This window comes from Streptosporangium amethystogenes subsp. fukuiense (genome assembly GCF_042665875.1).
GTDB classification, from domain to species: Bacteria; Actinomycetota; Actinomycetes; order Streptosporangiales; family Streptosporangiaceae; genus Streptosporangium; species Streptosporangium fukuiense.
The window spans coordinates 3,549,761-3,780,446 of sequence record NZ_JBHTEE010000001.1 but is presented as its reverse complement, the minus strand read 5'-3'; the positions used below and the strand labels follow the sequence as shown (position 1 = coordinate 3,780,446).

Genomic DNA, 230,686 nt, shown 5'->3' with positions numbered 1-230,686 from the left:
TTCCCATTGTCAGTTCCTTGTGTCGTGGGAGGGGGTGGGAGAGGGGGAGAGCGGGGTCTTCCTCGCCGCGGGGGCCGGGGTGAGCCGCCGGGTCACGGCGAGGCGCAGGCGCCTGGCGAGGCCGAGCAGCCCGCCGGGCAGGAAGAGGACGATGACGACGACGGCGGCGCCGTACAGGATGCGGGACGCCTCGGCGGGTGAGACCCCGCCCGATCCGGGCTCGGCCACCAGCGGCAGGGCGTCGCTGTAGCGGCTGAGCAGTTGGGGGAGCAGGGAGATGAAGAACGCGCCGATCACCGCGCCCGCGACGGAGCCGAGGCCGCCGATGATGATCATCGCCAGGTAGTCGAGGGAGAGCAGCAGGCCGAAGTAGTCGGGCACGGTGCGCTGGAAGACCAGCGCGACCAGGACCCCGGCCAGCCCTCCGTACATCGACGACAGCACGAACACCCCGGCGCGGTAGCGGGCCACCGGCACGCCCATCACCCCGGCCGCGATCTCGTGGTCGCGGATGGTGTTCATGGCCCGTCCCGGCCGGCCGCGCAGCACCCCGCGGGCGAACAGCGCCGCGCAGGTCAGCACGGCCAGCCCGAGGAACCACAGGCGCTCCAGCGACCCGAACGGCACCTGGGCGATCACCAGTTCGGGGGAGTCGGCGAACACGAATCCGAACAGCTCCATCGGCGGCACCGCCCGCCCGTTGTAGCCGCCCGTCACAGGTTCGGCGTTGAACAGCACGTGCTGGCCGACGAAGATCAGCGCGAGGGTGGCGATGCCGAGGTACGCGCCCTTCAGGCGTCCCGCGATGGGGCTGAACACCCCGCCCGCGACGCCCGCGGTGAGCACCGCGAGCAGCGCCGCGACCGGCGTGGGCAGGCCGAGGCCGCCGAGGGCGTGCGCGCCGCCCTCCGGTTCGGCGGCGAAGTAGACGTAGGCGTACGCGCCGACCGCGAGGAAGAACGCGTGGCCCATGGAGAGCTGGCCGGTGGCACCGGTCAGCAGGTTGAGGCCGATCGCCCCGATCGCCGCCGACATCGCGAAGAGTCCGGCCTGCAGCCAGAAGCCCTCCAGGTAGAACGGTACGGCGACCGCCGCCGCGACCAGCGCGACACAGGAGAGGATGACCTTCTTAGACACGTGCCAGCTCCCTCGTCCCGAACAGCCCCGCGGGGCGGATGAGCAGGACCACGATCATCACCAGGAACGGCGCGACGTCGCCGATGCCCCGGCCGAGGAAGACCAGGTCGTTCTGGTAGCCGCTCATCATCGCCTCGGTGACACCGATGATCAGCCCGCCGGCCAGTGCCCCGGTGGTGGAGTCGAGGCCGCCGAGGATCGCCGCGGGGAACGCCTTCATCGCCGCGAAGGTGGTGCTGCGATCCAGCCCCGGTGTGGGGAAGACGCACAGGAAGAGCGCGGCGACGGCGGCGAGCGCCCCGGCGACCGCCCAGGCCCCCATCGAGATCCGCCCGCGCCGCACGCCCATCAGCGCGGCGGTCTCGGTGTCCTCCGCGGTGGCGCGCATGGCGATGCCCCAGTTCGTGTATTTGAACGCCAGCAGGAACGCGGAGATCAGGACCGCGGCGACGGCCAGCGCGACGAGCCGGGTCTCGGCGATGCTGACGCCTCCCAGGTGCAGCACCCGGTCGCGCCACGGGTCGCCCAGGGCGAGCACGTCGGTGCCGATCTGCCTGGTGAGCTCGGTGGTCAGCACGATGTCGACACCGATCGTCACGATCGCGAGGACACTGTGCGAGATGACGTTCGCCCTGCGGATGATCAGGAATTCGATCAGGGCGCCCACGACCGCCGCGCCGGCGATGCCCAGCAGCAGCGCGGTCCAGAAGCCGATCAGCGGGTGCAGCCTCGCGACCACGAATCCGCCGACCAGCAGCAGCGAGGCGTGGGCGAAGTTCACCACCTCGGTCGCCTTGAAGATGATCACGAAGCCCAGGGCGATCAGCGCGTACACCGCTCCGACGGAGATGCCGTTCACCAGGAGTTCGAGAAAGGTGATCATGAGGTGACCTCCTCGGTCCCGCTCGCGGTCGTGCTCTCGGCCGCCGCGCCCAGGTAGGCGCGGATGACCTCGGGGTCGTTCTGCACCTCGCCGGGCGGGCCGTCCGCGATGCGCCTGCCGAAGTCCAGGACCGTCACCGCGTCGGCGAGCCGCATGACCATCCCCATGTCGTGCTCGACCAGCAGGATCGAGATGCCGAGGCTCTCCCGTACCGCGACGATCAGTTCGGCCATGTCGCGGCGCTCGCCACCGTTCATGCCGGCGACCGGCTCGTCCAGCAACAGCAGCAGCGGCTCCATGCACAGTGCCCGGGCCAGTTCCACGCGCTTCTGCACACCGTACGACAGGAGTCCGACGGGCGTGGCCAGGTGCTCGGAGAGCCCGACGAACGCGGCGATCTCGGTCACCCGCTCGCCGTGCGCGGCTGCCTCGCGCCGGGCCGACGGCAGTCGCAGCCCGGCGGAGAGGAACCCGGCGCGGGTCAGCCGGTGGCGGCCGAGCATCAGGTTGTCCCGGACCGACAGCATCGGCGACAGCGCGATGTTCTGGAAGGTGCGCGCCACGCCCAGAGCGGCGATGCGGTGCGGGGCCAGGGCGGTCAGCTCCGCGTCGCCGAACCGCACGCTGCCCGAGGTGGCCCGGTAGACGCCCGACAGGACGTTGAAGCAGGTCGACTTGCCCGCCCCGTTGGGCCCGATCACAGCGTGCACACTGCCGGGCTCGACGGTGAAGCCGACCGCGTCCAGCGCGGTGAGCCCGGCGAAGCGCACCGTCACCTCGCGCACGTCGAGCCGGGGAACGGCGGTGTTCGTGTCGCTCACGCGGACCACCTGGCCAGCACGGGACGGGCGCCGGCCGCGGCCGCGGGCGCGTCCTCGGGTGCGTCCTCGATGCCCAGGTAGCGGCGGCGCACCTCGTCGCTCGCGGCGAGTTCGGCGGCCGGTCCCGACAGGACCACCTCGCCGACCTCCAGCACGTAGGCGTGCGAGGCCAGGGACAGGGCCATGGCGGCGTTCTGCTCCACCAGGAGCACCGTGGTCCCCCCGGCGTTGATCTCGCGAACGGTGTCGGCGATCCGGGAGGCCATCATCGGCGCCAGGCCAAGGGTGGGTTCGTCGAGCAGGAGCATCCTCGGCCTGGCCATCAGCGCGCGGCCGATGGCGAGCATCTGCTGCTCGCCCCCGGACAGCAGTCCCGCGCGCTGCCCGGCGCGCTCGGCGAGCACGGGGAAGAGCGTGAGCACCCGCGCCTTCGCCTCGGCCGCCGACCGCCGGTCGGGCGCGCCGAGGGCGCCGGCCCGCAGGTTCTCCTCCACGGTCATCCGCGCGAAGACCCGGCGGCCCTCGGGTACCTGAACGACGCCGCCGGCCACGACGGCAGAGGTGGTGGCGCCGGAGAGCCGCGTCCCGCCGAAGGTGACCTCGCCCGCGGTGATCCCGCCCCGGTGGAACCTGAGGGTGCCCGATATGGCGCGCAGCAGGGTGGACTTCCCCGCGCCGTTGCCGCCGAGCACCGCGACGACCGAACCGCGAGGGACGTCCAGCGAGACACCCCGCAGGGCCAGGACAGGGCCGTAACCCACCGCCAGATCCCTGACGACCAGCCCGGAGTCTCCGGGCGGGCGAGGGTCGTGCACGTCCATGTGTTCCTCCTGTACAGCCGATGAACGCACCCAACCGAGGTGGTTCACCGGCGTCCAGAGGGCCGGGTGAAGTCGGGGCGGGCGCCCATGGCGGACGGGGCACGGTTGTGCGCGAGTACAACGCCGGATCACGAAACAGAACAGAACCTTGTTCCACTGCGGGACTTGCTGACACGATTCCCAGATGGGGACCCGGCCGGTTACGGACGACGAAGTACGCAGGATCATGCGCCTGGCGGCCCGCCGGCTGCTGCTGAGACTTCCCGAGCTCACCGACGAGCTCGTCGCGAAGATCCGGGACACCGACGAGGCGTACCGCAGGATGGTGCCCACCGACGACCACTGGCAGAGCGTCTACGAGGCGATGCGGGACGGCATCGGCGCCATCCTGCTGCCCCGCCCCGAGCGGCGTGACCTGCCGCAGGCGGAGAAGACCGCCCGGCGCAGGGCGGAGCAGGGTCTGCCCATGGACTCCCTGCTGCGCAGCTACCGGCTCTCCGCACAGGTGATGTGGGACGGCCTCATCGACGTGGTCACCGAGGAGGAGTCCGACAGCCTGCCGGTCCTGATCCGCAGTGCCACGAAGGTGTGGCACGCCATCGACAGGCAGGCGATCGCCGCCGCCGAGGCCTACCGAAGACGGGAGGCCGAGATGTTCGGCCGCACAGCCGAGCGGGTCCAGGCCCTGCTCGACGCGCTCCTGGAGGACCGGGCGGACGCCGCCCTGGTCCGCAGTGCCGCCGCCGCGCTGGACCTGCCCGAGCTGGGCCGGTACGCCGTCGTCATCACCAGGTTGCCGGGCCGCCACGACCACGGGGACGACGCGCCGCGGCCGACCGCCCTGGGGGCGATGCGGTTGCTGTGGCGGATGCGCCCCGACTACGAGGTGTCGGTGGTGCTGCTGCACGACGCGGACATGGAACACCTGGCCGAGGAGCTGCGCCCGCACGTCACCGGCTGCGCCGGGATCAGCCCGATCGTCGAGGGACTGGCCGAGCTGGGCCGCGCCAGGCGGCTCGCCGAGCTCGCGCTGCGGACGTGCGTGGGCGACGGCCCGGAGATCGCCAGGTTGGAGGACAGGCTGCCCGCCGCCCTGGTGGTCAGCCAGCCCGAGCTCGCGGGCCACCTCAGCGGAGCTGTGCTGCGGCCCATCCTCGCCCTCGACCAGGCGGACAGGGAAGTGCTCCTCGGCACCCTGCAGGCGTGGCTGCGCTGCGAGGGCTCGGCCATGCGCGCCGCGGGGCAGCTGTACTGCCACCGCAACACGGTCTTCAACCGCATCCGCCGCATCGAGCAGCTCACCGGCCGTTCCCTGGCGCGCCCGCTCGACATCGTCGAGCTCACCCTGGCCCTCGACGCGGTCCGGCTGCTGCCCGTTACCTGATGGTCACACGTTTTGCCGACTTGGTGGCTTAGCGTGAGAGCCGATTGGGCAGAGGAAAGGGATACCCGCGCCAGGCTGAACCGAGGTGGTGTCAATGCTGATCGGTACGATTCTGCAAGGCAAGGGAACAGAGGTGGCGACCGTACGCCCCGATGCGACGGTCACGGAACTCCTGGCCATCCTGGCCGAGAGGAACATCGGCGCCGTGGTGGTGTCCGAGGACGGCTCCTCCATCGAGGGCATCGTCTCCGAGCGCGACGTGGTACGACGACTGTACGACCGGGGCGCGCGGGTGCTGGAGGACACGGTGTCGTCCATCATGACGACCGAGGTCCGCACCTGCCCCCCGGACACCGACGTCGACGACCTTCGCCAGACCATGACCACGCACCGCATCCGGCACGTGCCGGTCGTCGACGCCGGTCGGCTGGCCGGGATCGTGAGCATCGGCGACGTGGTCAAGAGCTCCATCGAGGTGCTGGAGACGGAGAAGGCGTACCTGGTCGACTACCTCCACCGCTGAGTGCCCGTTCCCCGAAGTTCCCCTGAAGACCCGATGGGCCCGGCGCGTCGCGCCGGGCCCATCGGTCCGATATCCCCTCCCGCTACTGGACGACTATCTTGTCCACCTCGATGGTCACGCCCTTGACCTGCGGTGTCGACGTTCCCGTCGTCACCTTCCCGGTCCCGGCGCTGACACCCTTGATCTTCATCGTGTAGGTCAGGCTGCCACCCGGGGCGCCGGGCGTGCTGGTCACCCGGAGGTCCTCGGTCGGCGGGCCGGTGATCTGGCCGCCCGCGGTGCCGTCACCGTTCTCGGCCCCCACGGTCAGGCCGTAGCCCGCCGGGGGAGCGCCGGGCAGATTGCCCGGGTCGTAGGTGTAGGTGATGTCCTCGGTCCCGTTCAGCCCGATCCACTGCTGGAACACCTTGGTGTCGGTCGTGCCGTAGAGGTTGACCCGCCACTCGATGACGAGCCAGTCGCTGACGCCGTCGGTCAGCGTCCCGGCGTAGACGCCCGGTGCGCCGGTGCCGTCCAGGTCGGTCCAGTAGGGGGCGAGCACGTTGTTCGGGGTCGAGGGGTCGGGCAGGGTCTGCGGTTCGAACGAGATGTCCGTCGACCCCGAGCTCCCTCCGGCGACGGTGTAGCCGTTGGAGACGATGCCGATCCTGGTGTAGGTCCTGCCCGCGTACTGGAACGCGGGGACGGTGAAGTTGATCGCCTGCTCGTCGCCGATCGGTACCGGTGCGATGCCGAAGGCGTCGAGCGGCAGGTACGGGGCCGGCCCGGTGCCCGGGGCGATGCCCGGCCGGTCCGGCTGCCTGGCCGCGAGGGTGGTCTTCGCCGTCGCGACCTGGGAACCGACCTTGGTGGCGCCGGTCACCGAGTTCAGGCGCAGCTTGGCGTCCAGCGTGCTGACCGCGGTGACCTCGGCGTCCTGGAGCGTGTCGTTCCGCACGCTGACGGTGCAGGTGGACTCGCCGGTGTTACGCGGGATGGTGGCCGGGGCGCAGGTCTGCTCCACCGGGACGGCGCCCTGCTTGCGGACGAACGCGACCGGCAGGTGCAGGTTGCGCGAGCCGCCCACCTGCTTGAGGTTCACCTGGCCGAAGTACTGCCCCTCGGGCAGGTCGGGCGCGGTGATCACCACGCTGAACTTGGCGGTCTTGCCCGCCTTCACGGTGAACAGCGGCGGTAGCACCGAGATGTTGGCGCCGGCCACGGTCGTGCCGGTGGCGGCGAAGGTGAGCGTCTTGTCCGTGACGTTGGTGACCGTCCGCTTGGCGGTGATGAGACCCGGCATGATCGGGGCGTTCACCGACGGCAGGTTCAGGTCGATGCGGTTCAGCGGGTCGTCGGCCGCGGCCAGGAAGTTCGCGCCCGTCTCGTCCAGGGTCAGGCCGGGGTCGCCGGCCTTGGTCAGGTCGATGCGCCCGCCGCCGGTGTCGAACGGGTCGGCCGGGGTGACGCCGTCCTGCTTGGTGACCGAGGTCTTGGCCGTCGTCTCCAGCGCGGACTTCACCTGGCCGGGAGTCCAGTCCGGGTGCAGCGCGAACACCAGGGCCGCGGAGCCCGCGACGTGCGGCGACGACATCGAGGTGCCCGCGATGACCTGGTACAGGTTGTTCGGCGGACCACCGGCCGGACCCTCCAGCACCGGCGTCTGCCCGGCCACGATGTGCAGGCCGGGGGCGGTGACGTCAGGCTTGAGGAAGTCGCCGCCGGGGCCGCGCGAGGAGAACGTGGTGATCCTGTCGCTCTGCCAGGTGGCCTTGGTGCCCTGGGTGAACGAGGCGGTCGCGCCGGGGTTGGCCGACAGGAACGTCAGCAGCGCGTCCGTATCGGGCTTGTCGATGTGGACCGTGGGGAGCCAGTGGTTGTCGGTCATCACGTCGAGCGGGCTGGAGTTGTACAGGATCACGCCGGCCGCGCCGCCCTGTTTGACGGTGAAGCTCTTCAGGACCCGGTTGGGACCGCGCTCACAGAGGACGATCTTCCCGGAGAACAGGCCCGGGGGCGCGGGCGTGGTGCACAGCGCGTTGGAGTACGGCGGTGCCGAGGCCCGCACCAGCGGCAGCGCGGAGGGCACGCCCCCCGTGATGGAGGCGCCCTGCAGCGTGGCCGTCGCGCCGCCGGAACCGGACAGCGTGATCGTCGACTGGAAGGTCCTGGGCTGGGTGGAGGCCGCCACCGTGGTCACCCACGGGGCGACGTGGTTGACCGTCGCCGCGCCGGGACCCGCGTTGCCCGCCGAGGCCGAGACGAGCACGCCGGCCGCGTAGGCGTCGAGGAAGGCCAGCTCCACCGGGTCGCTGTAGGGGGAGGTGCCGCCCGAGATCGAGAAGTTGATCACGCGGACGCCGTCGAGGATGGCCCGGCCGACCGCCTGGGCGGAGTCGGAGGGGAAGCAGCCCTCGACGCCGCAGACCTTGTAGATCGACACGTGCGCCGCCGGGGCGATGCCGTGGATCGGGCCGCGGCTGATGCCGAGCGGGTTGGCGTCGGCGACCGGACCGCCCGCCGAGGTGGTCGCGGTGTGGGTGCCGTGACCGTTGGAGTCGCGGGCGCTGGTCGGGAAGTACTCGCCGGGGTAGACCGCGTTGTAGGTGTCGAGGAACGGGGCGCCGCCGATGAGCTTCCGGTTGCAGACGAACGGGTCGGCCGCCGGGGTCAGCGGGTTGTCGCCGAAGTTGCAGACGCGCGGGGTGCCGTCCTTGGTCGCCGGTACGGCGGGCAGCGTACCCGGGTCGGCGAACTGGGGGTGCTCGGGCCAGGCGCCGGAGTCGAGGATGCCGACGACGACGCCCTTACCGGAGGAGGAGCTGCCGCCCAGCTTGTTGTAGATCGCGGGTGCCCCGATGAACTCGGGGCTGGAGTCGGTCAGCAGCTGCTCGGGCTTGTCCTCCTGGACGGCGGCCACGCCGGGCAGCTTCAGCACCGCGGCCGCCTTGTTGGCGGGGATGCGCAGCGCGATGCCGCCGTAGACGGTCCGCAGCTTCTGGCCCGCGACGGCGCCCGGCACGTTTCTGGCCAGTTCGGCGAGGAAGGCGTTCTCGACGTCCTCGATGTGTTTCTGGTATTTCTTCGCGTCGCCGCTCTTTATGTCGAGAGCTTTTCCGGTCTTGGCCGGGCTCGTCGCGGGAAGCCCTTCGAGGCCGCCCTGATAGGCGGCGAAGGAGTCGTAGTCGAGCTTGACCATCACGTTGACCGTGGCGCCCGAGGTCGACTTCAGCAGCCCCTCGTCACTGCGGGCGAGCTTGCCGGTGGGGGACTTCGCGCCCTGGACCGGCTCACCCCCGGTCAGGGGGGTCGCCGTCCACTTGGCGGGCGGCGCGGGGGTGGGGGTGGGATCCGCACTCGCGGGCGGCGCCATCGCCGCGACGAGCCCGAGGCCGGCGGCGAGCACAGCCGCGCGTCTGATCCTCGGTAAGTAGGGCTTTCTGGTCAACGAGACCTCCCTGTCGGCACGCATGAACGGCTCACGCGGCAGGGAGGGAGGCTGTCCGTGCGCCCGGGGCGGGGCATGCCGGGGAAGGCCGTGACCCTCCCCGTCGGGTGACACGCGATCGGCCACCGGTAAAGGCGGCCGATCATGACTGGCAGCCTAACTAGAAGCCATTTATTTGCCTAGATCGTGAAATTGACACAATCATCATTGGAATTGGGCAATTTTCATTGCAGACTGCGCCGGGTGTTCTGGTTACCGCCGAGCCGTGGCCCGGCCGCTCCCCGGGCCCGGGGCACTCGTGGCCGGCGGAAGAGCACGACGGTCCACCGTGCGTAGACTGACCCCAGGTGACACGCGGGAGGCCCGGTTGAAGCTCAAGCTTGATCTACACCCCATCTACAACCGGGGCGGGGAGATCGACAAGGCACTACGGGGCATCATCGACGAGGCCATCAGGAAGAAGGCCACCGAGGTCGAGATCATCCCAGGCAAGGGCTCGGGCCAGCTCAAGAAGAAGGTGCTGCGCTTCCTGGAGCAGAAGGAGATCAAGGCCCTCTACCACCGCATCGACAAGGACGCCAAGAACCACGGCCGTCTATTCGTCTACTTCCGCTACAAGTAGCAGGGGTGGGTCTCCGACCTGCGGACACCCACCCCAAAGTCCCGCTGGGCCTGGCTTTCTCATCCGCTGGGTCTCATTGGGCCGCGGGCGGTCCTGGCTGATGTGTCCCTCGTAAGGTGACGTGAATCGCCCGCGAAACACCATTGAGCGGCTGACACTCTGCGGGGCAGCCGGCCTTCCCGCTGCGGATCCGCGTCATGCGTTCGCGGGAGCACCGCTTTTCCTCGCTGATGGACATCCGCCTTTGCGGGGGCGGTGCTCGGAGAGTACGGGCGAAGGCCTCAGCCGCCGACGGTGACCGTTCGGGGTTGACTTGTGGGTTGATTGGCGTGATCGGCTTCTCCGTCACCTGCCGGGACCCTGGGCGCCGGAGGAAGCGCACCGCTTCGCCACGCGGCACGGTCTCGGGTTCGAGGCCCGGACGCTGAGCCGCGAGGAGTATCTCGGCCTCACCGCCGACGCCTACCACGCCGTCCCCCGACGTGTTTTCGGAGATTGGCTCGGTCTTGGGGTTTTTGGACTGCTAAAAGCCCATATTTGATGGATCGACGGCGGGCGGGTGGGTGCGGCACCATTATGTGACGCATGACAGCAATGCCCTCTCCGGCGATCGGTGGAGCCTTCGGCAGGGCGCGGATCGCGGCGGGGGTGCCCGAGCGGCGGCCCGATTCCGGCTTGAACGATGTTCCGACGAGTCCAGCGCTGTCATCCGGGTACCCTCACCTTCTTCGAAAGGCTCCTCATGAGCGATATCAAGGCACTTCTCGCCCAGCGTGCCGAACTGGACCGTCTGATCGAGGAACTCCAGTCCGGCGATCTGAAGGAACGTGAGAACACCCTCGGTGACATCCTCGCGGCCGTCGCCAAGTGGGCGACCGGTCAAGGCCACGAGGCACTCAGGAGGGACCTCAAGAACTGGGAGTACGTCACCTTCGCCGGCATCGAGGTCGGCGTCGGTCACGACGGCGGCGAGCGCTGGGGCCTGCCGCCCAACTCGGTCACCGTGATGGACTCCGTCAGCGGGACCGACGTGGAGTTCGGGACCACACCTCCGCCGATCCAGGCGGTCATCGGCCTCCTGGAGGGCCTGCTGGCCACGCGCTAGTCCTGTCTTCACGCATGCCGGTGCGGGAACCTCGGTCCCTCACGCGGAGCCCGGTCGCGCGGCTTGCCGGGACCCTCACGGAGTCCCGGCAAGCCGCGCGACCGGCCCTGGTCTCCCCGGAGGGTGTCCCGCGGCGGGCCGCGGCGAGGTCACGCGTCGGGGGAGGTGGCGGCGGGCGGCGGCGCTGTAGGAAGATCTGCCCAGATCTCATTCCGTGTTGGAGGCGTCATGTCGGTGTTGCGGAACCTGGTGGAGAGCATCCGGAACGGCGGGATCGAGGTGGTCGACCTGACGGCACCGTTGTCGTCGGAGACGCCGATCCTGCGACTGCCCGAGCCGTTCGGCAACACCGTCCCGTTCGCGCTCAAGGAGATCAGCCGCTACGACGACCGCGGCCCCGCCTGGTACTGGAACGACATCGTGACGGGAGAGCACACCGGCACCCATTTCGACGCCCCCGTGCACTGGGTCACCGGAAAGGACGGCGAAGACGTCTCGCAGGTTCCGGTCGACCGGCTGATCGCCCCGGCCGTGGTCCTCGACTTCGCCGCGGAGGCGGCCGGGGACGCGGACTTCCTGCTGGAGATCGCGCACGTCAAGGCGTGGGAGGAGGCCAACGGGCCGTTGCCCGAAGGCGGATGGCTGCTCTACCGCACGGGCTGGGACGCCCGCTCCCAGGACCAGGAGCGCTTCCTGAACGCGAACGAGACGGGCCCGCACACGCCCGGGGTCTCGGTCGAGTGCGCCCGCTGGCTGGCCGAGGAGACCTCGATCGCCGGACTGGGCGTGGAGACCGTGGGCACGGACGCCGGCGCCGCGCACGGCTTCGACCCGGCCTTCCCGTGTCACTCCTTCCTGCTGGGCGCGGGAAAGTACGGGCTGACCCAGCTGCGCAACCTCGACCGGCTCCCGGTGACCGGCGCGGTGGTCGTCACGTCGCCGCTGCCCATCGTGGGAGGCTCCGGCAGCCCGCTGCGGGTGCTGGCACTGGTCGAGAGATGAACGTCGCGGAGGTGGTGGGCCGGACCCTGGCCCGGCTCGGCGTGGACACCGCCTTCGGGGTGGTGGGCAGCGGCAACTTCCACGTGACCAACGCCCTGGTCGCGCACGGCGCGCGTTACGTCGCCGCGCGCCACGAGGGCGGTGCGGCGACCATGGCCGACGCCTACGCGCGTCTCAGCGGCAGGGTCGGCGTGCTCAGCGTCCACCAGGGGCCGGGGCTCACCAACGCGATGACCGGCATCGCCGAGGCCGCCAAGAGCCGTACCCCGCTCATCGTGCTGGCGGGAGAGGCGACGGAGCCCCGCTCCAACTTCTTCGTCGACCAGGCCGCGCTGGCGGAGGCGGTGGGCGCCGTCCCGCTGCGGATCTCCTCGGCGGAGACCGCCGCCGACGACACCGCCGAGGCGTTCCGCGTCGCCGGCGAAGGCCGCCGTACGGTCCTGCTCAACCTCCCGCTGGAGGTCCAGGGCCGGCACGTCCCGGACGTGCCGGGGACCTCGGTCGCGGGAGTGGCGGGTACGGGGACCTCGGGCGGGAGCGGTCCGATGGCCGTACCGGAGACCGGGGAGACCGCCCGGCTGGCGGAGATCCTCGCGGAGGCACGCCGTCCCGTCTTCGTGGCCGGGCGTGGTGCCCGCGAGGCGCGGCGCGAACTCGAGGAGCTCGCCGAGCGGGCCGGAGCGCTGCTGGCCACCTCCGCCGTGGCCAGGGGACTCTTCCGGGGCAGCCGGTGGGATCTGGACGTCAGCGGTGGTTTCGCCTCGCCGCTCACCGCCGAGCTCATCCGTGACGCCGACGTGCTGGTGGGCTGGGGGTGCGCGCTCAACATGTGGACGATGCGCCACGGCACGCTGATCGGCCGCGACACCACGGTCGTCCAGGTCGACCTGGAGGCCGCCGCGCTCGGCGCCCACCGCCCGGCCCACCTCGGCGTGACGGGTGACGTCGCCCGCGTCGCGCGGGAGGTCACCCGGCTGCTCGGCGACGACACGAGAACCGGTTACCGTTCGGCGGCGCTGGCCACCCGGATCGCCGGGGAGAACCGCTGGCGGGACGTGCCCTACACCGACGAGAGCGGTGGCGGCCGCATCGACCCCAGGACGCTGACGATCGAACTGGACGACCTGCTCCCCGCGGAACGCGTCCTCTCCATCGACTCCGGAAATTTCATGGGATATCCGTCGATGTTCCTCGACGTTCCCGACGAGCGGGGCTTCTGCTTCACGCAGGCGTTCCAGTCGGTCGGTCTCGGCCTGGCCACCGCGATCGGTGCCGCCCTGGCCCAGCCGGGCCGGCTCCCGGTGGCCGCGCTGGGCGACGGCGGCGCGCTGATGGGCGTCGCCGAACTGGAGACCGTCGTGCGGCTCGGTCTTCCGATGGTGATCGTCGTGTACGACGACGACGGCTACGGTGCCGAGGTGCACCACTTCGGGCCGGACGGCCACCCCCTGGACACGGTGACCTTCCCGCCCGTGGACATCGCCGCCATCGCCCGCGGCTTCGGCTGCGAGGCCGTCACGGTGGGGGACAGGTCCGATCTCGCCGGGGTGGCCCGCTGGCTGGACGGAGCCAGGGAGCGGCCCCTGCTGATCCACGCCCACGTCAGCCGCGCGCGGGGTTCGTGGTGGCTGGAGGAGGCGTTCCGGGGACACTGAGCCGCCTCCCTCTCCTCGCGGGTGTGGGAGGGGGGAGCGGCTGAGGTACGGTTCAGCCATGGCTGAGATCGTGTACCCCCCGGTCATCGGGGCGGCGTTGACCCTGTTCCGTGCGCTGGACCTCAAGATTCGCATCGAGGGGGCCGAGCGCATCCCGCGGACCGGCGGAGCCGTGCTGGTCAGCAACCACATCAGCTATCTCGACTTCATCTTCGCCGGTCTGGCCGCGCGCCCCTCGAAGCGCCTGGTGCGTTTCATGGCGAAGAAGGAGGTCTTCGACCACAGGATCTCCGGCCCGCTGATGCGCGGCATGCACCACATCCCGGTCGACCGCGCGGCGGGTGCCGCCGCGTTCGGCGCGGCGCTGAAGGCGCTCAGGGACGGGGAGGTCGTCGGCGTGTTCGCCGAGGCCACGATCAGCCGGTCTTTCACGATCAAGGAGATCAAGAACGGCGCGGTCCGGATGGCCGTCGGCGCCAAGGTGCCGATGATTCCGGTCTCGCTGTGGGGCACCCAGCGGCTGTGGACCAAGGGCCACCCCAAGAAGCTGTTGCAGCGGCACGTGCCGATCACGATCCAGGTCGGTGAGCCCATGCACCCCCAGCGCGGCGACGACTACGACGCCGTCACCGCCGACCTGCGCGGGCGGATGAGCGAGATGCTCGACCAGGTGCAGCGGAACTATCCGGAGATCCCGAAGGGCGTCTGGTGGCAGCCCCGCCACCTCGGCGGCACCGCTCCCACTCCCGAGGAGGCGGAGAAGCTCGACGCCGAGGAGGCGGAGGAGAGGGCGTCCCGACGCGAGTCGTGAGAACCGGTACGCGCGCGTACCGGATGCCGCGCGCCACGCCAATGCCATCGCCTATCACGACAAAGTGTGCGAACCATAAGCATCCTCTACAAGTCATGAGCAGGTAGTTCGCAAGTGGCATACCCCAGCCTGTTCCCATGAGCAACGCATTCGACGACGTGGTGAACGCCTTCCAGCCGGTGCCGACCCCCGGTCCCGGCCGCACACCGGGGCGGGTCGGCATGGCGATCCTGCTCCTCCTCTGGGTGGGGCTGGGAGTGTCGCCCTTCGTGTTCGCGGTCTCCGGCCTCAAGCTCGCGACCGGCTCCATCGGCACCCCCGGCACCCTCACGGTCGTCTCGTGCGAGGAGTTGGGCAGGGGCCGCTACGACTGCAAGGGCAGCTTCGCGCCCGACGGCGGCGGTGCCGCGATCCCGGTCGACGCCTCGCCCGACTCCACGGCCGGTGACGTCAGGCGGGCACAGCTCACCCCCGAGGGCGACCGTGCCGTCGCGACCGGCACCTCGGGCATCCTGGCCGCGCTGACCATGCCGTTCCTCGGTGTCGGGGTGTTCGCCTTCCTGCCGTACGTGCTCCTCTACGTCTTCAAGGTGCGGCGGGGCAGGCGTGCCGCGGTCGTCTTCGGCTCCGTGCTCACCGCGGTCTCGCTCGCCGGTGTCGTCGTCGGCATGGTCGCCGCCTACGCCTGACCGGCCCCTGCCGTCCCTACCTTCCGGTGTCCGCCGATCCGCCCTGCTCGGCACGCCAGACCCACCACGAGTAGGTCAGCGGGACCAGGCTCGCGACGGCCGCTCCGACGAGCACGACCGGGAACAGTGCGGGGAGCGGGAGCAGGAACGCGATGACGAGCAGGACCACGCCGAGACCGGCGAAAAGCCGGCCTGCCAGCCGGTGGGTGAGTCGCCAGGAGCGCTCGCTCTGCATCGTCCAGGGAGTGCGCACCCCCACGGCCCAGTTGCTGCGGGTCTTGGGCAGGTAGTTGCCCAGCACCAGGAAGAGCGCCCCCACCCCGGCGATGACGAACCGGACGACGGGGAGTTCGCCCCCCGTGGCGTTGACGATGCTGACCGTGTGGATGCCGGTGAGCAGGGCGAGCGAGCCGATCCAGGCCGCGGTGTAGGTGTGGGCCGAACTCGCCATGTGCCGCCGACGGGGGAGCAGGCGCGGCAGCACGACGAACATCACGCAGAGCCCCAGCATGATCAGCGGGAGCAGGCCCAGAGCCTCGATCTTGCCCGCGAACCGGTCGGCCTCACCGGAAGGACCCCAGTGCACCGGCAGCAGGGCGTCGTCGGGAATCTGGATCCAGCCCCAGATCGAGACGCCCGCCGAGACGAGCAGTGCGACGGCGCTGCCGATCAGCCCGGGACGCGGGTTCACGGTCCTGTCGTCGGTGATGTTCTCGGTCATCGATGTCCCTCTCATTCGTGGTCGTGGCGGGGGGGCGATGAGGGCTGGACGGGATCGGGTGGCCTGGCGTCTCCGATCTTGAACAGATCGAGCAGCGCGCCCAGGGACTCCTCCAGCAGGGACACGTGCAGGTGGTAGATGATCGAGGTTCCCCTGCGCTCGCCGTAGACCAGGCCGGCCTCGCGGAGCAGGCGGAGGTGGCCGGACAGGGTGGGCTTGGAAATGTCGAAATGGTCGGCGATCTCGCCCGCCGACCGGTCGCGCTGCCGTAGCAGCGCGAGAATCCGGCGGCGAGTCGGATGCGCGAGCGCCTCATAGACCCGGTTCACAGCTTGTTCCCTTTTTAGCTAATGACCGAAATATACCCTATATGGGGTAATTTGCTCACCTTTGCGCCTGGGGGCCCGAGGGGGAGTCATGGTTTGGGGTGGTATGTGAGGATTCCCCTGTTGGGGTCTCGGCGACGCCTTCCCGCGAAGCGCGGTCACGGCCGATTTGTTTGATCCGCGAAATGCCGTGACGACCTGGCGGGATATCCGGATTCAGGTGCTGAGTGGCTGTTCTGTCGGCATGGGTGGGACAGAAGCGGGCAGTCTTCCCCGCGTCCATCGACGGAGGATCACGACCGGGCAGTGGTCCTCGGTCTCGGCGGCAGGCGGAAGCACCCCTTGGACGCCGCCGCTGCTTCCAGATCAAGCCAGATGGAGGACAAGGTGACGCTAACAAACCCTGAAAGGCCCAACGAAGCCCTGTCGAGCGGAGCGGGCGGACCACAGCGGCGCATTTCGCGTCCGCTGGTCTTCGCCACCGCCGTCGTGCTGGCGGCCTCGGGCGGCGTCGGCGTGTCCGCGGCGTCGGCGGCAGCACCAGTGCCCGTCCCGACGGAATCCCCGACGGTGCTCCCGACGGCGTCCCCGACAGCGCCTCCGACGGTGTCCCCGACAGGGTCGCCTACCGCGTCCCCGACAGTGTCCCCGCCAGGGGCGGAGACGCCGACTCCCACGCCCACCGCCACCACGGCGCCGCAGGTGCCCCTGATCGCATTCCCCGGCGCGCTGCACGGCGAGTTCGTCCTGCCCGCGGAGGACGGCTGCGGCTTCACGGTGTTCGCCCAGACCGGGGAGGCGATCGCCCTGGCGGAGAACTCGATCACGGTGAGGAGCCAGGACGGCTTCGAGAGGGCGTACGCGATCAACGACTCCACCCGGACCCTCGCGGGCCGGCGGGGCAACGTGGTCAGGCAGGGCGACTGGGTGTCGGTGACCGCCACGACCCAGGGCGAGACGGCGACCGCCGCCTACGTCTTCGACCTGTCGCGGCCCAGTAAGAGGTTCTGGCGCGGTGACAGCTGGTGGCTCCCCCGGCAGTGGCGGCCGGGCGGCGGGTGGCGCACCCCCGACCCCACCCCCTGCCCCACCCCGCCCGTCGAGACCCCCACCGCTCCGCCACTCCCGACGCCCACGGACGCCCCGACGGTACCGACGGACGCTCCGACGACGCCTACGGAGACCCCGGCCGTACCCACCGCGGAGCCGACTCCCACGGTGACGGACACCCCGACCCCCACCCCCTGAGTGTCCGCCGTCGAACTCGCCGGATGAGATCCGGCCCACCGGGCCCGCGGTGTCAGGCGCGCTCAGCCGATGCGGCTGAGCGCGCTCGACCGGACCGGACGCCCACACCTTCGGCCGGAGGTCTCCGGTGATTCTCCGGTGACGGCCAGGTCGCGGCGGCTTTACGCCCCGGGCCGTACACCGGATCATTCTTCCAGCGACGTTAACGGTGGGTAACGATCCCTTGTCGTTGACATGATCTAGATCACGCGGCTACGGTTACATCCCGACCGGTTGGAACTGAAGTCGCGTAGTGGAGAACGCTCCGCGACCCAACGTCTCCGCGGATCACGCGGCAGACGCACACGTCCTTCTCTCTCCCCCAGCGAGTCGTTCTTCAGGAGCGCCATGCGATCTCTTCGGCGTTGTACACGGCAGGTACGTCTACTGTCAGTCCTGTCCATGGCGGTCATCACGTTGACCGCGTGTTCGAGTTCGGCGGGGACCAGTTCCGGTCAGGCGGCCGGCGGTTCCGCCTCCGGCGCGCACCCGCTGAGAGTGGTGCTCCCGGCGGAGCCGGCCACCTTCAACCCGGCGCTCGCGCTCTACAGCACCCTGCGCATCGTGGGTCCGGTATTCGACCCGTTGGTCGGTTTCGACAAGGAGACGCTGGAGCCGAACGACTCCGGCCTGCTCACCTCCTGGGAACGGGTCTCGCCGACCGAGTGGCGATTCAAGGTCCGGGAGGGGGTGAAGTTCCACAATGGCGAGGAGTGGAACGCTACAGCGGCCGCTTTCACCATCGAAAAGTATCGGGACGAGCCGAAAAGCGGTTTCGCCCCGTACTACGTGCGAGTCACGGACGTGAAGGCCGATTCGGACGGCTCCCTGCTGGTGACGACGAACGTTCCCTACATCGCGATGCCGAAGGTGCTGACCACCGCGATGGGCCTGCCGCCGAAGTACTACGCGGAGGTGACCGGAGACAATTTCGGGAACAAGCCGGTCGGCACCGGCCCCTTCGAGTTCGATTCGCTCCAGGTCGGCCAGAAGTTCTCGGTCAAGGCGTTCAAGGGTTACTGGCAGGGGGCGCCCAAGCTGGAGGGGATCACCTACTCGTGGGCCGCGGACGCGTCCACCCGTGCCGCACTGCTGCAGAGCGGTGGCGCCGACCTGGTCTCCGATCTCCCGAACGAGCTCATCGAGGAGGTCGACAGCGCGCCCGGCACCAATGTCCTCTCCGCGCCGTCCCTCTACAAGATGGCGCTCAGCATGAACTCGAATGACGGCACGCTGAAGGATCCGAACCTTCGGAAGGCGGTGCAGGCGGCGATCGACTACGACGCCATCGTCAAGACGCTCTTCGGAGACGTCGGGGCACGGAAGTCGCCCTACTTCATCGGCGACCTGCTTCCGGAGAAGCCGGAGATCGGCTACCAGAAGTACGACCAGGCCAAGGCGAAGGAACTGGTCAGCGCCAGTGGCGGGACGCCCAAGCTCCGGTACCTGTACACGACGGGTTTCTACCCGAAGGACAAGCAGGTCGGCGAGGCGGTCTCGGCGATGCTGGAGGCGGTGGGCTTCCAGGTCGAGCAGGTCCCGATGGAGAACGCCGCGCTCCGCAAGGAGCGCAACACCGGGAACTACTCGATGTACATGGTGCAGAACTTCCCGGTCTTCGCTCACCCGGACTCGTTCATCGCCTTCTTCACCGGGAAGAACGCGGCGGTGAAGTACTGCACCGACCCGGGGGGCTACGACGCTCTCACCGCGGAGGCGCTCTCGGCGAAGGAGCAGGAGGCGAGTGACCAGGTCTACGACCGGGTCGAGAAGAAGGTGCTGGACGAGGACGCCTGCAACGCGGTGCTCTACGACCAGGTGATCTCCTACGGCATGACCGACAAGGTCAAGGGGTTCAAGTCCGCGCTCGACGCGGTCCCCTCGATGTACGACGTTACGCTTGACAGCTGATTCGGGGCACCGGGGGTTCTCCGCCGAAACGGCGGAGGACCCCCGGCGCGTAGCGGCGATCGGCCGGAACCTCTCGCCATGGAGGACCCTCTGCCCATGAATCCCCACACCTCCAGAAAGCTGTCGAGAGCGGATTCGGCCACCGTGCCCAACGGGGAGGTGGCCGCCGAAGGAGATTGGCAAACTCCCGTTCGGGGCCCGGCTGCGGGCGATCCACTGTACGACTTCGTCCCACGATCGACTGATAGATAAGTGATTGATGGGACATATGCCTTCTTGTATAAGAAATGTCTTGACCGTCCAGATCGACTTCACTACGGTGAACATACCGACCGGCCGTTATTCATACCGTGAGTTTGAGATCACCGACCTGAGCCGGAGTGGCGATTCCATGTCCGTCGGGAGGCCGTCGGAAGTCGGTGCCCGCGCTCACCATCGGGTTCTCACCTCCTCGGAGAACCGTTTTCTGTCACAGGCGCTGTCCGTCAAGGGAGGTCCGGATGACTGAGGAACGACGCGTACTCGACGTCGACCGCCTGTCCGTCGTGCACCGCGCTCGGGGCCGCAGAAGCCATCCCGTCGTCGCGGTCGACGACGTCTCGCTCGGCGTCGGCGCCGGCGAGATCGTCGGAGTCGTCGGCGAGTCGGGATCGGGAAAGACCTCGCTGGCGATGGCCGTCGCCGGTCTGGGGAAGATCTCCACCGGTAAGGTCACGGTCTCCGGCGCCGAGGTCGGCAAGCGGCTCTCGCGGAGCGCCAGGGCTGAGATCCAGGTGATCCTGCAGGATCCCCACGGCTCTCTCGACCCCCGCCAGAGCGTGCGTCGTGGGCTGCGGGAGCTACGCGGCATCCATGCCGAGCGGACCGCCTGGGTGACGGACGAGGAACTGCTCGCCAAGGTCGGGTTGACCGCCGACCTGCTCGACAGGCTGCCCCATCAGATGAGCGGTGGCCAGGCGCAGCGAGTCTCGATCGCCCGCGCCCTGCTGCTCCGCCCGAGCCTGCTGCTCGCCGACGAACCGACGTCGGCTCTCGACGTGTCGGTCCAGGCGCAGATCCTCCGGCTGCTCCTGGAACTGCGCCGTACCGAGGGACTGGCGATCCTGTTCATCAGTCACGATCTCGCCGTGGTGCGCGCCGTCTGCGATCAGGTGCACGTGATGCTGCGCGGCCAGGTCGTCGAGCACGGAGTCACCGCGGAGGTCTTCGACCGTCCCGCGCACGAGTACACCCGCAGGCTACTGGCGGCGATCCCCGGCAGGCAGACGGCGAACCCGGTGGAGCAGGCCCATGTGTCAGACGGCTCGATCCCCGGTGACGGTCATCGATCTCCCACCCCCGTCCTTTGAGAGGCCGACGTGATTAGGTTCCTCGCGGGCAAGGCGGTGCAGGGTATCGCCACCCTGATCATCGCGGTGTCCGTCGCCTTCTTCCTCGCCCGTGGTACCGGCAACCCGGTGAGGGAGATGCTCGGTGATCTCGCCAGCGCCGAGCAGGTCGCCCAGCTCAACGCCCAGCTTGGTCTCGACCGGCCGCTCTCCGTCCAGTACCTCCACTTTCTGGGGGACCTCGTGACCGGGAACCTGGGCGACTCGCTCCGATACGGATCCAGCAACCTGGAGCTCATCCAGAGTCGGCTGCCGGCGTCGATCCAACTGGCGGCGGCCGCGATGTTCATCGCCGTGCTCTTCGGCGTGCCCCTGGGCATCTGGGCCGCGCTGCGGGAGGGTCGGCTGGCGGACCGGCTGGCCTCGGCCGTGGCGCTGGCAGGCCAGTCGATCCCGCTGTTCTGGCTCGGCCTGATGCTGATCCTGCTGTTCGCGGTGGGACTCGGCTGGCTGCCCGCCGGGCAGTCCACCGGGTTCAGCTCGCTGATCCTGCCCGCCGTGACACTGTCCACGTTACCGATGGCACAGATCGCGCGTCTCACCAGATCGAGCATGTCCGAGGTACTGGGCGAGGCGTTTCTCTCCGCGGCCCAGGCCCGTGGCATCCCCCGCTGGCGGATCGTGCTGATCCACGCCCTCCAGAACGCCTCGCTCCCGGTGATCACGATCATCGCCCTTCAGGCGGGAACCCTGCTCTCCGGGGCGATCACGGTCGAGTTCGTCTTCGCCTGGCCCGGACTCGGCACCCTTGCCACCCAGGCGGTTCAGACGAGGGACTTCTCCCTGATCCAGGCGATCGTGGTCTTTGGAGCCGCGGTGTTCGTGGTCGTGAACCTGATCGTCGACCTCCTCTACGGCGTCCTGGACCCGCGAATTCGGGACGGTGTCGCATGACCACGATCAACACGATCCAGAAGTCCCCGCGGCCGGTGCGGAAGCCCCCGGCGGTGCGGGCCCGCGGTACCGGCTCGGTGCTGGCCTTCGGGCTGCCGTTGGCGGTGATCGGTCTCATCTGCCTCGCCGCACCGCTGCTGCCGCTGCCGGACCCGGCACTGCAGACGCTCGGAGACGCGCTCCAGCCACCGGTCTGGATGGACGGCGGCAACTGGTCGCATCCGCTGGGCACCGATCACCTCGGGCGTGACGTCCTGTCCCGGATCGTCCATGGCGGCCAGCTCACCTTCGTCATCGCGATCGTCGGCATGCTGGCCGGGGCCATCCCCGGCACGCTGGCCGGACTGGTGAGCGGGTTCTACCGGGGAGCGGCCGACGCGGTGATCTCCCGGTTCGTCGAGGCGCAGCTCGCCCTGCCGTTCATCCTGCTGGCCATCGCGATCATCGCCAGCCGCGGACGTTCTCTCGCCGTGCTGATCCTCGTACTGGCTCTGATCGGCTGGGCGCAGTACGCCCGGGTGGTCCGCGCCGAGACGCTGTCGCTACGGGAGCGTCCGTTCGTACTCGGCCTGCGCTGCGCCGGTGTGCCGACCCTGCGGATCCTGCTCAGGCACATGCTGCCCAATCTCGCCGGCACCGTTCTCGTCCTCACCACCCTGCAGATAGGAACGGTGATCCTGGCGGAGAGCGCGCTCAGCTTCCTGGGACTCGGAGTGGTGTCACCGCAGATCAGCTGGGGCGCGATGCTCGCGGACGGGCGCGACCAGCTCTCGCACGCCTGGTGGGTCGCGGCCTTCCCCGGCCTGGCGATCACGATCGTCGTACTGCTGGTGAACCTGCTCGGTGACGCCATGCGCTCCTGGCTCGACCCGAAGAAGCGGAGGTACTGACATGGGTACGGTGCTCGAACTCCGTAATCTCACCATTGAGGCGGCGACCGCCCGGGGCACGCAGGTGCTGGTGGACGCCGTGGACCTGACCCTCGAAGGAGGAGAGATCCTCGGTCTCATCGGGGAGTCGGGCAGCGGCAAGACCACCACGGTGCGGAGCGTCCTGGGCTTGCTGGACCGCAATGTCTCGGTGGCCTCAGGCGAGGTCGTCGTGCTGGGCGAGCAGGTCCAGGCGCCGGGAAGGCAGAACGTCGACAGGGTCCGCGGACGTCATGTCGGAATGGTCTTCCAGGGGGCGTCGTCCTCGCTCAACCCCCTGATGAGGGTACGGCGCCAGCTCCGTGAGGTGGTCCGCACCCACCTGCCGAAGCTCTCCGCCGAGGAGCGGGACACGCGGATCGCTCATGTGATCAGCCGGATGGGCTTCACCGAGGTGGATCGGGTGCTCGATTCCTTCCCCCATCAGCTCTCCGGGGGAATGCGCCAGCGGATCGCCATCGCACTCGCGGTGGTCACGGAGCCGGAGGTGCTGATCACCGACGAGTGCACCTCGGCGCTGGATGTGACCACCCAGGCGGAGGTCGTCGACCTGCTCGGCTCGCTGACGGCCGGGTCCGGGATGGGCACGGTGTTCGTGACCCACGACCTCATGCTGGCGAGCGAGATCTGCGACCGGATAGCGGTGATGTACGCCGGTCAGATCGTGGAGATGGGCACGGCGAAGGACGTCGTCCACCGTCCCCGGCACCCCTACACCCGGGCCCTGCTGGCGGCCATCCCGAGCTGGGACGGCGGCGAGATCAAGGCGATCGACGGGGCCGCTCCCAGGATCACCGAGGACTGGACGGGATGCCGATTCGCCCCGCGCTGCCCCCGCGCCGAGCAGATCTGCACGACCGGCCAGGTCCCGTGGGTCGAGGTCCCGGGGGGTGACCACGCGCGATGTCACTTCGCGCTGGAGAACGACCGGGGCGAGGCGTTCCTGCCCGCCTCGTCCCAGGCATGAACGCCTCGACCGCGCCCGAGGACCGGCCCGAGGACCGGCCCGAGAGTCGGCCCGAGAGCCGGTTCGTCGCGTCGGTGGTCGACGGCCCGGTGGCGACGGTGACCTGGTCCCGGCCCGAGCGGCGCAACGCCATCGGGCAGGAGGTCTGCGACGAACTGGTCGCCGCCCTCGAATGGCTGGCGCCCCGGCCGGAGATCGGTGTCGTGGTACTCCGGGCCGCCGGCCGGCCGTTCTGCGCCGGATGGGACGTCACCGACTTCGAGCGGCTGGCCGGTGCCGACCCCGAGGCGCTGGCGTCGTTCTTCCGGCATGGCCGACGGCTGCTCGCGGCGATCAGCGCGCTGCCGCAGGTGACCGTGGCCGCTCCGGCGGGCCTGGTGCTCGGATTCGGCTGCGCCCTGCTGGCCCGCTGCGACCTGGTGATAGCGGCGGACGACAGCCGTTTCGGGCTCCCGGAGATCAGACTCGGCATGCCGCCCGCCACCGTGCTCCCGGAACTGCTCTCCGTCATGACGCGCCGCGCGGCGCTGGAGTGGGCGGTGACCGGGGAGCGGTTCGACGCGCGCCGGGCGATGGCGGACGGGCTGGTGACCTCGGTCGTCCCGGCCGCGGACCACGACGAGGAGACTGCGCGGGTCGTCGGCCTGCTCTCCGGTCATCCGGACGGGGCGGTACGCGCCACCAAGGAACTCGTGGGGCGTCTCGCCGCGGCCGACGAGGGGGAGCGGGTGGCGCTCGGGGTCGAATCGGCCCTGCGCCGCTTCGCCGGCCAGGCGCCCGCATGACACAGGCAGACGAGGAGGAACGACGATGACCGAGACGAGACCCACCCGTCGCATCCGGGTCGGGATGTCACTCTCCGCGCACTACACGCCCGAGGCATCGGTCCGCGAGGGGCTGCGCGACACGATGGAGCAGGTGGCGCTGGCCGAGGAGATGGGCCTCGACACCATCCTGCTCGGGCACCACTACCTGACCCGCTCGCAGTTCCTGCAACCACTGTCGACGGTGGCCTACCTGGCCGCGCGCACCGAGCGGATCCGGCTGGGATTCGGCGTCTACCTGCTGCCGCTGCACAACCCGCTGGCGCTCGCCGAGGAGTTCGCGACCATCGACCAGCTCTCCGGAGGGCGCCTGATCCTCGGACTCGGCGCGGGCTACCGCAGCGTGGAGTTCCGCGCGTTCGGGATCCCCATGGAGGAGCGGTTCAAACGAATGGAGGAGTACGTCGAGATCCTCCGAGCCCTGTGGTCGGGGGAGCCGGTCACCAAGTCGGGCTCCTTCGGCGAACTGGACGGCGCGCGGGTGCTGCTGAAGCCGGTCGACCCCTCGGGGCCGCCGCTCTGGCTGGGGGCCTTCGGCCCGGTGGGCATGCGCCGGGTGGCCAGACTCGACGCGGCCTGGGCCGTCGCCCCCAACGGAACGGTCGAGGAGGTGGCCGAGCGGATGGCGATGTTCCGGGAGGCCCTGGTCCGGCACGGGCGCTCCCTGGACCGTGACTACCCGCTGCTGCGAGAGGGCTGTGTCGCCCCGACCCGACAGGCCGCCGTCGAGGCGGCCGGTGTCTTCCTCGCGGAGCAGTACGAGAACTACCGCGGCTGGAAGCACGGTGCCTCGCTGGACGACCTGATCAGCGGTCATGCCGTGATCGGTTCACCCGAGGACGTCATCGAGAGGCTGAGCCGCTACGCGGAGATCGGCTACACCGACGTGGTGCTCCGGCTGCAGTGGACCGGGATGCCCCAGGCCGACGTGCTGCGCTCGATCCGGCTGCTCGGCGAGGAGGTCATCCCCGCGCTGGCGGAGGTGCCGGTCGGAGAAACCTCCGAAGTCCCCCGGAAATCGATAGGAGAGGTCCGAATTTAATGACCGCGATGAACTTTGGGCGACTGGTCGATCTTCAGAGGGTACGCAGGGAGACGGAGCCCGCGCTCATCACCGACGAGGACGTCTGGACGTACGGGCGTCTCGCCGATTCGGTCCACGCCACCGCCGCGTTCCTCGCCGAACGCGGTGTCGGGAAGGGCGACCGGGTCGCCGTGCTCGGCATGAACTCGCCGGAGTACGTCTGCGCGGTGCTGGCCGTCTACCGGCTCGGGGCCATCGCGGTACCGCTGAACTACCGGCTCCAGCGGGTGGAACTCGAGTTCCTGGTCCGCGACTCGGGAGCGGTCGCGGTGATCTGCGAGAGCGAGTTCGCGGAGGTCATGCACGAGATCTGCGAGGACCTGCGCCTGCGGGCACTGGTGCGGCTCGACGGTGACGGCTGCGGCTCTCCCGGATGGTCGCTCCTCTCCCAGGTGCTGACGGACTACTCGGGCCGGGAGGTCCCGCCGGCGGAGGTCGTCTTCGACGATCCGCAACGGATCATGTACACCTCGGGGACCACCAGCAGGCCGAAGGGTGTGATCATCACGCACGGCATGGCCGCGTTGAACGTCCTCGCCCAGACGAGCGAGCTCGGCCTCTCCTCGGCGGACCGGCTTCTCGTCTCGTCCCCGCTGTACCACGTCGCGGCCTGGGACTCACCAGGCGTCGGGGCGCTCTTCAACGGCGGGGCGCTGGTGATAATGCGAAAGTTCGACGCGCCGCTGGCACTCAGGCTGATCGAGGAGCACCAGGTCACCGGTGGTATCTTCGTGCAGGCGATTCTGCACAGCCTGCGGTCGGCCTCGGACGGCTCCCGGGACCTCTCCTCGCTCAAGTGGATCATCTTCGGCGCGGCCGCCGGAGAGCTGTACCGCGAGGTCCGGGAGATGTTGCCGACGACCCGCCTGGTCCAGGCCTACGGCATGACGGAGGCGTGCAGCGCCATCGCCTACATGGACGCCGCACACGTCGTGTCGAAGCGTGGTTCCGTCGGCACGGCCGTGCCCTTCGTGGAGTATCGGGTGGTCGATGAGGACGAGAACGACGCCGGGCCGGGTGTCCAGGGTGAGGTGGTGCTCCGCGGGCCGAAGGTGACGCCCGGCTACTGGGGTGACGAGGAATTGACCGCGCAGGCGTGGCGGGGTGGCTGGTTCCACACGGGTGATGTCGGGATGGTGGACGAGGACGGTTTCCTGCACATCACGGATCGGCTCAAGGACATGATCCGTTCCGGAGGGGAGAACGTCGCGAGCCAGGAGATCGAGCGGGTGATCTACACTCATCCTCTTGTGTCCGAGACGGCGGTGATCGGTGTGCCGGATCCGCGCTGGCAGGAGGTGCCGAAGGCGTACGTCGTGCTGAAGGCCGGCGCGATGCTGGCGGAGGACGATCTGATCGGCTACTGCCGTGAACGTCTGGCATCCTTCAAAACGCCGAAATCCGTGGCTTTCGTGGACAGGCTTCCTCGCAATCCCTCGGGAAAGGTGCTCAAGCGGGTGTTACGGGAATCCTCGGAGAAAACCGATTCGATGCTCCTCTCCTGACCTCGCGCACCGTGACGGCGAACGCCCTACCCTGTGTGGCAGATAACCACCGGAAAACCGTTCTAGGTAAGGGGGACGAGAACCATGGCACGTACCGCATCACGAGGTGGCCCCCGGGGCACCTATTCTCCCGCGGAGACGCGGCGGGCGCTGCTGGCGAGTGCACTGAAGCTGTTCGAGGTCGGCGGTTACCACGCGACGTCCGTCGAGGACATCGTGAAGGAGGCCAACCTGACCAAGGGAGCCTTGTATCATCACTTCTCCGGTAAGGAGGAGATCCTTCAGCAGATACAGGAGGAATACATCGATGACCGGCTCCGGAACTGCCGTCGCATTCTAGAGTCGTTCGAGGCCCCGGCTGAACGGTTGCGGCAGCTCATCCTTGAGTCATTGGTCGCCATCGACCAGTTCCGGGCCCATGTCACCGTGTTTACTCAGGAGCGTCGCTTCCTTACCGAGGAGCGCTTCGCCGCGATTAAGAAAAAGCGCGACGAGCTCGATGCGATGTACGAGTCGGTGATCCGCCAAGGTATCGAGGAAGGGGTCTTCAATCCGGCCCTGCAACCGCGTATCGCCAGCTTCGGAGTCCTTGGCATGCTGACCTCGGCGTACAACTGGTACCGTCCGGACGGTCTGCTGGCCGTCTCCGAAGTGGCCGACCAGCTCTCCGAGCTGGTTCTGGAGGGGCTGACCTCGTCGGCGAGCGGGACTTCTTCCAGGCAATAACGTCCCGACCGGTCGGTGTGAGAAAACGGGCACCTCGTGTGCCCGGTTGCTCACCGGGCCGGGGATATCCGTCGGGGGCGGAGGGCCCGGAGGCGCGCTCGGGTGACCGCGCCTCTGAGGACGCCCCGTGGTGCTGCTGACCTCGGCGTTGACGCCGTTCGGTGAGGCCGTGGACGGCCCGCGAACGCCGGTGCCGTCCGCCGGGGAAGCGCCGGGAGCCTGAATATCCGGACCTTGACGATCTCAGTTCGATACCCGTACCATACCTACTGGTCGGAATGTAACGAGGGGGTTGAAGCATGAAATTCGGTGTGATGAATCTGTTTCCGGCCGAGGGTGACGGAGACGACGCGCAGGTGCTGCGAGACACCATCGAAGAGATCCAGATCGCCGACGAGCTGGGATTCGACTCGTGCTGGCTGGCGGAGCACCATTTCTCGCGCTACGGGATCCTCGGTAATCCGCTGATGCTGGGCACGGCGATCGCCGAACGGACGCGCAACATCACCATCGGCACCGCAGTGGTCGTCGTCCCACTGCACGACCCGCTTCGCATCGCCGAGGACGCCGCGCTGCTCGACATCCTGTCCGGCGGCCGCCTCGTGCTCGGCATCGGACGCGGCTACCAGCCGGGCGAGTTCCGGGGCTTCGGCAAGGACCGCAATGCCAACAAGGAGCTGTACGCGGAGATCGTCGACATCCTGAAGCTGGCGTGGACCCAGGAGAACTGGTCGTACGAGGGCAAGCACTTCCAGTACAGCGACATGAACATCTTTCCGAAGCCCGTGACTCCGGGAGGGCCGCCGATCCTGCACGGCACGTCGTCACCGGAGACCTTCCGGCAGCGCGGGCTCGCCGGCGACCACATCATCGTGTCGTCCAGCTTCACGCCCATGCAGCGGATCAAGGACAACTACGACTCCTACCGCGAGGCGCTCGTCGAAGGCGGGCACGAGAGCAGCGGTTTCGACCTCCCCTTCATGCAGCAGGTGTGGGTCGGCGGGAGTGCGGACGGCCTGCAGGCGGCGGCAGGGGCCGCGCTGAACTACTACCGCAGCGTCGGCAAGGTGATTCCCGGCTCCGACGAGGCGATCGAGTCGGAGCGGGCGTACTACGACAAGGTCCAGCGGAACATCGGTCTGCTCACCGTGGAGAAGACCCTGACCCACGGCGGCACCTTCGGTTCGGTGGACCGGGTGGTCGACACTCTCGGCCGGATCCGGGACGAACTGGGTGTCACCCACTACATCGGCTGGTTCCACATTCCCTCACTTGACCGCAAGCGTGCCATCGAGTCGATGGAGACCTTCGCCGCGAAGGTGATTCCCCAGCTCACCTCGGTCTGACGCGAGCGCGACGGGCCGGCCCATTCCCAGCTCCTGGAGAGTTTGATGAAGAAGAGCGAGTACGAACTCCTGGCCTCCCAGTGGGACGCCGAAGGCATGGCGATCGACGAGAAGGCCATCGAGAACTCGGTGCTGTACGAGAAGGACCCGGAGAAGTCGGTCGCCTACATCATCTTCAATGTCCCGGAGAAGCTGAACGGCATCCCGGTGGCGGCTTTCGAGAGGGTCGGCGACCTGATCCGGGAGGCCGAGATGGACGATGACGTGAAGACGATCGTCTTCAAGGGCAACGGTGACTGCTTCGGCTCCGGTGCGGACGCCGCCGAGCTGGGCTACTACATCGGCTACGGCAAGAACAAGAAGGGCGAGCGGGCGGGGCGTCCGGCGCAGCGCCAGCGCATTCTTCCGGATCGGAACCTTCTCTCCGAGAGTCTCGGAAACAGGGTCACGAACTGTCTGAAGGCGACGATCTGCCAGGTGCACGGTTACTGCTACGGCGGCCACATGAAGATCGCGCTGGGTGCCGACATGATCGTCGCCTCGCCGGACGCCCAGTTCACCCATCCGGCCTTCCGCTACCTCGGCTCCGCCCCGCAGGACATGTACCTGTGGATCGAGAACCTGGGGCTGAAGAAGATGAAGGAGATCATGCTGACGATGCGGCCCCTCAGCGCGGAGGAGGGGGAGCGCATCGGCTTCGTCAACCAGGTGGTGCCCAGAGAGGAACTGGACGCCGCCGTCGACGAGTACGTCACGGCCATCTCGTTCATGCCGCTGGACGGCCTGATGATCGGCAAGTCGATGATGCGCATCGCCATGGAGGCGCGCGGCAAGGGCGTCGGCGAGGTGGGCAACTGGATCGGGCACGCTTGGGCCACGAACCTTTCGCTGGCGGAGGGCGAGTACAACTTCGTCAAGGAGCGGCGGGACAAGGGCCTCGCCCAGGCGCTCAGGGACCGGGACGCCGCGGTCGCACCGAGGTTCCGGCTCGGAGGAAAGCTCGGCTGACGTTCACTATCGAGGGAGAGTTGCCGATGGTCGGCGAGATCCACCACGTCGCGATCAGCGTCCGTGATCTTGAGAAGTCCATCCCGTTCTATCGCGACGGGCTCGGGCTGCGGATGACCCTGGACATGCGGGTGGGCAACGAGACGATGCACGAGCGGCTGCGCACACCCCCCGGTGCCGGCGGCAGGGCGGTGTACTTCCAGGGGCCGACACGGATCGGGCAGCTGGAGCTGATCCAGTGGGACCTGCCGGTGCCGGCGGACTCCCGCCCCAAGCGGCCGGGCGACCCGGGCGTCTTCTCGTTGTCCTTCCAGGTTCCGGCCGACGAGATCCAGGACGTGTACGACCGGCTGGTCGGCATGGGGGTGGACTGCTACCACCCTCCGGCGACCAGCGTCCTGGACAACTACGGCCCGATCACGATGTTCATGTGCGAGGACCCGGATCAGATCCAGGTCGAGTTCGTCAGCCTGCCCACCCCGGAGCAGGTCCGTGCCTTCAGGGCCGCACGGCGAGCGGAAGCGGCGTCAGCAGACACGCCGGAACAGGAGCGATAATGAAGTTCGGCATCTTGGCGTCGCACCAGTACCTGCCGGAGGACGACCTTCGCCGGCGGCTCTACGAGCTGTGGGACCTGACCGAGCTGGCCGCCGAGCAGGGGTTCGACTCGATCTTCGCCATCAACCACTTTCTCGCGAACCTGCAGACACCGCAGACCATCTCGGTCGTCGCGAAACTGATCCAGCACTCCGGCAACATGACCGTCGGAACCAGTCTGGTGATCCTTCCCGCCTACCACGCCGTTCACATCGCGGAGGAGTTCGCGACCCTCGACCACATGGCCGACGGCAGGCTGGTCCTGGGGGTGGGGGCGGGCTATCGGAACAACGAGTTCGCCGCCATGAACATCGACAAGCCCAACCGGTTCCGGAAGATGCACGAGCAGATCCGGCTGATCCGCGCGCTGTGGACCGGCGAGAAGGTGGACTTCGACGGTGAGTTCTACAGCGTGCACGACACCATCTGTGTGAAGCCGTTGCAGCGGGGAGGTCCACCGATCTGGATCGGGGCCGGAGGCCCGATCTCCGTGCGGAAGGCCGCCGAGCTGGGCGACGCCTGGATCATTCCGGGTAACTCGCCGAAGCCCGACTGGCACGTGCAGGCCATGGCCAACCACGACGACGCACTGGCCAAGGCCGGCAAGTCACGTGAAGGTCGCGAGTATCCGATGATCGTGAACGTGTTCTGTGCTCCCACCACACAGCTGGCCAGGGACACCGTGCGGCCGAACGTCGAGCGGGAGTACTTCAACTACGCCGAGTACCCGCAGCTCGCCTTCCAGAAGGACAGGTTCGAGTACATGTGGGAGAACCTGTTCATCGTGGGTGACCCCGACTTCGTGGCCCAGCGCATCTCGCGCCTGGAGGAGGCCGGGGTGAACCACATCATCGCCCGGCCGTACTGGCTCGGGACGTCGCACGAGCGGACCGTCGAGTCCATCAAGCTGTTCGCGAAAGAGGTCATGCCGCGGTTCGCCGGGCCGGCCGGCGTCTGACGGTGCCTCGCAGCACGGAGACCACGTTCGCCATGGCCGCCCACCCGGTCGGCGCGGCTCTCGTCGCCCTGGGTTTCCCGCCTGCGGAACGACGGAGCCGCGCGACCCGGTCAGCCCCGGCGAGCGGGGAACCTCTCCCGGACGTTCTCTCCGACCGGAATGGCATACCGACCGGACGGTACTAAAATGGGAAATCCACTGACTCGAAGGAGGAGCGGAATGAGTGCTGGCAAGGATGCGCCCGGCGGCCCCGAGCGGCCGAACGCGGCGCTGACGCGTGACCTCGGCGGTTTCTTCGCGCCGCGGCGGGTGGCGTTGATCGGTGCGAGCGAGTCCTCCGGCTGGACCCGGCTCGTTCTCGCGGGCACGGACCTCTCGGCGGGACTCGACGACGTCGTCCTGGTGAATCCGCGACGTGGCACGGTGCACGGGCGACGGGCCGTGCCGAGCCTGGACGCGCTGGACGCGCCGGTCGACCTCGCCTTCGTCATGGTCGGGCCGGACCACGTGGCGGACGTCGTCGAGCAGGCACTGGCGGCCGGTACCAGGGACTTCGTCGTGCTCTCGGCCGGTCTCGGCGAGGCGGGTCCCAGAGGCGAGGAACGACAGCGACGTCTGGTGGAGCTCTGCGCGGCCGGGGGCGCCCGGTTGCTCGGCCCGAACGTCAGCGGGTTCGTGAACGCCACGGACGGGGTGCGGCTGTTCGGCCTGCCGGTTCCGGACGGGCTGCCGGCCGGCCGGGTGGGCGTCGTCATGCAGTCCGGAGGGTTGGCCACCCACGTGCTCGGCCTGGCGCGGAGCTGGGGAACGGGCCTGAGCCTGCTCGTCACCACCGGGAACGAGGCGGTGATCACCGCCACCGACGCGATCGGCCACCTCGTCGACGACGAGGCCACGGATGTCATCGCAGTGTTCCTGGAGTCGGTGCGCGACCCCGTGGCGTTCAGGGCGACCGCGCTGCGGGCGGCGGAGCGGGGCAAGCCGATCGTCGCCCTGCACGTCGGCAGCTCGTCACTGGGACGCGAGGCGGCCCTGTCGCACACCGGTGCCCTGGTGGGCGACCACGCCTCCACGGTGGCGGCCCTGGAGGACCTGGGTGTCGTCCCGGTGCGTTCGATAGAGGATCTGGTGGCGACGGCGGCGCTGCTCGGCCGCCATCCCCGGGGGCTGCGCGGACGCAGGCTCGCCGTCGTCGCCGCGTCGGGGGGAGCGTGCGAACTGATCGCCGACGCGGCCGAGCCGCTGGACTTCACGCTGCCTCCCTTCGCCGGTCCCCTGGCCAAGGCGCTGGTCGAGGAGATGCCCGCCTTCGCCGACGTCCAGAACCCCCTGGATGTGACGGGGTTCGTGGTCAAGGCGGCGGACCTTCCCTTCACCGCGACACGACTGGTGGCGGAGCACGGCTCCGACGACTACGACGTGACGATCCTGCAGTCCGTGGTGCTGCCGGCGGCGCCCGGACCGGACGAGGACGTGGTTCGGGCCCGGTTCGGGCGGCTCGCCCAGGCGATCAGGGACAGTCCGGTGCCGGTGGTGCTCCAGACCGGCGCGGTCTTCGCGTTGAGCCCGTTCGCGCTGGAGATCGTCCGGGAGAACGACCTGGTCATCCTGCCCGGGATCGCAGCGGGGATGAACGCGCTCGACGGGTCCGCCAGATATGCCGAGCTGCTGCCGCGCGCGCTGCGAGACCGGAGCCCCGTCGCGCCGGTGACCGGCGGCACTGTGAGCGGCACTGTGAGCGGCACTGTGAGCGGCACTGTGAGCGGCACCGTGAGCGGTGCCGCCGCTTCCGAGCTGGAGAGACTCCTGGTCGAGTGCGGGGTGCCGGTACCTCCCAGCCGCCTGGCCCGTACGGCCGACGAGGCCGCGGAGGCGGCCGCCGAGCTGGGCTTCCCCGTGGTGCTCAAGGTGATCAGTGAGGACGTGCCCCACAAATCCGATGTGGGGGGTGTGGTGCTCGATCTCCGCGATCCCGACGCGGTGCGGAGCGCCTTCGAGAAGATGCTGGCCGAGGTGGCGAGCCGGCTGCCCGACGCGGTGCTGGACGGGGCGCTGGTCGCCCCGATGCGTCCGGCGGGTGTGGAACTGCTGGTCAGCGTGATCAACGATCCGAACTGGGGCCCGCTGCTGACCGTGGGGTCCGGAGGGGTGCTGACCGAGTTGCTGGAGGATGTCGTGGTCAGGCCGCTTCCGGTGCCTGAGCGGGACATCCCGGGTCTGCTGTCGGAGCTGCGCGTCTCGCGGCTGCTCGGCGGTTTTCGCGGTTCGGCGCCCGCCGACCTGGCAAGGGTGGCGGCCGCCGTCCACGGGGTGCAGCGGCTCGCGACCACCCTCGGCCCCGAGCTGCGCGCCGTCGAGGTGAACCCGCTGTGGGTTCACGGAGACCGGGTGGAGGCGCTGGACCTGCTGGTCGACTGGGCCCCCCGGCCGGAGGCGGAGAAGGTGGACAGCGAGTCCGGCACACAGTAATATTCCGACTAGTCGGTATTAAAAAGGAGTGGCGTCGGAAGCGGACCGTGGCTCACCCGAGGTGTCGGAGGGCCCATGGGCGGCGGATCCGCCGGCGGAACGGAATCACGATGTTCGGCCACCGTGCCAACAGCCGAGGAGGACAGTTGAGGCGTAACCTCGTACACGACCTGGAGGCGCGGGCGAGCGGATCGCCACACCGCATCGGGCTCATCCATGAGGATGGCCGGACCTGGACGTACCGGCAGATCGACCAGGCCGCCTCGGCGGTCGCCCGTGCCCTCGTCGAGCATGGGCTGACGCCGGGCAGCCGGGTGGGCCTCTACCTCGCCAACAGCCCCGAGCTGGTCTTCGGCCTCGCCGGCTGCTGGAAGGCCGGTCTCGTGCCGGTCCCGATGAGCGGGCTCTACAACTTCGACGAGGTCCGATCGTGCGTCGCCAAGACCGGGCCGGACATGGTGGTCGCCGACCCGGCGAAGCTCCCCGAGGACGGCGTCGGCGTCCCGCTGCTCCCCCTTGACGTGGTCCGGGCGGCGGGGGAGACGGCTCGTGGCTCCGCCGGGAGCGACTCGCCGCCGGTCAGGGCCCCCGAGCCGGCCGAAGAGGACGAGGGACTGCTGCTGTTCACCGGCGGCTCCACCGGCATGCCGAAGGCCGTGGCCGTCACCCACTCCGGCACGCACGCCTCGATGTCGACCCTCGCCCGGGCGCAGAAGGGGGGACGGCAGCCGGAGGAGGGGCTGTACGCGCTGGTGGACGAGTCCGTGCCGCCGAACCTGGTGCTGCTGCCGCTCTTCCACGGCGGCGGCATCCAGTCCCTGTTGTTCAGCTGGCACGTCGGCAGGACGGTGCTGCTGGTCGAGCGGTTCTCCGTCGACCGGATCGCGCGGCTGGTGCCGCGGTACCGCGTCGACAACCTGTTCCTGCTGCCGACCATGGTGTACGACCTGACGCACACCACCGAGCGGCCGGATCTCTCCTCGGTGCGCAAGGTGCTCGTCGCCGGACAGCGGCTGGACCCCGAACTGAAAACCCTGTTCGAGCAGAGGTTCGGCGTCATCGTGATGTCCAACTACGGTTCCGCCGAGCTCGGCCACGTCGCCGGGTGGAATGCCCGGGACGTTCGTGAGGGGCGTTGGAAGCCGGGCTCGGTCGGCCGGATCTACGACGGTGTCGAGCTTGAGATCCGCGACGAGGACGGCGCCTCCCAGCAGACCGGGAGGCAGGGCGAGATCTGGGTGAAGTCCACGCGCACCAAGGGCTACGTCGACACGGGCGGTGACGGGGCATCGCTCGTGGAGAACGGCTGGGTCCGGTCCGGTGACATCGGCTATGTCGACGCCGACCGGGTGCTGTATCTGGTGGGGCGTAGCAGGGAGGTCATCAAGACCGGAGGTTTCCAGGTGTGGCCGGGGGAACTGGAGGGGGTCCTACGCCGGCACCCGGCGGTGGCCGACATCGCGGTGGTCGGCGTGGCGGACGACCGCCTCGGCGAGGTGCCCAAGGCGTTCGTCGTCCCGACGGCGGGAACGGCGGCGGGAACGGCGCTGGCCGACGAGTTGGTCGCCTGGTGCCGTGAGCGGCTCGCCCACTTCAAGAGCGTGCGGCAGGTGGCCTTCGTGGACGCGCTGCCCCGGAGCGAGGCAGGAAAGGTCCAGCGCGCGGCGCTTGTCGCCTCGGACGCGTCCCGGTCCTCCGGGGCGAACGACAGCAAGGAGTCGGCATGACGACTGTTCCGATGACCGAATCGTTGTGCCAGGCCGGGTCCTCCGGCGTGGCGAAGGCGCCTCGTCCCACCGGGGCGTCCCAGTCCGTGACGATCCCGGGAGCGCACTTCCGGCGGGTGCTGGGAAACGTGCCGACCAGTGTCGCGGTGGTCGCCGGTATCGGGCCGGACGGGCAGCCGGTCGGACTGGCGATCGGCACGTTCACCTCCGTGTCCATGGACCCCCCGCTGGTGGCCTTCTGCCCCGGTGAGAGCTCCACGAGCTGGCCCAAGATCCGAATGGCGAAGCGTTTCTGCGTGAACGTCCTGGCGGCCGGCCAGGAGGACGTCTGCGCGGCCTTCGCGAGCAAGCAGCCCGACAAGTTCCGTGGACTCTCCTGGACGGCGGCGGGCAACGGCGCGCCGCGGTTGGAGAGCGTGGTCGCCTGGGTGGAATGCGACCTGGAGGCCGAGTACCAGGCGGGCGACCACAGCATCGCCGTCGGCAGGGTGACGCATCTTGAGACGGGGACCGGAGAGATGCCTCTGGTCTTCCTCGGTGGGCGGTACCTCAGTGTCGACTGAGGCCGACCTGGCCTCGGCGGCTCGGCGGCCGATCGACTGGCGACCGGCCGAGATCCGTCCCGGCCTGTGGTCGATACCGGTCGCGATACCGATCGCCTCGCTCCAGGCGGTCAACGTCTATGTCCTCGAACTGGCGGGCGGCGGCGTCGCGCTCGTGGACGCGGGCTGGGACAGCGAGGAGTCCTGGCGGAGCCTGCGAGACGGACTGAGTCTCCTGGGGTGGCGCCTTGACGAGGTGCGCAAGGTGGTCGTCACCCATGCCCACCCCGACCATCTCGGCCTCGCCTACCGCGTGGCGGGCGCGTCGGGGGCCGGCGTGCTGGTGCACGAACTGGAGGCGGGGCGGCTGCGGGGCGGCAGGAGCGGCCCGCTGAACTTCCGGCGAGCGCTTGAGGCCACCTACCCCCGCTGGGGCGTGCCTCCGGCGCGGGTCGAGGAGATGCTGGCCGCCAGTGCCCCCTCGTCCGAGGAGTCCTGGACCGCTCCGGTCCAGGGAGTGTCCGACGGGGCGACGCTGGATCTGCCCGGGTGGTCGGTACGGGCGGTATGGACCCCCGGCCACACGCAGGGGCATCTCTGCCTGTACGACATCGGGCACCGGTTGCTGTTCTCCGGCGACCACGTGCTGCCGCGGATCACGCCGGGTGTCGGTGTGCACCCGGCCGAGGAGGCGGATGTCCTGGGCGAGTTCCTGGCCTCCCTGCGAAAGGTGGCCGCGCTCGACGTCGAGGAGGTGCTGCCGGGGCACGAGAACCGGTTCTCCGGACTGCGTGAGAGGACCGACTTCCTGGCCGGCCACCACGACCTGCGCCTCGACGAGGTGGAGTCGGTGGTCCGCGCGGACCCCGGGGTGTCCGGCTGGCAGGTGACGCGGCGCATCGGCTGGTCGCGGCCCCTGGAGCGGTTCGGTTCCGCGATGGTCAGGGCCGCCGTCGCGGAGACCATGGCGCACCTCGTCCATCTCGAGACGCTCGGCCGCCTGACGCGACTCGACCGGAACGGGGCGTCCACCGAGGGCTGGGTGCCTCGGGACTCCTGAGGCCGAGGGCGGTGTGCCCGGCCCGGTCTCGGGCCCGCCGGTCAGGCCTGCCGGGGGAGCGATCGGTAGACCGAGAGCACCACGGAGTCGCCGAGCCTGACCGCGGCCCGCTCCTCGTGCGCGGTCAGGGCCGGTGCCATGACGGACAGCGCGCCGGCGGCGATCAGCTCCTCGTGCGCGGCCGCGACATCGGCGACCTTGACGTTGAGGCTCACCGCCGCGCCGCCGGGCAACTCCTCGGTCACGGTCAGGGCCACGGTGAGCCCGCCCGCCTCCAGCGCGGTCCAGCGGTCGCCGTCCCGGACGGTGACCGGGAGATCCGTCACCCGGCCCAGCAGCCGTTCGGCGGCGGCGGTGTCCTGGACCGCGACGGCGATGCCGCGGAGCACGCCACTCTGCTGGGGGGCCACGGTCATGATGGGCTCCTTCTCGGCCTGACGGCCGCCCGGCCGATCACGGTCCGGGCGTTGACGGGGATGTGCACACGATCATACCATCTGGTCGGTATCTAAGGACAGGTGATGATGTTCCAAGACTTCGACTCCTTCCGTGACCGTCTTCATGAGATCGCCGTGGACGCGGTCCGGCCACGGGCCGCCGGGATCGACGCGGACGGCCTCTACCCCGAGGACGTCCACCGGAGATTCGCCGCGGAAGGGCTGCTGGCTCTCAGCCTGCCGCCCGAGCTCGGCGGTCCGGAAGGCCATGCCCCCCGGGGGATCGTCGCGCTCACTCACGCCACCGAGGTGATGGCGCAGTACTCCGGCGCGGCGGGCCTGATGCTGCTGCTGTCCCGGCTGCCCGCGGCGTTCCTGCTCCTCGCCGGGACGCCGGAACAGCGACGGGAGCGGTTGATCCCCCTGGGGCAGGGCCGGAGCAGAGGCTCGTTCTGCATGTCCGAACCGCAGGCCGGTAGCGATGTGCTGGGCGTGTCCACCCGCGCCGAACCGGACGGCGACGGCTGGCTGCTCTCGGGCCACAAGAGCTGGATCTCCGGCGCGGCCGAGGCCGACTGGTACGTGGTGGTCGCGACCACGGCCGACCCCGCCGAACGGCGGCCGGACGCGCTGCGCGCCTTCATCGTGGACCGGGACGCCCCGGGACTGAGCCTCCGGCTCCACCCCCGCTCGTCGGTCCGGGGAATGAGCCTGGGGGACATCGAACTCGACCGCGTGCGCGTTCCCGGCGATGCCGTGCTGCCGGGTATCACCGGGCTCGGCCCGCTGCTGCGCTCGCTGGCGACCATGCGCCCCGTCGTCGCCGCGCGGGGCCTCGGTCTCGCCGAGGCGGCGCTGATGCACGCGGTGCGCCACGCGGAGACACGCGAGGTCAACGGGGTGGCGCTGATCCGGCAACAGGGCATCCAGTGGGAACTGGCCCGGGCGGCCGCCGACGTCGAGGCGGCCAGGCTGCTGACCTACCGGGCCGCGGACCTGGTGGAGAGCGGCGCCGGCGGGCCGGACTCGGCGGGACAGCTGGCCGTGGCGAAACTGCACGCCACCGAGTGCGCCGTACGGGTGTCCGGGCTGGCCACGCAGATCTTCGGTGCCGCGGGAAGCGTCGCGGGACATCCGGCGGAACGGTTCCACCGCGACGCGCGGAACCTGACCGTGGTGGAGGGGACCTCGGAGATCCAGCTCGGCATCATCGCCCGCGGCCTCCAGGACCGGCACATGTGGTGGGGACCGAAGATCGACAGGAAAGTGGTGCGTCAGTGAGCATGTGCGCGGGCCGGGTGGCCGTCATCAGCGGTGCCGGACGGGGCCTGGGAAGGTGCCATGCCCTCGCGCTGGCCGCCGCCGGTGCCGCCGTCGTGGTGAACGACCTGGGCTCAGGCCGGGACGGCAACGGGCAGGCGAGCCCGGTGGCGGAGGAGGTGGTCTCGGAGATCCGGGCCCTCGGCGGCCGGGCGGTGGCCAGCGGGCACGACGTCGCGGACTGGGACGCCAGCAGGCGGCTGGTCGAGTTGGCCGTCGGCGAGTTCGGCCGGCTGGACGTGGTCGTGAACAACGCCGGGATCCTTCGGGACCGGATGCTGGTGAACATGTCCGCGGAGGAGTGGGACGCCGTCATGCACGTACACCTGCGTGGCACGTTCGCGCTGAGCCGATGGGCGGCCTCGCACTGGCGTGAGCGGTCCAAGGCCGGCGACGAGGTCGACGCCAGGATCATCAACACGACGTCTCCGTCCGGCCTGTTCGGCAAGCCGGGACAGGCGAACTACGGGGCGGCCAAGGCCGGTATCGCGACGCTGACCATGATCGCGGCGGCGGAGCTGGCCCGTTACGGCGTGACGGTGAACGCCGTCGCGCCGGTCGCCTACACGCGGATGACCTCGGATCTGGTGACGGACCCGCGCGCGGTCGACGAGCTGGCGCCCGAGCACGTCTCGCCGGTGGTCACCTGGCTCGCCGGCCCCTCCTCACGCGAGGTCACGGGCAGGGTCTTCGAGGTCTCCGGGCGGCGGCTCGGCGTGGCGGAACCCTGGCGGCACGGTCCGTCGGTGGTTCCCGACGGCGTGATGGATCCCGTTGAGGTCGGGGTGACGATCGAGAGGCTGCTGGGACAGGCGGCGCCGCCGGAGCCCATGGGAGGCAACCTGTGATGGCCGGGACGTCGATGACGGAACTGCCGATCACGGACCTGGAGACGGTGCTCACCACGACGCGGGCGGTGCGTCGCAGGCTCGACTTCGACCGGCCGGTGCCGCGCGAGACGGTCCTCGACTGTCTCCGTACCGCCCTGCAGGCGCCGACGGGCGGGGACGCCGAGGACTGGCGCTTCATCCTGGTGGGGGACCCCGAGGTCCGCCGCCAGATCGGTGCGGAGTACCGCCGCCTGTTCGACGTTCACGTCGGGCCGCGGATGGCGGGGATGCTCCAGGGCGGCACCATGCGGGTCGATCCACCGGCGGAGCCGTTGGAGCAGGCGGCCCTCCGCCGCAGGGCCCGGGTCTATTCAGGCGCCGCGTACCTCGCGGAGAACCTGGGCCGTGCGCCGTGGCTGGTGCTCGCCTGCGCCACCCGCCCGAACCGCAGCGCGAAGATCGCCGCCGCGGTGTACGGTTCCGTCTTCCCCGCCGTCTGGTCCTTCCAGCTGGCGCTGCGGTCGCGCGGACTCGGCTCCATCATCACCACCCTGCACCTGCGGGAGCCCGAGGCGGTGACCCGGATCCTGCGGATTCCGGATGGCGTGACCCAGTGCGCGCTGCTGCCCGTCGCCTACACCATCGGCACCGACTTCCGTCCGGCGGCGCGCAGGCCGGTGGAGGACGTCGTGTTCGTCGACGGGTGGGACCGGCCGCCGGTCGGAGCGTGAGCGCGATGCGGAACGCGGTGACGGCCGGCGACCCTGACGGCACGGTACGGCGCGTGCCACCGTGGAGCCGGGCGTCGTGACGACCGAGCACGGTTCGCCCTTCCGGGCGCTCGCCGTGGTGGGCTATCGCTGGTTCGCCCTCGCCCAGGTGCTGGGCAACGGCGCGATGTGGATGCACCGCACGGCCCATGTGTGGCTCGTCGTCCAGATCTCCGGCGGTGACGGCGTGGCGGTCGGCGTGGTGACCGGCCTGCAGTACATCTCGATGATCCTGCTGGGGTTGAGCGGCGGCGCGCTCGGCGACCGGTTCGACAAGCGCCGGATCATGCTGATGACGCAGAGCGTCGTCGTGGTGGCCAGCGTCGTCCTGGCGGCGCTGATCGCCGGTGACGCCGTGACGCTGCCGATCGCCTACGTCTTCGCCGTCCTGCTGGGCGTCCCGGGAGCGCTGGACGCGCCGGTGCGGCTGGCCTACCCCCGGCAGCTCGTCCCGTACCGGTTCCTGGCCGCGGCGGTCGGGCTGAACGGCGCCGTCTTCCAGCTCGCGCGAGTCGCCGGTCCCGCCCTGGCCGGCGGCCTCATCGCCTTCTCCGGCACCGCCGAGGTGTTCGCCGTTGTCGCGGTGCTCGGTCTGGTGTCCTGCCTCGCGCTGCTGAAGGTGCGTCCGTTGCCCGGTGGTGAGGAGACGGAGGTGGAGGAGCCGGGGAGCGGGCGCCGGGGTCTCGCGGACCTGCACGCGCCGGCCTATCTGGTGCCGCTGCTGGGCGGGCTGATGCTCGGCATCGGCATGACCCACCTGCAACTGGCCATCCCGCTGCTGGTGGACTCCACGGACAAGGACGCGGCGGGTAGCTTCGGCGTGCTGACGGCGATGATCGGGATCGGCGGCGTCGTGGGGGCGGGGCTCGCGGCGTCGGTGAGGTCCGAGCCGACCAACCGGATCCTGTTCGTCTGGTCGGCGGTCTTCGCCGCGGTGACGGCGGTGGTGTCCGTGCTCCCGCCGGGGCCCGCCATGGCCGCCGGGCTGTTCGTCGCGGGCGTGACGATGCAGGTGTTCGGCACCTCGGCCATCTCGGCGCTGCAGCTGCGCTCGCCCGCGAACATCCAGGGGCGCCTGATGGCGTTGTACGTGGTCGCCTTCTTCGTCTGGGTCCCGGTGGGGGCTCCGGTCTTCGGGTGGTTCGCCAACCTTGCCGGAGCACGGCAGGCCCTGGGGATCTCCGGGCTCGTCTGCCTCGCCGTGGTCGGGCTGCTCGCGCTGTCCTTCTTGACCGGCCGCGCCGTGCGGCGCGAGCAGCACCGGGAGTGACCGCGGCTCGGCCGCTCAGCGGCGGATCGTGACGGCCCCGGGGTCGCCGTGGCCGGTGAAGTGCCGCCGGAAGTGCGCCCACTCGGTCCGGAGCGCCTCCTGCGGTGCCTGCCGGCGGACCGACCGGATGAGCGCGGTCATCTCCGCCACGGCGGTCCGGTCGTATCCGGCCAGCGTCCGCGCCACCTCGTCGACGGTCTCCACCAGCAGGTCGTCCTGAACCGTCCGGCTCACCAGGCCGAACTCGGTCATCTCGGTGGCACCGAACCGTTCACCGAGGAGCAGCATCCGGGCCGCCCGCGCCGCTCCCACCGCGCTGACCAGCCGCGCGGAGCCGCCCCAGGCCGGGATCCGCCCGTGGGGAAGATGCAGGTCCCCGAAGACCGCGTGTTGTGACGCGATCACCAGGTCGCACGCGAGGACCAGCTCCAGCCCGCCGGCGAACGCGGCCCCGTTCACCGCGGCGATCACCGGCAGCGGCGACTCCTCGATCGCCGTCATCAGATCGCGTCCGCTCTCCAGGAAGGCCAGGCGGGAGTCCGCGTCCCGCAGGGCGGCGGAGGCCCGGACGTCGGCTCCGGGGCAGAACGCCCTGCCGGTTCCGGTGACGACCAGGGTTCGCACCGCCGGGTCGGCCGCTCCGTCGGCGAGCCACCGGGTCAGCCCGGCGACGATCTCGGGACCGAGGGCGTTCGCCCGCTCCGGCCGGTCCAGACGTGCCCACAACGCCGATCCCCGGCGGCTGACGTGAACGTAGCTCATGGCTCGACCACGACCTTGCCGAACACCTGGCCGGAGAGCAGCCGGGAGAACTGCTCGCCGGCCGAGTCGAGCGGCGCCACCGAGTCCACCAGCGGCCGGACGCCGCCGGCGACGAGGAACCCGATGAGGTCCTCGAGTTCGGTCCGGGTGCCCATCGTCGAGCCGAGCACGTTGATCTGCCGGGAGAAGAGCCGGGCCAGGTTGGTCGGCGCGTCGAAGCCGGTGGTCGCGCCGGAGAGCACCACGGTGCCGCCCGGGCGCACCGCGCCGAGAGAAGACTTCCAGGTGGCCTGCCCCACGGTGTCGAGGACGACGTCGCAGTCGGACGGAAGCCGTGTTCCGGACATGACGACCTCGTGCGCGCCGAGCTCGGCGGCCCGGTCGGCCTTGGCGGGGTCCCGCGTGACCACGCGCACCCACAGTCCCGCGGCGCGGGCCAGCAGGATCGCGGCCGTGGCCACCCCGCCTCCGGCGCCCTGCACCAGCACCCGGTCACCGGGCCGTGCCCGAGCCTTGGTGAACAGCATGCGGTAGGCGGTCAGCCACGCGGTGGGCAGACAGGCCGCCTCGGCCCAGGAGAGCTCGGCGGGCTTCGGGACCAGGTTGCGGCGCGGGACGACGATTCGCGCGGCCAAAGTCCCGTGCCCCGCGTCCGAGAGCACGGACCGTTCCGGGTCGAGGGTCTCGTCACCACGACCGCGCGCGGGGTCGCCGAGGACTCCGTGGATCACGTACTCGTTGCCGTCGTCGTCCACCCCGGCCGCGTCGGTGCCCAGCACGCAGGGAAGGCCGCCTGCCGGAGTGACGGCACCGCGCAGCGTCCACACGTCGTGGTGGTTGAGCGAGGCGGCCCGTACCGTGATCGGCACCCAGCCGTCCGGCGGTATCGGTTCGGGGCGCTCTCCGACGGACAGGGCGCTGACGGGGTCGTCGGCCGACGTGGCGTGCGCGAATGCGGCGAGCATCGGGGGGCTCCCTGGGCGGTCGAGGAGAAAGTTCTCGACATCATACCAACTGGCCGGTACGATTCTGGATATTCAACGCCTCGAATGTTCGAGGGATTCCACACCATCGTTGTGTGAGCGTCTGTGCTGAGGAGGATTGGATGACGACCGACTTCGGCGATAAACGGCTCGAGGACTTCCGCGCCGAACTGCGACAGTGGTTGAACGAGCATCGGCGGCCGGCACTCGCGTCGAAGGGCGAGTACGAGCTGGAGCGCGAGGCCTGGCGGAACCCCGGGTCACCACTCTACGAGGACTTCCTCGCCTGGGAGAAGGCGTCGCTGGAAGCCCGGTTGGTCTGTCCGCACTGGCCCGTGGAGTACGGCGGCCGTGGACTGGACGACCTGGAGATGGCCGTCCTCGCCGAGGAGTTCGCACGTGCGGACATGCCGCGGGTGACCCGGGGGATGGGGGAGCGCCTCGCCGGTCCGGCCATCCTCGCGCACGGCACCCCCGAGCAGAAGGCGTACTTCCTGCCGCGTGTCGTCAGCGGCGAGGACAGGTACTGCCAGGGTTTCTCCGAGCCCGACGCGGGCTCGGACCTGGCCGCCGTCGCCACCCAGGGAGTCGTGGAGGGTGACGAGATCGTCATCACCGGGCAGAAGATCTGGACATCCCGGGCACATCTCGCCGACACGCTGTTCCTGCTGTGCCGGACCGACCCGCACGCCCCCAAGCACAAGGGCATCTCCTACGTGCTCGTCCCGATGAGGGACAACGGGATCACGGTGCGGCCGCTGATCACCATGTCGGGTGAGGACGCGTTCTCCCAGGAGTACATCGACGGCGCCCGAGCTCCGTTGTTCAACGTCATCGGGGGCCTCAACAACGGGTGGCGGTCCGCGATGACCACCCTCGGCAGCGAGCGCGGCGCGGTGGCCGCCGTCCAGCACCTGGAGTACGAGAAGGAGTGGGAGGCCCTGGTCGAACGGGCCAGGGAACTCGGCCGGGACTCCGACCCGCTCATCCGCCAGAAACTGGCCTGGGCCTACTGCCAGGTACACGTCATGAAGGCCACCGGCCAGCGAGTCCTCGCCACGCTCGCCTCCGGCGAGGAACTGGGCGCCGAGGCGTCGCTGACCAAGCTGGTCTGGAGCGAGTACCACCGGAGGCTGGGCGAGATCGCCATCGACATCGAGGGCGCGGAGGCGCTGGTGCGCCCCTCCGGCGACGGCTACCAGGTGGGGCGCTGGCAGAAGACGTTCCTCACCAGCCGCGCTGAGACGATCTTCGCGGGAACGAGCGAGGTGCAGCGCCGGATCGTCGCCGAACGCGTACTCGGCCTGCCAAGGTCGTCCTAGCGTGGCGATCCTCGACAACGTGACCGGCGGCGCGCGGTCGGAGGCGGCGCGGGCGACGCCGGACCTGAGCACCCTCTTCCGGCCACGGTCGGTCGCCCTCGTCGGTGCGACGGAACGTTCCATGTGGTCGGTCAACGCCTTCGAGAACCTGCGCCGCTACTCGCCGGGGATCGCGGTGCACTGCGTCAGCCCCTCACGGGCGACCGTGCACGGCGTCACGGCGGCGGCCTCCCTCAGCGCGGTGGGGGAACCGGTCGACCTGGCCTACATCATGTCCCCGCGCGACACCGTTCCCGACCTCCTGCGGGAGGCGGCCGCGAACGGGATCGGCGGCGCCGTCGTGCTCACCGCGGGATTCGGGGAGACGGACGACGGCCGGGCGCTGCAGCGCGAGCTCGCCGCGGCGGTGCGGGAGACCGGTATCCACCTGCTGGGACCGAACGGCAGTGGTTACGTGGACGTGCGGCACCAGGTCGTACCGTTCGGCCTCGCGCTGCCGAACCTGCCCGACCCCGGCGGCGCCTCGTTCGTCCTGCAGTCGGGCGGCCTGATGAAGCCGCTGCTCTCCCTCGCCAGAGCCTGGGGCGTGGGGGTCGGCATGCTGGCGGGCACCGGGAACGAGGCCACGCTCTCGTCCACCGATGTGGCGCGGTACCTCGTCGAGAGCGAGGAGACCGGGGCGATCGGCCTGTTCCTGGAGGCGTTCAGGGACGCCGAGGGCTTCCGGGCGCTGGCGGAGCGCGCGCTCGAACTCGACCGGCCGGTCGTGGTGCTCCCGGTCGGGCGCAGTGAGGTGGCCCGGCAGGCGGCGATGTCGCACACCGGGGCGCTGGCCGGAGACTCCGCGGTGACGTCCGCGGTGCTGCGGGAGCTCGGCGTGGTCGAGGTCTCCTCGATGGAGGAGTTCGTCGCGACGACCGAGCTGCTCTCCCGCGGGGTGCGGCCGCGCGGTGGCCGCCTCGGCGTGGTCTCGGCGTCCGGCGGAAGCTGCGAGCTGGTGGCGGACAAGGCCGCCGACGAGGGGATGACCCTGCCGCGGCTGCCACCCGAGGCGCTGGAGGAGCTCCGCTCCCTGCTGCCGGCCTTCTCCCACGTGCAGAACCCCCTCGATGTCACCGGTTACGCGACGGTGAACCCGAGACTGCCGGTGGACGCGGCCGCCGTCATGGGCAGGACCGGGGCGGAGCACTACGACCTGCTGCTGTTCCAGGCGTTCGTCGCGCCCCCCGAGCAACCCGCCGACCCCGACTTCACCCGCGCCCACTTCGCGGCGATCGCGGACACCGTCAAGGGGCTCGACGTCCCGGTGCTGCTCCAGGACGAGGTGGGCGTCGGGCTCAGCGACTTCGCCCGGGAGCTGTTCGCGGAACTCGACCTCGTCAGGTTGCCGGGAGTCGAGGTCGGGTTGCGCGCCGTCGCCAACGCGATGCGCTACACGGGCGGCAGAGAACGGCTGCGCGGGAAGGAGCGGACCGGCGCCGCCGCCCGGCCGACGTCGTCCGCACCCCTGGCGGAGATGCCGCTGCCGGAGGGCCCGCTGTCGGAGGCGCGGGCGCTGGAGTTGCTGGCCGGCCACGGCGTACCGGTGATGCCCTACCGCCTCGTCTCGGACGCGGCCGGCGCGGTGGAGGCCGCACGGCTGCTCGGCGGCCGGGTGGTGTTGAAGATCTGCTCACCGGACATCGCCCACAAGTCCGATGTCGGTGGCGTCGTCCTCGACGTCGAGGGTGACGACGCGGTGGCCGAGGCGTACACCGGCCTGATGGCGACGGTCACCGCCCGGGTGCCGGAGGCGCGCCTGGACGGCGTGCTCGTCGCGCCCTTCCGCCCCGGTGGCGTCGAGCTGATCGTCGGCATCAACCGCGACCCCGTCTGGGGACCCGTTCTCGTCCTCGGGTTCGGCGGCGTGCTGGTGGAGGTACTGGCGGACGTGGCGATACGGCCACTGCCGGTCAGCGCGCGAGACGTCACCGAGATGCTCGGCGGGCTCCGGGGGGCGGCGTTGCTACGGGGAGTACGAGGCCGTGCGGCCGGCGACGTCGACGCCGTGGTCGCGGCGGTCCTGGCATTGACGGACGCGGCACTCGGCTGGGGTGACGGCTGGGATTCAGTGGAGGTCAACCCGATGCGGGTCGACGGGACGGTGGTCGAGGCCCTCGACGCCCTCGTGGTCGGTAGGCCGGCGTGACACTCACCAGGAAGCATAAGGAGACGGCAATGAGGCTTGGATTCACGGCCGAGCAGGAGGAACTGCGCGCCGGTGTGCGTCGCCTGCTCACCGAGCACGCGAGCACCGAGAGGCTGCGGGCGGAGTTGGAGTCCGAGGAGCCCTACGACGTGGGGCTCTGGAAGCTGATGGCGGAGAGCCTCGGACTGCACGCGATGGCGATTCCCGAGGAGTACGGCGGCGCGGGCTACGGCTTCCGCGAGCAGTCGGTGGTGCTGGAGGAGATGGGCCGGGTGCTGCTGCGCTCGCCCTACCTGTCCACCGTGATCGTGGCGGCCAACGCCCTGCTGTTCGGCGACGACGAGGAACTGCGCCGCGACTGGCTGCCCCGCATCGCCGCCGGCGACGCCATCGCGAGCCTGGCCCACGTCGAGGCGGACGGGGACTGGCGGGCCACGCGCCCCCGGGTGAGCGCGGTACGCGACGGCGAGGGCTGGCGGGTCACCGGGACCAAGTCGTTCGTGACGGACGGAGTCCAGGCGGACCTGCTCCTCGTCCTGGCCTCGGTCGCGGGTGGCGAGGAGGGCGAGACCGTGCTGCTCGCCGTGGACACCCGCGAGGCGGGTGTCGTCGCCGAGGAGGTACCCGTGCTGGACATGACCCGGCGGCTGGCGACGGTGACGTTCGCCGACGCCCGCGGCCGGGCTGTCGCCCTGGGGGCCCGCGCCCGGCAGGTGCTGGACGCGACCCTCGGCATCGCGGCCGCCGGCCTGGCCTGCGAGCAGGTGGGCGGTGCCGCACGGTCCCTGGAGGTGGCGGTGGAGTACGCCAAGGTCCGCGAGCAGTTCGGCGTCCCCATCGGCAGCTTCCAGGCCATCAAGTTCAAGTGCGCCGACATGCTGCTCGACCTGGAGGCGGCGCGCTCCGCGGCGTACTACGCGGCGGCCGCGGTCGCCGACGACGCGGAGGACCTGCCCGTCGCGACCTCCGTGGCGAAGGCGGTCTGCTCGGACGCCTACACGGCCATCACCGGAGAGATGATCCAGGTACTCGGCGGGATCGGCTACACCTGGGAGCACGACGCCCACCTCTACTTCAAGAGGGCGAAGGCCTCCCAGCACCTTTTCGGAGACTCCGACCTGCACCGCGAGCAGCTCGCCGTCCGGGTGGGGGTCTGAGGTGGCCCGCAACGAGGGGAAGCAGGCGCCGAAGCCCACCCCCGACACCCGGCCGTACTGGGACGGCGCCGCGGCCGGTGAGCTGCGGCTGCCACGATGCGTCCCGTGCGGCAAGGCGTTCCTCTACCCGCGCTCGGTCTGCCCCTTCTGCTCCTCGTCGGACATCGAGTGGTTCACCGCCACCGGCAGGGGAAAACTGCACTCCTACCTGATCGCCCACCGGCCGTCGCCCGGCTTCGAGAGCGAGGGGCCGTACGCCGTGGCGGTGGTGGAGCTTGAGGAGGGTCCAAGACTCATGTCCAACATCGTCGGGGTTCCCAACGACCCGGAGCACCTCGTCCTCGACATGGACCTCGAGGTCGTCTTCGACAAGCACGGTGACGTCGCCGTTCCGAAGTTCCAGCCGGCGGGCGGTGGCCGATGAGCATCCGAGGCAGGGTCGCGATCGTCGGAGCCGCCGAGTCCGAGCAGCTCGGGCGCATCCCCGACAAGTCCGCGCTGCAGCTGCACGCCGAGTCCGGGCTGGCCGCGCTGCGCGACGCGGGGCTCGGCGTCGCGGACGTCGACGGGGTGGCCTGTGCGGGAGAGAGCCCGCTGGACGTCGCCAACTACCTGGGTATCAACCCCTCCTACCTGGACGGGACGATGGTCGGCGGGACGTCGTTCATGCTGCACGTCCGGCACGCCGCCGCCGCGATCATGGCCGGGCTCTGCGAGACGGTCCTGATCACCCACGGCGAGTCCGGCAGGTCCCGCGTCGGCATGCAGCCGTGGGCCCCCGCGCCGCAGTCGATGCGCGGGCAGTTCGAGGTGCCCTACGGCGGCGTCTTCGCGCCGTCGACGTTCCCCATCGGGGTGCTGCGCTACATGAAGCAGTACGGCATGACGCCGGAACAGCTGGCGATGGTGCCGGTCGTCCAGCGGAAGTGGGCCGCCCTCAACCCACGGGCGAAGCTGCGGGACGAGATCACCGTCGACGACGTGCTGTCCTCCAAGATGATCTCCTACCCGCTCCACCTGCTGGAGTGCTGCCTGGTCACCGATGGCGGCGCCGCGGTGGTGGTCACCTCCGCGGCACGGGCCGCCGACGGGCCGAAACCTCCCGTGTACCTGCTGGGGGCCGGTGAGGCGGGAGAGTCGTCGGCCATCTCGCAGATGGCGGACCTGACGTCGTCCCGTGCGTTCCGGGACGCCGGCCGCGCGGCGTTCGCGGAGGCCGGGGTCTCGCACTCCGAGGTGGACCATCTGATGATCTACGACGCCTTCGCGCACGTCCCGCTGTACGGGCTGGAGGATCTGGGCTTCGTCGGCCGAGGGGAGTCCTTCGGATTCGTCGAGGAGGGGCACACGGCCCCCGGCGGACGACTTCCGATGAACACCAACGGCGGCGGTCTCGCGTACACGCACACCGGGATGTACGGCATGTTCGCCATCTGCGAGTCCGTACGCCAGGTACGCGGGGAGGCGGCGGCCCAGGTGGACGGGGTGCGGACCAGCGTCGTGCTGGGCAACGGCGGCTCGTTCATGAGCGCGGGCGTCCTGGTGCTCGGCGCGGAAGAGGTCGCCGCCGCCTGAGGCGCCACCCCGTTGTCGAAACATGATTGTCGAAACATGTGAACAGGAGGACGGATGTCGCGGTTGTGTGAGGGACGCGTGGTGATCGTGACCGGTGCGGGCAACGGCATCGGCCGCTTCCACGCGCTGGAGTTCGCCCGCCAGGGCGCCAAGGTGGTCGTCAACGACCGGGGTGTCGAGCGCGGCGGCGCGGGTGGTTCGCGCACGCCGGCGGACGCGGTCGTCGCGGAGATCGAGGCGATGGGCGGCGAGGCCGTCGCCGACCACGGCGACATCGCCGACATGGCCTCGGCCGAGGCCATGGTGCAGACCGCCGTCGACCGGTTCGGCACCCTGGACGTGCTGGTGAACAACGCCGGCATCGTGCGTGACCGCACGCTGACCAACATGACCGAGGAGGAGTGGGACGACGTCATCAGGGTCCACCTGAAGGGAACCTTCGCGCCGTCCCGCGCAGCCGCCCGGCACTGGAAGGCGCGCGCCAAGGCGGGCGAGAAGCTGTCCGCGCGCCTGGTCAACACCTCGTCCTCGTCCGGCCTGCTCGGTAACATCGGCCAGACCAACTACGGGGCGGCCAAGGCGGGCATCGCCGGCTTCACCGTGATCGCGGCCATGGAACTCGCTCCGTACGGGATCACCGTCAACGCGGTCGCTCCCGGAGCGCGCACCCGGATGACCGAGGGGCTGATGGCCGAGCCCGAGGGGGACTTCGACCCCTACGACCCGGCCGCCATCTCGCCGCTGGTCGCCTGGCTGGGCAGCGAGCGGTCCGCCGGTGTCACCGGGCAGGTCTTCGGGTCCAGCGGAGGACTGCTCAGCGTGTACGAGGGCTGGAACGTCGGCCCCACCGCGGAGCTGCCCCGGCTGTGGCACGCCGAGGAGATCGACGGAGCGGTCCGCAAGCTGCTGGCCCAGTCCGTGCGGAACCCCCGGCTGCCCCAGCTGGACGGAGCCTGACATGGCCCTCGACCTCGATTCGGTCGGCCGGACCAGCGAGCCGGTGGACGTCTCCTGGGGATCCGACGAGGCGCTGCTCTACGCCGTCTCGATCGGCGCCGGGCAGGACCCGGGCGCCGAGCTCTCGGTGACCACGGAGAACAGCGAGAACCTGCGCCAGCGGGTGCTGCCGACCTTCGGCGCGCTGCTCGGCCAGCGGGTCTCCAGGCCGGACATCGGTTCGTACGACAGGGCCCGGCTGCTCCACGCCGAGCAGCACCTGGAACTGGCGGCCCCGCTGGCCGTCTCCGGCCGGGCGAGACTGACCGCCGAAGTGCTGGCGATCCATGACAAGGGCAGCGGGGCGATCGTGTGGACCGGCGTCCGCGCGGTCGATCCCACCTCCGGCGCGCCGATGTTCTCCACCCGGTCGGCCGCCTTCATCCGGGGCGCGGGAGGCTTCGGCGGCCCCCGGGGGTCCGCCGACGACTGGAAGCCGCCGACACGTTCTCCGGACGAGATCGTGCGCTACCGGACCCGCCCGGAACAGGCGCTGCTGTACCGCCTGACCGGTGACCGCAACCCCCTGCACTCGGATCCCGCGTTCGCGGCCCGCGGCGGGTTCGACCGGCCGATCCTGCACGGGATGTGCACGTACGGCTTCACCGGCAGGGCCGTCGTGGCGGCCGCCTGCGGCGGCGATCCGGATCTGCTCACCGCCATCGGCGGCCGGTTCCGCGGCATCGTCGTCCCCGGGGAGGCCCTGGAGGTCCGCCTGTGGCTGGACGGGGCCGACGTGATGTTCCAGACCGTCCGCGCGGACGGGACCGTGGTGATCGACCGAGGTGTCGCGCGGATCGACGCGTCCCGACTTGGCAACATGTGAGGCACGAAGTGAACAAGCGTTCCGCCGGACTTGATCCGTACGACTTCCTCGACGTCGACTCGCTGCTCGACACCGAGGAGAGGGAGATCCGCGACACGGTCCGCCGTTTCGTCAGGGAGCGGGTGTTGCCGGAGATCGGCGACTGGTACGAGAGGGGGGTGTTCCCGCGCGAGATCGCCAAGGAGCTCGGCTCCCTGGGGCTGCTCGGCATGCACCTGGACGGCTACGGCTGTGCCGGTACCAACGCGGTCTCCTACGGCCTGGCCTGCCTGGAGGTGGAGGCGGGTGACAGCGGCCTGCGCAGCTTCGTGTCCGTGCAGGGGTCCCTGGCGATGTTCCCGATTCGCGCCTACGGATCGGAGGAGCAGCGGGAGACCTGGCTGCCGCGGATGGCGGCGGGGGAGGCCATCGGGTGCTTCGGGCTGACCGAGCCGGACTCCGGCAGCGACCCGGGCAGCATGCGGACGACGGCCCGCCGGGACGGTTCCGACTGGGTTCTCAACGGGACCAAGATGTGGATCACCAACGGCGGCATCGCGGATGTGGCCGTGGTGTGGGCCCGAGCGGAGGAGGGCGTGCGGGGCTTCGTGGTCCCCACCGACACGCCGGGGTTCAGCACCCGGGACGTGCACGGGAAGCTCTCCATGCGGGCCTCGGTGACCTCCGAACTGGTGATGGAGGACGTGCGGCTGCCCGGGGACGCGGTGCTGCCCGGCGTCGTGGGACTGAAGGGCCCGCTGTCCTGCCTGAACGAGGCGAGGTTCGGGATCCTGTTCGGCGCGGCCGGCGCGGCACGGGCGTGCTACGAGGCGGCCGTGGAGTACAGCCTCTCCCGCACGCAGTTCGGCAAGCCGGTGGCCGGGTTCCAGCTGGTGCAGCGGAAGCTGGCCGAGATGGCGGTCAGCGTCAACCGGTCGATCCTGCTGGCGGTTCACCTGGGGCGGCTCAAGGACGCGGGAAGGCTGGTGCCGGCCCAGGTGAGCTTCGGCAAGCTGGACAACGTCCGGCAGGCCCTCGACGTCGCGCGCGAGGCGCGCGGCTGTCTCGGCGCGAACGGGATCACGCTGGAGTACCCGGTGATCCGGCACATGACCAACCTGGAGTCGGTCTCCACCTACGAGGGCACGCACGAGATCCACACCCTGGTCCTCGGCGAGGCGATCACCGGGATGCCCGCCTACCGATGACCGGCACACCGGCGGGGCACCGGGACAGGTTCCCGGTGCCCCGCCGGCTTTCCCAGTCGGTTGCAAGCCGGTTCCCAGCTCCGTCCGGCACCGTGGTGCGCACGTGCGACGGCGAGGACCGCCGCCGTTCATGGTATTCCGCCGACCATGAAACGAAGGTGCTTGTGAGGCGCGTCATGCCCCTGCTCGTCCTCGGCCCGCCGGCCACGCCGTCACCGGGACCCGCCCATGCGGCCGAGTACGGCCATCTGGTCGTCCAGAGCATCCAGGCCGACAGGACCACCCGCACCGGGCCGTGCCGGCGAGACGAGGGGCGGCTGCCGTGACAAGGATCTCGATCGACGACATGTCCACCGAGGATCTCCTGGCGGGCGCGTCGCTGGGGGAGTTGTTCGCCGCCTCGGCGGCTCGGGACCCTGATGCGGCGGCCGTCGTCTCCGACGGCCGCTCGGTGTCGTACCGGGAGCTTGACGGATGGTCGGACCGGCTCGCGCAGTGGCTGAGCGAGCGGGGGGTGCGGCCGGAGTCGCGGGTGGCGCTGGTGCTGCCGCGCTCGGTGGAACTGGTGGTCGCGGTGCTGGCCGTGACCAAGGCGGGCGGCGTGTTCGTGCCGGTGGATCCGGCCTATCCGCCACCACGGCAGGAGTTCATGCTGGCCGACGCGGCCCCGGTGCTGGTGCTGCGGGACACCCTTCCGGACGTTTCGGCACATCCGGCGTTGCCGCGCGCGGCCGGCGGGCCGCTGACCCGGGCGGCGTACGTGATCTACACCTCCGGGTCGACCGGCGCCCCCAAGGGCGTGCTGGTCTCGCATCAGGGGCTGGCGGCGTTGGCGTCGGCGCAGGCGGAGCGGCTGGGGGTGGGACCGGGGGCGCGGATGCTGCAGTTCTCCTCCCCGAGTTTCGACGCGTGGGTGTGGGAGATCGTGGCGCTGGCCTCCGGGGCGACGCTGGTGGTGCCGCCGCCGGGGCGGTTGGCGGGTGCGGAGCTGGCCGACCTGCTGGTGCGGGAGCGGGTCAGCCATGCGACGTTGCCACCGGCGGTGCTGGCGACGGTTCCGGTGGTGGAGCCGGCGGATCTGATGACGCTGGTGGTCGCGGGTGAGGCGTGCGGCCCGGAGCTGGTGGAGCGGTGGGCACCGGGCCGGCGGATGGTGAACGCCTACGGCCCGACGGAGTCGACGGTGTGCGTGTCCATGTCGGTGCCACTGCAGCCGGGTGGTGGGGCGCCGATCGGTCGCCCGGTGCTCGGCACCCGGGTGTATGTGCTGGATGAGGGTTTGCGTCCGGTGCCGCCGGGTGTGGTGGGGGAGTTGTACGCGGCCGGTGCGGGGGTGGCCCGGGGCTATCTCAACCGGCTGGGTTTGACCGCGGAGCGGTTCGTGGCCGATCCCTATGGTCCCGCCGGGTCGCGGATGTATCGCACGGGGGATCTGGCCCGGTGGAACGCCGATGGTGAGCTGGAGTTTCGGGGTCGTGCCGATGAGCAGGTGAAGGTGCGCGGGTTCCGGGTCGAGCCGGGTGAGGTCGAGGCCGTGTTGCGTGGTCATGAGGGGGGGCGGGACGCGGCGGTGGTGGTGCGTGAGGGGCGTCTGGTCGCTTATGTGGTGGGTGACTCGGCGGGGGTGCGGGAGTATGTGGCGCGGTTGCTGCCGGATTACCTGGTCCCGGCGGTGGTCGTCGCTTTGGAGGGGTTGCCGTTGACCGTCAACGGCAAGCTCGATCGCAGGGCCCTGCCCGACCCGGAGTTCTCCACTGCGGGCGGCCGCGGTCCGCGGACCGCGCGGGAGGAGGTCCTGTGCGGGTTGTTCGCCGATGTGCTCGACCTCGCCGAGGTCGGGGTGGAGGACAGCTTCTTCGACCTGGGCGGGCACTCGCTGCTGGCGACCCGCCTGGTCAGCCGTATCCGCGCGGTTCTGGGGGCTGAGGTGCCGATCCGGGCGCTGTTCGAGACCCCGACCGTGGCGGGCCTGGCACGCCACATCGAGCACGGCGACGGCCGGATCCGCCCGGCCCTGACCCGCCGGGAACGCCCCGCCCCCCTGCCCCTGTCGTTCGCGCAGCAGCGGTTGTGGTTCCTGCACAAGCTGGAGGGCCTGTCGCCGACGTACAACATGCCGCTGGCGCTGAGGCTGACCGGAGATCTGGACCAGGCGGCGGTCCGCGCCGCGCTGGACGACGTGGTGGCACGGCACGAGTCGCTGCGCACCGTCTTCCCCGAGGTGGACGGCCGCCCGGTGCAGCGGATTCTCCCGGACGCCGAGAGTTCCGTCGGCTGGCAGGTGCACACCGTCGTGCCCGATGAGCTGGATACCGCCTTGGCCCAGGCCGCCCGGTACGCTTTCGCGCTCGACAAGGAGATCCCGGTGCGTGCCGACCTGTTCGTCACCGCTCCCGGGGAGTCGGTGCTGCTCGTCCTGATGCACCACATCGCGGGTGACGGGTGGTCGTTGGCGCCGTTGGCGCGGGATCTGGTGCAGGCCTATGCCGCTCGCCGCGCGGGTGAGGCCCCGCGGTGGGTGCCGTTGCCGGTCCAGTACGCCGACTACACGTTGTGGCAGCGGGAGATGCTGGGTGCCGACGCCGACCCCACCAGCCGGTTCGGGCGGCAGCTGGCGTACTGGACCGAGCATTTGGCCGGATCGCCCGAGCGGCTGGAGCTGCCGGTGGACCGGCCGCGTCCGGCGGTGACCTCCTACGCCGGGGGGAACCTGGCCTTCCGGCTACCGGCCGGGCTGCATGCCGGGGTGGTCGGCTTGGCGCGGCGGTCGGGTGCGACGGTGTTCATGGTGTTGCAGGCGGCGATGGCGGCGTTGCTGACCCGGCTGGGGGCAGGCAGCGACATCCCGCTGGGCGGCGGTATCGCCGGGCGTACCGACGAGGCGTTGGAGGATCTGGTCGGGCTGTTCGTCAACACGCTGGTGTTGCGCACCGACACCAGCGGCGATCCGAGCTTCGCCGAGCTGCTGGGGCGGGTGCGCGAGACCAGTCTTTCGGCGTACGCCCACCAGGATGTGCCGTTCGAGCACCTGGTGGAGGTGCTGAACCCGCAGCGCACCACCGCCTACCACCCGTTGTTCCAGGTCGCCTTGGTGTTGCAGAACACGCCCCGATCGGCGTTCGCCCTGCCCGGCCTGCGGGTGGAACCCGTTTTCGTCGGTACCGGCACTGCCCGGTTCGACCTGTTCTTCTCGCTCACCGAGACGTCGGATGAGCGCGGTGGCCCGGCCGGGGTGGCGGGATCGGTGGAGTTCTCCACGGAGTCGTTCGATCCGGACACGGTGGATGCGCTGGTGGGGCGGTGGGTGCGGTTGCTGGAGGCGGTGGTGGCCGCCCCGTGGCTGCGGATCGGTGAGGTGGAGCTGCTGTCGGAGGGAGAACGGGCCCGGCTGGTGCCGCGGACGCCGGAGGCGGTGGTGGTGCCGCGGGACCTGCCCGCCCTGGTCGCCGGTCATGACCCGGCCGCCACCGCGATCGAGTCGGGGGAGCGGTCGCTGTCATACGGCGAGCTGGAGGAGTGGTCGGATCGGCTGGCGTACTGGCTGGGTACGCAGGGCGTCGGGGTGGAGTCGCGGGTGGCGTTGGTGTTGCCGCGGTCGGTGGAGTTGGTGGTCGCTGTGCTGGCGGTGGCCAAGGCCGGTGGGGTGTTCGTGCCGGTGGATCCGGGTTATCCGGTTGAGCGGCGGGAGTTCATGCTGGCCGACGCGGCTCCGGTGGTGGTGTTGCGGGATGGTTTGCCGGATGTCTCGGCCTGCCCCGCTGCCGCGCCGGCCGGGGCGCCGGTGGGTGGGATGGTGTCGCGGGCGGCGTATGTGATCTACACCTCGGGGTCGACCGGCGTGCCGAAGGGTATGGTGGTCTCGCATCGGGGGCTGGCGGCGTTGGCGATGACGCAGGCGCGGCGGCTGGGCGTGGGGCCGGGGTCGCGGGTGTTGCAGTTCTCTTCTCCGAGTTTCGACGCCTGGGTGTGGGAGCTGGTGATGGCGCTGGGGTCGGGGGCGGTGCTGGTGGTGCCGCCGGGTGGCCGGGCGCTGGTGGGTGAGGAGCTTGGCGGGGCGTTGGTGTCGGGCCGGGTGTCTCACGTGACGATGCCGCCGTCGGTGCTGGCCACGGTCGCGCCGGCTGATCTCGCGGAGCTGGGTGTGGTGGTGCTGGCGGGTGAGGCTTGCCCGCCGGAGCTGGCGGGGCGCTGGTCGCGGGATCGCGCGGTGGTGAACGCCTACGGGCCGACGGAGTCGACGGTGTGCGTGTCGATGAGCGGTCCGCTCAGCGGCCAGGTCGCCCCGATCGGTCGTCCGGTGCTGGACACCCGGGTGTATGTGTTGGATGAGGGTTTGCGTCCAGTGCCGCCGGGTGTGGTGGGGGAGTTGTACGCGGCCGGTGCGGGGGTGGCCCGGGGCTATCTCAACCGGCCGGGTTTGACCGCGGAGCGGTTCGTGGCCGATCCCTATGGTCCCGCCGGGTCGCGGATGTATCGCACGGGGGATCTGGCCCGGTGGAACGCCGATGGTGAGCTGGAGTTCCGGGGTCGTGCCGATGAGCAGGTGAAGGTGCGCGGGTTCCGGATCGAGCCGGGCGAGATCGAGGCCGTGCTGCGGGAGCATCCGGCCGTGTCCGACGCTGTCGTGATCGCGCGCGAGGACCAGCCGGGCGAGCGCCGCCTGGTGGGTTACGTCGTCCCGGCCACCGATGACGTCGAGGACGGCGCGGCGGGCGAACAGGTCGGTGAGTGGCGTGACATCTACGAGTCCGCTTATGCCGCCGTGTCGTCGGGGGTGGACTGGGGTGACGAGTTCACCGGCTGGGACTCCGGCATCACCGGGGATGCGATCCCGCTGGAGGAGATGCGGGCCTGGCGCGATCACGCGGTCGGTAACATCCTGGTCCACGCTCCGGAGCGGGTGCTTGAGGTGGGGGTGGGGTCGGGTCTGCTGCTGTCTCGGATCGCGCCGCGGGTGAGCGAGTACTGGGCCACGGACTTCTCGGCGCAGGCGATCGCGCGGCTGACCGCTCTGACCGCCGACTGGCCGCAGGTGCACCTGTCCTGTCGGCCTGCCGATGACGTCACCACTCTGCCCACCGAGCACTTCGACACGATCGTGCTCAACTCGGTGGTGCAGTACTTCCCGTCCGCGGCGTATCTGGCCCGGGTCCTCGGCCGGCTCGCCGGCCTGCTCGCCCCGGGTGGCCGGATCGTGGTCGGCGACGTCCGCCGCCACGGCACCCTCCGGCTCCTGCAGGAGCAGGTTCAGCGGGCCAGGCTTGCGCACGCCTCGGCAGCGGTGATCCAGGCGGCGGTCGATCACGCGGTTCTGGTGGAGAAGGAACTGCTGCTGGAGCCGGGCTGGTTCCAGCGGTGGGCCGCCGAGAACGGTTTCTCCGCGGAGATCAGGCTCAAGCGGGGAAGGGACCACAACGAGCTGACCTGCCATCGGTACGAGGTCAGCCTGTACTCCTCCGGTGTGGCCGCGCTCGACGTCGCCGACCTGCCGGCCGTCACCTCTCTGGACGAGGTCGAGATCCTTCCGGTACGGGTGACCGGCTTGCCCAACGCACGCCTCAGCGGCGACGGGGTGGACCCCGAACAGGTGCATGCCTGGGGCGCCGAGCACGGGTATCGGGTCATGACCACCTGGGCGGCGGAAGGACCGGATCGTTTCGACGCCGTCCTGCTCGCCGCGGAGGACACCTCGCGGCTCACCGGCACCTGCCGAGTGGCGGACACCTCGGCGAACGAACCCTTGGCGGCCCGGAACGTGGACGCGGTCGTGGCCGGTCTGCGTGATCATCTGGCCGAGCGGCTACCCGAGTACATGGTCCCGGCCGCGGTGGTGCCGATCGGCGCGATCCCGCTGACCCCCAACGGCAAGCTCGACCACAAGGCCCTGCCGGCCCCAGCCTTCACGTCCAGGACGTTCCGCGCCGCCCGCTCTGGCACCGAGGAGACCTTGAACCGCCTGTTCGCCGAGGTACTCGGCGTCCCGCGAGTGGGTGTGGACGACGGCTTCTTCGATCTGGGCGGGCACTCGCTGCTGGCCACGCGTCTGGTCAGCCGTATCCGGACCGTGCTGGGGGTGGAGGTGCCGATCCGGGCGCTGTTCGAGACCCCGACGGTGGCCGGGCTGGCCGCGCGGATCGAGGCGGCCGGCCAGGCCCGGGACCGGCTCGTGCCCCAGCTCCGCCCCGATGTCCTGCCGTTGTCGTTCGCCCAGCAGCGGCTGTGGTTCCTGCACCGGTTGGAGGGCCGTTCGGCGACCTACAACATGCCGTTGACCCTGCGCCTGACCGGCCAGGTGGACATCGACGCCCTGCGCCAGGCCTTGGACGACGTGGTGGCCCGTCACGAGTCCCTGCGGACCGTCTTCTCCACGGTGGACGGCCGGCCGCGGCAGGTCGTCCTGCCCAGGGCCTCGGTGCCGTGGCAGGTGGCGGACGTCGCCGCCGGCGAGGTGAGCGACCGCGTCAACGCGGCTGCCCGCCATGGCTTCGACCTGTCCACCGAGGTGCCCGTTCGCGGCGAGGTATTCCGGATCGGTGCCGAGGAGGTGGTGCTGCTGGTTCTGCTGCATCACATCGCGGCCGATGGCTGGTCGACGGGTCCGCTGACCCGTGACCTGGTGGCGGCGTATGTGGCGCGCAGCGCGGGTGAGGCTCCGGTGTGGGAGCCGCTCGCGGTGCAGTACGTGGACTACACGCTGTGGCAGCGGCGTCTGCTCGGTGACGAGACCGACGGCGGCAGTCTGTTCGGCGAGCAACTGGGCTATTGGCGGCAGCGACTGGCCGGGTTGCCGGAGTGCCTGGAACTGCCGGCCGACCGGCCACGCCCGGCGGTGGCGTCGTACCGTGGCGACGCGGTCCGGTTCGAGATCAGCCCCGAGCTGCAGCAGCGAGTCCTGCGGATCGCGCAGAGCACGGGCGCGACGGTGTTCATGGTGTTGCAGGCGGCGTTGGCGGCGCTGTTCACCCGGCTCGGCGCGGGTACCGACATCGTGATGGGGTCACCGGTCGCCGGGCGGACCGATGACGCGCTGGACGATCTGGTCGGGTTCTTCGTCAACACGCTGGTGTTGCGCACCGACACCTCCGGTGATCCGTCCTTCGCTGAACTGGTCGAGCGGGTACGGGAGTCGGATCTGGCGGCGTACGCGCAGCAGGATGTGCCGTTCGAGTATTTGGTGGAGGAGCTCAACCCGCGGCGCTCCGCATCGCATCACCCGTTGTTCCAGGTGATGTTCGCGTTGCAGAACGCACCGATGGGTGACTTCGAGTTGCCGGGTGTGCGGGTGGCCGACGAGCCGGCGCACGCGGGGGTGTCGCGGGTTGATCTGACCGTCAACGTGCTGGAACGCGCCGAACAGGACGGTGGCGCCGCGGGGATCGTCGGCTGGGCGGAGTTCGCCACCGATCTGTTCGACGTGGGCACGGTGAACGGGCTGATGGCTCGGTGGGTGCGGTTGCTGGAGGCGGTCACCACCGACCCGGACGCACCGATCAGCCGGGCTGAGATCCTTACCGACGCCGAGCGGGAGGACCTGGAGCGGTGGTCGGTGAATGAGCGGCGGGTGCCGGTGTCGACGGTGCCGCAGGTGGTGGCGGCGCAGGACCCGGCCGGGCCGGCGGTGCGTCATGGTGATCGCGAGCTGACCTACCAGGAGTTGGGGGAGTGGTCGGATCGTCTGGCCGGGTGGCTGGTCGAGCACGGGGTGCGGGCGGAGTCGCGGGTGGTTCTGCTGATGCCGCGCTCCGCGGATCTGATCGTGGCGATGCTGGGGGTGCTCAAGGCCGGCGGGGTGTATGTGCCGGTGGATCCGGAGTATCCGTCGGCCCGCCGCCGGGCGATCATCGATGACTGCCGCCCGGTGCTGGTGCTGGAGACCCTGCCGGAGTCGGGCGGTGCGGCGAAGGTCACCGTACCGGTGCGGCCGGCCGGTGGCGCGTACGTGATGTACACCTCGGGGTCGGCGGGTGCGCCGAAGGGTGTGCTGGTCACGCACGGTGACATTGTGGCGTTGGCGGCGGATGAGTGTTTCGCGGCCGGTCATGAGCGGGTGCTGTGGCATTCGCCGCAGGTGTTCGACGCCTCGACCTACGAGGTGTGGGTGCCGTTGCTGGGCGGCGGCACGGTGGTGGTGGCCGAGGACGCGGTTGACACCGCGGCGGTGATGCGGGCGGTGGTCGACCACGACATCACCGCCGTGTGGTTGACGGCGGGGTTGTTGGCGGTGGTGGCCGAGCATCATCTGCAGGCGCTGGCCGGGGTGTCGCAGGTGTGGGCCGGTGGGGATGTGGTCTCCCCGTCGGCCGTGGCGCGGGTGCGGCAGGCCCACCCCTCGATCACGGTGGTGAACGGGTACGGGCCGACGGAGGCCACGACCTTCGCGGCCCGTCACAAGGTCGCGGCCGATTTCGGGGGGAGCAGTGTGCCGATCGGTGGCCCGATGGCCGGCATGGGGCTGCACGTGCTGGACGCGGCCCTGCGCCCGGTCGTCCCGGGGGTTGTGGGTGAGTTGTATCTGTCGGGTGCGGGGGTGGCGCGGGGCTATCTGGATCGGCCGGGTTTGACCGCGGAGCGGTTCGTGGCCGATCCCTATGGTCCCGCCGGGTCGCGGATGTATCGCACGGGGGATCTGGCCCGGTGGAACGCCGATGGTGAGCTGGAGTTTCGGGGTCGTGCCGATGAGCAGGTGAAGGTGCGCGGGTTCCGGGTCGAGCCGGGTGAGGTCGAGGCCGTGTTGCGTGGTCATGAGGGGGTGCGGGACGCGGCGGTGGTGGTGCGTGAGGGGCGTCTGGTCGCTTATGTGGTGGGTGACTCGGCGGGGGTGCGGGAGTATGTGGCGCGGTTGCTGCCGGATTACCTGGTCCCGGCGGTGGTCGTCGCTTTGGAGGGGTTGCCGTTGACCGTCAACGGCAAGCTCGATCGCAGGGCCCTGCCCGACCCGGAGTTCCCCGCCACCACCGACGGCCGCGGTCCGCGGACCCCGCAGGAAGAGCTGCTCTGCGGCCTCTACGCCGAGGTCCTGGAACTGCCCCGGGTCGGCGTCGACGACGGCTTCTTCGACCTGGGCGGGCACTCGCTGCTGGCGACCCGCCTGGTCAGCCGTATCCGCGCGGTTCTGGGGGCTGAGGTGCCGATCCGGGCGCTGTTCGAGACCCCGACCGTGGCGGGCCTGGCGCAACGCCTCGCCCTGGATCCGCAGGAGCGGACGTTCGGCGTCCTGCTTCCCCTCCGCGCCGCCGGCCGCCGCGCGCCGCTCTTCTGCGTGCATCCCGGGAGCGGTCTCAGCTGGCCCTACGCGTCGCTCCTGTGGCACATCGACCCGGAGGTTCCGGTGTACGGCCTGCAGGCCCGCGGCCTGCGGGGCGGGGAATCACTGCCCGCCTCGATCGAGGAGATGGCCGCCGAGTACGTAAGCCGGATCCTCAAGGTGTGGCCGGAGGGGCCTTACCGCCTGCTGGGCTGGTCGTTCGGGGGCGTCGTCGCGCACGCGATGGCGGCCCGGCTGGAACAGTCCGGCCGGCGGGTCGAATCGCTCATCCTGATCGACGCGTTCCCGGCGCGCCCACTGGGCGACGACGTCATCGAGAAGGTGGCCGAGGTGGAGATCTCGCGCCTCTACCTCGACATGCTCGGGGCGTTCGAGATCGACACCGCTGAGTACGCGGACCGCACCCTGCGCCACGACGAGTTCGTGCGGATCCTGCGCTCCAGCAACACGGCACTCGCCTCGCTCGATGAGGATCTGCTCGCCGCCTCGTTCCGTGTCATGATCAACAACATCCGGATCGGGGGCCGGTACCGGCACGAGGTGGTGGCCGTGGACACGCTGATCATCGCGGCCGAGCACGAGGATCCGCGGTACACGCTGACAAAGGACACCTGGGGGTCGTACGTGAGCGGTGATATCCGGCTGCACCCGGTGGCCGCGTCGCATCAGCGCCTGCTCAGCCCGGAGCCGCTGCGCGAATACGGCAGGCTGATCGACGAGCGGCTTCGCGGAGACGGGCTCGGCGGCGAACCACGCTGAGCCAGGTGATCGCCGGCCACCCACCGGCCGCCCCGCGTCGTCGCTCCGGCTCGGTGCCTGCTTCCTGTGCGGGGCCGACGGCCGGTGAACGGCGGCCCCGCTGTCTCCTGACCCTCACCCCGCCGGCCGTCATCGGACCGCGCGCTTGAGCTCGCCGCTCTCGCGGGCTGAGGCGTCATCGGCGGCCGGTGGCGGCGACGCCCTCCCGAAGAACGACTACGGCAAGGTGCTCGAGAACACCCTGCGCCGAGTCGAACCGGGACGGGCCGCGCGCCCGTGCCGAGCGGGCGCTGACGGAGAGAATTCGCGCGTGGGGTTCACGGTGCGTCGCGGATCCACGCCGACCTGTACGAGGTCGGCGTGGATCCGTGTCGGGCGCGGGCCGGGCCGGAACGACTCGCCGCCAGGGCGGACGGACGCCGGGATGGCGCGTCCAGCCCGCCGGATGTCAGCCCATGTGCGGGTAGCGGTGGTCGGTCGGCGGGACGAACGTCTCCTTGATCGTCCGGGCGTTGACCCAGCGGGTCAGGTTGAGCATCGACCCGGCCTTGTCGTTGGTGCCCGAGGCGCGGGCCCCGCCGAAGGGCTGCTGGCCGACGACCGCGCCGGTCGGCTTGTCGTTGATGTAGAAATTGCCCGCCGCGAAGCGCAGCCGCTCCGACGCCGAGGTGATCGCGTAGCGGTCCTGGGCGATGACCGATCCGGTCAGCGCGTACGGGGAGACGCCCTCCATCTGGTCGAGCACCGCGTCGAAGTCCGCGTCGTCGTAGACGTGCACGCCGAGGATCGGGCCGAAGTACTCCTTGACGAAGATCTCGTCGGTGGGATCGGCCGACTCCAGGATGGTCGGCCGCACGAAGTAGCCGGTCGAGTCGTCGTACGAGCCGGTCAGCACGTTGATCGAGTCGAGCGAGCGGGCCCGGTCGATCGCGGCCCGGTGCTTGGCGAACGCCCGGTCGTCGATGACCGCGCCCATGAAGGTCGACAGGTCGGCGGCCACGTCGCCGACGGTCAGCGACTCGGCCGTGCCCACCAGTTCGTCGCGGATCACCGACCAGACCGAGCGCGGCACGTAGGCCCGGGAGGCGGCCGAGCACTTCTGCCCCTGGTACTCGAAGGCGCCGCGGACCAGCGCGGTGGTGAGCACACCGGGATCGGCGGAGGGGTGGGCCAGCACGAAGTCCTTGCCGCCGGTCTCGCCGACCAGGCGGGGGTAGGACCGGTAGGAGGTGATGTTGGCGCCGACCGTGGACCACAGGTGCTGGAAGGTCGCCGTGGAGCCGGTGAAGTGGATGCCCGCCAGGTCGGGGTGGGTCGTCGCGACCTCGGAGACGGCGGCGCCGTTACCGGTCACCATGTTGATGACGCCCGGCGGAAGCCCGGCCTCCTCCAGCAGGCGCATGGTGAAGTGCGCGGCGAACTGCTGGGTGGGGGAGGGCTTCCAGACGACCACGTTGCCCATCAGGGCCGGCGCCGACGGCAGGTTCCCGGCGATGGCCGTGAAGTTGAACGGGGTGATCGCCAGGACGAAGCCCTCCAGCGGCCGGTACTCCATCCGGTTCCACACGCCGGGCGACGAGATCGGCTGGTCGCTGAGGAGCCTGCGGGCGAAGTCCACGTTGAAGCGCAGGAAGTCGATCAGCTCGCAGGCCGAGTCGATCTCCGCCTGCTGCGCGGACTTGGACTGGCCCAGGATCGTCGCGCCGTTCAGCGTCTGCCGGTAGGGGCCGGCCAGCAGGTCGGCGGCCCGCAGGAAGATCGCGGCCCGCTCGTCGAACGGCATGGCGCGCCACGCGGGCGCCGCCCGCAGCGCGGCGTCGATCGCCGCGCGCACGTCGCCGGCGGTGGCGTCGGCGGTGCGGCCGAGCACGGAGGCGTGGTTGTGCGGCTGGACCACGTCGATCGGGGCGCCGCCGCCCATCCGCTGCTCGCCGCCGATCGTCATCGTCAGATCCAGCTGGGCCCCGGCCAGCTCCTTGACGCGGTCCTCCAGCGCGGCGCGCTCGGCACTGCCCGGCGCGTAGCCGAGCACCGGCTCGTTGATCGGGGCGGGAACTGCGGAGATGGCATCCATCACTTGCCTCCAAGGGCACGAAGAAAGAAGGCGATGTTCGCCGGACGCTCGGCCAGCCGGCGCATGAAGTAGCCGTACCAGTCGTCGCCGTAGGGGATGTAGACGCGCATGACATGGCCGGCGCCCGCCAGCGCCTGCTGCCGGTCCGTCCTGATGCCGTAGAGCATCTGGTACTCGTAGTCACCGGGGGAGCGGCCGAACCGGTCGGCGAGCGTCTCGGTGATGGAGATCAGCCGGTCGTCGTGCGTCGCCACCATCGGGTAGCCGGCACCCGACATGAGAATGCGCAGGCAGCGCACGTAGGCCCGGTCGACCTCGTTCTTGTGCTGGTGGGCCACCGAGGCGGGTTCGGCGTAGGCGCCCTTGACCAGGCGGACCCGGGAGCCCCGATACGCCAGGTCGCGGCAGTCGGCCTCGCTGCGGAACAGGTAGGACTGCACCGCGACGCCGACGGAGGGGAAGTCCTCGCGCAGGGCCCGCAGCGTCTCCAGCGTGGAGTCGACGGTGGTGTGGTCCTCCATGTCGAGGGTCACGTTCGCCCCGCAGGCGCGGGCGGCCTCGCAGATCTGCCGCGCGTTCTCCAAAGCGATCTTGTCACCGTCGGTGCCCAGCGCCTGACCGACCGCCGAGAGCTTCACCGAGACCTCGGCGCGGTCGCCGAGCCCCAGCTCGCCCAGGGGGCTGAGCAGGGTGGCGTACGCCCTGGCCGTCTGTGCGGCGGCGGCGGCGTCCTTCGTCTCCTCACCCAGGTGGTCGACGCTGACGGCCAGGCCCGCGGCGGCGAGGTGACGGATCGCCTCGACCGCGTCCTGGGGCGTCTCGCCCGCGACGAAGCGGTCGACGACCTTGCGTGTCAGTGGTACGCCGGAGACCGCGCGCCGTACCAGCGGTAACCGGGACGCGCCGAGAAGGAGGGAACCGAGCATGTCTTCACCCTAAAACCCTGGTCAGGCCGACCGTCATGTGCATCTGCCACGACCGGCGGGAAGAGTGTTCATACACATGTACAACAATGGTGAGGTGTTGCAGGAGACAGTCGACGAGATCGCCGCCAGGCTCGGTGCCTCCGCCACCCTGGAGGACCGCTCGTTCCAGCTCCTGGCCTATGCCGCGCAGAGCGGTGACATCGACATGGTGCGCCAGGAGTCCATTCTGCGGCGCCGCGCGACCGACCAGGTGCGGGCCTACTTCGAGGGATACGGCATCGCCGGCGCCCACGGGCCGGTGCGCATCCCCGCCGACGCCGACCTGGGAGTGCTCGCCCGGGTGTGCGTGCCGCTGCGGCACCGTGAGGTGACCTACGGCTACCTGTGGCTGCTCGACGACGGCACGCTCGGCGACGACGTCCTGGCCTCGGTCGGCGATCTGGTCTCCCGGGCCGCCGCGGCCCTCGCGCAGGAGGCCCGCAGCCGCCAGGACATGGGAACGAGCCTGCGGAGGCTGTTCTCCTCCGACACCGAGGAGCGTTCCTGGGCGCTGTCCAGGCTGGACGTGCGCGGCCCGGTGACGGCGATCGCCGTCCGCAGCTCACCGGACCGGGTCGCCGCCCTCTGGACGCTCCCGCGCGGCGTGCTCGCCGATCCGGCGTTCCCTGCCGGGGACGAGCCGCTGGTCGCGCTGCTGGTCCCGGCCGGCCAGGCGAGGGAGTTGGCGGGCCGGATCCAGGGCATGTACGGCACGGTGGTGGGTGTCGGCGCCCCCCGAGACGATCTCTCCCAGGTCTGGCGGAGCTGGCGGGAGGCCGTGCACGCGCTCGGCGTCGCCGGCCGGGTGCCCGCGCTGGGGCCCGTCGCCGCCTGGTCGAGGCTGGGGGTCTACCGGTCGCTCGCCCGCATGTCCCAGGCCGGGCTGCGGGAACTGGCGGAGGAGGTCGCCGGGCTGGCCCGGGACCCGGAACTGGTCAGGACCGTGGAGAGCTATCTCGACCGCGCGGGTCACGTCCAGGAGACCGCCACCGCGCTCGGCGTGCACCGCCAGACGCTCTACTACCGGCTGGCCAAGGCCGAGCGGCTCACCGGCCGCGACCTCGCCGACGGTGAGAACCGCCTGCTGGTCCACCTCGCCCTCAAGGCGATCCGCCTGCTCTGAGAAGGCCCCGGCCGCGCTAGACGGCGGCCCGGTAGATCTTCACCCAGTCCACGTACATGCTGACCGTCGGCGGAGTGGAACGGTTGCGGCAAGGCGACCACTCGTTGCACGTCACGTCGTTCTGCAGCGCCAGGTGCATGGGGCGACCCGTCGGCACGTTCGGCCCCCGGTAGTCCCACACCTTCCTGCCGTCCAGCCAGAACGTCAGCCGTCCGGGCAGCCAGTCCACCGCGACCGTGTGCCACCGGGTGAAGTCGGCCCTCATCTGCCGCTGGGCCTGGGGCTCGTCGCCACGGTGCACGAAGATCCCGCCCGACCTGCGGGCCGGGTCGATGATCTCGGCGAAGTCGATCTCCGCGTACTCCCCGCCCCTCTGGTCGGACGGCCAGAGCAGGGCCACCGGGGTGTAGCCGGCGCCGCGCTCGGCCCGCAGCCGCACCTCCCAGCGTCCGTACCGTTGCGCCGAGCGGGTCGCGATGCCACCGGACAGGTCCCTGCCCGACACGATGCCGCCCTTGAGCCGCAGGACGCCGTCGCCCACGCTCGTGGCCCGCCCGGTGCGCGGGTTGGTCTCGGCGTTGGGGGAGTGGTAGACGACCCATTTACGGCCGTCGACCCGGGTGCCGCCGAAGTTCTCCACCAGGACGGGGGCGCCCCACCCTCGCTCGGCGGACGCGCTCGGTGCCGGCAGCGCGGAGAGCGCCAGGGCGGTGGCCAGGATGCCCAGGAACGTGCCACGAATTGACATGGGCCCATCAAAGCAACGATCGCACTCGAGTAACAGTGGTATTCCGTTTTCGCATCCGTCCCACGAATCCGAAGGGTGCTAGTTCGGGCAGGTTGTGCCACGATTTCGGACATGAGCGACATTGATGCCATACGGCGGGCACTGGCCAGGCTGGTGGAGTCCGGTGAGCTCCAGGCGGAGCAGGTGGAGCCGGTCACCCGCGCCGTGGGCGAGGCGCTGCGCGACCGGGGCGCCGGGGACCGGGTCAGATGGAGCGAGATCCTCGCGTACGTCGGCGGGGGACTCGTCCTGGCCGGTGCCGCCGCATTCGTCGCCCTGGGCTGGGATCGGATGACCCAGTCGACGAGGATCACGGTTCTCGCCGTGGTCACCGCCCTGCTGCTGGCGGTGGCCGTGGGGCTCGGCAGGGCCGCGCGGTCCGCGACTGGCAGGACGGCCGCCGTACAGGGCAGGGTCGCCGCCACGCTCGCCGCGCTGGGTTCGGGCACCGCCGCCCTCTGCGCCGGGGTCGCCGCCGATCACCACGAGGGACTCATCGGCGGCGCGGCCGGACTGGTGATCGCGGCGGGGGCGTACGCGCTGCTGCCCACCGCGATCGGCCTGCTGGCCTGTGGCGGGTTCGCCCTGGTCACGGTGACCGGCCTGCTGGATCTCTCGGTCGGGGGAGAGGGCGCGGGTTGGGGTCTCGCCTATGTCGCGCTGGGGGTGCTCATCCTGGCGCTCGCCCTCGCCGGGCTGCTCGTCCCGCACGATCTGGGGCTGGGCATGGGCGCGGCCATCGCGCTCTTCGGCGGCCAGTGGCCCGTCCTGTGGGACGGGGAGGCCTGGGGATACTGGCTGACCGCGGTGATCGCGCTGGCCTGCCTGTCGCTGTACGGGCGCCGGCGCACCTGGGTGCTGATCGTCAGCGGCGTGGCCGGGCTGACACTCGCCGTTCCCGAGGCCGTCTGGGACTGGACGGACGGGGCCGTGGGCGGCGCGGTGATCCTGGTCCTGGCCGGCGTCGTCCTGCTGGCCGCGAGCGGTCTCGGGGTCGTGCTGCACCGCCGCGCGTCCCAGTCGTAGGCCGCCTCCCGGACATGTGAAGGACCGGGACTCCGGCGGGAGTCCCGGTCCTTCACATGTGACGGGTGGCCGGTGGTGCCCGGCGGGCGCGGCGGGCGCGGTCAGCGGGCGGAACCGGAGAGGGCGACCTCGTAGACGTGGACGAGTTCCTGGCTGATCCGCTCCCACGAGTAGCGGGACCGGGCGCGGTCGGCGCCGGCGAAGCCGAGCGCGGTGCGGCGGGTCGGGTCGGCGAGAAGCTCGCGGGTCAGGCGGGAGGTCTGCGCGGGACGGTCGGCGGGCACCAGCAGGCCGGTCACCCCGTCCACCACGGAGTCGAGGTGGGCGCCCACCGCGGAGGCGATGACGGGCACGCCGCAGGCCATGGCCTCCAGCACGACGACGCCGGCCGGAGCCTCCTGGGGCAGGGAGACGACCACGTCGGCGCTGCGCATCAGCTTGGCGACCGCGGAGTGCGGGATGTGCCCGAGAACGGTGATCCGATCGTCGACGCCGATCTCCTTGGCCAGCAGCATCATGCGGCGCGCGTCGGCGTCGTGCTCCAGGTCCGCGGTCGCCGGGCCACCGGCGATGATCAGCTCGGCGTCGGGGATGCCCTCCAGGGCGCGGATCGCGGTGTGCACACCCTTCTCCGCGGTGAGAGGCCCGACGTGCAGCAGGCGGGGACGGGTACCGCGGGCGGAGGCCGGGCCCTGGCGGCGGAACCGCTCGACGTCGACACCGCGTGGGATCACCGAGATGCTGCGGCGCGGCACGCCCAGCCGGATCAGCGAGCTCTCCTCGTCGCCGCACCCGGCGATCACCGCGCTGGCCCGGCGCCCGATGGCCCGCTGCAGCCGTACTCGCTTGGCGTCGCGGGGGTGCTCGCTGCTGAACGTCTGGGTGAACGGCACGTTCAGGCCGTTCGCCCCGGCGATGGCGGCCAGCCCGCCGGTCCAGGAGTGCGCGTGGATGACATCGGGGCGATCCTGCCCCCAGCGGTGCATCAACTGGTCGCCGAGGTCGGAGATGTAGGGCAGCACGCCGTCTTCCGGAAGATCCTGCGCGGGTCCGGCGGTCAGATGCTCAAGCGTGACGCCCTGCGACACACGAACTTTGGGCTTGTCAAGGTCGGAGTTTCTCCGGGCGTAGATGGTGACCTTGTGCTCCCGGCCGAGTTCCCGGGCGACGGCCATCAGGTGAGCGCGCTGGGAGGCGAGGTCGGACTCGTCCTGGGTGGAGGAGAGAGCCTCGGAGGAGACGAATGCAATGTTCACGGCACACCTCTGGGAGGAGATAGGCATGGAAAGCCTGTTATTCCTTCAGGGGTGCCTGCGTCTTAGGCACACGTCTGCATTGCCCTAACCATACCCCGATCCGGCCCAGTGCCAAACCCGCGGGCCGAATGCGGTCTCGACATCTCTTGACCGAGTCACACGACACGCAGGGCGAGTATCACGATCTCGTCCCAGACCCTCCCGCCGGAGAAGGCGTGCCGGTCCTCCTCCACCGTCTTGACGATCTCGGCGGGCGAGCGTGTCACACAGCGTGCCAGCACGTCGGCCAGCCTGGTCTCGCCGTAGGGCTCACCGAGCTCGTTCTGCGAGGCGACCAGGCCGTCGGAGTAGAACACCAGGGTCTGGCCGGAGGCCGGCGTGAGCTCCTCGGTGAACATCTCGGCCTCGGCGGCGATGCCCAGCGGTACGCCGCCCCCAGCGGTGAACCGCACCCCGCCGTCGGGCTGCAGCAGCGCGGCGGGGTGGTGTCCCGCGCTGGCCAGCCTGATCTTGCGCGCCCGGATGAAGCCGGTCACGGCCATCACGAACATGCCGTTGTGCTGGGCGGTCAGGGCCTGGTTCAGCTTGCGCATCACCTCGCCGGGGTCGGACTCCCAGACGCTGAGCACGCGCAGCCCGTTGCGGACCATGGCACTGACCGACGCGGCCTCCTCGCCTTTGCCGGCGGCGCCCCCGAGGGCGAAACCCCACCCGTCCCGGGTGGGGAAGACGTCGTAGAACTCGGCGCCGACCGGGCTGGAGCCCGCGTTGTAGATGGCGGCGGCCTCGAATCCGGGGATGTCCGGCAGGCTCCGGGGCACCACGCTGGTACGCAGCGCGTCGGCGGCCCGCGAGCGGGTCTGGAAGCTGCGCCGGGCGCGCAGCGCGAGCCCCAGGTGGACGCCGATCTCCTCCAGCACCCCCAGATCGGCCAGCGAGAACGGCTCCCGGTCGCGCAGGCGCACCAGGGTCAGGGAGCCCAGCACGTCGTCCTCGCCGCCGATCGGCACGATCAGCACCGAGGCGGCGTTCATCACCCGCAGCAGGGGCGGCCCACCGGGGACGTCGCCGAGCAGCCTCTCGTCCTCCAGCATCTCGTGCACCACGCCCGAGCCGCCGGTCAGCACGTGTGCGATGGCCGGTGCGGCCAGCGGTTTCATCTGTTCGGCGAGGCGGACCAGCTGGGTCACCGGCTTGTCGCTCGGGCCGAGCACGCAGGCGCGGGCGGGGACGCCGTCGCGGATCACATCGGCGATCACCCAGTCGGCCGACTCCGAGGCCAGCAGTCGCGCGGCCCTGGTGACGGTCACCGGCTGGCGCAGGCTCTCCTCGTCGAGCAACAGGCGGGTCATCCTGGCCAGCAGTTCCTGCCGGCGTGCCGCGGCCATGACCAGGGTGGCGTCCGACCGGTCGGCGGGACCGTGGGGCGGCCCGGCCACCTGCGCCTCCAGTGGCAGGATCATGACCGCGACCATCTCCTGCGGCTCGCCCGGCATCGTCAGCCGGGTGATGGCCAGCTGCACCGTGTGCGCGCGGCCCTGGTGGGCCAGCCGTGTCTGGAACGTCGCGGTCTGACCGCCCTGCTGGACCGCCGTCAGGTGCGAGCGGAACGCCGCCCGGCGGGAGACGTCGACGAACAGCGGGAACGAGCGGCCGATCAGATACCCCGCCGGGCTGCCGAGCATCCGGGAGGTCTCGGCGCTGATCCGCCGAACCACACCCGAGGCGTCCAGCACCGCCACCGGGATGGGGAAGGTGCGGAACACCTGCCGCAGTAGCTTGAGTTCCCGCTGCGATCCGCTCTCCCGCTGGCCCGACCGCCTGGGCGCCTTGCGCAGCTCGCGCACGGAGGTCTCCAGCAGCTCGCGGGCGGTGTCGAGCTCCGCCAGCGCCGCGTCAAGTGTGGACCGGGGGTCGGCGGGGTATGCGGACTTCGCCTCGCGCAGGGAGGAGATCCTGGTGCTCAGCGCGCTCAGCGCCTGCTCCAGGCTCTGAAGGCCAATGGCGTCGGTCAATGCTCGTCCTCGTCAGGGGCCGGAGTGGGCTGGTCCCGTCGTAGACGGTACGCCACCCCGGTAGGTCGAATCGATCGCGGTCGGATAGTGGTTAAGTTAGTGACACACGGAGGGGAGTCGCGAGATGGATATGGTCACTCCCGTTCTGGCCCGGGACCTGGCGGCCCTCGGCAGGGTCAGCGAGGAAACATCGAGCGAGAGCGTGCTACGCGGGCTCACGGCAACCCTGGCAGGCGGTGTGCCCGGTTGCGCGGGCGGGTCCGCCGAACTCTGGCGCCAGGAACGCATGGTCGTCTCAGCCTCTCACAGTGAGCTCATCGTGCTCCTCGACGGCGAGGAGAAGTTCGGTGAGGGACCTTCGACCGAGGCCCGCGCCACCGGACAGTACGTGGTCGTCCAGGACGTCCTGCGCGAGTCCCGCTGGCCGGCGTACGCCGGTATGGCGGTCCGCTGCGGCGTCCGCTCGGTTCTGGTGATGCCGATCACCATCGAGCACGCCGTCCTGGTCCTCGGCCTGTACGGTGTGCGCCCCGGCGCCTTCGCCGCCAGGAACATCCCGCCGCTGGCCGACATGCTCGCCGAACAGGCAGGGGTGGCGCTCGCCAACCTGTGGGACTACGACGAGGTCCGTACCGACGCCGCCCAGATGCAGGAGGCCCTGGCGGGCCGGGCGATCATCGACCAGGCCAAGGGCATCATCATGAAGTCCAGCGGCTGCTCGGCCGAGGCCGCCTTCGACGAGCTGCGCCGCATCTCCCAGCACCACCAGGTGAAGGTCGCGGACCTGGCCAGGCTGCTGGTCGACGAGCACCAGCGCAACCAGGGCGAGAAAACCGGCTGAGAGGGCGTCCGCCGGCGCCGTGCCGGGGGCGGTGAGCCGTAGGGACGACCGGGCCCACGGGGCAGGGGGAAGGGAAGCCGATGATCCATCGACGGAGTGGGGGAGTAGGTGGCTGACCTGCTGCGTGTCTCTGTCGCCGAACTGGCGGACGGTGCCGCCGACGGCCCGTTGCTCGACATGTCCAAAGGGGTGTGCGAGCCGATCGTGGGGGTGGAACTGGACGGCGGCGCCGACGCGGTGACGCTGGACCGTGCGGTGACGCGGGCACGCGCCTGTGACCGGCTGCTGATCGGGATCGCCGGGAAGCCGTTGCCCGCACAGGCGGCGGATCTGACGCGCGCGCTGGATCTGACCCTCGCCGGGCCGGCCGGGCCGGCCGGACGCGAGTGCGTCGTCGTTCCCGACCCCGAGGAGCGGCTCACGGCCGTGCACAGCGCGGCGCTGCGCAACCCGCAGGCCTCCGTCGTTCTCGGCGCCCTCCTCAGGATGACGGAGGCGCTGGAGGTCACCACCGCTCTGGACGTCGAATCCCTCGCCTACTCGACCCTGCTCGGCGGCCCCGAGTTCCGCCGCTGGCTTGAGGGCCGTCGTCGCCGGCCGGTACCGGCGACGACGGCACCACCGGTGCTGATCGACCGGGTCGGCGACCGTCTGCTGATCACGCTGAACAGGCCGGAGCGGCGCAACGCCTACGGACGGGAGGTCCGTGACGCCCTGGTCGAGGCCATGCGCCTCGCGGTGCTCGACGACACCGTCACCCGGGTGGTGATCGACGGTGCCGGGCCGTCCTTCTGCTCCGGGGGCGACCTCGACGAGTTCGGCACCACTCCTGATCTCACCACCGCGCATCTGGTGCGCACCCGCGGCGGTGCCGGAAGGCTCGTTCACGAGCTCGCGGACCGGGTCGAGGTGCGCGTGCACGGTAGCTGCGTCGGTGCCGGGATCGAGCTGCCCGCCTTCGCCGGAACCGTGATCGCCGATCCCGGGGCCACCTTCCGCCTGCCGGAAATCGGCATGGGGCTGATTCCCGGCGCGGGCGGCACGGTCGGCATCCCCCGGCGTGTCGGTCGCTGGCGCACCCTCTACCTCGCCATGACCGGCGAGCCCGTCGATGCGGCGACCGCCCTGTCGTGGGGGCTGGTCGACGAGGTCATGCCGTCGGGGTTCGGATGCCCGTCAGGCGGAGGAGGAGCTCATGACGGAGCCATGGCGCCGTCCGGGCGGCCGCGGTAGGCGGAGGGATCCACAGAGAACGCCTTAGCCGAAGGCGGCGATCGCGTCGTCGATCGTGTCGTAGAGGGGCAGCCGCTGGGCCAGACCGGTGATCCACATCACTTTGGTCTTGGCGTACTCCACTCCGATGAGCGCGAACTTGGCGCCGGCGGTGGTGCTGAGCTGCCAGTGGTGGACGATCAGCCCCAACGCCCGCGAGTCCATGAAGGTCACGCCACCCAGGTCCAGTGCCATGTCCAGGCCGTGCTCGCCCGTCTGCGCCGCCAGGTAGTCGGCGAACTGCTCCCTTGTCGTCGCGTCCAGCAGGCCCGTCACCCGGATCACGTTGATCCCACTGACGAGCGCCGACGTGAGAGTCAGGGCTGCAGATCTCTCGCCGTTCTCCGACACCGTCACTCAGAGCCTCCTCGCACCATTCGATTAGCAACCTTACTGTTACCTGCGGGCGAGTAATACTCCAGGATTCAGGGGAATAGTGGAACCAGAGGTCCAGCAGAGGGCCTCGCCTCGAAAATCGGTCGAGGCGATGCCGTCTGCCCGGACGTTGCTCCGTGGTCGGCTCGCCCGACAGTAATACCAGGGAGCAGCAATGTCTGTTCAGGCACTCGACATCACCGACATGACCGCTGAGGACCTCCTCGCCGAGATGTCTTTGCCCGAGGTATCCGACCATCGTGCCGAGCGCCTGCGCGAGCGCATCGTCGAGATGCACCGCCACCTCGCCATGGAGATCGCCCGCCGCTACCGTTACCGCGGCGAGCCGATGGAGGATCTCCTGCAGGCCGCGTACGTGGGGCTGATGAAGGCCATCAACGGCTTCGACCCGACCCTCGGGCACCCCTTCCGCGGCTACGCCGTGGTCACCATGACCGGTGAGGTCAAGCGCCACTTCCGCGACCGCACCTGGGCCATTCGCGTCCCCCGCGTCTACCAGGAGCGCAGGGCCGAGCTGAACCGCCTGGTAGCCGATCTCAGCCAGGAGTTCGGCCGTGCCCCCACGGTCGCCGAGCTGGCCGCGAAGATGCACATCTCCGAAGAGGACGTCCTGCTCACCCTCGATGCCTCCGCCGCCTACAGCGCGCTTTCGCTGGACGCCCCCCTCGGCGCCGACGACGACGCGGCGGCGCTTGGCGACGTCATCCCCGAGGAGGACGACGCGCTGGGCACCCTCGTGGACCGCGAGGCGGTCAAGCCGTTGATCGACAAGCTGCCGACGCGGGAGAAGAACATCCTGCTGCTGCGCTTCTTCGGAAACATGACCCAGGCCGAGATCGCCGCGGAATTCGGGATCTCCCAGATGCACGTCTCCCGTATCCTGCGAAAGGTGCTCGACCAGCTCCGTGCGGAGCTTGTCGCCGAATGCTGAATACACAGCCTGTTACCGGGCACCCCAGTCGGCGACAACGGACGTGGCGTAAGGTGCGTTTGAACGAATCCCGGATGTTGAGGACGACAGCGGACCGGGACAGGGGAGGCGGATCTCGGGTGAACGAGGACGGTGTTCGTCCGGCTCGCTTCACGGCGAGTGGCGCCCGTTCCAGGGTTTCTCCCGCGGGGACCGCCGTGGCCGAACTCGCCTTCTGTCTTCCCGATCTTCCCGACGTACGCGACTTCGCCGCCGTCCAGGCCGTGCGGAGTGGCATGTCACAGGACGGACTCGCCGACTTCCTGGTGGCGTTGAACGAGGTGGCCACCAACGCGGTCACCCACGGCCACGCCACCGCCAAGGCCATGCTGCGGATGTGGACCGTCGACCGGACCCTCGTCGTGGAGATCCACGACGAGGGTCAGTGGGACCCCGGACCGTCCCCGGGGGAGACACCCCCGGGGCCGCACGCGACCAGCGGCATGGGCCTGTGGGTGGCCCGGATGGTCAGCTCCGACATCAAGTTCGAGACCGGGGCCGCGGGCACGTTCATCACCATGTCGTTCAAGGTCTAGCCTCCTCTAGCCGTTCCTCCGGCCGTTCCGGGCCGGAGGAACGGCTTCTCCGTCTGCGCCCGGACTCCGATCCGGGCGCTTTTCGATGTCGATGTACTTCCTGACGGCTGACGCTCCGAACCGTTTTCGGCGGTTCGAACGGGAAGGGGCCCCGTCCATGTGGACGGGGCCCCTTCCCGTTCGACGGTCGTACCGGGGGTCAGCGCCTGCGGCGCCAGCCTCCGCCCCCGGTGGTGGTCCGGGGGCCGGCCGAGCCGATCCCGGCCTGGTGCAGAGCGAGGAGGAGGAGTCCGAGGAGCAGGAAGGTCGTCCCGCTGATCCCGCCGATCCTGGTGTTGACCAGGTCGAGCAGGAGTCCGAGACCGAACACGACGGCGGCGGCGATGGCGAGCATGGTCACCTCGTCCCAGCGGAGATGTGCAGAAGCTGCTCCAGGGTCGCGCGGTAGTCGCGCAGGGCGGTCCGCAGATCCTCGGTGTCGTTCTTCTCGGTGTTCTTCCAGCGTCCCTGAAGCTCGGTGGCCCGGGCCTCCAGGGCGTTCCTGAAGGAGCTCGTGACCTCGTCGAGCAGGGAGTCGGCCCGCTGCACCGCGTCACGCGGGTCGTCGACGAACCCGGCCTGGACCTCCTGCCAGCGCCGCAGCACATCGTCGGAGTCATGGTGGAAGAGGGTCTCGGCCGTGCCGGGTGCCCGGCCGGCCCGGTCGCCGTCGACGAGGGCCGCGTCCTCGTCGAGTACGTCGCCCCGCCGGTCCGCGGCGCTCCCGGGGAGCCCGTGGGTCACCGGGGAGCCCGTGGCGGGCACGGCGTCGTGCACGCCGGTGCCGGTCACGGCTGCGCCCGGGGTGACGGCCGGGTCACCGGGAAGCCCGTCGCCGTCGAGGTCGGCCGGCACACCGCGCCGGTCGCCGACCGGTTCGCCGGTGATGACGTCGTCCCGATCGCCGGTCAGGGGGTCGCGCGTGTCGGCGTCCGGGGCGACGCGCGAGGCGTCACCGTGGTGTGGCTCCTGGAACTCGGGTGCCATGTCCTCGTCGGTCTTGTGGACCAGCCGGTCGTTGTCCGGGTTGAGTCGACTGTTCACGTCGGGTCACCGTCCTTGGGGATCGCGTCGGTAGGCTCGCTCGTTGCCGTCCGTGGTCTCGGGGGCGGCGGCGTTCGTCTGTCTGGGGTCATGGTGACGGGGGTCACGGTCGGCGAGATCGGCGTGCTGGGGACTCCGCTCACCGTTCACCTCGCTGCCGGGAGCCGCGAGCAGTTCCTCGAACAGGGCGCGGTAGTGCACCATGGCCTGCCGGAGCTCCTCGGTGGAGGCCTCCTTGTGGGCGGCCCTGCTGCTGATCTCGTGGGCCTGCCGGTAGTGGTCGAGAGTGCGGCCGTGCGCGACGGACAGGTCGGAGAGCCGCTGCTCGAAGTTTTCGGTCGGGTAGCCCCGCTCGGCCATCACGGAAGTCACCAGATGGTCGGCCTCCGTCACCGCGAAACCGGGAGCGTCCACGAAACGTTCCTGGACCTCCATCCACTTCCGGGCGTAGATCTCGCGTGTCTGAGCGTCCAGAGCGCGGATGTCGAGGGAGCTGAAGCGCTGCTCGCGGGCTCTGAGCTCCTGCTCGGCGTCGCGCCTGCTGTCACGCTCCTGCAGGGTACGTTCGTATTCGGGGCCGAAGCGGTCACGAAGTCGATGCCGGCGTTGCTGCTGCAGCACGAGATAGCCGACTACGGCGATCACCACCACCGCGACGGCCACCCAGATCACGGTGGACATGTCTGCCTCCGGTTGTGTAGGCGCTTGTCCCCGTGCGCTGCCCTGGGGTCAGGCCTCGAAACCGGCTGCCGACATTTATTGCCTTCCCGCCACTTCATCTAGATTTGATGTTTTGGCAGGTCCTGTCGGGTATTGGATATTCTTTTACTGCGTTTTCGAATGCGGTTCCCGGCTTCGGCGGCCGCGTATGAATTCACGTGGCCGGAATCCCGGGCCGACCTCCTACTTACCGGCCTGTGGGCCGGACCTGCACCCTCGGTGTGGGAATCGGAGCGGTCCCCGGAGTGCGAACCGGTGCCTGCTCCCCAGGCCGGGCTCGCACTCCCGAAGGGCGAACCGGTGCCAGGCCCTTCATTCCCGGTCCGCGGAGTGCTCGGCTCTCCCCGGCCGGGGCTGAAGGGCGGCCCGTCAGGCCTGCTCCTCGGGGAGATCGAGAGCTCTGCGGGCCTCGGCCAGCACCCTGGCGGCCAGCCAGTCATCCGTGGAGGCGGGAACCTCGCTGAACCCCCTGCCGGACTCGTACGAGACGTCCAGCCCGGCGGCGACCAGCCGCCCGGCCCAGCGCAGCGCGGTGTTGAGCTTCTCGGTGGGGATCGCCCGCCCCTGCGCCACGGACGACAGGTTCCGCAGGTTCGTCGCGGGCCCCGACTGGCTGTGCGCGCGGTCCAGCTTCCAGGGGATGGCCCGCGAGTGATCGAGCATCGGCTTCGAGAGCCCGGCGGCCCGTTTCGCCTGCAGGATCCCGGACTCGCTCACCCCGAACCGCGCCGCCAGTTCCGCGTTCGACAGCCCTCGTCCGGCCAGTCGCCGCAGCTCCTCCTGGTCGATCAACGCCTTGCGCCCCACGCACCCTCACCTTTCGCGCGATCGCCTGTCCTGACGGACGTCGCCGTGTGCGAAGCCCACCCGATCTGCGCTAAGGTTATGACGTGCACCCGAGAGGTGCGCAGCACAACCGGGACGTAGCGCAGCTTGGTAGCGCACTTGACTGGGGGTCAAGGGGTCGCAGGTTCAAATCCTGTCGTCCCGACCAGGTTTCAGCTGGTCGGCAAGGGTGTCACCCGAAAGGGAGACACCCTTTCTGCATTCTGAGTGACTAAGTGAGTGACTATCGCTCCCATCACGTGAAGATCCGGTCCATCGCTTCCGCACCGCCGAGCAGGACTGGGCGGATCTGTTTGCGGTAGACCGCCTCCGTCACCGCCGTCCCACTGTGGCCGACGAGTCGCGCGATGTCCTCCAGGGGTACGCCGGAGTCGGACAGCAACGAGACGAAGCTGTGCCGCATCTCCCGAGGCGTCCAGTCCTTCGCGGGCAGCCCGGCGTCTTTCACGATCTTCCGGAACGCCCGCCGTACGTTGTGGGAGTCCAGGGGAGTGCCGACGAGGGAGGCGAAGACGAGATCGTTCTCCCTCCACCTCCCGTCCGCAGCTTCCCGCTCCTTGGCCTATTGGGCCCGGTGCTCTCGGAGGGCTTCGACGCAGCGACTCCCAGCGCCCCCTGTGGGAGGTCATCGCCGCATCGCTGCGCGCCGACATCCTGGAGGCTCGCTACACCCCCGGCGCACCCCTGCCCAGCGAGACCGCCCTGTCAGCCCGCTACAGCGTGTCGCGCCCCACCGTTCGTGATGCCGTCAAAGCCCTGGTCGGCGAAGGACTCGTCAGCGTGGTACGCGGACGCGGCACCTTCGTCCGTGCCGTCCCCGACCGTCACGCGATCCTGCTCGGAACCTGGCCCCGCCACGACATCGCCGACCCGGAGTTCATCCCCACCGCCCGCCAGTGGGGTTGGACCCAGCTCGCCACCCCCCACGCCGACGACGAAGGCCAGCAGACCTACAGCCGCAGCGAGTTCAGTGCCGCCAACCGTGACATCGCCAGCACCCTTGGCCTGCGCACCGGCCACACTGTCTTTCACCGCCACAGCCGATGGCGCCACACCACCACCGGCCTGATCATCACCATCAACTCTTACACCGTCCCCGAGATCATCCCCGCCCCGACCACCAAGCAGGCCGTCAACGAAGCCTTCGTCCACGCGCTCACTCAGACGTCGTTCTACGACACCATCACCAGCGGGCGTGGCCCTGCCACCTGGGAGACCAGCGTCACCGCCCGCATGCCCTACGCAGACGAGCGCGACCTGATGGCCCTGTCGGTCGGCAGCCCCATCCTGATCATCCGGCGCATTCTCGCCGACAAAGACGGCCGCCCCTTGGAGATGACCGAGATCAAGGCCGACGCCGAACGCTTCGAGACCGTCTACGCCCGCGAAAACCTCACCAGCCTGCCTGAGGGATTCGACCCCGACATCCACGATCCTGAACAACTCCAGGAGAAGCCCGACCCTGAACCGACCGGCCGCATCCTGTTCCTGCTGTGACAGATCGTTGTGACCGACTGTCCGATCTCACTTGATGCTTGACGGATCAGTTTCAGATGATGCTTGACACGGCCTAGACGATCTTCTCTTCCCAGTGTGCACTTTGGCCTTGATCCGGGACATTTCCTGCGTGGTGGTCCGGGCCACGACCTTGAAGGTTTCGTACTTGTCGTGAACGGCGGCGTGTAGGGACGCCTCGCCAGCCGAGCGCCCGGCTGGCGAGTGATCTTAGTTGTCTTGCAGAGACTGATGAAGTCGTGTCACAGCCGTCTGGGCGGCGGACTTGGTGAGCGAGGGGTCGAACTCACCGACATTGCCGTCATGCTCCAACGCGATCATGGTGTTCCCCACCCGAATGATCACAACGTCGATCGCGACCATCATTCCCGCTGGCAGCTCGGCGTCCCGCTCCAGATTGCTGTTAGGGAACCCGCTGCGGAACTTGATTCCATGCACGCTGTCACCGAGCCGACCGATCGACAGCTTGCGGATGATGTCTTTAGAGCCGTCCGTCTTGACCGTGATCTTGTGGCAATGGCGGACCATAGCCTTGGCTGCGCGTTCCAAGGCGGAGATCTCGCTGGCGGTGCCGCTCACGATGTATTCGCTGATCCCCTCCCACCGATCCTTGTGCTTCAACCCTGTCGCGGCCTTGGCCCGATAAACCGCAGCGATGCTCTTGACGGCTGTGCCGCATTTCTTGATCCGGGTGAAGGTGGGGCTCAGCAGACCACGGGTGCGGTACCCGCGACGGGTGAACTCGTTCCCGAGATCCTCCGGCGAGAGGAGGGCCGCCTTGAGCGGATCGGGAGACCTCAAGGCAGACGACTTCTCGGCCAGAGCGGGACTCGGCACCAGCAGCGATCCAGCTAAGACGGCCGCCAGAAGAAACGGACACTTAGTGATCACCCCAGCCACTCTAGGTGCACCCTTCTCAACAATGGGAGGAGCACCTGTAGCGATCCAGCAACGATCTACGTCCGTGATCGACATTGGCTCAGAGTTTCTTTACTGGTTTAAAGCGGCAGCGCTCCGCGCCGCCGCACGGCGGGACACGCCCCGCCGCCCCTGGTACGCGCTGCCGCCTGCCGCTCCGACCGCCGGCCCAACCGCTTCGCGGCCCCTTCGGGGTGCCTTCGGCATTGCGCCGGCCGTCTCCGCTCCCGCTGAACAGTTTTCAGGGTTGCGGGCCGTGACTCCCCCGCCCCCGCTACCGGAGTGTTCGTGTCCCTCGGTCGGCGTCAACTCCGTCCGTACCTGTTGGGTGAGGGTTGCTGCGCACGTCGGGGCGGACGGACACGCGAAGACGGAGTTGACCCCTCGGCCGGGACACACAATCTGGCAGCTATCGGGGGCGGGGGAGGAATGGGCCAGGAGCCTGCATGGTGGACTCCTGGCAGGCGTGGCGACGCCGTCTCTCCGAAGCACACGCCGCCACGCCCGTCTCTACCGGGCCTTCCCGGACAGCAGCGCCGCCCAGGTCGCCCGAGCCTCAGCGATCGACCAGCGGTGACTTTCGTCCACCTGGTGGCCGCCGTCGAGTTGCGTGGTGCGCCGGATGAACGCCCGTCCGCCGCCCTCGCACAGTTCATAGACCGTGGCACGACACACGCACGTCCACGCCACCGGCCGCACCCGCTCCAACGTGTGGTGCGGCTTGTGCCAGTCGAGCCGAACATGATCACGTTGCGCCATGCCCAGGTGCGGGATCACGCACGTCTCAAGCACCATCACAACGGCGCCGCCCCCGCTCTGGGAGTGGGAGGGGGAGGGGGCGCGGGGTGCGTCGTGCGGAGATCGGCGCAGCGGGCGGCGATTCGGCGAGCGGCTGTCGCCGGGTTGTCCGCCGTGTGAGCGGCGTACTTCCTGCGGTCCGTCCGCGCGGAGTGCTCGCCGTTCCACCACATGAAGCGAAAGCCGTCGGACCACACGAGCAGGTCCACCCATACGCTCAGCAGGGCCGCACCGTGCCCATGGTGGACATCAGAGGCGATGCCGAGACTCTCAAGCTCCGTGTGAAGCCGTTGCATCGAGCACAGAGCCGGATCGTCAGCCGTCGAAACCCGTGAAGTAATCATCACGTTCAGCTAAGCCGCCGCACTCCGGCAGGGCACGATGACAATAGGAGACAGCCAGGGATACGGCCGTATCCGCGAATATCCGGAGGTGAACGATGGGCACCCCAGGAACACCCCCCGAGTGGGCCGTACGGCTGCGCGACGAGCGCAAGGCCAAGGTCGGCACCGTGGCCGACATGGCACGTCGGCTCAAGGAAGTCGCCGGGAAGCAGCGCGGCAAGCTGCCTGGCATCGACGACCTCACTCGGACGATCCGGGGATGGGAACGCGGCGACCACTACCCCAGCGAGCGCTACCGCCTGCTGTACGCCCGCGCGCTGCGGAGCACCGAGGCCGACCTGTTCGACCTCGCCGAGCGCCCCAGCCTCCCGGTACCCGCGCTGCCCCTGCCGACCGTCGCACCCGATGCCGACCTGTTCGAGCGGATCGCCCGCAGCGTCCAGCAACCCAGCCGGGTGGATCAGCGCACCGTGGACTGGCTGGCGACCTGTCTTGCCGAACACCGCAAGGTCGAAGACACCATCGGCTCCCGCCCGCTGCTTGGCATCGTGCGGCAACAACTCGGCGTGGTGGTCGAGCTCGCCCAGGGCGCCCGCGGATCGCTGGCCGACACGGTGGTCGACCTGGCCTCGCAGTACGCCCAGTTCGTCGCGTGGATGTCCCTGGACGTCGACGACCAGGCCGCCGCGCTCGCCTGGTACGACCGCGCCCATGACTGGGCGTTGGAGATCGGCGACGTGAACATGGCCACCACCACACTCAGCATGAAGGCCCACCAGGCATGGAGCGCGGGCAACGCCCGCAGGTGCGTACGGCTCGCCGACGCGGCCCGCTGGCACGACGGCAGGGTGACACCGGGCGTGCGGGGGATGGCCGCGCAGATGGCCGCCCGAGGTCATGCGCTCGCTGGCGATGCCAGGCCCGCTCGCACGCTGCTGGACGAGGCCGAGGCGCTGATCCGCCGGGCCGCCGAGCACGCCGACGACGAGCCGGTGTGGATGTATTTCTACGACGAGACCTGGTTCCGCCTACAGCGGGGCATGACCGAGCTGCATCTTGCCAACTGGCCCAAGGCGATCGACCTGCTGACGGATGGACTGTCCGGCCTGCCGGAGACCTACAAGCGGGATCGTGCCTGGTACGGCTCGTGTCTGGCCAAGGCCCACGCCGAGGCCGGAGACGCGACGGCAGCCCTACAGGTGAGCCTGCCCATCGTGGCCGACGCCGTCGAACTGAACCGACACGCCCGCAAGGAACTGGTCGATGTCACAGCCCTTCTCCGGCAGAGGAAGTCACCTCAGGCGACCACCCTGCAGGAGGTTCTTACGGCTGCTGGCCGGACCGGCGATCAGACGAGGTGATCATTTCTCGTTGGTCTCCGCACCAAGGAAGGACCGGGCCAGCATGTCCGCTGAAAAGCGGACACCGGTGACCTTGCTGGCCAGGGCGAACACGTTCGCGAACGCGAATTCCGGGTGCGGACCTGTGGAGTCGTCATGGTCGGGATCCAGCCCCACTTCACGCATGGCGTCCACCCAACGGTTTGGATCGCTGCCCCAGCGCAGCTCAGGGGCAATGAGATCGAAGTATGTGATCGTTTCTCCGTCGATCTCGTGGATGAACTCCTGCCTGGAGTAATCATGCCGAGTGATCACCACGATCTCTGTTCCACGGGAGATCCTTGCCCGCGCATCCGGACCGGCGGCTCCCCATCCCAGAGGTTCGACGATGAGCGTCCAGCCGCCGACTTCTACGGCGCCGATGTAGCCGGGAAGAGCTCTCGGGGAGGCCTCCCGGCCTGCTACCGCACGTTCACACACCTTTCCGTAGGTCACTTCTTCGATCGTGCTCGCGTCGGTCCCGAACCGGGTAAGCGCCTCGCGCGGGGTGAGATCTCGTACGAAGGACGCGCAGTAGATCTCACCTGCCCACACGTCGTCGAGCCAGCGAAATTCCGCGTCTGGGTCTGTCACCATAACTCCCTAGATCAGCTAGGCGTCATGATGCCAACCGTCACTGACAAGGATCATGCTGTCCGATGGCGGAAGTGGTTCTGACGAGTCCAGGCAGAGGGGATTGCTGAGTGACGAACTGAGTGACAACGGCCACGTACAGACCCGGACACCGGTGGATCACCATGGACCGTATGCCCAGGTGGGGGCGGGTATCAGGCAAGGTCCCGCCCCCTGCTGGGTTGCCTGGGGGGCAAGGGGGCGCAGGTTCAAATCCTGTCGTCCCGACGGTTGAAAGGGGCTGTAAGCCCAGGTCAGGGCCTTATCTCACTTCGGTGAGGTGGGGCCCTTGATTGTTTCCAAGGGTCGTCATCTCACATTTTCTCACATACCGACTTTGATCTTGCTTAGCCCAACAGCTCGCCGAGCTTGTCGGAACCCGCTCTGAGGCTCGCTCTGAGACTCTCGGGATCCGGGTGGACGTAGACCTGCTTCGTGAACGACAAGTCGCTATGACCCGCCCACGCTGATACCACCGTGTCGGGCACGCCATTGTTCGCCATCCACGACAGGCACGCATGGCGCGCGTCGTACAGCCGCACCTTGCGCACCCCAGCCGCCGTCATGAGCTTGTACGCCTCCCGGCGCAGCTTGTCCGTCTTCCAGGGGTGCCCCAGCTCGTTGACCAGGACGTAGCCGCTGTTCTCGTATCCCTCACCCTGAGGGGCCACGGCGGGAGACGGATCCTCGTCCCCAGGTGGATCGTCCTCGCTGGTGTCGCGTGGCGGTGACGTGCATGTGCATGTGCATGGAATGGTCGTTCGCTCTGAGTTCGACATCTCGGAGATCTCCGCTCGGCTCGCGATGCGGCGCTATAGCCGAGGCTGACCGCGATAGGACCCCGCCCTTTGTGTAAGGCGGGGTCCTGTCGTGTCTGGTCTACCTGCGGACGATCGACCAGGCGCCGTTGGCCTTGATCGACGCGTACCGGGCGCCCGGAGGCAGCGAGACAGCACCGTTGTAAGCACCGACCTTGTTCGCCACCAGGTTGTGAGTCCGGCCGTTCGCGTCCAGCGTCCACACTGAGAAGTAGCCGTCGCCGCTGTGGCGGATCTTCAGGCGGTGCAGGCCGCGGCTGGTGCTGCTCAACCGGAGCACGTCGTCACCTATGCCGCGGCTGGTAATCGACCAGGAACGCGCCTTCGTCAGGGGCAGCACCTGCAGAGTCCAAGCGCCGTCGGCCTTGATGCTGAACGCGGCGGTCTTGTTGGACGTGCTGGTGTTGAACGGGGCGGTCCCCTTATAGGCGCCTACCTGGTTGGCCAGGAGGTCGTCTTCTTTCCCTGACGGGGAGAGAGTCCACACCGAGAAGTACCCCTCCCCATCATGGGTGATCTTCACGGTGCCCGGCTTCGTGGTGGCGCGGATCCGCAGGAGCTGGTCACCTTCCCCGCGGTAGATCGTCGCGGCCGACGCCTGCACGGTCGTTGCAGCCTGAGCAGGGGGAGCAAGCAGGGCGGCAGATGCCAGCGCGGCGAGGGCGGCGAGGGTACGAAGGGAGCGCATGTAGGTACTCCAGGGGCAGAAGATACGGACGGGAGAAGACGCCGCCGAATACGTCCTGGTTGCCTAGACATGCCGATCAGGTTGGGGCATCAGGTTTTTCAACTGGTGAAACTGCTTCCGCTCGGCTACCCAAGGCGGGTTGCGGCAGGCTGCCCGCCGCAAATGCTCTCCGGTGGTTCGCGTCCGTGGCTCGCGCCGCCTACATCTGGCCGAGCAGCCCGCCGATCGTCGCGGGCACGCCACCGATGATCACACCAACCAATTGTGCAGACACGTCTCTACTATCCGCCTCACAGCGGAACGCGCCAGCCTGTCGAGGCTGCTGGCTGTTCACCTGTCCCATCTGGGACACCTCGCATTCCGTCAAGGTGGAACCGGCACCCGTGAGACACCGTGAACATGGCGGTGCCCCCGCCCGGAGGACGAGTCGAGGCGAGGGCACCGTCCGCGGCCGGCTGTTCAGCGAACGTCCCGTCCCTGAGACGTCACCCGGCCGCGTCTTGCCCCGCGAGCGGTCCCGGTGTGCACCACCGCCCGCGGGAGTTGAGGGCGCGCTAGTCCGGCGCAGGTAGGGCGTCTGTGGCCGTCACGGCATCAGAGCTCTTTCGCGCCTCGATGCTGGGTCTTGCTCGATGTAGTGTCCTGGGCCGTATCGACCTGCCTCGGTGAGCCTCTCAGCGACCAGTGGGTGCAGCCGGGTGCTCGCGTGTTGCGCGGGCAACAGCAGCCAGTCGTCAACCTCATCGGTCTGCAGGGTGAGAGCAGCTACATCCTCGGGCAGCAGGGTGCGCGTGGCGAAGATGAAGGCGATCCGGTCGCGGCGGTCGGGGCTGCTGGCCGGCACCCACGCGACGGTGATGAGACGACGGGCACACAGGCCTAGCAGACCAGTCTCCTCGCGGGCCTCGCGGGTCGCCGCGGCGGCCGGGCTCTCGCCGCAGCGGATACGTCCGCCGGGGAGCTGCCACCGGTTGTGGTCGCTGGTGGTGCGCAGGATGAGCCACCGGCCCACCTCGTCGCACGCGAGGAGATGGGCGGTGACGGCGCAGCCGTACGGTTCGGCCGAGGTCATTTCCGGGTGGCGGTGATCAGGTTGCGGGCGCCCTGGTGCAGCAGGTCGGCGGCGACGCGGGCGCCGAGGGTGGCCGGGTCGGTGTGCTCTCCCCAGGCGTGGGAGCGGACGAACGCGCTGCCGTCACGGTTGAACACCATGCCGAACAGGCTCATTTTCCCGTCGGCGGTGGTGCAGGCATGTCCGGCGATCGGGGAGTTGCAGTGGCCGCGCAGCATATGCAGCATGGTGCGCTCAGCGAGGACGTGCCGGGCGGTGGGTACATGGTTGAGCTCGTCCAGCAGTCGCATGACCGGCGCGTCGGACTGGCGGGCCTGGATGCCGATGACGCCGGCGCCTACGGGCGGCACCATGGACACGTCTTCGCCTGTGGTGTGGAACTCCAGGGGCAGGATCTCGTGGTGGCGGTCCAGAATGCCGAGGCGGCTCAGGCTGGTGCGGGCCAGGATCAGCGCGGCGTACTTGCCGTCCTCGTCGAGCTTTGTCAGGCGGGTGTCGACGTTGCCGCGGATGCGTTCGGTGCGCAGGTCGGGCCGGTGGATGCTGAGCTGTGCGCGACGCCGTACGGAGCTGGTGCCGATCAGGGATCCGGCGGGCAGGTCGGACAGGGCGACGCCGTCGCGGGTGACGACGATGTCGTGGACGTCGTCTCGTTCCAGGTAGGCGCCGAACGCGGTGCCCTCGGCCAGGGGGACATCACCGGGGACGTCTTTGACGCAGTGGACGGCGATGTCGATCCGGCCGCTGGTCAGGGCGCTGTCGATCTCTTTGCTGAAGGCGCCCTTGCCGCCGATCTCGGCCAGGTCGCCGGGCCACAGGTCGGCGCTGACCTGTGTGGGCACGATCTCGATCGGGATACCGGGCGCGAACTTGGTGATCATGTCGGCGACATGGTTGGCCTGGATTTTGGCCAGGGTGGAGGTGCGGGTGCCGATCCGGAGCGGGGTGTCGGCGAATCGGTTGAGGAACACGTCGGTCATGGGATCGAGGCTCTCTGTAAGAGAAGTGATGGCTACGGAGTGTGGCGAAGTGAAGGTGTGCTGATGGCCATCGGATGGTGTCCCCACCAACGCCTCCAGCGGGTCACCATCATCGCGGCCGGCTCTACGGGGGCCTCCTGGTTGTGCACCACCGCCTGCGGGAGCTTCAAGGGTTGCGCCAGGAGTCCCAATGCCACCGTTGCGCCAGTCCCTCACGAAGGAGTCGACGATGGCGGCCACGATGGCCAGGAGGATGGTCACGGTGATGGCGTCGGAGACTCTCCTGAACGCTTCGAGGATCATGTCCCTCAGCCCTGGTCCGCCGGCTGGAGGTCGTGAACCTGGACGATCAGCTGTGTGGCCAGCGCGTAGGGCAGCAGCGCCTCATCGTTCAAGCTGACCTCGACGCTGTACTCGCCTGTGGGGACAGCTCTCCGGCCCGGACCGGGCATGAACATGTCGGCCAGCACGGCGGCGGGCTCGGCGCGAGCGACGGTGCAAACCGTCGAGGAGACACGAAGCTGAGGACAGGTGGCCAACGCCTCAGGAACGCACGCCCAGCAGGTCGGCGGCGCACTGGTGAGGCCGCCGGTGGAGTCGCCGGGGATCTCACGGAACGCGGTGTCGGTCATGATCCAGGGGGTGCGTCCCGTGGCGGGGTCGGTCGCGACCTTCCCGCAGACCTGGCAGCGTAGCTTTTCCATGCAACGCCACTGGCGCAGGGTGTTGAGCTTCCGCCACTGTGGCGCCCCCGGCGATTGTTCAGAACGCGGACGCGTAACACGCCGCGCACCACATCGCCACGTCGCGGAACGTCGTAGGCGAGCCGCACCCCGCCGCCGAGCAGGCGACGTACGAAGTGGAGGGGCTGCGGTGCGGCCTCGCCGGCGTGGGCGATGACGTAGGGAACCCGCAGCTGTGTCGGCGCGGCGACCGTCATGACCCGCTGCCTGGCCGAGCGGTGAGGATCAGGTTCGCGACCTGCTGAGGCTCCCGCACTGTCTGCAGGTCGGGGCCGTCCCGCAGGGATACCAGGTAGCAGCCGGAGCGCGCCCCCATGGTCACCGTGGCGGTCACCGATCCGGCACCGCCGCAAACGACCAGCTCGGGGGCGTACAGCTTGGGCTTCCCCAGCAGGATCGGCCGGCCTTCCTCGCCGGACAACTTCAGGCCGATGGTGTGGACGGCGTACGAGTGCACTCCCTCGACCTTCAGGAGCTGCTGCACAGCACCCAACGCCCCGGCGTGCTTCTCCGCCGTCGCGTCGCTGCATTCTTCGGCTTGGACATGTAGGGGCGCGTTCACCATGGCTCCTTCATCGTGTCTGTGTCCGGAGACACGTGACGCTATGCAGCAAGCCATGCACCGAGGGGCACGGTTTGTGTCCCTTAGTTGCAGTCAGGCCAGAAGGCCGATTCGGTCAGCCAACGTGTGTGCCTGCGGACGGAGAGACGCCGGGCCCTCGGTGAGTTCCAGGGTCAGTCGACGGGCGTAGCCGTTGTACTTGATCGTGTCGGGCGCGACGTGCTGGGCGAGCTCCAGCGTTCCAAGGACGGCTGTGTGGTCACGCTGCAGGTGGTGAGCGCGAGCAACCTCGATGAGATGACGGCCCCGGCGCGGCCGGGAAGGGATCGGGGCGGAGAGTGCGTTGTCAGCCTGCCGCGCGGACTCACCTCCCTGATGGAGTTCAACGGCGATGGTGACGGCGTGAGCGCCCATGATGACCTGAGAGAACGATGTCCAGGGCTGGTAGTAAGTTGCGGGGAGCCGCTCGGCGATCCGGGCTGCTTCTTCCCAGTGCAGCCACGCGTCCCCGGTGTCGCCGAGCCGGGCGGAGGTGAACGCCAGCTCGAAGGAGAGCGCACCCCACATGGCGAGCAGCTCTACCCCGGCGTCGTCGAGGTGCGGCTGAACAGCAGCCATACCTTGCTGGTTGATGTCCCGAGCGGCGTCGAAGTCGCCGGTGTCTCGGTGAGCCTGGGCGAGGAACCATACAGCGCAGGTGAGCGCGAGCGGATCCTCTGATTCCTGTGCGGCTACCAACGCCCGGTCAGCTACCCGCCAGAGCAGGTCCTGGGCGGGCTGGTAGGCGAGGAACATCTGCGCGAGGCCGTAGGTCTCGGCGAGCAGGGCGAGCGCCCGGCGCCGGTCGGTGTCGCGGTACATCGCCGCGGCGAGCTGGACGTCGCGCAGGAGGCCTGGCAGCAGCTGGCCGAGGGCGGTCCGGTGGTCGGGGGAGGAATGCCGGACCTGCCAGGCGGCGTCCAGGCGGGCGCGCAACGTGGTGAGCGGCTGCACCGTGCCAGCCGGAACCAGCGATGTTGAGTTGATCGCTGCCCGTACGTCCTCAAGGGCGGGGTGACCCGGGCCGCTGAACATCCGCACTGGCATGGATTGATCCCCTGTCAGTTCTGAGAGGTCTCGGACACGCAGCGCCTCGGCGAGCTGCAGGAGGATCGGCAGCCGGGGGTTCTGCTGGAGGCGGCCTGTTTCGACCTGCTTGAGCCAGGACGTGGACTTGCCGACCAGGCCGGCGAGGACTTCTCTGGTCATGCCTCGCCGTTCACGGAGGAACTGGATCCGCTGTCCTACTGTGAGTACCGGGCCGAGGGGTTCGTTGGTAGCGTTGCTCATAGGCCCTTCACCTTCCTGAGCGTCTAGACAACCTCAGGCTACGGTGCGGGGCCTTCATCGTGCGAGGATCCGCCTCGCATGGTGAGGCGTAGTGGATCGGGGAGTCTCCGCCCTGCAGGCCTCGCGAGCGCCGATCTACTAGCTGGTAGCTTGCGGGAACAACAATTCCCGGTAGTTACTCCACTGTCCTGCGGATGTGGGAAACCAGCCCTGAACATGACGATGCCCCGCCGAGCATCTCGACAGGGCATCACCCAAGAGCTGTCACTGCACGATCTCGCCGAGAGCCGTCTCGAACGCTTCGGCCTGGTCCGGCGTCAGCTCCTTCGACACCCGCAACAGGACAGGCCCCGCCACGTAGTCGTACTCGCCGAGCACCGGCATCTTCTTCCCGATCCCCTGGATGTAGTCGGCCCGCTGCTGCGCCTGGTCGGCCTCGTCGAACACCTCGACGCTACCGCCGAGCCCCACATCCCCCTCCTTCTTGCCGGCCACGTCGGCTGCGTTGATGCGGCTGTCGGTGAACGCCGCCTTTGAGGTGTAGCCGTTCGGGCGGCCCAGTTGCTTGTTCGGGTCGGTCTCCGCGGTGTAGGTCACGGTGAGCGTGACCGGCAGCCCCTGCTGTGTGAGCGCCTTGATGACGCCGGCGGCGTCGAGGTCGGTGGTGGGTCCGCCGCACGCGGTGAGGGTGAACAGCAGCGCTGCGGCGGTGAGAGCGGAGGGGAGACGCACGGGCGAGTTCCTTCGGGGGGTGAGGGATAGAGCGCCTGTGAGACGGCTGGGGATGCCCCCGGGTTGCCATTCCGTCCACTACCGGACACCGCGGCGGTTGGTGTGTCTGTGCAGGTGTGGCACCCTCGCGGAGGGGGGTGCCACACGTGAGAGGGTTACAGGTCAGAAGGGGGGCCACACCTCGTTGCACCCCCGTGGCACCCGTCGTGGCAGGGGTGTGGCACCCGGCCGTGGCCCCCGTGGCAGCAAGATCAAAAGTTGTTCGCGTGCAGCCCACGCGCAGCCGTACGGGGCTTGTCGTCGGTGTGGCGGCAGGGGAGAAGTGCGCCGGTAATGCTGATTTGGCCTGCGTGGTGCTGGTCACCACGCAGCCTGTAAGTTGATCACAGGTGTTTTCGTCGTCCAGCGGCCTAGGATCGGGGCATCCCCTCGGGGAGCCCCAGACGCCGGTTCGAATCCGGCCGAGAACACAGAGCCCCCTCGTCTTTCGTGACGAGCGGGGCTCTCTTCACGCTAGTCCGCCGGCCAGCTTTCCCGGTCGGCGACGAATGATTCTCGCTGCAGCAGCGTCATCACCCATCCCTGCTCACGAAGCAGGGCAACCGCGGCCCGCGCGCGTACGGGCCGGACCGAGGCCGGTTCCTCAATTGGGGAAAAAGATCAGTCAGCTCCCCGCGCGTACGGGCCGAACCAAAGGGACGCACGGCCAATATGTACGTGCGTCCCCAGCTCCCTCGCGCGTACAGGCCGGACTCCTGACCTCTTCTTCTCGTCAAGGAGCTAAGGTCCCGACACCCGTGGCGCTCAGCCGACGTCGGGCCGCTCCGGCATCAGGTACCGCTGCTCGGCGTCGCCGTAGCCCAGCACCTCGGCCTCAACCAGCTTCTTCAACTGCTTCTGCGCCCACTGCCGGGTCAGGGACGCCACCCGCGCGGGAGCACCTCCCTACGGGCACAGCAGACCTCGCAGCAGTGCCCGAGTTCGCCGAACCACGGCCCGATAGCTCAAAGGTGGGTGACAATCTGAGTGACTATCGCTCCCATCACGTGAAGATCCGGTCCATCGCCTCCGCACCGCCGAGCAGGACCGGGCGGATCTGCTTTCGGTAGACCGCCTCTGTCACCGCCGTCCCACTGTGGCCGACGAGTCGCGCGATGTCCTCCAGGGGTACGCCGGAGTTGGAGAGCGGCGAGACGAAGCTGTGCCGCGTCTCCCGAGGCGTCCAGTCCTTCGCGGGCGGCCCGGCGTCCTTCACTATCCTCCGGAACGCCCGCCGTACGTTGTGGGAGTCCAGGGAAGTGCCGCCCAGGGAGGCGAAGACGAGATCGTTCTCCGTCCACTTCGCGCCCGCCGTCTCCCGCTCCTTGGCCTGCTGCGTCCGGTGCTCCCGGAGGGCTTCGACGCAGCGACGGGGCAGCGCGAGAGGTCTCGTGACTTCCGGGTCTTGGTGTCGCCACCTTCCCGTACGGAGCGCCACACGGCGATCCATGGGGGTGTCGGTACGGGGCTTGCCGCCGAGATCCACCTCTGACCAGACGAGCGCCCGCAGTTCCTCCGTACGGGAACCGATGAGATCGATCAGGGCCAATCTCGGCCGCCTGACATGTGATACCCGCAAACGACGCACGACAGACTGACCGAAAGTAGCACCTGTCACCCATGCCTTGGGGCGGACGTGACCAAGGCTTCGGCAAGCACTAAGTGACCATGTTCAAACTAGGCGCCCGCTGATGCCTCGTTCGAAGCTGCCCGCAAAGGACTGCGAGTGCATCGCCGCGGGGGGCGGAGGGCAAGACCGGCTTGTCGATGTCGCGGTGCTCAACCTTCACGATCACGCCCTTCACACGGAGCGCTGCGGCGGTCTCTTCGGTCAGGACGACGCTGCTTTTCCGGACTAAGAATTCGTCGATGCGTTTTGTCTGCGAGTGGTGATAACCATTGGCCGCATGGATACTGATCACGCCGACCCTGCCGGCCTTGCCGCTCTTCGCGCCGCCTTCGATGTCGAGGCATGTGAACCACCACTGGGTTGGGATGCCGTGCACGCCTTCGAGGCAGAGCATGGGATCGTCTTGCCGGAGCCGTATCGAACGTTCGTCGCCGAGATCTGCGACGGGTCCGACTCGGGGCCGCCGGGCTACGGGCTTGTGCCGTTGGCTGATCTGCCCGGTGACTGGGGAGATGGCCGACCGCGGCGGGTCTTGGCCCAGCCCTTTCCGCTGACGAAGATGTGGATGTGGGAAGAAGATCCTCGTCCTCAGGAGGAGGTCGATCCTGTTCTTGAGCAGGTCTACGACCATGGCTCGATCGTTCTGGGCACCGACGGGTGCGCCATGTACTGGCATCTCATCGTCAGCGGACCACATCGGGGGCACGTCTGGCAGATCAGCGGCGAAGGAGCCGTCCCTTTCGGCGCCGAGTTCGGCTTCACCACGGGAAATCCCGGGTTCGCCGGATGGGTCAAGCATTGGGCTGCCGGCAAGCCTTGGTTCGACGCAGCTTGAGGCAATGGTCACGACGCACCCCGATGCAACACATGGGATGTGCTCTCTCACGGTGTGTAGCCCGGTAGCCCGGTCAGCGGATCGGTGTCCACACTCAAGGGGAAAGGCCCGAGGATCCGACCGGTGCTCATGAGGATGGCCGACAGGCACTGGAAGATATGAACTTCAGCTTTGACCGGTCGTGCTGTCACAGAAGGACGTCGCTCTCGCCGTACGAGAGGCTGCGGCCCGCCTGGCCAAGGTCAATGCGGATCCGAAGGCTGACCGACTGGACCGGGAGCGCGCCGAGTTCTCCTGGGGGCTCGCCCGTCACACCTGTTGAAACTCAGGGAATGTACACCTCGTAGTAGAAGCCCGCCGGATAAGGGCCACCCCCGCGGAACCAGTGACAGTAGAGGAGCCCGGTGTATTGACCGTTCTGCGCGGCGTCCTGGTAGGCGAGGTCGCAGGCGGCCAGGGTCTGGTAGGGGCCCTGCAGGTACCAGTCCGGTGTCGGCCAGCCCCCGGCGGTCACGGCCGCACCGGTCTGGGTGGCGGCGAAGGCGGGTGCGGTACCGGCCAGGACACCGGCGCCCAGCGCCACGGCGAGTACAGCGGAATGTAACCGGCGGATCTTCATCGTGGGACCCCTCACATCCGGGAAGGAGAACACCTTCAGATGAGCACCGGCTACCGGGCCTGAGGAGATACCGGTTCTCCATATTTCGGCCGGATGGTGCGTTCGTCGAGGCTATTTCGCCGGGCCTGAACACCTGAGCGCCCCGCTGTGCGACGCGACTACGGGGAAGGTGCGTTGCCGCACCTTCGAGCCGGAGGAGGCGGCGCACACGGTGTCGCGGATCGCTGGACATGCCCGCCGACCTCACCGGCGCCTGGCCCGTCTCAAGCCCTACGCTGACGTTCCCGAGGTACGGGAACTGCTGACCCGCTACCCCATGAGCGCCTGAGCCCGCTGACCGGCCAGTCTCCATACGGGGACCTGCCGATCAGTCCTCCAGCGGTTCTGCGCCGAGGAATCGCAGCTCCAGCATCTCTGGGGAGAAGGGAAGAGCGGTGATCCTGCTCGCCAAGGCGAACGAGCGCTCTATCGGGAAGTCGATGTGTGAGTCGTCGATGTCGTACTCGGGGTCCAGGCCGACTTCGCGCATCTCCTTGACGAAGCGGTCCGGATCATTGCCTGACCGCGCGTCCGGAAGCATCGGGTCGAACCAGACGACCGGCTGCCCGTCGACGATGTAGGCGAAAGTGTCCGAGGCGTAGTCATGACGGCAGACCGACACGACCTCGGTTCCCCGCGAGACCCGAGCCATGATCTCGGAGTCGACTGCGATCTTCCATCCTCCTGGTTCGATGACCAGGGTCCAGTCACCGACCTTCACGGCGCCGATGTAACCGGCCGCGTCGTCCCTCATGCTCTCCACCGAGCGCTCGCCCAACTCGTCGGACGTGACCTCCTCCATGGTGCTCTCGTCTACGCCGAACCGGCGGAGGACCTCCTCCGGGGAGAGATCCCGAACGAAGGACACGCAGTAGATTTCACCCAGTGCTTCGTGTTCGGAGAGCCAGGGGGATTCTTCGGGGGTCTCTGTCATCGCCACTCCTTTGATCAAGTGAGCAGCATGATCGCAGTGGTCACCGACAAAAAAGTTCGCCCCCGGCCGGCGAAGGAACGTCGAGTGATGCCCTTGGGTGACAACGACTCCGAACAAGGCTGGACGCCGGTGGATCACTGTGGACTGTCAGGCATGCTCCCGCCCTCCTGGTCTGCCTGGGGGCAAAGGGCGCAGGTTCGAACCGGCGGTGGACGTCGCGGATCCGGACCTCACCGGGCGGATGCTGGATCAGCCGGTCACCGAGTTGAGCGCGGCCAGGTAGCCGAACCGGTAGCCGTTGGCGTTGGGGTGGAGCGGAGTGGGGTTGAGGACGGGGTGGATCCAGGCTTGGCGGGAGCAGACAGCGTGCCCGGCGAAGAACGACCGGGCGTCGACGAACTGGAAGCCGGGCCTCGCCGCGCTCTGGGCGAGACTCTGGTTGAGCGCTCGGCCGAACCGGTTGAGCTGCGTGCGCTGGTACTGGTTGGGGACGATCCAGGCGCTGCAGCCGGCGGTCTCCTCGAACAGGAGCGGGTAGAGGCCTCCTGCGCGCGGATCAGGCTGAGCGGCGGATCACCAGGGTCGCGCTCTCCGACGGCACGGCGCGTCGGCTGCTGGGGCTCCTGAGGCCGTCGAGCACCGCATCGGTCAGTTCGGCGGCGATGGCGTCCATATGCTGGTTGATCGTGGTGAGCGGCGGCTCGGCGAACTGGCCCAGGGGGATGTCGTCCACCCCGATGACGGCCAGGTCGCCGGGAGCTGACAGGCCGGTGGCGCGTATGCCTGCCAGCAGGGCGATGGCGACCTCGTCGTTGAACGCGCACACCGCGGTGACGCCCTCCGCCCGCCAGGCGTGCGCGGCGTCGGCGGCGGCGGCGGTCTCCAGAGCGACCTGCCGTACGGACGGTGAGGCGAAACCGTGTTCGGCGCAGCCGCGCCTGACGCCTTCCAGACGCGGGTCGAGGAACGGACCCAGTCGGTGGTCGGCGGGAGCGGCGTATCCCAGCCGCGTATGCCCTTGGGAGACCAGATGGTCGGCCTGCATGCGGCCGATGCGGAACTGGCCGCGCGCCATCACGTTCGGCCCGTCGTCGTTGTCGCCCCAGACGTCGACCACGTACACACCGGCGCTGCGCAGATCCGCGCGATGCTCTTCGGAGACGGGGGCGAAGGAGATCACGGCGGCCGGTGCCAGGCTCTTGCCCAGCGCCGCCACCGCGCGGCCGCTGTCGATACGGGTGATCACGCTGAGGCCGTGTTGTTCCAGGTCGGCGGTGAGGTGTTCGATCAGCTCGATGGCCGTGGCGCCCAGCGGCATGTTCGCGATGAGCAGCAGCACGATGTCGCTACGGCCCAGCCGCAGAGTCCGGGCCGCCGCCGAGGGGGTGTAGCCGAGCTTTTCCACGGCGGCGTAGATCCGCTGCCGCGTTTCGGCGGGGATGGTCTGGTACGGCACGTTGTTGAGCACGTAGCTGACCGTGGTCTGCGAGACTCCGGCCTCTTTGGCCACGTCGATGGAGGTGACGCGCCGTCTCTTGGCCATCGAGTCCCCCTCGCAAGGATGCCAACGGCACTGAATCGTATCAGTGGCCCCGGCTTCAGCGTCGTGGATCGATGTGCACCTTCGGGCCTGGGCCCAGGCCGGCCGGGCGGTGTCCGGCGAGGACGTCGGCGGTCTCGGCGAGGGTGACAGTGGCCGAGACGAGCGGACGGGCGTCGACCGAGCCGTCGGCGTAGGCGGCGATCGCGCCGGCTAGACCGGCCGAGCCGCCCAGGATGCCCACGGCGGTGATGTCCCGCAGCACCAGGTCACGGGTGTCGATCGTGGACGGGGCGCCGGCCAGCCCGATGTAGACGATCCGGCGGCCGGGTTCGACGAGGTCGAGGGCCAGGGTGGGCAGTTCGGCGGCATTGGAGGCGTCGACGATGGAGTGCCAGGGGAGCGGGGGCAGCGTGGGCCGGGTCCAGACGTCGGTGAAGCCGAGCTGTCGCGCTTGGGACACGGCGTCCTGGTCACGGCCCAGCAGGTGGGTCTCGATTCCCTGGGCTCGCGCGAACAGCGCCACCAGCAGTCCGATGGTGCCTGTGCCCAGGATCAGGAGCCGTTCGCCCGGATTCAGGGTGGTGCCGAGGACGGCTCGCAGCGCGTTGCCTCCGGGTTCGGCGAGCGCGCCGAGCGTGGGATCCACTGAGTCGGGCAGGTCGTGCAGCGCGGCGGCGGGCACGGCGATCTGTTCGGCCAGCGCGCCCGGACGGCCCAGGCTGACGCCGATCTCGGCCAGGTCGGGGCAGAGGTGGTGGCGGCCGGTATGGCAGCGCTCGCAGCGTCCGCAGCCGAGCATGGTGTCACCGGTGACGCGGCGGCCGAGCCAGGCAGGGGCGACGTGGGAGCCGACGGCGGTGACGCGTCCGCACCATTCGTGGCCGGGGCGCAGCGGGTACCAGGAGCGGCCGGTGTGCAGGTAGCTCATGTTCCCGGTGAACAACTCCACGTCGGTGCCGCACACGCCGACCCGCTCGACGTCCACGACCACCTCGCCGGGCCCGGCGCTCGGGAGCTCGACCTCCTGGATCTCGGCCCTGCCCGGCCCGGTCAGGACCAGTGCGCGCATCACCGGGGTCCGACGACGCGCTGGCGCTGGCTGCCCAGGCCGTCGATGCCGAGCTCGACGAGGTCGCCGGGCTGGAGCCAGACCTGTGGGTCGAAGCCCATGCCGACACCGGGAGGGGTACCGGTGTTGAGCAGGTCGCCGGGCTCCAGCACCATGAACTGGCTGAGGTGGTGGACGATGAAGAACGGGTCGAAGATCATCGTCTTCGTGCTGCCGGTCTGCCTGCGCACGCCGTTGACGTTCAGCCACATGTCCAGGTCGCGGACGTCGGCGATCTCGTCGGGGGTGACCAGCCAGGGACCTGCCGGGTTGAAGGTCTCGGCGGACTTGCCCTTGCTCCACTGGCCGCCGCGCTCCATCTGGAAGGCGCGCTCGCTGACGTCGTTGACGACGCAGTAGCCGGCGATGCAGGAAGCGGCCTCGTCGACCGAGTCCAGGTAGGAGGTGCGCCTGCCGATCACGATGCCCAGCTCCACCTCCCAGTCGGTCTTGGTGGCGCCGCGCGGGATGCGCACGTCGTCGTACGGCCCGACGAGCGTGTTGGGGGATTTGGCGAACAGGATCGGCTCGTCTGGCACGGCCTGGCCGGTCTCGGCGGCATGGTCGCTGTAGTTCAGCCCGACGCACAGGATCTGGTGCGGCCGGGCGATAGGGGCGCCGATGCGCTCCCCGGCGAATTCGCGCGCATCGCCGCGTGCCACCCGCTCGGTCAGCAGCGCCGTCCCGCCCGCTGCGAAGAAGCGCTCTCCGAAGTCGGGGGTGACGTCGAAGACGTCGATGTAGTGGGTGTCGTCGAGCCGGACGACCGGCCTCTCGGCGCCGGGGGCGCCGATGCGCATCAGAAACATGTCAGCTTCTCCAATAGGGGACGGGCAGGCCGCGGACGCCGACTCGGGCGGTGAACAGGCGTCCGTCGAGTGGGCCGGGCTCGCTCAGCTCCTGGGTGGCGGTGGTGATGACGAGGATGTCCAGGTCGGGCCCGGCGAAGCAGGCACTGGTGGTGTGCGGTGCGCCGGTCTCGACCAAGGCCAGCAGGTCTCCGGAGGTGGTACGGCGCTCGACTCGGCCGAGCCCCCAGTTGGCGATCCAGAGGGTGCCGTCGGCGTCGGCGCACATCCCGTCCGGCAGGCCCTCGGTGATCCTGAACGCCTCTCGGCGTGGCCCGGTGTCGTAGTCGCGAACCCACACGATGCCCGAGCCGGTGTCCACGCTGTAGAGGCGGCCGTCGATCCAGGCAAGGCCGTTGGAGAGCGTCAGGTCGGTGTCGAGGTAGGTGATGCCGGTCTCGTCGAGCCGGGCGAGCACCTCCTGGCCCACCTGTCCGAGGCTGCCGATCAGGAAGCGTCCGGCCGGGTCGACCGCGCCGTCGTTGAGTCGGCCGCGGGTGCGGACCTGCGCCAGTGTGGTACGGCTACCGTCCAGGCCGACCCGGGTCAGGGCGGTTCTCTCCGCGACGATCAGCTCACCCTCGGCGGAGACGGCGACCGCGCCCACCGTGGAGTCGAACCGGTGGGAGCCGGTGACGTCGATGCGCTCGCCGTCCAGGCGACCTTCGTGGACCGCTCCCGCGACGATGTCCACCCACAGCAGGCGCTGCCGTACCGGATCCCAGACCGGCCCCTCGCCCAGGGTGTAGACGTCGGCGGAGGCGGGGGAAGCGATCATGCGGGTTCCTCGCCTGCGACGATGGCGCGGATGGCGGGCAGCTCGCTGACGAGCTTGTCCAGGGGGGTGCGGTAGGTCAGCCCGCTGACGCTGATCGCACCGCTCGGCACCGTGGGGGAGGTCAGGTACACCGGAACCGCCACGCAGTTGACGCCCGGCTCGTTCTCCTGATCGTCGGTGGCATAGCCCTGCTCGCGGACGCGGACCAGGGCGGCATGCAGGTCCTCGACCGCCCCGACGGAGTGCTCCGTCGGTCGCTCCAGCGGCTGGTCCCCCGCCCAGGCACGGACCGCGTCGAGGTCGGGCAGCGCGTAGGCGAGCAGCACCTTGCCAACGCCCGTGCAGTGCGCGGGATTGCGCCCGCCCACGATGGAGGTCAGCCGCACCGCGCCGGTGGGCGGATCGAGCTTGGAGCGGTAGACCACCGAACGCCCGTCGAGCACCGCGTAGTGCACGGTCTCGTCGAACCGCTCACACAGGGCCTCCAGGATGGGCGTCACGCGGATGTGGTCGGGCCGGGCCTGGTGGTGGGCGAAGGCCATCCGCAGGAACTCGTCGCCCAGCAGGTAGCGGCCGTGGCCGTTCCGCGCGGCGAATCCGGCGCGGCGCAGCGCGGCCAGCGCGCGGTGCACGGTCGGCTTCGGACTGGCCACAGCCCGGGCCATCTCCTCCAGTCCGATCCCGTCGGGATGGCCGGCCAGCTCGGTCAGCACCGCCAGCACCCGGTCGGATCCGACCAGCTTGGATTCATCCATATTCCGAATATTAGACCATCGTTCCGAACAGTGAAAACTGATATATTCCTAGAAATTCACCAAGGGAGGCGGGATGACCCGTAGCAGCCAGTGGTACGGCGGGAGCGACCGCAACGCCTACATTCACCGTGCCTGGATGCGGCGCGGGCTCCCGGAGCATGCCTTCGACGGTCGTCCGCACATCGCGATCGCCAATACCGCCTCCGACCTGACCCCCTGCAACATGCACCTGGACGAGGTGGCCGAGCACGTCAAACGCGGCGTGTGGGAGGCAGGCGGGGTGCCGCTGAACCTGCCGGTCGTCTCCCTCGGGGAAACCCAGGTACGGCCGACGGCCATGCTGTGGCGCAACCTGGCCGCGATGGCCATCGAGGAGATGCTGCGCGCCAACCCGATCGACGGGGTGGTGCTGCTCGGCGGCTGTGACAAGACCATCCCCGCCCTGCTCATGGCCGGCGCCTCGGTCGACCTGCCCGCGGTCGTCGTGCCCGGCGGGCCGATGCTCACCGGCCACTTCCGCGGGGTCGCGCTGGGCTGCGGCACCGACGTGTGGGCGTTGAGCGAGGAGGTCAGGGCCGGGACGCTGAGCCAGGTCGAGTTCCTGCGCTCGGAGTCGTCGATGATCCGTAGCAAGGGCCACTGCAACACGATGGGCACCGCCTCCACCATGGGCCTGCTGGCCGAGGTGCTCGGTATGACCCTGCCCGGTCTGGCCGGCACGCCCGCCCCCGACGGCCGCCTGCTGGAAGGCGCCCACGAGACCGGCCGCCTGATCGTCGACATGATCGCCGCCGGCCGTCGTCCCAGCCAGGTCATGACCCGTGGCTCGTTCCTCAACGCCGTCGTCGCCCTGGCCGCGCTCGGCGGCTCCACCAACGCCGTCGTCCACCTCCTGGCCATCGCCGGACGGCTCGGCGTCGAGCTGACCCAGGACGACTTCGACCGCTACGGCTCCGGCGTGCCGCTCCTGGTGGACCTGCAGCCCGCCGGTCGGTTCCTGATGGACGACCTGTACCGGGCAGGCGGTCTGCATGCCGTACTGAACGAGGTGCGGGACCTGCTCGACCCGGCCGCGCTGACGGTCACCGGCCGCCCGCTGGTCGAGCATCTCGGTGAGGCGACGGTCCACGACCGTGAGGTCATCCGTCCCCGGGACAAGTCGCTGCGGGAGAATGCCGGGATCGCAGTACTGTACGGCAACCTCGCCCCCGACGGCGCCGTGATCAAACCAGCCGCCGCCTCCCCCGAACTGCTGCGTCACCGCGGCCCGGCGGTCGTGTTCGACTCGATCGAGGACCTGCACGCCCGCCTGGACGACCCGGACCTGGAGGTGACCGCGGACTCGGTGCTGATCCTGCGCGGCTGCGGACCCAAGGGCTACCCGGGCATGCCGGAGGTGTCGAACATGCCGCTGCCGGCCAAGCTGCTCGCCCAGGGGGTGCGCGACATGGTGCGCGTCTGCGACGGCCGCATGAGCGGCACCGCCTACGGCACCGTCGTGCTCCATGTCGCCCCCGAGGCCGCTGCGGGCGGCCCGCTCGCCAAGGTCCGCACCGGCGACATGATCGTTCTCGACGTGCCGGGCAGGCGGATCGACGTCGAAGCCGACCTGTCCACTCGAGAACCGGTCACCACCGGTTTCGCCGCGCCCGCCCGTGGGTGGGAGCGGCTGTACGTCGACACCGTCCAGCAGGCCAATATCGGTGCCGACCTCGATTTCCTCATCGGCTCCAGCGGCGACCGGGTGGCCCGCGAATCCCACTGAAAGGGCCCTCCATGCGCACCGCACTCATCACCGGCGGGGTCAGCGGCCTGGGCAAGGCCGCCGCCGTTCGCCTGGAAGCCGACGGGGTCAAAGTGATCACGCTCGACGTCGCCGACGGTGCCGACCTGGTCGTGGACGTCACCGACGCCGCCGCCGTCCAGGCCGCCGCCGACGAGGTCGGCCCAATCGACATCCTGGTCAACTCCGCCGGAATCGTCGGGCCGAACGCCCCGTTGTGGCAGATCCCGCTGGACGGCTGGCGGCGCACGTTCGCGGTGAACGTCGACGGCACCTTCCACACCTGCCGCGCCTTCGCTCCCGGCATGCGCGAGCGCGGCTGGGGACGGATCGTCAACCTCGCCAGCATGGCCGGCAAGGACGGCAACCCGAACATGGCGCCGTACTCCGCCTCCAAGGCGGCCGTCATCGGGGTGACCAAGTCGCTGGGCAAGGAACTGGCCACCAGCGGTGTCCTGGTCAACGCCATCGCACCGGCGGTGATCGAGACCCCGATGAACGCCGACACCGGTACCGAGGCCCTGGCCCACATCACCGACCTCATCCCGATGCGCCGCGTCGGCCGAGCCGAGGAAGTCGCCGAGCTGATCGCCTGGCTGGCCTCCGACAAGGTCAGCTTCTCCACCGGCGCCGTCTACGACATCAGCGGCGGCCGGGCCACGTACTGAGCGGTCAGGGCCGGCCGTCGTCCAGGTGTGCTCCGTTGGTGGCGGCCACCCTCCCCAACCAGTGCAAGCTGGGCTTCGGGGTGCGCGCGAAGGTTTCCCGGTCCACGCTGACCAGGCCGAAGTTCATGGCGTAGCCGGCGTGCCCCAGAGTCTGTGGGTAGTACTCCCATCCGGTCTGGAAGGTGCGCTCGGTGCGGGCGGCCTTGATCGGGCCGTTCGGTCCGAAGACCATCCGGGTGTAGGTCTGCACGCCCACGAAGTCGTCGTCCTTCGACTCGAACCGTGTGTCGAAGATCCCGCCGACCTCGGTCACCGGATGCCTTACTTGCGCAGGCGGGCCGCCATGCGGTCGAGGGTGGCGTGCGCGATGTCGAGACCGACCAGGTTGAGGTGGCCGTGCAGCACACCCGGCGATATGACCTGCTCGACCTCCACCCCGGCGGCGCGCAGTTGCTCGGCGAAGATTTCACCGCTGCCGCGCAGGCTGTCGAACTCGTCGTTGTCGATGTAGGTGGGCGGAAAACCGCGTAGGTCCTCGGCGTGGCCGGGGAAGGCGTACGGCGAGGCCGTCTCGACCGCGCCGCCGTCCAGGAAGGTGGCGAACACCTGAGCCAGGAGCTCCTTCGGGATGCTCAGCCCGGCGGGCAGCTCGGCCAGAGCCGCGGCCAGTTCGGCCGAGGGCGCGGGCAGCGGAGCATGCACCAGCGGGTAGAGGAGCAGCGCCTGCCAGGGCGCCTCGCCTTCATCGCGCAGCCGCAGAGCCGCTCCGGCAGCCAGGTTGCCGCCGGCGCTGGCGCCTCCCAGCGCGACGCGGGCCGCATCGACGCCGAGGTCCGCGGCGTGCTCCCGCACCCAGCGATAGGCGGTGACGACGTCGTCGAGCGGATCGGGGAAGTGCACCTCCTCGTTGCACAGGCGGTACTCGACGGAGACCACGACGGCGTTCGCTCTCCCGGCGACACCTCGGCCGGTCTCGTGAGCCTCGGGCATGTCCAGGTCGCCGCCGACCCAGGCGCCGCCGTGCAGCCACACCAGGCACGGCCGGTCGAACGCCTCGCTCACGGGGCGGTAGATCCGCAGCCGGAGAGCGCCACCCGGCCCCTGGATCTCGCGATCCTCGATGTTCAGGTCCCACGTCTCGGGCGGGCCGAACGGCGCCCCCAGCATCTCGAATGTCTCCACGCCGGGTTCCTGCGCGGCGAAGCGCTCAAGCCGTACGGCAAGTTCCGGATGGAGCTCGTGGTTGCTCATGCTGTTTCCTTCTGCGCGGCCGCGGTGAGTGCGGTGACGGTTTCCGATGTGAGCCCGAGGATGGGCCCGACGAACTTGCCGAGCGGGATCTGGCTTACGGCGGACAGCACGTGCGGGTCGACGTCGTCGAGCTTGACGGCACCCGGGTGTGCCGTGAGCCGGTCACGGAGGAGCTTGCCGCCGACCGGATGGTCGAGCCATTCGCCGAGCGAGGAGGCGGCGGTCAGCTCGTCGGCGATGCCGTCGCCGAGCGTGGACAACTCGGCCCGCAGCCGGATGTCGCGGGAGGAGGCGCCCACCTCGACCGTGAACGTGCCGGGGTCGATGCGCCAGCCACCCCGCTGAGTGGAGTACCAGGCCAGGTCGCGACCGGCGAGCCGGAACTCCGCCCGCGCCGAGGCGCCGGGCTCCAGCGCCAGCTTGGCGAAGCCGCGCAGTTCGTGCCGGGGCCGGGTGGGGTGAGGCTCGTCGAAGGCGACGTAGAGCTGGACGACTTCCTCGCCGTGGCGAGGGCCGGTGTTGGTGACGGTGGCGCGGACCGTCCAGGAGTTGTCGCCGGTCTGCTCCACCTTCAGGTCGCTGTAGGAGAAGGTCGTGTAGCTCAGCCCGTGCCCGAAGGGGTAGGCCACCGGCAGGTCCAGCGTGTCGTAGTGGCGGTAGCCGACGTAGCGGCCCTCGCCGTGGACCGTGTGCCGGTCCTGGCCGGGGAAGTACAGGTAGGAGGGCACATCCTGGAGCCGGAGCGGGATGGACTCGGTCAGCTTGCCCGACGGGCTGCAGGCGCCGTACAGCAGGTCGGCCAGCGCGGCGCCGCCCGCTTGGCCGCCGAGCCAGGCTTCCAGTACGGCCTGCGCGTCGTCCTGCCAGTCGGCCACCGAGACCAGCGCGCCGTTGGCCAGCACGACCGCGACCTTGCGGCAGACCGCGGCGACCGAGCGCAGCAGTTCCACCTGGCAGCGGGGGAGTTCGATGTCCGTGCGGTCGCGCCCCTCGGTCTCCGACTCCTCCGGCAGACCGAGGAAGAGCAGCGCGACATCCGCCTGCGCGGCGTGTGCCACGGCCTCGTCCGTCAGCCCGGGGTCGGGCGCGCCGGTCAGGGGGAAACCGGGGGAGAAGGTCAGCTTCAGGTCCGGGCCCGCCGCCTGCCGTAACGCGTCCCAGGCGTTGTCCAGGCGGGTGGGCGTCACTCGGGAGCTGCCGTGGCCCTGGTAGCGGGGGGTCCGGGCGAACTCGCCGATGACCGCCACCGTGAGGTGCGCCGCCGGGTCGAGCGGCAGCAGGCCGCCGTCGTTCTTCAGCAGGACCGCGCCCGCACGGGCCGCCTCGCGGGCCAACTCGTGGTGGGCGTCCACGTCCCAGTCGTCGAAGCGCTGCGCACGGTCCACCCGTTCCCGCAGCTGAAGCACGCGCGTGGCGGCGGCGGTGACGGCCGCCCTGTCCAGGCGGCCATCCTCGACCGCCGCCACGACCTGGCGATCGGTGCCGTCCGGCGGCATCTGCAGGTCGAGCCCGGCCGCCAGAGCCGCGGCCCGGTCGTTGACGGCGCCCCAGTCGGACATGACCAGGCCGTCGAAACCCCACTCCTGGCGCAGCACCTGCGTCAGCAGCCACAGGTTCTCGCACGCGTACACGCCGTTGATCCGGTTGTAGGAGGCCATCACGGTGTACGGCCCGGCCTCGCGCACGACGTGTTCGAAAGCGGACAGGTACAGCTCGCGCAGCGTGCGCTCGTCGACGTCCGCGCTGACGCGCATCCGGTCGGTCTCCTGGTTGTTCACGGCGAAGTGCTTGACGCAGGCGCCGACGCCCAGCGACTGGATGCCCTCGACGAGCGCCGCCCCCATGACGCCGCTGACATGCGGGTCCTCGGAGAAGTACTCGAAGTTGCGCCCGCACAGGGGGCTGCGCTTGATGTTGATCCCGGGGCCCAGGATCACGTCGACGCCGAGTGCCGAAGCCTCCCGGGCCAGGGCGGTGCCCATTCGGCGCACGAGTGCGGGATCCCAGGTCGATCCAGACGTGACGGCGGGCGGAAAGCAGGTCGCGGGCACGCTGGCGGACAGCAGCGACTCGTCCTGCGCGCGCCTGAGTCCGTGCGGGCCGTCCGAGAGGTGAAGCGATCGGACCACGTCGCGGACGGCGGTGGTGGTCCAGGCCGTGCCGCCCGAGGTGAGGGAGGCCTGTTCGGCGAGAGTGAGATCCGTGACCCGGTCAGACATCATGCCCACCGCGCCGCTTGCGACTCGATGGCGGTGTGCCGTTCGTGGTCACCCAGCACATCGCGGTCCATCCCGCTGACGAGCAGGCAGAACGACAGGCCGGTCTCCGGGTCGGCCCAGGCGGACTGACCGCCCGCCCCGCCGTGGCCGAACGCGCCCGGCACGCCCACCGCGCGTAGCTTCGGATCGTTGGCGATGGCCAACGTCCTCTCCGAGTCGGCATCCAGGACGGCCACGTCGACCGGTTGCCCGAACAGCGCTTCGAGCACCTCCATCGAGCGGGTCCCGGTCGTGGTCACGAGCTTGAGGTCTGCCTGCCTGTCGATCGGCACGCCCAGTTCCAGCCGGTCGAGTCCGAGCGGGTCGAGGATCCGGGCACGGAGTGCCTGCCGGTAGTCCTGGCCGGTCACCCGGTGGATCACCTCGGCCAGCACCCAGTGCGCCGAGGTGGCGTGGTACATGTAGCGGGTTCCCGGCTGCCATTCGAGCCGCCAGGCCGCCATCTGGGCGGCTCGCCGTTCGCGGGAGGCGATGGCGTCGAGGTCGATGGCGGCGCCGGGGAGGCCGCAGGTGTGCAGCAGCACCTGTTCGAGGGTGATCACGTCTTTGCCGTGGGCGCCGAACTCGGGCCACAGCTCGGCCACTCGGGTGTCCAGGCCGATCAGGTCTTCGCCGATCAGTTGCCACAGCAGCGAGGCCACGACTGGTTTGGTGGCTGAGAACAGGCAGAAGCGGTCGGTGCCGCGGGCGTCGCCGAACGACTCGAACGCCAGGATCTCTCCGTGCCGGGCGACGGCGAACTGCGCGGCGGGCCAGATGCCGTCGTCCACGGCCCGCTGGATCTGATCACGTATCACCGTCAAGATCTCCTTGGTGACAGAGAGTCGCTTATACGTCTCAGTGCTTCTGGAGAAGGAATCTAACTCCGGCCGTAGGGCGAGACAAGAGGGAATTGAAACGTTTTATTAACAGATCAGGGGAGGCGCCCGAGTCTGCGGGCGATGACGACGGCCTCGTGCCGGGTCTCAGCCCGGCTTTCCCATCAGATCCTCCCGAGGGGACCGTCGCCTTCATACTCCAGTGACACTTCGGGATCACGGTTGGGATCTGCGCTGGTAGTGGCAGCGGCGGGCGGTGGCTTGATGGCGTCGGCGCCATTGTGACCAGTGCAGAACCTGCGCTGCGGTGCGGTGGGGGTTCAGAATGAGGACGGTCAGCAGTCGGCGGATCTCGGGCATGGTCAACGCGATGTACTCCTCGTCGCAGGGGCGCTGGGTGGCGGCGATCGCGGCCAAGAAGGCCAGGGCGAGCATGGCCAGGGTGATGTGCCGGTACCAGGCCGTCCAACCGCGTACCTGGTAGTGATCCAGCCCGACCTGGCCTTTGGCCGCTTGGAAGGACTCCTCGACCGCCCATCGGATACCCGCGATCTTCACCAGGGCCGTCAGCGGCATCGGCGTGGGCGCCTGGCAGCGGTAGAAGGCGAACTCGCCGGTGGTCAGGTTGCGGCGGATCAGCAGCCACCGGTATCCGGTGGGCGCGGTTTCGTTGATGCGTGCCCGGGCCCGGGCGTACCAGCGTGGGCCCTTGGCGCCTTGACCGGCGCGGTAGTGGTGCCAGTGCCGGTCGGCGAGGTCGGCGATGATGTCGGCCGCGCTGCGGTCGGCGCCCTCCAGGTTCACCCGCCGGTTGCCCGCGATGGCCAGCACGTAGCCGATCCGCCGCCGCTCCAGCAGGGTGCGCAGGCGCGGGTCTTGGCCGTAGACCTTCGCCGCTTGGCGCCTCCGGAACCGGCCGCCTGACCGGGTGAGGCCCTGCCGGTGCCGCCGGGCGCAGCCGGCGGCTGTCTTACCGGGTAGCTGGGTGAGCTCTCCGGTCAAGCCGGCCTCCTTGACCGATCTGCCCTTGGGAACGGACGGTTCCGCTCTGCCCGGCCGTCCCCGGAGCCTGTCACGGGCGCGGCGCCCGCGCTGGGCAGGGAGTCCCGGGGCACGTCAGAGCTCGTGTGCTCGCAGGAAGTCCCGGATGGCGCGGGTGTACTCGGTCGGCCCCTCCAGGTTGGCGTAGTGGGCCGCGCCGTCGATCTCCAGGTATGCGCCGTGTGGCACGACCCCGGCGAGGCGCCGGCCGTTCTCCCGATGATCCGGTCCGTCGAGGGCGCCGTTGAGGGCGAGCACCGGCACCTGAATTCGGTTCGCCCGCTCCCAGGTGCGCGTGACCGGCGTCGGAGGAGTCGGTGGCAGCGGCGCGCCATGGTCGTCGAGCCGGAGGTGGCCGAGAGTGTCGCGTGCCATCCGCTCGATCAGGGCGTCGACGGCGGGATCGACATCGCCGCGGTCGCGATAGGGGCCATGGGTGAATCGCATGAAGACCTCGATCCAGGCCTCCGCGTCCCCCTCCGTCTCGGCCCGTCTCCACGCGCCGAAAGCGTCCAGCGACCACCGGTCCGTGAAGATCGGCTCGCTCGTGCCCGTGCCGGACACGACGAGTGCGGCGCATCGGTCGGGATGCTCCAACGCGATGTCCACCGCGGTGCCGCCTCCCATGGAGACACCGGCGAGAACCGCCCGGTCGATGTCCAGCGCGTCCAGTACCGCGACGACATCGTCGGCGAGCCGATACGGCGCATCGGCATCGGACGAGTCGCCGTGACCACGGGCGTCCGGCGCGATGACGCGACGCTCGGGGAACGCCGCGAGCTGCGGGCTCCACATCCGGTGGTCGACGGCGCCGCCGTGGAGCAGGACGAGCGGAGTGCGGTGCTCGTCGGCGGACGCGGGGACGTCGACGAGGTGGACCGTCTGGCCGGTGAGGGAGATGGTGCGAGGGATCATGACAACCAAGGTGTCATAATTTATTCGCATATGGCAACTGAGGTGTCATAATCGTGCGATGAGTGCTCCGCTGCCGCCAGACCGCCTCGCCGCTCGTCTCGCCGAGGTGTATCTGATCGTCGGCCCCCTCTACCGCAAGGCCTCACGGGCCGTGGAGCGGGACCAGCCGATCACGGGGATGTCGGTCGGGGTCCGAGCGGTGCTGGAGCAGCTGCATCGCGAGGGGGATTTGACCGTCCCGGCGATCGCCGCGTCCCAGGAGCTGAGCCGCCAGTTCGTGCAGCGCATGGTCCACGAGGCGCGAGAAGCCGGCTTCGTCGAGCTGGTCGACAATCCTCGCCACCTCCGCTCCTCGCTGGTCCGGCTCGCCGACGAAGGACGGGCCGCCATCGCGGCGGTGATCGCCCGCGAGCATCGGCTGTTGAGCCGCGCGGCCGGCGACCTCACCGACGCTGACGTCGATGCCGCGCTTCGCGTGCTGCGATCCATGCTCGCCGGCGTGAACGATGTACTGCGGTCCCGGGCCGAATTGACGGAAGCCGCGCCCGACGCCTGCTGAACCGGGCCTCGCGCCGGTGCGCACGACGGCCTGCTGTGCGTGACGGACACGAGGACGACGACCGGGCCGTTCCCGGTGCGCTCGAAGGCGATCGGGGTGCCGTCGGCCGACACGACCATGTCCTCGGCGCGGGTGCGTGTGGAATCGTGTTTCGTCATTCGCGGTCTCCGTTCTTGTTCCGGTACGGGGGAGCGGGAGGGCCCGCCCGAGGCTCTCCGCCGTCGAGGCGAGCCCTCCCGGCGTCGACTATCGACGGGTCATCGTGGAGGGGTAGCCGCCGTCGCCGGGGTAGACCCACGCTCCGTCGAGCACGCGGTCCTCGTCCTCGAAAGTTCCGCGGAAGTAGGCCGGGCCGCCCTTGGCCCCCGCCCAGATCGTGAGCGTGTCGCCGTCGATCTCATAGACGTAGTCGAGCGTGTTGCCCATCGAGTCGTAGAACCGGGAGACGACGTCCGTGCCGGCCGGCTCTCCGAAGGGGTGGAGGTGCCCGATGACCTCGAGGCCGGTGATGCTCTGGCCGAACTGCCGCAGCTCCACGTGCTGAAGCAGGAAGTGCCGGCCGGCCATCCATTCGTATCGGATGACGCCCTCGGCGCCTCCGGTGACGGTCCACTCGCCGACGAGCCTGTCGAGCGCGGCCACCGCGCTGCTGGGCGCGGGCTGCTCGCCGAGGCCGTAGGCGTCGATCTCCTCGGCGGTGACGTTGTCGAGCGGGGTGTCGTTCATGCTGCGTCCTTTCGTGGGCGGCCCGGCGGGTCGCGTCCACCGACACGTCGGAGACCCACGGCGGCGATTGACATCAGGTCGCGAGAAAGTTCCAGGAGGCCTGGGCGCGGTGCGGAGATCGGGCCGGGATGTAAAGAACCCCTGCTCGACTCCGAGGTATCGGTGCAACGTCACTTCCGTCGTACGAAGGAGAACACCGTGACCACGCACACCACCTCGTCCGCTGCCCTCGATCACCACCGTGCCGCATCGGCGCGCCGGGATCCGGCGACGCGTGCCCTCCTGATCGCGGGAGCGGCGGCCGGCCCGCTGTTCTATCTGTCCGCGACCGTGCAGATGGCGACCCGCCCCGGCTTCGACCTTCGGGTGCACCCGATCAGCCAGCTCTCCACCGGTGAGCTCGGATGGATCCAGATGACGACCTTCGTGCTGGCCGGCCTCGGGCTCGTGTGTCTCGCCATCGCGCGCCGGAGGGTCGTGACGACCGGCATCGGCCGCGGCGCCGTTCCTGTGCTCATCGCCCTCGGCGGCCTCGGCTTCATCGTCGCGGGGCTCTTCCCACAGGACGCGGCATACGGTTTCCCGGTCGGAGCCGCGGACGGCCCGGCCGCGGAGACCTCGTGGCATGCCGCCGTGCACATGGCCGCCGCGATCATCGCCTTCACCGCGCTCGCCGCCGCCGTCGTGGTGGCGCTGGTCCGCGCCATCCGCGGCCGTCGCGTCGCCGCCGCCATCGGCGACGGCATCGTGGCGCTCGTTCTGCTGCTCCCCGTCATGCCGGAGATCGCCAGCGTCCAGGTCGCGATCACCGGCGTCTTCGCCTTCGGATGGTGCACCGTCGTCGCCGGACGCCGGCTCTGTAGTCTGACAAGGGTCCTCGAATCGGAAAAGAAGAGATCGTGAAGTTCCTCATCCTCAGTTACACGCCGACCGCCGGCTGGGACGAAGCCACGGCCGACAGCCCGTCGGAGGAGGCCCTCGCGGCCTTCGCGGCGTACCAGCGGTTCGAGGCGGAACTGCGCGCCACGGGCGAGTTCGTCACCAGCGAGGGCCTGGGGCATCCGGCGGTGTCGACCACCGTGCGCAGGTCCGAGGGCGGCGTCATCTTCACGGACGGCCCGTTCGCCGAGCTGAAAGAGGTGCTCGCCTCGTTCGCCGTCATCGACGTGTCCGGCCTCGACCGTGCGAAGGACATCGTCGCCCGGATGGTCGAGGTGCTCGGCGAGCCGATGGAGATCCGCCCCATCATGGGAGACGACTTCGCTTGAGGCCCCGGCCCGACGCGCTTGAGCACCTGCTGCGCACCGAGGCGCCGCAGGTGCTCGGCGCGCTGGTCCGCCGCTTCGGCCGCTTCGACATCGCCGAGGAGGCCGTGCAGGACGCACTGCTCGCGGCCAGCCGGCAATGGTACGACGACGGCATCCCCGACCAGCCCCGGTCCTGGCTGATCCGGGTCGCATACCGGCGCATGATCGACGCTCTCCGTGCCGAGCAGGCGACGCACCGTCGTGAGGAGGCGTACGTCGCATCTCGGCCGCAGATCATCGATCCGGACGCGGACGCCGTCGACGCCGATCACGACGACAGCCTGAACCTGCTGCTCCTGTGCTGCCATCCCGCGCTGTCGTCCGCCTCCCGGATCGCCTTGACACTGCGTGCCGTAGGAGGTCTGACGACGTTCGAGATCGCCCACGCGTACGGGGTCGCCGAGCAGACCATGGCGGTGCGGATCAGCCGGGCGAAGCAGCAGATCAGGAGGAGCGGCGCCCGCTTCCGGCTCGCACCCGACGGCGACCTGCCGACCCGCGTGTCGGCGGTCATGCGCGTGCTGTACCTGATCTTCAACGAGGGTTACACCGCCAGCTCCGGGGAGCGGCTCACCCGCACCGATCTCACGGCCGAGGCGATCCGGCTCGGGCGGCTGCTGCACCGGCTCCTGCCGGACGATCCCGAACCGGCCGGACTCCTCGCTCTCATGCTCCTCACCGACTCCCGCCGGTCCACGCGCATGACGGAGACCGGCGACCTCGTCCCCCTCGCCGAGCAGGACCGGGCCCGGTGGGATCACGCGATGATCCGCGAAGGATCGGAGCTCATTCGCGCGGCGTGGTCGAAGCGGGCCGTCCGCGCCTACCAGCTGCAGGCCGCCATCGCCGCGGTCCACGCCAATGCGGCATCCGCCGACGAGACGGACTGGGAGCAGATCGCGGCGCTGTACCTCGGTCTCGAACAGGTCGAGCCCGGCGGGCACGTCATGCTCGCGCGGGTCGTCGCCGTCGCCCACGCCTACGGCGCCGCGCGCGCCCGGTCGCTGCTGGAGCAGCTCGACCGCGAGCACGGGCTCCTCCAGCACCCGCTCACTCGCCAACGCGCGCACGCGATCCGCGCTCACCTCCTGGAGCGGGAGGGCGATGCCGCCTTGGCACGAGCCGACTTCCTCGCAGCCGCCGAACTGACGGAGAACGCGGTGGAGATGCGTTACCTCTTCCGCAAAGCGGGCCGCGCATAACGGGTTCGAGGCGCGCGGCCTGGACCACCTCGCCCTCTCGCCAGAAGGAGAGCAACTCGTACTTCGTCACTTCCGGAGATCAGGTCATCGTCGGCAGGGCGCACTACGATGCCCTCACCTGACGGACAACGGGACGTCTCTGCTGTTCGAGATGGGTCAGCGGTGTTGCCGTGTGCAGTAGCGGACGACCAGGCCTGCGGCGGCGAGGAGCAGGAAGACCAGCACAATGTCCGAAAAGTTCACCATGCGCGCCCTCTGCCCCGTTGAGGGGCAGTTAGTCACGCCTGATCCGATGAGTGCCTGAGCCTTCCGATCCCCCCAAGGAACTCGCAAGTCAACCCCAAGACGATCAGCAGTGCCGTCCGCAACCTTGTCCCCGGACGCGATGGTGGGCCGGCGGCACAACTGTGCTCTCGGCGCACGTCGGACGAAGCAGAACGCGAACCGGAGGACACGGACATGTACAAGAAGGCCCTGACCGTCGCAATGGCGGCGGCCGCCCTGGCCACGCTGGCCTCGGCACCCGCGTCCGCGGCCGCGGCACCGACAATCGAGATCATCCCTGGCGCCTCCGCGACCCTCAAGGAATCGAACAGCGTCTACACCTGCCCGGCAGGCGAGGTGCTGACCGGCCGGAGCCACAGGGGGGACGAGAACGGCTGGACCACGTACCAGTGCAGTCGGATCCGCATCGACGGTGAACTGGTCTCCGTACAGCACAACGCGTCTTGGGGCCCCAATCAGTGGGAGAACGACTCGTACTTCGTCACTTCCGGAGACCAGGCCTTCGTCGGCAGGAGGCACTTCGGCGATGAGAACGGCCTGACGGCGTACCTCTCCGCCACGCTGTACTGGCGCGGAAGTCAGGTGCGGCTCACCTCTCGGAACTGGACCCAGGAGGTGAGGGAGGACAACCACTCCTCACAGGCGGGCATCGACCAGGTCATGACCGGCCGCTGGCACAGGGGGGACGAGAACGGTTTCACCTCCTACGAGTACGGGACGGTCACTGTCGGCTGAGGCCCCGGGCGCCGTTCCGCATGAAGCAGGTCCTTCGAGGGGGTGAGGGACGGCGCGACGCGTTCACGGCGCTCACAGAAGGTCGTTCAGGGAGATCTCTCACCCGGAGCGCTCGGCCCGGGCCTGACGGTAGCGGGTGGGGGAGGCGCCGAACTCGGCGATGAACAACCGGCGAAGGCTCTCGGCGGAGCCGAAACCGCAGCGGGCCGCGATGTCCGCCACGGAGAGCGACGACGAGACGAGGAGTTGCTCGGCCGCCTGCGTGCGTGCCTGCCTGATGAAGCGGCCAGGCGTCTGGCCCAGGTGCTCCAGGCTGAGCCGAGTCAGGTGACGCTCGCTCACGTTCAGCCTGGCGGCCAGCGTCGTGGGGCTCAGATCACCGTCGAGGCTGTTGACGATGTGGTCGACCATCTGTCGAATCAGCGGATGTTCCGGCGGCGGTGCGCCCACGAACATGCTGATCTGTGCCTGGTCGCCCGGCCGCTGCAAGTAGGTCACCAGGGCACGCGCCACGACGCGGGCCAGGTGAGGGCCGTGGTCCTCCTCGATGAAGGCGAGTGTCAGATCCAGGGCGCTGGTGACGCCGGCCGCGGTCGACACGTGTCCCTCGCGGATGTAGAGCGGGCCGGGGTCGACCGTGACGTTGGGGTGGTGGGCGGCGAGCGCTCCCGCGTACCTCCAGTGCGTGGTGGCGCGCCGCCCGTCCAGCAGTCCGGCGGCGGCCAGCAGGGTCGCGCCCGTACACACCGACGCCACCCGCCTGCTGACCGCGGCCAGCCGACGTATGTGTGCCAGGAGCACAGGATTGCCCGCGGCGATCTCGTGACCGATCCCGCCGGAGACGACAAGGGTGTCGAGCGGCCCGGTGATGTGTTCGAGGGCCTCCTGGCTTTCCAGCGTCAAACCCGAGTCACAGGGCAGCGGCCTGCCGCCGGAGGTGGCGAGGCGTGTCCGGTAGGGGGGAGCCGCCCCCAGTTGGTTGGCCATATGGAGCGGCGTGGTCACCGAGGCGATGTCCAGCAACTCTGACTGCGGATACCCGACCACGACGGTCAGCCGCTCATCCATGAGTGCCCATCCTGTTGGAGAACCGACACGAATCCCAAGTTTACCGACAAAAACAAGGCTGAGCGTGGTTCGCGCGATCGGCCGGCCGTTGGATCTGAAGCACAAGGAAAGTCACCCGGTCACCGAGGCGCCGGCGGCCGATGGCGGCTTCGAGACCTCCGGCTTGACGTACACCTGCGTATCGCGCCGGGCCGAAATCAGCTCGGCGAGCACAGGACACCGCGCACAGGAAAGGGGGCATCGAATGGTGGGATTCTCTCGTATGGCCATCGCGGCGGCCGTGGCCGCTGCCGCGACCGGATTCACTGCGGCGCCATGTCAACAAAGCCGGGATCCGGTGCTCAGCGGCAGAGAACGTGCGGTACGAAGGTCCTGGGTCAGTGACGCAGCAACCGGACGACGGCGAAGGTACCCACCGCCACGATGAGGGCGCGCAGCACCGGGGGGCTGAGGCGGCGGCCTGCCTTGGCCCCGATCGGGCCGCCGAGGGCGGAACCGGCCGCGACGAGTACGACGGCCGTCCAGTCGAAATCCGCGGAGAAAAGGAAGAAGAGTGCGGCGACGGTGTTGACGAGGGCGACGAGGACGTTCTTGACGGCATTGAGACGTTGCAGGGTCTCGTCGAGGAGCACGCCCATCAGGGACATGTAGATGATTCCCTGGGCGGCGGGGAAGTAGCCGCCGTAGACGCTGGCGAGTGTCAGCCCGGTGAGAAGCAACGGGCCTCCGTCGGGGCGGGCGGAACCGCTGGTGCGTTCGCGGCGCCGCCGCACGCTTCTGCTGATCCGGGGCTGGAGGATGACCAGGACGAGGGCGAGGCCCACCAGGGCGGGCACGATCTTCTCGAACGCCGTGGCGGGCAGGACCAGCAGAAGCGTGGCGCCCGTGAGGCCGCCGAGCAGGGCGCCGGCGCTCATCCTCAGGATGCGCCGGCTCTGGCCGCTGAGCTCCGCGCGATAGCCGATGGCCCCGCCGATGGAACCGGGTATCACGCCGAGTGCGTTGGAGACCGCGGCGGTGACGGCCGGCATGCCGGTGGCGAGCAGAACGGGAAAGGTGATCAGTGACCCGGAGCCGACCACGGTGTTGACGGCGCCGGCGCCGACGCCCGCCGCGAAGACGGCGAGCATCTCCCACGGCGTCATGCCGTCTCCTCCCGCGCGGAGTCGGCGTCCATGCCCGGCCGGGCGGTGCGCGAGGGCCATGCTTCGCGCCCTACCGGACCGAGCGCTCCCGGAACCGGCGATCCTGCGAGGCGCCGTCCCCGCACCGGGGCTCCCGGTGGATGGGCACAGCCGGCTGCGCGGATGGAGTCGCGGACCGAGCGCCACCACACGGCGGTGCCGCCTGCCTCGGTCAGGGTGGGCGATTCCGTCTGACGGCCGGTGTCCGGCGAGATTCTCACCCGGCCGACGCTAAACCGGAAACACTTCGGCACTCAGCGAAGTGTCCCGGCTCCGGACGAGCGGTCGGGGCATCGAGCCCACCTTCGTTTTCAGCCTGGACATCCCCCCGCGGGAGCGTCGTGCAGTGCCCCGGTGCGCGGCTTATAGCCGCATACGCCCTGTCTGTGAATATTGACGTTTTCTTGACGCCTGGCCATGAATCGATGGGCTCTGACGTCAGTAATGTGCATTGCGGCTTTACGGGTAATTGATGTGGGAGGGGCCGACAGTGGCCGGCAGGACTGGGCCACTAGAGGCGTGGCTGCTCAAGGGCTTACAGACCGACCGTAGGCAGATCGAGCACGGTCCGCACAAGAAGCACACCTGGTGGCAGGTCATGTGCCTCACGGGCGTCGACTACTTCTCCACCCTTGGTTACCAGCCGGGCATCGCGGCGCTAGCGGCCGGCGCGCTGTCACCGCTGGCGACGCTGCTGCTGGTCGTCCTCACCCTGTTCGGGGCGCTGCCCGTCTACCGCAGGGTCGCGGAGGAGAGCCCGCACGGCCAGGGCTCGATCGCGATGCTGGAAAAGCTGGCCCCGCAGTGGTGGGGCAAGTTGTTGGTGCTCGCTCTACTCGGGTTCGCCGCGACCGACTTCGTCATCACGATGACGCTCTCGGCCGCCGACGCGACGGCCCACATCTTGGAGAACCCGTTCGTTCCCGACTTCCTGTCGGGCCGGCGGGTACTGGTCACGCTCGTGCTGCTCGCCCTGCTCGGCGGGGTGTTCCTGATGGGCTTCAGCGAGGCGATCGGCATCGCCGTCGTCCTGGTGGGCGTCTACCTCGTGCTCAACGCGATCGTGGTGGCCGTGGCCGTCACACATGTGCTCGACGCCCCCAACCTGGTCATCGACTGGCAACAGGCGCTGACCACGACCTACACCAGCCCGATGGCCATGATCGGGCTCTCCCTGCTGGTGATGCCGAAGCTCGCGCTGGGCTTGTCGGGGTTCGAGACGGGCGTCGCGGTGATGCCGATCGTCAAGGGCGACGTCCAGGCCCGGATCAAGGGCACCAAGCGGCTGCTGACCTCGGCGGCCATCATCATGAGCGTCTTCCTGATCCTCAGTAGCCTCGTCACCACCGTGCTGATCCCGGAGAAGGAGTTCGAGGAGGGCGGCAAGGCCTCAGGACGGGCGCTGGCATTCCTGGCGCACGGTTTCCTCGGCGACTGGTTCGGCACGCTGTACGACGTCAGCACCATCGCGATCCTCTGGTTCGCCGGGGCGTCGGCGATGGCGGGCCTGATCAATCTGGTGCCGCGCTACCTGCCCAGGTACGGCATGGCGCCCGACTGGACGCGGGCCGTGCGCCCGCTGGTCCTGGTGTTCAGCGCGATCGGCTTCGCCATCACGATCATCTTCGACGCCGATGTCGAAGCCCAGGGCGGTGCCTACGCCACCGGTGTGCTCGTGCTGATCCTGTCCGCCTCCGTCGCCGTGACGCTGTCCGCGTGGCGCAAGGGCCAGACCAGGCTGATGGGCGGCTTCGCCGCCGTCTCCGCCGTCTTCGCCTTCACGCTGGTGGACAACGTGTTCGAGCGCCCGGACGGGGTGAAGATAGCGTCCTTCTTCATCGTGGCGATCATCGTGACCTCGCTCATCTCCCGGACGACCCGCTCCACCGAACTGCGCGTCACCGAGGTGACCTATGACCCGCTGGCCGAGCAGTTCGTCAACGCGTCCTGCGGCGAGGTGCACCTGATCGCCAACGAGCCGCACGAACGTGACCAGGCCGAATACCACGACAAGCTGCGCGAGCAGTGGCTCAACCACCGCCTGCGCAGCTCGGAGCAGGTCATGTTCGTCGAGGTGACGGTCGTCGACGCCTCGGAGTTCGAGACCGAGCTGGTCGTGCACGGCGAGGAACGCTTCGGCCACCGGATCCTGTGCTTCGAGAGCCCCACGGTGCCCAACTCGCTGGCCGCGCTCCTGCTCGACCTGCGTGACCGTACGGGCCGGATACCGCACATCTACTTCCACTGGACCGAGGGCAATCCGGTGGCGGCGATGCTGCGCTACCTGCTGTTCGGCGGCGGGGACGTACCGCCGATGACCCGGGAGGTCCTCCGCCAGGCGGAACCGGACATCACCCGCAGGCCGCACGTCCACGTCGGGTGATCCTTACTCCGCGGTGAGGCGCGGGTCCCGCCGGTGAGGCGGCGTCACAGGCGCGCCTCTCCTGACGGCACTCCTGCGCACCGTTTCCGCCGTGTCGTCAAGAAGGCGTCAACGGTTGGCCTGCGAGCGTATGAGATGCGTCAACGACGGCAAAATCTCCCAAATCTCCCGCTTTGCTGTGGGGTTGAAAGACCAAACATCCGGATTAGAGGAGTGGGGATGGCTGACGTCATCTTCGTCGCCCTGACGATCGCGCTATTCGTGATCTTCGGGTTCGTCGTCAAGGCGGTGGAGCGCCTGTGAGCGCCATCAACGCCATCGGCCTCGTGGTGGCCGCCGGCCTGGTGATCTTCATGGTCGTGGCCCTGCTGTTTCCGGAGCGGTTCTAGTGAGTACGACGGCAGCCGGGATCATCTTCGTCGCATCCCTCGTCATCGCTCTCGCGCTGACGCACAAGCCGCTCGGTGACCACATGTACCGCGTGTACTCGGGCGTCAGGCACAGCGCCGTCGAACGCGGCATCTACCGCCTGCTCGGCGTCCGCCCTGACGCCGAGCAGCGGTGGGGTGTCTACGCCCGCAGCGTGCTGGCGTTCTCCGTCGTGTCCGTCCTGTTCGTGTACGGCATGCAGCGTCTGCAGGACAAGCTGTGGTTGTCACTCGGCTTCGACCCGGTGCCCGATCACGTCGCGTGGAACACCGCGATCAGCTTCGTCACCAACACCAACTGGCAGGCGTACTCGGGCGAGTCCACCATGGGCCACCTGGTGCAGATGGCCGCGCTGGCCGTACAGAACTTCGTGTCCGCCTCCGTCGGCATGGCGGTGGCGATCGCGTTGGTGCGCGGTTTCGCCCGCAACCGGGCCGACACCATCGGCAACTTCTGGGTCGACCTGGTGCGCGGCACGGTTCGTATCCTGCTGCCCATCGCCTTCGTCGGCGCGCTGGTGCTGGTGGCCGGCGGCCTGGTGCAGAACTTCGCCTCCCCGCACGAGCTGAGCACCCTGACCGGCGGCACCCAGTCGATCACCGGTGGCCCGGTCGCCAGCCAGGAGGTCATCAAGGAACTCGGCACCAACGGCGGCGGCTTCTACAACACCAACTCGGCGCACCCGTTCGAGAACGCCACCGGCTGGACCAACTGGTTCGAGATCTTCCTGATCCTGCTCATCCCGTTCGCCATGCCGCGTACCTTCGGCAAGATGGTCGGCCAGGTCAGGCAGGGCCACGCGATCCTCGCCGTCATGGCGACGATCGCCATCGCCAGTGTCGTGCTGACCAACGTCTTCGAACTGAGCGCCGACGCCACCGTGCCGCAGGCCGCCGGCTCGGCGATGGAGGGCAAGGACGTCAGGTTCGGCGTCTCCAACTCCGCGACGTTCGCCGCGGCGACGACCCTCACGAGCACCGGCGCGGTCAACTCCTTCCACGACTCCTACACTCCGCTCGGCGGCATGATGCCGCTGTTCAACATGATGCTGGGCGAGGTCGCGCCCGGCGGGGTGGGAGCGGGCCTGTACGGCATGCTCGTGCTGGCCGTGATCACGGTCTTCGTGGCCGGACTCATGGTCGGCCGTACCCCCGAATACCTGGGCAAGAAGATCGGCGCCCGGGAGATCAAGCTGGCCTCGATGTACTTCCTGGTCACCCCGATCCTCGTGCTCGTCGGCACGGCGGTCGCCATGGGCAACGAAGCGGGTCTGGCGGCCATGCTGAACGGCGGCCCACACGGGTTCTCCGAGATCCTCTACGCCTTCACCAGCGCCTCGAACAACAACGGCTCCGCGTTCGGCGGCGTCACCGTCAACACGCCGTGGTACGACGTGGCGCTCGGTCTGTGCATGGTGCTCGGCCGCTTCCTGCCGATCATCTTCGTACTGGCCCTGGCCGGATCACTGGTCAGGCAGGCCCCGGTTCCCGAGTCCGCAGGCACGCTGCCCACCCATCGGCCGCAGTTCGTCGGCATGGTGGTCGGCGTCACGATCATCCTGGTCGCTCTGACCTTCCTCCCGGCCCTGGCACTGGGCCCGCTCGCAGAAGGAATCAGCTGATGTCCACCCCAGTGCTCGAGGCGCCGGAACAGGCGCAGGCGCCGCAGAAGAACGGCAGGGTCGGCGGTGGTCTGCTCGACCCCAAGCAGTTGATCAAGTCACTGCCCGACGCGTTGAGGAAGCTGAACCCGGTCTCGCTGTGGCGCAACCCGGTGATGCTGATCGTGGAGATCGGCGCGCTGGCCACCACGGTCCTCGCCGCCACCGGCGAGTCGTCGTTCTTCGCCTGGGCCATCACCGTCTGGCTGTGGCTGACGGTGATCTTCGCCAACCTCGCCGAGGCCGTCGCGGAAGGACGGGGAAAGGCGCAGGCCGCCACGCTCCGTGCCACCAAGCGTGACACCACCGCCCGCCGCCTCCCCGGCTGGGCGCCGGGCGCGAACGTGTCCTCCTGGGACACCGTCGGCGCGTCGGAGCTCAAGCAGGGCGATCACGTGATCGTCGAAGCCGGGGAGATCATCCCCGGCGACGGTGACGTGATCGAGGGCATCGCCTCGGTCGACGAGTCGGCCATCACCGGCGAGTCCGCACCGGTGATCCGCGAATCGGGTGGTGACCGTTCGGCGGTGACCGGCGGCACCAGGGTGCTGTCCGACCGGATCGTCGTCCGCATCACCCAGAAGCCGGGCGAGAGCTTCATCGATCGGATGATCGCCCTGGTCGAGGGCGCCGACCGGCAGAAGACGCCCAACGAGATCGCACTGAACATCCTGCTGGCCGCTCTGACGATCATCTTCCTGGTCGCCACCGTCACCATGCAGCCGATGGCGATCTACGCCAAGAACGTCAACCCCGGCGCCGCCGACTCCCTGGCCCTGACCGGCGACGGTGTCAGCGGCATCGTGCTGGCCTCACTGCTGGTCTGCCTCATCCCGACCACCATCGGCGCGCTGCTGTCGGCCATCGGTATCGCGGGCATGGACCGCCTGGTCCAGCGCAACGTGCTGGCCATGTCCGGCCGCGCGGTCGAGGCGGCAGGAGACGTCAGCACCCTGCTGCTGGACAAGACCGGCACGATCACGCTGGGCAACCGGCAGGCATCGGAGTTCCAGCCCGCCTCGGGGATCTCCGCCGACGAGCTGGCCGCTGCCGCGCAGCTGGCCAGCCTGGCCGACGAGACCCCCGAGGGCCGCTCGATCGTGGTCTACGCCAAGCAGGCGTACGGCCTGCGCGAACGTCAGCCGGGCGAGCTCGCGCACGCCGAGTGGGTGGAGTTCACCGCCCAGACCCGCATGTCGGGGGTCGACGTCGACGGCCGGCAGGTGCGCAAGGGCGCGGCGACGGCCGTGATGAGGTGGGTGCGTGAGAACGGCGGCCACGCGACCGAGGAGGTCGGCCATCTGGTCGACGGCATCTCGGCCTCGGGTGGCACCCCGCTGGTCGTCGGTGAGGTCGTCGACGGTAAGGCGCGGGTGCTGGGGGTGGTTCATCTCAAGGACGTGGTCAAGCAGGGTATGCGTGAGCGGTTCGACGAGATGCGCCGGATGGGCATCCGCACGGTCATGATCACGGGTGACAATCCGCTGACGGCCAGGGCGATCGCGGACGAGGCGGGGGTGGACGACTTCCTGGCCGAGGCGACTCCGGAGGACAAGCTCGCGCTGATCAGGTCGGAGCAGGAGGGCGGCCGGCTGGTCGCGATGACCGGTGACGGTACCAACGACGCGCCCGCGCTCGCGCAGGCCGATGTCGGGGTGGCGATGAACACCGGCACGTCGGCCGCCAAGGAGGCCGGCAACATGGTCGACCTCGACTCCAACCCGACCAAGCTCATCGAGATCGTCGAGATCGGCAAGCAGCTGCTCATCACTCGTGGTGCGCTGACGACGTTCTCGATCGCCAACGACATCGCCAAGTACTTCGCGATCATTCCCGCGATGTTCGCGGCGGTCTACCCGGGCCTGGACGCGCTGAACGTGATGCGTCTGGCCGGTCCGCAGTCGGCGATCCTGTCCGCGGTCGTCTTCAACGCCCTGGTGATCGTCGCGCTGATCCCGCTTGCCCTGCGGGGTGTGCGCTACCGCCCCTCCAGCGCGTCGAAGCTGCTCAGCCGCAACCTCTACGTCTACGGTCTGGGCGGCATCGTCGCCCCCTTCATCGGCATCAAGATCATCGACCTGTTTGTCCAATTCCTTCCGGGGATGTCGTAAATGGAACGCCTACCGAGCTGGATTCGCCAGCATCTCGCAGCCATCAGGGCGGTCGCCGTCCTCACCATGCTCCTCGGCGTGATCTACCCGCTGGTCACCACCGGCGTGGCCCAGGCACTGTTCAACGGCAGGGCCAACGGTTCGATCGTGCAGAAGGACGGCAAGGACGTGGGCAGCGCCATCGTCGGACAGAACTTCACCGACGCTGACGGCAACCCCGTCAGGACCTACTTCCAGAGCCGCCCGTCAGTCGCGGGTGACGGATACGACATGCTCTCCACCGCCGCGAGCAACCTGGGACCCGAGGATGTCCTGGACGTCCTTCCCGTCCCCGGTGCGAAGGACGACGAGGGCAACCCGGACGAGGGCAGGCAGAGCCTGCTCACCCAGGTCTGCGCCCGTTCCACGGCGATCGGCGAACTGGAGGGCGTCAGCGGCGCCAGGCCGTACTGCACCGGTGACGGCGTGGGCGCGGTGCTGAAGGTCTTCTCCGACCGCGCGGTCAGCGTCAACCAGGCATGCCCCGCCACCCCCTTCATCGCCGAGTACCGGGGGCTGAAGGTGGAGTGCGGCAAGCCGGGCGAGGACTACGCCGCCGGGAAGACCGTCCCGATCCGTGGCGGCGTGGCGAAGGCCGAGGTGCCCGCCGATGCCGTCACGGCCAGTGGCTCGGGCCTCGACCCGCACATCTCGGTGGCCTACGCCGACCTGCAGGCCCCGCGAGTGGCCAAGGAGCGCGGAACGGACCTCGCCAGGGTCAAGGCGCTCATCCAGGAGCACACGACGGGACGCGCCCTCGGTTTCATGGGTGAGCCCGCGGTCAACGTGCTCGAACTCAACCTGGCCCTCGACAAGGAGTAGTGGTCGCGGTGCCACGCGGGCGGCTACGGGTCTACCTCGGGGCGGCTCCCGGAGTCGGTAAGACCTTCGCGATGCTCAACGAGGGACGCAGGGCGCTGGAGCGTGGCAGGGACGTGGTCGTGGGTCTCGTCGAGACCCACGGCCGCCTCCACACCGCCGAACTGCTCGACGGTCTGGAGGTCATCCCTCGCAGGACGCCGGCCTACCGGGGGAGCCACTTCACCGAGCTGGACGTCGACGCCGTCATCGAGCGGGCGCCGAAGATGGTGCTGATCGACGAGCTGGCGCACACCAACGTCCCAGGCTCGCGCAACGCCAAGCGCTGGCAGGAGGTCGAGGAGATCCTCGACGCCGGTATCGACGTCGTCTCCACCGTCAACATCCAGCATCTGGAGTCGGTCAACGACGTCGTCCAGCAGATCACCGGCATTCCGCAGCGGGAGACCATACCGGACGAGGTGGTACGGCGGGCCGACCAGGTCGAGCTGGTCGACATGTCGCCCGAGGCGCTGCGCAGGCGGATGGCGCACGGCAACATCTACGCACCGGAGAAGGTGGACGCCGCGCTGTCCAACTACTTCAGGATCGGCAACCTGACCGCGCTGCGCGAACTCGCCCTGCTCTGGGTCGCGGGAAAAGTCGACGACCAGCTCGACCGCTACCGGGCCGAGCACGGCATCGCCGAGACCTGGGAGGCCCGCGAGCGGGTGGTGGTCGCGCTCACCGGCGGCCCGGAAGGCGAAACCCTGGTACGGCGCGCAGCCCGCATCGCGGCGCGCAGTATGGGCGCCGACCTGCTGGCCGTCCACGTCACCAGGGCGGACGGCCTGACCGGCGGTGATCCGGCCGGCCTGGCCCGTCAGCGCACCCTCGTGGAGGACATGGGCGGCACCTACCACCAGGTGGTCGGCGACGACATCCCGCGCGCACTGCTCGACTTCGCCGGTGGGGTGAACGCCACCCAGCTCGTGCTCGGCGCGTCCAGGCGGGGCAGGTTCGCCCAGATCCTGTCCCGTGGCGTCGGGGTGGAGACGACCGCGTTGTCGGGTTCGATCGACGTCCACATGATCACCCACGCGCAGGTCAAGAAGGGCCGCCGCCACGCGAGCTCGCGAGCCGCGCTGACCCGCAAGCGCAGGGTCATCGGCTGGGCGATGGCGGTGCTCGGCATGCCCGCGCTGACCGCGGTTCTGCTCCCGTTCAGGGACGATTCGGCGCTGCCGAGCGAGATCCTGCTCTTCCTGCTGATGGTCGTCGGAGTCTCCCTGGTGGGCGGCATGGGGCCGGCGGTGACGGCGGCCATCGGCGGATTCCTGCTGCTGAACTACTACTTCACACCGCCGGTCGACCGGTTCACGGTCTACGACCCGGAGAACCTGCTCGCGCTCGTCGTCTATGTGCTGGTCGCGATCATGGTGAGCCTGGTGGTCGACGTGGCGGCCCGCCGTACCAGAGAGGCGGCCAGGGCCAGCGCGGACGCCGAGGTCCTGTCGACGCTCGCCGGCCACGTCCTGCGTGGTGAGGCCGCTCTGCCGTCGCTGCTCGCCCGGGTCAAGGAGACGTTCGGGCTCGTGTCCGCCACGCTGCTGGAGCGGACGGGACCGCCGACCCCCGACGATCAGTCGGAGCCGGAGGCGTGGCGGATCGTGGCCACCTCCGGGGGCGAGCCGTGCACCAGCCCCGGAATCGCCGACACCGACGTGGCGATCGACGAGAGCCTGGTGCTCGCGGTGCGCGGGGGACTGCTCGACGCCTCCGAACGCAGGGTGCTTGAGGCGTTCGCCGCGGAGACCGCCGTCGCGCTGCGTCAGCAGCGGCTGGAGGAGGAAGCCGGGCGGGCCAGGCCGCTGGCCGAGGCGGACAAGATGCGCACCGCGCTGCTCGCCGCCGTCAGCCACGACCTGCGCACCCCGCTGGCGTCGGCCAGAGCCGCGGTGGAGAGTCTGCGCGGCACGGAGATCGACTGGTCCGCGGAGGACAGGAAGGAACTGCTCGCCACGGCGGACGAGTCGCTGGTCAAGCTGAATCGCCTGGTGGACAACCTGCTCGACATGAGCAGGTTGCAGGCGGGCGTGCTCGGGCCCGTCCTCCAGCCGGTCGCCCTGGAGGAGGTCGTGCCCAGGGCGATGGACGACCTGGGTCCGCTCCGGGATCGTGTCGAGGGGAACATCTCCGTCGAGCTGCCCGAGGTGGTCGCCGACTCCGCCCTGCTGGAGCGGGTGCTGGTGAACCTGATGTCCAATGCCGTCCGCTACAGCCCACCGGGTGAGCAGGTGCTGGTCACCGGCAGCCGGCACGGCGACCACGTGGAGATCCGGGTGATCGACCGCGGCCCGGGGATTCCGCCAGAAGCACATGACCAGGTCTTCAGACCGTTCCAGCGGCTCGGCGATCGTGACAACCATTCGGGGGTCGGCCTCGGCCTCGCGCTCTCCAGGGGGCTCACCGAGGCGATGGGCGGCTCTCTCATGCCGGAGGAGACACCAGGGGGAGGTCTCACCATGATCTTGACACTGCCGATCTCATCCAGAGCGGTGATCGCGTGACACGCATTCTCGTCGTCGACGACGAACCGCAGATCCTGCGGGCGCTTCGCATCAACCTGATCGCCCGCAACTACGAGGTCGCCGTGGCCGCCGACGGCGGCGCGGCCCTGCGCCAGGCGGCCGACTGGCACCCTGACCTGGTGGTGCTCGACCTCGGGTTGCCCGACCTCGACGGTGTCGACGTCATTCACGGGCTGCGTGGCTGGACCTCGATCCCGATCGTCGTGCTGTCCGGCAGGGCGGGCAACCAGGACAAGGTCGACGCCCTCGACGCCGGTGCCGACGACTACGTCACCAAGCCGTTCGGCATCGACGAACTGCTGGCCAGGATCCGCGCGGTGTCGCGCCGCACGTCCGCGCAGGAGGCGAAGCCGGCCAGCATCACGATCGGCGACCACGTGGTGGACCTGACCAGCAAGACGGTCTCCGGCGGGGCACGGCTGACGCCGACCGAATGGCACATCCTGGAGATCCTGCTGCACAACCCGGGCAAGCTCGTCAGCCAGCGGCAGCTGCTGACCGAGGTGTGGGGGGTCAAGTACGTCAAGGAGACCCACTATCTCCGGCAGTACATGGCCCAGCTGCGGCGCAAACTCGAACGCGACGCGGGACATCCGGTCCACCTGATCACCGAGCCCGGTATGGGGTACCGCTTCAAGGCATGATCGGAGTCCTTCGGCTCGCTCACCGGCTTGGAACCGCCCACGGCGCGGCACCATGACCGGCAACGACGAAACGCGGGCAGTCGAGTGACTGTCCGCGCCTCTCGCATTCGATCAGAGGCCGACCTCCCCGCGCATCAGGCCGGCGACCTCCGCGCCGAAGCGGCCGACCCTGCCGCTTCGGCGCGGAGGTTGTCGGCTCCCACCGTCAACGACGTCTTCTGGAGGACGGCGACGGCCGGCGGGCAATTCGCGGTGGCGCAGCGATGGGCCGGGAAAACGTCGTGGGTCTTCCGATTCGGTTGGTTCTGTGCGGTGCGTCGTGGGCATACCGCTGACGGTTCGCGACCTCGGGCCCGGATGGGGAGCGTAAGACGAGGGCGAGCAGTTCTCCACCGGAGGTCCGGCGTGGCCATGAGCCGGTACGCGGAGGTCACAGGTTCATGAAACTCATGACGGAGCCGTTCTCAGCGACCCTTGACATGCAACATACTCGGGTATAAAGACATATAAAACAACATTGAAACGGCGGTGAACCAACAGGATGTACGCCGAGGAACGGCAGCAGGAGATCCTGTGTGAGGCCCGGGCCGCCGGGCGGGTCGACGTGGTGACCCTGGCGGAACGGTTCGGCGTCACGACTGAGACGATCCGCCGGGACCTGACCGCACTGGAACGCTCGGGGGTGCTGCGGCGTGTGCACGGCGGGGCGATCCCGGTCGAGCGCCTCGGTTTCGAACCCGCCCTCGCGACGCGCGACGAGGTGATGACAGCGGAGAAGGAACGTATCGCCAAGGCGGCGCTGGCCGAGCTTCCCGAGGACGGCGCGATCATCATCGACGCGGGTACGACGACGGGCCGTCTGGTGCAGGCGCTGCCGGTCGATCGGGAGCTGACCGTGATCGTGAACTCTCCGCCGCTGGCCACCGCGCTGGCCACCCGCGCGAACCTGACGGTGTTCATGCTGGGGGGGCGGGTGCGGGGGCGGACCCTGGCCACCGTTGATGACTGGGCGCTGCGGCCGTTGGCCGAGTTGCACGTGGACGTGGCGTTCATGGCGGCCAACGGCTGTTCGGTGGCCAAGGGGCTGACGACCCCGGATCCGGCCGAGGCCGCGATCAAGCGGGCGATGGTCACCGCGGCGCAGCGCTGCGTGCTGCTGGCCGATCACACCAAGTTCGCCAACACCTATCTGGCCCGGTTCGCCGCGCTCCAGGAGATCGATGTGGTGATCAGTGACATGGGTCTCGACAGCGGGGTGGCGGCCGAGCTGGCCGCGGCCGGGCCCGAGGTGATCCGGGCGTGATCGTCACCTTGACCCTCAATCCCAGCCTGGATCGCACGATCGAGGTGGCCTCGCTGCGGCGCGGGGCGGTGATCCGGGCGGCCGCGACGCATCTGGACCCCGGCGGCAAGGGGGTCAACGTCTCGCGGGCGTTGCTGGCCAACCGGGTCCGCTCGTGTGCGGTGGTGCCCTTCGGCGGGGACGAGGGGCGGCGGCTGGTGAGCCTGCTGTCGGCCGAGGGGATCGAGATGGTCACCGTGCCGGTGGCCGGGGCCACCCGTTCCAATGTCGCGCTGGCCGAGCCGGACGGCACGGTCACGAAGATCAACGAGCCGGGGACGGCGTTGTCGCCGGCCGAGCTGGAGGCTCTGGCCGCCGCGGTGCTCGGTGCGGCCGGCTCGGCGGACTGGGTGGTGGCCTCGGGGAGTCTGCCGCCGCGGGTGCCCGTCGATGTCTATGCCCGCCTGTGTGAGCGTTTCACCGGGGCCGGGATCAACGTCGCGGTCGACACCAGCGGGCCTGCGTTCGTTCACGCGCTCACCCAGGCTCCGGCCCTGGTCAAGCCCAACCGGGAGGAGTTGAGCGAGGCCACCGGCATGGTCATCTCCTGCCTGGGGGATGCGATCAAGGCGGCCGAAAGTCTGCGGGAGCGGGGCGCGGGCACGGTGCTGGCCAGTCTGGGCGCCGACGGCGCGATTTTGTTGCAAGGCGATCAGGTGTGGTTCGGCCGGTGCGCGCTGGCCGAGCCGCGTAGTTCGGTTGGTGCCGGTGACGCGATGCTGGCGGGGTTCCTGGCCGCCGGCGCGTGCGGGCAGGAGGCGTTGGTCGAGGCGCTGGCCTGGGCGACCGCCGCGGTCGGGCTGCCGGGCAGCCGGATGCCCGGCCCTGATGACATTCGGCGTGATGACGTGCGTGTCATCGCCGCCGATCCCACCCTGCCGCTGCGGTCCGGGGGCTGACAGCGGCGCGGATCCACCCCCCTGGCCGGTCTCCCCTCTTTTCCTTGGGGGCCGGCCGCCCCGGAAGGAGCACAATCACATGAGCGAATACACCCCCACCATCACCGGAACCGGGGTGAAAGCGAAGATCCAGCGTTTCGGCGGGTATCTGGCCGGGATGATCATGCCGAACATCGGGGCGTTCATCGCCTGGGGTCTGATCACCGCCTTGTTCATCCCGACCGGCTGGCTGCCGAACGAGAGCCTGGCGGCTCTGGTCGGGCCGATGATCACCACGCTGCTGCCCGTCCTGATCGGTTATACCGGCGGGCGGATGGTCCATGGCCAGCGGGGTGCGGTGGTCGGCGCGGTGGCCACCATGGGTGTCGTGGTGGGCGCGGAGAACCCGATGTTCCTCGGCGCGATGATCATGGGGCCGCTGGCGGCGTTCCTGATCAAGCTCATCGACGCCTTCCTCGCCGACCGGATCAAGGCCGGCTTTGAGATGCTGGTCGACAACTTCAGCGCCGGTATCGTCGGCGGCGCGATGGCCCTGGTGGGTGTGTGGGGCATCGGCCCGGTCGTCTCGGCGGTCACCACCGCGGCCGGCAACGCGGTGGGCTGGCTGGTGGAGTCCAACCTGCTGCCGCTGGCCTCGATCCTGATCGAGCCGGCCAAGGTGTTGTTCCTCAACAACGCGATCAATCACGGGGTGCTGACCCCGCTGGGCGCCAACGAGGTGACCCAGTTCGGTAAGTCGATCCTGTTCATGCTGGAGTCCAACCCCGGCCCGGGCCTGGGGTTGTTGCTGGCCTACATGTTCTTCGGGCCGCGTCTGCTGCGTCCCAGCACCCCGGCGGCGATCATCATTCACTTCCTGGGCGGGATCCATGAGATCTACTTCCCGTATGTGCTGATGAAGCCCCGGCTGATCCTGGCGGTCATCGCCGGTGGCGCCACCGGCATCCTGGTCTTCATCATGACCGGTGCGGGTCTGGTGTCGGCGGCCTCGCCGGGCAGTATCTTCGCCTACCTGGCGGTGACGCCCAAGGGTGGCTGGTTCGGGGTGCTGGCCGGGATCTTCGCCGCGACCGCGGTGTCCTTCGCGGTGGCCTCGGTCCTGCTCGGTTTCGGCCGCGGCAAGGACGAGGGCGAAGGCGAGGGCCAGGGCGAGGGCGAGGGCGAGGGCGTCGCCGGGTCCGAGGGTGCGCCCACCCTCAAGGAGGCCTGAGCGGTGGCCAAGAGCGTATCCGTCCTGAAGGAGGTCTGAGCGGTGCCCAGTATCGACAGCAAGGACATCCGTAAGATCATCGTGGCGTGTGACGCGGGGATGGGCAGCAGCGTGATGCTGGCCACCCAGTTGCGCAAGCAGTTGAAAAGCCACAATGTCCAGGTCGAGCACACCCCGGTCAACTCGATTCCGGCCGATGCCGATGTGGTTCTCTGTCATGCGGGTCTGGCCGGCCGGGCCCGGGCCGGCGCCCCGGAGAAGGTACTGGTCTCCTTCCAGGTCTTCATCGGGGACCCGGCGGTGACCAGGCTGATCAACACGATCAAGAACGGTGGCATCGTCGATGCCTGAGGCCGCGCCACTACCGCTGGACCCACGCGCCATCCTGCCGGCGGCCTCGGCTCGCAACGCGGCGGAGGTCGCCGGCCTGCCGCAACTCTTCAGAGAGGAAACAGCCGAGTGAAGGTCGCCCGTTTCTACGCTCCCGGCGATATCCGCGTCGAGGAGGCGCCGGAGCCCGTCGCCGGACCGGGTGAGATCAAGATCGGTGTGCGCAACTGCTCGACCTGCGGCACGGATGTGAAGATCTCCAGGCACGGTCATCACCACATCCGGCCGCCCAGGGTCATGGGGCATGAGATCGCCGGTGAGGTCGCCGAGGTCGGCGAGGGGGTGAGCGGATGGGTTGCGGGCGAGCGGGTGCAGGTGATCGCCGCGATCCCGTGCGGGAACTGCCAGGAGTGCCTGCGGGGCCGGATGACGGTGTGCCCGAACCAGGAGTCGATGGGGTATCACTACGACGGCGGTTTCGCCGACTACATGATCATCCCGGCCAAGGTGCTCGCGGTCGACGGCGTCAACCGGATCCCTGACGGGGTCGGTTTCGCCGAGGCCTCGGTGGCCGAGCCGCTGGCCTGTGTGCTCAACGGCCAGGAACTGGCCCGGGTCGGCGAGGGCGACGACGTGGTGATCATGGGGTCGGGCCCGATCGGCTGCCTGCACGTGCGGCTGGCCCGCTCGCGCGGCGCGGGCCGGGTCTTCCTGGTCGACATCAACGCCGAGCGGCTGGAGATGGCCGCCGCTCTGGTCGCCCCGGACGCGGCGGTGCACGGCCAGGACGTGGTCGAGCAGGTGCTCAAGCTGACCGAGGACAGGGGCGCCGATGTCGTCATCACCGCCGCGGCCTCGGGGGCGGCCCAGGAGCAGGCGTTGCGGATGGCGGCCCGTCAGGGGCGGATCAGTTTCTTCGGTGGTCTGCCCAAGGACAATCCGATCATCGGGTGTGACTCCAATCTGGTGCACTACCGGGAGTTGACCATCGTGGGGGCGAACGGGTCCAGTCCCGCGCACAACGCGCGGGCTCTGGGGTTGATCGCCGACGGTTCGGTGCCGGTCTCCGATCTGATCACGCATCGGTTGCCGCTCGCGGAGGTTCTGGAGGGGATCGACATCGTCAGCAGGGGCGAGGCCATCAAGGTCACCATCGAGCCCTGAAAGGAGGCCACAGATGCCGGAGGGGACGGCGGCCGTCGCCTCGCGGGGCCTGCGGGCGCGCCTCGCCGAGATCTTCGCCGGGGCGGTGATCCGGCAGGGCGTACCCGTGCGCATCCGTGTCGGCGGCGGCGAGCCGGTCGCCGCCCACGGCATGCTCACCGTGAGGTGACCGTGACGCTGTCCGAGACGCTGCGCGGCCTTCGGCATCAGCCCAGGCCGCGCCGCGGGCCGGGTGCACCGGGGGCGGGCCCCGTACGGCTACCGGGCCCCGCCCCGGTCGCGGGCTCGGACACGGCCGCAGCGGGGCCGGCCGTACGGGCGGCGAAAACGGCCGATCCGGCGGCACGCGACGTCCCTGAGGCGTGATCGTGTCCGACCCATGCCGCGCGAGCCGGTCGAGCGGCACGTCGGCGCGGGGACGGGCGCCGCGCACGCCGTCGACATCGGGTGCGCCCACCATCGCCAGGCGCTCCTGTCCGCGGGCGACCACTTCGCGGAACGCGCGAGCGGTCTCGACGACACCGCGGACCGCGCGTCGCGGCCGTCCGCGGCCTTCCGGCGCCGGGCGTCCCTTCTTCGGGCCGCCACTTCATCCTGACGGCTGAGGATCTCGTGCCCGTAGCGCCCCCGCCGTACGGGACGCTCCCGCCGCCACTCCACGGCCCGATGCCGCACAACGCACGACCTGTGACCCCGATGAAGCGCGAAGGGCGGTGCGGAAGTCCGCTGAGCGGGGCCGACGCTCGATCGGAACGGTACGCGCGATCGATTCCCGGACCGGCTCGGGTGAGTGTCGTGCGGAGCCGGTCTCCGTGTTCGGGTTTCGGGCTGGCCGAAACGAAGCATGTTTCCGGGCCTGACCGATGCGGAACGCGGCTACTCGTGAAGCGGGATGGTGACCATGTCAGGATGGATCTTCCATGGCGAGACCAGGCTGGTGGGCCGGGAAGCGGAGTTGGGCACGCTGGTGTCCGGGCTGGACAAGGCCGGACAGGGGCCGGCACGCATGATCCTGATGCGGGGACCTGCGGGGTCCGGCAAGACCGCCCTGCTGGACGCCCTGGAGCGGTACGCCCGGTGCGCCGGGGTGACGATTCTGCGCGGCTCCTGTTCGCCCGCCGGGGCCGGTCTGCCCTGGCACGCCGCGGAAAGCCTGTTCGGCGGGGCGCCGCTCCATGACGAGCACGCCACCGCGCCGCTGTCACACCGGTTGCTCCGGCGCGTCATGGAGGCGACCGCGTCAGGACCGGTGGTCGTCATGCTCGACGACACGCAGTGGTGTGACGAAGAGTCGTTGGTATGGCTGGACTTCCTGATGAACCGCGGGTACTACCTTCCGCTGCTCGTCCTGCTCGCCCAGCGTCGTTCCGGCCCGCCGAACCGGCGAGGGGCGATTCCCGGTTTCGCCGCGCGCGGGCACCGCACCGTCGACCTCGGGCCGCTGTTCGAGGAGGACGCGGGAGAGATGGCCCGGCGGTGGTGGGACGCCGTGCCGGAGGAGCCGTTCGTCCGCGCGTGCAACAGCGTCTGCCGGGGCAATCCAGCACTTCTCGCGAGACTGTTCGCACACCTGAGTGAGGAGGGGGTGTCGCCTGATGCCCGGGGTGCGCTCCGGGCCGGTGAACTCGGCGCCGAGCTCTTCGCCGGGCGACTGCTGGCGACGCTCGACCGGCAGCCCGAGTACGTGCGCAAGGTCGTGGAGGCCCGCGCCGTGCTGGGGCAGGCCGACGCGGAACTGCTGGGCATGCTGTCCGGGGTGCCGGAGCCGCTGGTAGCCGCCGTGATCGACATTTTGCGCGACGAGGAGATCATCGAGGCCGACCTGGCGGAGCTGAGCGATGATCATGTACGCACCATGGTGTTGAGCGGCATGCCGGTCGCCACGCTCGACCGGTGGCGGGAGCTGGCCGCCCGGCTGCTCAACGACGGTGGCCGGCCGGCCGAGGAGATCAGCGCGCAGTTGGTGCTGCTGCCCAGGCTTCCCGAGCCCTGGATGCGGGATGTGCTTCGTGAGGCGGCGCGTCGTGCCGAGCGGGACGGGTCACTGGGGATGGCGGCGCGCTACCTGGGCCGTGTGGTGGTGGCCGATCCCGCCGACATCGACGCGCAGGCCGACTTCGCGCGGCTGATCGGACATGACGATCCGTCGGGAGCGTACGCGATGCTCCGTAGTGGGATCGAGGAGACCGGTGACGTACGGGGGAGGGCGCGCCTCGCGGTCCAGCTGGCCAAGGTCGCGCCGCCCCTCGGCAGGGAGCCGGAGGCGATCTCGATACTGAACGGCATCCTGGCGGAACTCGACGGCGTGGGCGCCGGCGACCATGGGCTGCGGACGATGGTCGAGTCGGCGCTGTCGCTGATCGGATGGAACCGCCGGTCCACCAACAGGGTGATCTCCGAGCGGGTGATGGCGATGCCGATACCGGAGGCGCACACCGTGGGCGAGCGCGAGCTGCTCGCCGTGCGATCGATGATCTCCGCGATGTCCGGACTCTCGTCCCAAGCCTGTCTTGTGCCGGCCCGCCAGGCGCTGAGCGGTGCGGACGAGACTCCCTGCAGCTGGGCGTTCGGCGCCGCCGCGTACGTACTCTCGCTCGCCGACGAGGTTGAGGAAGCGGTTCGGGCCATGGACCGGATGATCGCGCGCGGCACGGAGCACGGGGACGCCTGGGGCCGGGCGACGGCCTTGTCCACGCGGTCGTGGATCCTGGCCGAGGCGGGCGACCTGGACGGGGCCCTGATGGACGCGACCAGGGCCGTCGAGCTGGCGGACGAGTGGTCGTGGTCGAAAGGCGTCACGGCGCCACGGACGGCTCTGGCGGCGGTGCTCGCCCGGCGAGGCGACATCGGCCAGGCCGCCTTCGTGCTCGGCCAGATGACCTCGCGGGACGTGGAGGAGTCCCTTCTCGACTGTCCACGGGTGCTGATGACGAGGTCGTACCTGGCGGTGTCGCGAGGCGACCACGAAGGCGCGCTGTCGTCGCTGACCGCCTGTGGCGCGCTGCTCGCCGAGGCCGGTGTCAGGAATCCGATATTCGCGCCGTGGTGGCTGGACGTGGCCTGTCTGCTCGCCGACCTGGGCCGCCGGAGCGAGGCGGAGGGGTTCGTCGAGCACGGTGAGCAACTCGCCGCGACCTGGGGGAACGCGTCCGCTCGGGGATTCGCCCTGCTGGCCAGGGGGGCGATCACCGAAGGGAGCGAGGGGGTGGAGACGCTCACCGAGGCGGTGGAGACGCTGGCGAACACCCAGGCGCGCTGGTACCTGGTTCGGGCCGAAAGCCTGCTCGGCGAGGCGCTGCTGCGGATGGACGACCGTGAGGGGGCCCGTGGGCACTTCCGCCGGGCCGTGTATCTGTCGGTGCGGTGCGGGTTTCGCGCGCCGGCCGCGAAGGCGCGCGACCGGCTTGTCGCGGCGGGCGGCTGGATGTACCAGGGGGCCGGCGGGGTCAAGGACGTGCTGACCATGGGAGAGCGGCGTGTCGCGGAACTCGCGGCGACCGGTGCCACCAACCGGGAGATCGCCCGCACCCTGCGCATCGCGGTGCGCACTGTCGAGATCCATCTGACCAGCATCTTCCGCAAGCTGGGCGTGAGCGGCCGAACGGACCTGGGGTGGGCGCTGGACGCGCTCGGCAAGGCGGGCCGGAACACGCCGGCGGCCGGGTGACATCGCAGGCCGGGCCGGCTCGATCGACGCACGACCAGGAACCGACCGGCAGTGCCGTCGCGCGAAGCGTTCCTGCTCGCCACCGGATTCGCTGAACACTGCGCAAATGCCTAGGAATCGGCGGAGACAATCAGCAGACCTTCGCGGTGGCAACGACCGCGCGACGAAATCGCGGGGGTAGGGGATGGCGGTGAGCTCGGAGACATGCTCACCGCCGGCCATCGCGCGATCTTTCGAGAGCAGGTGAGATCCCCGCGATGTCCCGCAGGAGGCGACAACGGCGAGAGGCCGACGGACCGAAGTACCACCCTCTCGCCTTCGGCGGCTGGGGTGACTACAAGACCTGGGCCGAGAACCAGTTCCTGCCCAAGCCCATCGAGGACGGGGCGGACGACGACGCGCTGGAGGCCGACGCCACCGCCGTCGACGTCACGCGGGAAGGAGCGCTCGGCGATCCACCGGAGCCGCGGGCCGACGACGGCGATCACCACGGGACCTCCCCGGATGCGGGCCCCGTGCCGGTGGCGGACCAGGGCCCGCCGAGGCCGTACCTCGCGGAGCAACCGCAGGAGTCGCTGCCGGTCAAAGCGCGGCCGTACGTTCTCACCGGGGGGCGTACCCGCGGTGATGACCTGCTGCGCATCGACTCGCTGATCTCGGTGACGCCCGAGGGCGCCCTGCGAGCCGACAACCCCGCGCTGCCTCAGGAATATCGCTGGATCTTCGGCATGTGCCGGGAGCCCATGGCCGTGATCGAGATCGCCGGTCGCCTCAGGTTGCCGATCGGGGTGGTCCTCGTTCTGATCAGCGACTCGATCGGCTGGAACCTGCTCAGGGCGCACCCTCCGGCGGAGGTCGACGGCCGGCCGTCGGTTGAGTTGATCATGCGTGTGCACGAAGGGCTGCGCCGGCTGCCCTGACGCGGGGCTCGCGGCGCACGCGCGGAGGGGGCGCGGGCGCCGGTCGTTCCGGCCAAGACTAGGGTTTTCTCGATACCGCTCCTGGTTCACTTGCGGCTCGGACAACGGGCGATTCGCAGGGGTGAGTGATGACATTTCCTACATTGGCCGTGGTGGACCGAGACGAGCCGAGCCTTGACCGGCGTGACCCGATGGTTCGGATGTCACAACTGCTGGATGCCGGCTCACTTGAGATCGTCTACCGGCGCGAAGGCGTGGGGGTGGCGGTCGCCTACGGGCGGATCAACGGTACGAGAGTGGTGGTCTACTGCACCGACGCCACGCTGAAGGGTGGCGCGATCGGGGTCGACGAGTGCCCGCCGATCGTCAATGCCATTGATCTCGCGGTGCGTGAACGCTGCCCGGTGATCGGCGTGTGGCATTCCGGTGGCGCGAAGCTCAACGAAGGCGTGTCGGCGATGCACGGGATCGGGGAGATGTTCGCCGCGATGGTCCGTGCCTCGGGTGAGATCCCGCAACTGTCCGTTGTGCTCGGCCCCGCGGCGGGCGGCGCGGCCTACGGTCCGGCGCTGACCGACATCGTGATCATGTCTGATGCCGCCCGCGTCTTCGTCACCGGCCCGGACGTCGTCCGGTCGGTCACCGGCGAGCAGATCGACATGGAGAGCCTGGGCGGCCCGGACGCGCACGGCCGGAAGTCAGGAGTGGCCCACATCGGCACGGAATCCGAGGAGGCCGCCTTCGCCCGCGCCCGCCAGATCGTCACGCTGCTGGCGAAGCCGGGATTCGTCGACCTGGATTCGGTGCGGGAGGAAAAGCCACTGCGCGCCCTGCTCCCCGACTCGCCCAGGCGCGCGTACGACGTGCGCCCGCTGGTCAAGGCGATTCTGGACGAGGAGGACGGAGCATCCGGTTTCATTGAGTTACAGCCCAAATGGGCGCCGAACATGGTGATCGGGTTCGGCAGGCTCGCCGGGCGGACGGTAGGAGTGATCGCGAACAATCCGCTGCGCAAGGGCGGTTGCCTCGACTCGCTGTCTTCGGATAAAGCGTCCAGATTCGTCCGGATGTGCGACTCGTTCGGCGTGCCCTTGCTCGTGCTGGTCGACGTCCCCGGCTATCTGCCCGGCGTCGGGCAGGAGTGGGAGGGCGTGGTCCGCCGAGGCGCGAAGCTGCTGCACGCGTTCGCCGAGGCCAGTGTTCCGCGGGTCACGTTGGTCACGCGCAAGTCCTACGGTGGCGCCTACATCGCGATGAACTCCCGGTCTCTCGGCGCCACCGCCGTACTCGCGTGGCCGGAGGCCGAGGTGGCGATCATGGGGGCGAAGGCGGCGGTGGAGATCCTGCACCGCAAGAAGCTCGCGGCCGTGGCGCAGCACGAGCGCGAGGCGCTGCTGTCCCGCCTGGCCGCGGAGCACGAAAGGATCGCGGGGGGCGTGGCCAGGGCGGTGGGCATCGGCGTCGTCGACGAGGTGATCGATCCGGCGTGGACCCGGCTGCGGCTCGGCGAGGCGCTGGCCGCCGCTCCGGTACGTCGAGGCCGTCACACCAACATCCCTTTGTGAGCGGGCCGTCGGCGCCCTCGCGTGCCTCCGCGATCCCTGATCTCCGGGCGAGGTCGCGGTATCGGGCAGTGGCCGGACAGAGGGCGTACCGGCTTGTGAGCGGCCGTTCAACGGATCATCGGCTTCATGTCGCAGCCGCTGTCACGGCGCCGGAAACGGCCAGGGGAGGGATCGCAGACAAATAAAGGTAATCACAGGCAAACCAACGCCAAACGCTTGCAAACAAACATGGAGATGACTAGGGTCTGCTCAATAGGCGATTGGGGTGCTTGAGCTCAGGCGCATGCATCGTCGATTTGAGGTGCGAATGCCCAGCGGAACTGGACACAGAGTCGGAACCGGGGTCACGGCCGGACCGGTCGGACCGAGGAGCACGATCCTTCTGCCCGCCCGTGGTGCCGATGCGATCGTGGCCGAGCTCCCCAATCCCGGTGGCGGCGTTGACCACCGGCGGCCTTCGGCCCGTTCCCGTGTCATGGCGGACTCCGGCGGGGGTTCCGAAGCGGCCTCGTCGACCGCGGGCGAGCCGGTGCCGAGCACATGGCGGCCGGCCCCCGGATGGCCGGTGAGCGTCACGGACCCGGGCGCCCGCTGGAGGGACGCCGCACCGGAGTTCCTGGCCGAGCGGGAGGGGCAGATACGCCGGCTGGGCAGGCAGGTGGCCGAGCTTCAGTTCGGACGGCCGGGCATGACGACCGTGCTCGGAGAGCCGGGTACGGGAAGGAGCGCCCTGCTCAGGGCGGCCGTCGCGCGCGCCAGGGAGGCCGGATTGCTGGCTGTCCTCGCCCGTTGCTCGCCCGCCGAGGCCGATCTCCGCTACGGCGTCGTCTCGCAGATCACCTCCGGGCTGGCCGGCGCCGGATATCCGGCCTTCGCACGGCGGCTGTGGGTGGAAGACCAGCCGGCCGCGGCCTTGATCCCGGCGCTGTGCGGGGAGTTCGTGGCGCTCGCCCGGGAGCATCCGCTGCTGATCGCCCTGGACGATGCCCAGTGGGCGGACGAGGAATCGAAGGCGTGGCTGGCCGCCATGCCGCACCGGCTGCGAGGCGTTCCGATGCTCCTGGTTCAGGCCAGGGCCCTCGGCGAAGGCGAAGGCGGTGTCGTCGGATCGGCCACCGGGCCCGGACCGGTGCCGCACAGCGTGATCCAGGTGCCGCCGCTGAGGGAGCGCGGGGTCCGGCAGGTGATCGCCTCCCGGTACGCCGGGCCTGTCGACGGAGCATTCGTGACCGCCGCCACCGAGGCCACGGGGGGTAGCCCGGCGGCCCTGCTCGCGGTACTCGACCATTTCGCGCACGCCTCCCTGCCGCCCGCCGCGCGCTACGTCCCGGTCCTGCTGGAGCGGGCCGCCGAGGTGAGCGGCGACCGGGTGGCCGGGTCCCTGTCCCGCCTGCCCGCGGACGCCCTCGCGCTGCTCCGCGCGATGGCGGTCTGCGAGAACGGCCTCGGTTTCGACCTGCTCACGTCCCTGGCGTCGCCGAGGACGATGTTTCCCGAGCAGGTGTTGTCCGTCCTGGTGCGACTGGGGCTGGTGACCGGTGGGGAGGACCCGCGGCCGGTCAGCCCCCTCATCGCCGACATGGCGCTGGCCGGGATGGACGTCGGGGAGCGGCAGGCGCTGGCGACGCGCTCCGTCGAGCTCGGGTACCGGGCGGCGATTCCGGAGGACCGGCTGGCCCGGTTGCTGCTCAACGCCCGGCCGGTCGGCGCCGAGTGGGTGGTGAACCTGCTGCGCCGAGTGGCCAGGCGGCGTCGTCTCGATGGCGATCACGAGGGTGCCGCCGCCCTGCTCGGCCGCGCGCTGCGGGAGCCTGCGGCGGGCGAGCAGCGGCAGCGGCTGCTCATCGAGCTCGCGATGACGGAGGTGGAGCGCAGCCCGGCGACGAGCGACCGGCGATTCCAGCAGGTGCTGCTGGACAGCGGCCCCGAGGTGCCGGTCGCGGCACTCGTACGGGCGGCCGACCTGCTCAACTCCAGGGGCGACGCGTCCGCCACCTATCGCGCCGTCGCGACGGCCTACGCGCGGCGAGAGGAGAGGGGAGCGGATCTCGGGTCGCTGGCGGCCATCGGCTGGCTGGCGGAGAACGACTGCACGACCGACCCGGTGCTGCCCGTGCCGTCCTTCCCGGACCCGCCTGACCGGTCGGAGGATCCTGTCCAGGCGGGCATCGCGGCCTGGATGCTGGCCGCCCGCGGCGAGCGCATGTCCCGGGCGCGGGAGCTGGCCAGGACGGCCTTCCAGGCCAAGGGCGAGGAGCAGCCGTTCGGCCCGAGGATCTACGCCGCCAGGGCGCTGTTCTTCGCCGACGAGGTGGCCGAGGCGGTGGTCGGGCTGGACGAGGTCCTGGCCGACGCTCGACGCTGCGGCGCACGGGCGCCGGCCGCGCTGGCGCTGATCCAGCGCAGCCGATGCGAGATGCGGCGGGGCAACCTCGGGCAGGCGGTGTGTGACTTCGAGGCGGCACGGGCGGAGCTGCCGCTCACCTCGTGGCACCCGCGAGCGGTTCCCTACTTCGTCGCGATGGAGGCGTGCCTGCACCTCGCCGACCGGTCCGTGGAGGAAGCGGAGCGGGTGCTGGCCCAGAGGTTGCCCTCGGGGGCGGACCAGGGCGCGGCCTGGGCGATGCTGTTGTACGCGCGTGCCAAGGTGCGCATGGAACTGGCCGATCCGGAGACCGCGCTGCGCGACGTCAACGAGTGCGGGCGTCTCCTGCTGGCCAGGGGGTGGACGAATCCCGCGATGCTGTCCTGGCGATCGGTGGCCGCCGTGGCGCACAACGCGTGCGGGAACACCGAGGCCGCCAGGCGACTGGCGATGGAGGCGGTGGAGCGAGCGCGGGAGTGGGGCGCCCCCAGCACGCTGGGGCTGGCGCATCTGTACGCGTCGCGGGTGCTGGGCGGTGCCGAGGCCATGGGCGAACTCGAACGCGCCGTTCGGGTCCTGCGGGACTCGGTGTCGCGCGGCTGCTACGCGAGGGCGTCGGCCGAGCTGACCGCGGTGTCGGGGGAGCGTCCCGGGGCGCCGAGGCCGCCTGGGGAGAGCACGAGGAGGGTTCCCGCACCTTCCGGTGGAGTCACCGAGAGAGCCGTCGAGGAAAGAGCGTCGACGCCGAACGAAACGAGGCATCTGCTGACCGCCCAGGAGGAACGAATCGCCGGGCTGGCCGCCGCGGGCCGCTCGAACGCCTACATCGCGAGCGTCCTGTCGGTGAGCGTCCGAACCGTGGAGCTGCGGCTGACCGGGGTCTACCGCAAGCTCGCCGTCACCAGCCGCAACGAGCTCGCCTCGCTCCTGGCCCCGATCCCGGCGCCGCGGAACGTGGGTGACTGATTCCATGCTGCTGGAACGCGGAAAGGAGCTGGCCCGGGCGGAGCAGGCGGTCCGCGCGGCCGAGGCGGGCGCCGGATCCATGATGGCGGTCATCGGTTCGCCCGGTGTCGGCAAGTCGGCCCTGCTGCGCTCCCTCGCCGACGCGGCCACCCCGCACGCGCGGGTCCTGCGCGCCAGCGGCACGCTGCTCGAACAGGACTTCACGTTCGGCATCGCCCAGCAGTTGTTGGAGCCGCTCGTGGCCGAAGTGCCGGAGGCCCACTGGGCGGCCTGTTTCCGGGGCGCGGCGAGCGTGGTGCGGGGGATGTTCCTCGGCGGGGCGTGGTCCATCGGCCCGTACCGGTCGTTCGGGCAGGAGGCGATCCTGCAGGGGCTGAACTCGCTGATCGTCAATCTGAGCAAGGACAGAACCCTGCTGATCATGGTCGACGACCTCCAGTGGGTGGACGCGCCGTCCCTGCGCTGGCTGGCGTACCTGGCCAAGCGTCTGGACGGCGCGCGAGTTCTGGTCGCCGGAGCCTTCTCGGAGGAATGCGAGGCCTCCGATTACACGCTGCTCAGGGAGATCGCCGCCTCGGCGGCTCGCACGCTGTATCCGATGCCGCTGTCGACGGAGGGCGTGCGCCAGTTGATCGGCGAGCAGTTCGGGGAGGCGTGTGATCCTGACTTCGCCCAGGCCTGTCATGAGGTGTCCGGTGGGAATCCCGCCTCACTGGCCGCGATGCTTCGCGGACTGCACACGGCCGGCTTCCAGCCCGTCTCGCCGCGGGCCGGTGAGGTTCGCGCCGCGAGCCAGCCGTTCCTGCGCGACCGGCGCATGTTCTGCCTCGGCATCCAGCCCGCGATCGTCCGGGATCTCGCGCGGGCGATGGTCGTGCTCGGAGACCTGGCGGAGCCAGAGCTCATCAGCGAACTCGCCGGCCTGGACAGCATCGACTACAAGTCCGCGGTGCAGACCCTGGACCGCCTCGGCCTGCTCGCCGGCGGAGAGTTCCCGCGATTCGTTCACCAGAGCGTGCGGTACGGCATCGAATCGGAGATGAGCGTCAACACGCGAGCGGTGATGCACCGCCGGGCGGCGACGCTGCTGCACAATGCCGGGCACCCCGCCGAGCACGTCGCCGACCAGCTCCTGCTGGTCACCTCCGGGTACGAGCCGTGGGAGATCGACGCCCTGCGCGCGGCCGCCGGCGCCGCACTCGAACGCGGTGCCGCGAGGGAGGCGGTTCGTTACCTCCGGCACGCGCTGCTGCACTGCCCACCCGACAGCGAGGCTCGGGGCCGGCGCCTGGTCGACCTGGCCGCCGCCGAGCGGGGGTTCGACCTCGCGTCCTCGGTCACTCACATCGCGCAGGCCGTGCCGATGCTCACCTCGGAGACGGAACGCGCGGCGGCGGCACTGTGGATCCCGCCCGCGCTCGGCGCGGTCAGCCCGTCGTTGGGCACGCTCGTCCAGGACGTGGCGTACCGGTTCCACGATCTTGGATCGGCGTACGCCCGGGGAGATCTCGGCCTGCGGCTGGAAGCCCGTACCCGCTATCTCCGCGTCCAGGACGCCGCGCATCTCGGCGCGGCGGTCGACCGGCTGCGGGGGTTCGGTACGGATGTGCCGCTCTCCAGCGGCGCCGGGCGCGAGCTGCTGGCCGTGCTCGCGTACGCGGCGGCCGTCACCGGCGGCGTCACGGCCGGTGAGATCTCCTCCCTGGCCACCCGGGTCCTGGAGCGAGAGCCGCAGCGCGCCGGGCACGCCTACACCGCGCTCCCGCTGCTGGTCCCGGCCCTTGTCCTCGCCGACGCGGCGGCACCGATGGCCCAGTGGCTGGACGCGGTGCGGGACCAGGCTCAGCGCCAGGAACTCGACGGGGTCACCGCGCTGGTCAACGCGGAGCGGAGCGCGATCCTCCGTGCGTCCGGGCATCTGGCCCAGGCCAGGAGCACCGCGCTGAGCGTGGTCGACAACGCCGACCCGGCCTGGCCGGAGGCGACGACGCTGTCCATCTGGACGCTCGCCATGGTCGCGCTCGAGACGCGGGACGTCGAGCTGGGCGAACGAGTGATCCGTACGAGTCCGGAGAGCGGCGACCTTCGCGTGGTCGTCGCGCATCGCATGGTGCGGGGGATGCTGGACGCGGTGCGTGGCGATCTGGCTGCCGCGCTGGACAGGTTCCTCGACAGCGGCAAGCAGTTGTCGCGCCGCGGATGGACGAACACGGCGCTGTACCCCTGGCGCGTGTGGGCCGCGGCGATGAACCACCGGCTCGGGCGCGCGCAGGTGGCGGCCGAGCTTGCCGACGAGGAGCACGCCTTCGCGCTGGCATGGGGCGCACCCGCGGCATACGGCCGCGCGTTGCGGCTGCGTGGCACGATCACCCCAGGTGAGGAGGGCATCGGCCTTCTCCGGCAGGCCGCCGACGCGCTTCGCTGTTCGGAGGATCGGATCGAGCTGTCCCGGACGCTCACGATTCTCGGCAGAAGGCTTGCCGAAAAGGGCTCCGACGACGCGGAGTACTTCATCTCCGAGGGCAGGCGGGCCGCCCGGGAACGCGGTGTCTCATGGGGCGAGGGCGATGAGGACTCGGAACTGAACGGCCCGGCGCTGCGGCTGGTCGCGCCGGAACGCGTTGAACTGACCAAGGCCGAGGAGACGGTCGTCGCCTTCGTGCTGCAGGGCTGGACGAACCAGCAGATCGCCGATTCCCTTGGCGTGACCCGCCGCGCCGTCGAAAAAAGTCTGACGAGCACCTATCGCAAGCTCGGGGTGAACGGCCGGGCGGCGCTCGTCGAAGAGTTGAGCGCGCGGAACGCGGGCGAATAAGCCACACAAAGGCCGTGCGAATATATTTCAGCTGACGGCTCGGTCATAAAGGAACCGCCCCGCGGCGGCGCGTGTCGCCGTTCGCCGGCCCGGCGCGACCCGGATCGCGGCACATCATTTCCGGATACCCGCCGTGCTGCCATCTGTCCACGTGAAACCGTGTATCCCGATTCATGGAACGTTCCTGGAACGGGGCGCGAACCACCTTATGAAGCACGCGGAGTTCGGTACCGAACGCGATCGGGAGACCGCACCGCAAGCTCCGAACCAACCGCCTTGCACACCACAGTCTTTCACCGCCGGTGCCGGGCCCATGTTGACTCGCTTTCCGCTTGGTTAATATCATAGTAATAAGTGGATTCAGCCGTTACTCCAAATTTACCGGAGCATCGCCTGGTCTACCGGAGGAGAGGGATGGTCATCAGATGAGCATTGGTGCCGGAGCCGCCCTGGTCGATGAGGAAGAAGGTTTTTTCCTGGTCGGTCAACCCACTGACAGCATAGATCAATACCGTTCTTTTTTTGATCAGTCAGGGATTTGTGTGGCGAATCTCGACCACGCGACCAGGGTAATCGAGGCGAATCTCGAATTTACTCGGCAGTTCGGACGTTCCCTGGCCGACATTCGTGGGCGGGCGTTCTGTGAGCTGTTACACCCGAGCGTCCGCGACAAGATGGGGCAGCAGTTCGCCCGTCTGACGGACCAACAGCGTGCTCGTTTCGAAGAGCGCATGGTCGCCGTACGGCCGGACCACACGGTGCTCGGCGGCGAGCTGACCGGGATCGCGCTGCACGACGAGGCCGGCCACGTCGAGAGCATCATGGTGCTGGTGCGGTCCGACCGGGAGCAACGCGACGACCTGCTGACCGGGCGGAAGCGGTTGCTGAGCAGCATGGAAGCGCGCGTCATCGAAGGGGTCGCGGCGGGAGTGTCGACCGTGCAGCTCGCGTCGATGCTGTACCTCAGCCGTGGCGGTGTGGAATACCACGTGACGACGCTGCTGCGGAAGCTGAAGGCCAGCAACCGCCCGGCCCTGGTCTCCAAGGCATACTCCATGGGCATCTTCCGGCTCGGCTCCTGGCCGCCCCGGGTCCTGCCGGAATTCGTGAAATAAGTCCATGCAAGCGGCCGGCGGTAACGCGGTGATCTGGCTGACCGCGTAGTCAAGCGGCCGGAGAGCAGTGTTCGGAGCGACCGGCGGCGCCGGTGTGGAGAGCCTTCGACCCGACTGCTCCACGATGTTTATCTTGTTCTGCCGTAGCGATTCCGAAGCGATCTCGACCGGATAGTGCCGGCCGACTTCGCCGGAAAATCGCCGCCGTTCCCGATCGCGTTCCACAGAGGACCGCCATGGTAAGGGAGGTGTCATCGTGACCAGTGCAAAAATTGTACTCACCGGTGGGCCGGAGCGCTTGTTCGCTTGTGGTCGCGCCCAACAGCCGGTAAATCCGCAGGAGAAGGTGAAGATTCTCCTCGGTGCAGGATATGAGCACTTCGTGCACAACGGCGAGTTTCTGACGATCGAGGGAGAGAATCTCCCGGTATTCCAATGGTCCGAACGCACCAAGATAGCCGAATAGCTTTATCCGGCCGGTTCCCGAAACGAGCGGGAGCCTATGTGCCGTGTCGTCGGAGATTCGACTCCCGGGTGATCCGCGAGCGAATCCCAGATGGTCGTGACAGGTGGTTCTACTGGCAGGACTCCTCATTTCGAGGAGCGTGGTCCTGGTGAGGTGTGGTCATGGTAACGGGTAAGGTCATCAGCTTCGACGAATTTCGCGGGTTCGGTTTCATCGCTCCGGACCCGGGCGGTGAAGATGTTTTCATGCATGTCAACGACTTTGATGGCGACAAGCGTCTCATCTCGATCGACACGCGGGTCGAATTCCTGGTCGAGAACGGCGGCAAGGGGCTGAAGGCATCCCGGGTCCGCATGCTCGACCGGCCCGGCGGACCGAGTCTCCCTCTGTCCCCCATGCCGAAGCCCACACCGACACCCACGTCGATCGCGACGGCGTCACGGGAACCGGCCACCCCCGCATCCGATCGTCAGGGCAACGACACCGGCTTCTGTGACGTGCTGTCCGCCAAGGACCTGACGCGGGAGGTCACGGAAGCCGTGCTCGCGGCCGTGCCGACGATGACGGCGGAGCAGATCCTGAGCGTTCGCAGCTGCCTCGTCGACCTCGCCCGGACACACGGCTGGGTCGATGAGTAGCGTTCGCGGGCCGTCGGCCCCGGGGAGGCTCGATTCCCGCCGTGGGCGCACCGTCAGCGTCCTCGCGGTCGCGATGGTGTCCGATCGGATTACTCGTCCGCGGTCCTGAAAGGAAAGTGCATGTCCAGGCGCGCGCTGATCACCGGTATCACCGGTCAAGACGGCTCCTATCTGGCTGAGCATCTGCTGTCCCTGGGATACCAGGTCTGGGGACTGATCAGAGGGCAGGCCAATCCCCGCAAGTCCCGCATCAGCCGGCTTGTCAGCGACCTGTCGTTCGTCAACGGAGACCTGCTCGACCAGGGGAGTCTGGTCACGGCGGTGGACAAGGTGCAGCCCGACGAGGTGTACAACCTCGCCGCCATCTCCTTCGTCCCGATGTCCTGGCAGCAGGCCGAACTGACCGCCGAGGTCAACGGCATGGGCGTGCTCCGGACGCTGGAGGCGATCCGCCTGGTGTGCGGGCTGGACAAGTCCCGTAACGACAGCAGTGGTCAGATCCGCTTCTACCAGGCGTCGTCCTCGGAGATGTTCGGCAAGGTCGTGGAGAGTCCGCAACACGAGACGACGATCTTCCACCCGCGCAGCCCCTACGGGGTGGCGAAGACCTACGGCCATTTCATCACCCGGAACTATCGCGAGTCGTTCAACATGTACGGCGTCTCCGGCATCCTGTTCAACCACGAGTCGCCGCGGCGGGGCGCGGAATTCGTGACGCGAAAGATTTCCCTCGGTGTCGCCCAGATCAAACTCGGCCTGCAGGACAAGCTGTATCTGGGAAATCTCGACGCGGTCCGTGACTGGGGGTTCGCCGGCGATTATGTCCGCGCGATGCATCTCATGCTGCAGCGGGACGAACCCACCGACTACGTCGTGGGCACCGGCTGCATGCACTCGGTGCACGACGCCGTACGAATGGCCTTCGAGTACGTCGGACTGAATTGGCAGGACCACGTCGTCATCGACCCGGGGCTGGTGCGTCCCGCCGAGGTGGAGACCCTCTGCGCCGATCCGAGTCGCGCCAAAGCCGAACTCGGCTGGGAGCCGACCGTCGGTTTCGAGCAACTCATGCACATGATGGTGGAGTCCGATCTCCAGAACGCCTCGCGCGAGCGGGAGTTCGGAGACCTCATCCTCGCATCGAGCTGGTGAGCTCACCGGAGCTCTCATACGACCGTCCGGCCGTCCCTGTGTCAGGGCGTATGAGGAGAAACGATCAATGAAACACAGGTACCGGCAAACTCCAACCGTTATGTGAGGCTCAGGGATGAGTGAAGTGGAAGATGCTCGTCTGGGGGTTCTGGGGGCCGGGGTGATGGGCACCGGGATCGCCGTCGTGGCGATCGGCCACGGTATCCCGGTCGTGCTCGTCGACGTGTCGGAGGACAGGCTCGCCGACGCCCGGCGCCGTGTCGACACCCAGCTCCGGCACGCGCGGCTCATGGGCGTGGTGCCGGCGGAGGGGCCGGTGGCCGCTCTGGCGACGGCCACGGAGCTTGAGGCCGTCGCCGGCACCACCGCGGTCATCGAGGCGGTCACCGAGGACGCCGAGATCAAGGCGAAAGTGCTGGGCGAGGTGTCGAGGCTGGTCAAGACCGGCACGCCGCTGGTCTCCAACACCTCGGGCATCCCGATAGGGGAGCTGGAGAGATTCGTCGACCGCTCGGACGAGCTGGTCGGCATCCATTTCATGAACCCGGCCTACCTGATCACGATGGTGGAGGTGATCAGAGGCGACCGGACGAGCGACGAGACCATGACCGCGGTCACCGGGCTGCTGGCGCGGATGGGGCGCCGCGGGATCGTCGTCCGGGACGCCCCGGGGTTCGTCACGAGCAGGCTCCTCCACCCCATGATCAACGAGGCGGCGCGGATCGTCGCGGCTGGCGTGGCCACCGCCGAGTCGGTCGACGACCTGATGCGAGGCTGCCTCGGGCATCCCACCGGACCCCTGCGCACGGCCGACCTGATCGGACTGGACAACCTGGCCGACGCGCTGCGAATGCTGTGGGAGCGCACCGGCAACGCGAGTTTTCAGCCCTGTGAGCTGCTACTGGAAAAGGTGGCCGCAGGACATCTCGGACGCAAGTCCGGTAAGGGCTTCTACGACTACGAGAAGGTGCTCTCGTGAACACGGAATCAGAAGAGATGCTCCAGCCGACCCTCGACAGCGTCCATCGGCGGATCCGGGGGTTCCTCGAAGAGCGGATCAAGACGGACGTCGCCGTCGACAAGGATCTGTTCGCCTCCGGGCTCGTCAACTCGATGTTCGCCATGGAACTGGTCGTCTACCTGGAACAGGCGTACGGCATCGCCATCGTCGGGGAGGACCTGAAGCTCGACAACTTCCGCACCGTCGAGCAGATGACGTCCCTCGTGCTGCGGCTGCTCGACACACCGGTGGCGGATCGTGGCTGAGTGGCGCGCCGACGCGTGCGAAGGGGTCACACAGCTGGTCGGGGACCAGGCCTCGGCCTGGGACCTCGCCGGCGTCCTCCCCACCGAGACGCTCCGGGCCCTCGGCAAGCAGGGCCTGCTGTGCGCCGAGGTGCCGGTCGAATACGGCGGCATCGGCGCGGACAGCTCGGACAACGGCGCCTTCACCGCACACGTGGGCAGCCTGTGCAGTTCCCTGCGCAGTGTGATGACGTCACAGGGAATGGCGGCATGGACGATCAGGCGGCTCGGTGACGCCCGCCAGCGGCAGGAGTACCTGCCCAGGCTGACCGGTGGCGAGCTGGCCGCCGTCGCCTTCAGTGAACGTGACGCCGGCAGCGACGTGACGGCGATGGCCACCGAGATACGCGCCGACGGCGACACGGTGGTGGTCGACGGGCGGAAGGCGTGGACCACCGTGGCCCGCTACGCCGATTCGATCGTCGTATTCGGACGGTACGGGGACGCCGGCGCCGCCGTCGTCGTGCCCGCCGACGCTCCGGGAGTCACCATACGGCCGGTGCCCAACCCGAGCGGCTGCCGGGCCGCCGGGCACGCCGACGTCAGCCTCGACGCCGTCCGGCTGCCCGCGAGCGCCGTGCTCGGCGGCGGCGGACAGCAGCTCCAGTTGCTGGTCACCACGGCGCTGGCCTACGGCCGGATATCGGTGGCCTGGGGCTGCGTCGGAATCCTGCGTGCCTGCCTTTCGGCGGCGGGCTCGCACGCGAGGACCCGCCGGCAGTTCGGCCGGCCACTGGCGGAGCACCAACTCGTGGCCCGCCACCTCGCCGAACTCATGGCGGCCGAGCAGGCGGCGACCCGGGTCTGCGAGCACGCGAGCCGTTGCTGGGACGCGGGGTCGCCGGAGATGGTGATCGCCACGGTCCTGGCCAAGTACGTCGGCTCGACCGAGGCCGCACGCGGCGCGGCGGCGGCCGTACAGGTGCTGGCGTCGGCGGGGGCGCAGGACGGCCACGTGGTGGCACGGGCCTACCGGGACGCGAAGCTCATGGAACTCATCGAGGGCAGCACTGAGATCTGCCAGCTCATTCTCGCCCAGCACGCCGTCGCGCAGTCGCGCTGACCGAGACGAGGAGGACAGGTGCCCGACAAGACCGCGATGGTGAAATGCCTGGTGTGGGATCTGGACAACACGCTGTGGCAGGGGACCCTGCTGGAGGATGACGAGGTCCGGCTGCCGGAGTCCGTCCGTGAACTCATCCGGGTGCTCGACTCCCGGGGCGTCCTGCAGTCCGTCGCGAGCAAGAACGATCATGACCATGCCTGGGCGAAGCTTGAGGAGCTGGGCATCGCGGAATACTTCGTGCTGCCCCACATCAGCTGGTCGCCCAAGTCCGGCTCGATCCGGCGCATCGCGGAGGAGCTGAACTTCGCCCACGGCGCGGTGGCGTTCGTGGACGACCAGGCCGCGGAGCGGGCCGAGGTGGCGTTCCATCTTCCCGACGTACGGTGCTACTCGGCCGATCAGGTCGCGGAGCTGGCCGGACTGCCGGAGTTCAGCCCGGAGACGGTGACCGAGGACGCCCGGCGCCGGCGGGAGATGTACCAGGCCGGTTTCCGGCGGCAGGCCGCGAAGTCCGGCTTCACCGGTCCGGACGAGAAGTTCATCCGCTCGCTCGACCTGGTGATGCGCATCGAGCACGCGACCGTGGAGCACCTCGCCCGCGTCGAGGAGCTGACCCTGCGCACCAGCCAGATGAACGCCACCGGCGTGCACTACTCACAGGAGACGCTGGTCCGGCTGCTCGACGACCCCCGGCACCACGTCCTGGTCACCTCGTTGAGCGACCGTTTCGGGCCGCACGGCGCGGTCGGGGTCATTCTGCTGGAACTGGGCACAGAGGTGTGGCACCTGAAGCTGCTCGCCACGTCGTGCCGGGTGGTGTCCTTCGGCGCGGGCGCGGTGATCCTGCGCTGGCTGGTCGACCAGGCCGCGCGCGCCGGCGCGCACCTGGTGGCCGACTTCCGCCGGACCGACCGCAACCGGATGATGGAGATCGCCTACCGGTTCAGCGGGTTCGGCGGCGAGACCTGTCCGTGTCTGGAGAGGCTGCCCGTCTCCGACGTCGGCGGCCTGGAACGGCTTCACCTCGTCCCGACGCCGCAGGACCCGCCCGCCACGATGGACCTCATCGCACCGGATCTCGGGTCCTCACCCGAGATCCGGTTCTCAGATGTCCTCAGTCCTTCGCCCGTCGCCTAGCAGGGCGGTTCCGCCGGGCCTTTCTTGCGTACCAGGGTGATGCCGTCCGCCATCGGCAGCAGTGAGATGTCCACCCGGCGGTCCTCCCGGAGGAGGGCGTTGAACCCGCGGATGGCGTCGGTGTCCGCGTCCTGTGCCGCCGGGTCGGCGACCTTGCCGAAGAACAGGGTGTTGTCCACCACGATGAGCCCGTTGTCCTTGAGCAGCGCGAGGCCGGCCTCGTAGTACTTCGGATAGTTCGGTTTGTCGGCGTCGATGAACACCAGGTCGACCGACCCCGGCCCCTCGTCGACCAGCAGTGCGGCGAGGGTGTCCGACGCGTCGCCGATCCGCAGGTCGATCAGGTCGAACACGCCGGCTCGTCTCCAGTAGGGCGCTCCGAAGCGGGGCCACCGCTCGGTGATGTCGCAGGTGATTACGCGGCCTCCGGGGGCGACCGCGCGGGCCAGGCAGAGCGTGCTGTAGCCGGTGAAGGTGCCGACCTCCAGCACGGTCCGCGCGGAGGTGAGCCGGGCCAGCAGTCCCAGCAGTTGCCCCTCCTCGGCCATGACCTGCATCGCCCTGCCCGCGGGCAGGGCCGCGGTCTCCTCCCGGAGGGAGCGGAGGATCTCGTCCTCCCGTGACGACATCTCGTGAACGTAGTCTGACAACTCTGATGTGATCTGAAGCTGACCGGCCATTGCGCGAGCGTAAGGTCCCGCGCGCTGGTCATTTCCCCAGAGTCACGGACCACCTGGGCTTACGGCCCGCGCACCCGCCGGATCACAGGGCCGATGTCGGGAAGGTGACCGGCCGGGACGGTGCCGCGGTTACTAATGATTTTCAGGGAGCGCCGGGCTGAGACTGGGCCGATGTGGATGGAGCCTGTGAACTCGACGCGGCGATATGAGGCCGGATGGTGTGGCGCGCGGTGTCGGTGAAGGCGCCAAACCCCTGACCTCTCGCCCCCGTACCTTCCTGCCAGCCACGGATCCGTGTGTTCCCGCCGGCGAAGCGCACATGGCGGCGTTGTGATCGCCCGAGTTGATGAGTTCGTGCCGGTCGTCGAAAAGGGTTGAGCTGATATGGACAACGAAGCGAAACTCCGGGAATACCTCAAGCGGGCGACCGCGGATCTGCGGCGCACCCGGCAACGCGTCCACGACCTTGAAGAACAGCACCTGGAGCCGATCGCGATCGTCGGGATGACCTGCCGGTACCCGGGCGGCGTGTCATCGCCTGAGGACCTGTGGCACCTGCTCACAGAGGGCGGTGATCCGATATCCGAGCCGCCCGCCGACCGTGGCTGGGACCTTGACCGGCTTCGGGAGGAGTACGGCGGCGCCGTCCCGCAGTCGTTGTCCGGCGGGTTCCTGCGTGACGCGGCGGACTTCGACGCCGGCTTCTTCGGCATCTCCCCCCGGGAGGCGCTGGGCATGGATCCGCAGCAGCGGCTGCTGCTCGAAGCCTCCTGGGAGGCCGTCGAGCGGGCGGGCATCGACCCGGCCGCGCTACGGGGCAGCCAGACCGGGGTGTTCGTCGGCGCGATGTCGCCGGACTACCGCGACAACCTGCCGCACGACATCGACGCCTTCGGGCTCACGGGCACGGCGAACAGCGTGCTGTCCGGCCGGCTGTCGTACACGCTCGGCCTGGTCGGCCCGGCGGTGACGGTGGACACGGCCTGCTCGTCGTCCCTGGTCGCGCTGCACTGGGCCGCCCACTCGCTGCGCATGGCCGAGTGCACCCTGGCGCTCGCGGGCGGCGTGACGGTCATGTCGACGCCCAGCACCTTCATCGAGTTCAACCGCCAGGGCGGCCTGTCGCCCGATGGGCGATGCAAGGCGTACGCCGACGGCGCCGACGGCACGGGCTGGTCGGAGGGCGTGGGCGTGCTGGTGCTGGAGCGCCTGTCGGACGCGCGGCGTAACGGGCACCAGGTGCTGGCGGTCATCCGGGGTTCGGCGGTGAACCAGGACGGGGCGTCGAACGGTCTGACCGCGCCGAACGGTCCGTCGCAGCGGCGGGTGATCCGTGAGGCCCTGGCCGGCGCGCGGCTGTCGACGGCGGACATCGACGTGGTGGAGGGGCACGGGACAGGGACGACGCTGGGCGACCCGATCGAGATCGAGGCGTTGGTCTCCACGTTCGGCGAGGACCGGGATCGGCCCTTGCTGCTGGGTTCGGTGAAGTCGAACATCGGTCACACACAGGCGGCGGCGGGCATGGCCGGTGTGATCAAGATGGTCATGGCGATGCGGCACGGGGTGCTGCCGAAGACGTTGCACGTGGATACGCCGTCGTCGCGGGTGGACTGGTCCGCGGGCGTGCTGGAGCTGCTGACCGAGCAGCGGTCCTGGCCGGAGACCGGGCGGCCGCGCCGGGCGGGGGTGTCGTCGTTCGGGGTCAGCGGCACCAACGCCCACGTGGTGCTGGAGGAGGCGCCGCGGGCCGAGGCGGACGCGCCCGCGGAGGATCGGGCGCCCTCGGACGCGGGCGCGGTGCCGGTGCTGCTGTCGGGCCGGACGGAGGAGGCGCTGCGTGCCCAGGCGGCGCGTCTTCTCGCGCACCTGGACGGTGTGCCCGAGACGGCCGTGGTCGACGTGGCGTTCTCGCTGGCCACGACGAGGTCGGCGTTCGAGCACCGGGCGGGGGTTCTCGCCGCCGATCGCGCCGAGCTGCGCGCGGGATTGACGGCGCTGGCGGACGGCGGCGCCGCCGCCGGAGTGATCAAGGGCCGCGGCAGGCAGGCCAAGCTGGCGGTGTTGTTCACCGGTCAGGGCAGTCAGCGGGCGGGGATGGGCCGGGAGCTGTACCCGCGGTTCCCGGTGTTCGCGCAGGCGTTGGACGAGGTGGTCGCGGAGCTGGATCCGTTGCTCGGCGGGTCGTTGCGCGAGGTGTTGTTCGCCGAGCCGGGCACGGTTGAGGCGGGGTTGCTGGATCGGACCGGGTGGGCGCAGCCCGCGCTGTTCGCGGTGGAGACGGCGTTGTTCCGGCTGGTGTCCTCGTGGGGTGTCAAACCGGATGTGCTGGCCGGGCACTCGATCGGGGAGATCACCGCGGCTCATGTGGCGGGGGTTTTGTCACTGAAGGACGCGTGCGCGCTGGTGGCGGGCCGGGCGCGGTTGATGCAGGCGTTGCCGTCCGGTGGGGCGATGGTGGCGGTGCAGGCCTCGGAGGAGGACGTCGAGCCGTTGCTGGCCGGGCACGAAGGCGAGGTGTCGGTCGCGGCGGTGAACGGCCCGGCCTCGGTGGTGATCTCCGGGGCCGAGCAGCCGGTTCTCGACATCGCCGCCGTCCTGGCGGAGCGAGGGGTCAAGACCCGCCGGTTGCGAGTGTCGCACGCGTTCCATTCGCCGCTGATGGATCCGATGCTGGCCGACTTCCGCGCCCTGGCCCGGACGCTGACCTACGACCCGCCGCGGATTCCGGTGGTGTCGAACGTGACCGGGGAGACGGCCACGGCCGAGCGGTTGTGCTCGCCGGACTACTGGGTGGACCAGGTGCGTGGCGCGGTCCGGTTCGCCGACGGGGTGCGCACCCTGCGCGCCCAGGGTGTGCGGGCGTATCTGGAGCTGGGCCCGGACGGGGTGCTGACCGCGATGGCGGCCGACACCCTGGCCGCCGAAGCGAACCCGCGCGACACCGGCTCGACGCCGGATTCGCGGCTACGCGCCCAGAACTCCGGGTGGGAGCCGGACGAGGTGCTGGTGCCGGCGCTGCGCGGGGACCGGGACGAGCAGCGCGCGGTGATGTCGGCGCTGGCCGCCCTGCACGGGCGCGGGGTGCCGGTGGACTGGCACGCGGTTTTCCCCGGCGCCCGCCGGGTGGAGTTGCCCGCCTACGCCTTCCAGCGTGAGCGGTTCTGGCCGGACGGCGCGGGATCGCGGGTGAAAGACCTGACGGCGGCGGGCCTGACGGCTGCCCGGCACCCGCTGCTGGGCGTCGCCGTGGGGTTGGCCGACTCGGACGAGGCGCTGCTGATCGGGAGGTTGTCACCGAGGTCGCACCCGTGGCTGGCCGATCACCGGGTGGGCGGGCTGGTGGTGTTCCCCGGCACCGGGTTCGTCGAGCTGGCCGTGCGGGCGGGTGATCAGGTCGGCTGTGACGTGCTGGAGGAACTGACCCTGACCGCGCCGCTGGTGCTGGGCGAGGACGACGCCGTCACGGTGCAGGTGCGGGTGGGACCTGCGGACGGGGCCGGCCGCCGGGAGCTGAGCATTCACACCCGGCCGGTGGAGGCCGAAGATCACGATGACTGGGCACGGCACGCCGGCGGTGTGCTGGCGAGCAGTGATCACACCGCTGGGCTGAGCGATGTGGCCGGTACGCGCTTCGATACGGCGGTGTTCGATACGGCGGTGTTCGATACGACGGTGTGGCCGCCGCGGGGCGCGTCGGTGGTCGAACTGGACGGGTTGTACGACCGGCTGGCCCAGGACGGGCTGGGCTACGGACCGGTGTTCCAGGGCTTGCGGGCGGCGTGGCGGGGTGCGGACGGTGAGGTGTTCGCGGAGGTCGCCTTGCCCGGACAGGTGGCTGACGCGGGGTTGTTCGGGGTGCATCCGGCGTTGCTGGACGCGGCGCTGCACGCGGTGACGTTCGCCGGGCTGGACGATGCCGGGGGCGGCCGGTTGCCGTTCTCCTGGGAAGAGGTGTGTCTGCACGCCGGTGGCGCGTCGGTGCTGCGGGTGCGGCTGGCCAGGACCGGTGGCGACGCGGTCTCGGTGATCGCGGTGGACGGTGCGGGGGAGCCGGTGCTGTCGGCGCGCTCGCTGGCGCTGCGGCCGTTCTCGGCCGATGACCTGCCGGCCGCCGGCGGCCGGGGGCTCGGGCGGGACGCGCTGTTCCGCGTGGAGTGGACGGCGCTGCCGGATCGTGCCGTGGCCGGTGAGGTGCCGGTGGCGGTGCTGGGTTCGGAAGCGGCGGATGTCGTCGCCGCGTGGCGGCCGGGTGGGGATCCGGTTCCGGTTCATGTGGACCTGCCGTCGCTGGTGGAGGCGGGGCCGGTACCCGGGGTGGTGCTGACGCGGGTGGTCGTGGACCCGGCCGGGGAGATGACGGAGTCGGTTCACGAGTCGGCCGCTCGGGTGCTGGGCCTGCTGCAGGCGTGGCTGGCCGATGACCGGTTCGCCGATTCGCGTCTGGTGCTGGTGACCAGGGGCGCGGTGGCGGCGGGTGACGGCGAGGTGGTGGCCGATCTCGCGGCGGCGGCGGTGTGGGGTCTGGTGCGCAGCGCGCAGTCGGAGAATCCCGGCCGGTTCGTGCTGGTGGATATGGATGAGGAACCGGCGTTGCCGGGGGTGTTGGCCTCGGGTGAGCCGCAGGTGGCGGTGCGCGGGGGTGAGATGCGGGTGCCGCGCCTGGCGCGGGTGGCGTCCGGTTCCGGTCCGGGTGAGGACCGTGCCTGGGACCCGGAGGGAACCGTCCTGATCACCGGTGGGACCGGTGGTCTGGGGGCGTTGTTCGCGCGGCATGTGGTGGCCGAGCGGGGGGTGCGGCGTCTGCTGCTGGCCGGTCGCCGGGGTCTGGAGGCTCCGGGCGCGGTGGAGTTGCGGGCGGAGTTGGTCGCGCACGGGGTCGAGGTCGAGGTCGTGGCGTGTGACGTGGCCGATCGCGACCAGGTGGCGGGTCTGCTGGCGCGGGTTCCGGCCGATCATCCGTTGACCGCGATCATCCATACCGCGGGTGTGCTGGATGACGGGACGATTCCGTCGTTGTCGCCGGAGCGGTTGGACGCGGTGTTGCGGCCGAAGGTGGACGCGGCCTGGCATCTGCACGAGCTGACCCAGGACATGGATCTCGCGGCGTTCGTGGTGTTCTCGTCGGTGGCGGGGACGATCGGGGCTTCCGGTCAGGGTAACTACGCGGCGGCGAACGCGTTCCTGGACGCGCTGGCGGAGTTTCGGCGGGCCGAGGGGCTGGCGGGGTTGTCGCTGGCGTGGGGTCCGTGGGCGCAGGAGGCCGGGATGACCGGCGGGCTGGATGAGGCCGATCTGCGGCGGATGGCGCGGGCCGGGATGCCGGCGCTCGCCCCGGAGCAGGGGGTCGCGCTGTTCGACGCGGCCGTCGGCTCGGGTGAGCCGGTCGTGGCCCCGGTCCGGCTCGACCTGGCGGCGCTGCGGGCGCATGGCGAGGTGCCGCATCTGCTGCGCGGGCTTGTGCGGGACCCGCGCAGGTCGGCGGCGTCGATGACCGCGGCCGGTGACGGCACCCTGGTCCGGCGGCTGGCCGGCCTGGAGCGCGCCGATCGTGTCCGGGTCTTGGCGGACCTGGTGCGGGCCGAGGTGGCGCTGGTGCTGGGGCACGCCTCACCGAAGACCGTGGACGTCCGGCGGGAGTTCCGCGAGCTGGGCTTCGACAGCCTCACCGCGGTGGAGTTGCGCAACCGGCTGAACGCGGTGACGGGGTTGCGCCTGCCGGCCACGCTGGTGTTCGACCACCCCACGCCCGCCGTTCTGGCGGAGTTCCTGCTGGACGAGGTGCTGGGCGAGCAGGACGTGGCCGTTCCGGCCACGGTCGCGCCGGTCGCCGACGACCCGATCGCGATCGTCGGGATGAGCTGCCGCTACCCGGGGGGCGTCACCTCACCGGAGGACCTGTGGCGGCTGGTGGTCGAGGGCCGGGACGCGATCACGGGATTTCCGGTCAATCGCGGCTGGGACCTGGACGCGCTCTACCATCCGGACGCCGACCACGCGGGCAGCTCGTACACCAGACAGGGCGGTTTCCTGCACGACGCGGCGGAGTTCGACGCGGACTTCTTCGGGATGAGCCCGCGGGAGGCCCTGGCGACGGACACCCAGCAGCGACTCCTGCTGGAGACCTCGTGGGAAGCCGTCGAGCGGACCGGAATCGATCCGGTCACGCTCCGGGGCAGCCGGACGGGCGTGTTCGCCGGGGTGATGTACACCGACTACAGCGGGATGCTGGGCGCGGGCGAGTTCGAGGGCTACCGGGGCACCGGGACCGCCGCGAGCGTCGTCTCCGGCCGGGTGTCCTACACGCTGGGCCTGGAGGGCCCGGCCGTGACGGTCGACACGGCCTGCTCGTCCTCGCTGGTCGCGGTGCATCTGGCCGCGCAGGCGCTGCTCTCGGGTGAGTGCACGCTCGCGCTGGCCGGGGGGGTGACCGTGATGGCCACCCCCGGACCGTTCGTGGAGTTCTCCCGGCAGCGGGGGCTGTCCGCGGACGGGCGGTGCAAGTCGTTCGCGGACGGCGCGGACGGCGTCAGCTGGGCCGAGGGCGTCGGGGTGCTGGTGCTGGAGCGCCTGTCGGACGCCCGGCGCAACGGTCACCACGTGCTGGCGGTGCTGCGCGGTTCGGCGATCAACCAGGACGGCGCGTCCAACGGGCTGACCGCGCCGAACGGCCCCTCCCAGCGGAGGGTGATCCGCCAGGCCCTGGCCGGAGCGCGGCTGTCCCCGGCCGACGTGGACGTGGTGGAGGGGCACGGGACCGGGACCACCCTGGGTGATCCGATCGAGGCGCAGGCGCTGCTGGCCACCTACGGTCAGGGCCGGCCCGGGGACCGCCCGCTGCTCCTCGGGTCGATCAAGTCGAACATCGGCCACACCCAGGCGGCCGCGGGTGTCGCGGGCGTGATCAAGATGATCATGGGAATGCGGCACGGCATCGTGCCCAGGACGTTGCACGTCGACGCGCCGTCCTCGCACGTGGACTGGACCGCGGGCGCGGTGGAGCTGCTGACCGAGGCGCGAGAGTGGCCGGAGACGGACCACCCGCGCCGGGCCGCGGTGTCGTCGTTCGGCTTCAGCGGCACCAACGCTCATCTCATCATCGAGCAGGACACCGCCGAGCGGGCTCCGTCGGCCGAGGGGGCGGCACCCTCGGCCGTCGAGCCGCCGATGGCGGGCCTGCCGGTGCCGCTGCCGGTCTCGGGCAGGACGGAGCAGGCGGTGCGGGAGCAGGCCGCGCGGCTGCTGTCCCATCTGGAAGGCCGTCCCGAGGTGCCGCTGGCCGACGTGGCGTTCTCGCTGGCGACCACCCGTTCCCCCTTCGAGCACCGGGCCGCCGTGCTGGCCGAGGACCACGCCGGAGCGCTGGCCGGGTTGCGCGCGCTGGCCGGCGGCCGGGCCGCGCCGGGAGTCGCACGCGGCCAGGCCGGGTACGACCAGAAGCCGGCGTTCCTGTTCACCGGCCAGGGTGCTCAGCGAGTGGGCATGGGCCTGGAGACCTACGAGCGGTTCCCGGTGTTCGCCGAGGCCCTTGAAGGCGTGCTCGCGGCGCTGGCCCCCCGGATGGCTCCCTACCTGGACCGTCCGCTGCGGGAGGCACTGTTCTTCGACGCCGAACTGCTCGACCGCACGGCGTACACGCAGCCTGCGCTGTTCGCCCTGGAGGTCGCGCTGTACCGGCTGGTGGAGTCGTGGGGCGTGCGCCCGGCCGCGCTGGCGGGGCACTCGATCGGGGAGCTCGCCGCGGCGCACGTCGCCGGGGTGCTGACGCTGGAGGACGCCTGCGCGCTGGTGGCCGCGCGGGGCCGGTTGATGCAGGCGCTCCCGGCCGGCGGCGCGATGGTGGCGATCCAGGCCGGCGAGGAGGAGATCCGCCAGGCGCTGGCCGGGCGCGAGGGCGAGGTGTCCGTCGCGGCGGTCAACGGCCCGGCGTCGGTGGTGATCGCCGGGGCCGAGGCCGCGGTGCTGGAGGTCGCCGCCGGGTGGGCCGCCAGGGAGCGCAGGACCAAGCGGCTGCGGGTGTCGCACGCGTTCCACTCTCCGCTGATGGAGCCGATGCTCGCGGAGTTCCGGGCGGTCGCCGAGACGGTGTCGTACGCGCCCCCGCGAATCCCGGTGATCTCCAACGTGACCGGCGGGTTCGCCACGGACGAACTGTGCTCACCGGCCTACTGGGTGCGGCACGTGCGGGAGACGGTCCGGTTCCGCGACGGCGTGCGGGAGCTGCACCGGGCGGGCGTGACCGCGTTCCTGGAGATCGGGCCGGACGGCGTGCTGACCGCGATGGCCCAGGACGCCCTTCCCGCGGAGGCGGACGCGCTGCTGCTGCCCGTGCTGCGCGGCGACCGCGACGAGAGCACCGCCCTCATGACCGCGCTGGCCGAGCTGCATGTGAACGGCGTGCGCGTCGACTGGTCGGCCCTGCTCCGCGGGGCCCGCCGGGTGGACCTGCCGACGTACGCGTTCCAGCATGAGTCGTTCTGGCCGGAGCCGCCGCCGGCGGTGAACGAAACGGCCGCCGATCCGGCGGACGCGCGGCTCTGGGACGCGGTCGGGCGTGGCGACGCCGGGGACGTGGCCGCGATCCTCGGCCTGCGCGACGAACACTCCTCCTCACTGGACACCCTGCTCCCGGCCCTGTCGTCGTGGCGGCGGAGCCGGAGCGAGGCGTCGACGCTCGACTCCTGGCGCTACCGGGTGGAGTGGAAGCCCCGACGTACGCCCCCTCTCGCCGTGCTGGAGGGCACCTGGCTGGTGGTGACCGCCGACGGGATCGCGGACGGCGACGTGGTCGCCGCGCTGGACGGTCACGGGGCGCGAGTGGAGCGGCTCGTGCTGGACGGGACGGACACCGACCCTGCGTCGCTCGTGGCCCGGCTCCGGGAGACGGGCGAGATCTCCGGGGTGCTGTCGACGCTCGCGCTGGCGGAGGCGCCAGCCGCGGACGGCGGGGCGGTGTCGAGCGGTCTCGTGCGCACGGTCGCGCTCCTGAGGGCGCTCGGCGACGCGGAGATCGGCGCGCCACTGTGGTGCGTCACCCGGGGCGCCGTGTCCGCGGCTCCCGGCGATCGAGTGACCTGCCCGGTCCAGGCGCAGGTATGGGGTATGGGCCGGGTCGCGGCCCTGGAGCATCCGGAGCGGTGGGGCGGCCTGGTCGACCTGCCCGAGGTCGTCGACGGGCGTGCCGCCCAGGGGCTGGCGAGCGTGCTGGCGGGCCTGGACGGCGAGGACCAGGTGGCGGTGCGGGCGTCGGGCGTGTTCGGCCGGCGGCTGCGGCGTCATCCGGCCGCGCCCGATCCGGCCGGCTCCTCCGGCGGCACCGCGCCGGGGTCCGGCGGGACGGTGCTGATCACCGGTGGGACCGGCGCCCTGGGCGCGGCCACCGCGCGGTGGCTGGTACGCGGCGGCGTCACGCACCTGGTGCTGACCAGCCGGCGCGGCATGGACGCCCCCGGGGCGCCGGAGCTGCGCGACGAACTGCTCGCGCTGGGGGCCGAGGTGAGCGTGGTCGCCTGTGACGTGGCCGATCGCGACGCGCTGGCCGTCGTGCTGGCCGCGATCCCGGCCGAGCACCCGCTCACCGGGGTGGTCCACGCGGCCGGGGTGGGTCAGGCCGCCGCGCCGCTCGGGCAGGCGGATGCCGCCGGACTCGCCGAGGTGATGACGGCGAAGGCGGCCGGCGCCGCCAACCTGGACGACCTGCTCGGAGATCGTGAGCTCGACTTCTTCGTACTGTTCTCCTCGATCGCCGGGGTGTGGGGCAGCGCGGGGCAGGGCGCCTACGCGGCGGCCAACGCCTATCTCGACGCGCTGGCCGAGCACCGGCGTGCGCGGGGTCTCGCCGCGACGTCGGTGGCCTGGGGCGCGTGGGCCGAAGCCGGCATGGCCACGACCGAGGGCATGGCCGACTACCTGCTCAGGCGCGGGCTGGCCGCGCTGCCGCCCGACCTCGCGATCGGCGAGCTGAGCCGGGCCGTCGGCGGCCGGGACGCGGTGGTGACGGTCGCCGACGTCGACTGGGACCGGTTCCATCCGATCTTCACCTCGACCCGGCCCAGCCGGCTGTTCGGCGAGCTCGCGGAGGTCAGGGCACAGCACGAGACCGAGGACGGGGCCGGCGCCTCCGGCGCCCCCGAATTCGTCGCGCGGCTGCGGCACCTGACGGAGAAGGAGCAGCGGCGCGGGCTGCTGGATCTGGTGCGCACCGAGGTGGCGGCCGTGCTGCGGCACGCCTCGGCCGAGGTGGTCTCCGAGCGGCGCGCCTTCCGCGAGCTGGGGTTCGACTCGCTGACCGCGGTGGAGCTGAGAAAACGGCTGGTCGCGGTGACCGGCCTGGCGTTGCCGAGCACACTGGTGTTCGATCACCCGAACCCGGCCGCGCTGGTGGAGTTCCTGCGCTCACAGATCGCGGGCACGGCGGGCACGGCGGACGCCGACGCCGCCGGAGCCCCGGTCGCCGCCCACACCGACGAACCGATCGCGATCATCGGGATGGCCTGCCGGTTCCCCGGCGGCGTCGGCTCTCCGGAACAGCTGTGGGAACTGGTGACCGACGGGGGCGACGCGATCTCCGGATTCCCCGCCGACCGGGGCTGGGACGCGGAAGGGCTCTACGACCCCGACCCCGATCACTCCGGCACGACGTACTCGGTCGAAGGGGGGTTCCTGCACGACGCCGGCGACTTCGACCCCGGGTTCTTCGGGATCTCACCGCGCGAGGCGCTGACCATGGACCCGCAGCAGCGGCTGCTGCTGGAGACCGCGTGGGAGGCCATCGAGCGGGCCGGGATCGATCCCTTCGCGCTGCGCGGCCACCCGACCGGCACGTTCATCGGCTCCAGCTACCAGGAGTACGGCTCGGACGCCGCCGACGCCGAGGGGCACCAGGTCACCGGCACCATCCCGAGCGTGCTGTCCGGCCGGGTGTCGTACGTACTCGGCCTGGAAGGGCCTGCGGTCACGGTCGACACGGCATGCTCGTCGTCGCTGGTGGCGCTGCACCTGGCCTGTCAGTCACTGCGCAACGGCGAGAGCTCGCTCGCCCTGGCGGGCGGCGTGACGGTGATGACCACCCCGGCCGCCTTCGTGGCGTTCAGCCGCCAGCGGGCCCTGGCCGCCGACGGCCGGTGCAAGGCGTTCTCCGACGCGGCCGACGGGATGAGCCTGGCAGAAGGGGTCGGCCTGCTCCTGGTGGAGCGGCTGTCCGACGCGCGGCGCAACGGCCACCCGATCCTGGCGGTGGTGCGCGGTTCGGCGGTGAACCAGGACGGCGCGTCCAACGGGCTGACCGCGCCCAACGGTCCCTCCCAGCAGCGGGTGATCCGGAAGGCCCTGGCAGGCGCGCGGCTGTCCCCGGCCGAGGTCGACGCGATCGACGCGCACGGCACGGGTACGGGCCTGGGCGACCCCATCGAGGTCCAAGCGCTCCTCGCCACGTACGGGCAGGACAGGGAGCGCCCGCTCCTGCTCGGGTCGGTCAAGTCGAACATCGGCCACACCCAGTCCGCGGCGGGCGTGGCCAGCGTGATCAAGATGGTCATGGCGATGCGGAACGGGGTGCTGCCCAAGACGTTGCACGTGGGCACGCCCTCGACCCACGTGGACTGGACGGCGGGCGCGGTCGAGCCGCTGACCGAGGCCACGCCGTGGCCGGAGACCGGACGGCCGCGCCGTGCCGCCGTGTCCTCCTTCGGGATCAGCGGCACGAACGCCCACGCGATCCTCGAACAGGCGCCGGACGCGCAGGAGCCGGTCGGCGAGGTCGCGCTCGCCGGTCCCGACGGCCGTGAGGATTCCGCGGCCGCGGCTCCCGGCCGCGTTCCCGTTCCTGCGCTCGGCGCGGTGCCGTGGGTGGTGTCTGGCAGGACGGCGGAGGCGTTGCGCGCGCAGGCGCGACGGCTCGCCTCGCACGTCGCCGACCACGATGCCGACCACGTCGCCGACCACGGTGCCGGCCGCGATGAGCTCGATCCGGCCGCGGTGGGCTTCTCGCTGGTGACGTCGAGGTCGGCGTTCGAGCACCGCGCGGTCGTAGTGGGCGGTGACCGCGAGTCGCTCTCCGCCGCGATGGGCGCGGTGGCCGCGGGCGAGCCCGCGCCGGGTGTGATCCAGGGCGTGGCGGACGCCGAGGGCAAGACGGTCTTCGTGTTCCCCGGCCAGGGCGCGCAGTGGGCCGGTATGGGCGCCCGGTTGCTTGAGCAGTCCCCGGTGTTCGCCGAACGTGTCGCCGAGTGCGCCCTCGCCCTGAGCCGGTATGTCGACTGGTCGCTGATCGACGTGCTGCGCCAGGTGGAGGGAGCGCCGTCGCTGGACCGGGTGGACGTCGTGCAGCCGGTGTCGTTCGCGGTGATGGTCTCGCTCGCGGCGATGTGGCGCGCTCACGGGGTGGAGCCCGACGCGGTGATCGGGCACTCTCAGGGGGAGATCGCCGCCGCCTGCGTGGCGGGCGCGCTGTCCCTGGACGACGCCGCGAGGGTGGTGGCGGTGCGCAGCCAGGCCATCGGACGGCGGCTGGCCGGCGCCGGAGGGATGATGTCGGTCTCGCTTCCGCTGCCCGACGTCGAGGAGAGACTGCGCTCTTGGGACGAGCGGATCTCGGTCGCGGCGGTCAACGGGCCGCGTTCGGTCGTGGTGTGCGGCGAGCCCGGCGCGCTCGACGAGCTGTCGGAGCGGTTGACCGAGGAGGGGGTGCGCTCCAGGCGGGTCGCGGTCGACTACGCCTCGCACTCGGCCCACGTCGAACGCCTCCAGGAGGAGCTGCCGCGAGCCCTGTCGGAGATCCGGCCGGAGCGGGCCGAGGTTCCCTTCCTGTCCACGGTGACCGGGGAGTGGCTGGACGGCACGGAGCTGGACGCGGACTACTGGTACCGCAACCTGCGGCGGGCCGTCCGGTTCGAACCCGCTGTGCGATGCCTGCTGGCCGCCGGGCACCGGGCGTTCATCGAGGTCAGCCCGCACCCGGTGCTGACGGGCGCGATCCAGGAGACGGCCGAGGAGACGGGCGGGACCTCGGCGGTGGTCACCGGGACCCTGCGCCGCGACCAGGGCGGCACGGAACGCTTCCTCACCTCCCTGGCGGAGGTGTTCGTGCGCGGCGTGCCGGTCGACTGGAGAACGGTCTTCGACGGCACGGGCGCCCGCCGGGTGGAACTACCGACGTACGCCTTCCAGCGGGAACGGTTCTGGATACGGCGCGCCGAGGCGCCGACGGCCGGCGCGGCGGACCCGGCGGACGAGCGGTTCTGGGCGGCGGTGGAGCGGGAGGACCTCGACTCGCTGGCCTCGGGACTGGACGTGGGCACGGGGACACTGGCCGCGGTGGTACCCGCGCTGTCCTCTTGGCGCCGCCGGCAGCGGGCCCGGTCCACCGTGGACTCCTGGCGCTACCGCGTCGCCTGGCGGCCGGTGATCGGCCCCGCCTCCACCTCCCTGTCGGGCACGTGGCTGCTCGTCACCCCGGAGGGCCTGGAGGGCGACGACGTCGCGGACGCGCTCACCGCGCACGGCGCGCGGGTCCGCAGGGTCGCGCTCGACGAGTCGTGCACCGACCGGGCCCTGCTGGCGCGCGTGCTGTCCGGTCCGCCGTCCGGCGCACCGGACGGTGACGGTGCGCTTGGCGACGCCGGGGGACCGGGCGCCTCGCCCGGCGAGGAAGAGCACATCTCCGGCGTCGTGTCCCTGCTCGCCCTCGCCGAGCAGCCCGCCGACCGCTACCCGGAGCTGGCCGTCGGTCTGGCACTCACCGTCGCGCTCGTGCAGGCCCTGGGCGACGCGGAGATCGACGCGCCCCTGTGGTGCCTCACCACGGGCGCGGTCTCCACCGGCCGGTCTGACCAGGTGACCAACCCCGTCCAGGCTCAGGTCCACGGCGTGGGCTGGACGGCCGCGCTGGAGCACCCGCGACGATGGGGCGGCCTGGTCGACCTGCCGGGGACGCTCGACCAGCGCGCGGCGCGGCGGCTGGCGGGCGTCCTCGCGGGCGGCGGCGGCGAGGACCAGCTCGCGATCCGGCCCTCCGGCCTGTTCGCCAGACGGGTGGTGCCGGCGCCGGTATCGGCGGCGGATCGAGAGCCGGCACGCGGCTGGGCGCTGCGCGGGACCACCCTGGTGACCGGCGGCACCGGAACGCTCGCCCCGCACCTGGCCCGCCGGCTCGCGGCCGAGGGGGCCGAGCACGTGGTGCTGACCAGCCGCCGTGGCATGGACGCCCCCGGCGCGGCCGAACTGCTGGCCGAGCTGGCCGAACTCGGCACGACCGCCACGACGGTGGCGTGCGACGTGTCCGACCGCGACTCCGTCGCCGGTCTGCTCGCGCGGCTGCGGGCGGAGGGCCACGTCGTCCGTACGGTGGTGCACACCGCCGCCTCCATCGAGCTGCACACCCTGCAGGACACCACCATGGAGGCGTTCGCCGAGGTGGTACGGGCCAAGGTCGTCGGCGCCCGGCACCTGGACGAGCTGCTGGACGCGGACGAGCTCGACGCCTTCGTGCTGTTCTCCTCGACGGCGGGGATGTGGGGCAGCGGGCGGCACGCGGCCTACGTGGCGGGCAACGCCTTCCTCGGCGCGCTGGCGGAGAACCGGCGTGCCCGGGGGTTGCCGGCCACGTCGATCTCCTGGGGCATCTGGTCGGACGACCGCGATCTCGGCCGGGTCGATCCCGAGCAGATCCGGCGCAGCGGGCTCGTGTTCATGGAGCCGGACCTGGCGCTCGAAGGGTTCCGGCAGGCGCTGGCCGGCGAGGAGACCGTGCTGGCCATCGCCGACATCGACTGGGAGCGGTACCTCCCGGTCTTCACCTCGGCGCGGCCGAGCCGGCTGTTCAGCGAGGTGCCCGCGGTACGGCGGCTGGCCGAAACCGCCGGGCGGCCGGCCGTCGCCGCGAGCGACGGGGAATTCGTCACCCGGCTGCGCGGGCTGCCGGCGTCCGAGCGGGACCGCCGGCTGCTGGAGCTGGTGCGCACCCAGGCGGCGACCGTGCTGGGCCACGCCTCGGCCGACGCCGTCGCCGGGCGGCAGGCGTTCCGCGACATGGGCTTCGACTCGGTGACCGCGGTCGATCTGCGCAACCGGCTGGCCGGCGCGACGGGCCTGGCACTGCCCAGCACGCTGGTGTTCGACCACCCGAACCTGGAGGCGCTGGCGGAGTTCCTGCGCGCCGAGATCGCCGGAACGCAGGCCGGGCCGGCGGCCGTGGCAGGCCCGGCGCGGGCCGCCTCGGACGAGCCGATCGCGATCATCGGGATGGCCTGCCGCTACCCGGGTGGGGTCCGCTCACCGGAGCGGCTGTGGCAGGTCGTGGTCGACGGGGTCGACGCGATCTCCGGATTCCCCGCCGACCGCGGCTGGGACGCGGAGGGGCTCTACGACCCCGACCCGGGCCGGTCCGGCAAGACGTACTCCACGTGGGGCGGCTTCCTCCACGACGCGGCGGAGTTCGACGCCGACTTCTTCGGGATCTCGCCCCGGGAGGCGCTGGCGATGGATCCGCAGCAGCGGCTGTTGCTGGAGACGGCCTGGGAGGCCGTTGAGCGGGCCGGGATCGCCCCCTCGTCGCTGCGCGGCAGCCTGACCGGCACCTTCATCGGGTCCAGCTATCAGGACTACGGCCTGGCGATGGCCGGGGGGAGAGAGGGCCTGGAAGGCCATCTGATCACCGGCACCATCTCAAGCGTGCTGTCCGGCCGGGTGTCGTACCTGTTCGGGCTGGAGGGCCCGGCCGTCACGCTGGACACGGCGTGCTCGTCGTCACTGGTGGCGCTGCACCTGGCCTGTCAGTCGCTGCGCGACGGTGAGAGCTCGCTGGCGCTGGCCGGTGGGGTGACCGTGATGTCCACCCCCGATGCCTTCATCGGGTTCAGTCGGCAGCGGGCGATGGCCCCCGACGGTCGGTGCAAGGCGTACTCCGACTCGGCGGACGGGATGAGCCTGGCCGAGGGGGTCGGGCTGCTGCTGGTGGAGCGGCTGTCCGACGCCGAGCGCAACGGGCACCCGATCCTCGCGGTCATCCGCGGGTCGGCGATCAACCAGGACGGCGCGTCCAATGGGCTGACCGCGCCGAACGGCCCGTCGCAGCAGCGGGTGATCAGGCAGGCGCTGGCCAACGCCGGGCTCTCAGCGGTGGACGTCGACGCCGTGGAGGGCCACGGGACCGGTACGGCGCTGGGCGACCCGATCGAGGTACAGGCGCTGCTCGCGACCTACGGACAGGACCGGGACCCGGACCGCCCGCTGCTGCTGGGGTCGGTCAAGTCCAACATCGGGCACTCCCAGATGGCCTCCGGCGTCGCCGGCGTGATCAAGATGGTCATGGCGATGCGGCACGGCCTGCTGCCCAGGACCCTGTACGCGGACACCCCGTCGTCGCACGTGGACTGGACCGCGGGCGCCATCGAACTGCTCAGCGAGCCGAGGGAATGGGTACGCGCCGGGCATCCGCGCCGGGCCGCGGTGTCGTCGTTCGGGCTCAGCGGCACCAACGCCCACATGGTGCTGGAGGAGGCGCCGCCCGCCGCCGCACGTGCGGGGACGGCCGAGCCCGTCGTCGTTCCCGTGCTGGTGTCGGGCAAGAACGAGCAGGCCCTGCGCCACCAGGCGGGGCGGCTGCTGTCCCTGCTGGAGGAGTCGCCCGGTCTCCACCCCACAGACGTCGCCTTCTCCCTGGCGACCTCGCGGTCGCACCTCGACCAGCGTGCGGCGCTGGTCGGGCGGGAGCGTCGGGAGATCGTCGACGGGTTGCGGGCGCTGGCCGAAGAGCCGCCGGACGGCGCCGCCGTTCCGGGGGGCGTCGCGCGCGGCACCGCCGTCCGCGGCTCGCTGGCCTTCATGTTCACCGGCCAGGGCGGCCAGCGCGCGGAAATGGGCCGCGAGCTGTACGGTCGCTTCCCGGCGTTCGCGGACGCGCTCGACGAGGTGCTGTCCCACCTGGACACGGACCTGGACCGCCCGTTGCGCGAGGTGCTGTTCGCCCCCGCGGGTACGGCGGAGGCCGCCCTGCTGGATGAGACCGGCTACACCCAGCCGGCGTTGTTCGCCTTCGAGGTGGCCCTGTTCCGGCTGCTCGAATCGTGGGGCATCAGACCCGACCACCTCACGGGCCACTCGGTCGGGGAGATCGCCGCGGCGCACGTCGCCGGTGTGCTGTCGCTGCCGGACGCGTGCACCCTGGTGGCGGCCCGCGCCCGCCTGATGCAGGCGCTGCCCGCCGGTGGGGCGATGGCCGCCCTTGAGGCCCGCGAGGAGGAGGTGCTCCCGCTGCTGGCCGGGCGCGAGGACCAGGTGTCGATCGCGGCGGTCAACGGCCCGGCTTCGCTGGTCGTCGCCGGCGAGGAGGACGCCGTCCTGGAGATCGCGGCGCGGCTCGCCGCCGGGGGGCGCAGGACCAGGCGGCTCCAGGTCTCCCACGCGTTCCACTCACCGCGGATGGACGCCGTGCTCGACGACTTCGGCCGGGTCGCGCGCGGTCTGTCGTACGCGCCTCCGGAGATCCCGGTCATGTCGAACGTGACCGGCGAGCCGGCGACCGCGGAGCAGCTCTGCTCGCCTGACTACTGGGTGGAGCACATCCGGCGACCGGTTCGCTTCGGCGACGGCGTGCGCCGGCTGGCGGAGCAGGGCGTCGTCACGTTCCTCGAACTCGGCCCCGACGCCGTGCTCACGGCCATCGCCGCCGACTGTCTCGCCGACCACCCAGGCGCCCAGACGGTCCCCGTGGCGCGCCGGGACCGAGACGAGGAGCAGGCCCTCACCGCCGCGGTGGCCCGGCTGCATCTCCGGGGCGTCGCCGTGGACTGGAGAGGGTTCTTCGCCGGCACCGGCGCCGAGACGGTCGACCTGCCGACCTACACCTTCCAGCGCCGGAGGTTCTGGCCGGACGCCGGGGCGGCCGCCGTACCCGCATCCTCCGGTGCGGCGGACACGGACTTCTGGGACGCGGTGGAACGCGGTGATGTGGCGGCGCTGTCAGCGGGGCTGGCGGTCGGCGGCGACACGCTGGAGGCGCTGCTCCCGGCGCTGTCCTCGTGGCGCCGCGACCGGCGGGAGCGCTCCGCCGTGGACGGCTGGCGGTACCGATCCGTCTGGAAGCCGCTGCCCTGGTCGCCACTCACCGCGCTCTCCCCGGAGCTCTCTCCGGACGTACGAGCCCGGTTGCTCGTGGTGATCCCGGCGGGGCACGCGGGTGAGGAGTGGACGACCTCGCTCGCGGGCGCGCTGGGCGCGGAGGCCGACCGGATCGAGGTCGGCGAACCCGACCGGGCGGCGCTGGCCGTGCGGATACGGGAGTTGTGCTCCGCCGGACCTCGGCCCATCGGGATCGTGTCGCTGCTGGCCCTGGACGAGCGGGACGTCGCCGGCTGTCCGGGGGTTCCCGCCGGTCTGGCGCTGACGGTCGCACTGGCGCAGGCCCTCGGCGACGCCGGGGCCGAGACACCCCTGTGGTGCGTGACCCGCGGCGCGGTGTCGGTGGGGCGCTCGGAACAGGTGTCCCGGCCGGTGCAGGCCGCCGTGTGGGGTCTGGGCCGGTCCGTGGCGCTGGAGCAGCCGCATCTGTGGGGTGGGCTGGTCGACCTGCCGGAGAACCTCGACTCCATCACGATCTCCCGCCTGATCGACGTGCTGTCCGGCATCCAGGACTCCGGCCTCAAGGATGAGGACCAGCTCGCGGTACGCCCTCCGGGGGTCTTCGGCCGCCGCCTGGCGCACGCTCCGATCGGCGAGAATCCCGTCGCGCGGGAGCTCGCCCCGCCGGGCACCGCCCCGACCGGCGCAGGCACCGAGTCCTTCGGCGGAGGCACCGTACTGATCACGGGAGGCACCGGTGCGCTCGGGGCGCGGGTCGCCCGCTGGGTGGCCGGTGCGGGTGCCGCGCACCTCCTGCTGGCCGGCCGCCGCGGGCCGGACGCCCCGGGCGCGGCCGAGCTGCGGGACGAACTGGCCGGCCTCGGCGCCCAGGTCAGCGTCGTGGCCTGCGACGTCGCCGATCGCGACGCCGTGGCCGCCGTGCTGGCCGGAATCCCGGAGGAGCAGCCGCTGACCGCGGTCTTCCACGCGGCGGGCGTGGTCGACGACGGGGTGCTCGACGGATTGACGCCGGAACGCCTCTCTGCGGTCCTGCGGTCGAAGGCGGTCGCCGCGCTCAACCTGCACGAGCTGACCGAGCACATGGACCTGTCGGCGTTCGTGCTGTTCTCCTCCACGTCCGCCACCTTCGGCTCGCCGGGGCAGGCCAACTACGCGGCCGCGAACGCCGTGCTCGACGCGCTGGCGGAGCACCGGCGCGCGCGGGGGCTCGCGGCGACATCCATCGCCTGGGGTCCGTGGGCCGGGTCGGGCATGGCGGTGGACGCCGCCGGCGTGGAGAACCGGATGCGCCGGGCCGGTCTGGAGATGATGCCCCCGGACCTGGCGATCCTCGCGCTGCGGCAGGCGATCGAGCACGACGACACGACGCTGACCGTCGCCGACGTCGACTGGTCCCGATTCGTCGGCGCCTTCGCCGCGATCCGGCGCAACCCGCTGGTGAGCGACCTGCCCGAGGTCGCCGCGGCGACGGGGGCCGGGGCCACGGGCGATGGAGGGGACGAGGCCGCCACGGCCGAGCCGCCGTTCCGGCGACGGCTGGCCGATCTGCCCGCCACCGAGCAGGGCCGGGCCGTCCTGGACCTGCTGCGCGGCCGGGTGGCCGCCGTGCTCGGCCATGCCGACGCCGACGGCATCGCACCGGACCGCCCGTTCAAGGAGCTGGGCTTCGATTCGCTGACCACCATCGAGCTGCGCAACGCGCTGGTCGCGACGACGGGGCTGACCCTGCCGGCGACGCTGGTGTTCGACTATCCCACCCCGAGCGCGCTGGCGGACTTCCTGCTGGCCGAACTGCTCGGCTCGATGCCGCACGAGGAGGCACGGCCCGGGTCGCGGGCCGTGACGGCACACGCCGCCGATGACGATCCCATCGTGATCGTCGGCATGAGCTGCCGGTTCCCCGGCGGGGTGAGCTCCCCCGAGGATCTGTGGCGGCTGCTGGTGGACGGGGGAGAGGGCGTCTCCTCCTTCCCCGACGATCGGGGATGGGACCTGGACGCGCTCGCCGGAGGGATGTCGGCCACGAGCGTCGGCGGCTTCCTGCGGGACGCCACCGAGTTCGACGCCGAGTTCTTCGGCATCTCGCCGCGTGAGGCGCTGGCGATGGACCCGCAGCAGCGCCTGGTGCTGGAGGCGTCCTGGGAGGCGCTGGAGCGGGCCGGCATCGATCCCCTCGACCTCCGGGGCAGCGACGGCGGCGTCTTCGTGGGCACCAACGGCCAGGACTACGTCGGCCTGCTCAAGGGTTCCGGCGCGGACGTGCAGGGGCACGTGGCCACCGGCACCACGGCGAGCGTCATGTCGGGGCGGCTGTCCTACACGCTGGGGCTGGAGGGTCCCGCGATCACCGTCGACACCGCGTGCTCGTCCTCCCTGGTCGCCCTGCACTGGGCCGCGCAGGCCCTGCGGGCCGGCGAGTGCTCGCTGGCGCTGGTGGGCGGCGTCTCGGTGATGTCGAGCCCGGACTCGTTCGTCGAGTTCAGCGCCCAGGGCGGCCTGGCCCCCGACGGGCGGTGCAAGGCGTTCTCCGACGCGGCCGACGGCACCGGCTGGTCGGAAGGCGTCGGCGTGCTCGTGCTGAAACGCCTGTCGGACGCGCGGCGAGACGGTCATCCGGTCCTCGCCGTCGTGCGCGGGTCGGCGGTGAACCAGGACGGCGCGTCGAACGGGCTGACCGCGCCGAACGGCCCGTCGCAGCAGCGGGTGATCCGGCAGGCACTGGCCGCGGCGGGGCTGTCCCCGGCCGAGGTCGACGCGGCCGAGGCGCACGGCACCGGCACGGCGCTGGGCGACCCGATCGAGGCGCAGGCCCTGCTGGCGACGTACGGCCAGGAGCGGGATCACCCGCTCCTGCTGGGATCGATCAAGTCCAATCTCGGCCACACGCAGGCGGCGGCGGGTGTCGCCGGTGTGATCAAGATGGTGCTGGCCATGCGGCACGGCATGCTGCCCAAGACGTTGCACGTCGAGGTACCGGCGTCGCACGTGGACTGGTCGTCCGGGGCCGTCGAGCTGCTGACCGAGCCCCGGGGGTGGACGGGGAAGGGACGACCGCTGCGGGCCGGCGTCTCCGCCTTCGGGATCAGCGGCACCAACGCCCACGTGATCCTGGAGCAGGCGCCCCTGGACGAGCGGCCCCCCGGCGAGCAAGGCGAGCGGAGGGTTCCCGCGGTCGTGCCGTGGGTCGTCTCCGGCCGGACCCGGGAGGCGCTGCGGGCCCAGCTCGACCAGGTACCGGCCGCCGACCGCGGCCTCGATCCGGTGGACGTCGGCTACTCGCTGGCGAGCCGGTCGATGTTCCGGCACCGCGCGGTGCTGCTGGCCACCGCCGACGGCGTGTCGGAGGTCGCGCGTGGCGAGGCCGCCACCGTCGCGGGCAGGTCGGCGATGCTGTTCGCCGGACAGGGCTCCCAGCGCCCCGGCATGGGCCGGGAGCTGTACGCCAGGTTCCCGGTGTTCGCGCAGGCACTGGACGCGGTGCTCGCGCAGTTCGACGTCGAGCTGGACCAGCCGCTGCGGACCATCCTGTTCGCCGAGGCGGGGTCGCCCGAGGCCGAGCGGCTTGACCAGACCCGGTGGACGCAGCCCGCGCTGTTCGCGGTCGAGGTGGCCCTGTTCCGCCTGGCGGAGTCGTGGGGACTGCGCCCGGACCTGGTGGCCGGGCACTCGATCGGCGAGATCGCCGCGGCGCACGTCGCCGGTGTGCTGACGCTGGCGGACGCGTGCACCCTGGTCGCCGCCAGGGGGCGGCTGATGCAGGCGCTACCGGCCGAGGGCGCGATGGTCTCGGTGCAGGCCACCGAGGAGGAGGTTCTCCCGCTGCTCGCCGGGCGCGAGCACGAGGTGTCGATCGCCGCGGTCAACGGACCGTCGGCGGTGGTGGTCGCCGGGGTGGAGGGGCCGGTCACCGAGATCGCCGCCCACCTCGCGGCCGAGGGTCGCAAGACCACCCGGCTGGCCGTCAGCCACGCGTTCCACTCGCCGTTGATGGACCCCATGCTGGAGGAGTTCCGCCGGTCCGTACGAGGGCTCGGGTTCTCCCCGCCGGCCATCCCGCTCGTCTCCGGCCTGACCGGCGAGCCGATCGCCGTCGAGCGGCTCTGCTCACCCGGCTACTGGGTCGACCACGCCCGGCAGGCGGTCCGCTTCGCCGACTGCGTGCGCACCCTGCGCGGTTCCGGCGTGAGCACGTTCGTCGAGCTCGGCCCGGACGGCGTGCTGTCCGCGCTGACCCAGCACTGCCTGGCGGCCGACGGCACCGAGGCGGGCACCCTGGTCGTGCCGATGCTGCGTAAGGACCGCGGCGAGGAGGCGTCGGCCGTGGACGCGCTGGCCCGGCTGCACGTCCACGGGCTGCCGGTGGACTGGCGGTCCCTGTTCGCCGGATGCGGCGCGCGCCGCGTCGACCTGCCCACCTACGCCTTCCAGCGCCGGAGGTACTGGCCCGAGGCCGTCGCCCCGGCGGTCGGCTCAGCGGGCGGTTCGATCGGGGACCCGGTGGACGCCGAGTTCTGGGCCGCGATCGAGCGTGCGGACCTGACGTCCGTGGCGGCCACGCTGGATCTGGAGGCGGACTCGCTGTCGACGGTGCTGCCCGCGCTGTCGTCCTGGCGCCGCTCGCGCCGCGAGCGCACCCTCGTGGACTCCTGGAGCTACCGGGTGGCGTGGAAGCCCCTGGCCGCCGTGCCGTCCACCCCGCCGTCCGGGAGATGGCTGGTGGCCGTCCCGGCCGGTGGGGCCGAGGCGGAGTGGGCGGAGGTGCTCGATGCCGTGGGCGCCGCCCTGGCCGGCCCCGATGCCCTGACGCGTCTCGACGTCACGCACACCGACCACGCGTGGCTGGCCGCACAGCTCGCCGAACAGCTCGGCGGCCCGGAGGCCGACGGCCGGGCGCCGACGGGGGTGATCTCCCTGCTGGCGTTCGCCGGGACGGGCGGTGACGGTCTGCCCGAGGTGGCGTCGACGGCCGCGCTGGTGCGGGCGCTGGGCGACGCGGGTGTCGACGCGCCGCTGTGGTGCGTCACCCGAGGCGCGGTGTCCGTGGGCAGATCCGACGCACCACCGAACCCGGGTCAGGCCGCGATCTGGGGCCTCGGCCGGGTGGCGGCGCTGGAGCACCCCCGGCGCTGGGGCGGCATGATCGACCTGCCCGGGCTGCTCGACCGGCGGGCCGTCGCCCGGTTCGCCGGCGTGCTGGCCGGCGGCCCGGACGGCGAGGGCGAGGTCGCCGTACGCGCCTCCGGGGTGTTCGGCCGTCGGCTCGTCCCGGCCCCGGCCGGGGACGCCGACCGGTCGTGGCGACCTCGTGGCACGGTACTGGTCGCCGGGGACACCGGAGTCTCCGGCGAGCGCATCGCCCGCCGGCTGGCCGACGTGGGGGCGGACCGGGTCGTGCTGGCCGGGTGCTTCGCCGCGCCGGAGCCCGCCGAGGTGGATCCCCGGGTGACGAACAGGCACTGCGACCTGGCGGATCGGGAGGCCGTGGCCGCCCTGCTGGCGGAGTTCCCGCCGGACGCGGTCATCTACGCCGAGGAACCGGCCGAGGCCGCCCCGCTGGCAGAGACCGAGCCGGCGGACCTGGCCGAGACCGCCGCGGCCTACGCCGCCGGGGCGATCCACCTGGACTCCCTGCTGGAAGAGCGGGAGCTGGATGCGTTCGTCATGTTCTGTTCGCTTTCCGGTGTCTGGGGCGTCGCCGGCCGAGGTGCCGCCGCCGCCGCGGAGGCGGTCCGGGACGCACTGATCGAAGCGCGCCGCGCCCGAGGCGCGGTGGGGACCGCCGTCTCCTGGTCGGCATGGGCGGACAGCGGCCTGGCCGCGGACAGGGGGATGGACCTGCACCTGCGGGCGAACGGGCTGCCCGCGCTGGCGCCGGAGCTCGCGCTCGGCGCGCTGGGCCGGATCGTCGCGAACGGTGAGAGTGCGGTGACGGTCGCCGACGTGGCGTGGGACCGGTTCGCCCCGGCCTTCCTCGCGGTGCGGCCGACCTCGCTGCTGGACGAGCTGCCCCAGGCCCGGCGGGCGATCGAGGCGGTGGACGGCGCCCACGACGGCGAGCCCACCGCGGCGGCCGCGCTCCGGGACCGTCTTCGCGGGCTGCCGGCGGCCGAGCGTCCGGGCCTCGTCCTCGAACTGGTGGTGGCCAGGGCAGCCTCGGTCCTCGGGCACGCGGACGGCACCTCGATCGAGGCCGACCGGGCCTTCCGGGACTTCGGGTTCGACTCCCTCACCGCGGTCGACCTGCGTAACCAGCTCAACGCCGCGACCGGGCTGACCCTGCCGGCCACGCTCGTCTTCGACCACCCGACACCGGTGGAACTCGCCGAACACCTGGCGGCCCGGGTGCTCGGGGAGGAGAGCCTCGGCGAGGAGAGCCGGGCGCCCGTATCGGCCGTGCTCTCGGACGACCCGGTCGTCATCGTCGGCATGAGCTGCCGGTATCCGGGCGGCGTCCGCTCGCCGGAGGACCTGTGGCGGCTGGTCACCGGCGAGGTGGACGCGGTCGGCGTGTTCCCCGCCGACCGGGGCTGGGACCTGGAGGTGCTGTCCGGTGGGGACGCCGACGGGCGTGGCCGCAGCACGGCGGCCGGAGGCGGTTTCCTCTACGACGTCGCCGACTTCGACCCGGCTTTCTTCGGCATCTCGCCCCGTGAGGCGATGGTGATGGACCCGCAGCAGCGACTGGTGCTCGAAGCCGCCTGGGAGGCGTTCGAACGGGCGGGCATCGACCCCGCCGGCCTGCGGGGCGGCGATGTGGGCGTCTACGTCGGCGCCACCGGTGGTGACTACCGGCCGCCTCGCGATCATCACGGCCACGCGCAGACGGCCCAGGCGGCCAGCGTGATCTCCGGCCGGCTGTCCTACACCTTCGGCCTGACCGGGCCCGCGGTGACCGCGGACACCGCCTGCTCCTCGTCCCTGGTGGCGTTGCACCTGGCCGCGCAGGCGCTGCGGTCCGGGGAGTGCTCGCTGGCTCTCGCCGGTGGTGTCACCGTGATGTCCACCCCGGTGGGCTTCGTCGAGTTCGGCGAGATGGGGGCGCTGTCCCCGGACGGCCGGTGCAAGGCGTTCTCCGACGCCGCCGACGGCACGGGCTGGGCGGAGGGCGTCGGCATGCTCGTCGTCGAACGGCTGTCGGACGCCCGGCGCAACGGCCATCACGTGCTGGCGGTCCTGCGCGGTTCGGCCGTCAACCAGGACGGCGCGTCCAACGGGTTCACCGCGCCGAGCGGCCCGTCCCAGCAGAAGGTGATCAACCGCGCCCTGGTCGCCGCCGGGCTGACCTCGTCCGACGTGGACGTGGTGGAGGCGCACGGCACGGGCACCAGGCTGGGCGACCCGATCGAGGCCCAGGCCCTGCTGGAGACCTACGGTCAGCATCGGGAGCGACCGGTGCTGCTCGGGTCGATCAAGTCCAACATCGGGCACACCCAGGCGGCGGCCGGAGTCGCCGGACTGATCAAGATGGTCATGGCGATGCGGCACGGGGTGGCGCCGAGGACGTTGCACCTGGACGCGCCGTCGTCGCATGTGGACTGGTCGGCGGGCGCGGTGGAACTGCTGACCGAGTCCAGGCCGTGGCCTGACGCCGGACGTCCGCGCCGGGCCGGGATCTCGTCCTTCGGAGCCACCGGCACGAACTCACACGTGATCATCGAGGAGGCGCCGCCCGCCGACCACACCGAGCCGTCACAGGTCGCCACCGGGCTCCACGGGACCCTTCTGCCGGTGCCGCTGTCGGCCAAGAGCCCGGCCGCGGTGCGGGCACAGGCGCTACGCCTGCTCGACCACCTCGCCGAGCACCCCGAACTCGACCTGGCCGATCTCGCCTACTCCCTGGCCACCACCCGGTCGAGCTTCCGGCAGCGGCTCGTCGTCCTGGCCGGCAGCCGCGCGGAGCTGGTGGACGGCCTGACCGCGGCGGCGGACGGAAACCCGGCTCCCCACGTGCTCGACGGCCGGATCGGGCGAGCGGGCAAGACGGCGTTCCTGTTCACCGGCCAGGGCAGCCAGCGGGCGGAGATGGGCCGCGAGCTCTACGACCGGTTCCCGGTCTTCGCCGATGCGCTCGACGCCGTGCTGGCGCACCTGGACACCAGGCTGGACCGCCCGCTGAGGAAGATCCTGTTCGCCCCGGCGGGCACCCCCGAGGCCGAGTTGCTCGACGGGACCGGGTGGACCCAGCCGGCGCTGTTCGCGGTCGAGGTCGCCCTGTTCCGCCTGCTGGAGTCCTGGGATCTCACCCCTGACCTGCTGATCGGACACTCGGTCGGCGAGCTGGCCGCGGCGCACGTCGCGGGCGTGCTGTCACTGGAGGACGCCTGCGCGCTGGTGGCGGCCAGAGGCGCGCTCATGCAGCGGCTTCCGGCCGGCGGCGCGATGGTCGCCGTCCAGGCCGGCGAGGAGGAGGTGCTGCGGGCGCTGGCCGGGCACGAGCACCAGGTCTCCGTCGCCGCGGTCAACGGCCCAAAGGCCGTGGTGATAGCCGGGCTGGAGCGGGCGGTGCTCGACGTGGCGGGCGCGCTGGCGGAGAGCGGGCGCCGGACGAGGCGGCTGCGGGTCTCGCACGCGTTCCACTCGCCGCTGATGGAGCCGATGCTGGCGGACTTCCGGGCGGTCGCCGAAGGCGTCTCCTACTCCGCGCCGCGAATTCCGGTGATCTCGAACGTGACCGGCGACGTCGTCACGTCCGAGCTGTGCTCTCCGGACCACTGGGTGGCGCACGTACGGAGCGCCGTACGGTTCGCCGACGGGATCCGGGCGGCGCACGAGGCGGGGGTGACCCGTTACGTCGAGATCGGCCCGGACGGGACCCTGACCGCGATGGCCCGTGACACCATCCCCGCGGAGGCCGAGGTGGAGCTGGTCCCCCTGCTGCGCAGGGACCGCGACGAGCACCGGGCCCTCGTCACCGCGCTCGCCCGGCTGCACGTGCACGGGATGAGTCCCGACTGGACCTCGATCTTCGCCGGTACCGGCGCCCGGCCGGTGGACCTGCCGACGTACGCGTTCCAGCACGAACGATTCTGGCCCGAGACGGGGCAGGCGGCCGTGACCGGTGCCCCGGACCCGGTGGACGCGGAATTCTGGGCCGCCGTCGAGGAAGAGGGCACCGAGGCGCTGGCCTCGCGGCTCGACGTGGACGGCGACGCGCTGGCCAAGGTGTTGCCGGCGCTGTCGTCATGGCGCCGGGAGCGGCGCCGCAGGTCCACCATGGACGCCTGGCGGTACCGAATCGCGTGGAATCCGCTCACCGGCGACGGCGCGGAGGCGCCGGGCCGGACCGCGGCGACCGGCCCCTGGCTGGTCGCGCTTCCCGAGAAGCCGACGGCGGACGCCTGGACGAGCGCGGTGATCGACGCGATCGGAGCCATGGGCGCGGAGGTCGTACGCCTGGAGGTGGCCGACCTCACCGCCACGTCCCAGGACCGGGCCGCGCTGGCCGAGCGGCTGAGCGTACCCGCCGGAGCCCGACCGTACGCCGGAGTCGTGTCGCTGCTGGCCCTGCGGGAGTCCCAGGACTCCCAGGAGTCACGTGAGTCCTTGGAGGCCGGAGTTCCCGATGGGCTCGTGCTGACCACGCTGCTGATCCAGGCACTGGGCGACGCCGGTGTCGACGCGCCGCTGTGGTGCCTCACCCAAGGCGCGGTCGCGGCCGCTCCGGACGATGGTCTGCGCAGTCCGGCGCAGGCCGCCGTCTGGGGCCTTGGCCGAGTCGCCGCGCTGGAGCAACCGCAGCGGTGGGGCGGTCTGATCGACCTGCCGGAGAACGTCGACCGGGGAGTGGCGCGACGGCTGGCGAGCGTACTGGCCGGGCTGGACGGCGAGGACCAGGTCGCCGTCCGAGCCTCCGGCGTGTACGCGCGGCGGCTGGTGCAGGCTCCCGCGGACAGGGCCGACAGGCCCGACGAGTGGGAGCCGTCCGGAACCGTACTGATCACCGGTGGCACCGGCGCACTCGGCGGGCATCTGGCCCGCTGGCTGGCCCGGCATGGCGCGGAACACCTGTTGCTGGCCGGCCGGCGGGGGATGGACGCCCCCGGTGCCGCCGAACTGCGCGCCGAGCTGGCCGGGCTGGGGGCCCGGGTGACCGTCGTCGCCTGCGACGTGGCCGACCGGGATGCCCTGTCCGCCGTGCTGGCCGCCATCCCGGCCGAGTTTCCGCTGACCGGTGTGGTGCACGCCGCGGGCGTGCTCGACGACGGCGTGGTGGACGGGTTGACGCAGGAGCGGTTCGAGACCGTGTTCCGCGCCAAGGTGACCTCGGCGGTCGTGCTGGACGAGCTGACCCGAGAGCTGGATCTGCCGGTGTTCGTGCTGTTCTCGTCCGCGGCGGGGACGCTCGGCACTCCCGGCCAGGGCAACTACGCCGCGGCCAACGCGGTGCTGGACGGCCTGGCCGAGCGGCGGCGCGGGCGCGGGCTCGCGGCCACCTCGGTGGCGTGGGGGGCCTGGGCCGGTGGCGGCATGGCGGAGGTGGCCGCGGCGCAGGAGGCGTCCCGGCGCATGGGCGTGCGCCCGATGGACCCCGAACTGGCCGTCTCCGCGCTGAGCGGCCTCGTCGCCGGGGGTGAACCGGTCGCCGTGGTCGCCGACATCGAGCACGAGCGGTTCGTCCGCTCCTACACGGCGGGCCGGCCCAGCAGGCTGCTGTGCGAACTGCCGGGATACCGTGAGCTGGTCGAGTCGGCGGGCTCGGCGCGGGAGGCCGGGCAGTCGGCGTCCGCCCTGCGGGACAGGCTGGCCGGCCTTGCCGGCTCCGAGCGGCTCGGTGTGCTGCTCGACCTGTTGCGCGGTCAGATCGCCATGGTTCTCGGGCACTCCGGCCGCGAGGCGATCGGTGCCGATCAGGCGTTCCGGGACCTGGGGTTCGACTCCCTCAGTGCGATCGAGCTGCGTAACCGGCTCACGGCCTCGACGGGACTGAAACTGCCCTCCACGCTCATCTTCGACTACCCGACCCCGGAGGCCCTCGCCGGTCACGTGATCGAGCGGCTCCTGCAGGAGACGGGCGCGGCCTCGGGGGTCGACGAGGAGGAGGCGCGGGTGCGGGCGCTGTTCGCGTCGCTGTCCATGACCAGGCTGCGGGAGATCGGCGTGCTGGACGCGCTGCTGCACCTGACCGGTGCCCCGGAGGCGTCCACCGATGACGAGGCCGATGACGCGCTCGACTCGATGGGACTCGACGAGCTGGTGCGGGCGGCCCTCGACGGTGGAGCGCAGTGAGCCGAACGACCCGGCCGGGGGGCGTTCCCCGGCCGGGTCGGATTCGTGCGGTCAGATCGCGGTCACCCGCTCGGTGCGTACCTCAGCCTTCGGCCAGCGAGATGGACCTGGACGGGCAGGCCACGACGGCCTCCCGGGCCACGGCCTGAGCCGAGTCGTCCAGGGTCTCGACCAGGACCATGACGGTTCCCTCGTCGCTCTGGTCGAAGACCTCCGGCGCGATGAGCACGCACTGGCCGGCGCCGATGCAGTGCTGGGCGTTCACATTGACACGCATGACATTCCTCATCCTTGAGAGACCGGGGGCCGTATACCCTCCCGGTCCGTCACCAACGGACCGGGAGCGCGTGCAGCCCGAACAACACACCGTCGTACTTGAACGGCAGGTCCTCGACCGCGAGATCGAGCCGAAGGGTCGGAATCCGCCGGAACAGGGAGGTGAAGACGGCCTCCATCTCGACCCTGACGAGGTTCTGCCCGAGACACTGGTGCACGCCGTACCCGAACGCGACGTGGTGGCGGGCCGAACGGCTCGGGTCGAACTCGTCGGCCCGTTCGAACGTGGCATGGTCGTGGTTCGCCGCGGCGCCGAGCGGCACGATGCCCTCGCCGGCCTTGATGACGTGCCCGCCGATCTCGATGTCCTCGATGGCCACGCGGAGCGCCACCCGGTCCGCGACGGACAGATAGCGCAGCACCTCCTCGACCACCCCGGGCGTGCCGATCCACTGCGGATTCAGCAGCAGCATGACCACGCCGAGCGCGATGTTGTTCGCCGTCGTCTCGTGCCCGGCGATCAGCAGCAGCAGGGCGACACCGGAGATCTCCTTGGGGGTCAGCACCCCGGCGGACAACAGCCGGCTGGTCAGGTCCCTGCCGGGGAACCGCTGCTTCATGGTGATCAGTTTGGAGATGTAGAGCAGCAGGTCCCTGGTCGCGGCCTCACGTTCATCGTCGGTCGACGTCAAGGTCACCAGGACGCGCGTCCTCGACTCGAAAAGCTCACGGTCCGAACGCGGCACGCCGAGCAGCTCACAGATGATCAGCGATGGCACCGGCAACGCGAACGCGGCCACCAGGTCGGCGGTGGTGCCGTCGGCGAGCATCGCGTCGATGCAGCCGTCGACGACCCTCTGGACGGCCGGGCGAAGCTCGGCGATCCGTCGTACGGTGAACTCGGGGATCAGAGCCTTGCGGAAGCGGGTGTGCTCCGGCGGGTCGTACGCGACGAACCAGCCGGGAATCTGGTCGGGCGGCGGCACCGTCCCGTTGCGCCCGATCGTCGGAAAGCCCTCGTGTAAGGGGCTGGCACTGATCCGGGGATCGGTGAGTACGGTGCGCACGTCATCATGCCGAGTGACCAGCCACACGGTGCTGCCTCCTGGCAGCGCCGACCTGACCGGCCCCGCCTGCGCCCGGAGCGAGGCGTACTCGTCCGGGGGAGAGAGCTGCCCGCGCCGCCGCCTCGGGAACTCGATGGAGATCGGATCGCCACTGTGCGTTTCCATGCTGTCGCCACATCCTTCGGCAGTGCCTGTCAGATCATTTCAGTGCCGGGTTGCCCAGGATCAGATCGGCGGCTGCCCGGACGCCTCCCGCCTCGCGCTGCGCCTTGGCGAAGAATTCGGCGCGCTCACGGAAGGCGGGGTCGTTCAGCACCTGGGTGATCTTGCCGACCACGTCGTCGACGTCGACGGTCTGCGGATCGTCCACCGTGAGGCTGACCCCGCTGTCCACGCCGCGCACCGCCTGGTCGTAGCAGTCGACCCACAGCGGCCGGATGACCTGCGGCTTGCCGAAATACAGGCCCTCGTGGAACGCGTTGGCGCCGCCGTGGTTGAAGAAGAGCCTGACGTTGGGATGGGCCAGCACGTCGAGCTGGGAGGGAATCCAGCTCTCGATCCTGAGATTCGGCGGCAACTCGTCCCTGGGCGGTAGCAGGTGTTGCTGCTGGGTCGGGAGCTTCCACAGCACGGCGTGCCTGCCGTCCAACCGGCGGGCGACCTCCACCAGCGCGTGTACTTCGTGGCGGGTCAGCCGTGTGATGGTGCCGAGCCCGACGTAGACCACGGAGGGGTTGGCGTCGAGCCAACGGGACAGGTCGTCGTCGTCCGGCGCCTCCGGCAACGGCGGGATGATGGCGCCGAGCATGTGGAACCTGTCCGGAAGGGGGAACGGGTACTCCAGCCCGAAGACCGAATAGCACAGGACGGCATCGGCACAGTCGATTTTCGACGACGGGCGGAGCGCCTCCTGCGGGAGCTGGAGCATCCTCGCGTACGAGATGCTTTTGAGCGCGAGCCTGAGCATCGTCGGATGCAGGAACATCAGCCCGGCCCGGAGCTTGAACACGGTGTTGTGGACCCGCTGCTGGAACGACATGTTCAAGGGCAGCCCGGTGTGCAGCATGGGGAATCCGCGCGGTGTCCTGGTGATGAGCAGGTTGCTCGGCAGGAAAGGCGAGCTGAGGATAAATGGGATCTTCCTCTTGAGCGCTATTATGAGCGCGAGCGGGTTCACGCTGTCGAAGACCATGAGGGCCGGCTTGAGCTCTTCGGCCAGGGCGTCGAGCGCCAGATACTTCTGCTCCCCACTGCTCGGGTCGAACCCGCGCCGCACCACCGCGTGATGTGCCTTCCAACGGGACCGCTGGGTGGCCAGCCGGTACATCTCGTCGTCCCAGTCGGCGGGGGAATGCCTCGGATCGGTCTCGCCGAGCGAGGCGAACCGCACGCCGCTTCCCTCGCCGATCTTCTCGATGTCGGCCCTGCAGGACTCATCCGTCGCGAACCACAGATCCTCCGTACCACGCCGGGCCAGCTCGGCGGCGATCACGCACAGGGGATTGAAGACACCGGCCCCTGGATTGCTGACGAACAGCACTGGCTTGCGGCTCTCGCCCATCACATACCTCCATCGCGGGAGCCGGACCGCCGAACAGCCAGTGACACGCAGGCGCCTGCTCCGGTACGGATACGTCATCGCCGTGACCGTCTTTCGTGTCCTGACGTCGGCGTGCCCGCACGGTATCGCGGCGACATTAGGGGGATCACTAGTCTTCCCGGGGGCCGGCCCGCGGACGTGGTCGGCTCGTCGGGCCGGCCCAAAGACTAGGCGTTTGCCGAGTCGCCATCGGCCTAACCTCACCGATGGGCGGCATGCTCGACGACCGTGTATGCCGCCGGTCATCCTCTTCAACCATGCGGAGACCGGTGCTGTCGCCTCCCCTCCACGGCGGAGACGTCGCGCCAGGCGAGAGCACCGGTCGCCGGTGTGCGCGGAGACGGATGTGGTGACGCGATCGACGCGGCAGGGGTGGTTGTCCTGGTACCGGTGACGTCGGCCGCAGGTTTCCCGACCCCGCCCGATGTACGGAGGCTGTGATGGATACGCCCAGTGAGCAGGTCGTACAGGCGCTCCGGACTTCCATGAAGGAGGCCGAACGGCTACGGCGTCAGTACCAGAAGCTGGTCGCGGTCACCACCGAGCCGATCGCCATCGTGGCGATGAGCTGCCGGTTCCCCGGCGGGGTGTCCTCCCCTGAGGACCTGTGGCGGCTGATCGTCGAAGGCGGTGACGCCGTCTCGGGCTTTCCGGCCGACCGCGACTGGGATCTCGACATGCTGTCGGGTCGTGATTCGGAGGGCCGGCCTCGAAGCGATACCGACAGGGGGGCCTTCGTCCGCGACATCGCGGACTTCGACCCCGGGTTCTTCGGGATCTCGCCGCGTGAGGCGCTGGCGATGGACCCGCAGCAGCGGCTGCTGCTGGAGGTGTCGTGGGAGGCCGTCGAGCGGGCCGGGATCGACGCCGCCCGGCTGCGTGGCAGCCGTACCGGGGTCTTCGTCGGGATGAGCGGCCAGGACTACTCCTACCTGATGGTGAGCTCGCTGGCCGATCTCGAGGGCAACGTCGGGACCGGCATGGGCGCGGGCGCGGCCTCCGGCCGACTGTCGTACACGCTGGGCCTGGAGGGCCCGGCGGTGACGGTGGACACCGCGTGTTCGTCGTCGCTGGTGGCGTTGCACCTGGCGACGCAGGCGCTGCGCAGCGGTGACTGCTCGCTGGCGCTGGCGGGCGGGGTGACCGTGATGAGCACCCCTGGCGCGTTCGTGGAGTTCACCCGGCAGGGTGGGCTGGCGCCCGACGGCCGGTGCAAGGCGTTCGCCGACGCGGCGGACGGCACGGGGTGGGCCGAGGGTGTGGGCATGCTGGTGCTGGAGCGGTTGTCGGACGCGCAGCGCAACGGCCATCAGGTACTCGCGGTGCTGCGCGGGTCGGCGGTCAACCAGGACGGCGCGTCCAACGGCTTCACCGCGCCGAACGGTCCGTCGCAGCAGCGGGTGATCCGTCAGGCGCTGGGCAGCGCCGGGTTGAAGCCCGCCGAGGTGGATGCGGTCGAGGGGCATGGCACCGGTACGACGCTGGGTGACCCGATCGAGGCGCAGGCGCTGCTGGCCACCTACGGTCAGGACCGGCCGGAGGATCGGCCGCTGCTGCTGGGCTCGATCAAGTCGAACATCGGTCACACCCAGGCGGCCGCCGGTGTGGCGGGTGTGATCAAGATGGTCATGGCGATGCGGCACGGTGTGCTGCCCCGGACGTTGCATGTGGATGAGCCGTCGTCGCATGTGGACTGGTCGGCGGGCGCGGTGGAGTTGTTGACCGAGTCCAGGTCCTGGCCTCAGGTGGACCGGCCCTGGCGGGCGGGGGTGTCCTCGTTCGGCCTCACCGGCACCAACGCCCACGTGATCATTGAGCAGGCGCCGAAGAACACCCGAATCGCGGCGGGACCGGAGGAGCGGGGGCCGGCGGCGACCGCGGCGGTGGCCCCGATGCTGATTTCCGGTCGTACGGCGGAGGCGCTGCGGGCGCAGGCCGAGCGGCTGGCGTCATACCTGGACGACGAACCCGACCTGGATCTGGCCGACGTGGCCTTCTCCCTTGTCACGGCACGATCGGTCTTCGAGCACCGGGCGGCGGTGCTGGCAGGTGCTCGCGAGGACGCCGTGGCCGGGTTGCGGGCCGTGGCCGAGGGCCGGTCGGGTGCGAGCGTCCTGCTGGGGCAGAGCGGGTGGCGGGACAAGGTCGCTTTCCTGTTCACCGGTCAGGGCAGTCAGCGGGCGGGGATGGGCCGGGAGTTGTATGCGCGGTTCCCGGTGTTCGCGGCGGCGTTGGACGAGGTGGTCGCGGAGCTGGATCCGTTGCTGGGCGGGTCGTTGCGTGGGGTGTTGTTCGCCGAGCCGGGTTCGGCGGAGGCGGGGTTGCTGGATCGGACGGGGTGGGCGCAGCCGGCGTTGTTCGCGCTTGAGGTGGCGTTGTTCCGGTTGGTGTCTTCGTGGGGGGTGCGGCCGGGTGTGCTGGCGGGGCATTCGGTCGGGGAGATCAGCGCGGCTCATGCGGCGGGGGTTTTGTCACTGAAGGACGCGTGTGCGTTGGTGGCGGGCCGGGCGCGGTTGATGCAGGCGTTGCCGTCCGGTGGGGCGATGGTGTCGGTGCGGGCGTCCGAGGAGGAGGTCGCCGCTCTGCTGGCCGGGCGTGAGGGTGAGGTGTCGGTCGCGGCGGTGAACGGTCCGTCTTCGGTGGTGCTTTCCGGGGTGGAGGGGCCGGTTCTTGAGGTCGTCGCCGCTTTGGAGGAGCGGGGGGTGCGGACGAAGCGGTTGCGGGTGTCGCATGCGTTCCATTCGCCGTTGATGGAGCCGATGCTGGAGGACTTCCGGGCGGTGGCTCGGACGTTGACCTACGGTGCGCCGCAGATCCCGGTGGTGTCGACCCTGACCGGGGACCCGCCACCGGCGAGCGGTTGTGTTCGCCGGATTATTGGGTGGAGCAGGTGCGTGGTGCGGTCCGGTTCGCCGACGGGGTGCGCGCGTTGCACGCCCAGGGTGTGCGGGCGTATCTGGAGCTGGGGCCTGACGGGGTGTTGACCGCGATGGCTCAGGACACCCTTGCCGCCGAGGAGCAGCCTGTCGCGGACCTGGTGGCGGGGGCTGACGCGGTGGTGGTGCCGGTGCTGCGCGGGGACCGTGATGAGCAGTGGTCGGTCATGTCGGCGTTGGCTCAGCTGCATGTGTACGGGGTGGGGGTGGACTGGGAGTCGGTGCTCGCTGGTGGGCGCCGGGTGGAACTGCCGACGTACGCCTTCCAGCGTCGGCGTTTCTGGCCTGATGGTGCCGCTTCACGGGTGGGGAATGTGGCGGCTGTCGGGTTGGCGGCTACGGGCCATCCGTTGCTGGGGGCCGCGGTCGGTCTGGCCGGCTCCGACGGGGTGCTGCTGACCGGTCGGTTGTCGCTGTGGTCACATCCGTGGCTGGCCGATTACCTGGTGATGGGTTCGGCGGTGGTGCCGGGCAGCGTGTTCGTGGAGCTGTCGGTGCGGGCCGGTGACCAGGTCGGCTGCGATGTGATCGAGGAACTGACCCTGACCACGCCGCTGGTGCTGGGTGAGCGGGACGCTGTCGCGGTGCAGGTGTGGGTGGGAGCGGCGGACGAGTCGGGCCGTCGTGAGGTGAGCGTCTATGCCCGGACGGCCGAGGCCGCCGATGACGAGCCGTGGGTCGAGCACGCGACCGGTGTGCTGACGGCCGGAGGCCGCGCCGCCGCGCCGTTCGAGACGGTGATGTGGCCGCCGCAAGGGGCCTCCGTCATCGAGTTGGACGGGTTGTACGACCAGTTCGCCGCGGCCGGGTTCCAATACGGGCCGGTGTTCCAGGGGTTGACGGCGGCCTGGCGCGGCGTCGACGGCGAGGTGTTCGCCGAGGTCGTGCTGCCCGAGCAGGCGGCGTCGAGTGCGGGTTCGTTCGGGGTGCATCCGGCGCTGCTGGACGCGGCGTTGCACGCGGTGCCGTTCGCCGGACTGGACGACGCCGAGAGTGGCCGGTTGCCGTTCTCCTGGGGTGGAGTGTGCCTGCACGCGGTCGGGGCGTCGGTGCTGCGGGTGCGGCTGGCCAGGACCCGAGGCGACGCGGTCTCGGTGATCGCGGTGGACGCGGCCGGGGAGCCGGTGCTGTCGGCGCGGTCGCTGGAACTGCGACCGGTCGCGGCTGAGCAGTTCGCCGCTGCGGGAAGCGGCCGAGGGGCGGAGCGGGACGCGCTGTTCGGCGTGGAGTGGGCGCCGCTGACCGATCTCCCGGACGCCGATCCGTTCCCGGTGGCGCTGCTCGGCCCGGACACGTTGGGTGTCGCCGGAGCGCTGCGCGCGGCCGGGGATTCGGCGCCGGTTCATGCGGATCTGCTGTCGCTGGCGGAGGCGGCTCCGGTGCCGGGCGTGGTGGTGGCGGAAGCGGTCTCCGGTCGAGCCGGCGGGGTCGTGGAGTCGGCGCACGAGTTGACCTCGGATGTTCTGGGCTTGCTGCAGGGGTGGCTGGCAGATGACCGGTTCGCCGATTCGCGTCTGGTGTTCGTCACCCGGTGCGGGGTTGTGGCCGGCGAGAACGGTGAAGCGGCGCCGGACCCGGTCGTGGCTGCGGCGCAAGGACTTGTGCGCACCGCCCAGTCGGAGAATCCGGGCAGGTTCGTGCTGGTCGACGTGGATGATCGGGAGTCTTCGCTCGCGACCTTGTCTGACGTGCTGCCCGCGCTCCTGGCCTCGGGTGAGCCGCAGGTGGCGGTGCGCGATGGTGAGGTGCGGGTGCCGAGGTTGGTGCGGGTGGCGCCCGGCTCTGATGTGAACGGGGGCGGTGTCCGGGTCTGGGATCCGGAGGGGACGGTGTTGATCACTGGTGGGACGGGTGGTCTGGGGGCGTTGTTCGCGCGGCATGTGGTGGCCGAGCGGGGGGTGCGGCGTCTGCTGCTGGCCGGTCGGCGGGGTCTGGAGGCTCCGGGTGCGGTGGAGTTGCGGGCGGAGTTGGTCGCGCATGGGGTCGAGGTGGAGATCGCCGCGTGTGATGTGGCTGATCGCGATCAGGTCGCGGGTCTGCTGGCGCGGGTTCCGGCCGATCACCCGTTGACCGCGGTGATTCACACCGCGGGTGTGCTGGATGACGGCACGATTCCGTCGCTGACCCTTGAGGGGCTGGACGCGGTGTTGCGGCCGAAGGTGGATGCGGCCTGGTATCTGCATGAGTTGACTCGTGACATGGGTCTGGCGGGCTTCATCGTGTTCTCGTCGGTGGCGGGGACGTTCGGTGGGGCGGGGCAGGGCAACTACGCGGCGGGGAACGCGTTTTTGGATGCGTTGGTGCAGGTGCGTCGTGTGGAGGGTTTGGCGGGGTTGTCGTTGGTGTGGGGTGCTTGGGGGCAGGAGGCCGGGATGACCGGTGGGCTGGGTGAGGTGGATATGCGGCGGATGGCGCGGTCGGGGATGGTGCCGTTGTCGTCTGAGCAGGGGTTGGGGTTGTTCGAGGCGGCGGGTGTGGTGGGGGCTGCGGTGGTGGTGGCGGCGCGGTTTGATGTGGGGGCGGTGCGGGGTGGTGGTGAGGTGCCGCATCTGTTGCGGGGGTTGGTGCGTGGGGTTCGTCGGTCGGCGGTGTCGGTGGTGGGTGATGGGTTGGTGGGGCGGTTGGCCGGGTTGGGTGAGGCTGATCGGGTGCGGTTTGTGGTGGAGTTGGTGCGGGCGCAGGTGGCGGTGGTGTTGGGGCATGCTTCGCCGCAGGTGGTGGAGGTGCGTCGGGAGTTTCGGGAGTTGGGTTTCGATTCGCTGACCGCGGTGGAGTTGCGTAATCGGTTGAATGTCGCGACGGGGTTGCGGTTGCCGGCGACGTTGGTGTTCGACTATCCGACGCCGGTGGTGTTGGCGGAGTTCTTGCTGGGCGAGCTGCTCGGCGAACAGGCCGACCTGATCATCCCCGCGTCCGTTGTGCCGGCGGCGGACGACCCGATTGTGATCGTGGGCATGGCGTGCCGTTACCCGGGTGGGGTGGCCTCGCCGGAGGATCTGTGGCGGTTGGTGGCCCAGGGCGGAAATGGGATCTCGTCGTTCCCGACGACGCGCGGCTGGGATCTGGGAGCGCTGTACAGCCCGGATCGGGAGAGCAGGGGGACCAGTTATGTGCGTGAGGGCGGGTTCCTGCACGAGGCCGGGGAGTTCGACCCTGGGTTCTTCGGGATCTCGCCGCGTGAGGCGCTGGCGATGGACCCGCAGCAGCGGCTCCTTCTTGAGGTGTCGTGGGAGGCGATCGAGCGGGCGGGGATGGACCCGGCGTCGCTGCGTGGCAGCCGTACCGGTGTGTTCGCCGGAGTGTCGTATCACGACTACGCGTCAAGCGTTGAGTTCCCGCCGGATGTGATGAGCTTCTTCGGTACCGGCAATGCCGGGAGTGTGTTGTCGGGCCGGATCTCGTACACGCTGGGCCTGGAGGGCCCGGCGATGACGGTGGACACCGCGTGCTCGTCGTCGCTGGTCACGATGCACCTGGCGGCGCAGGCGCTGCGTAACGGGGAGTGCTCGCTGGCGGTGGCCGGTGGTGTGACGGTGATGGCGTCGCCGGGTGCGTTCATCGACTTCAGCACGCAGGGTGGCCTGGCCGACGATGCGCGATGCAAGGCGTTCGCCGAGGCGGCCGATGGCACGAGCTGGTCCGAGGGCATCGGTGTGGTGGTGCTGGAGCGGTTGTCGGAGGCGCGCCGCAACGGGCACCAGGTGCTGGCGGTGCTGCGGGGTTCGGCGGTCAACCAGGACGGTGCGTCCAACGGGCTGACCGCGCCGAACGGTCCTTCGCAGCAGCGGGTGATCCGCCAGGCGCTGGCCGGTGCGGGCCTGAAGCCCGCCGAGGTGGACGTGGTCGAGGGGCATGGCACCGGTACGACGCTGGGTGACCCGATCGAGGCGCAGGCGCTGCTGGCGACGTATGGCCAGGACCGGGACGAGGACCGTCCGCTGCTGCTGGGCTCGATCAAGTCGAACCTCGGTCACACCCAGGCCGCCGCGGGTGTGGCGGGTGTGATCAAGATGGTCATGGCGATGCGGCACGGTGTGCTGCCCCGGACGTTGCATGTGGATGAGCCGTCGTCGCATGTGGACTGGTCGGCGGGTGCGGTGGAGCTGCTGACCGAGTCCAGGTCCTGGCCTCAGGTGGACCGGCCCTGGCGGGCGGGGGTGTCCTCGTTCGGCATCAGCGGCACCAACGCGCACGTGATCATCGAGCAGGCCCCGGAACTCGAAGAGGTTCCGCAGGACCGGGTGCCTGCTACGGGTGTGGTTCCGGTGCTGGTGTCGGGCCGGTCGGTGGAGGCGTTGCGGGCGCAGGCCGAGCGGCTGGTGTCGTTCCTGGACGATGAGCCTGGTCCGGGCCTGGCCGACATCGCGTTCTCGCTGGCCACGACGCGGTCGGCGTTCGAGCATCGGGCGGTGGTGGTCGCGGCTGATCGTGATGGTGTGCTGGCCGGTCTTGGTGCGCTGGCCGAGGGCCTGCCGGGTGTGGATGTGGTGGCCGGGGTGGCCGGGGCGGAACCGCAGCTCGCTTTCCTGTTCACCGGTCAGGGCAGCCAGCGGGCGGGGATGGGCCGGGAGTTGTACAACCGTTTCCCGGTGTTCGCGGCGGCGTTGGACGAGGTGGTCGCGGAGCTGGATCCGTTGCTTGGCGGGTCGTTGCGTGAGGTGTTGTTCGCCGAGCCGGGTTCGGCGGAGGCGGGGTTGCTGGATCGGACGGGGTGGGCGCAGCCCGCGCTGTTCGCGGTGGAGACGGCGCTGTTCCGGCTGGTGTCCTCGTGGGGGGTGCGGCCGGATGTGCTGGCCGGCCACTCGGTCGGGGAGATCAGCGCGGCTCATGCGGCGGGGGTTTTGTCACTGAAGGACGCGTGTGCGTTGGTGGCGGGCCGGGCGCGGTTGATGCAGGCGTTGCCGTCCGGTGGGGCGATGGTGTCGGTGCGGGCGTCCGAGGAGGAGGTCGCCGCTCTGCTGGCCGGGCGTGAGGGGCAGGTGTCGGTCGCGGCGGTGAACGGCCCGGCCTCGGTGGTGATCTCCGGGGTCGAGCAGCCGGTTCTTGAGGTCGCTGCCGCGCTGGAGGAGCGGGGGGTGCGGACGAAGCGGTTGCGGGTGTCGCACGCGTTCCATTCGCCGTTGATGGAGCCGATGCTGGAGGACTTCCGGGCCCTGGCCCGCACCCTGACCTACCGTGCGCCGAGGGTCCCGATCGTGTCCACCCTGACCGGGGAACCCGCCACCGGCGAGCGGTTGTGTTCGCCGGATTACTGGGTGGAGCAGGTGCGTGGCGCGGTCCGGTTCGCCGACGGGGTGCGCGCGCTGCACGCCCAGGGGGTGCGGGCGTATCTGGAGCTGGGGCCTGACGGGGTGTTGACCGCGATGGCTCAGGACACCCTTGCCGCCGAGGAGCAGCCTGTCGCGGACCTGGTGGCGGGGGCTGACGCGGTGGTGGTGCCGGTGCTGCGCGGGGACCGTGATGAGCAGTGGTCGGTCATGTCGGCGTTGGCTCAGTTGCATGTGTACGGGGTGGGGGTGGACTGGGAGTCGGTGCTCGCTGGTGGGCGCCGGGTGGAGCTGCCGACGTACGCCTTCCAACACCAGTGGTTCTGGCCGAGTGGTGGACGGATCACGGATGCCCGCAGTCTGGGACAGGTTGTGGCGGGCCATCCGCTGCTGGGCGCGGCGGTGGGCCTGGCCGATTCCGATGACGCGCTGCTGACCGGGCGGCTGTCGTTGCGGTCGCATCCGTGGCTGGCGGATCACGCGGTGGCGGGGATGGTGATCTTCCCCGGCACCGGGTTCCTGGAACTGGCGATTCGGGCGGGGGATCAGGTCGGTTGCGACCGGGTCGAGGAGCTGACCCTGACCGCGCCGTTGGTGCTGGGCGCGGACGACGCTGTCGCGGTGCAGGTGCGGGTGGGAGCGGCGGACGGGATGGGCCGTCGTGAGGTGAGCGTCTATGCCCGGCCGGCCGAAGCTGATGATCACGATGGTTGGGTGCGGCATGCCGGTGGTGTGCTGGCGAGTGGTGGTCACATCGCCGGGGCGGGCGTTGAGGAGGATCGGAAGCAGGCCGCGGGGGCCGACGGTGAGGTCGTCACGCATTTTGATACGGCGGTGTGGCCGCCGAGGGGTGCGTCGGTGATCGAGCTTGATGGGGTGTACGACCGGCTGGCTGAGGGTGGGCTGGATTACGGGCCGGTGTTCCAGGGGTTGACGGCGGCCTGGCGCGGCGTCGACGGCGAGGTGTTCGCCGAGGTCGTGCTGCCCGAGCAGGCGGCGTCGAGTGCGGGTTCGTTCGGGGTGCACCCGGCGCTGCTGGACGCGGCGTTGCACGCGGTGCCGTTCGCCGGACTGGGCGACGCCGAGAGTGGCCGGTTGCCGTTCTCCTGGGGTGGAGTGTGCCTGCACGCGGCCGGGGCGTCGGTGCTGCGGGTGCGGCTGGCCAGGACCCGAGGCGACGCGGTCTCGATGATCGCGGTGGACGCGGCCGGGGAGCCGGTGCTGTCGGCGCGGTCGCTGGTGCTGCGGCCGGCCGCAACAGAGCGGTTGGCCGTCTCCGGCAGCGGCGGTGCCGTTGGGGACGCACTGTTCCAGGTGGAGTGGACGGCCATGGCCGGTGTACCGGAGGCCGACCCGGTGTCGGTGGCGGTGCTTGGCCTGGATGTGTTGGATGTCGCCGGGGCATGTCAGGGGGACGGACAAGCGGCCGCGGCTTACCCGGATCTGGCGTCGTTGGTGGAGACGGGGCCGGTGCCGGGTGTGGTGGTGGCCGGGCTGGTGTCGGATCCGGCGGGTGGGGTTGTGGAGTCCGCGCATGGGCTGGCCGCCGATGCTCTGGGTTTGGTGCAGGGGTGGCTGGCCGATGAGCGGTGTGGAGATTCGCGTCTGGTGGTCGTCACGCGGGGCGCGGTCGTGGTGGGGGATGGGGAGGTGGTCGCGGACGTGGCGGCCGCGGCGGTGTGGGGTCTGGTGCGGAGTGCGCAGTTGGAGAATCCGGGCCGGTTCGTGCTGGTCGATGTGGATGGGCGGGAGTCTTCACGGTCGGTGCTGCCCGGGGTGTTGGCCGGGGTGTTGGCGTCCGGTGAGCCGCAGGTGGCGGTGCGCGATGGTGAGGTGCGGGTGCCGAGGTTGGCGCGGGTGGCGCCCGGCTCTGATGTGAACGGGGGCGGTGTCCGGGTCTGGGATCCGGAGGGGACGGTGTTGATCACTGGTGGGACGGGTGGTCTGGGGGCGTTGTTCGCGCGGCATGTGGTGGCCGAGCGGGGGGTGCGGCGTCTGCTGCTGGCCGGTCGGCGGGGTCTGGAGGCTCCGGGTGCGGTGGAGTTGCGGGCGGAGTTGGTCGCGCATGGGGTCGAGGTGGAGATCGCCGCGTGTGATGTGGCTGATCGCGATCAGGTGGCGGGTCTGCTGGCGCGGGTTCCGGCCGATCATCCGTTGACCGCGATCATCCATACCGCGGGTGTGCTGGATGACGGGACGATCCCGTCACTGACGGCCGGGCGGTTGGACGCGGTGTTGCGGCCGAAGGTGGACGCGGCCTGGTATCTGCACGAGCTGACTCGTGACATGGGTCTGGCTGGGTTTGTGGTGTTCTCGTCGGTGGCGGGGACGTTCGGTGGGGCGGGGCAGGGTAACTACGCGGCGGGGAACGCGTTTTTGGATGCGTTGGTGCAGGTGCGTCGTGTGGAGGGTTTGGCGGGGTTGTCGTTGGTGTGGGGTGCTTGGGGGCAGGAGGCCGGGATGACCGGTGGGCTGGGTGAGGTGGATATGCGGCGGATGGCGCGGTCGGGGATGGTGCCGTTGTCGTCTGAGCAGGGGTTGGGGTTGTTCGAGGCGGCGGGTGTGGTGGGGGCTGCGGTGGTGGTGGCGGCGCGGTTTGATGTGGGGGCGGTGCGGGGTGGTGGTGAGGTGCCGCATCTGTTGCGGGGGTTGGTGCGTGGGGTTCGTCGGTCGGCGGTGTCGGTGGTGGGTGATGGGTTGGTGGGGCGGTTGGCCGGGTTGGGTGAGGCTGATCGGGTGCGGTTCGTGGTGGAGTTGGTGCGGGCGCAGGTGGCGGTGGTGTTGGGGCATGCTTCGCCGCAGGTGGTGGAGGTGCGTCGGGAGTTTCGGGAGTTGGGTTTCGATTCGCTGACCGCGGTGGAGTTGCGTAATCGGTTGAATGTCGCGACGGGGTTGCGGTTGCCGGCGACGTTGGTGTTCGACTATCCGACGCCGGTGGTGTTGGCGGAGTTCTTGCTGGGCGAGCTGCTCGGCGAACAGGCCGACCTGATCATTCCGGCCACGCTCGCATCGGTCTCGGATGACCCCGTTGTCATCGTGTCGATGGCGTGCCGCTATCCAGGTGGGGTCAACACCCCTGAGGACCTGTGGCGGCTGGTCACCGAGGGCGGGGACGGGATCTCGTCGTTCCCGACGACGCGCGGCTGGGATCTGTCGGCCTTCTACAGTCCGGATCGGGAGAGCCGGGGGACCAGTTATGTGCGTGAGGGCGGGTTCCTGCACGAGGCCGGGGAGTTCGACCCGGGGTTCTTCGGGATCTCGCCGCGTGAGGCGCTGGCGATGGACCCGCAGCAGCGGCAGTTGCTGGAGGTGTCGTGGGAGGCGATCGAGCGGGCCGGAATCGATCCGGTTTCGCTGCGCGGCAGCCGTACCGGCGTGTTCGCCGGGATCATGTACCACGACTACGCGTCAAGCGTGGAGTTCCCGCCGGATGTGATGAGCTTCTTCGGCATCGGCAATGCCGGGAGCGTGTTGTCGGGCCGGATCTCCTACACGCTGGGCCTGGAGGGCCCGGCGATGACGGTGGACACCGCGTGTTCGTCGTCCCTGGTCACGATGCACCTGGCGGCGCAGGCGCTGCGTAACGGGGAGTGCTCGCTGGCGGTGGCCGGTGGTGTGACGGTGATGGCCACGCCGGGTGCGTTCATCGACTTCAGCGCGCAGGGCGGGCTGGCCGGGGACGGGCGGTGCAAGTCCTTCTCGGACGCGGCCGACGGGGTGAGCTGGGGCGAGGGTGTGGGCGTGCTGGTGCTGGAGCGGTTGTCGGACGCGCGCCGCAACGGCCATGAGGTGCTGGCGGTGGTGCGCGGTTCGGCGGTGAACCAGGACGGTGCGTCCAACGGGTTGACCGCGCCGAACGGTCCTTCGCAGCAGCGGGTGATCCGCCAGGCGCTGGGCAGCGCCGGGTTGACCGCCGCCGAGGTGGACGTGGTCGAGGGCCACGGCACCGGTACGACGCTGGGTGACCCGATCGAGGCGCAGGCGCTGCTGGCGACGTATGGCCAGGACCGGGACGAGGACCGTCCGCTGCTGCTGGGCTCGATCAAGTCGAACATCGGCCACACCCAGGCGGCCGCCGGTGCGGCGGGTGTGATCAAGATGGTCATGGCGATGCGGCACGGGGTGCTGCCCCGGACGTTGCACGTGGACGCGCCGTCGTCGCATGTGGACTGGTCGGCGGGCGCGGTGGAGCTGTTGACCGAGTCCAGGTCCTGGCCTCAGGTGGACCGGCCCTGGCGGGCGGGTGTGTCCTCGTTCGGCATCAGCGGCACCAACGCGCACGTGATCATCGAGCAGGCCCCGGAGGTCGAAACCGAGGAGGTACGGCGGGGACCGGAGACTCCGCGGAGCGAAGCCGAGTCGGGTGTGGTGCCGGTACTGGTGTCGGGCCGCACGGCAGGAGCGTTGCGGGCGCAGGCCGAACGGCTGGCGGCGTTCGTGGATGGCGATGCCGGTCTGGGGCTGGCCGACATCGCGTTCTCGCTGGCCACGACGCGGTCGGCGTTCGAGCATCGGGCGGTGGTGCTGGCCGAGGGCCGTGATGGTGCGCTGGCCGGTTTGGGGGCGCTGACCGACGATCGCCCGGGTGCCGGTGTGGTGTGCGGGGTGGCCGGGGCGGAGCCGCAGTTGGCGGTGTTGTTCACCGGTCAGGGCAGTCAGCGGGCGGGGATGGGCCGGGAACTGTATGACCGCTTCCCGGTGTTCGCGACAGCGCTGGATGAAGTGATCGCGGAGCTGGACCCGCTGCTTGGCGGGTCGTTGCGTGAGGTGTTGTTCGCCGAGCCGGGCACGGCCGAGGCGGAGCTGCTGGATCGGACCGGGTGGGCGCAGCCCGCGCTGTTCGCGGTGGAGACGGCGCTGTTCCGGCTGGTGTCCTCGTGGGGTGTCAGGCCGGACGTGCTGGCCGGCCACTCGATCGGGGAGATCACCGCGGCCCATGTCGCGGGGGTGCTGTCGCTGAGCGATGCGTGTGCGCTGGTGGCGGCGCGGGGCCGGTTGATGCAGGCGTTGCCGTCCGGTGGGGCGATGGTGTCGCTGCAGGTGGCCGAGGAGGAGGTCGCCGCTCTGCTGGCCAGGCGTGAGGGTGAGGTGTCGGTCGCGGCGGTGAACGGCCCGTCTTCGGTGGTGCTCTCCGGGGTGGAGGAGGCGGTTCTCGATGTCGCCGCCGCTCTGGAGGAGCGCGGGGTGCGCACGAAGCGGTTGCGGGTGTCGCACGCGTTCCATTCGCCGTTGATGGACCCGATGCTGGAGGACTTCCGGGCGGTGGCTCGGACGCTGACCTACGGCCCGCCGCAGATCCCGGTGGTGTCGACCCTGACCGGGCAGGCGGCCGCGGCCGAGCAGCTGTGCTCGCCGGACTACTGGGTGGACCAGGTGCGTGGCGCGGTCCGCTTCGCCGACGGCGTGCGGGCCCTGCACCACCAGGGGGTGCGGGCCTACCTGGAGCTGGGCCCCGACGGGGTGCTCACCGCCATGGCCGACGACACCCTGAAGGTGCTCGCCGACGCGGACGAGGTTGCCCGTCCCCACGTAGCCGAGGACGCGAGCGCTCACCACGTCACCACGGGCAGGTACGCGGATTCGAACCCGGTACTGGTGCCGGTGCTGCGGAGAAACCGCGACGAGCAGTCAGCGATCATGACAGCGCTGGCCGAGCTGCATGTGCACGGGGTACCGCTCGACTGGCGGGCGGTGCTTACGGGTGGGCGCCGGGTGCAGCTGCCGACGTATGCCTTCCAGCGGCAGCAGTTCTGGCCGACCGGTAAGCGCGTCGGGGACGCCCGCGGCCTGGGTCTGGCCGCGGCGGAGCATCCGCTGCTGGGTGCCGCCGTTCGACTGGCCGACTCCGACGGTGTGCTGCTGACCGGGCGGTTGTCCGCGCAGTCGCACGCCTGGCTGGCCGATCACGTCGTGGGCGGGATGGTGGTGTTCCCCGGCACCGGGTTCCTGGAGCTGGCGGTGCGGGCGGGTGACCAGGTCGGCTGTGACCGGGTGGAGGAGCTGACCCTGGTCGCCCCGCTGGTGCTGGGCGAGGACGACGCGGTCGCGGTGCAGGTGTCAGTGGGTGCCCCGGACGAGTCAGGCAGGCGCATGCTCAGCGTCTACGCCCGCCCGGCCGAGGCCGAGGACCACGCGCCGTGGATACGGCACGCCACCGGCATGCTGATGGCCACGGGTTCTTCCGCCAAGGCCGGTGATCCGGCCGCCGGGGACGATGCCACGATGTGGCCTCCGGCGGGGGCGACTGTGATCGAGCTGGACGGGCTGTACGACCGGCTCGCCGAGGGCGGGCTCGGCTATGGGCCGGTGTTCCAAGGCATGAAAGCCGCCTGGCGCGGTGCGGCCGGTGAGGTGTTCGCCGAGGTCGCCCTGCCTGAGCAGGCGGCGTCGAGCGCGGGTTCGTTCGGGCTGCATCCGGCGCTGCTGGACGCGGCGTTGCACGCGGTGCCCTTCGTCGGGCTGGAGGCGGCAGAGGGCGGAAGGTTGCCGTTCTCCTGGAGCGACGTGAGCCTGCAGGCCGGAGGCGCGTCGGCGTTGCGGGTGCGGCTGGCCAAGACGGGTGACGACTCCGTGTCGCTGACCGCGATGGACGCCGTCGGCGCGCCGGTGCTGTCGGCGCGCTCCTTGGTGCTGCGGTCGGTCTCGACCGGCCAGCTCGCCGCGGCCTCCCACGACCGTGGGGTGGAGCGGGACTCGCTGTTCCAGCTGGACTGGGTTGCCGCGCCGATGACGGTCTCCCCGGTGGACGCCGTGATCGGGCTGGAGGTGGCCGAGCTCACCGGCGACCTCGACGCGCTGGAGCTGCCGTTCGGCAGGATGCCTGACCTGGTGACCGTCGAAATCGAGGTCGCTGACTCCACGGATGTGGTGGAGTCGGCGCACGCGCTGACCACACGCGTTCTTGACCTGCTGCAGCGGTGGCTGGCCGATGAGCGGTTCAGCGGCTCGCGCCTGGTGTTCGTTACCCGGGGCGCGGTCGCGACCGACGCCGGCGAGACCGTGTCGAACCCGGCTGCGGCCACCGTGTGGGGACTGGTCCGTAGTGCCGAGGCGGAAAATCCGGGCCGCTTCCTGCTGGCCGATGTGGAGGAGTACGAGACCGCCCTGTCCGCGCTGCCCGTCGTGCTGGCTTCCGGCGAGTCGCAGGTGGCGGTGCGTGACGGTGGGGTGCGGGTGCCGCGGTTGGCGTCGCTGGCCTCGGGGGCGGGTCTGCTGCCGCCGGCCGGGGTGCCGTGGCGGTTGGGCAGCCGGGCCAAGGGCAGCTTGGACGCGCTGGAGCTGCTTCCGTTCCCGCAGGCGGCCGAGCCGCTGGAGGCCGGGCGGGTACGGGTGGCGGTGCGTGCGGCGGGGGTGAACTTCCGGGACCTGCTGGACGGGTTGAACGCGCTGGGCTGGTTCCAGGACAGGGTCGGCCTGATGGGCGGCGAGGCCGCCGGGGTGGTGCTGGAGGTCGGCCCCGGCGTCGAGGATCTGCGTCCGGGGGACCGGGTGGTCGGCCTGGTCGAGGGCGGCTTCGGCCCGATGGCGATCACCAGCGACAAGGTCCGGGCCAGGATCCCCGATGGGATCTCCTTCGAGGAGGCGGCGACGATCCCGGTGGTGTTCCTGACGGCCTTCTACGGGCTGATGGATCTGGCCGGGTTGCGGGCGGGTGAGCGGCTGCTGGTGCACGCCGGTACGGGCGGTGTGGGCATGGCGGCGATCCAGCTGGCCCAGCGGCTGGGCGTGGAGGTGTTCGCCACGGCGAGTCCGGCCAAGTGGGAGGTGCTGCGTTCGATGGGCATCCCGGATGACCACATCGCCTCCTCGCGCACGCTGGAGTTCGAGGAGCGCTTCTCCCAGGTGTGTGGTGAGCGCGGGATCGATGTGGTGCTGAACTCGCTGACGGGTGAGTTCATCGACGCCTCGGCGCGACTGCTGCGTCCGGGTGGCCGGTTCGTCGAGATGGGCAAGCTGGACATTCGTGAGCGGGGGAGTTTCCCGGGGCTGGAGTATCACTGGTTCGACGTGATGGACGCCGGGTCGGGGCGGCTGGAGCAGATCCTGGCCGAGCTGATGGGGTTGTTCGCCGCGGGTGAGTTGCGGCCGTTGCCGGTGACGGCGTGGGATGTGCGGCGGGGCCGGGAGGCGTTCCGGTTCATGAGTCAGGCCAGGCACACGGGCAAGATCGTGTTGACCATGCCCCGGCGGTGGGATGCGCAGGGCACGGTGTTGATCACCGGTGGTACCGGTGGTCTGGGTGCGGAGGTGGCCCGGCATCTGGTGGCCGAGCACGGGGTGCGGCATCTGCTGCTGGCCAGCCGCCGAGGCCCCGAGGCGGACGGCGCACATGAGCTTGAGCGGGAGCTGGCAGCGCGAGGCGCTCAGGTGACCATCGCTCCCTGTGATGTGGCGGAGCGGGATCAGGTCGCCGCGCTGCTGGCGCAGGTGGACAACGACCATCCGCTGGCCGCGGTGATCCACACCGCGGGCGTGCTGGACGACGGGATCATCGCCTCACTGACACCTGAGCGTCTGGGCGGAGTGTTGCGCCCCAAGGTGGATGCCGCCTGGCATCTGCACGAGCTCACCCGGGAGGCGGACCTGGCCGAGTTCATCGTGTTCTCGTCGGTGGCGGGAACGTTCGGCGGGGCGGGACAGGGCAACTACGCGGCGGGCAACGCGTTCCTGGACGCGCTGGTCCAGCACCGGAAGGCCGCGGGACTGCCGGCGGTGTCGCTGGCCTGGGGCCCGTGGTCACAGGACGTCGGGATGACCAGCCGGTTGTCGCAGGCGGACGTGCAGCGGTGGAGCATGAGTGGCCTGCTGCCGATCTCACCCTCTCAGGGCATGGCGTTGTTCGACGCGGCCATCGCGTCCGGTGAATCGGCGGTGGCTCCTGTCCGCCTGAACATGCCGGCGTTGCGGGCGCATGCGGAGCTGCCGCCGATGCTGAGCGGGCTGCTGCCCGCCGCACGCCGCTCGACGGCCGCCGCCCCGCAGGTGCGGAGCAAGCTGCCGCAGAGGCTGGCTTCGCTGGGTGCCGCGGAACGCATCGAGGTCCTGCTGGATGTGGTGCGGACCGAGGTGGCGCTGGTGCTGGGGCACGCCACACCGGACACGGTGGAGGTGCGGCGGGAGTTCCGTGAACTCGGTTTTGACAGCCTCACAGTGATCGAACTGCGGAACCGGCTGAATGCCGCAACGGGTCTGCGCCTGTCGGCCACGCTGGTGTTCGACTATCCCACGCCGACCGTGCTGGCCAAACACCTGCTTGACGAGCTGATGGGTGCGCAGACGGAAGTCCCGGACACGGCGCCGCCGGTGCTGTCGCCGGTGGCCGATGACCCGATCGTGATCGTGAGCATGGCCTGCCGCTATCCGGGCGGGGTGAATTCCGCCGAGGATCTGTGGCGGCTGGTGGCCGAGGGTGGGGACGGGATCAGCGGGTTCCCGACGACCCGCGACTGGGATCTCGACGGGTTGTACAACCCGGATCGGGAGAGTCGCGGTACCAGTTACGTGCGTGAGGGCGGGTTCCTGCACGAGGCGGGGGAGTTCGACCCGGGGTTCTTCGGGATCTCGCCGCGTGAGGCGCTGGCGATGGACCCGCAGCAGCGGCAGTTGCTGGAGGTGTCGTGGGAGGCGATCGAGCGGGCCGGGATCGACCCGGTCTCGCTGCATGGCAGCCGTACCGGCGTGTTCGCCGGGATGATGTACCACGACTACCGATCGGGGCGCCTTGAGTTCCCTCCGGACGTGATGAGCTTCATGGGAACCGGCACCGCCGGAAGCGTGCTGTCCGGCCGGATCTCCTACACATTGGGCCTGGAGGGCCCGGCGGTGACGGTGGACACCGCGTGCTCGTCGTCGCTGGTGGCCATTCATCTGGCGACGCAGGCGCTGCGTAACGGGGAGTGCTCGCTGGCGGTGGCCGGTGGTGTGACGGTGATGGCGTCCCCGGGCGCGTTCATCGACTTCAGCGCGCAGGGTGGGCTGGCCGGGGACGGGCGGTGCAAGTCCTTCTCGGACGCGGCCGACGGGGTGAGCTGGGCCGAGGGGGTGGGCGTGCTGGTGCTGGAGCGGTTGTCGGACGCGCGCCGCAACGGGCACCAGGTGCTGGCGGTGGTGCGAGGTTCGGCGGTGAACCAGGACGGTGCGTCGAACGGGTTGACCGCGCCGAACGGTCCGTCGCAGCAGCGGGTGATCCGCCAGGCGCTGGCCGTCGCGGGCCTGAGGCCCGCCGAGGTGGACGCGATCGAGGGGCACGGCACCGGGACGACGCTGGGTGACCCGATCGAGGCGCAGGCACTGCTGGCCACCTATGGGCAGGACCGGGAAGAGGATCGGCCGCTGCTGCTGGGCTCGATCAAGTCGAACATCGGTCACACCCAGGCGGCGGCCGGTGTGGCGGGTGTGATCAAGATGGTCATGGCCCTCCGGCATGGTGTGCTGCCCCGGACGTTGCATGTGGATGAGCCGTCGTCGCATGTGGACTGGTCGGCGGGTGCGGTGGAGTTGTTGACCGAGTCCAGGTCCTGGCCTCAGGTGGACCGGCCCTGGCGGGCGGGTGTGTCCTCGTTCGGCATCAGCGGCACCAACGCGCATCTGATCCTGGAGCAGGGGCCGGAGGCTCCTGAGGCGGAGCCGCGTGACCAGGACCGGGCGCCGGCTGCGGGTGTGGTGCCGTGGGTGGTGTCCGCCAGGAGTGGCGAGGCGCTGCGTGAGCAGGCGCGGCGGCTGGCGGCGTATGTGAGTGCGCACGGTGAGCTGGATCAGGCGGATGTGGGTTTCTCGCTGGTCACGACGCGGTCGGCGTTCGAGCACCGGGCGGTGGTGCTGGCGGCCGACAGCGAGGAGGCGCTGGCCGGACTGCGGGCTGTCGCCGAGGACCGCCCGGGGGCCGGTGTGGTGGCCGGGCTGGCCGCGACGGAGCCGAAGCTGGCGGTGTTGTTCACCGGTCAGGGGAGTCAGCGGGCGGGGATGGGCCGGGAGTTGTATGCGCGGTTCCCGGTGTTCGCGGCGGCGTTGGACGAGGTGGTCGCGGAGCTGGATCCGTTGCTTGGCGGGTCGTTGCGTGGGGTGTTGTTCGCCGAGCCGGGTTCGGCGGAGGCGGGGTTGCTGGATCGGACGGGGTGGGCGCAGCCGGCGTTGTTCGCGCTTGAGGTGGCGTTGTTCCGGTTGGTGTCCTCGTGGGGGGTGCGGCCGGGTGTGCTGGCGGGGCATTCGGTCGGGGAGATCAGCGCGGCTCATGCGGCGGGGGTTTTGTCACTGAAGGACGCGTGTGCGTTGGTGGCGGGCCGGGCGCGGTTGATGCAGGCGTTGCCGTCCGGTGGGGCGATGGTGTCGGTGCGGGCGTCCGAGGAGGAGGTCGCCGCTCTGCTGGCCGGGCGTGAGGGGCAGGTGTCGGTCGCGGCGGTGAACGGTTCGTCTTCGGTGGTGATCTCCGGGGTCGAGCAGCCGGTTCTTGAGGTCGCTGCCGCGCTGGAGGAGCGGGGGGTGCGGACGAAGCGGTTGCGGGTGTCGCACGCGTTCCATTCGCCGTTGATGGAGCCGATGCTGGAGGACTTCCGGGCGGTGGCTCGGACGTTGACCTACGGTGCGCCGCAGATCCCGGTGGTGTCGACCCTGACCGGGCGGGCGGCCACGGCCGAGCGGTTGTGTTCGCCGGATTATTGGGTGGAGCAGGTGCGTGGTGCGGTCCGGTTCGCCGACGGGGTGCGCGCGTTGCACGCCCAGGGGGTGCGGGCGTATCTGGAGCTGGGGCCTGACGGGGTGCTGACCGCGATGGCGGTCGACACGCTCGCGGCCGAGTCCGAGGTGGAGGTGCACACGTCGGACGCCGTGCTGGTGCCGGTGCTGCGCAAGGACCGAGACGAGCGGATCGCGCTCATGACGGCGCTGGCCGAACTGCACGTGCACGGGGTGGCGGTGGACTGGCAGGCCGTCTTCCCCGATGCTCGCCGGGTCGACCTGCCGACGTACGCCTTCCAGCATCAGCGGTTCTGGCCCAAGAGGGTGACAGCCGGCGTGGGCAACGTGGCCGCGGCCGGGCTGGCGACAGCCGGCCACCCGCTGCTGGGCGCCGCCGTGGGCCTGGCCGACTCGGACGGTGTGCTGCTGACCGGGCGGTTGTCGGTGCGGACGCATCCGTGGCTGGCCGACCACGTGGTGTCGGGAACAGTGATCTTCCCGGGGACCGGGTTCCTTGAGCTGGCGATCCGGGCGGGCGACCAGGTCGGCTGCGACCTGGTGGAGGAGCTGACCCTGACCGCGCCGCTGACGCTGGGCGAGGGCGAAGCCGTCGCGGTGCAGGTGTGGGTGGGCGCCACCCAGGAGACGGGCCACCGGAGCGTGAACATCTACGCCCGATCGGCCGAGGCCGCAAACGACGTTCCGTGGGTACGGCACGCCACCGGCACCTTCACGACAGGCACCCACACCATCGGTTCCGCGGACACCGCGCCGTTCGACGCCGCGGTGTGGCCCCCGCAGGGCACGACCGCTATCGAGCTGGACGGCTTGTACGAGGAACTGGCCGCGGGCGGGTTCGAATACGGCCCGGTCTTCCAGAATCTGCGCGCCGCCTGGTGCGGCGCCGACGGCGAGGTGTTCGCCGAGGTCGCGCTGCCCGAGCAGGTCGGTGACGTCGGTTCGTTCGGGATGCATCCGGCGTTGCTGGACGCGGCGTTGCACGCGGTGCCGTTCGTCGGGCTGGAGCCGGTCGAGGGTGGCCGGTTGCCGTTCTCGTGGGGCCGGGTGAGCCTGCGCGCGGGTGGCGCGTCGATGCTGCGGGTGCGGCTGGCCAAGACGGGTGACGACTCCGTGTCGCTGACCGCGGTGGACGCTGCCGGCGAGCCGGTGCTGTCGTCGCGTTCGCTGGTGCTGCGGCCGATCGCGACCGACCAGCTCGCCGTCGGCGGCGGCCGTGGCGTGGAGCGGGACGGGCTGTTCCGGGTGGAGTGGAGCACGCTGCCCGAGGTGCCGGAATCGGCCGCCGGGCTGAGCGTGGCCGAGATGACCGGAGACCTTGCCGCACTGGACCCGGTACCGGACGTGGTGACGTTCACCGTCGGCTCCCCCGAGAACACCGGCGTGCTGGAATCGGCGCGTGCGGTGACCGCCGGGGTGCTGGGTCTGTTGCAGGGGTGGCTGGCCGACGAGCGGTTCGGCGACTCGCGCCTGGTGTTCGTCACCCGGGGTGCGATCGCGGCCGGTGAGGGTGAGGCGGTCACCGATCTGACGGCTGCGGCGGTGTGGGGGTTGGTGCGTAGCGCGCAGTCGGAGAACCCCGGCCGGTTCGTGCTGGTCGACGTGGACGAGGAGCCGGTACGGCTCGATGCGCTGCCCGTCGTGCTGGCTTCCGGCGAGCCGCAGGTGGCGGTGCGTGACGGTGGGGTGCGGGTGCCGCGGCTGGCGTCGCTGGCCTCGGGGGCGGGTCTGCTGCCGCCGGCCGGTGGGGTGCCGTGGCGGTTGGGCAGCCGGGCCAAGGGCAGCCTGGACGCGCTGGAGCTGCTTCCGTTCCCGCAGGCGGCCGAGCCACTGAAGGCCGGGCAGGTGCGGATGGCGGTGCACGCGACGGGGGTGAACTTCCGGGACCTGCTGGACGGGTTGAACGCACTGGGCTGGTTCCAGGACAAGGTCGGCCTGATGGGCGGCGAGATCGCCGGCGTGGTGCTGGAGGCCGGTCCCGAGGTGAAGGGCCTGCGTCCGGGGGATCGGGTGATGGGTCTGGCCGAGGGCGGGTTCGGCCCGGTGGTCGTCGCCGAGGCCACGACCCTGGTGCAGATCCCCGATGGGATCTCCTTCGAGGAGGCGGCGACGATCCCGGTGGTGTTCCTGACGGCCTTCTACGGGCTGATGGATCTGGCCGGGTTGCGGGCGGGTGAGCGGCTGCTGGTGCACGCCGGTACGGGCGGTGTGGGCATGGCGGCGATCCAGCTGGCCCAGCGGCTGGGCGTGGAGGTGTTCGCCACGGCGAGTCCGGCCAAGTGGGAGGTGCTGCGTTCGATGGGCATCCCGGATGACCACATCGCCTCCTCGCGCACGCTGGAGTTCGAGGAGCGCTTCTCCCAGGTGTGTGGTGAGCGCGGGATCGATGTGGTGCTGAACTCGCTGACGGGTGAGTTCATCGACGCCTCGGCGCGACTGCTGCGTCCGGGTGGCCGGTTCGTCGAGATGGGCAAGCTCGACATTCGTGAGCGGGGGAGTTTCCCGGGGCTGGAGTATCACTGGTTCGACGTGATGGACGCCGGGTCGGGGCGGCTGGAGCAGATCCTGGCCGAGCTGATGGGGTTGTTCGCCGCCGGTGAGCTGCGGCCGTTGCCGGTGACGGCGTGGGATGTGCGGCGGGGCCGGGAGGCGTTCCGGTTCATGAGTCAGGCCAGGCACACGGGCAAGATCGTGTTGACCATGCCCCGGCGGTGGGATGCGGAGGGCACGGTGTTGATCACCGGTGGTACCGGTGGTCTGGGTGCGGAGGTGGCCCGGCATCTGGTGGCCGAGCACGGGGTGCGGCATCTGCTGCTGGCCGGCCGACGAGGCCCCGACGCCCCCGGTGCGGCAGAGCTTCATCGGGAGCTGAGCGATCAGGGTGCCCGGATCACCATCGCCGCCTGTGACATGGCGGACCGGGACGCGGTGGCCGGCCTGCTGGCCGGGGTGGCTGCCGGGCATCCGCTGACCGCGGTGATCCACGCGGCCGGAGTCCTGGATGACGGGACGATCGCCTCGTTGACGCCGGAGCGGCTGGATGGGGTGTTGCGGCCGAAGGTGGACGCGGCCTGGCATCTGCACGAGCTGACCCAGGGGATGGATCTGGCGGGGTTCGTGGTGTTCTCCTCGCTGGCCGGGTTGATGGGTGGTGCGGGTCAGGGTAACTATGCGGCGGCGAATGCCTGGTTGGACGCGTTGATGGCGCGGCGTCGGGCGCAGGGGTTGCCGGGGTTGTCGCTGGCGTGGGGGTTGTGGGCGCAGGCCACCGGGATGACCGGGGCCATGTCGCAGGCCGATGTGCAGCGGATGACCGCCGCCGGGTTGCCGCCGATCACCACCGAGCAGGGGCTGGCCCTGTTCGACGCGGCCATCGACTCGGATGCGCCGCTGGTGGTCCCGGTACGGCTGAACCCGCCCGCACTGCCGCAAGAGCAGGTGCCGCCGCTGTTCCGCGGGCTGGTGCGCGGGACCCGTCGTACCGCCGCCGCGTCGTCGGCCGCCGGAGACGGTGGTGCGGGCGTGGCACTGTCCCGGCAGCTGGCCGGCCTGGCCGCCGCCAAGCGGATCCGGGTGCTGATCGACCTGGTTCGCACCCAGGCCGCCGCCGTACTCGGACACCCCGACTCCGCGGCGGTGGAAGTACGGCGCGAGTTCCGCGAGCTGGGCTTCGACTCACTGACCGCGATCGAGTTGCGCAACCGGCTCAACGCCGCCACCGGGCTGCGCCTGCCCTCCACCCTCGTCTTCGACTACCCCACGCCCACGGCCCTCGCCGAACACCTCCTCGCGGAGATCGCTCCCGGGGAGACCGAGGTCGCGAAGCCGTCGTTGCTGGCCGATCTCGACCGATTCGAGGTCGCCCTTTCCGAGGACACGATTGACGAGATCACTCGGAACGGCATCGCGACGCGGCTCCGGCAGTTGCTGGGGAAGGTGAGCGGGAGCGGCTCAGAAACTAGTGAAATCGCTGTCGAGGACATGCTCGAATCGGCGAGTACCGAGGACATCCTCGGCTTCATCGAAAGCGAACTGGGTCACCTGAAAGAACTGTGACCTCCAGCTCGCCTTGGAGCACTTCGGAGGTACGCCCCGATGTCGGAAGACCGGAAGCTCGTTGACTACCTCAAGTCGGTCGCAGCTGATCTGCGGGAGACTCGTCGGCGGCTTCAGGAGGTTGAGTCGGGCAGGCACGATCCGATCGCGATCGTGTCGATGGCGTGCCGCTTTCCGGGTGATGTCAACTCTCCCGAGGACCTGTGGCGTCTGTTGGCCGAGGGCGGGGACGGAATCGGGGAGTTTCCGACGTCGCGTGGCTGGGACCTCGGGGTGGTGTACAACCCGGACCGGGAGCGCCGGGGCACCAGCTACGTCCGTGAGGGTGGCTTCCTGCACGAGGCCGGGGAGTTCGATCCGGGGTTCTTCGGGATCTCGCCGCGTGAGGCGCTGGCGATGGACCCGCAGCAGCGGCTCCTTCTTGAGGTGTCGTGGGAGGCTTTCGAGCGGGCCGGGATCGACCCGGTCTCGCTGCGCGGCAGCCACACGGGCGTGTTCGCCGGTGTGATCTACCACGACTACGGGCCGAGCGTCGAGTTCCCGCTGGACGTGAGGAGCTTCGTCAGCACCGGGACCGCCGGAAGCATCGCCACCGGGCGTATCGCCTACACGCTGGGCCTGGAGGGCCCGGCGGTCACGGTGGACACCGCCTGTTCGTCCTCCCTGGTGGCGTTGCACCTGGCCGCGCAGGCGCTGCGCTCGGGCGAGTGCGATCTGGCCCTGGCGGGAGGCGTGACCGTGATGGCCACGCCCGGAATGTTCATTGACTTCAGCGCCCAGGGCGGGCTGGCCGGCGACGGACGATGCAAGCCGTTCGCCGACGCGGCCGACGGCACGAGCTGGTCCGAGGGCATCGGCATGCTGGTGCTGGAGCGGCTGTCGGACGCGCAGCGCAACGGGCACCAGGTGCTGGCGGTGGTGCGGGGTTCGGCGGTGAACCAGGACGGTGCGTCCAACGGGTTGACCGCGCCGAACGGTCCTTCGCAGCAGCGGGTGATCCGCCAGGCGCTGGCCGGCGCCGGGCTCACTCCCGCCAACGTGGACGTGGTCGAGGCGCACGGTACCGGTACGACGCTGGGTGACCCGATCGAGGCGCAGGCGCTGCTGGCCACCTATGGCCAGGACCGGCCGGAGGATCGGCCGCTGCTGCTGGGGTCGGTGAAGTCGAACATCGGTCACACTCAGGCCGCCGCGGGTGTGGCGGGTGTGATCAAGATGGTCATGGCGATGCGTCAGGGGGTGCTGCCCAAGACGCTGCATGTGGACGCGCCGTCGTCGCATGTGGACTGGTCGGCCGGCGCGGTGGAGTTGCTGACCGAGAGCAGGTCCTGGCCTCAGGTGGACCGGCCCTGGCGGGCGGGTGTGTCGTCGTTCGGTTTCAGTGGCACCAACGCGCACGTCATCATCGAACAGGGCCCGGGAACCCCTGACGCTGAGCCAGGTACGCAGGAGCGGGCACCGGCGGACGCGGCCACGGGTGTGGCACCGGTGCTGGTGTCGGGCCGTACGGCGGGGGCACTCCGAGCGCAGGCCGAGCAGCTGGTGTCGTTCCTGGACGGTCAGCCTGGTCCGGGCCTGGCCGACACCGCGTTCTCGCTGGCCACGACGCGGTCGGCGTTCGAGCATCGGGCCGTGGTGCTGGCCGATGGCCGTGATGGTGCGCTGGCCGGGCTGGGTTCGCTGGTCGAGGACCTGCCGGGCGCGGGTGTGGTGCGCGGGGTGGCCGGGGCGCAGCCGGAGCTCGCGGTGTTGTTCACCGGCCAGGGGAGTCAGCGGGCCGGGATGGGCCGGGAGCTGTATGAGCGGTTCCCGGTGTTCGCGCAAGCTTTGGACGAGGTGGTCGCGGAGCTGGACCCGCTGCTGGACGGGTCGTTGCGCGAGGTGCTGTTCGCCGGGCCGGGTACGGCCGAGGCGGAGGCGCTGGATCGGACCGGGTGGGCGCAGCCGGCGCTGTTCGCGGTGGAGACGGCGCTGTTCCGGTTGGTGTCCTCGTGGGGCGTGGTGCCGGATGTGCTGGCCGGCCACTCGATCGGGGAGATCGTCGCGGCGCATGCGGCCGGGGTGCTGTCCCTGAAGGACGCCTGTGCGCTGGTCGCGGCGCGGGCGCGGTTGATGCAGGCGTTGCCGTCCGGTGGGGCGATGGTGGCGGTGCGGGCCGCCGAGGAGCAGGTCGCCGAGCTGCTGGCCGGGCGCGAGGACCAGGTGTCGGTCGCGGCGGTGAACGGCCCGTCCTCGGTGGTGATCTCCGGGGTGGAGGAGGCGGTGCTGGAGGTCGCCGCCGCTCTGGAGGAGCGCGGGGTGCGGACGAAGCGGTTGCGGGTGTCGCACGCGTTCCACTCGCCGCTGATGGATCCGATGCTGGAGGACTTCCGGGCCCTGGCCCGCACCCTGACCTACGACCCGCCGCAGATCCCGGTGGTCTCGACCCTGACCGGGGAACCGGCCACCGACGAGCAGTTGTGCTCGCCGGACTACTGGGTGGAGCAGGTGCGCGGCGCGGTCCGCTTCGCCGACGGCGTCCGGGCCCTGCACCACCAGGGCGTGCGGGCCTACCTGGAGCTGGGCCCCGACGGCGTGCTCACCGCCATGGCCGCCGACACCCTTGCCGACGACGCGGAGGTGCGCGTCTCGGATGCCGTGCTCGTGCCGGTACTGCGTAAGGACCGCGACGAGCACACGGCGGTGATGACGGCGTTGGCCGAGCTGCATGTGCACGGGGTGCCGGTCGACTGGCGATCGGTGCTGCCGGGCGGGCGCCGGGTCGACCTGCCCACCTACCCGTTCCAGCACGAGTGGTACTGGCCCCGCGAACGGCGGGTGGGCGACGCCCGGAACCTGGGGCTGGCCGCGGCAGGGCATCCTCTGCTGGGCGCCGCTGTGGCGCTTGCCGCCTCGGACGGCGTACTGCTGACCGGCCAGCTGTCGTTGCGGTCCCAGGCATGGCTGGCCGATCACGCCGTGGGGGGGAGGGTACTGTTCCCCGGCACCGCGTTCCTGGAGCTGGCGATCCGGGCCGGTGACCAGGTCGGCTGCGACCTGGTGGAGGAGCTCACCCTGGCGACGCCGCTCGTACTGGGCGAAACCGACACCGTCGCGGTGCAGGTGTGGGTGGGCGCGGACGAGTCGGGCAGACGCGACCTGAGCATCTACACCCGGCCCGCCGAGGCCGCCGACGACGAGCCGTGGGTACGGCACGCGGTCGGAGTCCTAGCCGCCGGCGGCCAGACCGCTGAGCGACTCGATCCCGAAGTCTGGCCGCCGGCGGGCGCGTCCGCGATCGAGCTGGACGGGCTGTACGACCAGCTCGCCGAGGGCGGACTGAGCTACGGGCCACTGTTCCAGGGCCTGCGGGCGGCCTGGCGGCGTGATGACGAGATCTTCGCCGAGGTGAGCCTGCCGACCCGGCTTGAGTCGGACGCCGGTTCGTTCGGCGTGCATCCGGCCCTGCTCGACGCGGCGTTGCACGTGGTGACGTTCGCCGGGCTGGACGACACCGAGGGGAGCCGGTTGCCGTTCTCCTGGGGTGAGGTGTGTCTGCACGCCGGTGGCGCGTCGGCACTGCGGGTACGACTGGCCAGGACCGAGGGCGATGCCGTCTCGCTGGCGGTGACCGACGTGGCGGGTGAACCGGTACTGACGGCGCGGTCACTCGTACTGCGCCCGATCACGGCGGCCACCGGCGAAAGTGGCCGTAGAAGCGAGCGGGACCCACTGTTCAGGGTGGAGTGGACGGCGTTGCCGTCGGCGCGGGTGGCGCCGGCGGCCGATACCGCGCCGTCGGCGGTGGCGGTGGTCAGCCTCGGCACGCTGGAGTTCGAGGACACGGACACGGTGCCGAGCGTCGTACTGACCGAAGTGCTCTCCGATTCGGCCGATGCCGTGGTGGGCTCGGCGCACAAGCTGACCACGCACGTCCTGGACGCGCTGCGGCGGTGGCTGGTCGACGATCGGTATCGCGATTCACGGTTGGTGTTCGTGACGCGGGGTGCGGTCGCGGCCGAAGACGGAGAGGTGGTGTCGGATCTGCCGGCCGCTGCGGCATGCGGGTTGGTGCGTAGCGCCCAGTCCGAGAACCCGGGCCGGTTCCTGCTGGTCGACGTGGATGAACACCAGGAGTCGCTGTCGGCTCTGCCGGAAATGCTGTCCACGCTGTTCGCTTCCGGTGAGCCGCAGGTGGCGGTGCGTGAGGGCAGGGTGCGGGTGCCGCGGTTGGCGTCGCTGGCCTCGGGGGCGGGTCTGCTGCCGCCGGCCGGGGTGCCGTGGCGGTTGGGCAGCCGGGCCAAGGGCAGCTTGGACGCGCTGGAGTTGCTTCCGTTTCCGCAGGCGGCCGAGCCGCTGGAGGCCGGGCGGGTACGGGTGGCGGTGCGTGCGGCGGGGGTGAACTTCCGGGACCTGCTGGACGGGTTGAACGCGCTGGGCTGGTTCCAGGACAGGGTCGGCCTGATGGGCAGTGAGGCCGCCGGGGTGGTGCTGGAGGTCGGCCCCGGCGTCGAGGATCTGCGTCCGGGGGACCGGGTGGTCGGTCTGGTCGAGGGCGGTTTCGGCCCGGTGGTCGTCGCCGGTGCCGGCGGATTGACCAGGATTCCCGATGGGTTCTCGTTCGAGGAGGCGGCGACGATCCCGGTGGTGTTCCTGACGGCCTTCTACGGGCTGATGGATCTGGCCGGGTTGCGGGCGGGTGAGCGGCTGCTGGTGCACGCGGGTACCGGCGGGACCGGGATGGCGGCGATCCAGCTGGCGCAGCGGCTGGGCGTGGAGGTGTTCGCCACGGCCAGTCCGGCCAAGTGGGAGGTGCTGCGTTCGATGGGCATCCCGGACGACCACATCGCCTCCTCGCGCACCCTGGAGTTCGAGGAGCGGTTCCGCGCGGTCTGCGGCGAGCGGGGCATCGATGTGGTGCTGAACTCGCTGACGGGTGAGTTCATCGACGCCTCGGCGCGACTGCTGCGCCCGGGTGGCCGGTTCGTCGAGATGGGCAAGCTGGACATCCGTGAGCGGGGGAGTTTCCCGGGGCTGGAGTACCACTGGTTCGACGTGATGGACGCCGGGCCCGAGCGGTTGCGGCAGATCCTGGCCGAGCTGATGGAGCTGTTCGCCGCCGGTGAGCTGCGGCCGTTGCCGGTCACGACGTGGGATGTGCGCCGGGGCCGGGAGGCGTTCCGGTTCATGAGCCAGGCCAGGCACACCGGGAAGATCGTGTTGACCATGCCCCGGCGCTGGGATGCGGAGGGCACGGTGTTGATCACCGGTGGCACCGGTGGTCTGGGCGCGCTGTTCGCGCGGCATGTGGTGGCCGAGCGGGGTGTGCGGCATCTGCTGCTGACCAGCCGGAGGGGGCTGGACGCCCCGGGTGCGGTGGAGTTGCGGGCCGAGCTGATCGCGCACGGGGTCGAGGTCACGGTCGCCGCCTGTGACGTGGCGGAGCGGGAGCAGGTCGCCGCGCTGCTGGCGCAGGTCGATGCCGACCATCCGCTGACCGCGGTGATCCACACCGCGGGCGTGCTGGACGACGGGACCGTTCCCTCGCTGACGCCGGAACGGCTGGACGCGGTGCTGCGGCCGAAGGTGGACGCCGCCTGGCACCTGCACGAGCTGACCCAGGATATGGATCTGGCCGAGTTCATCGTGTTCTCGTCGGTGGCGGGCGTGATCGGAGCTCCCGGTCAGGGCAACTACGCCGCGGCCAACTCGTTCCTCGACGCGCTGGCCCAGCACCGCGGGACCGCGGGGCTGCCCGGGTTGTCGCTGGTCTGGGGTGCCTGGGCTCAGGACAGCGGGATGACCGGCACCTTGAGCGATGACGACATGGAGCGGCTGGCCCGTGCCGGTACGCCACCGATCGCACCGGAACAGGGCGTCGCCTTGTTCGAGGCGGCGACCCGTTCCGGCGAACCGGTCGTGGCTCCGGTCCGGCTGGATCTGCCGGTGCTCCGCGCACAGGGCGAGGTTCCGCCACTGCTGCGCAAGCTGGTGCGGGGCAGGCGCCGGTCCGCCGGGAGGTCGGAGGCGGCCAGCACATTGCTGCAGCGGCTGGCTCCGCTCACAGCGGCCGAGCGTGCCGAGGTCCTGGTGGATCTGGTGCGTACCGAGGTGGCCTTGGTGCTGGGGCACGTCTCGCCGGAGACGGTGGAGGTGCGGCGGGAGTTCCGCGAGCTGGGGTTCGACTCGTTGACCTCGGTGGACCTTCGCAACCGACTGAACGGTACGACCGGGTTGCGGTTGCCGGCCACGCTGGTGTTCGACTACCCGACGCCGGCCGTGCTGGCGGAGTTCCTGCTGGCCGAGTTGTTCGGTGAGCACGCCGATGTGATGGTTCCCACCGAGGTCCGGCCGGTGGCCGACGACCCGATCGTGATCGTGGGCATGGCCTGCCGTTACCCGGGTGGGGTCACCTCGCCGGAGGACCTGTGGCGGCTGGTCACCGAGGGGGCGGACGCGATCTCGCCGTTCCCGACCACGCGGGGCTGGGATCCGACGGCCTTCTACAGCCCCGATCGGGAGCGCCGGGGCACCAGCTACGTCCGTGAGGGTGGCTTCCTGCACGAGGCCGGGGAGTTCGACCCGGGGTTCTTCGGGATCTCGCCGCGTGAGGCGCTGGCGATGGACCCGCAGCAGCGGCTGCTGCTGGAGACGTCCTGGGAGGCGATCGAACGGGCCGGAATCGACCCGGCGTCGCTGCGCGGCAGCCGTACCGGTGTGTTCGCCGGTGTGATGTACCACGACTACGCGACCAGTGTGTCGTTCCCGCCGGAGGTGATGGGGTTCGTCGGCACCGGCACCGCCGGAAGCGTGGCGACCGGTCGCCTTTCCTACACCTTCGGGCTGGAGGGCCCGGCGGTGACGGTGGACACCGCCTGCTCGTCCTCGCTGGTGGCGTTGCACCTGGCGGCGCAGGCGCTGCGCGGTGGCGACTGCTCGCTGGCGCTGGCCGGTGGCGTGACCGTGATGGCCAACCCGGGGCCGTTCATCGACTTCAGCGCGCAGGGCGGGCTGGCCGGTGACGGCCGGTGCAAGTCCTATGCGGACGCGGCCGACGGGGTCAACTGGGCCGAGGGCGTCGGGATGCTGGTGCTGGAGCGGTTGTCGGACGCGCAGCGCAACGGTCATGAGGTGCTGGCGGTGGTGCGGGGTTCGGCGGTGAACCAGGATGGTGCGTCAAACGGGTTGACCGCGCCGAACGGTCCTTCGCAGCAGCGGGTGATCCGCCAGGCGCTGGCCGGCGCGGGCCTGTCCTTCGCCGAGGTGGACGCGGTCGAGGGGCACGGTACCGGGACGACGCTGGGTGACCCGATCGAGGCGCAGGCGCTGCTGGCCACCTACGGGCAGGACCGGGACGAGGACCGTCCGCTGCTGCTGGGGTCGATCAAGTCGAACCTCGGGCACGCCCAGGCGGCGGCCGGTGTGGCGGGCGTGATCAAAATGGTCATGGCTCTGCGGCACGGCGTGCTGCCCCGGACGTTGCATGTGGATGAGCCGTCGTCACATGTGGACTGGTCGGAAGGCGCGGTGGAGTTGCTGACCGAGTCCAGGTCCTGGCCTCAGGTGGACCGGCCACGTCGGGCGGGTGTGTCCTCGTTCGGCATCAGCGGCACCAACGCGCATGTGATCTTGGAGCAGGGGCCGGAGGCTCCTGAGGCGGAGCCGCGTGACCAGGGCCAGACGCCGGGTGCGGTGCCGTGGGTGGTGTCGGCGAGGACCCCTGAGGCGTTGCGTGAGCAGGCGAGCCGTCTGGGTGCGCAGATGGAGGCGGCCGGCGAGTTCGACCCGGTGGATGTGGGGTCGTCGCTGGTGGTGTCGCGGTCGGTGTTCGAGCACCGTGCGGTGGTGGTCGGCGGGGATCGTGCGGGTCTGCTGGCGGGGCTGGGGGCGGTTGCCGCGGGTGAGTCGGTGCCCGGGGTGGTGTCCGGGGTGGCGGACATCGACGGTAGGTCGGTGTGGGTGTTCCCGGGTCAGGGGGCGCAGTGGGTGGGGATGGGTGCGCGGTTGTTGGAGGAGTCGGCGGTGTTCGCGGGGCGGATGGCGGAGTGTGCGGCGGCGTTGGAGCCGTTCGTGGAGTGGTCGTTGCTGGAGGTGGTCCGTCAGGTGGAGGGTGCTCCGGGGTTGGAGCGGGTGGATGTGGTGCAGCCGGTGTCGTTCGCGGTGATGGTGTCGCTGGCGGCGGTGTGGGAGTCGTTGGGGTTGCGTCCGGATGCGGTGGTGGGGCATTCGCAGGGTGAGATCGCGGCGGCGGTGGTGGCCGGGGCGTTGTCGGTGCAGGACGGGGCGCGGGTGGTGGCGTTGCGCAGCCGGTTGATCGGTGAGCGGTTGGCGGGGTTGGGGGCGATGGCGTCGGTGGCGGCGTCGGTGGAGCGGGTTGGGGCCGCTTTGCTGGAGGGGGTGTCGGTGGCGGCGGTGAACGGCCCGAGTTCGGTGGTGGTGGCCGGTGAGGTCGCGGCGGTGGAGGAGCTGGTCGAGCGGCTGACCGCTGAGAACGTGCGGGTGCGGCGGATCGCGGTGGATTACGCCTCGCATTCGGCGCAGGTGGATCTGATCGGCGATGAGCTGGCCCAGGTCCTGGCGGGGGTGGCGCCGGGGCCGGTGCGGGTGCCGATGCTGTCGACGGTGACCGGTCAGTGGCTGGAGGGTCCGGAGCTGGAGGCCGGGTACTGGTGTGAGAACCTGCGCCGCACGGTCGCCTTCGCTCCGGCGGTCGGGCAGCTGCTGGAGCAGCGGTATCGGGTGTTCGTCGAGGTGAGTCCGCACCCCGTACTGACGGTCGGCATCGGCGAGTGTGTCGACGAGACCGACGCCGTCGCGGTGGTCGCCGGGACGTTGCGCCGCGACGATGGCGGCTTGGAGCGGGTGCTGGTCTCGGCGGCGGAGCTGTTCGTACGTGGTGTGGCGGTGGACTGGCGGCAGGTGCTGGCCGGCGGCCGGCGGGTGGATCTGCCGACGTACGCCTTCCAGCATGAGCTGTTCTGGCCGGTGGGGGCGGGTTCCCAGGTGGGGAATGTGGCCGCGGCGGGGCTGGCGGTGGCGGGACATCCGCTGCTGGGCGCCGCCGTGGGCCTGGCCGACTCCAACGGGGTGCTGCTGACCGGCCGTCTGTCGCTCTCGTCGCATCCGTGGCTGGCCGATCACGCGGTGGCCGGGATGGTGATCTTCCCGGGTACCGGGTTCCTTGAGCTGGCGATCCGGGCGGGTGACCAGGTCGGTTGTGACGTGGTGGAGGAGCTGACCCTGACCGCGCCACTGACGCTGGGCGAGGGCGAAGCCGTCGCGGTGCAGGTGTGGGTGGGCGCCACGCAGGAGACGGGCCACCGGAGCGTGAACATCTATGCCCGGTCGGCCGAGGCCGTCGACGACGTGCCGTGGGTGCGGCACGCCACCGGCATGCTGGCCGTCGGGGCCCCGGTCACCGGTGCTCCCGATGCCGAGCCGTTCGACGCGACGGTCTGGCCTCCGGCCGGCGCGACCGCGATCGGGCTGGACGGGGTGTACGAGGAGCTGGCCGCGGGCGGCTTCGAGTACGGCCCGGTGTTCCAAGGGCTGCGGGCGGCCTGGCGCGGCGCCGGCGGCGAGGTGTTCGCCGAGGTCGCGCTGCCCGAGCAGACGGTGTCGAGCGCGGGTTCGTTCGGGATGCACCCGGCGTTGCTGGACGCTGTGTTGCACGCGGTGCCGTTCGCCGGGCTGGAGCCGGTCGAGGGCGGCCGGTTGCCGTTCTCCTGGGGGCAGGTGAACCTGCAGGCCACCGGGGCGGCGATGCTGCGTGTGCGACTGCTCCGGACGGGCGATGACGCCGTGTCGCTGACTGCGGTGGACACCGCGGGCGAGCCGGTGCTGTCGGCGCGTTCGCTGGTGCTGCGCCCGTTCACACCTGATCAGCTCGCCGTCGGCGGCGGTCAGGTGGCGGAGCGGGATGGGCTGTTCCGGCTGGACTGGACCCCGCTTTCCGAGATTTCCGTGGCTGATCCGGCGCCGGTGGCGGTGGTCGGTTTCTCGGGGTTCGAGCCGGACGCCCTGGGCCTCGCGGCGGTGTGGGAGTCGGCTGGGCAGTCGGTGCCGGTTCACCATGATCTGTCGGTGTTGGGCGAGGCGGGGCCGGTGCCGGGGACGGTGCTGGCCGAGGTGGTGACCGATTCTGCCGAGGACGCGGTGGCCTCGGCGCGTGCGGTGACGGCCGGGGTGCTGGGTCTGTTGCAGGGGTGGCTGGCCGACGAGCGGTTCAGTGACTCGCGTCTGGTGTTCGTTACCCGGGGCGCGGTCGCGGCCGGTGAGGGTGAGGCGGTCACCGATCTGGCGGCCTCGGCGGTGTGGGGGTTGGTGCGCAGCGCGCAGTCGGAGAACCCGGGCCGGTTCGCGCTGGTCGATCTGGGCCCAGGTGAGTACGGAGACGAGTACCCGGACCCGGGCGCGGATGAGACCTCGCCCGGTGCGCCGAGGGCCGCGCTTCCCACGCTGCTGGGCGGGGTGCTGGCTTCCGGCGAGCCGCAGGTGGCGGTGCGTGACGGTGGGGTGCGGGTGCCGCGGTTGGCGTCGCTGGCCTCGGGGGCGGGTCTGCTGCCGCCGGCCGGGGTGCCGTGGCGGTTGGGCAGCCGGGCCAAGGGCAGTCTGGACGCGCTGGAGTTGCTTCCGTTCCCGCAGGCGATCGAGCCGCTGGAGGCCGGGCAGGTGCGGGTGGCGGTGCGTGCGGCGGGGGTGAACTTCCGGGACCTGCTGGACGGGTTGAACGCGCTGGGCTGGTTCCAGGACAGGGTCGGCCTGATGGGCGGCGAGGCCGCCGGGGTGGTGCTGGAGGTCGGCCCCGGCGTCGAGGATCTGCGTCCGGGGGACCGGGTGGTCGGCCTGACCGAGGGCGGCTTCGGCCCGGTGGTGGTCACCGGTGCCGGCGGGTTGACCAGGATCCCCGATGGGGTCGGCTACGAGCAGGCCGCGACGATCCCGGTGTCGTTCCTCACCACCTACTACGGGCTGATGGACCTGGCCGGGTTGCGGGAAGGTGAGTCGCTGCTGGTGCACGCGGGTACCGGCGGGACCGGGATGGCGGCGATCCAGCTGGCGCAGCGGCTGGGCGTGGAGGTGTTCGCCACGGCGAGCCCGGCCAAGTGGGAGGTGCTGCGTTCGATGGGCATCCCGGACGACCACATCGCCTCCTCGCGCACCCTGGAGTTCGAGGAGCGGTTCCGTGCGGTCTGCGGCGAGCGGGGCATCGATGTGGTGCTGAACTCGCTGACGGGTGAGTTCATCGACGCCTCGGCGCGACTGCTGCGCCCGGGTGGCCGGTTCGTCGAGATGGGCAAGCTCGACATTCGCGACCAGGGGCAGTTCCCCGGGCTGGAGTACCACTGGTTCGACGTGCTGGACGCCGGGCCCGAGCGGTTGCGGCAGATCCTGGCCGAGCTGATGGAGCTGTTCGCCGCCGGTGAGCTGCGGCCGTTGCCGGTGACGGCGTGGGATGTGCGCCGGGGCCGGGAGGCGTTCCGGTTCATGAGCCAGGCCAGGCACACGGGCAAGATCGTGCTGACGATGCCTCGGGTCTGGGACCCGGAGGGCACGGTGTTGATCACCGGTGGGACGGGTGGTCTGGGTGCGGAGGTGGCTCGGCATCTGGTGGCCGAGCACGGGCTGCGGCATCTGCTGCTGGTCAGCCGCAGGGGGTCTGGACGCTCCCGGCGCGCTGGAGTTGCGGGCCGAGCTGATCGCGCACGGGGTCGAGGTCACGGTCGCCGCCTGTGACATGGCGGACCGGGACGCGGTGGCCGGCCTGCTGGCCGGGGTGGCTGCCGGGCATCCGCTGACCGCGGTGATCCACGCGGCCGGAGTCCTGGATGACGGGACGATCGCCTCGTTGACGCCGGAGCGGCTGGATGGGGTGTTGCGGCCGAAGGTGGACGCGGCCTGGCATCTGCACGAGCTGACCCAGGGGATGGATCTGGCGGGGTTCGTGGTGTTCTCCTCGCTGGCCGGGGTTGATGGGTGGTGCGGGTCAGGGTAACTATGCGGCGGCGAATGCGTGGTTGGACGCGTTGATGGCGCGGCGTCGGGCGCAGGGGTTGCCGGGGTTGTCGCTGGCGTGGGGGTTGTGGGCGCAGGCCACCGGGATGACCGGGGGCCATGTCGCAGGCCGATGTGCAGCGGATGACCGCCGCCGGGCTGCCGCCGATCACCACCGAGCAGGGGCTGGCCCTGTTCGACGCGGCCATCGACTCGGATGCGCCGCTGGTGGTCCCGGTACGGCTGAACCCGCCCGCACTGCCGCAAGAGCAGGTGCCGCCGCTGCTGCGCGGCCTGGTGCGCGGCACCCGTCGTACGGCGGCATCGGCGCCCGCCCTGGGTGAGGGCACCCTGTTGCGGCAGTTGGCCGGGTTGACGCAGGCCGAGCGGACCCGGTTCGTGACAGACCTGGTCCGCACCCAGGCCGCGGCCGTCCTCGGGTACCCCTCGCTGGAGGCGGTGGACGTCAGGCGGGAGTTCCGCGAGCTGGGCTTCGACTCGCTGACCGCGATCGAACTGCGCAACCGCCTCAACACCGCCACCGGGCTGCGGCTGCCCTCCACCCTCGTCTTCGACTACCCCACCCCCACCGCGCTGGGAGAGTATCTGCTGAGCGAGGTGCTCGGCGCGCACGGCGACGCCATCCTGCCGGTGGCCACGGTCTCGGTCGGAGACGATCCGATCGCGATCGTCTCGATGGCCTGCCGCTACCCCGGAGAGGTGAACTCCCCGGACGACCTGTGGCGGCTGGTCATCGAGGGACAGGACGCCATCACCCCGCTGCCGACCGACAGAGGCTGGCAGACCCACGGTGACATCGACCTGAAGGGCGGATTCGTCTTCGACGCGCCCGAGTTCGACGCGGAGTTCTTCCGGATCTCGCCACGTGAGGCGCTCGCGATGGACCCGCAGCAGCGGCTGCTGCTGGAGGCGGCCTGGGAGGTCCTGGAGAACGCGGGCATCGACCCCGACTCGTTGCGCGGCAGCGACACCGGCGTCTTCATCGGCTCCGTCGGCTCGGGCTACATGCCCGGGGGAGAGTCTCGCGGTCACATCATGACCGGGCAGCTAGCCAGCGTGGCCTCCGGCCGGATCTCCTACACCCTGGGTCTGGAGGGCCCGGCGGTGACGGTGGACACCGCGTGCTCGTCGTCGCTGGTGACCATCCACATGGCGGCCCAGGCCCTGCGCAACGGGGAGTGCTCGCTCGCGGTGGCCGGCGGCGTCACCGTCATATCGACCCTCGCGGCGTTCGGGGAGCTCGGCGAGCAGGGCGGCCTGGCACCGGATGCCCGCTGCAAGGCGTTCTCCGACTCGGCGGACGGCATCGGATGGTCCGAGGGCGTCGGTCTGGTGATGCTGGAGCGGCTGTCGGACGCGCAGCGCAACGGCCACCGGGTGCTCGCACTCGTTCGCGGGTCGGCGATCAACCAGGACGGCGCGTCCAACGGTCTGACCGCGCCGAACGGCCCCTCGCAGCGGCGGGTGATCCGCAAGGCCCTGGCCGTCGCCGGGCTGTCCGCCGACGAGGTGGACGCGGTCGAGGCGCACGGCACCGGCACCGCCCTGGGTGACCCGATCGAGGCGCAGGCGCTGCTGGCCACCTACGGCCAGGACCGGCCGGAGGACCGTCCGCTGCTGCTGGGGTCGATCAAGTCGAACATCGGCCACACCCAGGCCGCCGCGGGCGTGGCGGGTGTTATCAAGATGGTCATGGCTCTGCGGCACGGCGTGCTGCCCAAGACATTGCACCTGGACGAGCCGTCCTCGCACGTGGACTGGGCCTCGGGTGCGGTGGAGCTGCTGACCGAACCGGTCGAGTGGCCACGGAACGGTCACCCGCGCCGGGCCGGGGTGTCGTCGTTCGGGATCAGCGGCACCAACGCCCACCTGATCCTGGAGCAGGGGCCGGAGGTGGCGGAACCGGCGGTCGATGAGCCCGCCGGTCCGGCAGACGGCGTGCTGCCCTGGGTGATCTCGGCCCGTACGGCCGACGCGGTGCGGGCACAGGCCGGGCGACTGACTGCGCATCTGCAGGCCCGGGGCGAGCTTGGCCTGGCGGATGTGGGCTTCTCGCTGGTGTCGTCGCGGTCGGTGTTCGAGCACCGTGCGGTGGTGGTCGGCGGGGATCGTGCGGGTCTGCTGGCGGGGCTGGCCGTGGTCGGCTCGGATGAGCCGGTGCCCGGTGTGGTCCAGGGTGTGGCGGATGTCGAGGGCAGGACGGTTTTCGTGTTCCCGGGTCAGGGGGCGCAGTGGGCGGGCATGGGCGCGCGGCTGCTGGAGGAGTCGCCGGTGTTCGCGGGGCGGATGGCGGAGTGTGCGGCGGCGTTGGAGCCGTTCGTGGACTGGTCGGGGTGGTCGTTGCTGGAGGTGGTCCGGCAGAGCGAGGGTGCTCCGTCGTTGGAGCGGGTGGATGTGGTGCAGCCGGTGTCGTTCGCGGTGATGGTGTCGCTGGCGGCGGTGTGGGAGTCGCTGGGGTTGCGTCCGGATGCGGTGGTGGGGCATTCGCAGGGTGAGATCGCGGCGGCGGTGGTGGCCGGGGCGTTGTCGGTGCAGGACGGGGCGCGGGTGGTGGCGTTGCGCAGCCGGTTGATCGCCGAGCGGTTGTCCGGGCACGGGGTGATGTTGTCGGTGATGGCGCCGGTGGAGTGGGTGCGTGCGGCGCTGGCCGAGGAGGGTCTGCTGGATCGGGTGGCGATCGCGGCGGTCAACGGTCCTCGGGTGGTCACCGTGGCCGGTGATGGGGAGGCTGTGCGGGTGCTGGAGCGGCGGCTGTCGGCAGAAGGCGTGATGCGCTGGCAGTTGGCCGGTGCGGACTTCGCCGCGCATTCGCCGCAGGTGGAGCGGTTCCGTGAGGATCTGCTGGTGGATCTGGCGGGGGTGGAGGCGCGGGTGGCGCGGGTGGCGATGTTGTCGACGGTGACCGGGCGGTGGTTGGACGGTACGGAGTTGGATGCCGGTTACTGGTATGAGAACGTGCGGCGGACGGTGGGGTTCGCGTCGGCGGTCGAGCGGTTGCTGGCGGAGCGGTATCGGGTGTTCGTCGAGGTGGGTCCGCATCCGTTGTTGACGTTGGGGATCGAGCAGGCGGTGGACGCGGCGGGGGTGGCCGCGGTGGTGGCGGGGACGTTGCGTCGTGACGAGGGTGGTTTGGAGCGGGTGCTGGTCTCGGCGGCCGAGCTGTTCGTCCGTGGGGTGAAGGTGGACTGGCGGCAGGTGCTGACCGGCGGTCGACGGGTGGATCTGCCGACGTACGCCTTCCAGCACCGGCGTTACTGGCCGAGCGGGGTGCGGATCGCCGATGCCCGGGGGCTCGGCCTCGTCGCGGCCGGGCACCCGCTGCTGGGCGCCGCCGTCGGGCTCGCCGACTCCGACGGCGCGCTGCTCACCGGCCTGATGTCGGTGCGCGCGCACCCCTGGCTCGCCGATCACGCGGTGGCCGATACGGCGTTGTTCGCCGGCACCGGGTTCCTCGAACTGGCGATCCGGGCAGCGGACCAGGTCGGCTGCGACCGGGTGGAAGAACTCACCCTGGCCGCCCCGCTGGTGCTCGCCCCGGACGGCGCCGTCGCCGTCCAGGTGGTGGTGAGCGCGTCCGACGAGACAGGCCGCAGGAACCTCGCGATCTACGCGCGGCTCGCCGACGCGCCGGACCAGCCCTGGATACGGCACGCGGCCGGTGTGCTGGGGGTCGGAGCGCGTACGGCACGGTTCGACACGGCCACCTGGCCGCCCGAGGGCGCGACGCCCATCGCGCTGGACGGGCTGTACGACGACCTGGCCGAGGGCGGCGTGGTCTACGGGCCCACCTTCAAGGGGTTGCGGGCGGCCTGGCAGCGCGACGGGGAGATCTTCGCCGAGGTCGAGGTGCCGGAGGAGGTCGGCGACGTCGGTCTGTTCGGCCTGCATCCCGCACTGCTGGACGCGGCGTTGCAGCCGGCCTCGTTCATGGAGCTGACGGAGCCGGGCCAGGGGCGGCTGCTGTTCTCCTGGGGTGGCGTCTGTTTGCACGCCAACGGTGCTTCGGCGTTGCGGGTGCGGCTGGTCAAGACCGGAAGCGGTTCGGTGTCGCTGGCGGCGGTGGACGCCGAGGGCGCGCCGGTGCTGACGGCGGAGTCGCTGGTGTTCCGGCCGGTGTCCGCGGACCAGATGCTCGCCTCCGGCGGCCGGGGACCGGAACGGGACGCGCTGTTCACCCTGGAGTGGGTGGTCGCGCCCACCGTCGTCTCTCCGACGGACGCGGTGGCCGGCCTGGACTGTGTCGAGCTGGACTGGTCCGAACCGGGTCGTCCGGGACTGAGCGACCTGCGCTGGGCCGAGCCGGGTCAGACCGAGCCCGGGGCACTGGACCGGGTGCCGGACGTCGTGACCGTCGAGATCGGCTCGCCCGCCGAGGCGGGCGGGGCGGCGGCACAGGAGCTGACCGGCCGGGTGCTGGAACTGCTGAGGCAGTGGCTGGCCGATGACCGGTTCACCGAGTCGAGGTTGGTGCTGGTCACCCGGGGCGCGGTCGCCGGCGGGGAAGACGAGATCATCACGGATCCGGCGGCGGCCGCGGTCTGGGGGCTCGTACGCGTCGCGCAGGCCGAGAATCCCGGCCGCTTCGTGCTGGTCGACGTGGACGAGCGGGAGACCGGGCTGTCGGCGCTGCCCGAGGCGCTGGCCTGCGGCGAACCCCAGGTGGCGATCCGCGAACACGCGGCCCGCGTCCCCAGGCTGGTCCGCCTGACGCCAGGTGGAGACGGCGCGCGGCGGCTGGATCTCGATGGCACCGTTCTGATCACGGGTGGCACGGGTGGCCTGGGAAGCAACCTGGCCCGGCATCTGGTGGCCGAGCACGGGGTCCGGCACCTGCTGCTGACCGGCAGGAGAGGGCTGGACGCTCCGGGTGCGGTGGAGCTGCAGGCCGAGCTGATCGCGCACGGGGTCGAGGTCACCATCGTCGCCTGCGACCTGGCCGACCGGGACCAGGCCGCGGAGCTGCTCGCCGGCGTGCCGGCGGAGCACCCGCTCACCGCGGTCATCCACACCGCGGGCGTCCGTGACGACGGCATGATCCTGTCGCTGGACGCGCAGCGGCTGGCCAACGTGTTCGGGCCCAAGGCCGACGGTGCCTGGCACCTGCACGAACTCACCCGGAACCTCGACCTGGCCGCCTTCGTCATGTACTCCTCGATGGCCGGGCTGGTCGGCGGCGCGGGACTGGGCGGTTACGCGGCGGCCAACGCCTACCTGGACGCGCTGGCCCAGCACCGCCGGGCCCAGGGCATGCCGGGCCTGTCCCTGGTGTGGGGACCGTGGGCGGCGGACGCCGGTATGGCCGGAGAGCTCTCCGAGACGGACCTCCGCCGGCTGACGGCCGCGGGATTCCAGCTGTTCTCCTTCGCCGAGGGACTGGCGCTGTTCGACGCGGTTCTGGGCTGCGACACGCCGGTGGTCGCACCGGTTCGGCTCAACCTGCCGGCGTTGCGGGCGTTCGGTGAGGTGCCTCCGCTGTTGCGCTCGCTGGTGCGGGGCACCCGCCGTACGGCGGCGGCCCCGGTGTCGGGCGCGGACGGGGCGCTGCTGCGGCAGCTGGCCGGGCTGCCCCCCGCCGACCGCAACCGGCTGGTGACCGAGCTGGTCCGGGCCCAGGCCGCCATGGCACTGGGACACGCCTCACCCCAGATGGTGGAGGTGCGGAGGGAGTTCCGCGAGCTGGGCTTCGACTCCCTCACCGCGGTCGAGCTGCGCAACCGGCTGAACACCGCCACCGGGCTGCGGCTGCCCGCCACCCTGGTGTTCGACTACCCGACCCCCGTGGTGCTGGCGGAGTTCCTGCTGGCCGAACTGCTGGGTGAGCACGGTGACGTCGTCGTTCCGACGGCGGTCGCGTCGGTGGCCGACGACCCGATCGTGATCGTGTCGATGGCCTGCCGCTACCCGGGTGAGGTGCACTCTCCCGAGGATCTGTGGCGGCTCGTCACCGAGGGGCGCGACGCCATCTCCCCGCTGCCGGTCGACCGGGGCTGGCAGGTGAACGGCGAACTGGACTTCCACGGCGGCTTCATGTCCGACGCCGCGGAGTTCGACGCCGGGTTCTTCGGGATCTCGCCGCGTGAGGCCCTGGGGATGGACCCGCAGCAGCGTGTTCTGCTGGAGACCACCTGGGAGGCGTTCGAGCGCGCCGGAATCGACCCGCTGTCGCTGCGGGGCAGCGACACGGGTGTCTACGTCGGCGCCAGCGGTTCCGGCTACGTCCCGTCGGACGAGGCCCGCGGCTTCATGGTGACGGGCCAGGCGGGGAGCGTGACCTCGGGCCGGCTGTCCTACACGCTGGGACTGGAGGGCCCGGCGGTCACGGTGGACACCGCCTGCTCGTCGTCGCTGGTGGCGATGCACATGGCCGCGCAGGCGCTGCGCGCGGGTGACTGCTCGCTGGCGCTGGCCGGCGGTGTGACCGTGGTGGCCACCCCGATGGGTATCGTGGAGTTCAGCGCCCAGGGCGGGCTGGCCGCCGATGGGCGGTGCAAGTCCTACTCGGATGCCGCCGACGGCACCAGCTGGGCCGAGGGCGTGGGCATGGTGGTCCTGGAGCGCCTGTCCGACGCGCGGCGCAACGGCCACCAGGTCCTGGCCGTCCTGCGAGGTTCCGCGGTGAACCAGGACGGCGCGTCCAACGGGTTGACCGCGCCGAACGGCCCCTCGCAGCAACGGGTGATCCGCCAGGCCCTGGCCGGCGCGGGCCTGACCCCCGCAGAGGTGGACGCGGTGGAGGGCCACGGCACGGGCACCGCGCTGGGTGACCCGATCGAGGCCCAGGCACTGCTGGCCACCTACGGGCAGAACCGGCCGGAGGACCGGCCGCTGCTGCTCGGATCGCTGAAGTCGAACATCGGTCACACCCAGGCGGCCTCCGGCGTGGCCGGTGTGATCAAGATGGTCATGGCGATGCGGCACGGGGTGCTGCCCAGGACGCTGCACATCGACGAGCCGTCCTCGCACGTGGACTGGACCTCGGGTGCGATAGAGCTGCTGACCGAGCCGGCCGAGTGGCCGCAGACCGATCACCCCCGCCGGGCGGCGGTCTCGTCGTTCGGAATCAGCGGCACCAACGCGCACGTGATCATCGAGCGGATCGAAACGCGGGACGTGGAGTCCGAGGAGCGTCCACCCGCGTCGGACGGTGCCGTGCCGGTCCTGGTCTCCGGCCGGTCGGCGGAGGCGCTGCGGGCGCAGGCCGAGCGGCTCGCGGCGTACGTGGACGGCGAGCCCGGTCTGCGATTGGCGGACGTGGCGTTCTCGACGGCCACCACGCGCTCGGCGTTCGAGTACCGGGCGGCCGTGGTGGCCGCCGACCACGCGGGTCTGGGAGCCGGCCTGCGGGCACTGGCCGAGGGCCGGTCGAGCGCGGGCGTGCTGCAGGGGTCGGCCGAGGCCGAATCGAAGCCGGCGGTGTTGTTCACCGGTCAGGGCAGTCAGCGGGCGGGGATGGGCCGGGAGCTGTACGCGCGGTTCCCGGTGTTCGCGGCGGCGTTGGACGAGGTGGTCGCGGAGCTGGATTCGCTGCTGGACGGGTCGTTGCGGGAGGTGTTGTTCGCCGAGCCGGGTACGGCCGGGGCGGAGGCGCTCGACCAGACCGGGTGGGCGCAGCCGGCGCTGTTCGCGGTGGAGACGGCGCTGTTCCGGCTGGTCGAGTCCTGGGGGGTGCGGCCGGAGGTGCTGGCCGGGCACTCGATCGGGGAGATCACCGCGGCGCACGTGGCCGGGGTGCTGTCCCTGTCGGACGCCTGCGCGCTGGTGGCGGCGCGCGGCCGGTTGATGCAGGCGCTGCCGCAGGGCGGGGCGATGGTGGCGGTGCGGGCCTCCGAAGAGGAGATCGCCGGGCTGCTGGCCGGGCGCGAGACCGAGGTGTCGATCGCGGCCGTCAACGGCCCGGCGTCCGTGGTGATCTCCGGTGCTGAGCAGGCCGTTCTTGAGGTCGTGGCCGCGCTGGAGGCTCAAGGGGTTCGAGCCAAGCGGTTGCGGGTGTCGCACGCCTTCCACTCGCCGTTGATGGACCCGATGCTGGAGGACTTCCGGGCCCTGGCCCGGACACTGACCTTCGGTGCGCCGCGGATTCCGATCGTGTCCACGGTGACCGGTGAGATGGCCACGGCCGAGCAGCTGTGCTCGCCCGGCTACTGGGTGGAGCAGGTGCGAAGCGCGGTGCGCTTCGCCGACGGGGTGCGGACGCTGCACCGGCAGGGTGCCACGGCCTACCTGGAACTCGGGCCGGACGGAGTGCTCACCGCGATGGCCCAGGACACCCTGGCCGAGCTCACGGCTCACGACTCGCCCGCCCAGTTCTCCGGCACCGACGCGGTACTGGTGCCGGTGCTGCGCGGGGACCGGGACGAGCACAGCGCGATCATGGAGGCGCTGGCGCGGCTGCACGTGCGCGGAGTACCGGTGGACTGGCGGGCGGTGCTCCGGGGCGGACACCGGATCGACCTGCCGACGTACGCGTTCCAGCGTCGGCGGTTCTGGCCCGACGCGGCCGGTTCCCAGCCGGGGAACGTGGCGGCGGCTGGCCTGGCCTCCGCCGGGCACCCGCTGCTGGGTGCCGCGGTCGGCCTGGCCGACTCGGCCGGAGTGCTGCTCACCGGCCGGCTGTCGCTGCGGACGCATCCGTGGCTGGCCGACCACGCGGTGGCCGGAACGGTGATCTTCCCGGGTACCGGGTTCCTTGAGCTGGCGATCCGGGCGGGCGACCAGGTCGGCTGCGACCTGGTGGAGGAGCTGACCCTGACCGTGCCGCTGGTGCTCGGCGAGAGTGACGCCGTCGCCGTGCAGGTGTGGGTGGGCGCGGCGGCGGAGTCCGGCCGCCGCAACCTGAGCGTCTACGCCCGCTCGGCCGAGGCCGCCGACGAGGAGCCGTGGGTGCGGCACGCCACCGGTGTGCTGGCCGTGGCCGACGGCCGGTCTCGCGCGCTCGCCGACACCCTGGCCGGCTTCGACACGGCGGTGTGGCCGCCGCGCGATGCGACCGCGGTCCAGCTGGACGACCTGTACGAGCAGTTCGCCGCGGGCGGGTTCCACTACGGTCCGGTGTTCCAGGGGTTGAGAGCGGCCTGGCGAAGTGTGGATGGCGCGGTGTACGCCGAGGTCGTCCTGCCCGAGCAGGCGCAGCCGAGTGCGGGGGCGTTCGGGGTGCATCCGGCGTTGCTGGACGCGGCGTTGCACGCGGTGAGCTTCGCCGACCTGGACGTGGTCGAGGGCGGCCGGATGCCGTTCTCCTGGGAAGAGGTGTGTCTGCACGCCGGTGGCGCGTCGGTGCTGCGGGTGCGGCTGGCCAGGACCGGTGGCGACGCGGTCTCGGTGATCGCGGTGGACGGTGCGGGGGAGCCGGTGCTGTCGGCGCGCTCGCTGGTGCTGCGGCCGGTCGCAGCCGACCAGCTGACCGTCGGCGGCGGCGATCCGTACCGGGACTCGCTGTTCCAGCCGACCTGGACGGCGTTGCCCGAGATGCCGACGGAGGCCGGCACCGAGCTCGACCTGGTCGAGCCGATCCTGGATCTGACATCGGATCCGGAGGCGGCGCTGGCGGCCTTGGAGACGGTACCGGAGACGGTGACCGTCGCGGTCGGCTCCGCGGCGCGGAGCGACGTGGTCACCGGGGTTCACGAACTGACCATCGCGGCGCTGGGCCTGCTGCAGGCGTGGCTGACCGATGATCGCTGTCGCCGCTCCCGGCTGGTGTTCGTGACCGGGGGCGCCGTCGCGACGAGTGATAACGAGGCCGTCGCGGACCTGGCGGCCGCGGCGGTGTGGGGTCTGGTGCGGTCGGCGCAGTGGGAGGAGCCGGGCCGGTTCGTGCTGGTCGACGTCGACGGGGAGCTGTCCTCATCGGCACTGGCCGGGGTGTTGCTCTCGGGTGAGCCGCAGGCGGCGGTACGCGAGGGTGAGGTGCGGGTTCCGCGCCTGGCGCGGGTGGCGCCGGCCGATGAGGGCGGGCGGCCGTGGGACCTGGACGGCACCGTACTGATCACCGGTGGGACCGGTGGGCTGGGGGCGCAGTTCGCGCGGCATGTGGTGGCCGAGCGTGGAGTGAGGCACCTGCTGCTGGTCAGCCGCAGGGGTATGGGCGCCCCCGGCGCGACGGAACTACGGGCGGAGCTGATCGCGCACGGCGTCGAGGTCGAGATCGTGGCCTGCGATGTGGCGGACCGGGACGCGCTGGCGGAACTGCTGTCAGGGGTACCGGCCGAGCGTCCGCTGACCGCGGTGATCCACACCGCCGGTGTGCTGGACGACGGGACGATCCTGTCGCTGACGGCGGAGCGGCTGGAGGTGGTGTCGCGGCCGAAGGTGGACGCCGCGTGGCACCTGCACGAGCTGACCCGGGGGCTGGACCTGGCGGCGTTCGTGCTGTTCTCCTCGCTGGCCGGAGTGATGGGCAACGCCGGGCAGGGCAACTACGCCGCCGCCAACGCCTTCCTGGACGCGCTGGCCCAGCACCGGCGGGCCGAGGGTCTGCCCGCCCTGTCGCTGGCCTGGGGAGCCTGGACCCAGGACGTCGGGATGACCGGCACGCTGGACGACACCGACATGCGCAGGATGGCGCGGGCGGGGATGCCGCCGCTGTCGCTGGAGCACGGCCTGGCACTGTTCGAGGTCGCCACCGCGCTTGAGCAGCCGGTACTGGTGCCGGTGCGACTGCACCTGCCGTCGCTGCGGACACAGGGTGACGTACCGGCGTTGTTGCGTGGGCTGGTACGAGGTGGGCGCCGGTCGGCGGCGTCCGGGTCGGTGGTGGCCGCGACGTTGTTGCAGCGGCTGGCTCCGCTGGGCCTGGCCGAGCGCACCGAGGCCCTGCTGGATCTGGTGCGGACCGAGGTGGCGGTCGTGCTCGGGCACGCGTCGCCGGAGACG

145 protein-coding genes, 2 tRNA genes and 3 pseudogenes (2 of these 150 cut by a window edge) are annotated in these 230,686 nt (G+C 70.5%); 93 read left to right on the top strand and 57 right to left on the bottom strand.

The features are described 5' to 3' along the window. The 5 genes in view from ACFQVD_RS15910 to ACFQVD_RS15890 are tightly spaced (at most 2 nt apart) and all read right to left on the bottom strand, a layout consistent with a single transcriptional unit that may run on beyond the window. A protein-coding gene (locus tag ACFQVD_RS15910; RefSeq protein ID WP_343963758.1) for an ABC transporter substrate-binding protein crosses the window boundary here: on the bottom strand, positions 1-7 show its 5' portion. Its footprint begins 1,271 nt before the window's first position; only the first 7 of its 1,278 coding nucleotides appear in the window; the start codon lies at positions 5-7; the stop codon falls past the left edge of the window. A gap of 2 nt (positions 8-9) precedes the next feature. Beyond that, positions 10-1,137, bottom strand: a complete 1,128-nt coding sequence (locus ACFQVD_RS15905; RefSeq protein WP_343963760.1) for a branched-chain amino acid ABC transporter permease — start codon at positions 1,135-1,137, stop codon at positions 10-12. After that, positions 1,130-2,020, bottom strand: a complete 891-nt coding sequence (locus ACFQVD_RS15900) for a branched-chain amino acid ABC transporter permease (RefSeq protein WP_343963762.1) — start codon at positions 2,018-2,020, stop codon at positions 1,130-1,132. The genes ACFQVD_RS15905 and ACFQVD_RS15900 overlap by 8 nt, the downstream gene beginning before the upstream one ends. Then, complete coding sequence (locus ACFQVD_RS15895; RefSeq protein ID WP_343963764.1) at positions 2,017-2,841, bottom strand: ABC transporter ATP-binding protein; 825 nt, start codon at positions 2,839-2,841, stop codon at positions 2,017-2,019. Before ACFQVD_RS15895 ends, ACFQVD_RS15900 begins: the two co-directional genes overlap by 4 nt. After that, a complete protein-coding gene (locus ACFQVD_RS15890) occupies positions 2,838-3,662 on the bottom strand; it encodes an ABC transporter ATP-binding protein (protein ID WP_343963766.1) in 825 nt (274 codons plus the stop codon). The genes ACFQVD_RS15895 and ACFQVD_RS15890 overlap by 4 nt, the downstream gene beginning before the upstream one ends. A gap of 184 nt (positions 3,663-3,846) precedes the next feature. On the opposite strand from ACFQVD_RS15890, the gene ACFQVD_RS15885 reads away from it, so the two are divergent. Together ACFQVD_RS15885 and ACFQVD_RS15880 are read left to right on the top strand one after the other, a co-directional pair. Further along, positions 3,847-5,046: a PucR family transcriptional regulator gene (locus ACFQVD_RS15885; protein WP_343963768.1), complete on the top strand. Its 1,200-nt coding sequence runs from the start codon at positions 3,847-3,849 to the stop codon at positions 5,044-5,046. Between the two features lie 94 nt (positions 5,047-5,140). Continuing rightward, positions 5,141-5,569, top strand: a complete 429-nt coding sequence (locus tag ACFQVD_RS15880; RefSeq protein ID WP_343963770.1) for a CBS domain-containing protein — start codon at positions 5,141-5,143, stop codon at positions 5,567-5,569. An 82-nt stretch (positions 5,570-5,651) separates the two neighbouring features. Here ACFQVD_RS15880 and ACFQVD_RS15875 read toward each other — a convergent pair whose 3' ends face one another. After that, positions 5,652-8,996: a S8 family serine peptidase gene (locus tag ACFQVD_RS15875; protein ID WP_343963772.1), complete on the bottom strand. Its 3,345-nt coding sequence runs from the start codon at positions 8,994-8,996 to the stop codon at positions 5,652-5,654. Between the two features lie 367 nt (positions 8,997-9,363). Here ACFQVD_RS15875 and ACFQVD_RS15870 point away from each other — a divergent pair, with 367 nt between their 5' ends. The 6 genes from ACFQVD_RS15870 to ACFQVD_RS15845 all read left to right on the top strand — a co-directional run bounded on the left by ACFQVD_RS15870 (position 9,364) and on the right by ACFQVD_RS15845 (position 14,880). Further along, positions 9,364-9,618 (top strand): Smr/MutS family protein, encoded by a 255-nt coding sequence (locus ACFQVD_RS15870; RefSeq protein WP_030919034.1) that lies wholly within the window; start codon positions 9,364-9,366, stop codon positions 9,616-9,618. Positions 9,619-10,360: 742 nt separating this feature from the next. Then, a complete protein-coding gene (locus ACFQVD_RS15865) occupies positions 10,361-10,723 on the top strand; it encodes a hypothetical protein (protein ID WP_343963775.1) in 363 nt (120 codons plus the stop codon). A gap of 228 nt (positions 10,724-10,951) precedes the next feature. Beyond that, on the top strand, positions 10,952-11,725 hold the full coding sequence (locus ACFQVD_RS15860) for a cyclase family protein (RefSeq protein WP_343963778.1): 774 nt from the start codon (positions 10,952-10,954) through the stop codon (positions 11,723-11,725). Beyond that, on the top strand, positions 11,722-13,380 hold the full coding sequence (locus tag ACFQVD_RS15855) for a thiamine pyrophosphate-binding protein (protein WP_343963780.1): 1,659 nt from the start codon (positions 11,722-11,724) through the stop codon (positions 13,378-13,380). Before ACFQVD_RS15860 ends, ACFQVD_RS15855 begins: the two co-directional genes overlap by 4 nt. Positions 13,381-13,438: 58 nt before the next feature. Then, a complete protein-coding gene (locus ACFQVD_RS15850) occupies positions 13,439-14,191 on the top strand; it encodes a lysophospholipid acyltransferase family protein (protein ID WP_343963782.1) in 753 nt (250 codons plus the stop codon). A 137-nt stretch (positions 14,192-14,328) separates the two neighbouring features. Continuing rightward, positions 14,329-14,880: a hypothetical protein gene (locus ACFQVD_RS15845; RefSeq protein ID WP_343963784.1), complete on the top strand. Its 552-nt coding sequence runs from the start codon at positions 14,329-14,331 to the stop codon at positions 14,878-14,880. A gap of 16 nt (positions 14,881-14,896) precedes the next feature. On the opposite strand, the gene ACFQVD_RS15840 is transcribed toward ACFQVD_RS15845, so the two are convergent. Next, the gene (locus ACFQVD_RS15840; protein WP_343963786.1) at positions 14,897-15,601 is read right to left on the bottom strand and encodes an SdpI family protein; all 705 of its coding nucleotides are present in this window, start codon (positions 15,599-15,601) and stop codon (positions 14,897-14,899) included. Positions 15,602-15,612: 11 nt separating this feature from the next. Next, positions 15,613-15,930 (bottom strand): autorepressor SdpR family transcription factor, encoded by a 318-nt coding sequence (locus ACFQVD_RS15835; RefSeq protein ID WP_343963788.1) that lies wholly within the window; start codon positions 15,928-15,930, stop codon positions 15,613-15,615. 699 nt (positions 15,931-16,629) lie between these two features. Between ACFQVD_RS15835 and ACFQVD_RS15830 the strand changes: the two genes are divergently transcribed. The 18 genes from ACFQVD_RS15830 (at position 16,630) to ACFQVD_RS15745 (ending at position 37,149) form a co-directional block, all read left to right on the top strand. Then, entirely contained in the window at positions 16,630-17,175 is a 546-nt protein-coding gene (locus ACFQVD_RS15830) for a hypothetical protein (protein ID WP_343963790.1), read from the top strand. Between the two features lie 441 nt (positions 17,176-17,616). After that, positions 17,617-19,125: an ABC transporter substrate-binding protein gene (locus tag ACFQVD_RS15825; RefSeq protein WP_343963792.1), complete on the top strand. Its 1,509-nt coding sequence runs from the start codon at positions 17,617-17,619 to the stop codon at positions 19,123-19,125. A gap of 500 nt (positions 19,126-19,625) precedes the next feature. Next, on the top strand, positions 19,626-20,474 hold the full coding sequence (locus ACFQVD_RS15820; RefSeq protein WP_343963794.1) for an ABC transporter ATP-binding protein: 849 nt from the start codon (positions 19,626-19,628) through the stop codon (positions 20,472-20,474). 9 nt (positions 20,475-20,483) lie between these two features. Then, positions 20,484-21,407: an ABC transporter permease gene (locus ACFQVD_RS15815; protein WP_343963796.1), complete on the top strand. Its 924-nt coding sequence runs from the start codon at positions 20,484-20,486 to the stop codon at positions 21,405-21,407. Beyond that, positions 21,404-22,297 carry an ABC transporter permease gene (locus ACFQVD_RS15810; protein WP_343963798.1) on the top strand — a complete coding sequence of 298 codons (894 nt, stop codon included), beginning with the start codon at positions 21,404-21,406 and terminating at the stop codon, positions 22,295-22,297. The genes ACFQVD_RS15815 and ACFQVD_RS15810 overlap by 4 nt, the downstream gene beginning before the upstream one ends. Position 22,298: 1 nt before the next feature. Next, positions 22,299-23,303, top strand: coding sequence for an ABC transporter ATP-binding protein (locus ACFQVD_RS15805; RefSeq protein WP_343963800.1), 1,005 nt, complete (start codon positions 22,299-22,301; stop codon positions 23,301-23,303). After that, positions 23,300-24,088, top strand: a complete 789-nt coding sequence (locus ACFQVD_RS15800; RefSeq protein WP_343963802.1) for an enoyl-CoA hydratase/isomerase family protein — start codon at positions 23,300-23,302, stop codon at positions 24,086-24,088. Before ACFQVD_RS15805 ends, ACFQVD_RS15800 begins: the two co-directional genes overlap by 4 nt. Positions 24,089-24,113: 25 nt before the next feature. Continuing rightward, positions 24,114-25,169: an LLM class flavin-dependent oxidoreductase gene (locus tag ACFQVD_RS15795; RefSeq protein WP_343963804.1), complete on the top strand. Its 1,056-nt coding sequence runs from the start codon at positions 24,114-24,116 to the stop codon at positions 25,167-25,169. 8 nt (positions 25,170-25,177) lie between these two features. Beyond that, entirely contained in the window at positions 25,178-26,716 is a 1,539-nt protein-coding gene (locus ACFQVD_RS15790; protein ID WP_343963806.1) for an acyl-CoA synthetase, read from the top strand. An 84-nt stretch (positions 26,717-26,800) separates the two neighbouring features. After that, positions 26,801-27,442: a TetR/AcrR family transcriptional regulator gene (locus ACFQVD_RS15785; protein ID WP_343963808.1), complete on the top strand. Its 642-nt coding sequence runs from the start codon at positions 26,801-26,803 to the stop codon at positions 27,440-27,442. 299 nt (positions 27,443-27,741) lie between these two features. After that, the gene (locus tag ACFQVD_RS15780) at positions 27,742-28,788 is read left to right on the top strand and encodes an LLM class flavin-dependent oxidoreductase (protein ID WP_343963810.1); all 1,047 of its coding nucleotides are present in this window, start codon (positions 27,742-27,744) and stop codon (positions 28,786-28,788) included. A gap of 45 nt (positions 28,789-28,833) precedes the next feature. Next, entirely contained in the window at positions 28,834-29,796 is a 963-nt protein-coding gene (locus ACFQVD_RS15775) for an enoyl-CoA hydratase-related protein (RefSeq protein WP_343963812.1), read from the top strand. 26 nt (positions 29,797-29,822) lie between these two features. Then, positions 29,823-30,353, top strand: coding sequence for a VOC family protein (locus ACFQVD_RS15770; protein ID WP_343963814.1), 531 nt, complete (start codon positions 29,823-29,825; stop codon positions 30,351-30,353). Further along, complete coding sequence (locus ACFQVD_RS15765; protein ID WP_343963817.1) at positions 30,353-31,351, top strand: LLM class flavin-dependent oxidoreductase; 999 nt, start codon at positions 30,353-30,355, stop codon at positions 31,349-31,351. Before ACFQVD_RS15770 ends, ACFQVD_RS15765 begins: the two co-directional genes overlap by 1 nt. Before the next feature lie 219 nt (positions 31,352-31,570). Beyond that, a complete protein-coding gene (locus tag ACFQVD_RS15760; RefSeq protein WP_343963819.1) occupies positions 31,571-33,820 on the top strand; it encodes an acetate--CoA ligase family protein in 2,250 nt (749 codons plus the stop codon). A gap of 146 nt (positions 33,821-33,966) precedes the next feature. Further along, positions 33,967-35,547, top strand: a complete 1,581-nt coding sequence (locus ACFQVD_RS15755; protein WP_343963821.1) for a class I adenylate-forming enzyme family protein — start codon at positions 33,967-33,969, stop codon at positions 35,545-35,547. Next, positions 35,544-36,110, top strand: coding sequence for a flavin reductase family protein (locus ACFQVD_RS15750; protein ID WP_343963823.1), 567 nt, complete (start codon positions 35,544-35,546; stop codon positions 36,108-36,110). Before ACFQVD_RS15755 ends, ACFQVD_RS15750 begins: the two co-directional genes overlap by 4 nt. Beyond that, positions 36,100-37,149, top strand: a complete 1,050-nt coding sequence (locus tag ACFQVD_RS15745; protein WP_343963825.1) for an MBL fold metallo-hydrolase — start codon at positions 36,100-36,102, stop codon at positions 37,147-37,149. The genes ACFQVD_RS15750 and ACFQVD_RS15745 overlap by 11 nt, the downstream gene beginning before the upstream one ends. A 41-nt stretch (positions 37,150-37,190) precedes the next feature. Here the strand turns inward: ACFQVD_RS15745 and ACFQVD_RS15740 are convergent, their stop codons facing one another. Next, positions 37,191-37,565, bottom strand: a complete 375-nt coding sequence (locus tag ACFQVD_RS15740) for a VOC family protein (RefSeq protein ID WP_343963827.1) — start codon at positions 37,563-37,565, stop codon at positions 37,191-37,193. A gap of 105 nt (positions 37,566-37,670) precedes the next feature. On the opposite strand from ACFQVD_RS15740, the gene ACFQVD_RS15735 reads away from it, so the two are divergent. From ACFQVD_RS15735 to ACFQVD_RS15720, 4 genes are all read left to right on the top strand, one after another. After that, positions 37,671-38,867, top strand: coding sequence for an acyl-CoA dehydrogenase family protein (locus tag ACFQVD_RS15735; protein ID WP_343963829.1), 1,197 nt, complete (start codon positions 37,671-37,673; stop codon positions 38,865-38,867). A 2-nt stretch (positions 38,868-38,869) separates the two neighbouring features. Next, positions 38,870-39,754 (top strand): SDR family oxidoreductase, encoded by an 885-nt coding sequence (locus ACFQVD_RS15730; RefSeq protein ID WP_343963859.1) that lies wholly within the window; start codon positions 38,870-38,872, stop codon positions 39,752-39,754. Further along, positions 39,754-40,467: a nitroreductase family protein gene (locus ACFQVD_RS15725; RefSeq protein WP_343963831.1), complete on the top strand. Its 714-nt coding sequence runs from the start codon at positions 39,754-39,756 to the stop codon at positions 40,465-40,467. The genes ACFQVD_RS15730 and ACFQVD_RS15725 overlap by 1 nt, the downstream gene beginning before the upstream one ends. A 76-nt stretch (positions 40,468-40,543) precedes the next feature. Next, the gene (locus ACFQVD_RS15720) at positions 40,544-41,776 is read left to right on the top strand and encodes an MFS transporter (RefSeq protein WP_343963833.1); all 1,233 of its coding nucleotides are present in this window, start codon (positions 40,544-40,546) and stop codon (positions 41,774-41,776) included. Positions 41,777-41,791: 15 nt separating this feature from the next. Here ACFQVD_RS15720 and ACFQVD_RS15715 read toward each other — a convergent pair whose 3' ends face one another. Next, complete coding sequence (locus ACFQVD_RS15715; protein ID WP_343963835.1) at positions 41,792-42,538, bottom strand: enoyl-CoA hydratase/isomerase family protein; 747 nt, start codon at positions 42,536-42,538, stop codon at positions 41,792-41,794. Next, on the bottom strand, positions 42,535-43,503 hold the full coding sequence (locus tag ACFQVD_RS15710; RefSeq protein WP_343963837.1) for a zinc-binding dehydrogenase: 969 nt from the start codon (positions 43,501-43,503) through the stop codon (positions 42,535-42,537). The genes ACFQVD_RS15715 and ACFQVD_RS15710 overlap by 4 nt, the downstream gene beginning before the upstream one ends. Before the next feature lie 140 nt (positions 43,504-43,643). On the opposite strand from ACFQVD_RS15710, the gene ACFQVD_RS15705 reads away from it, so the two are divergent. The 10 genes from ACFQVD_RS15705 to ACFQVD_RS15660 all read left to right on the top strand — a co-directional run bounded on the left by ACFQVD_RS15705 (position 43,644) and on the right by ACFQVD_RS15660 (position 62,796). Beyond that, positions 43,644-44,843, top strand: a complete 1,200-nt coding sequence (locus ACFQVD_RS15705) for an acyl-CoA dehydrogenase family protein (protein WP_343963839.1) — start codon at positions 43,644-43,646, stop codon at positions 44,841-44,843. Between the two features lies 1 nt (position 44,844). After that, on the top strand, positions 44,845-47,031 hold the full coding sequence (locus ACFQVD_RS15700; protein WP_343963841.1) for an acetate--CoA ligase family protein: 2,187 nt from the start codon (positions 44,845-44,847) through the stop codon (positions 47,029-47,031). A 29-nt stretch (positions 47,032-47,060) separates the two neighbouring features. After that, the gene (locus ACFQVD_RS15695; RefSeq protein WP_343963843.1) at positions 47,061-48,188 is read left to right on the top strand and encodes an acyl-CoA dehydrogenase family protein; all 1,128 of its coding nucleotides are present in this window, start codon (positions 47,061-47,063) and stop codon (positions 48,186-48,188) included. Between the two features lies 1 nt (position 48,189). Then, positions 48,190-48,612 carry a Zn-ribbon domain-containing OB-fold protein gene (locus ACFQVD_RS15690; protein ID WP_343963845.1) on the top strand — a complete coding sequence of 141 codons (423 nt, stop codon included), beginning with the start codon at positions 48,190-48,192 and terminating at the stop codon, positions 48,610-48,612. After that, a complete protein-coding gene (locus ACFQVD_RS15685; RefSeq protein WP_343963847.1) occupies positions 48,609-49,763 on the top strand; it encodes a thiolase C-terminal domain-containing protein in 1,155 nt (384 codons plus the stop codon). The genes ACFQVD_RS15690 and ACFQVD_RS15685 overlap by 4 nt, the downstream gene beginning before the upstream one ends. A gap of 54 nt (positions 49,764-49,817) precedes the next feature. Then, entirely contained in the window at positions 49,818-50,720 is a 903-nt protein-coding gene (locus ACFQVD_RS15680) for an SDR family oxidoreductase (RefSeq protein WP_343963849.1), read from the top strand. Position 50,721: 1 nt separating this feature from the next. Further along, on the top strand, positions 50,722-51,585 hold the full coding sequence (locus ACFQVD_RS15675) for a MaoC/PaaZ C-terminal domain-containing protein (RefSeq protein WP_343963851.1): 864 nt from the start codon (positions 50,722-50,724) through the stop codon (positions 51,583-51,585). An 8-nt stretch (positions 51,586-51,593) separates the two neighbouring features. Beyond that, a complete protein-coding gene (locus ACFQVD_RS15670) occupies positions 51,594-52,772 on the top strand; it encodes an acyl-CoA dehydrogenase family protein (RefSeq protein ID WP_343963853.1) in 1,179 nt (392 codons plus the stop codon). Positions 52,773-52,948: 176 nt separating this feature from the next. Further along, positions 52,949-53,098, top strand: coding sequence for a hypothetical protein (locus tag ACFQVD_RS15665; RefSeq protein WP_343963855.1), 150 nt, complete (start codon positions 52,949-52,951; stop codon positions 53,096-53,098). Further along, the gene (locus tag ACFQVD_RS15660) at positions 53,095-62,796 is read left to right on the top strand and encodes an amino acid adenylation domain-containing protein (protein WP_386271396.1); all 9,702 of its coding nucleotides are present in this window, start codon (positions 53,095-53,097) and stop codon (positions 62,794-62,796) included. Before ACFQVD_RS15665 ends, ACFQVD_RS15660 begins: the two co-directional genes overlap by 4 nt. A 448-nt stretch (positions 62,797-63,244) precedes the next feature. Here ACFQVD_RS15660 and pruA read toward each other — a convergent pair whose 3' ends face one another. Beyond that, the gene (pruA, locus tag ACFQVD_RS15655; protein ID WP_343983570.1) at positions 63,245-64,870 is read right to left on the bottom strand and encodes an L-glutamate gamma-semialdehyde dehydrogenase; all 1,626 of its coding nucleotides are present in this window, start codon (positions 64,868-64,870) and stop codon (positions 63,245-63,247) included. Then, positions 64,870-65,796 carry a proline dehydrogenase family protein gene (locus ACFQVD_RS15650; RefSeq protein ID WP_343983573.1) on the bottom strand — a complete coding sequence of 309 codons (927 nt, stop codon included), beginning with the start codon at positions 65,794-65,796 and terminating at the stop codon, positions 64,870-64,872. The genes pruA and ACFQVD_RS15650 overlap by 1 nt, the downstream gene beginning before the upstream one ends. A 94-nt stretch (positions 65,797-65,890) precedes the next feature. Here ACFQVD_RS15650 and ACFQVD_RS15645 point away from each other — a divergent pair, with 94 nt between their 5' ends. Then, positions 65,891-66,958 (top strand): PucR family transcriptional regulator, encoded by a 1,068-nt coding sequence (locus tag ACFQVD_RS15645; protein ID WP_343983575.1) that lies wholly within the window; start codon positions 65,891-65,893, stop codon positions 66,956-66,958. A gap of 16 nt (positions 66,959-66,974) precedes the next feature. On the opposite strand, the gene ACFQVD_RS15640 is transcribed toward ACFQVD_RS15645, so the two are convergent. Continuing rightward, on the bottom strand, positions 66,975-67,706 hold the full coding sequence (locus ACFQVD_RS15640; RefSeq protein WP_343983578.1) for a glycoside hydrolase family 16 protein: 732 nt from the start codon (positions 67,704-67,706) through the stop codon (positions 66,975-66,977). Positions 67,707-67,817: 111 nt separating this feature from the next. Here ACFQVD_RS15640 and ACFQVD_RS15635 point away from each other — a divergent pair, with 111 nt between their 5' ends. After that, on the top strand, positions 67,818-68,771 hold the full coding sequence (locus ACFQVD_RS15635) for a hypothetical protein (RefSeq protein WP_343983581.1): 954 nt from the start codon (positions 67,818-67,820) through the stop codon (positions 68,769-68,771). A 101-nt stretch (positions 68,772-68,872) separates the two neighbouring features. Here the strand turns inward: ACFQVD_RS15635 and ACFQVD_RS15630 are convergent, their stop codons facing one another. Then, positions 68,873-70,027 (bottom strand): glycosyltransferase, encoded by a 1,155-nt coding sequence (locus ACFQVD_RS15630; RefSeq protein ID WP_343983584.1) that lies wholly within the window; start codon positions 70,025-70,027, stop codon positions 68,873-68,875. Positions 70,028-70,182: 155 nt separating this feature from the next. Continuing rightward, positions 70,183-72,042 (bottom strand): SpoIIE family protein phosphatase, encoded by a 1,860-nt coding sequence (locus ACFQVD_RS15625; RefSeq protein WP_343983587.1) that lies wholly within the window; start codon positions 72,040-72,042, stop codon positions 70,183-70,185. 124 nt (positions 72,043-72,166) lie between these two features. Here ACFQVD_RS15625 and ACFQVD_RS15620 point away from each other — a divergent pair, with 124 nt between their 5' ends. Together ACFQVD_RS15620 and ACFQVD_RS15615 are read left to right on the top strand one after the other, a co-directional pair. Continuing rightward, the gene (locus ACFQVD_RS15620; RefSeq protein ID WP_343983590.1) at positions 72,167-72,883 is read left to right on the top strand and encodes an ANTAR domain-containing protein; all 717 of its coding nucleotides are present in this window, start codon (positions 72,167-72,169) and stop codon (positions 72,881-72,883) included. Between the two features lie 108 nt (positions 72,884-72,991). After that, positions 72,992-74,116: an enoyl-CoA hydratase/isomerase family protein gene (locus ACFQVD_RS15615; RefSeq protein WP_343983593.1), complete on the top strand. Its 1,125-nt coding sequence runs from the start codon at positions 72,992-72,994 to the stop codon at positions 74,114-74,116. 24 nt (positions 74,117-74,140) lie between these two features. On the opposite strand, the gene ACFQVD_RS15610 is transcribed toward ACFQVD_RS15615, so the two are convergent. Next, complete coding sequence (locus tag ACFQVD_RS15610; RefSeq protein ID WP_343983596.1) at positions 74,141-74,512, bottom strand: STAS domain-containing protein; 372 nt, start codon at positions 74,510-74,512, stop codon at positions 74,141-74,143. 193 nt (positions 74,513-74,705) lie between these two features. On the opposite strand from ACFQVD_RS15610, the gene ACFQVD_RS15605 reads away from it, so the two are divergent. Further along, positions 74,706-75,482 carry a SigB/SigF/SigG family RNA polymerase sigma factor gene (locus ACFQVD_RS15605; RefSeq protein ID WP_343983599.1) on the top strand — a complete coding sequence of 259 codons (777 nt, stop codon included), beginning with the start codon at positions 74,706-74,708 and terminating at the stop codon, positions 75,480-75,482. 197 nt (positions 75,483-75,679) lie between these two features. Then, on the top strand, positions 75,680-76,057 hold the full coding sequence (locus ACFQVD_RS15600; RefSeq protein ID WP_343983603.1) for an ATP-binding protein: 378 nt from the start codon (positions 75,680-75,682) through the stop codon (positions 76,055-76,057). A 199-nt stretch (positions 76,058-76,256) separates the two neighbouring features. Here ACFQVD_RS15600 and ACFQVD_RS15595 read toward each other — a convergent pair whose 3' ends face one another. The 4 genes from ACFQVD_RS15595 to ACFQVD_RS15580 all read right to left on the bottom strand — a co-directional run bounded on the left by ACFQVD_RS15595 (position 76,257) and on the right by ACFQVD_RS15580 (position 78,667). Continuing rightward, positions 76,257-76,451 carry a hypothetical protein gene (locus ACFQVD_RS15595; protein ID WP_030918893.1) on the bottom strand — a complete coding sequence of 65 codons (195 nt, stop codon included), beginning with the start codon at positions 76,449-76,451 and terminating at the stop codon, positions 76,257-76,259. 2 nt (positions 76,452-76,453) lie between these two features. Next, on the bottom strand, positions 76,454-77,140 hold the full coding sequence (locus ACFQVD_RS15590) for a hypothetical protein (protein ID WP_343983606.1): 687 nt from the start codon (positions 77,138-77,140) through the stop codon (positions 76,454-76,456). Between the two features lie 6 nt (positions 77,141-77,146). Further along, entirely contained in the window at positions 77,147-77,821 is a 675-nt protein-coding gene (locus ACFQVD_RS15585; protein WP_343983610.1) for a hypothetical protein, read from the bottom strand. Between the two features lie 408 nt (positions 77,822-78,229). After that, the gene (locus ACFQVD_RS15580; protein ID WP_343983614.1) at positions 78,230-78,667 is read right to left on the bottom strand and encodes a hypothetical protein; all 438 of its coding nucleotides are present in this window, start codon (positions 78,665-78,667) and stop codon (positions 78,230-78,232) included. Between the two features lie 110 nt (positions 78,668-78,777). On the opposite strand from ACFQVD_RS15580, the gene ACFQVD_RS15575 reads away from it, so the two are divergent. Continuing rightward, positions 78,778-78,854: transfer RNA gene (locus tag ACFQVD_RS15575), tRNA-Pro, on the top strand. A gap of 87 nt (positions 78,855-78,941) precedes the next feature. Here ACFQVD_RS15575 and ACFQVD_RS15570 read toward each other — a convergent pair. Next, positions 78,942-79,223 (bottom strand): annotated as a pseudogene (locus ACFQVD_RS15570) (tyrosine-type recombinase/integrase); the annotation flags it as partial. A gap of 47 nt (positions 79,224-79,270) precedes the next feature. Between ACFQVD_RS15570 and ACFQVD_RS15565 the strand changes: the two are divergent. Beyond that, on the top strand, positions 79,271-80,203 hold the full coding sequence (locus tag ACFQVD_RS15565; protein ID WP_386274334.1) for a GntR family transcriptional regulator: 933 nt from the start codon (positions 79,271-79,273) through the stop codon (positions 80,201-80,203). A 228-nt stretch (positions 80,204-80,431) separates the two neighbouring features. On the opposite strand, the gene ACFQVD_RS15560 is transcribed toward ACFQVD_RS15565, so the two are convergent. Beyond that, positions 80,432-81,112, bottom strand: a complete 681-nt coding sequence (locus tag ACFQVD_RS15560) for a hypothetical protein (protein ID WP_343983617.1) — start codon at positions 81,110-81,112, stop codon at positions 80,432-80,434. 537 nt (positions 81,113-81,649) lie between these two features. Beyond that, positions 81,650-81,934: a hypothetical protein gene (locus tag ACFQVD_RS15555; RefSeq protein ID WP_343983620.1), complete on the bottom strand. Its 285-nt coding sequence runs from the start codon at positions 81,932-81,934 to the stop codon at positions 81,650-81,652. A gap of 442 nt (positions 81,935-82,376) precedes the next feature. On the opposite strand from ACFQVD_RS15555, the gene ACFQVD_RS15550 reads away from it, so the two are divergent. Continuing rightward, the gene (locus ACFQVD_RS15550) at positions 82,377-83,642 is read left to right on the top strand and encodes an XRE family transcriptional regulator (RefSeq protein ID WP_343983623.1); all 1,266 of its coding nucleotides are present in this window, start codon (positions 82,377-82,379) and stop codon (positions 83,640-83,642) included. Here ACFQVD_RS15550 and ACFQVD_RS15545 read toward each other — a convergent pair whose 3' ends face one another. From ACFQVD_RS15545 to ACFQVD_RS15500, 10 genes are all read right to left on the bottom strand, one after another. Further along, the gene (locus ACFQVD_RS15545) at positions 83,643-84,254 is read right to left on the bottom strand and encodes a DUF6461 domain-containing protein (RefSeq protein ID WP_343983626.1); all 612 of its coding nucleotides are present in this window, start codon (positions 84,252-84,254) and stop codon (positions 83,643-83,645) included. 386 nt (positions 84,255-84,640) lie between these two features. Beyond that, positions 84,641-84,964, bottom strand: a complete 324-nt coding sequence (locus ACFQVD_RS15540; protein WP_343983629.1) for a tyrosine-type recombinase/integrase — start codon at positions 84,962-84,964, stop codon at positions 84,641-84,643. 208 nt (positions 84,965-85,172) lie between these two features. Continuing rightward, entirely contained in the window at positions 85,173-85,799 is a 627-nt protein-coding gene (locus ACFQVD_RS15535) for a hypothetical protein (RefSeq protein ID WP_343983632.1), read from the bottom strand. 199 nt (positions 85,800-85,998) lie between these two features. Next, positions 85,999-86,142, bottom strand: coding sequence for a hypothetical protein (locus ACFQVD_RS15530; protein WP_343983635.1), 144 nt, complete (start codon positions 86,140-86,142; stop codon positions 85,999-86,001). Between the two features lie 243 nt (positions 86,143-86,385). Beyond that, positions 86,386-86,871: an NUDIX domain-containing protein gene (locus ACFQVD_RS15525; RefSeq protein ID WP_343983638.1), complete on the bottom strand. Its 486-nt coding sequence runs from the start codon at positions 86,869-86,871 to the stop codon at positions 86,386-86,388. Further along, positions 86,868-87,851, bottom strand: a complete 984-nt coding sequence (hemC, locus tag ACFQVD_RS15520; RefSeq protein ID WP_343983641.1) for a hydroxymethylbilane synthase — start codon at positions 87,849-87,851, stop codon at positions 86,868-86,870. The genes ACFQVD_RS15525 and hemC overlap by 4 nt, the downstream gene beginning before the upstream one ends. 308 nt (positions 87,852-88,159) lie before the next feature. Further along, positions 88,160-88,555, bottom strand: a complete 396-nt coding sequence (locus ACFQVD_RS15515; protein ID WP_343983644.1) for a hypothetical protein — start codon at positions 88,553-88,555, stop codon at positions 88,160-88,162. A 232-nt stretch (positions 88,556-88,787) separates the two neighbouring features. Beyond that, complete coding sequence (locus ACFQVD_RS15510) at positions 88,788-89,159, bottom strand: hypothetical protein (protein ID WP_386368545.1); 372 nt, start codon at positions 89,157-89,159, stop codon at positions 88,788-88,790. Between the two features lie 90 nt (positions 89,160-89,249). Next, entirely contained in the window at positions 89,250-90,485 is a 1,236-nt protein-coding gene (locus ACFQVD_RS15505; protein WP_343983650.1) for a helix-turn-helix domain-containing protein, read from the bottom strand. 264 nt (positions 90,486-90,749) lie between these two features. After that, the gene (locus ACFQVD_RS15500) at positions 90,750-91,217 is read right to left on the bottom strand and encodes a hypothetical protein (protein ID WP_343983654.1); all 468 of its coding nucleotides are present in this window, start codon (positions 91,215-91,217) and stop codon (positions 90,750-90,752) included. Positions 91,218-91,608: 391 nt separating this feature from the next. Here ACFQVD_RS15500 and ACFQVD_RS15495 point away from each other — a divergent pair. Beyond that, a tRNA-OTHER gene (locus ACFQVD_RS15495) sits at positions 91,609-91,687 on the top strand. A gap of 334 nt (positions 91,688-92,021) precedes the next feature. Here ACFQVD_RS15495 and ACFQVD_RS15490 read toward each other — a convergent pair. The 3 genes from ACFQVD_RS15490 to ACFQVD_RS15480 all read right to left on the bottom strand — a co-directional run bounded on the left by ACFQVD_RS15490 (position 92,022) and on the right by ACFQVD_RS15480 (position 93,280). Beyond that, complete coding sequence (locus ACFQVD_RS15490; RefSeq protein ID WP_343983657.1) at positions 92,022-92,144, bottom strand: hypothetical protein; 123 nt, start codon at positions 92,142-92,144, stop codon at positions 92,022-92,024. Between the two features lie 115 nt (positions 92,145-92,259). Further along, a complete protein-coding gene (locus tag ACFQVD_RS15485; RefSeq protein ID WP_343983661.1) occupies positions 92,260-92,805 on the bottom strand; it encodes a tyrosine-type recombinase/integrase in 546 nt (181 codons plus the stop codon). Positions 92,806-92,914: 109 nt separating this feature from the next. Continuing rightward, positions 92,915-93,280 carry a hypothetical protein gene (locus ACFQVD_RS15480; RefSeq protein WP_343983664.1) on the bottom strand — a complete coding sequence of 122 codons (366 nt, stop codon included), beginning with the start codon at positions 93,278-93,280 and terminating at the stop codon, positions 92,915-92,917. Between ACFQVD_RS15480 and ACFQVD_RS15475 the strand changes: the two genes are divergently transcribed. Continuing rightward, on the top strand, positions 93,257-93,721 hold the full coding sequence (locus ACFQVD_RS15475; protein ID WP_343983666.1) for an SMI1/KNR4 family protein: 465 nt from the start codon (positions 93,257-93,259) through the stop codon (positions 93,719-93,721). The genes ACFQVD_RS15480 and ACFQVD_RS15475 overlap by 24 nt on opposite strands. A gap of 325 nt (positions 93,722-94,046) precedes the next feature. Here ACFQVD_RS15475 and ACFQVD_RS15470 read toward each other — a convergent pair whose 3' ends face one another. Continuing rightward, positions 94,047-94,340, bottom strand: a complete 294-nt coding sequence (locus ACFQVD_RS15470; RefSeq protein ID WP_343983668.1) for a hypothetical protein — start codon at positions 94,338-94,340, stop codon at positions 94,047-94,049. Between the two features lie 169 nt (positions 94,341-94,509). Between ACFQVD_RS15470 and ACFQVD_RS15465 the strand changes: the two genes are divergently transcribed. Continuing rightward, a complete protein-coding gene (locus ACFQVD_RS15465; RefSeq protein ID WP_343983671.1) occupies positions 94,510-94,668 on the top strand; it encodes a hypothetical protein in 159 nt (52 codons plus the stop codon). A gap of 39 nt (positions 94,669-94,707) precedes the next feature. On the opposite strand, the gene ACFQVD_RS15460 is transcribed toward ACFQVD_RS15465, so the two are convergent. The 6 genes from ACFQVD_RS15460 to ACFQVD_RS15435 all read right to left on the bottom strand — a co-directional run bounded on the left by ACFQVD_RS15460 (position 94,708) and on the right by ACFQVD_RS15435 (position 100,345). Beyond that, positions 94,708-95,313: a DUF6461 domain-containing protein gene (locus tag ACFQVD_RS15460; RefSeq protein WP_343983673.1), complete on the bottom strand. Its 606-nt coding sequence runs from the start codon at positions 95,311-95,313 to the stop codon at positions 94,708-94,710. 556 nt (positions 95,314-95,869) lie between these two features. Further along, positions 95,870-96,856: a LacI family DNA-binding transcriptional regulator gene (locus ACFQVD_RS15455; protein WP_343983676.1), complete on the bottom strand. Its 987-nt coding sequence runs from the start codon at positions 96,854-96,856 to the stop codon at positions 95,870-95,872. Between the two features lie 55 nt (positions 96,857-96,911). Beyond that, positions 96,912-97,925, bottom strand: a complete 1,014-nt coding sequence (locus ACFQVD_RS15450) for a zinc-dependent alcohol dehydrogenase (protein ID WP_343983679.1) — start codon at positions 97,923-97,925, stop codon at positions 96,912-96,914. Further along, positions 97,925-98,773: a fumarylacetoacetate hydrolase family protein gene (locus ACFQVD_RS15445; RefSeq protein WP_343983682.1), complete on the bottom strand. Its 849-nt coding sequence runs from the start codon at positions 98,771-98,773 to the stop codon at positions 97,925-97,927. The genes ACFQVD_RS15450 and ACFQVD_RS15445 overlap by 1 nt, the downstream gene beginning before the upstream one ends. A gap of 1 nt (position 98,774) precedes the next feature. Continuing rightward, positions 98,775-99,590 carry an SMP-30/gluconolactonase/LRE family protein gene (locus ACFQVD_RS15440; RefSeq protein ID WP_343983685.1) on the bottom strand — a complete coding sequence of 272 codons (816 nt, stop codon included), beginning with the start codon at positions 99,588-99,590 and terminating at the stop codon, positions 98,775-98,777. Continuing rightward, positions 99,587-100,345 carry an IclR family transcriptional regulator gene (locus tag ACFQVD_RS15435; RefSeq protein ID WP_343983687.1) on the bottom strand — a complete coding sequence of 253 codons (759 nt, stop codon included), beginning with the start codon at positions 100,343-100,345 and terminating at the stop codon, positions 99,587-99,589. Before ACFQVD_RS15435 ends, ACFQVD_RS15440 begins: the two co-directional genes overlap by 4 nt. A 73-nt stretch (positions 100,346-100,418) precedes the next feature. On the opposite strand from ACFQVD_RS15435, the gene ACFQVD_RS15430 reads away from it, so the two are divergent. Together ACFQVD_RS15430 and ACFQVD_RS15425 are read left to right on the top strand one after the other, a co-directional pair. Then, positions 100,419-102,110 (top strand): IlvD/Edd family dehydratase, encoded by a 1,692-nt coding sequence (locus ACFQVD_RS15430; RefSeq protein WP_343983690.1) that lies wholly within the window; start codon positions 100,419-100,421, stop codon positions 102,108-102,110. A gap of 11 nt (positions 102,111-102,121) precedes the next feature. After that, a complete protein-coding gene (locus tag ACFQVD_RS15425; RefSeq protein ID WP_343983694.1) occupies positions 102,122-102,796 on the top strand; it encodes an SDR family oxidoreductase in 675 nt (224 codons plus the stop codon). Positions 102,797-102,800: 4 nt separating this feature from the next. Here ACFQVD_RS15425 and ACFQVD_RS15420 read toward each other — a convergent pair whose 3' ends face one another. From ACFQVD_RS15420 to ACFQVD_RS15395, 6 genes and pseudogenes are all read right to left on the bottom strand, one after another. Beyond that, on the bottom strand, positions 102,801-103,109 hold the full coding sequence (locus ACFQVD_RS15420; RefSeq protein ID WP_343983697.1) for a hypothetical protein: 309 nt from the start codon (positions 103,107-103,109) through the stop codon (positions 102,801-102,803). An 8-nt stretch (positions 103,110-103,117) separates the two neighbouring features. Continuing rightward, positions 103,118-104,047, bottom strand: coding sequence for an alpha/beta hydrolase (locus ACFQVD_RS15415; RefSeq protein ID WP_343983699.1), 930 nt, complete (start codon positions 104,045-104,047; stop codon positions 103,118-103,120). Then, on the bottom strand, positions 104,044-106,266 hold the full coding sequence (locus tag ACFQVD_RS15410; protein WP_343983702.1) for a glycoside hydrolase family 3 C-terminal domain-containing protein: 2,223 nt from the start codon (positions 106,264-106,266) through the stop codon (positions 104,044-104,046). Before ACFQVD_RS15410 ends, ACFQVD_RS15415 begins: the two co-directional genes overlap by 4 nt. Then, on the bottom strand, positions 106,266-107,123 hold the full coding sequence (locus tag ACFQVD_RS15405) for a serine hydrolase domain-containing protein (RefSeq protein ID WP_343983705.1): 858 nt from the start codon (positions 107,121-107,123) through the stop codon (positions 106,266-106,268). Before ACFQVD_RS15405 ends, ACFQVD_RS15410 begins: the two co-directional genes overlap by 1 nt. A 237-nt stretch (positions 107,124-107,360) precedes the next feature. Continuing rightward, positions 107,361-108,236: pseudogene (locus tag ACFQVD_RS15400) on the bottom strand (IS701 family transposase); the annotation flags it as partial. 24 nt (positions 108,237-108,260) lie between these two features. After that, on the bottom strand, positions 108,261-109,100 hold the full coding sequence (locus ACFQVD_RS15395) for an alpha/beta fold hydrolase (protein WP_343983710.1): 840 nt from the start codon (positions 109,098-109,100) through the stop codon (positions 108,261-108,263). A 58-nt stretch (positions 109,101-109,158) separates the two neighbouring features. Here ACFQVD_RS15395 and ACFQVD_RS15390 point away from each other — a divergent pair, with 58 nt between their 5' ends. Further along, positions 109,159-109,659, top strand: a complete 501-nt coding sequence (locus tag ACFQVD_RS15390) for a MarR family winged helix-turn-helix transcriptional regulator (protein ID WP_343983713.1) — start codon at positions 109,159-109,161, stop codon at positions 109,657-109,659. A gap of 246 nt (positions 109,660-109,905) precedes the next feature. Here the strand turns inward: ACFQVD_RS15390 and ACFQVD_RS15385 are convergent, their stop codons facing one another. Continuing rightward, on the bottom strand, positions 109,906-110,385 hold the full coding sequence (locus ACFQVD_RS15385; protein ID WP_343983716.1) for a hypothetical protein: 480 nt from the start codon (positions 110,383-110,385) through the stop codon (positions 109,906-109,908). Between the two features lie 198 nt (positions 110,386-110,583). Between ACFQVD_RS15385 and ACFQVD_RS15380 the strand changes: the two genes are divergently transcribed. The 4 genes from ACFQVD_RS15380 (at position 110,584) to ACFQVD_RS15365 (ending at position 113,914) form a co-directional block, all read left to right on the top strand. After that, on the top strand, positions 110,584-111,288 hold the full coding sequence (locus ACFQVD_RS15380; protein WP_343983719.1) for a DUF998 domain-containing protein: 705 nt from the start codon (positions 110,584-110,586) through the stop codon (positions 111,286-111,288). Then, on the top strand, positions 111,285-111,653 hold the full coding sequence (locus ACFQVD_RS15375; protein ID WP_343983722.1) for a YciI family protein: 369 nt from the start codon (positions 111,285-111,287) through the stop codon (positions 111,651-111,653). Before ACFQVD_RS15380 ends, ACFQVD_RS15375 begins: the two co-directional genes overlap by 4 nt. Next, complete coding sequence (locus ACFQVD_RS15370) at positions 111,650-112,894, top strand: RNA polymerase sigma factor (protein WP_343983725.1); 1,245 nt, start codon at positions 111,650-111,652, stop codon at positions 112,892-112,894. Before ACFQVD_RS15375 ends, ACFQVD_RS15370 begins: the two co-directional genes overlap by 4 nt. A 459-nt stretch (positions 112,895-113,353) precedes the next feature. Beyond that, complete coding sequence (locus ACFQVD_RS15365) at positions 113,354-113,914, top strand: hypothetical protein (protein WP_343983728.1); 561 nt, start codon at positions 113,354-113,356, stop codon at positions 113,912-113,914. 99 nt (positions 113,915-114,013) lie between these two features. Here the strand turns inward: ACFQVD_RS15365 and ACFQVD_RS15360 are convergent, their stop codons facing one another. Together ACFQVD_RS15360 and ACFQVD_RS15355 are read right to left on the bottom strand one after the other, a co-directional pair. Further along, positions 114,014-114,982: a GlxA family transcriptional regulator gene (locus tag ACFQVD_RS15360; RefSeq protein WP_343983731.1), complete on the bottom strand. Its 969-nt coding sequence runs from the start codon at positions 114,980-114,982 to the stop codon at positions 114,014-114,016. A gap of 377 nt (positions 114,983-115,359) precedes the next feature. After that, positions 115,360-116,127 (bottom strand): sulfite exporter TauE/SafE family protein, encoded by a 768-nt coding sequence (locus ACFQVD_RS15355; RefSeq protein ID WP_343983734.1) that lies wholly within the window; start codon positions 116,125-116,127, stop codon positions 115,360-115,362. A 529-nt stretch (positions 116,128-116,656) separates the two neighbouring features. Between ACFQVD_RS15355 and ACFQVD_RS15350 the strand changes: the two genes are divergently transcribed. The 27 genes from ACFQVD_RS15350 to ACFQVD_RS15220 all read left to right on the top strand — a co-directional run bounded on the left by ACFQVD_RS15350 (position 116,657) and on the right by ACFQVD_RS15220 (position 150,943). Further along, on the top strand, positions 116,657-118,549 hold the full coding sequence (locus ACFQVD_RS15350) for an amino acid transporter (RefSeq protein WP_343983737.1): 1,893 nt from the start codon (positions 116,657-116,659) through the stop codon (positions 118,547-118,549). Between the two features lie 299 nt (positions 118,550-118,848). Beyond that, positions 118,849-118,938: a K(+)-transporting ATPase subunit F gene (kdpF, locus tag ACFQVD_RS15345; protein WP_343983740.1), complete on the top strand. Its 90-nt coding sequence runs from the start codon at positions 118,849-118,851 to the stop codon at positions 118,936-118,938. After that, positions 118,938-120,599: a potassium-transporting ATPase subunit KdpA gene (kdpA, locus tag ACFQVD_RS15340; RefSeq protein ID WP_343983743.1), complete on the top strand. Its 1,662-nt coding sequence runs from the start codon at positions 118,938-118,940 to the stop codon at positions 120,597-120,599. Before kdpF ends, kdpA begins: the two co-directional genes overlap by 1 nt. Then, positions 120,599-122,749, top strand: coding sequence for a potassium-transporting ATPase subunit KdpB (gene kdpB, locus ACFQVD_RS15335; protein WP_386271361.1), 2,151 nt, complete (start codon positions 120,599-120,601; stop codon positions 122,747-122,749). Before kdpA ends, kdpB begins: the two co-directional genes overlap by 1 nt. Continuing rightward, positions 122,750-123,610 (top strand): potassium-transporting ATPase subunit C, encoded by an 861-nt coding sequence (locus ACFQVD_RS15330; protein ID WP_343973465.1) that lies wholly within the window; start codon positions 122,750-122,752, stop codon positions 123,608-123,610. Positions 123,611-123,618: 8 nt separating this feature from the next. Then, positions 123,619-126,156, top strand: coding sequence for a sensor histidine kinase KdpD (locus tag ACFQVD_RS15325; protein ID WP_364158888.1), 2,538 nt, complete (start codon positions 123,619-123,621; stop codon positions 126,154-126,156). After that, positions 126,153-126,821, top strand: a complete 669-nt coding sequence (locus ACFQVD_RS15320) for a response regulator (protein ID WP_343973468.1) — start codon at positions 126,153-126,155, stop codon at positions 126,819-126,821. The genes ACFQVD_RS15325 and ACFQVD_RS15320 overlap by 4 nt, the downstream gene beginning before the upstream one ends. 541 nt (positions 126,822-127,362) lie before the next feature. Further along, positions 127,363-128,124, top strand: a complete 762-nt coding sequence (locus tag ACFQVD_RS15315; protein WP_386368541.1) for a DeoR/GlpR family DNA-binding transcription regulator — start codon at positions 127,363-127,365, stop codon at positions 128,122-128,124. Further along, positions 128,121-129,062: a 1-phosphofructokinase gene (gene pfkB / locus ACFQVD_RS15310; protein WP_386271358.1), complete on the top strand. Its 942-nt coding sequence runs from the start codon at positions 128,121-128,123 to the stop codon at positions 129,060-129,062. Before ACFQVD_RS15315 ends, pfkB begins: the two co-directional genes overlap by 4 nt. Positions 129,063-129,141: 79 nt before the next feature. Further along, positions 129,142-130,272: a mannitol-specific PTS transporter subunit IIC gene (mtlA, locus tag ACFQVD_RS15305; RefSeq protein WP_386271357.1), complete on the top strand. Its 1,131-nt coding sequence runs from the start codon at positions 129,142-129,144 to the stop codon at positions 130,270-130,272. A 42-nt stretch (positions 130,273-130,314) separates the two neighbouring features. Continuing rightward, positions 130,315-130,623 carry a PTS lactose transporter subunit IIB gene (locus ACFQVD_RS15300; protein ID WP_386271189.1) on the top strand — a complete coding sequence of 103 codons (309 nt, stop codon included), beginning with the start codon at positions 130,315-130,317 and terminating at the stop codon, positions 130,621-130,623. A gap of 108 nt (positions 130,624-130,731) precedes the next feature. Further along, positions 130,732-131,766 carry a zinc-dependent dehydrogenase gene (locus tag ACFQVD_RS15295; RefSeq protein ID WP_386271355.1) on the top strand — a complete coding sequence of 345 codons (1,035 nt, stop codon included), beginning with the start codon at positions 130,732-130,734 and terminating at the stop codon, positions 131,764-131,766. A gap of 13 nt (positions 131,767-131,779) precedes the next feature. Further along, positions 131,780-131,935, top strand: coding sequence for a hypothetical protein (locus ACFQVD_RS15290; RefSeq protein ID WP_343980706.1), 156 nt, complete (start codon positions 131,780-131,782; stop codon positions 131,933-131,935). A 210-nt stretch (positions 131,936-132,145) separates the two neighbouring features. Continuing rightward, positions 132,146-132,364 (top strand): hypothetical protein, encoded by a 219-nt coding sequence (locus ACFQVD_RS15285; RefSeq protein ID WP_343980703.1) that lies wholly within the window; start codon positions 132,146-132,148, stop codon positions 132,362-132,364. A gap of 303 nt (positions 132,365-132,667) precedes the next feature. Beyond that, a complete protein-coding gene (locus tag ACFQVD_RS15280) occupies positions 132,668-135,433 on the top strand; it encodes an AAA family ATPase (protein ID WP_343980701.1) in 2,766 nt (921 codons plus the stop codon). A 257-nt stretch (positions 135,434-135,690) separates the two neighbouring features. Then, positions 135,691-136,353 carry a DUF742 domain-containing protein gene (locus ACFQVD_RS15275; RefSeq protein ID WP_343980698.1) on the top strand — a complete coding sequence of 221 codons (663 nt, stop codon included), beginning with the start codon at positions 135,691-135,693 and terminating at the stop codon, positions 136,351-136,353. A gap of 152 nt (positions 136,354-136,505) precedes the next feature. Next, positions 136,506-137,918, top strand: coding sequence for an acyl-CoA carboxylase subunit beta (locus tag ACFQVD_RS15270; protein WP_425580538.1), 1,413 nt, complete (start codon positions 136,506-136,508; stop codon positions 137,916-137,918). Between the two features lie 565 nt (positions 137,919-138,483). Continuing rightward, positions 138,484-141,249 (top strand): LuxR family transcriptional regulator, encoded by a 2,766-nt coding sequence (locus tag ACFQVD_RS15265; protein WP_343980695.1) that lies wholly within the window; start codon positions 138,484-138,486, stop codon positions 141,247-141,249. After that, positions 141,242-144,064 (top strand): ATP-binding protein, encoded by a 2,823-nt coding sequence (locus tag ACFQVD_RS15260; RefSeq protein WP_343980693.1) that lies wholly within the window; start codon positions 141,242-141,244, stop codon positions 144,062-144,064. The genes ACFQVD_RS15265 and ACFQVD_RS15260 overlap by 8 nt, the downstream gene beginning before the upstream one ends. A gap of 425 nt (positions 144,065-144,489) precedes the next feature. After that, positions 144,490-145,179: a helix-turn-helix transcriptional regulator gene (locus tag ACFQVD_RS15255; protein ID WP_343980689.1), complete on the top strand. Its 690-nt coding sequence runs from the start codon at positions 144,490-144,492 to the stop codon at positions 145,177-145,179. A 256-nt stretch (positions 145,180-145,435) separates the two neighbouring features. Then, entirely contained in the window at positions 145,436-145,645 is a 210-nt protein-coding gene (locus ACFQVD_RS15250; protein WP_343980686.1) for a DUF5988 family protein, read from the top strand. 161 nt (positions 145,646-145,806) lie between these two features. Continuing rightward, the gene (locus tag ACFQVD_RS15245) at positions 145,807-146,283 is read left to right on the top strand and encodes a cold-shock protein (RefSeq protein WP_343980683.1); all 477 of its coding nucleotides are present in this window, start codon (positions 145,807-145,809) and stop codon (positions 146,281-146,283) included. Between the two features lie 120 nt (positions 146,284-146,403). Beyond that, positions 146,404-147,435: a GDP-mannose 4,6-dehydratase gene (locus tag ACFQVD_RS15240; protein WP_343980680.1), complete on the top strand. Its 1,032-nt coding sequence runs from the start codon at positions 146,404-146,406 to the stop codon at positions 147,433-147,435. Positions 147,436-147,559: 124 nt separating this feature from the next. Beyond that, the gene (locus tag ACFQVD_RS15235; RefSeq protein WP_343980677.1) at positions 147,560-148,414 is read left to right on the top strand and encodes a 3-hydroxyacyl-CoA dehydrogenase family protein; all 855 of its coding nucleotides are present in this window, start codon (positions 147,560-147,562) and stop codon (positions 148,412-148,414) included. Continuing rightward, positions 148,411-148,701, top strand: coding sequence for an acyl carrier protein (locus ACFQVD_RS15230; protein ID WP_343980674.1), 291 nt, complete (start codon positions 148,411-148,413; stop codon positions 148,699-148,701). The genes ACFQVD_RS15235 and ACFQVD_RS15230 overlap by 4 nt, the downstream gene beginning before the upstream one ends. Further along, the gene (locus ACFQVD_RS15225; RefSeq protein ID WP_343980671.1) at positions 148,694-149,803 is read left to right on the top strand and encodes an acyl-CoA dehydrogenase family protein; all 1,110 of its coding nucleotides are present in this window, start codon (positions 148,694-148,696) and stop codon (positions 149,801-149,803) included. Before ACFQVD_RS15230 ends, ACFQVD_RS15225 begins: the two co-directional genes overlap by 8 nt. A gap of 18 nt (positions 149,804-149,821) precedes the next feature. Then, positions 149,822-150,943, top strand: a complete 1,122-nt coding sequence (locus tag ACFQVD_RS15220; protein ID WP_343980668.1) for an HAD-IIIC family phosphatase — start codon at positions 149,822-149,824, stop codon at positions 150,941-150,943. Here ACFQVD_RS15220 and ACFQVD_RS15215 read toward each other — a convergent pair. Continuing rightward, entirely contained in the window at positions 150,940-151,572 is a 633-nt protein-coding gene (locus ACFQVD_RS15215) for an O-methyltransferase (RefSeq protein WP_343980665.1), read from the bottom strand. The two genes, ACFQVD_RS15220 and ACFQVD_RS15215, sit on opposite strands and share 4 nt — an antisense overlap. A gap of 435 nt (positions 151,573-152,007) precedes the next feature. Between ACFQVD_RS15215 and ACFQVD_RS15210 the strand changes: the two genes are divergently transcribed. Then, complete coding sequence (locus ACFQVD_RS15210) at positions 152,008-180,927, top strand: type I polyketide synthase (RefSeq protein WP_386271350.1); 28,920 nt, start codon at positions 152,008-152,010, stop codon at positions 180,925-180,927. Positions 180,928-181,009: 82 nt separating this feature from the next. Here ACFQVD_RS15210 and ACFQVD_RS15205 read toward each other — a convergent pair whose 3' ends face one another. The 3 genes from ACFQVD_RS15205 to ACFQVD_RS15195 are packed head-to-tail and all read right to left on the bottom strand — an operon-like array spanning position 181,010 to position 183,831. Further along, on the bottom strand, positions 181,010-181,204 hold the full coding sequence (locus ACFQVD_RS15205) for a ferredoxin (protein ID WP_343967000.1): 195 nt from the start codon (positions 181,202-181,204) through the stop codon (positions 181,010-181,012). A gap of 49 nt (positions 181,205-181,253) precedes the next feature. Further along, positions 181,254-182,435, bottom strand: a complete 1,182-nt coding sequence (locus ACFQVD_RS15200) for a cytochrome P450 (RefSeq protein WP_343967002.1) — start codon at positions 182,433-182,435, stop codon at positions 181,254-181,256. Positions 182,436-182,469: 34 nt separating this feature from the next. Further along, on the bottom strand, positions 182,470-183,831 hold the full coding sequence (locus ACFQVD_RS15195) for a glycosyltransferase (protein ID WP_343967004.1): 1,362 nt from the start codon (positions 183,829-183,831) through the stop codon (positions 182,470-182,472). Between the two features lie 479 nt (positions 183,832-184,310). Here ACFQVD_RS15195 and ACFQVD_RS15190 point away from each other — a divergent pair, with 479 nt between their 5' ends. The 6 genes and pseudogenes from ACFQVD_RS15190 to ACFQVD_RS15165 form a co-directional block, all read left to right on the top strand. Next, complete coding sequence (locus ACFQVD_RS15190; protein WP_386368538.1) at positions 184,311-186,854, top strand: type I polyketide synthase; 2,544 nt, start codon at positions 184,311-184,313, stop codon at positions 186,852-186,854. Next, positions 186,752-207,820: an SDR family NAD(P)-dependent oxidoreductase gene (locus ACFQVD_RS15185; protein ID WP_386368536.1), complete on the top strand. Its 21,069-nt coding sequence runs from the start codon at positions 186,752-186,754 to the stop codon at positions 207,818-207,820. The genes ACFQVD_RS15190 and ACFQVD_RS15185 overlap by 103 nt, the downstream gene beginning before the upstream one ends. A gap of 39 nt (positions 207,821-207,859) precedes the next feature. After that, a complete protein-coding gene (locus ACFQVD_RS15180; protein ID WP_386368534.1) occupies positions 207,860-219,535 on the top strand; it encodes an SDR family NAD(P)-dependent oxidoreductase in 11,676 nt (3,891 codons plus the stop codon). Beyond that, entirely contained in the window at positions 219,483-219,794 is a 312-nt protein-coding gene (locus tag ACFQVD_RS15175) for a KR domain-containing protein (protein WP_386368532.1), read from the top strand. The genes ACFQVD_RS15180 and ACFQVD_RS15175 overlap by 53 nt, the downstream gene beginning before the upstream one ends. Continuing rightward, positions 219,772-219,837: pseudogene (locus tag ACFQVD_RS15170) on the top strand (KR domain-containing protein); the annotation flags it as partial. The gene ACFQVD_RS15175 and the pseudogene ACFQVD_RS15170, both read left to right, overlap by 23 nt. Before the next feature lie 76 nt (positions 219,838-219,913). Beyond that, a protein-coding gene (locus ACFQVD_RS15165) for a type I polyketide synthase (RefSeq protein WP_386368531.1) crosses the window boundary here: on the top strand, positions 219,914-230,686 show its 5' end (the start). 26,265 nt of this gene lie beyond the right edge of the window; 10,773 of the gene's 37,038 nt are visible here — the first part of the coding sequence; it begins with the start codon at positions 219,914-219,916; the stop codon falls past the right edge of the window.

Excerpts from the sequence above, each read along its gene's own strand:
- ACFQVD_RS15900 (WP_343963762.1), bottom strand. The coding sequence starts at position 2,020 with ATGATCACCTTTCTCGAACTCCTGGTGAACGGCATCTCCGTCGGAGCG.
- ACFQVD_RS15890 (WP_343963766.1), bottom strand. The coding sequence starts at position 3,662 with ATGGACGTGCACGACCCTCGCCCGCCCGGAGACTCCGGGCTGGTCGTC.
- ACFQVD_RS15885 (WP_343963768.1), top strand. The coding sequence starts at position 3,847 with ATGGGGACCCGGCCGGTTACGGACGACGAAGTACGCAGGATCATGCGC.
- ACFQVD_RS15880 (WP_343963770.1), top strand. The coding sequence starts at position 5,141 with ATGCTGATCGGTACGATTCTGCAAGGCAAGGGAACAGAGGTGGCGACC.
- ACFQVD_RS15865 (WP_343963775.1), top strand. The coding sequence starts at position 10,361 with ATGAGCGATATCAAGGCACTTCTCGCCCAGCGTGCCGAACTGGACCGT.
- ACFQVD_RS15860 (WP_343963778.1), top strand. The coding sequence starts at position 10,952 with ATGTCGGTGTTGCGGAACCTGGTGGAGAGCATCCGGAACGGCGGGATC.
- ACFQVD_RS15855 (WP_343963780.1), top strand. The coding sequence starts at position 11,722 with ATGAACGTCGCGGAGGTGGTGGGCCGGACCCTGGCCCGGCTCGGCGTG.
- ACFQVD_RS15850 (WP_343963782.1), top strand. The coding sequence starts at position 13,439 with ATGGCTGAGATCGTGTACCCCCCGGTCATCGGGGCGGCGTTGACCCTG.
- ACFQVD_RS15845 (WP_343963784.1), top strand. The coding sequence starts at position 14,329 with ATGAGCAACGCATTCGACGACGTGGTGAACGCCTTCCAGCCGGTGCCG.
- ACFQVD_RS15840 (WP_343963786.1), bottom strand. The coding sequence starts at position 15,601 with ATGACCGAGAACATCACCGACGACAGGACCGTGAACCCGCGTCCCGGG.
- ACFQVD_RS15825 (WP_343963792.1), top strand. The coding sequence starts at position 17,617 with ATGGCGGTCATCACGTTGACCGCGTGTTCGAGTTCGGCGGGGACCAGT.
- ACFQVD_RS15820 (WP_343963794.1), top strand. The coding sequence starts at position 19,626 with ATGACTGAGGAACGACGCGTACTCGACGTCGACCGCCTGTCCGTCGTG.
- ACFQVD_RS15810 (WP_343963798.1), top strand. The coding sequence starts at position 21,404 with ATGACCACGATCAACACGATCCAGAAGTCCCCGCGGCCGGTGCGGAAG.
- ACFQVD_RS15805 (WP_343963800.1), top strand. The coding sequence starts at position 22,299 with ATGGGTACGGTGCTCGAACTCCGTAATCTCACCATTGAGGCGGCGACC.
- ACFQVD_RS15800 (WP_343963802.1), top strand. The coding sequence starts at position 23,300 with ATGAACGCCTCGACCGCGCCCGAGGACCGGCCCGAGGACCGGCCCGAG.
- ACFQVD_RS15795 (WP_343963804.1), top strand. The coding sequence starts at position 24,114 with ATGACCGAGACGAGACCCACCCGTCGCATCCGGGTCGGGATGTCACTC.
- ACFQVD_RS15790 (WP_343963806.1), top strand. The coding sequence starts at position 25,178 with ATGAACTTTGGGCGACTGGTCGATCTTCAGAGGGTACGCAGGGAGACG.
- ACFQVD_RS15785 (WP_343963808.1), top strand. The coding sequence starts at position 26,801 with ATGGCACGTACCGCATCACGAGGTGGCCCCCGGGGCACCTATTCTCCC.
- ACFQVD_RS15780 (WP_343963810.1), top strand. The coding sequence starts at position 27,742 with ATGAAATTCGGTGTGATGAATCTGTTTCCGGCCGAGGGTGACGGAGAC.
- ACFQVD_RS15775 (WP_343963812.1), top strand. The coding sequence starts at position 28,834 with ATGAAGAAGAGCGAGTACGAACTCCTGGCCTCCCAGTGGGACGCCGAA.
- ACFQVD_RS15770 (WP_343963814.1), top strand. The coding sequence starts at position 29,823 with ATGGTCGGCGAGATCCACCACGTCGCGATCAGCGTCCGTGATCTTGAG.
- ACFQVD_RS15765 (WP_343963817.1), top strand. The coding sequence starts at position 30,353 with ATGAAGTTCGGCATCTTGGCGTCGCACCAGTACCTGCCGGAGGACGAC.
- ACFQVD_RS15760 (WP_343963819.1), top strand. The coding sequence starts at position 31,571 with ATGAGTGCTGGCAAGGATGCGCCCGGCGGCCCCGAGCGGCCGAACGCG.
- ACFQVD_RS15750 (WP_343963823.1), top strand. The coding sequence starts at position 35,544 with ATGACGACTGTTCCGATGACCGAATCGTTGTGCCAGGCCGGGTCCTCC.
- ACFQVD_RS15740 (WP_343963827.1), bottom strand. The coding sequence starts at position 37,565 with ATGACCGTGGCCCCCCAGCAGAGTGGCGTGCTCCGCGGCATCGCCGTC.
- ACFQVD_RS15735 (WP_343963829.1), top strand. The coding sequence starts at position 37,671 with ATGATGTTCCAAGACTTCGACTCCTTCCGTGACCGTCTTCATGAGATC.
- ACFQVD_RS15730 (WP_343963859.1), top strand. The coding sequence starts at position 38,870 with ATGTGCGCGGGCCGGGTGGCCGTCATCAGCGGTGCCGGACGGGGCCTG.
- ACFQVD_RS15725 (WP_343963831.1), top strand. The coding sequence starts at position 39,754 with ATGGCCGGGACGTCGATGACGGAACTGCCGATCACGGACCTGGAGACG.
- ACFQVD_RS15715 (WP_343963835.1), bottom strand. The coding sequence starts at position 42,538 with ATGAGCTACGTTCACGTCAGCCGCCGGGGATCGGCGTTGTGGGCACGT.
- ACFQVD_RS15710 (WP_343963837.1), bottom strand. The coding sequence starts at position 43,503 with ATGCTCGCCGCATTCGCGCACGCCACGTCGGCCGACGACCCCGTCAGC.
- ACFQVD_RS15705 (WP_343963839.1), top strand. The coding sequence starts at position 43,644 with ATGACGACCGACTTCGGCGATAAACGGCTCGAGGACTTCCGCGCCGAA.
- ACFQVD_RS15695 (WP_343963843.1), top strand. The coding sequence starts at position 47,061 with ATGAGGCTTGGATTCACGGCCGAGCAGGAGGAACTGCGCGCCGGTGTG.
- ACFQVD_RS15685 (WP_343963847.1), top strand. The coding sequence starts at position 48,609 with ATGAGCATCCGAGGCAGGGTCGCGATCGTCGGAGCCGCCGAGTCCGAG.
- ACFQVD_RS15680 (WP_343963849.1), top strand. The coding sequence starts at position 49,818 with ATGTCGCGGTTGTGTGAGGGACGCGTGGTGATCGTGACCGGTGCGGGC.
- ACFQVD_RS15675 (WP_343963851.1), top strand. The coding sequence starts at position 50,722 with ATGGCCCTCGACCTCGATTCGGTCGGCCGGACCAGCGAGCCGGTGGAC.
- ACFQVD_RS15665 (WP_343963855.1), top strand. The coding sequence starts at position 52,949 with ATGCCCCTGCTCGTCCTCGGCCCGCCGGCCACGCCGTCACCGGGACCC.
- pruA (WP_343983570.1), bottom strand. The coding sequence starts at position 64,870 with ATGGATGCCATCTCCGCAGTTCCCGCCCCGATCAACGAGCCGGTGCTC.
- ACFQVD_RS15650 (WP_343983573.1), bottom strand. The coding sequence starts at position 65,796 with ATGCTCGGTTCCCTCCTTCTCGGCGCGTCCCGGTTACCGCTGGTACGG.
- ACFQVD_RS15640 (WP_343983578.1), bottom strand. The coding sequence starts at position 67,706 with ATGTCAATTCGTGGCACGTTCCTGGGCATCCTGGCCACCGCCCTGGCG.
- ACFQVD_RS15635 (WP_343983581.1), top strand. The coding sequence starts at position 67,818 with ATGAGCGACATTGATGCCATACGGCGGGCACTGGCCAGGCTGGTGGAG.
- ACFQVD_RS15620 (WP_343983590.1), top strand. The coding sequence starts at position 72,167 with ATGGATATGGTCACTCCCGTTCTGGCCCGGGACCTGGCGGCCCTCGGC.
- ACFQVD_RS15605 (WP_343983599.1), top strand. The coding sequence starts at position 74,706 with ATGTCTGTTCAGGCACTCGACATCACCGACATGACCGCTGAGGACCTC.
- ACFQVD_RS15595 (WP_030918893.1), bottom strand. The coding sequence starts at position 76,451 with ATGCTCGCCATCGCCGCCGCCGTCGTGTTCGGTCTCGGACTCCTGCTC.
- ACFQVD_RS15585 (WP_343983610.1), bottom strand. The coding sequence starts at position 77,821 with ATGTCCACCGTGATCTGGGTGGCCGTCGCGGTGGTGGTGATCGCCGTA.
- ACFQVD_RS15555 (WP_343983620.1), bottom strand. The coding sequence starts at position 81,934 with ATGGTGCTTGAGACGTGCGTGATCCCGCACCTGGGCATGGCGCAACGT.
- ACFQVD_RS15550 (WP_343983623.1), top strand. The coding sequence starts at position 82,377 with ATGGGCACCCCAGGAACACCCCCCGAGTGGGCCGTACGGCTGCGCGAC.
- ACFQVD_RS15535 (WP_343983632.1), bottom strand. The coding sequence starts at position 85,799 with ATGCGCTCCCTTCGTACCCTCGCCGCCCTCGCCGCGCTGGCATCTGCC.
- ACFQVD_RS15530 (WP_343983635.1), bottom strand. The coding sequence starts at position 86,142 with ATGGGACAGGTGAACAGCCAGCAGCCTCGACAGGCTGGCGCGTTCCGC.
- ACFQVD_RS15525 (WP_343983638.1), bottom strand. The coding sequence starts at position 86,871 with ATGACCTCGGCCGAACCGTACGGCTGCGCCGTCACCGCCCATCTCCTC.
- hemC (WP_343983641.1), bottom strand. The coding sequence starts at position 87,851 with ATGACCGACGTGTTCCTCAACCGATTCGCCGACACCCCGCTCCGGATC.
- ACFQVD_RS15515 (WP_343983644.1), bottom strand. The coding sequence starts at position 88,555 with ATGGAAAAGCTACGCTGCCAGGTCTGCGGGAAGGTCGCGACCGACCCC.
- ACFQVD_RS15510 (WP_386368545.1), bottom strand. The coding sequence starts at position 89,159 with ATGGTGAACGCGCCCCTACATGTCCAAGCCGAAGAATGCAGCGACGCG.
- ACFQVD_RS15505 (WP_343983650.1), bottom strand. The coding sequence starts at position 90,485 with ATGAGCAACGCTACCAACGAACCCCTCGGCCCGGTACTCACAGTAGGA.
- ACFQVD_RS15480 (WP_343983664.1), bottom strand. The coding sequence starts at position 93,280 with ATGCTCTGCCTCGAAGGCGTGCACGGCATCCCAACCCAGTGGTGGTTC.
- ACFQVD_RS15470 (WP_343983668.1), bottom strand. The coding sequence starts at position 94,340 with ATGAAGATCCGCCGGTTACATTCCGCTGTACTCGCCGTGGCGCTGGGC.
- ACFQVD_RS15460 (WP_343983673.1), bottom strand. The coding sequence starts at position 95,313 with ATGACAGAGACCCCCGAAGAATCCCCCTGGCTCTCCGAACACGAAGCA.
- ACFQVD_RS15455 (WP_343983676.1), bottom strand. The coding sequence starts at position 96,856 with ATGGCCAAGAGACGGCGCGTCACCTCCATCGACGTGGCCAAAGAGGCC.
- ACFQVD_RS15450 (WP_343983679.1), bottom strand. The coding sequence starts at position 97,925 with ATGCGCGCACTGGTCCTGACCGGGCCGGGCAGGGCCGAGATCCAGGAG.
- ACFQVD_RS15445 (WP_343983682.1), bottom strand. The coding sequence starts at position 98,773 with ATGTTTCTGATGCGCATCGGCGCCCCCGGCGCCGAGAGGCCGGTCGTC.
- ACFQVD_RS15440 (WP_343983685.1), bottom strand. The coding sequence starts at position 99,590 with ATGATCGCTTCCCCCGCCTCCGCCGACGTCTACACCCTGGGCGAGGGG.
- ACFQVD_RS15435 (WP_343983687.1), bottom strand. The coding sequence starts at position 100,345 with ATGGATGAATCCAAGCTGGTCGGATCCGACCGGGTGCTGGCGGTGCTG.
- ACFQVD_RS15430 (WP_343983690.1), top strand. The coding sequence starts at position 100,419 with ATGACCCGTAGCAGCCAGTGGTACGGCGGGAGCGACCGCAACGCCTAC.
- ACFQVD_RS15425 (WP_343983694.1), top strand. The coding sequence starts at position 102,122 with ATGCGCACCGCACTCATCACCGGCGGGGTCAGCGGCCTGGGCAAGGCC.
- ACFQVD_RS15415 (WP_343983699.1), bottom strand. The coding sequence starts at position 104,047 with ATGAGCAACCACGAGCTCCATCCGGAACTTGCCGTACGGCTTGAGCGC.
- ACFQVD_RS15410 (WP_343983702.1), bottom strand. The coding sequence starts at position 106,266 with ATGTCTGACCGGGTCACGGATCTCACTCTCGCCGAACAGGCCTCCCTC.
- ACFQVD_RS15395 (WP_343983710.1), bottom strand. The coding sequence starts at position 109,100 with ATGATCCCTCGCACCATCTCCCTCACCGGCCAGACGGTCCACCTCGTC.
- ACFQVD_RS15390 (WP_343983713.1), top strand. The coding sequence starts at position 109,159 with ATGAGTGCTCCGCTGCCGCCAGACCGCCTCGCCGCTCGTCTCGCCGAG.
- ACFQVD_RS15385 (WP_343983716.1), bottom strand. The coding sequence starts at position 110,385 with ATGAACGACACCCCGCTCGACAACGTCACCGCCGAGGAGATCGACGCC.
- ACFQVD_RS15365 (WP_343983728.1), top strand. The coding sequence starts at position 113,354 with ATGTACAAGAAGGCCCTGACCGTCGCAATGGCGGCGGCCGCCCTGGCC.
- ACFQVD_RS15360 (WP_343983731.1), bottom strand. The coding sequence starts at position 114,982 with ATGGATGAGCGGCTGACCGTCGTGGTCGGGTATCCGCAGTCAGAGTTG.
- ACFQVD_RS15355 (WP_343983734.1), bottom strand. The coding sequence starts at position 116,127 with ATGACGCCGTGGGAGATGCTCGCCGTCTTCGCGGCGGGCGTCGGCGCC.
- kdpB (WP_386271361.1), top strand. The coding sequence starts at position 120,599 with ATGTCCACCCCAGTGCTCGAGGCGCCGGAACAGGCGCAGGCGCCGCAG.
- ACFQVD_RS15330 (WP_343973465.1), top strand. The coding sequence starts at position 122,750 with ATGGAACGCCTACCGAGCTGGATTCGCCAGCATCTCGCAGCCATCAGG.
- ACFQVD_RS15315 (WP_386368541.1), top strand. The coding sequence starts at position 127,363 with ATGTACGCCGAGGAACGGCAGCAGGAGATCCTGTGTGAGGCCCGGGCC.
- mtlA (WP_386271357.1), top strand. The coding sequence starts at position 129,142 with ATGAGCGAATACACCCCCACCATCACCGGAACCGGGGTGAAAGCGAAG.
- ACFQVD_RS15290 (WP_343980706.1), top strand. The coding sequence starts at position 131,780 with ATGCCGGAGGGGACGGCGGCCGTCGCCTCGCGGGGCCTGCGGGCGCGC.
- ACFQVD_RS15285 (WP_343980703.1), top strand. The coding sequence starts at position 132,146 with ATGCCGCGCGAGCCGGTCGAGCGGCACGTCGGCGCGGGGACGGGCGCC.
- ACFQVD_RS15280 (WP_343980701.1), top strand. The coding sequence starts at position 132,668 with ATGTCAGGATGGATCTTCCATGGCGAGACCAGGCTGGTGGGCCGGGAA.
- ACFQVD_RS15275 (WP_343980698.1), top strand. The coding sequence starts at position 135,691 with ATGTCCCGCAGGAGGCGACAACGGCGAGAGGCCGACGGACCGAAGTAC.
- ACFQVD_RS15255 (WP_343980689.1), top strand. The coding sequence starts at position 144,490 with ATGAGCATTGGTGCCGGAGCCGCCCTGGTCGATGAGGAAGAAGGTTTT.
- ACFQVD_RS15245 (WP_343980683.1), top strand. The coding sequence starts at position 145,807 with ATGGTAACGGGTAAGGTCATCAGCTTCGACGAATTTCGCGGGTTCGGT.
- ACFQVD_RS15240 (WP_343980680.1), top strand. The coding sequence starts at position 146,404 with ATGTCCAGGCGCGCGCTGATCACCGGTATCACCGGTCAAGACGGCTCC.
- ACFQVD_RS15215 (WP_343980665.1), bottom strand. The coding sequence starts at position 151,572 with ATGTCGTCACGGGAGGACGAGATCCTCCGCTCCCTCCGGGAGGAGACC.
- ACFQVD_RS15210 (WP_386271350.1), top strand. The coding sequence starts at position 152,008 with ATGGACAACGAAGCGAAACTCCGGGAATACCTCAAGCGGGCGACCGCG.
- ACFQVD_RS15205 (WP_343967000.1), bottom strand. The coding sequence starts at position 181,204 with ATGCGTGTCAATGTGAACGCCCAGCACTGCATCGGCGCCGGCCAGTGC.
- ACFQVD_RS15200 (WP_343967002.1), bottom strand. The coding sequence starts at position 182,435 with ATGGAAACGCACAGTGGCGATCCGATCTCCATCGAGTTCCCGAGGCGG.
- ACFQVD_RS15195 (WP_343967004.1), bottom strand. The coding sequence starts at position 183,831 with ATGGGCGAGAGCCGCAAGCCAGTGCTGTTCGTCAGCAATCCAGGGGCC.
- ACFQVD_RS15190 (WP_386368538.1), top strand. The coding sequence starts at position 184,311 with ATGGATACGCCCAGTGAGCAGGTCGTACAGGCGCTCCGGACTTCCATG.
- ACFQVD_RS15180 (WP_386368534.1), top strand. The coding sequence starts at position 207,860 with ATGTCGGAAGACCGGAAGCTCGTTGACTACCTCAAGTCGGTCGCAGCT.